A 177,249-nucleotide genomic window follows, 5' to 3' on the forward strand; every position below is an offset into this window, starting at 1 on the left:
ACACCGACCAACGTCAGGTGAACTGGCAGTTCACCACCCACGACGCACGCACCAAACTCCGCCACCTATACCCCACACATTAGCTGCGACAGTCTACTAGGGCCACCACACCACCTACGACCACCTGGTCTCCATCGACGGCGACGACGCCGGCATCGAGACCCAGTTCATCACCTTCGACGTGGCCGGAACCAAGAAGCCCGAGGGCGGGTGGCCCGTCGGCACCTTCGGCGCCCAGGGCACCATCAAGCCGATCGAGTCCGGGTACTACCGCTTCACCTTCCGCCGGACCGACGGAGCGTGGCGCATCCGCCACCCAGGACGTCATCCACGACATCCCCTACGTTTTCTGACCACCCACGGCCCGCCCCCGACACCCGGTTGCCACGGCGCCGCATCGCGAGTCCAGCCCGGTGTGGCGCGCCGTCCAAGACGAATCGCCCAGCCCAACCGAAACCTGCTCCGTGTCCTTCAACGTACCGGTTTCCATTCTGAGTTGAACGCTTTGCTTGCCCGCAGCCGCTTGCTCCGCCTTCCGCCATCCTGAAGCAGCGTCCCAGCGTCCGCTTATGCCGTTGAGTGGACGCTGTGACATGCGCATCTTGGGTGCGTTGGTCGGGTGCATGTGCTGTACGGGGCAGGACCCGGTGCAGGGTGACTGGGCTTTCACGCCCGGCAACCTGAGGGCCTCTGAAAGAGTTGCCCGAACCGCGATGACTTCCAGCACGGTTCCGGGTCTTCAGGTACAGCCACCTTCCGCGCGCGATTTTGGAGACACCTTGAGACTTTTGCTCACTTCGGGCGGCGTCACGAACTCGAGCATCCGCTCGGTGCTCGTGCGGCTTCTCGGCAAGCCGATCGACGAGTGCCACGCCCTATGCGTCCCGACAGCACAGTGGGGTCACCCGATGTGCGGTCCGGCATCGGTGCGAGGCTTCGTGTCCGCCGAGCCCACGCGGCACCTGACCGGCCTGGGCTGGGCATCGCTCGGTGTCCTCGAGCTCACCGCGCTGCCGTCCATCGGCGCGGAGCGATGGGTCCCGTGGGTCCTCGCGGCCGACGTGCTCCTGGTCGACGGCGGTGACGCGACGTACCTCTGCCACTGGATGCGGGAGTCCGGGCTGGCTGATCTGCTGCCCTCGCTCCCCGACACGGTCTGGGTGGGAGTGAGCGCCGGAAGCATGGTGATGACGCCCCGGATCGGAACGTACTTCGTAGAGTGGCCCTCCGCGCCGGACGACCGCACCCTGGGCGTCGTCGACTTCTCGATCTTCCCGCACCTGGACCTCTTCCCCCAGAACACCTTGGCTGACGCCAAGCGGTGGGCCGCCGACATCGGCGTCCCGGCCTACGCCATCGACGAACAGACGGCCATCACAGTCGTCGACGGCTCTGTCGAGGTGGTCTCCGAAGGGCAATGGACGAAGTTCGAGTCATAGCCATCCGGCATCGTGCTGCACTCCCGCCCACGGCAGCATCCCCGGTCGAACAGGGCGGTCGGCTTGATCAGAAGTCGGCAGCGCCCTGCGAGTGCTTCCCGCCGCTCCTGCAGCGCGGCGAGTGCGGCGGCCCTCAGGTCGTGGGGGTGTCACACATTCTCCGGGCGGTGGGTTATAAGGGAGGAAGCAGCGTGCGAACCCGGAGAACATCGTGAACAGCCCAATCCTCGATTATTCGCCCGCTGGGCAGATCGACGTGAGCGAAGAAATCAGGCGGAAAGGTCTGTCGGCGAAGCTCACGACCGCCAACATCGTTGACGCCATGGGGAAATTCCACCGTCACCGGTGCCACCCGTCGGACTTGGTGAGCCCCACGCCGGACCAGGTGCTCTTCGGGCCGGGGGCGACGGTCTCGTACTTCCCCACCTGCCATGACATTCTCCCATCCGAGCGGTACAACTTCCGCCGACTCTTCGAGGAGGCGACGCAGGACAGCGCAAGCGGCCGTGTTCTCGTCCTCGCGAGCAACGGACATCCTGACGTGTCATTGGCCGGCGGGACGAAACTCTCCCTGCTCGCCTCCCACGGCCTCGCCGGGGTCCTGGCGGACGGCCGTCTGCGGGACTTCGCCGAGCTCTCGACCTGTGGGTTCGCCGTCTACTGCCGCGGAGAGAGCGTGAAGTGGGGCGGGGAAGTCGTGACCCCGCTCGAGGCCGGCCGCCCCGTCGTCGTGGGCGGGGTGATGATCCGGCCCGGCGACTATGTGTTTGCCGACTCCTCCGGCGCCGCGGTCGTCCCGCACGAGCAGGTACTCGAGGTTCTCGAAGAAGCACACCGTGTGGCCGGGGAAGACCTCGCGGCCACAGACGGAATCCACCGCGCGGACGTCCCTCCGCAGCAGGCCGGCTGACCGGCCGCGCACCTGCACCCACCCCACACACCGAGCGGACCATGTCCTACAGCGAGCACACCGATCACGACTACGCCAAGCACATCCGTGCCGGCGCCCCGAAACCCTTCAAGGCGTTCGCGGCCTGGGATTCGCAGGTCATGCGGGGAGCCGACAAGGTCATCCCGCGCAAGTACACGGAACTCATGGCCGTGGCGGTGGCACTGACCACGCAGTGTCCTTACTGCATCGAGGCGCATACCGGCGCTGCGCACTCCGCGGGTGCGACCCAGCAGGAACTGGCCGAGACGATCATGATCGCCGCTGCGCTGCGCGCGGGCGGCAGTTATGTCCACGGCTTCATGGCGATGAAATTCTTCGACCGTGCTGAGGGCGGCGACATTCCCGGCGCGTAGCCGGCCGGAAGAATGTTCTGCGGATGCTCCGTGTTGCCGCACCGGCGAATCTGCCATCGCCGGATACATTTTTACTTCCACTGAAGTCCATTATCGTGCAGTCAGAAAGAGAAGGAGTTCCCGCGATGGCTGATGAGCCGATTCTGGTGCTTGCCGCGACCGGCGGACAGGGCGGGGCCGTGACCGAGGCGCTGCTGGCCCGCGGGGCCGGGGTACGGGCGATGGTCCGGGACCCGCAGCGGGAAGCGGCTCGCCGACTGGCCGATCGGGGCGTGGCCGTTGTCGCAGGTTCCCTGAGTGACGGTGCATCTCTCGCCGCGGCCATGGACGGGGTGGCAGGGGTCTTTGCCTTCACCACGCCCTTCGAGGCCGGCGTGGACGCCGAGGTGGCCCAGGGACGGGCCATCCTTGCTGCGGCCAGGGAGAGGAGCGTGCCGCATCTGGTGTTCAGCTCAGTGGCCGGGGCCGACAAGGAGAGCGGGGTGCCGCACTTCGACAGCAAGGCCCGCATCGAAGCAGAGCTGGTATCCGGAGACGTGCCTTACACGATCCTGGGGCCGACGTACTTCTACGACAACGCCCTGGGAGGAGCGGAGCGCATCCGCGACGGGGCGCTCGACCTGCCGCTACCGTCGGACAGGCCGTTGCAGCAGCTGGCCCGCGCTGACCACGGTGCGTTCGCGGCGGAGGTCCTGCTTGACCCCGCGCCATACCTGGGGCGGCGTATCGAGCTGGCGAGCGACGCACCCACTCCCGCTCAGATGGCGGACGCGCTCGGCACCGCCCTGGGACGCGAGGTCCGGCACCAGCGCGTACCGCTGGAGGCTATCGGGAACCCCGACATGCACGCGATGTGGAGCTTCCTGAACGGGCCCGGTTACGGAGTCGACATCCCTGCCCTGCACGCGGGCCATCCGGAGATCGCCTGGACCAGCTTTGCCGACTGGACGCGAAGCGCCTTCGGTCCTGGCCGCTGACTCTAGGTCGTGATGGCCTCATGCGGCTGTGTGTCGCTGAGGCGGCCGTCACCGAGCGTTGCTGGTGTGCTCCAGTCGAGGCGGAGGACTGCGACGTCGTCGGTGTGCCGGTGCGCGTTGTGGGTGTTGACGGCGGCGATCAGCTGGTCGATGTGAGTTTCGGGTTCGGTGGCGGGCAGGGCGTTGACGAGGGTGAGGAGTCCTTCGATGCCGAGGCGTTCGCTGGATCCCAGTCGAAGGCCTTCCACCAGGCCGTCGGTGCAGAGGGTGAGTGCACCGGTCGGAGGCAGAGTGAGGTCGGTGGCGGGCCAGTGGTTCAGGCCGGCGGCGATGCCCAGGGCGGTGCCGTGTGAGGCCGAGACTTCCTGGGTGCCGGTGTTCGTGGTGAGCAGGGGTTCGTGGTGCCCCGCCAGGTGGAGGGTTGCCTTGTGTGCGGGGGAATCGAGGGTGAGCAGGGTGCAGGTGGCGAACAGGTCGGGGTGGGCGCGTTCGGCGACGAGGAGGTGTTCGAGTTGGCGTAGCAGCTCGTGGCCTCGGTGGCCGCCGAGCCTCGCTCGAGGCGGGCGTTTTCCTCCGCGCGCATGCGGCTGGCGCGAAGGTCGGCGCTGGCGCGTTCGGCGTGCTTCCGGTGGACGGCGTAGCGGACGGCTCGTTGCAGGAGTTCGGGTTCGACGGTGCCTTTGAGGAGGTAGTCCTGGGCGCCCGCTGTCACGGCTTCGACGCCGGCGCGGGGCTCCGCGAGGCCGGTCAGCACGATGATGGCGGTGTGCGGACCCGTTTCCTGAATGGCTCGCACGGCGTCCAAACCGGCTGCGTCGGGCAGGTGGAGGTCCAGCAGGACGCAATCCACCTGCCGCATACCCCGTTCGGTGCGGGCCTCGGCGAGCGTATGGTGCCAGACGAGGGTGTGGGTCAGGGCTGTGTCGGTGAGCAGTTCCTGGACGAGGAGCGCGTCGCCGCTGTCGTCCTCCACCAGCAGGATGCGGTAATGATGCTCGGTCGGTGTGGGGTGTCACGATCGGGGGTCTTCGGCGCTGGTCGGGCTGGTGTCCGCGAGGAGGGTGAAGGAGATGCGGGTACCGGGGCTGTGGTGGGTGTCGACAGCGATGGTGCCGCCGTGGAATTCGACGATCTTCTTGCACATGGCCAGGCCGATACCACTGCCCGGGTAGGCGTCCTTGGTGTGCAGGCGCTGGAAGATGATGAAGACCCGGTCGGCGAATTCGGGGTCGATGCCGATCCCGTTGTCGGTGACCGTGAACCGCCACAGGTCACCTTCACGCAAGGCCCCGATGTGGATCTGCGGCCGGCGGTCGGGGTGGCGGAACTTTATGGCGTTGGATATCAGGTTCTGCCACAGCATGCCGAGCTGCGTGGTGTCACCGACCACCGCCGGAAGCGCGTCATGGCTGATGGTGGCCCCGGACTCCTCGATGGAGATGCTGAGGGTGCCTAGCGTGTCCTCCACGAGCGGTTCGAGCTCGACCAGGCGGTGCTCGTTGTGAACTCGGCCGACCCGGGAGAAGGTGAGCAGATCATTGATGAGGGTCTGCATCCGGTTGGCGCCGTCGACGGCGAAGGCGATGTACTGGTCCGCCCGCTCGTCGAGCTGATCGGCATAGCGGCGCTGCAGCAGCTGAGTGAAGCTGGAGACCTTGCGAAGCGGCTCCTGCAGGTCATGGGAGGCGACGTAAGCGAACTGTTCCAGCTCGGCGTTCGAACGCTTCAGGTCGGCGGCCCGCTCATCGAGCTGGTGGCGCGCCTCCTCGCTGAAGGCGAGTTCGTCGACCAGCCGGCGCCGCATGGCTTCCATGTCGGCTCCCAGCTGCCGCAGGTCCGCCGGTCCCGTGGTCGCGACGGGATGAGCGAAGTTGCCGCGGGCCACCTGTCGGGCGTCGGAGCCCAGGCGGGTGAGCGGATCGGTGATGCCGCGGCGCAGCCCCTCGAAGACCAAGGCCGCCACCAGCACGATCACGCCGGCGATCGCGATGAACACCCAGTTCCGCAGTTGTGTGGCCCGATCAAGATTCTTCACGGCGTTCGACCGCGCGGTGCGCACGTGCTCCTGTTGCGCGGCCAGCGCCGCCCGCACCCGGTCGAAGGAGTTCCTTCCTTCTTCTGCCCGCTCTGCCGCCAGCGCTGCCGGGGCACCGGCGGGGGATGCGGCGATCGGGAGAGCGATGCGCTGCTGCCACACTTGCGTCCGATCCAGGACCTGCTGCAGGTCCTCACGGCCCTGGGCGTTGTCCACCAGCAGCTCTCGGAGCCGGTCAACGGCGGTTTTCTGATCCGTCACACCTTGCCGGTAAGGGTCCAGGAAGTCCCTTTGACCGGTCAGGCCGTACCCGCGGATCCCGGTTTCCTGATTGACCAGCGCTGCTTCCAGCCGCACCGCGTAGGTCAGCGAGGGTGAGCGGGTATTGACCAGTTCGTCAGTAATGTCGGAGGTGCGTGTCGTCGTCCACAATCCGACAGCACCCAGAGCCGCCAGAACCGCCAGGGCCGCGCTCACACCGACACGCAGCCATCGCCTGGTCGTCCACGCCGACAGACCGTTGTGTCGAGGTGGCAGGCCTTGCTGGCTGGTCACGGCGAGCTCCCTGGTTCTTCGGCCGAGCCGCCCCCGAGGTGCGCGGCAGGGACACTGTAACCTGACCACGACAACGCTTGTTGTCACCTGAATGCGGGCCATACAGTGTGCTCATGCCTGGCATTCACTTTTCCTTGCGGATGAGTGAGGAGGAGCTAGCCGCGCTCGCGGCCGGCGCGGTCGATGATCTCGTCCGTCACCTCGTTCGTCGCGCCTTCGAACCTCTGCCCGGCCCGGGCGACCACTCACCCGCCCAGGCGGAGGCCCTGGCTCATCTGCACATGCTGATCCATCTCCGGCAGGCCATCGAACAGCTGGAGGAGAGCGCCGCTCACGAAGCCGCCGACGCCGGCGCCGGATATCCGCAGATCGGCAGAGCCTCCAACATGACCAGGCAAGGTGCCCGCCGCCGATGGCCAGGACTGGTCACCCCAGACTCCCCCCACTCCACCTCCGGAGACCTCGATGATGATCGCCCCCGCCCGCCCCTACGACGTGCTGCTGGTCGAGGACGACGCCGCTGACGCCATGCTCATCGAGGATGCCCTCACCGCACGCGGCACTCGCGTTCTGACCCAGGTAGAAGACGGCATCGCCGCCCTGGACTACCTGCGTGACCCGCGCCACCCCCGGCCCGACCTGATCGTCCTCGACCTGAACATGCCGCGCATGAACGGCCGCGAGTTGCTGGCCGTGATCAAGAACGACGAGGACCTGCGCGCCATCCCGGTCGTCGTCCTGACCACGTCATCCGCACCCGACGATGTCTCCGGCGCCTATCGGCGCCATGCCAATGCGTACGTCACCAAGCCGGTCAACCTGGACGACTTCGAGCGAGCCGTCCAGAGCATCGACGCCTTCTACCTCGACACCGCCACCCACCTGCCCCGGCAGTAGCACCGCCTACGGCCTGCACGAGGAGCCGCACTGCCAGCCCAGAAGGGCTGCTCGCCTTCAGTCGTGGCCGCGAACCGGTCTCCCTCGGCCGGGTGACGCGTGTCCGAGCGGGAGCTGTCGCCCTCCGCGCGCGCAGAGGGGGCTGGGTGTTGTGTACTGCGCGGGCGCCTGCCTGCTGACCGCGCGGGTCGCGGCCGGCACGGATACCGGAGAGCTGCGATGTGGCCGACCGTGGCCGGCATCGGGTGTGAGAAGACCGGACGATGCGTCCAGCGCCGATGGCTGCGTGCCGCGGACCTCTGCGGCCCCATCCCACGCCCGTGTCGGTCCGCCGGTACGGCTTGGACGGTCTGCAGTGACGGGATGCTGACCCACAGGCCCGTTGGGCGACCCTGCCGCGGGCAGTGGATGCCACATGCGGAACCCGTGCCCTCGGGCATGCCTTCGTGTGCGCATGCTCTCCGCCGCCAGGAGCAGTGGCGTCAGCGACGTCCATCGCCTGTCAGTCGAAAGTGGGCTTGATCCTCTTTGACGGACACCTGAGATCAGGGGTTTGCGCCCCGGAAGGAAGATGTCTGTCATGGAGAGCATGGGGAAGAAGAAGCCGCGTCCTCGCCGCTCGTTCACGCCGGAGTTCAAGGCCGAGATCGTCGAGCTGTGCCGACGCGGTGACCGCTCGGTCGGTCAGGTCGCCAAGGACTTCGACCTGACCGAGACCGCGGTGCGGGACTGGGTCAAGCAGGCCGAGGTCGATACCGGCGAGCGGGACGGCCTGACCAGCGACGAACGAGAAGAGCTGGCCCGCCTGCGGCGGGAGAACCGCCGCCTGCGCGAGGACGTGGAGATCCTCAAGCGTGCCACGGCTTTCTTCGCGAAGGAGACCCGGTGACGGTGGACCCGTTCATCGAGGCGGAGAAGCAGGGCGGCCACAGCGTCAAGCGCGCCTGTGAGCTGCTGCAGGTCTCCCGTGCCGCCTTCTATGCCCGCCGCACCGACGCTCCGGGGCCCCGCGCGGTCCGCGACGCCGAGCTGACCGAGAAGATCACCGAGGTCCACGCAGTCTCACGCGGCAGCTACGGCGCCCCGCGCATCCACGCCGCCCTCCAGCGCGAGGGCGAGCGGTGCGGCCGGCGTCGCGTTGCCCGCCTCATGCGCCAACGCGGCCTTCAGGGGCAACACCGACGACGACGCCAGCGCACCACCATCCCCGACCCGCGCGCGGCCGTGCGGCCCGACCTCGTCCTGCGCGACTTCCAGCCCAACCCTGCCAAACGCGATGTGCGCTGGTGCGGCGACGTCACCTACATCCCGACCGAAGAGGGCTGGCTCTACCTGGCCACCGTGATCGACATCGCCTCCCGGCGCGTGGTGGGCTGGGCCACCGCCGACCACCTGCGCACCGAACTGGTCGCCGAGGCCTTGGCGAGCAGCCTGCCGCAGCCGCCGACCCGGGGGCCCGGTGATCTTTCACTCGGACCGCGGATGCCAGTACACCAGCCGCGATTTTGCCACTCTCGCAAGCGAGTTGGGCATCAACCTGTCGGTCGGCCGCACCGGCCAGTGTTGGGACAACGCCCTCGCCGAGTCGTTCTTCGCAACCATCGAGCGCGAGTTGCTCGACGACCGGTCCTGGCCCAGCCGGGCGGCAGCCCACTCCGCAATCTTCGAGTGGATCGAGGGCTGGTACAACATACGTAGGCTCCACAGCAGCCTCGGCTACCGCAGTCCCGCCGAGTTCGAGGCCGCCCTCGCAGCTTGATCAACACACCGAACGTGTCCGTCAAAGCGGAGCAAGCTCAAAGCGCGAGCCTCCATGAGACCTTCACGCTCCATCCGAATGGCGTCCTGGCTGCAGGTTAGACGAGCCACAGGGAAGAAATCGACGCTCGGGTAGGGATGCGCAGGTCCATGGATAAACTCACCACTCGGCTCCCCATGCGTCTCCTGGCAGGCGGCGAAACACCTATTCATCTTAAAGTGGAGTGTCATTACAGCGCTGCTGATCCGTTTGCGGTGCATATCAATTTCGGTTGTGTTGGCGGCTTGCACGAGGCGGTGTGGGTCGCATCGAGGGAACTGCTCTTGGCCGGCCTGAAAGCGCCGACCGGCCATGGCGATCTACTGATCGGGCCGTGGGATCATGCGTACTCCTACATGGCCCTGACGGGCGACACGGGTACGGCGCTGCTGCACATCCGGACCCGAGAGCTCACCGATTTCCTTGCCGCCACAGCACAGATCGTGGCAGTGGGAGCGGAAAGCGCCCGCATCGACTGGGAACCTTGGATCGGCGACGTGCTGTCCGCATGAGCGGTGGATTTATTCCGAATCTGCGTGCCGCATTCCCACCTCAATGACGACTGCCCCGGTCAAGGCGCGGCGTGAGCCGGCACGTCGAGGCCGCGGGAGGCAACCAGCTGCGCGCTGCCGTCAGCGAGGCGGTAGCACAGGCTTACTACGGTGGCCTGCCCCGCAGTGACCTTCTCGGCGAGTACCCGGGAGGCGTTTAGGAGCAGGTCGACGGTGTGCCTGATGTTCTCGGCGCGTCCGGCGGCCCTCGGTCACGACTCACGCGGCGCCTATCGCGCCGCGTGAGTCGTGACCGAGGGCCACGACCAGGGGCAGGAGAGGTTTTCCAGATGCCGTCGAAGCGCCTCGGAGTTGTAGTCGGTCCGCGGCACCTTGCTGACGGGCAGTAGGTCCGCGGGGTGGATGATGGGCACGCGGCGGTCGGCTATGCCCCGCAACTGGCGCAGGCCATTGCCCTGACCGGCGAAGGGCAGCAGGACGGTGTAGCTGTGGCATGTCGTACTCGACGACCTCTACCCCCTGAGGTAGGGCTGCGTCTGGGCGCCTCGGGCTGCCTGCACAGATGCGCGCCTTGAGGTGGTGGGAGCGGCTCGCCGGGGAGGTCCGTGCTGGTTCCGAACGCAGTTGCCGGCGAGCCGCCCTATTGGTGCGTCTGCCCGGGAGCGGTGGCGGCAGTGCGAAGGGCGGGGTTCGCGGCCTTCCGGCGCCACGAACCCCGCCCTTACGCGGGGAGGGGGATGAGTCAGGTCACCACCGGTACCAGCGGCGTCGGCCGCCTCCTTCGGCACTGCGGAATACGAAGCCGAGGAGCCATACCACCAGCACGATGATGGCGATCCACCACAGCGCCTTGAGGGCGAAGCCCGCGCCGAACAGGATCAGGGCCAGCAGCAGGACAAGCAGCAAAGGGACCATGTCTGTAACCTCCTGACGTCGCGTCTGCCCCGCAGCTCCGTTGCTATGCGTCACCTAAGGGCCGAGGGCGCCCATGGGCCTTGGCCGCCCGGCAAATCCTGGCGTTCACGGACTCGATCGCGTGCGTGGTGCAGACGATGCGGCGGATCTCGGTGTCGACGCGGAGGAACGGGGTGGACTCCTCCCAGGCGTTCTCCCAGAGCCGGACGATCGCCGGGTGCTTCTTGCCCCCGGCACCGGCGAACTCGGCGAACCGCTCGGCTGATGGCGCTCCATGTGGCGGGCCCCGCCAAGTGGAGCGCTCAGTCACACTCGCCGAGGATGTAGCAACCGATTCCCTCCCGCAAAGCCTGATCGATCGCCATAGCGACAGCCGCACGGGAATGAGGAGCGGTGCGGGCGCGCGCCCCGGCGGCCCGCTGACGGAGGTCGGTCTGAAGGACTCGGCGCCTTATCGGTCCGCATCATAAGAACTTCGTATCATCTCCGACCGAGACAGAAGGGCTCCGCATGCCGTGGAATCAGTCGTGGAAGCGCAGCATGTGGGAGGTAAGGATGAGTCGTCCGGTGGGCCTGGTGCGCAAGCCGCTGGTCATCGGGACGCTGGTGGTCGGTCTGGCGGTTGTCGCGGTGGTGTTGTACCTGTTCCAGCCGTGGAAGCTATGGACGGACGAGCTCGTGAACGAGGCACTCCCCGCCGCCACGCCGCCTACGAACACACCGGCAGGATCCACGGAGCCCGATGAGTCCGCTGTGTCCGACGCACCCGCAAAGTCGGCCGGGCCGATGACGCTGGCTTCAGGCGAGTTCATAACTCACGAGCACGCGACGACGGGCAGCGTGAAAATCGTCCAGCTTCCTGATGGCTCCCGGGTGCTGCGCCTGGAAGACTTGAACACCAGCAACGGTCCTGACCTGAAAGTCTGGATCACGGACGCGACAGTGAAGCCGGGCAAGGACGGCTGGGACGTCTTCGACGACGGCGCGTACCTCAGCCTCGGCAAGCTCAAGGGCAACAAAGGCAGCCACAACTACCCGCTGCCTGCCACCGCAGATCTTGAGAGGTACACCAGCGTGAGTATCTGGTGCGATCGGTTCGACGTCTCCTTCGGCGCCGCCGAACTGGGCCGTGCCTGACATGGGATCAGCCGCCGCAGACAGACGTTTCGACGAGTCGGCCGACCGTCTCACCGAGGCTGCGAACACCGCACGCGGCACTTCTCGGCCGAGCGTGCGCATGAACGGTGATCTGCCCGGCACGGGATGCTAACTGGCGTTGACCCCCTGCACCTCACGCGCGCCCTCTGCCTCCGCCCGGCCAGGGGGCGCTCCCTCATCCAGCCCTGGGACATGCCTGGGCCTGGCACGGCCAGACGGTCGGGTCGACCACACGCTGGCGCGATGCCCAGCCACGTTGCTGGTCGTTGAGGACCTCCGGTGCGATGCTCGCGGCGCCGGGGTCCTGGTGGTTCTCCTCGGTACCGGGCTGACGGTAGAGCAACGGGCCAACGGCGGCGCATGATAGAGGCGTCTGTCCTGCCGAGAAGCGAGGTGCCCCGTCCCGATGAACCGCAAGACCAGAATTGTCCTTGCGGGTCTGGCCACGGTAAGTGGCGCCGTCGTTGGCGCGGGCTTGCTGCACAACCGCCGGCCTGATCGCAGGGAACGCCTCCACGTCACGGTCTTCAGCGAGCCCGGCTACATGGGCCGCAACCAGACGCTGACCTGGACCGGCGGCGAGCGCGAGGTCGTCCCGCTCACCCGGGTACAGCTGCCGCGCATCGGCTCGATCAGGCTGGAGCGGCTCGTATACCGATTCCAGCCCGATGTGCGGATCCCGAACATGTACATCCTGTGGCACGCCCTCACCGAGCGCCCGGACCGCACGGACCCCGAGGACGGCGTGGCCGGCTTCATCGCCATGCACCAGCTCGCCGGCATGTTCTCGGTGGGCCTGTGGGAGCCGGTCCGGGAGTCCAAGGCCCGGTCGAGAGTGCGGCTTTGGGCCGGGCATCCCGGCCGTCTGCCGCCCGCGCCCGAGGCCGACCACTCCGGTGGAGCGGCACCCGGCAAGACGGCGGCTTCCCGTGAGGCGGCTGATCCTGGCACCCAGCCCTGGCACGACGTCCTGGCCGACACGCCCGACCTCGGCTCCTGGAGCACTCGCACCCGCTACCTCGAACTCGGCTACCACGATGCGAGCGGTCCCCGCAGCTGACCTGCTGACTTTCCGTCTGCTCCCGAAGTCGGTGCGTCAGCGGTCGGGGACGGGTGGTGGTCGCCATGTCACGGATGGGTGCGCGTCCGCGTTGCCCTGGCAGGGCATGCACATCCGTTCGATCGCGGTGTGGGCGTGGGCCAAGGGATCGCCGTCGTGAGGGTCGCGGTCCCAGCCCGGCTCCGGCCGGCGCAGGGCATCGTGCCGGCGGCGTTTTTCCACGACGACGGCGGCGGGCGCATCTACGACGAGCACCGACCAGGCGTCGGTGGGGTCTCTCCCGTAGAGGGTGCTGTCGTCGTGGCCGTGGCGAACCGACACGTAGTCCGTCCGGTGGCCGGCGCCGAACTCGGCGGCTTGGCCGAGGGTAGGCGCCGCTGAGACGGTGCGCTCCGCGAGCCGTTCGCCACCGGCGTCGGTGGCGGTCATCACGTGGCCGGTCATCAGTGCCGCTCCTGTCGCTACCGAGGATCGGATGCAGGTTGCCCGCCACACTGGCGGCAGACGATGGCGGCGTGCCGTGGACCGAGTACCGCGGCGACCGGTGTGAACCCTTTTCCCACCGGACAGTTGGGCTCGCAGGGTGGGGGCGGGGAAATCCCTGCCCCCACCCCGTCGCGGCACGACGTTCCCGTAGTGGCCTGGCCCGGGTTGGGTGAGGAAGCCTGGGCGCGGGCGGCCGGCCCCCGCGGCGCCACGCCCCGCCGCCGAGGTCAGTCGGTGGGGCCGGTCCAGTCGGCGGGGATGTGGGCCAGTCGCACGCGCTGGGGATGGTCACCGACGGGGACCGAGACGATCTTCTGGCCGGTGGCGAAACTGATGGCGGTGACCTGGTCGGCGTCGCTTTCGGAGATGATGCAGGCGGTGCCGTCGCCACTGACGGTGGCCCAGTATGGCTTGGCAGCGGGGACGAGCGGCCCCTCTGTGAGCGTGGCGCGGTCGACGACGGTGGCGTAGTCGTCCATGGTTCCGGCGACGCAGAGCTTGGTGCCGTCCGGGCTCATGGACAGGCCGTGGTGGCGGGAGTCGTTGACGTAGGTGGTGCGGTCGTCACTGGTGGCAGGGTTCTTGGGCAGGGTCTTGACCCGGGTGATCTTGTCGGTGGCGACGTCGTACTCGGCGAGGCCGTTGAAGAACGAGACCTGGAAGTAGAGCTTGGAATCGTCCGGGGTGAGGGTCGCTGGGCGGACGGCGTCCGACAGGTCGCTGCGGCCGGCGGCGTCGAGGCGGGTACGCATGTCGATCGTTTTGACGACCTGGAAGGAGGACGTGTCCGCGATCGTGATCTTCCGGTCTCCCTTGAGGAAGTCCTGCCAGGGGGCGTCGAAGTCGTTGTTGACCTCGCCGATCGACATGTTCCAGAGGTACCTGCCGTCCTTGCTGAAGATGTTCTCGTGCGGCTTGTCGCCGGTGGTGAACTTTCCGAGTTCACGGCCGGAGTTGATGTCGAGGACGTGGACGGTGTTGGACGTGGACGCCGACACGGCCACACGGGTGCCGTCGGGGGAGACCGCCATGTGGTCCGAGCGGTATCCCGATACCGGGAAGCGCCACTTGACGTCGCCGGTCGCGAGGTCGATGGAGACGACGTCGGCGAAGCTCGGGCGGGAGGCGACCAGAGCGGTGCCGTCGGGGGTGGCGTACATGTCGTCGACGAACTGGTCGTGGCCCTCGCCCACGGTCTCGCGGATGCCGAGGAAGTAGATCAGTTTGATGGGGTTGAGATAGATCTCGGCCAGCCGCCGGTCCTTGTCGGGGATGACGTTGATGCGGCCGATCCTGGCGAAGTCGCCGCGGGCCTTGATGACGGTCGCGGTGCCCTCCCAGTTGTTGCCGACGAACATCACCTCCTGCAGGGCCGGGGATGCTTGGGCGGAGGCAGGGGCCGAGATGCAGGCCGCGACGACCGCGGTGACGGCACCGGCGGCGACCAGGGCTCTTTGCCTGACGGGGCGTGAGACGAGGCGCATGTGGGGGGCTCCAGGGGTTGGTTGCTGAAGGCGAACGGAGGAGTTGGGCCCACCGGGCCGCCGGCACCCGCGCGAGGAGGGCGGCGCACAGTGTGCGAACCGGTTTTCCGGGGCACGGCCGGGCGATGCGCCGCGCGGCTTCGTGGGCCTCGCGGCAAGCGCTGGTCTGAACTTCGAAACCGCCCAATTTCAGAGTGCGTTACCGGATGGTAGGTAGCGGTGAGTCCCGCTCACAACCCCGTGTGGGGGAAAATCTCCTCATCGCCGATCGGAGGGCATGGTGGCGGGCAGATTCACCCCGGCGGAAGGCCGGTACGGGGGCAAGGACGCCGCTCAGCGGCAGGCGGAGCGTCGCGCCCGTTTTCTGGAGGCGGGCCTGGAGATGTTCGGCGGCGAGCCGGGCTACCGGGGGACGCGGCTGGCCGCGCTGTGCAAGGAGGCGGGCCTTTCGAGCCGCCAGTTCTACGAGGAGTTCCAGAGCGTCGAGGACCTGCTCGCCGAACTGCACCTGATCGTCAACGACGCCGCCCAGGAAGCCGTCTTCGACGTCCTGCCCGCGATTCAGGACCTCCCGCTGGCCGAGCGGATCACCCGGATGCTCCGCGCCTACGTCAAGGGCGCGGCCTCGGACCGGCGGTACGCCAGGATCGCCTACGTGGAGGTCGTGGGTGTGAGCCCGCGCATCGACCTACAGCGACTGGAGCGCCGCGCCCGCTGGATCGACCTCTTCCGCGTCATCACCGACGACGCCGTCGCCCGCGGCGAGATCCGCCCCGACGACTACGGCATCGCCGCCGCGGCCTTCATCGGCGCCGTCAACGGCCTCATGCACGACTGGGTCGTCGGCTGGGTCGACACCTCCCTGGAGGGCATCGCCGATGAACTCCTCCAACTCCTTCTGGGCCGCTATCAGATCGCCACCTGAGCCGCAGGTCCGCAACCAGGCCCGGCGGTGGATGCGCGGTGCCGTCCGGCGGAGACTCCGTCGGTGTCGGCTCCGCCGCCTGAGGTGATCGCGCACACCGACACGCCATGCGACCGCGCGGGACACCGCCGCACCGCCGGGCGCGGTGGTGCTGCGCCGCCGGTCGGAAGATCACGGGTATTCGTCCAGGCCGGCCCATGGGCGCGTGGCGTGTGGTCTGACGCGGATGTTCCTCGGACCCTGGACCCCGGGCCCCGGCCCAGGACCCGCACGGCTTCCGCCGCGGCCACGCGGCGGGAGCGGATCAAGGAGCCATCAGCCGGCCGAGCCGGCCCGGTCCGGCAGCCGCCGACGGACCGCGGCTGACCCGTCGCGCGTTCCACAATGTCGGTCGGGCCTGACCAGACCGTGGACGGCGGCCGCACCAGTACTGTGAGTGGGCACTGCGGCCATCAGGAGCAGGGATTGAGCTGGGCGATCTTGGCGTTCAGGGCGGTGGCGAACCAGCACCATACGGCGTAGGGCAAGAGCACCGTGGCCGCGCCCCGGTCGGTACGGGATGTGGTGCGAATGAGGTGCAGGGTGCTGAGGTCCAGCAGCAGGGTGCCGACCAATCCGGCCCGGGGACTGCGGGCGGCAAAAAAGAGCCAGCTCCAAGCCGCGTTCAGTGAGAGGTTCACTGTCAAGGAAGCCGCCAAGCGTTCGCGCTCCCGGCCCCTGGCCAGGTCGAAGGCACGGCCGGCAGACCATGCGACGCTCGCGTACAAGGGCGTCCAGAGGGCGCCGAACGCCGAGGACGGCGGCTGCCACCGCGGTTTCACCAGCCCCGTATACCAAGCGCTGTCCGGGTTGACCGCCGCAGCGCCCGCTGCTGCTGCGGCGGCTGTCGCCATCGCAGCACCTGCATAGGGATGCCACCGCACCCGCGTCCCGGGTCCGTGCGACCGCCGCGGCCGGCCACCGCGGCCGTGCCGTGCTTCTTGTCGGCGCCCGTCTCGTTCGCTGATCAGCCTCATACTCACCATCCTTCCCCGCTCGACCCGGCGCCGAAGACCTCGACCGGAACGCCGCCCTGCGGGCTTGATCCGGGAGAGCCGCTTTGGTCCCGCGCCTGTTCCTGGCCGTAAGCGTCAGGTGGCCGAGGGTAGGTGTGCTCGAGGCTAGAGCTGGTGAAGCCAGGCGTTGACCAGGAGCACTGCCAGCAGCCCGAGTGCCCCCGCCAGCGGTATCGGCCACCACGGACCGCGTTCACCCGGAACGTCCCGGATGAGAGCCCGGTCGGCGAGTGTGACACCACGTAGTGCCCCGAGCGCGACCAGTACAACCGGCACCGCGAGAAGCGCGTGCACGGCCCAAGCCCCCAGCAGCGTGGGACCACCCCACGAGTGCTGGTAATCATGGTCATCGATGAGGGGGTACAGCAGCCCGTTGCCTGTTGCCTGGCCGGCCAGGAACGTCACCGCGAGGCCGAACAGTCCAAGTGCCACGCCGCAACCCCCGCGTAGGACAAGTGGCCCCTGACGCGTCCTGACGCCCGCCACCAGTCTCGCCAAGGCAACCGGGAGCAGCACCGACCCCTTCGCCGCATCACGCCATGCAGACGGTCCGACGAGAATGGTCGCCGGGGGAAGCCGAACGAGAAGAAACGTCCTACGACGCTGATTGTCTGCCATGTACACAAGCGAAACAGTCGACGAGCGTCGGCTCCATGGTGCCGGCCCGAATAAGAGATCTCGGGGTAACCCCCCTCGGGGCAGGGTGCGTTCGCGGCGTCGGGTCACATGATCGGTCCGGGTTCGCGGTGGTGGGTCTTGTGGTGCGGGACGCGGGCCGCGGGGCGGTGTCGGCGAAGGCAGGCGGGGCGGTCGCGATGAGGGCCGCGAGACCGACGCCCGCCACGGCGAGTCGCCGCCCCCTCGGGCAAGTGCCCCGGCGCGCTGCCCGACCACGGGAGTCGTCCTGTCGCGGCTCCGCATCCCGGACGCCGCCGCCCCCGTAGCTCTCCAGCACGGACGGTCAGGACCCGCGTACGGGGCATGCACCGCGAAGCGACAGGCTCGCCCATTCCGGCCGAAGCGGTCACAGGCCAAGTCCCGTGTCCTAGAGTGCAGATGGATCGCGCGGCCGCCGTCTTCGAGGGGCAACCCTCGTTGCGGGCGTGCAGGCGACACCACCGGAGAACAAGGGCACCCACCTGTACCACGGACAGGAGATCGAAGATGCGCACGCTGATCTACACCGCGTTCGTCTCGCTGGACGGCGTCGTCGATTCTCCCGGCGGCGGCACCGCCGCCGAAGCGCACCGCAGTGGCGGCTGGACCTACAAGGACATCGAGTTCCTGCCGGAGGCGTACGAACTCAAGGGACGGGAAACCCAAGAGGCCACCGCGCTGATGTTCGGCCGGGCGAGCTACGAGGCGTTCGCGCCGGTGTGGCCGGGCATGGAGGATTTCGCCGCCCTCAAGGATCTGCCGAAGTACGTCGTCTCCACCTCTCTCGGCCAGGACGCCCTCGTCGACAACTGGGGCGACATCACCATCCTCCGCTCCCTCGAGGACGTCGCGAAGGTGAAGGAGACCGACGGCGGCCCCATCGTCGTGCACGGCAGTGCCACCCTGGCCCGCAATCTCTCCGACGCCGGCCTCATCGACCGCTACCACCTGCTTGTCTTCCCTGTGCTGCTGGGAGCCGGCAAGCGGATGTTCAGCGACACCGACAAGGACAAGCAGATGCTGAAGGTGCTCGAGTCCGAGACATACGCCAACGGCATCACGAAGATCGTCTATGACGTCGTCCACTGAGGTGTCCGTCACGGCCCCTGATCCGGTGTCCGCCACCGGATCACAGCCCCCCACTTCACGCCGCCGGCGGTCAGTCCGGCGATGACGCGCCGCCGGCAGATGCGTGCGGCGACGACAAGCGGGACGGTGACCAGGACACCGGCCGCCATCTGCGTGCCGTACGGCTGGTCGAAGCGGTAAGCGCCGGTGAAGCGCGCCGAACACGGACCGGTCCGGCGTGGTGGCGCTTGGACGTGGCGCCTGCACGAATGTGTCTGCGATGTGCGAACACTGGCGCGACTCGCCCGAAAGCGGCTGATGCCGTCCCGCTGACCGTGCGCTTCGAACCGGGCGAAGCCGACGAGCGACGGGTGGCTGCTGGTTTTGCGCACGCAGGCCGGCAAGTCCGAGCAGGTACGACTGCCGTGCCCTGCAAGGCACTGCACTCCCGTGCTTGTTGGCCTTGTCCGGCCGTGTCTCGGTGAGGATCATGACCGTGTGCAGCGCAAAGTCGAACTCCACGGACTACTCGCGCGCGCCGGACTGACGGTGGTCGAGGACGTGCGCCCGGGCCGCCTGTTCCCGCCGGAGGCGGGCTGGCGGATCGCGCGGGGGGTCGCGGCGCCGGACGCAGCGGCCCGCGATGCACTCGATGCCTCGTGGTGGCGTCGTGTGTGTGATGTCGACGGTGAGTTCCTGGTGGCGGTCCGCAGGTACCGGATCGGCGGCAACGACTCCTGGTGGACCCGTGTCCGGCATGCGGGGAGCGGTGTGCCGGAGTTGACCGGCGACCCCGGATTCGTGGCACTCTCCCTCGACGGGCAGGTGCTGCTGGCGGAGGTGCCCGGCGAGGACGGGCCTTCGGTGACTGCCATGGACCGGCTGCCGGAGCGGCTGGAGGAGGTCGCCGTGGCCGCCGGGCTCGAGACGGAGGCCGAGCGCGCCGAGGTGTGGGCGGAGGTGCCCGGCCGACGTGCGTGGCCTTTCCACTGGGCGGAGGGATTGGGGTCCAATCCGGCGGCGACGGACGAGTTGCTGATCCGGCTGCTGGACGTGGAGGAGGGCTTCCTGCACGGATGCGACCGGCCCGCCGTCCTCGACGCCGCCGTGGCGCACCCCGATCCGCAGGTGCGGGCAAGGCCCGCCGACACCTTCCGGCCCAAGCTCACGTCCGATCAGTGGGTACGCCTGATCCGCGCCGAGGCGTCGCCGGATCGACGCGTGATGTGGGCGGAGCGCGCCTGCTTCCGGGGCGCCGAACTTCCCGACGACCTGTACGACGACCTCCTCGCCGGCCCGTCCCGCGCGCAAGCCGCCGAACTCCCCAGGCTCCCCGCACGGCACCTTTCCGGCCTCACAGCCGACGCCGATCCCCGCGTGCGGGCGGCGGCCTGCGCCCGGTGGGAAGACCTCACCGAACCGCAGCGGAAGCTGCTGCTGGCCGACACCGACCACGCGGTGCGCACGGCTGCGCTGCTCGCCCACCACACGGGCGTACCCATGCCACGCGAGGTTTTCGCCGCCCTGCCCGACCCGCGGCAGGCGCTCGAACGGTGCCGTCTCGCGCCCGAGCTGGAGGCGGAGCTGGTCCGGGACGAGGACGCGGACGTACGCCGGGCGCTGGCCGCCAACCCGGGCCTGGGCGCTCACGGCGTCGCCCTGCTGGCAAAGGACCCACAGGACGACATCCGCTCTGCGGTGGCGGTGCGCGCCGACCTCACCGAGGAGCAACGTGCTGCGATACGCCACGACTTCGACCCGACGTCGATGTCGCACACCCTGTCCTGGGTCGAAGACCTGCACGGTGACGCCGACGCAATGCGTGATCTCGCCGCGTCGTCGCACCCGTTGGTCCGCCGGAGTGTGGCTCGAGCCCGGCGCCTCCCGCCGAATGTCGTGGCGCGCCTGGCGCGGGACGAGGACCGGGTGGTGCGCCTGTTTCTCGCCGAATCGTGCGAGGACGCGCCGGCGGACATGCTGCTGGAGGTGTGGAGCTGGTGGGATGGCAGCTTCAGCCACCCCGGTCGGCCCCGCAGCCACCCCAACTTTCCCCGTACGGGCCTGCTGCGCTGTATCGACGACCCGAGCGGGCGGATGCGCCGCCTGGCCCTGGACGATCCGGAGTCGACACCGGTCGATGTCGCGCGCCTGGCCCGGGATCCCGAAGCCGAGGTGCGCCGCCGCGCGGCGTGCGATCCCCGGCTGTCACCGGCCGACGTGGTGCGGCTGCTGAACGACCCGGACGTCCACGTCCGCGGCTCGGCGGTGCGCAATCCGCGGCTGCCGGCCCGTGTCCTGGCCAGTTTGCTGCACGACCGCGACACGGCGAGCTCAGCGGTCGCCAACCCGGCGATCCCGGTCCCTGTCCTGCACCGCATTCTGGCCGCGGCCGCGGCCGCGGCAGCACCACGCTGAACGCCGATGATGCTTCGTTCGTGATCCGTTACGCGGGTGGGGTTTCTCGTTCGGTGAGGCGCGCGGTGAGGAACGCCCGCTCGGCCTCGTTGCGGGTCCGCTCCCGTGCCTGCCGGTACGCGGCCGACACCTCGTCCGTACGGCCGAGGCCGACGCGCTCCTCACCCCCCGCGGAGCGGGCTGAGCGCGCCGAGGCCGCCAGAGCCGTGCTGAATGCGTGGACTGGCTACGCCCCTCACTTCCGCAGGGCAGGACGACCTGGACGCCGAACGGGACAGACGCCTGACCCGGGTCACCGGCCGGCGAATCAGTGCGTGCGCGTGGTGGACGACGCCGCCATGGGCGCCGCGGCTGCGGCAACCTGCTCGCTTCCCGCCTGATCCACTGTGTCCACTGTCCACGCTGAGGCTGGCTGGCACCTGTACGCACCCGCCTGAGCCCTGGTGGAAGCCGGCCGCGCCCCGTCCCGGCACCGCCGAACACATTGCGGCCCTGACCGGCATCACCGTCGTCGAACTCGACCTGCCTGCAGCCCTGACTCTCGCCCACGCGCCCTCAGCGCCGCCGACGTTGCTGCCGTCCTTGCGGTCAGGTGTCGGCACACAGCGGCGGTACTGCGCCGACGGCTGGGTCCGGTGCCGCGGCAGGGTGAAGCAGGGCCAGTCGTGCGGGATCGTCCAACGACATGAGGCCCTGGTCGACTATCGAGCGGTCGTGGTCAGGACGGGGCTCTTGTCGTGACCCGTCATGGATCGAAGCCGTCAGCTGGGCGAGGGCTTACGGAGCCGGTCTGTCGGCAGGTGCCGGGTGGACGGGAAACTGGCGAGCGCGATGCCGGCGGTGGCGAGGACGGCGGCTTTGAGGCTGCCGAGCTGTGCCTCGGCGTATTCGGTCACGAGGGCGTCGGTCTCGGGCTTGGCCAGGCCTGTGCGCTCTGCTGCGGCTCGTACCTGGTCGGTGCCGACGAAGCTGACGCCCGCCTCGATGGTGATGCCGACCTGTTGACGTGCTGCGCTGGAGATCTGCGGGTTGTCTTCGATCCGGGTCGTGAACACGTGCACCAGTGCCCCGATGAGAAGCGAGCCGATGAGGGCGGTCCCCAGGGAGGACCCCAGGTTTTGAGCGGTGTACTGGAGACCGCCGACCTCGCTGCGTTCCGATTCGCCGACGCTGGATTGGACGACGTTGCCGAGCTGGGAGGCGAGCAGGCCCATACCCGTGCCCAGCAGGGCCATTGCCCATGCGAAGGAAAGGTCGTTGAGGGACGGAGTGATCACGGCCAACAGCCAGAGAATCGCCGCGATGAGAATCAGCAGGGCTGTACGGACCACCGTGCGGGGTGAGGCGAACCGGCCCAGCAGGGGGCCGCTCATGGAGACCACGAGCATGCTGATCGACACCGGTAGCAGCCGCAGCCCGGTCTCGAAGGCACTGAGACCCTGCACGATCTGGAGGTACAGAGGGATGACGAAGAACAGGCCCAGCAAGATGAGGTTCTGACTGAGCAACGCGGCAAGACCGGCCCGTAGGGCGGGAAGGCCGAACAGCGAGAACCGTACGAGGGGCTCACGATTATGGGCCTCCTGCCGTCGCTCCCACGACCGGAACAACCACAGCACGACGGCCCCTGCAGCGATGACGAAGACGGTGAGGGAGAAGCCGAAGACGGTCACTGGGGAGTTGCGGGGCCGCAGCCAGCCCCAGTTGCTGCTTTGCAGAACACCCAGCACCACCAGGGCCAGGCCGAGGGCGGACAGCACGGCCCCGACCTTGTCGAGACGCGGTCGGGAGCCGCGATGGGGCTGTTCCTCGATCCAGCGCATGCCCAAGAGGATGGCCACCACCAGCACGACCTCGGCGGCAAAGACCAGACGCCAGGTCAGGTAGGTGGTGACCCAGCCACCGACCAGCGGCCCGACTGCGATGCCGGCTCCGGCCAGGCCGCCGACGACCCCGTAGGCGACGGCCCGGTCCCGGCCCTGGTAGGTTCCGGCCACGAGGGCGGCAAGCGCCGGGAGGACCAGCGCCGCGCCGATTCCCTCGATCACGGACCAGCCGACGGTGAGCACCCACAGGACCGGGGCGACAGCGGTGAGGGCGGAGCCCGTGGCGTACACGATCAGTCCGATGCCGAACACCTTGCGGCGTCCGAGCATGTCCCCGAGTTTCCCACCCGTGATCATGAGCGCTGCCATGACCAGGGTGTAGAGGGTGATGACGGCCTGGATCGAGGTGACCTCGGTGTCGAAGTCCTTGACCAACTGGCTGATCGAGACGTTCATGACCGAGGTGTCGAGAACCATCAGGAACTGGGCGGTACCGAGGATGATCAGAGCCCGCCATCGCCTCACCGCTTGCACCTCCAGAGCTTCCGGTGTGCGTCACGCCTTTGCACACGACCTCAGATCACCATAGAGCAGGCATATCCTCGATTTCGGTACATCCTTGCTGAAAGCGGGCTGTATCATCGGACCGCCTTCAGTCGCAGAGTTTGCTCCCGAACAGCCGGTGCTCAGCGCAGGGTCTTCTCCTTGGCGCGCTGAGATTCCCCATCTGAGGTAGCCCCTCGGGCTTGATCTCCGAGAGCCTCGCAAATTTGTCGGTCATGCTCACCGATGAGGGCCAATGCTCCCGACAGGGCCCGAGAGCATGCCCGAGCCCAGATCGCGCTAGCCCAGGAACGCGCGTTCCCTACGCCTCTGACCAGCAGGTATGCCTCATGCGCCACCACTGCTGCACGCCTCGCTGTACGCGGGGGTAGCCGACGTCAGCCACGACCCGCCGCGCATCGGGTCTTCCCATCGAACGGCACTCGCCTCGGGCCATCTCCGGGCGAAGCCGAGCAATTTGAGCGACCCCTGCCACGGCCTCGGACATCATGACTGCAGACCACCCTGAGGCATCGCCAAGGCCGAAGCGACCTGGTGCTTCCCCCAGTACATCGGCCGGTGCCGCTGCCGGTGTCCTCGCCCCGGCGCCGGGATCCCGCACCCCGTAACAAACCAACCACCATTCTTCCTTCAGTTCACACGACCGCTTACCTGCGGTCTGTACGGCGCCGGGACGAATGGGGAGCATGAACAGGCATGCCGGGCAGCGGGGGAGTGGTATCCAGCTGCGCCGACTGCGGGACCGCCTGATCTTCCAGGGCGCCGGTGACCGGAACAGTGAGCTACGCCGATGAAGATGTTGCGGCGGCCGAGGGCAGCGGAGCAGTGCTCAATATCCGTGGATGGGCCTGATGGGAGGGGGCGTGGCATCTGCGTTGTCCATCGACTCCGTACCGAAACCGACGGGTACGGGGCTGAAAGGTTGACGCCGGTTATGCAGGTTCGCCGCGCCAGGGGGCCTGCTGATCGTCCTGATCCTTGAGTTGCACAGGCGTCAGGAACGGAGCCCGCTCAGGGCGGCACCAATGGTGGCGATGCCCTGCTCGATGTCGTGAGCGGGTCCCGCCGCGTAGCCGAGTACCAGGCCGGGCGGCCCGGGGCCGATGCGGTGCCAGGAGAGCGGATGTACCTTCACCCCTCGGTCGAGGGCCGCCGCGGCGAGGGCGCCGTCGTACAGGCCGGGGTCGTAGGCGCCGTCGGGCGGGTGGCCGAAGGTGACCATGAGGTGCAGGCCGGCGGCTGCCCCGTGCACCTGGGCACCAGGAAGGTGCTCCTCGATGGCCTTCAGCATCACGTCCCGGCGCCGGCGGTGACGCCCCCGGACATGGCGCAGATGCCGCTCCAGCTCGCCGGAGTCCATCAGCCGGGCGAGGACCAGTTGAGTGATGGCGCCGTTGCCCAGGTCGGCGTACCGCTTGGCCGTTACGACGGCGTCCAGCCGGTCCGGCGGTACGAGGAGCCATCCGATGCGGAGTGCGGGCGCGAGCAGTTTGGAGACGCTGCCCGCGTAGCAGACACCTTCGGGCATCAACGAGCGCAGCGCCGGCACCGGCGGCCGGTCGTAGCGGTGCTCGGCGTCGTAGTCGTCCTCGATCACCACCCCGCCCTCGGCGGCCCAGCCCAGCAGCTCTCGGCGGCGTTCCCCGTCGAGGACGACACCGGTCGGGAACTGGTGGGCCGGTGTCAGCAGCACCGCCTGGGTGCCACTGGCACGCAGCGCACCGACGTCGAGGCCACCGGCGTCCACACGGATGGGCACGATCGAGTGGCCTCCGTACTCCAACTGCTGGCGTGCCCCGAGGGATCCGGGGTCCTCAACGGCGACACGGCGGATGCCGTCCGCCAGGAGAAGCCGCCCGAGCAGGCTCAGAGCCTGTGCCACACCCGCGACCACCACGACCTCGTCGGGGTCGGCGCGGATGCCACGGTTGCGCGCCAGCCAGCCCGCGATCGCTCGGCGCAGGGCGGGCGCGCCCCTGGGATCGCCGTAGCCGAAGTCGGCCGGGGCAGCGTCCGCGAGGATGGCACGCTGGGCGCGCAGCCACCCGGCGCGCGGGAAGGCGGCGAGGTCGGGGACGCCCGGTGACAGGTCGATCCGGCAGGGCATGGCCCGTAGCACGTCGACGACGCCATCGCGGTCGCCCGGATTGAAGATCGCGGCCCCGGTTCCGGGTGCGGTCCCCGGCATGTCGTGTGCGCGTCCGTGCGGAGCGGCGGGAGCCGCCGCGACCACCGTCCCGAGCCGGCCGCGACCGGCGATCTGTCCCGACTCGGCGAGCCGCCGGTAGGCCTCCGTGACCACGCCCCTGGTGACGTGCAGCTCCTCCGCCAGGACCCGGCTGGGGGGCAGTCTCGCTCCGACATGCAGCCGACCGTCGGCGATGGCGGACCGCAGCTGGTCCGTGAGCCAGGCGGTGCGCCCGCCTGCGGGTGCCTGGCCGATCTCCAGCTGCAGGAAGTCCGAGCCCGGTGACGTTCCGCGGTCCGGCACCTTGTCCGCCGGATCCTCCGTGTCTTTGGACCCCTCCACCGACGCATTCGTGGACCTGTCCATGACGTCCATTGTGCGGGCAGCGTGAGCGGTATGCACACACCCTCGGCTTCCCTCGCCCAACTCGTACCCGGCATGCTCGGAATGGCGCTGGTCGGCAGCAGCGTCACCGTTTCTCGCACCCTCGTGGACGCCCCGCTGTTCACCCCGCAGGCGGTTCGCTATGCGATCGCCACGGTGATCCTGCTGGTCGTCGTCCGGCTCGTCGGCACACGGCTGGTGTGGCCGCGAGGACGGGAGTGGCTGTGGCTCGCCGGGATCGCTGTCACCGGTCTGCTGCTGTTCAACGTGGCCGTGATCCGGGGCGTCGAGCATGCCGAGCCCGCGGCGGTCGCCGTCGCGGTCGCGTGCGTACCAGTGGTCCTCGCGGTGGTGGGCCCGGCGCTGGAACGGCGGCGGCCCGGCCGGCGGCTCCTGTTGGCGGCCCCGGTGGTCGTGACCGGAGCGGTACTGGTGGAGGGAACGGGTCGCACCGACGCCGTCGGGGTGGCTTGGGCGGCACTGGCCCTGGCCTGCGAGGCCGCCTTCACCCTTCTCGCGGTACCGGTCCTGCGGCGGCACTCCCCGTGGGGGGTGTCCGTGCACGCGATGTGGATGGCCGCTGCACTCCTGGCCGTTCTCGCCGTGGCCTCCGAAGGCCCCTCGGCGGTGGCGGAGTTGTCCGGTATCGAGTGGGCCGCCATCGGCTATCTGGCGCTCATGGTGACGGCGGTCGCCTTCGTCCTGTGGTATTCGACGGTCCGCGCCGTCGGATCGGGGCGGGCCGGACTGCTCTCCGGCATCGCGCCTCTTGCCGCGGCGGCCGTCGGCAGCATCTTCGGTAGCGGCATGCCCAGCCCGTCGGTATGGCTGGGAATCACCGTGCTGATCCTCGGGTTGGTGCTGGGTCTGCGCCCGCATCACATCCCTGCCGCGGAGGTCGTACGAGCGGACCCGCCCACCTCCGTACGCTCCAGGTAGCGGCTGAGAACAGCCTGGGGGAGCGCCTTGCGGACATCACGCTCGTCAAAGGAGAACGCCTACGGCCACCGTGGCGGGTCTTGTCGGGGTACGCGGGCGGTGTGCTGCCGCGGGAGCGCAGGGCTCGTTCGGTAGCGCGTGTCGTCGCCGCTGACGTTCACGTCTGCTCATCCGACCAGGGCGGCCGCAGGTGTCCCGGTGCGGTACGCGAATCGCGTCGATGACTTGCCGGCGGCCTTGGATGCGTACAGGGCCTGTTCGACCTGGTCGGTGAAGCGCGCCGCGAGCGATGTGATGATCTGGAGGGATGGTTTGGAAGGGCAGCCAGTCGGAGCCGCGCCGCTGGCCTGGCGCCTGCGGGCCACCTTCGGCCGTGGGGCTCACGCTGGTCCGTGCTCGCGCGAAGTCGGCCGAGCCCACAGGATCTGGGACGCCGGTGGGCAGCGGAGGGGGGATCAGTAGGTGCTCATGACGAACTCTTCGCTGATGGGTGCACGGGCTTCACAGCTCTTAGATCACGTAGGTAATCACATATGGCCGCCCGGTAGGCAACCTGATCAGTGCGAGGCGGCAACCTCCAAGGCGTGCCCATCGAGGCTGCCGATGCCCCTGGCGATGGGCGGTCGGCTGGGCCATATAGATTATTGGTGATATCTATCACGTGGACGATGCGATACCCGGACCTACATGATGAGCCTGCACACCGTGCCCGAAACACACCCTGTCCTATGAGGTTCGAATGACCCTGCCGTCGCTGTTGCTGGTGCCCGGAGCGTGGCACAAACCCGAGCATCTGCAACTCCTCGTCGATGACCTGCCCGACATCGATGTCCACACCGTGGCACTCACCTCGAGCGGCGACGATCCCGAGGCACTGGGCGACATGTACTCCGACGCGGCCGCCATCAAGGGCGCGGTCGAGGCGATCGACGGACCCGTGGTCGTCGTCGCGCACTCTTACGGCGGCATCCCCGCCACCCAGGCGCTTGTCGAGACGCCCAATGCCAAGAGAATCGTCTACCTTGCCGCGTTCCAGCTCGACGCCGGAGACTCCCTGCTGTCGAGCGTGGGCGGCGACCCCGCTCCCTGGTGGGAGTTCCACCGACAGGAGGGCGTCGGCGACTTCCTGACCGTGGCAGGCCCGGTCGACGTCTTCTACGGCGACGTGGACAGGAGCGTCGCCGAGAAGGCGGCAGCAGCTTTGGGTTACCAGTCCTACGCCGCCACAACCCAGAAACTGACCGCAGTCGCCTGGCAGACGATTCCGAGCACCTACATCGTCTGCGAAGCGGACAAGGCCATCCCGCCCTTCGCCCAAGAACTCTTCGCGAAGCGCGCCGACAGGACGCTGAGGCTGGACAGTTCGCACTCGCCCTTCCTGTCCCAGCCCTCCGCACTGGCTCAGCTCATCAGGCGCGAACTCAGCCTGCCATGAGCCGGTCGGAGCGTGAGCCCGGCCGCCCGTACCGCCCGCCAGCCGTGTCCACCGCGGCCGGCGGACCCCGACCGCTTCCCTACCGCTCCGCGCAGTTCACCACGATTCCTGTGGCGATCGGACCGCTCGACGGCCGTCGAGGCTGCACCGTCTGACCCGGAACGACCCCCCACACGACAGCCGGCGAAGGAGAAGCAGGTGTCCCCGCACCACCGGGAGCGGGAACCATTTCACCCACCGCAACAGGCCGGACCACCCGGTCGGCGCTGACCCCCGTCCACGCGGTCACGCCGCTTCCCGGTCCCTGCCCGCCTTCCGGCCGGGCAGGAGGCCGTCACGGCATAGCCCGGCCCCACAGATCCAGGCGCGTACCGTCCTGGGCACCTGCCGGTGGTCCCGCCACCGGCCACAACGCCTGTTGCTGACCGGCAGGAAAGGCCGCAGCCGTTCCCATTCCGCGTCACTCGGATCGCCCCGCCCCAGGTCCACATCAATGACCCGGACACCAAGTAGTCACACGATCGACAGGACAACTCCCAGGCCGCGTTCGGTCCGCTCCTCATTTCAGTCGGGGAGAGGCGTCGGCGGGCGCGCCGCAACACGTCGGTGTGGCCTGAGGGGAGCGGGCCGCGTTGCCAGCCGGCGATCACTGCGCCCTGATGAGGGCGCCTATTCGACGCGACGCGCTTTGTGCTTAGCGACGCCGAAGCGTGCCCGGGTGGGCAGGTCGGTCAGTCCGGTGCAGTCGCGTGCTTGCGCCACGGGTCCGTGACAGAGCGCCTGTAGGACAGGGGCTGGCGCGCCGTGTTCTGTGAGAGTGAGCGCCACATCGAGTCGCGGGTGCGCCGGGCGTCCGGTCATATGGGCGCCGGCGCGGGCGACGCCAGGCAAGGCACGCGCTTCGTCGGCGACGGCGTTGCTGAGGGCGCTGCCCCGAAGTTCAACACCATCAGGCGGAGGCGCGCCGCCCAGATGCACGGATCCTGGGCGGTGACGACGCAGTTGGGTGAGCAGCCACAGGAGAGCCAAGGCGGTTGCCAGGGTGAGGGCGGCGATGACGGCTGGCCACCACCACCAGCCTTGGTCGCTCCAGCGGATCCGGTCTGCGTTGCTGAGTAGTACGTCGTTGTGGGTGGTCAATGGCCATCCGGCGGGCGGATCGACGTGCAGCAGGCGGTAGAAGTCGATGCCGGCGGTGAAGATCAGCAGCCCGCCGCCCAGCAGGACCAGGCCGGTGATGGCCAGAAGGAGGCGGTTGAGTATGGATCGGCTGTTCATGGCGGGTTCCCGAGCCGGGTCAACGGACGCGTTCTCGCACGCGTATGGCTACTCGTGGGGCATGTGCAAGGGCGAGTTGGCGGCACTGGTCGTGAACGGCCTCGTTGAGGTCGTCGCGGACGGTCGATGGGTCACGGAAGCGGACGTCAGCGAAGACGACGACGCGGTGGCGCCCCACTCGGACCCTCGCTCGGCCGACGCCGGGGACCCGCATCGCTGCGTCACGCACCAACAGTTCGGCCGCCCGGCGGTCCAGCCAGGCTCGCAGTCCGGTACTGCCGTCAGGTGCTCGCAGCGGCAGCAACCGGCGCAGGCCGGGGGTGAGGGCGAGGAAGAGCAACCACAGGCCGACGGCGGCGGCGACAGCGGAGCCGACCAGCATCCACAGGTCGTCGACCGGGCGGCTGGCCATCTCGTTGGCGAGACGGGTGCGCCATGCTCCGGCGCGGTGCCCGGCTCGCACCGCGATCACGTCGTACAGCATCAGCCCGAAGCCGCACAGTGCCACCAGCGCCACCACCGCGGCTGGGATGCGGCGTGCCGACCACAGGCGCGGCGACCTGGCCCCCTGCCTGCCTTGTTCCGACGGCCTCGGCCCGCGAGTGGGGGAGCGGGGCCGGCCTGTTCCGGCAGCTCTCTGGGGGTCGGGTGGCCGTTCTTGGGTACCGGGCGGTGCAAGGTCGGATGGGCGGGTCATCGGGATTCCTTGGTCGGTGCGTGAGTCGCGAAGGTCACTGAAGGCGGACCGGTCCGCCGGTGGTGGCCAGGCGCCGGATGCTCAGGGTGACGTCTCGGACCTCTAGACCGGTCAGTCGTGTCACCCGGTCGGCGACCTCGCGCTGTAGCTGCCGACAGGTGTCGGCGATGTCAGCGGGGTAGGGGAGGTCCACCGTGAGCGCCAGCTGCGCTCTCCCGCCGTGCGTGGTCGCTCGAGCCCCCGGTGCGGCCAGACGCTGCGCGGGTCGATGCGTCGATGCAGCGTCGTGCTCGCGACGCGAGCGGCGATGCGGGCCACGACCCGCTCAGGGACCACCGTCGTGCCTCGCTCGGCAGGCGCCACAGCCCCGGCGGCGTCGTGCGCATGCCCACCGGAAGGACGGTCGGGTGAGCCGGCGGCATTTGTGTTGGCGCTCACCGTTGCCGCCGAGCGGACGAGTCCTGCTGCTTCCGGGTGAAGACGTCGACGTCGCCCTGCAGAACGAGACCGACGCCCAAACCCACTGCACCTAGGACGGCCACCAGGAGGAAAGCCCAAAATCCGCCGAAGAAGCCGGCGAAGCCCAAGGCCACTCCGGCTGCCAAGCCCACTATCGCTGCATTCATGACTCACTCACCTGTCCCGGACCGGCGTGCGCCGTCCGCCTCGGGCGCGCTTGGTGCCCCAGGGGAAGGTCCACTGACGGAGGTCATCGGACTCGGCCTTGGGCCGGCCCGGTCTCGTCTTCCTCGTTCGGTAGGTTCACGTCGTCGACGACGAGGTTCACCTCGACGACCTCGAGACCGGTCATGCGTTCCACGGCGGAAATGACGCTGATACGGACCTCTGCTGCCACTTCGGGAATGGCATAGCCGTAGTCGACGACGACATCAAGGTCCAGTGCGGCCTGGCTCTCGCCCACCTCGCACTTCACTCCGCGGCTGACGCTTGCGGTTCCGCCGCCGGGGACGCGTTCGCGCACTGCACCCATGGCGCGAGCCATGCCCGCACCGAGGTTGTAAATTCCGGGTACCTCGCGGGCGGCGGTTCCCGCGATTTTGGCCACGACGCTGTCGGCAATGGTGGTCTTGCCCCGCGTTTCGGGGGAGGTGTCCGGGCCGGTCGGCCCCTTCAGCGTCGTTCCGGTTCCGGTGGAGCTGTTCTGTCCGGTGAGGGGCCGGTCTGCGGTGTCTGTCATGGCAGTCGCCTCGATCAGTCGCTGCGGGTACCGGTACGGCGCCCGTCACTAATTTGGACACACCCCGAGGGCGAAGTGTCATGAATATCAACAAATCGGCATCACGCAGCCGAAGCCGGGCACGTGTAACACCGCAGGGAGGAGGTGCGGTCATGACGCCCAGCGCCGACCCTTTCCCGCGCCGAGCGGCCGGGTCCGTGATGACGCCAAGCCCCGTTTTCCCGGCCTTGGCCGGCGACCTGCCGTCCGCACCGGATGATCTTTTGGCAACCCGCGCTGGCGAAGGGGACGAGGAAGCCTTCGCGATTCTGGTGCGGCGCCACAGCCGTCCTCTGCTCGCTCTGGCCTTCCACACACTGGGTGACCTGCAGGACGCCGAGGACGCCGTCCAGGACGCATTCATCAGCGCCTGGCGGCGCCTGCCTGAATTCCGTCACGGCTCTGCGTTCAAGACCTGGATGTACCGCATCACCGTGAACCGCTGCCTGAACTCATTGCGCCCCCGACCAAGCCCGGTACCGTTGAACTCGGTGGCCGAACGCGCCGCCCCGGCATTCGAAGCTCGCCGGCCCGGGCAGCCGAGCAGGACGCACTCACGGACGCCCTGATAGGTGCGCTTGGCGCGCTGCAACTCGGAGCGCGCGCTAGGACGGCGGGAGGCCACCTCATGACGGGGTGCAACCCGGCAGACATTCGCCAGAGTGCCGCGAAGGCCGCCCTTGACGTCAACGGGGTACTTGGGCTGCAGCCCACTCTCGCAAGCCGTCTCGCCCGAGCCGCTTCATGCCACGTCCCGGAAACGGCGGACGACGGGGTCGCTTCGCCGCTGTCGGGCATCCGGGTTGCACGTGACCCAGACGGCTCCCGTTGGCAGGTGGAGATACGCTGCATCCTCACCGAGGGTCATCGAGCTGTGGACGTCGCGCGCACGGTCCATGATCGAACCCGATCATCGCTCATTCCCCTCGTCACGGCGCACCGGGGGGAAGACCTCACCGTGACCGTCACCATTACTCGGATCGCACGCACATCCGTGTGACCTGGTGCCGGGTCTGAGCCTGAGCCTCAGACTGAGCCCGTTGACGTTGCTGTCGCGTGATGCGCGCGAGACCAGCCAGGTCGGGCGCGACCACCGCATCAGCGCGATCGTCCACGGCCTCGACGCCGCCGTCACCGGCGACGAGGAACGCGCGATGACCATCGCCCGGCGCTGCGGGACGGCCAGGTCGACGTCAACGGCGGGCCCCGTAACTTCCAGGCACCGTTCGGCGGCGACAAGCAGTCCGGCAACGGCCGGGAAATGGGCCACGGGCCGGTCTTGAGGAGTTTTTGGAGACCAAGGCGATCACCCGCTGACCGGGTGGCCAAGGGCGCCGCGGAAGGCGGCGTGCGTCCGCGGCCCCGGTGGCCCCCCGGGACGACCGACCGGCGGACCAGGGTTCGGACGGTCGAGGGGCGGGCTGACCGGCAAGAAATTCACCTTGCGTGCGACGGTCTGGGCCGCCCGCTCGGCTTCACGATCACCGGCGGCAACACCAACGACTGCACCCAGTTCGCTGCCGTCATGCAGGCCATCCGCTTGCTCCGGATGGGACCCGGCCGACCCCGGATCCGGCCCTTTGGCCCCGGGCGCCGCGGTGGCGTGAGACTCGCCGGGGGAAGAGGCCGGCGGGAATGGCCGCGTCTGCTGTTGTGCGTCGGAGCAATGGAGGTGAGGAGCGCGAGCCCCGCCGGACCGCCTCGGCGATCAATGTCGGCGGACGGCCGCTTTCAGGGCCGCGAGGGTGGCGGCGGTCAGTGTTTCGAGGTAGTCGTCGTCGTCGCTTCGCTCGTCCAAGATCACCATGCGGAAGGCCAGAGGCGCGATGAGGAGGTCGGTGGCGAGTTCCATGTCAAGGGTGGGCGGCAGCTCGCCGCGGTCGATCGCGCTTTGCAGGATCGTGTGTGCGGCGCGGCGCCGCGGCGCGGCAACTTCCGTGTGGAGCATCCGCGCGAGGGTGCTGTCGCGCCGGGACTCGGCGAGCAGTTCTGCCCCGATCAGGGCGAGCAGCGGATTGGCCAGCTGGGCGCGGTAGGCCGTGAGCAACTGCAGGAGATCGGCTTGCAAGTCGCCTGTGGCCGGTGTGTGGGGGAGTGTTTCGGTGACTTTGTTGCGGACCAGCTCTGTGATCATCGCCTGCTTGGAGGGCCAGCGCCGGTAGAGCGCGGCCTTGCCGACATCGGCGCGCCGGGTCACCGCTTCCATCGACAACCGGGCATAGCCGACTTCGGCCAGTTCGGCGAAGGCCGCCTTGGTGATCGCTTCGGTCACGCGCTCCCGAAGGACCGCCCCGCCGGTCGCCGGCCGGCGCTTCTTCTGCTCCGCTGTCATGTCTTCCAGCCTAACGAACGGAACGGCACCGTTCCGATAATTGGAACCGACGACAGCGGAACGGATGTGCGCCGTTCCACCCCGCGAGGGGCGTGGTGATGTGTGCCCCGGACGTCACCGTGCAGCCGTATGACGAGATGGCCTTTCTCCTTGCTGTCGCCGGCACGCGTGACTTTCGGTCGGGGGCCCGGCCCCCGTTCCGCAAAACGACTGCAATGAGATCTGGAGAGCCTGTGCGCCTGGAGTGGCGCCGTGCGGCGCGGCGCGGCTGTCAGGCATCGTGTGGCTGCCCTGTCCTGTGTCCGAACCTACCGAACGGAACGGCACCGTTCCATTAGCTGTGTTACGATTGGGCATCAAACGGAACGGCTGCGTTCCGTTCCCTTTGCGAAGGGAGTCGGCGATGAAGTTTCTCTACGATGACGAGTCCTTCTCCTTCGAGGCGCTGCGGACTGCCGGCCATGCCGCCTATGGCGGCGCCGACCTGGGCGAGGTCCTGACCACCTGCCGGAGGATCCCCGAGGGGGACGAGGAGGCATGGTCGGCCCAGTGGGGCGCGACGGCGGACCGAATCGAGCGCATCGGCCGGGACGCGCTGGCCGCCGGTCACCGCGTCAGCGCCCGGGAGGCGCTGCTGCGGGCGTCCAACTACTACCGGTGCGCCGACTTCTACCGTCGCGAGGATCCCGCGGCCGACGCCGAGTCGGCGCGGCTGGCCAAGGCCTCACAGCAGACGTTCGCCGATGCGGCAGCCCTGCTCGAGACCCCGGCCCGCGCCGTGCGCATCCCGTACGAGGACACCACGCTGCCCGGCTACCTGTTCTTCGTCGACGACTCTGGCACCCCGCGCCCGACCCTGATCTACCACGGTGGGTACGACTCCACGCTGGAGGAGAACTACCTGGCTCTGGCCGCGGGCGCGCTGCGGCGCGGCTACAACGTCCTCACCTTCGACGGTCCCGGCCAGGGCACCGTCGTCCGCGACCAAGGGCTGCACTTCCGGCCCGACTGGGAAGCCGTGGTCACCCCGGCCGTCGACTTCGCGCTCACCGTGCCCGAACTGGACCCCGAGAAGCTCGTCCTGATCGGTACGAGTCTCGGGGGCTACCTCGCCGCCAGGGCGGCCGCATTCGAGCAACGCATCGTCGCGTGCGTGCTGCACGACGGTGTCTACGACTTCCATGAAGTCGTTGCCGCGCTGGCCACCCGTGCCGCTGCGACGCCCGGCGGCATCGAGAAGATGATGGCGAAGGACACCATGGTGCGCTGGACGGTGCGCAACGGCCGGTGGACCCTCGGCGTGTCCGGTCTCGACGAACTCGTCAAGGCCAGCGAGGCGTACACCATGGCCGGCATCGCCGACCGCATCACCTGCCCGACACTCGTCCTCGACGCCGAGAACGACCAGTTCTTCAAGGGGCAGCCCAAGTCCCTGTTCGACGAGCTGACCTGTCGGAAGGAACTGATCCTCTTCCGAGAGGACGAAGGCGCCGGCGAACACTGCCACGAAGGCGCGACCTCCCTGTTCCACCAGCGCACCTTCGACTGGCTCGACAGCCTGCTCGCCCGCTGACCCCGCAGGGCGGCCGGCGAACCGTGTGGCGAAGCCTGCCGGAGCGGCTTCAGGTACCGCCCCACCAGGCAGGCACCGAATCCGACCGTCCTGTCCGGACTCGTGACCCGACAGGTGCGGCCCGGGCACCGTGCACAACCGCGCGTCGGCATGGACGGTCTGCCGGTCCCGCTCCAAAGGAGACATCAACGGTGAACCCCCCTCTCGGCCAGAGCCGTGCCATGTGGGACCTCGGAAACGTCGCCGTACACCGCATCGACGAGATCGTCCTGCCCCCGCAGACCGGAGCCTGGCTGCTTCCCGACGCCACGACCGACGTCGTCGACGAGGCAGCGTGGTTGCGTCCCGCCTTCGCCGACTCCGACGCACTCAGGTTGGCCAGCCACACCTTCGCTCTGGACGCCGACGGAGTGCGCGTCCTCATCGACACCGGGATCGGCAACGACAAGTCGCGCGCCAACCCGGCATGGAACGGCCTCGACACCGACTACCTGCAACGTCTGACCGACGCCGGGTTCCCGCCCGTTTCCGTGGACCTCGTCGTCACCACCCACCTCCACACCGACCATGTCGGCTGGAACACCCATCTCATCGACGGAAGCTGGAAGCCGACGTTCCCGCTCGCCCGCTACATCACCAGCCGCGCCGAATGGGACTACTGGGCCTGTGCCGCGATGGACGAGGCGCGCCGCCAGATGTTCCGCGATTCCGTCCGTCCCGTGCGCGACAGTGGCCAGTACGACCTCGCCGACGTTCCCGAAGAGGGGCGCGAGGTGGCTCCCGGCATCCGCCTGGTCCCGGCGCCCGGTCACACTCCCGGGCAGCTCGTGGTGGAAGTGCACGGCACCGACCGCACGGCTGTGATCACCGGCGACAGCATCCACCATCCGGTGCAGCTGTCACACCCCCACATCACCAGCTGCGTCGACACCGACGCACAGCAGGCGGTGCTCACCCGGACTCGGCTCCTGGAGCGGCTGGCCGGCACGGACAGCCTGCTACTGAGCAGCCACTTCCCCGCTCCGACCGGCGGCACCGTCCACACCGGCGGCACCCGCTACCGTCTGCGTCCCGAGCCCGGCACCTCCGTCACGCCGTCCGAGTCATGACCGAAATGCCCCAGCATCGCGCGGCATCGGCCGCCGGACCGCCGGACCGCCGGACCGCCGGCCGGCAGGCCGGCCTCTGCGCACCCACATGCACCCCAGCCGCGACGGCAGCGAAGTCGTCTGCGCGGTCGCCGACCGCATCCGCGCCGGCTCCCGGCTTCTCCCGCCGGACGCACTGGACCGCCTGCTCACCGCGGGCAGCTCCCTGTAATGCCCCTTGAGAGAAGGACAACCAGCAATGCCTTTCGCGAACTTCAAGGTCCCCGCGAACACCCTCACCCCGCAGCAGAAGCAGGAGATCGTCACCCGCACCACCGAGCTGTACGTCGAGCTCTACGGCGAGCACCCCCGCGCAAACACCATGGTTCTGGTCGAAGAGGTCGCCGACGGCGGCTGGGGCATCTCCGGCAGCGTGCTGACCCTCGCCATGCTCGGCGAGGCGACGCCGACGGACACCGACGCCTGACGCGCTCGGCGTCCTCCGGCCGGGACGGCACCTGTGGACCCAGTGGCGACCCGGCCGGCCGTCCGCCACACGGCTCATTCGTCCGGGCCAGTGACGGGTCGGGTTCACCAGGGCAGGCTCCCGGACCGGTCTTTGGACTGTCCCGTCGGTCCGCCCCGACCGCAGGCGCGGCGTGGTGACGCCGGTCGCCACTCCAACGGCTGCGCACATGCTCGTGCGGTGCGCCGCCGCGCCGCCGCGTCACGCCGCGCAACTCATGCTGCCGCGCGAGGTGAGCCCGTGGCTCACCGTCGTGGCGCTCGCCGACGACCTGATCCCGTTCCCCTGTCGGTCGCCCTGGTCCACGCACGCGGCTCGCACGCCGGACACCGCTACTTCGGGGGCCTGTGGGAGGCGACGGTCCGCCGCGTCCCGCACCACAACGGCTGCCTCCAAGCGGCCCTGCGCTACCCGGCACGCCTTCTGGCACGGCTCGCACCTGGAGTGGCTGGACTTCGCCGACCGTCATCTACAGACTCGTGAACGTTGCTGAGCCTCAGTCGAGGGTGCCCCAGAACCGGTTGAGCGCGTCCGCGCTGCGGTGCGGGTCTTGCACCATCCACCAGTGCCCCAGTCCCTCGAGTTCGTCAATGCGCGCGCCGGCGCGGTCGGCGACCCGCCGGGTGTCGTCGGCCTCGTTGAAGGAGTCGTCGGTGGGCAGCAACGCCAACCCTGGTTGCGCGGCGGCAGAATCGAGCTTCGGGCCGGCCTCGGCCATGGCCGGCTGCGCCGCCGACCGGTACACCGCCAGGATCGCCCGGCCCATGTCGGCGTTCTGGTGTGCGGTGATCGCCGCGGCGATGTCGTGGTCCGGGAAGCCGAGCGAGATCATCAGGTCGGTGCGCGCGGTCAGATCGCCGCCGAACATCGATTCGATCGACTCCTCGCCCGCCCCGGGCGTCTGCCACACCTGGGCCAGGTTGTGGCACTCGAAGTCGGAGTCGAAGATTCGCATGACGTCGCAGACCCGGCTGCGGACCAGTTCGGGCCGGTGCATGACGGCGTTCACGACGTGGCCGCCGCCCCAGTCGTGGCCGACGAGGTCGATCGGGCCCACGATGGCCGCCGGCTCGGATTCGAGCCAGTCGCGGTAGTCGAGGTAGGTCGCCCCGAACCCGTTTGGCAGCGGTACGCCGAAACCAGGCGGCGAGATTAGCTACTTTCCGGAGGGTTTGTCTCCCCGGCTGGTGACTCCCGGCCTCCGGCTGATCGACCTCACCTGCCTGCGGCGCGCCAGGTGCGGCGGCGTCCAGACCGCAGTCACCTCATGGACGGCTGCCTCACCGAGACCGGCTCACCCAGCGCATCTGTGCACTGGGCAGGTTGCTCTGCATGGTCGAGGCCGGCCTCGGCGTCGCGGTCCTCCCCTCCCTGGCCGGGAGCATGCTGCCCGGCGGCCTCACCCTCGTCCCCGCACTGCCGCGCGTGGAACGGCGGTTGCTCCTCACCGGGCCGGCCACGCGCCCCTGGCACCCGCACGTGACCGCGATCCGCGACCTGTGCCAGGGGACCGGCCCCGCGATGTGAGCCCACGCGCGGCGGGCGGGGGCTCACCCCGTGGGCGCGAGCACGGAAGTACGGCCTCCCAGCGCGGCGGAGAAGCGGTCGGTGACCTGCGTCAGGGCCTCGGCCGTGGCGGGCGCGACGGTCAGCGTGCCGTCGTCGGCCACGGTGAGGTCCTTGTCGAGCGTGAACCACCCCGGGACGATGTGGGTGGCACCCATGGCACTCAGTACCGGGCGCAGCGCGTAGTCGATGGCCAGGACGTGGGCGGTGGTGCCACCTGTGGCCAGCGGCAGCACGGTCTTGTCGGCGAGGGCGAACTGCGGGAGCAGGTCGAGCAGCGACTTCAGCAGGCCCGAGTAGGCGGCCTTGTAGACGGGCGTGCCGATCACCACCCCGTCGGCCCGCTGGAACAGGGCCGCGGCCCCGGTGATGGCCGGGTGGTGGACGTCGGCCCCGAGCAGGGCGTCGGCGGGCAGCGTCCGCACGTCCAGGGGGACCACGTCATGGCCCTGGAGCCGCAACCGGTCGTCCAGGTGGCGCAGCAGCCGTGCGGTGCGGGAGGTGGCGGAGGGGCTTCCGGAGACGGACAGGATGACGGCCATGGGGACCTTCCGGGTTCGGGTGGGCGGGGTGAGGGCGAGCAGGGACCTCGGCGTGGTCACCAGGTGCTGGATTCCACCGCCACGACGGACACCAGCCCGTTGCGCAGCGTCTCCAGGAAGGTGACGATCTCGGCTGCCACCGAGCGGTGCTGCACGTCGTTGAGCACGTCGTGGTGGGCGCCGCGGACGACCGAAAGCCGGGCGCGGCGCTGGGACTTGGCGGCGCGTGCGATCGTGTCGTGATCCGTGAGCGGGTCGGCGTCACCGGCGAGGAAGAGCACGGGCGGGGCGAGTTCGGCCTCGTACGCGGCGGTGAGCAGGGCGTCGGGCACCGCCGCGTTCAGCGAGCCCCGGCGTACGCGCGGGTCCCGGGTGAGCGTGTCGCGGTGGGTGGGGCAGGACGTGCGGACGTCGAGTTCCCCGTCCCAGCCGCCGTCCCCGGCGGGGGCCGCCCGGCCGGGAAGCCCCGCGAGGACGACGCCGTCCGGCCGGACGCCGCCCCGTCCCGGGCCGCCCAGGAGCGCGGCGACGGCGGCGGCGCCGGAGTCGGCGCCCACCAGGACGACGGGGGCGGCAGGCGCACCCTCGGCGGCGGTGCCCTCGACGGCGTCCGCGAGGCGCTGGCCGAACCGGGTCAGGGCACCGGCCGGGTCGTCCGCGTCCGGCTCCGGGGGGTCGACGACCCGTACGCGGTAGGCGTCGGCGGCCACCCGCCGGGCGAAGCGGGCGTAGGTCGCCCGTGTCTCGCCGCGCCCCGGCACCACGACGACCGTGCCGCGGACGAGCAGGCCCTCGGGGCCGTGGTGGTCGGTGTGGCCGGCTTGGTCGATGCGGTCGGTCTGCTCGGTCATCTCAGACTCCTGCCGGCTCGTGCCGGGGCTCGGGTTGGGCCGCGCGCCGCCAGCCCAGCGCCGGCGCCACTTCGGTCGCGATGAGCTCCAGGGCGCGCAGCGCCGCGTCGTGGTCGGGGACGGCGGGGTTGAACTGGGTGATCAGGTCGGTCGCGACCGGCAGGACCCGTTCCCGCCGCAGCGCCGCGACGATCTCCTCGGGATGCCCGAAGAAGGAGTGGAAGCGGCGCAGCGCCTCGTCCAGGTCCAGGCCCTTCGGGAAGGCGCCGTCCTCCGCCATGCGCAGCGCCGCCCGGTGGACGTCCTCGCCGATCTGCCGCAGGGCCGTCCGCCGGTCCTGGGCCGGGAACACGAACCGCGACAGCCCGATCCGCGGGCGGCGCGGCCGGTCCCAGGCGTCGAGGTACGCGTCCGCCCATGGGCGCTGCACCGCGTCGGTGGGGGAGTCGAAGCCGTACGCCGCCCGGTTGAGCAGGAGGTTGGACCCGGCCGCCGCCGCGTACGCGGCGCCCTGCGTGCTGAAGGCTCCCTGCCAGATGCGGTCGCCGAAGTCGCCGGCGGCCGGCTGGATGCGGAACCCGGGCGCGCCGACCTCCTCACGCGCCAGCGCGCTGCGCAGCACGTCGAGGTGTTCGCTGGTCAGTTCGCGCTTGCGGGCGACGTCCCGGCCGAAGGCGGCGTACTCCAGGCCGTTGTAGCCGCTGCCCACGCCGATCTCGACGCGGCCGCCGCTGAGGGTGTCGACGGTGGCGACGTCCTCGGCCAGCCGGATCGGGTCCTCCAGCGGCAGGATCGTCACGGCGGTGCCGAGCCGGATCCGGGTGGTGCGTGCCGCGGCGTGGGCGAGGAACGTCCAGGGCGAGGACAGCCCCCCGCCGCCGAGGGAGACGTGGTGCTGGGCCACCCAGCCGGCGTCGAAGCCGAGTTCGTCGGCGGCGACGAAGAGTTCCAGGGCGTTGCGGTAGGTGCGGACCGGCTCGTCGTCGCGGCCCTGCACGTGGGTGAGGAAGCCGAGTCGCAGGCGCGGGTGCTCGGTGGTCATGGCCTTGCCCGTCCCGTCCCGTGGTCAGTCGGCCACGAGCAGGCGCTCGTGGGTGTGGCGGTTGGCGGGGACCGGCAGGCCCAGGTTGCCGCGCAGGGTGTCGGCCTCGTACTCGGTGCGGAACAGGCCGCGCTCCTGGAGCAGGGGTACGACGCCGTCCACGAAGAGTTGGAGTTCGTCGTCGGTGCGGAAGGCGAGGTTGATGCCGTCGAAGGTGCCGGCGTCGAACCACTGCTCGATGGTGTCGGCGACGGTCCGCGGCGACCCGACGAAGGGGGAGGTGCGGAACTCGTTGGCCGACTGCGCGACCTGGCGCAAAGTCAGGTTCTGCGCCCTGGCCCGCTCGATGATCCTGGCCGCGCCCGTGCGTCCGCCCTTCTCGGCGAGGTGCGCGACGTCGGGGAAGGGCGCGTCCAGGTCGTGCACGCTGAAGTCGTAGGCCCCGAAGGAGCGTCCGAGCAGCGCGAGGTTGCGGTCGAAGTCGTTGTCCTCCTCGAAGATCTCCCGCTCGCGGCGCCGGGCGGCCTCGTCGGTGGCGGCCACCACCGGTCCGCCGTGGATGAAGATCTTGATGTGGTCGGGGTCGCGGCCGTAGGCGGCGGTGCGCTGCTTGATGTCGGCGTAGTACTCCTGCGCCTGCCGGAGCGTGCCGCCGGGCGCGTAGATGCCCTCGGCCACCTGGGCCGCCAGGTCGCGGCCCTCCTCGGAGACGCCGGCCTGGAAGATCACGGGCTGGCCCTGCGGGGACCGGGACAGGTTGAGGGGGCCGGCGACCCTGAAGTGCTCGCCCTCGTGGTCGAGCGCGTGCAGCTTGGCCGGGTCGAGGAAGACGCCCCGTTCCACGTCGGCCGGGAAGGCGTCGTCCTCGTAGGAGTCCCACAGGCCACGGGCGACCTTGACGAACTCCAGGGCACGGCCGTAACGGGAGGCGTAGTCCAGGTGCTCGTCGAACCCGAAGTTCCTGGAGGTGCCCGTGTCGAAGCTGGTCACGACGTTCCAGCCGGCGCGGCCGCCGCTGATGTGGTCGAGCGAGGCGAAGCGGCGGGCGAGGTTGAACGGCGAGTTGTACGTCGAACTGGCCGTGCCGACCAGCCCGACGTGACGGGTGTGCGTGGCGACCGCCGACAGCAGGGTCAGCGGCTCCAGCCGGTTGAGGTAGTGGGCGGGGGAGGTGGCGTTGATGAACTGGCTGTCGACGATGAACAGGGCGTCGAAGAGGGCGTGTTCGGCCGCCTTGGCCTGCGCGATGTAGTAGTTGATGTCGGTGCTGGCGTTCTTGGCGACGCGGGCGTCCTTCCACAGGCCGTGCTGGCCGGGGCCGCCGACGCCGTAGGGGTGGAGCGCGAGGTGGATCCTGCGGGACATGGTGGCTGTTCCTGTCTGTCGTGGGGTCAGGTGCGCAGCAGCGCCCGCAGCGCTTCACGTTCGGCCCGGTCCGCCGGGGCGGAACGCAAGGTGGGCGCCGAGCCGACGAGCAGGCGCGTGTAGGGATGGCGGGGGTGATTGACGACGTCGTGGGTGGTGCCGACCTCGACCAGTTCGCCCTGGTGGAACACGGCGACGCGGTCGCAGACCCCGGCCACGGAGCCGAGGTCGTGGGAGATGAAGACCAGGGCCACTCCGGAGGCGCGGAGCTCCTTGAGGATCTCCAGGACCTGCACGCGGTTGGCCGCGTCGAGGGCGCTCACCGGTTCGTCGAGGATGACCAGGCGCGGTCCGGTGACCAGCGCCCGGGCCACCGAGACCCGTTGGCGCTGCCCGCCGGAGAGCTCCCCGGGCAGCCGGCCGAGGAGCTCCTCGTGCAGGCGGACGGGGGGGAGGAACGCCCGCGCCCGGTCGGCCGCCTCCTCGCGTGGGACGCCCTGCAGGAGCAGCGGTTCGGTGAGGGACTCCTCGACGGTGAGGTCCGGGTCGAGGCTGCGCAGGGGGTCCTGGAAGACGTACTGGACGACGCCTCGGCGGCGCAGGGCGCGCCACTGGCGTGGGCCGTGCCGGGTGACGTCCTCCCCGCCGACGACGACCGACCCGGCCGAGGCGCGCACCAGGCCGAGCGCGGTCCGGGCCAGGGTGGACTTCCCGGATCCCGTCTCGCCGATGAGGCCGACGGCTTCGCCGGGCGCGACGGTCAGGGACACCCCGCGCAGTGCCTGGCGGCGCCGGCGGCGCAGGCCGTAATGCACGTCGAGGCCGGTGATCTCCAGCACGGGACCGGCGGGGTCCGCACCGTCGGCCGACGCCGTCCGCGGCGGCTCGCCGGTCATGCGTCCTCCTTCACGGTGAGGAACGTGTCCAGGCCGTACTGCTCGTGTTCGGCGATCAGCAGACGGGTGTACTCGTGCCGCGGGTCGTGCAGCACCGCGCGGGTCGGGCCCTGCTCGACCACCTCGCCCTCCCGCAGGACGACGACCTCGTCGCAGAGCTGGGCGACGACCGCGAGGTCGTGGGAGACGACGACGAGGGCCAGCCCCGCCTGTTCGCGCAGTTCGGCGAGCATGTCGAGGATCCCGGCCTGGACGGTGACGTCGAGGGCGGTGGTGGCCTCGTCGGCGATGAGGATCCGCGGGCCGGCGGCGATCGCCGCCGCGATCAGGACGCGCTGGAGCATGCCCCCGGACAACTCGTGGGGGTAACTGCCGTAGACCAGCTCCGGATCGCGCAGTTGCACCGTCCGCAGCAGCTCGACGGCCTGCCGGCGGGCCTCGCGGCGCCGCTGCCCCTTCTTGGCGCGCACGACCTCGGCGATCTGCGCGCCGACCCGGATCGAGGGGTTGAGGTAGGAGGCCGGGTCCTGGAAGACCGCGCTGATCGTGGCGCCCCGCAGGGCCGTCCACTGAGCCCGTGTCAGGGTGGCGATGTCGGTGCCGTCGATCTCGATCGACCCACCGGTGACCTCGAAGTGCGCGGGCAGGATGCGGAGTGCCGCGCGGCAGGTGAGGGTCTTGCCGCTGCCGGACTCCCCGACGATGCCGACCGCCTCACCGGGTGCGAGGTCGAAGCTCACTCCGTGGACGATCTCACGGTCGCCCGCGCGGTCGCCGATGCGCACGTCGCGGAGGGACAGCACCGGCGGTGCCGGGGTGCCTGGCGCGGCGCCCGGGGCAGGCAAGGGGAGCAGTCCTTCGGACACGGTCGTCATCGCGCACCTCCGGCGGGGGCGGGGTCGGGCTTGTCGAGGCGGTTGGTGCGGGCCCTGCGGCGATCGAGCAGTGCGCGTCCCGCCTCGCCGGAGACGTCGCGGATCGCGTCGGCGAGCAGGTTGCTCGCCCAGACGGTGGCCATGATGAGCAGGGCGGGGGCCACCGGGGCCCACGGCTGGTGGCTGAGGTAGCCCAGGTCCGAGGCGAGCAGGCCGCCCCAGGTGGGCGCCGGTGGCTGCACGCCGATGCCGAGGAAGGTCAGGCTGGAGACGATCACGAAACCCACGCCGATGGTCTGGGCGAGCGCGACCGCGACCGGCGGGAGGATCTTGCCCCACACGTGGCGGCGTACGATCCAGCCCGTCGAGGCACCGGAGACGAGCGCCGCCTCCACGTACGGCGAGCGCGCCACGGCCAGGGTGGCGGCGCGGGCCACCCGGTAGAACAGCGGTGACACCAGCACGCCGGTGACCAGCATGGCCTGGGTGAGGCCGTTGCCGAGGAGCGCGACAACGGCGACGGCGAACAGCAGGAAGGGCAGGGCGACCAGCGTGTCGGCCAGGCGCAGGGTCGCCCACTCGAAGACCCGGCCCCAGTAGACGGACAGGATGCCGGGCACCGAGCCGACGACCAGGGCCGTCAGGGCGACTTCGAGCGAACCGAGCACGCTGACGCGGGAGCCGTCCAGGAGCCGGCTGAGGACGTCACGTCCGAGGTAGTCGGTGCCCAGCCAGTGCGAGCCCGAGGCGGCGGCCAGGGTGTTGTTGCTGGTGGCCAAAGGATCGTGCGGTGCGAGCCAGGGACCGAGCAGCGCCAGCAGCGCGATCACGGTCAGGACGACCGCGGCGATCCGGCCGGAGGTGAGGGAGAGGACGCGGCGCACCATGGTCAGACCCCCCGCTGGGACGCCGGCGTCACGCGCGCCAGCACCAGGTTGACGATCAGGTTGAAGGAGACGACCAGGACGATCGACACCACGAGGACGCCCTGGACGGCGGGTACGTCCCCGGCCTGGGCGGCGTCGTTGGCGAACCTGCCGAAGCCCTGCAGACCGAAGATCCATTCGGTGACGACGGAGGCACCCACCAGGGCCGGGAACTTCAGTCCGAGGGTGGCGAGCGCCGGCCCGAGGCCGTTGCGCAGGACGTGACCGAAGAAGATCCGCCGCGGGCTCAGGCCGCGCACCACCGCGCCCGTCACGTAGTTCTCGCGGTGGGCCGCCACGAGGCCCGCGCGCAGCTGGCGGGCGACGTCGGCGACCACGTCGAAGCTCAGCGCGATCGCCGGGAGGGTGATGTGGGCGAGCCACGGCCCGACGCCCTGCTCCGCCGGGACGTAGCCGCCGGAGGGGAACCAGTGGAGACCGACGGCGAAGACGACGACCAGCACGATGCCCACCACGAAGGCCGGCATCACCGAGACGACCGTGACGAAACCGGTGATCGCCCGGTCGATCCAGGTGGTGCTGCGCAGCGCCGCCACCGTGCCCAGCGCGAAGCCCACGACCACCCCGATGAGCAGGGCCAGCGTCGCCACCGAGAGGCTGACGCCCAGGCCGAGCCCGATGAGGGTGGAGATGTCGGCGCCGTTGGTCCAGCTGGTGCCGAGCCGCCCATGCAGGATGCCGTCGAGCCAGTCCCCGTACTGGACCACGAACGGCCGGTCGAGGCCCCACTGGGCCTCGACCCGGGCGATGGCCTCCGGCGTCGCGTCCTCGCCCAGCTGGATCCGTGCGGGGCTGAGCCCGCTCAGCGCCCGCAGCGCGAAGGTCACGAAGGTCGCGACCAGGAACACGGGCACGATGATCGCGACGGACCGGGCGAGGGCGGCCAGGACTCGGCCCGCGGCGTGCCGGGCCCTGGCCGCGGCGACGCCGCGACGGGGGGTGAGGGCGACCGGCGCGGCGGTCGTCGTCATGAGGTTGCCTCCCCTTCGGTGGTGGACGGTGGTCAGCTGCCGCCGGCGATGGTCACGCCGGTCCAGTCGACGTGGGCCGGGTTCTTCGGCAGGTCCGAGATCGCCGTGCTCTTGGCGAAGAGGTTGGGCGAGGAGTAGGTGAAGACCAGGGCCTTGCTCTTCAGCCCGGCCCGGGTCGCCGCCTGGAGGTTCCCCACGTAGTTAGGGGAGTCCAGGGGCGTGCGGCGGACCTTCGCCACGGCCGCGTCGAAGCCGGCCGGCTCGTACGGGGTGCTCAGGTTCAGCGGGCCGTCGGGCCCGAAGTGCGCGGTGAGGGTCTGCACCGCGGAGTCACGCCCGGTGGTGCCGTAGAGCGAGAACGTCAGGTCCTTGGCGAAGAACGGGGTGGCCCAGTTCTTGTCGACCTTGATGCGGACGGTGATGCCGACCGCGGCCAGCTGCGCCTGCACGATCTCGGCCTGCGGGTCCTCCGCCGGGATGACGAGGTCGAGCTTGATGTCGCCCGCCTTGTGGCCGGCCTCGGCGAGGAGCTTGCGGGACGTCGCCGGGTCGTACGGGTACGGGTCCCGGGACTTCGGGTCGTAGGCCACGTAGCCCGGCGGGAAGGGCTGGTCGGTCGCCTCTCCGTAGCCGAAGGTCAGCTTGTCGACGAACTCCTTGCGGTTGACCGCGTGTCGGACGGCGTCGACGACCCTGTCGTCGTCGAACGGCGCCTTGTTGACGTTGAGGCTGAGGTTCGACGCGTTGAAGCCGGGTTGCACGAAGACGTCCAAGCCGGCCTTCTCGGCGGCCTCGGCCTGACTCGGTTCGAGGTCGGCGAAGTTGTAGACGCCGGTCTGGAGGCCGGAGACGACCGTCGACGCGTCGGGGGCGGAGGTGAGCTCCACGTCGTCGATGTGGATGTTCTTCGCGTCCCAGTAGTGCGGGTTCTTCTTGAGCAGCACCTTGGTGCCGGGGATCAGCTGCTTCACCACGAACGGACCGGCGCCGACGGGGTTCTGGTCCAGCTTCTGCGGGGCCGCGGCCGCCTTGGGGCTGGCGATCTGCAGGACGCGCTCACCGAGCAGCTGGGGTATCTGGTAGTCGACCTGGGTGAGGTGGACGACCGCGTCCAGGCCGTCGGCGTCCACCGACGCGATCGAGGTCAGGTCGCCGAAGAGCGCCGAGTTCTTCTGCTTCTTGGCCCGCTCGATCGCCGCCTTGACCGCTGCCGCGTCGACGGGCTCGCCGTCGCTGAACGTCAGGCCGGGGCGGAGGTGGAAGGTGATCTCGTCACCCTTGTCGTTGTACTCCCAGCTCTTCGCGAGGTCGGGGACGGCCTTGCCGTTCTCGTCGGTTCGCGTCAACGACGAGTAGACGAGCGCGAGTTGGCGGAACTGGGCGCCGCTGCCGGAGACCACCGGGTCCCAGTGGGCGGGGAAGTAGGAGGAGGCCCACTTCAGTGTGGCGCTCCCCGTCGACGCGCCGGCGCCGCCGCCGCACGCGCCGAGGGCGGGGACGAGGACGGAGACGAGGGCGGTTCCGAGGGCCGCGGTGCGCAGCCGGCCCGGGTGCCGGGCGGCGGCGGGGGAGGCGGGTCCGGGGCGGCTGGGCGTGAGTCGTCCGGGCATGTGAGTGCTTTCTTCGAGGGCCCCCGGACCGGCTCAGGGCGGGCGGGGGCGTGGCGGCGGGCACGGCGCGCGCCCGCGCCCGGCGCAGTCCCGCGCTGGGACGGCCGTGCCGGCGGGGTCTGGCGGGCAGACGCCCGGCACGCCGTGCTCACGGCAGGGCGTTCGGGAGTACGCGGGGGCTCACCGGGATGCGGTGGGAGAAGGCGGCGAAGCGCGGAGGAGGGGCGCGGACGGCGGGCGCGGCTCGACGGGGCGGCGGCGCGGCCGGTGCTGACGGAAGTGGTCAGGCGCCTGTGGGCCGTGGGCGGCGGCCGGTCAGCGACAGAGGGCGCTGCAGGTGCGCCGCAGGTCCACGTAGCGGCACACCACACCGGGGTGCGTCGTGAGCATGCTGCTCATCCTGGCGAGCGCCGCGAGCGGCTGTCAATAGACACCAATTGGTGTCTCATTTGGCGGGACGGTTCCGTGACGGTAGATCAGAGCCCGGTCAGCGCACGGCGCGAGCACCGCGAGCGGTGGCCGGGTGAGTTGCTGCCTCGTCGGGATGCAGCCACAAGGGGCCGTTGCCGGTGTCCACCCGGACCGCCTCCGGCGGCGGCCACGCCCCGGTGACCAGCAGGGCCCGCTCGGGATCGGTCAGGCTCCGGTAGCGCCGCAGCGCCTCGTCCGGCGGCAGTGGATCCGGGGTCCGCAGCAGTCCCGGGCACAACTCCTCGACGGCGGAGGCGTACTCGTCGTAGGACCGCCAGCCGGGCACCACGTGCTGTCCGGCCGGGGCGCGTACGAGCAGCGTCGGCAGCGCGTACCGGTACCCGCCGTCGCCGGTCTCCTTCGCCGCTCCGGGGTGCGGTGACGGGCCGCGCGCCGCCAGCGCCTCGCGCACCGGGCGCCGTGCCTCCGCCCGGTCGGCCCGTACCCGCGCCAGGACGTCGTCGGCCGCCGCGTCGGTTGCGAGCCGTACCGGGTCCAGTCCCGGCGCGCCCCGTACCGCGGCCAGCGCGAGCGCGGGCGTGTCGGCCGGCTCCCCGAGCACGAACACGGTCTCCCGGAGCCGGCGCAGCACCCGCCCGGCCACCTCCTCGCCCTGCAGCTCGGCCGCCTTGGCTGCCAGCGAGGCGGGCCAGGAACTCGCTGCCACCCGGCTCAGCCGCTCCGCACGCGGCGCCCGGGTGTGCGCGCTGATCTCCTCCACGTGCCGCGCGTACCAGGCGGTCTCCGCGGCCGGGTCGGGCGCTGGGTCGTCGTCGTCGTCGAACAGGAGGCCGTGCACGCGGCGCCAGAGCACCCGGCCGCCCAGTGCGGCCCGCAGCCTGCGGAACACCGGTTCCGAACCCCAGGCCCAGGGGCACAGCGGATCGGTGTACTCCACCACCTCCACGGAGGGCGGGGGAGGCGGGGCCGTCACGCGGCTCCCTTCCGGTCCAGCCGTTCCGCGGCGGCCGCCGGCAGGAGTGAGGCGAGGGTCACTCCGCCGAGGACCGCCGCAGCGCCCGCCTCGACCTGGCGCCACACCCCGGGCAGCCCGGCGGCCGGACCGGGGTAGCGGAGTGCGGCCAGCGACTCCCCCCGCAGGGTGATCAACTCGCCGTCCACGGCGCGTGCCACGTCCAGCAGGGTGATCTCCCCGGCGGGCCGGCCGAGCCAGTAGCCGCCCTCGCAGCCGCGCTGACTGCGCACCAGCCCGGCCTTGCGCAGCTCGCCCACCACGGACTTCAGGAAGCGGAACGGGATCTGCTGAGCGGAGGCGATGGCCTCGCAGGTCAGGGGGCGGGCAGGCTCACAGGCGAGCTCCAGCAGAGCCCGCGTGGCGTAGTCCGCCTTCGCGGAGATATGCATGGGCCCATCATGCCCCAACCGGTCCGCGCGGCCCGGCGGTTCGGCCGACGTGCTCGGTACATTGCGGCAGCGTTGCCGCAGGTGAAGCGCAAAGGACACTTCTTGACATCCTTTTCGGGGCAGCTCTAGCGTCCCGGCCATGAGCGAGCCCCTGACGAACCCCGGCGAAGGCTTCCACCCCCATCTCCACGACGCGCCCGGGCAGGCGGCCGCGCCCCTGCGGACCCGGCTGCACCACATCAGCGCGGACGCCCTGGACGGCGAGACGGCGCAGACCGGCGGGATGCGCAGGTTCGCCGCCGTCAGCGGGCGGACCGTGGGCTCCGAGAAGCTGTGGATGGGCCAGACCCACGTGGCCCCGGCGACGGCGTCCTCCGACCACCACCACGGCGAGTCCGAGACCGCGATCTACGTGGTGAGCGGGCACCCCGAGTTCGTCTTCCTGGACGGCTCGGGCGACGCGCCCGAGGAGGTGCGCCTGCGCACCTCGCCCGGCGACTACGTCTTCGTCCCCCCGTTCGTGCCGCACCGCGAGGAGAACCCGGACCCCGCGGAGGAGGCCGTGGTCGTCATCGCCCGCAGCACCCAGGAGGCCGTCGTGGTCAACCTCCCCGGTCTGTACGCCCTTCCGGCCGAGGACGCCTGAGCGGCCGGACGCGCGGGCCCACGCAGCCGTCTCCGCCCTCCGCCCCCGTGGCGGGGGCGGAGGGCGGCTGCGTGCGTCAGGAGGCGGACGCGAGCGCGGCGGCCGTCCGCTGCGAACGGAACGCCGGGTGCCCGCCGAGACGGGCGACGTACGCCGTGAGGTGGCCGTAGGAGCAGAGCAGGCCGCTCGGGAGGTGGGAGAGGGCCACCCACACGTCGACGTCGGCGGCGGTCAGGTGCCCACCCAGGACGTACGGCCCGCAGGCCAGCCGGCGGTCCAGCAGGTCGAGGGTGGCGTGCAGGGTCCGCAGGGCCGCGTCACGGTCGGACGGTGCCTCGTGCGCGGCCAGTTCGGCGGCTCTCGTCACGCCCGCGTCGACCGTGTGCCGGAGGGCCTCGATGTCGGGCAGGAGGGCCGGGGGACACAGCGGAGCCACGGGAGCGCACCCCTCGGCGCCGAGGCGGCCCGCGAGGTCGCCGAGGATGTCCGGGGTGTGGTTGCTGACGACCCGCCCGGTCCACCGGTCGCACAGCGCGGGCACGGTGAGCGGCCCGTCGTAGTGGTGCCACGTGGCCTCGTAGGCCGCGCGCAGCGCGGCGAGCGGGGTGTCGCCGGCGGCTCCCGCAGGGACGGGCGTCGTGACGACGGAGTCCCGCAGCCCCAGCAGGTCGAGGGTGATCGCGACCCGTTGCGAGAGCGGGCACCCCGGTGACAGGAACAGCTCGTACCGGCGTGGCGCGGGGTAGAAGCCGCCGGCGCGGTCGACACCGATGCGGCTGCGGAAGCGGTCGGGACGGGACGCGCGCGGCAGCGCCGAACAGGAGACGTGGAGTGCGGGGTCGAGCGGGATCGTCTCGGTCATACCCTCTCCAAGGCGTGGCGGGCCCCGGTCGCCCCGTGGGGGCACCGGCGGCGGGACGGCTGAAGGTCCGGGGGTGGGGTCAGCCGGTCGCGCCGAAGGAGCTGCAGACGCGCAGGAAGTCGATGTGCAGACGGCGGGTGAGGAGGAGGGCTCGTGCCCTGGGCATGTCCACCTCCCCGGCTCGGGGCCCGCAGGACGCGGGACCGCGCTTGCCCCGCCGCGCCGGCGGGACCAGGTCGTCACCCGGGGCACCCCACCGCGATGTGAGGGTTGCCGGTCAGCGGGCCGGGGCCGATGACCCACCGCGCCGCGGGGCGGGGTGGTGGGCGCTGACTATCGTGACCTGCCCATCAGTGTCGAGTCGTCAAACCCCGTGCGTCAAGGGACGCGTATGCGTCTCATCGGACCGCTCACGATGTGAGACGGCGTCGTTGACATTCCCGGTGGGCCGTGCCTTACTTACGCCGCAGATCGGTCATGAGCTCCGGCGCGAGCCCGGCTCGCCGGCCGGCGGCCCCCCCCGTGTCGCGGTGGGACGCCCCGGATGACGACCGGACCGGACGGTCCGATGACGACGGTGGACGCGAGGCCCCGCGGGGCGGAACGGTGACGGTGACGACGATGCACGCAGCCCCGGGGACGGCCGCACAGCGGCCCCACGGCCGCGTCCCGTCGCACCCGCGGCTCCCCGTCGCCGCGCACCATGTCCCCGGCGCCTCCTGTTGCGCGTGTCCCGCGCAGTGTCGCGCCTTCTGTCAAGGCTGACGGCTTCCTGAACCCCGGCCCCCGCCGCTGACGCGGCGGCGTGCCCTCCCGCCCGGGCTCTCCCGGGCCCGCTCCGCCCGCCTCCCCGTTCCGTCGCCACGCCCGCCGGACGCCCGATCCCGGCGGGGCCGCTGCCGCGTGCGCGACCGGGGCGTACCGAACCGCTGGAGTCCCTCATGACCGAACCACCCGGCGTCGCCGTGTCCTCCCGGCCGGCGCCGCCCCCGCCCGGAGCGCCCGCCGACGCGACGCCTCCCGCACCACGACCTCCCACCGCACAGCGGGTGTTGCCGCTGCGGCGGCGCGGACGCTGGATCGCCACGGCGGTCGTGCTGGTGCTCGTCGCCCAGATCGCCCACGGCCTGGTGACCAACCCCTTCTACCAGTGGGACCGCTTCGCGTACTGGTCCGTCCGGCCTGTGATCCTGGACGGGCTGCTCATCACCCTGGAGGTGGCCGCGTACAGCGCGGTGCTCGGGCTGCTCGGCGGGATCGCCCTCGCGCTGGCCAGGCTCTCGGGCAGCCCGGTGCTGCGCGCCGTCAGCTGGACGTACACCTGGCTGTTCCGCTCGGTGCCGCTCATCGTCGTGCTGCTGTTCCTGTACAACTTCAGCGCGCTGTACCGGACGTTGAGCCTGGGTGTGCCCTTCGGGCCGGCCTTCCTCACCTTCGACGAGTCCAGGCTCGCCACCGACATGGTGGTGGCCGTCGTGGGTCTGAGCTTGAACGAGGCGGCCTACGCCTCGGAGGTGGTGAGGGCCGGAATCCTCTCGGTGGACCAGGGGCAGCACGAGGCGGCCGCCGCGCTCGGCCTGCCGAAGCGCTACCAGTTCGCCAGGATCGTGCTTCCGCAGGCGCTGCGGTCCGTCGTCCCCAACTACGTCAACCAGCTCATCGGGCTGATCAAGGGGACCTCGCTGGTCTTCTACGTCTCGCTGCTCGACCTGTTCGGCTCGGTCCAGAGCATGGGCAGCACCTACCCCGGCGACATCGTGCCGCTGCTGCTGGTCGCCACCGTCTGGTACGTGATCCTCACCAGCGTCGTCTCCGCCGTCCAGTTCTACGTCGAGCGGCACTACTCGCGTGGCGCGCTGCGCACCGTCCCACCGACCCCCCTGCAGAAACTGCGGATCGCCCTGGGCGACCTGCGGGCCCGCGTCCGGACGGAGACCGCGACATGACCACCGACATACGCCCGGCCGCCGTCGAGGTCCGCGACGTGCACAAATGGTACGGCGCCCACCGGGTGCTGGACGGGATCAGCCTGACGGTTCGGCCCGGGGAGGTCACCGTCGTCATCGGGCCGTCCGGTTCCGGCAAGTCCACGCTGCTGCGCGTCATCAACCACCTGGAGAAGCCCGAGGCCGGTCACGTCAGTCTGGACGGGGAGCTCATCGGCGTACGCCGGCACGGCACCCGGCTCAGGGAACTGAGCGAGCGGGTGATCCTCACCCAGCGCAGCCGGATCGGCTTCGTCTTCCAGAACTTCAACCTCTTCCCGCACCTCACCGTGCTGGACAACGTGGCCGCCGCCCCGGTGGCGACCGGCCGGCTGCGCAAGCCGGAGGCGCGCGAGCTGGCCCGCACCCTGCTCGGCCGGGTGGGGCTGGCCGACCGGACTGCGGCCTATCCCCGGCAGTTGTCCGGCGGCCAGCAGCAGCGCGTGGCCATCGCCCGGGCCCTCGCGCTGCGCCCCGGCGTGATCCTCTTCGACGAACCCACCTCCGCCCTCGACCCGGAGCTCGTCGGCGAGGTGCTGTCCGTCATCAAGGACCTGGCCACCAGCGGCACCACCCTCGTGGTCGTCACCCACGAGATCGGCTTCGCCCGGGAGGTCGCCGACCGCGTCGTCTTCCTCGACGAGGGCCGGATCGTCGAACAGGGCCCGCCCGACCGGGTGCTGAACCACCCCGAACACGAGCGGACGAAGGAATTCCTCAGCAAGGTCCTCTGACCCGTTTCCCCACACCCCACCAACAGCCGAACGACGAACACCACAAGGACGGCCATGCGCACCCTTCGCCCTCGCGGCAGACTCGTCCGTACCCTGACGGCCACCGCCGCCCTCACCCTCCTCGCCGGTGCACTCGCCGCCTGCGGGAGTGACAGCGGGGCCTCCGCCACCATCGGCGCGGGATCCTCCGCCGGAACGGTCACCGTGGGCAGCCTGTCCAACGGCGCGGCCAAGGAGACCACGCTGAAGGTGACGGAGGTGAAGTCCATCAGCGCCGATCTGCCCAAGGCCGTCGCCGACAAGGGCGAGCTGGTCATCGGCGTCGGCGCGCTGCCCGCCGGCTTCGCGCCGCTGGCGTACATCGGCAGCGACCAGAAGACCCTCACCGGCGCCGAGCCCGACCTCGGCCGTCTGGTCGCGGCGGTGCTGGGGCTCAAGCCGCAGCTCAAGAACTCGACGTGGGAGAACCTCTTCGTCGGCATCGACAGCGGCAAGGTCGACGTGGCCTTCTCCAACGTCACCGACACCGAGGAACGCAAGCGGAAGTACGAGTTCGCCTCCTACCGGGAGGACAACCTGGCCTTCGAGGTCCTCAAGGACAGCACCTGGAACTTCGCCGACGACTACCGGAATCTCGCCGGGAGGACCGTCGCGGTCGGCTCCGGCACCAACCAGGAGAAGATCCTGCTGGAGTGGCGGAAGAAGCTCCGGGCGGAGGGCAAGGAGCTGACCGTCAAGTACTTCCCCGACAACAACAGCACCTATCTGGCGCTCGGCGGCGGGAAGATCGACGCCTACTTCGGCCCCAACCCCGGCATCGCGTACCACATCACCCAGGTCGCCACGACCCCGAACCCCACCCGCAACGCCGGCAAGTTCTCCGGCGCCGGTGCGAGCCTCCAGGGCCTGATCGCCGCGACCTCGAAGAAGGACAGCGGGCTCGCGAAGCCGGTCGCGGCCGCGATCAACCACCTGATCGAGAACGGGCAGTACGCCAAGTGGCTCGCCGCCTGGAACCTGTCCAACGAGGCCGTCGGCACCTCGGAGGTCGACCCGCCCGGACTGCCGCTCGACAACTCCTGACGTCCCGTCCGCCGCACGACCGTACGGAGATCCGGCAGCCATGTCCCTCGGCATCCCCGCGGACCGCCCGCACGGCCCGGCGGCACCGCACGTCCTGGACAACCCCGCCTGGGCGGCACTCACCGGTCCGCACGCCCGGTTCGCCGAGCGCGTCGGCCGTGCCGCCCGCTACCCCGCCGACGTCTCCCCGTTCACCGCGCTGTCCGACCCGGCCGATCCGCGGGCCTGGGAGGACCTGTCTGTGCTCGCCGGGCCGGGGGCCGCCGTCGCGGTCACCGGCGCGCAGGAGCCGCCTGACGGATGGGAACTGGTCGAGGGCGGGGCGGGAGTGCAGCTCGTCGACACGTCGCTGCGCGCCGGACACGCGCCGGAGGCGGTGCGACTGGGCGTCGCTGACGTGCCCGAGATCCTGGAACTCATCGGCCTGACCAAGCCGGGTCCCTTCCTTCCCAGGACCGTCGAACTCGGCACCTACCTCGGCATCCGTGAGGGTGGACGGCTCGTCGCCATGGCCGGGGAGCGGCTGCGGACGCCGGGATGGACGGAGATCAGCGCGGTGTGCACCCATCCCGGATACCGTGGCCGGGGCCTGTCGACCCGGCTCGTACGGGCCGTTGCCGCGGGGATCAGGGACCGGGGGGAGACCCCGTTTCTCCATGCCGCGGCCGTCAACACCCGCGCGATCGGGCTCTACGAGTCGATCGGGTTCACCCTGCGCCGCCGGACGACCTTCCTTTTCCTGCGAACCCCCGGGCGGCCCGGGGGAACAGACCCGCTGGGGAAGGTGTTCCGTTGACAGGAGTCTTGCGGGCGCAGGCCCGCCCGCCGTATCCGGACACAGCGGAGGTGACGTTCGTGCCGACGTCGTTCCGCGCGTCCGCCGTGGTCCCCGCCCCGCCCCGCGGTCCCTTCCTCTACTCCCGCGCGCACATCGACCTGCAGCGCGTGGCCGCCTCCCTCTGTCGTTCCTGACCCCCGTCCCTGCCGCCGGCCCTCCCGACGAGGGCCGCCGAGACCCGTGGTCGATCAGGAAGGCCCCTCCCATGTCCTCGGACGTCCCGCCGCCGAACTCTCTTCCCGCTTTCTCACCGCACGCCCCGCTCCACCTCGCCGTGGCCCTCGACGGGGCCGGCTGGCACCCGGCCGCCTGGCGTGAGCCGGAGGCCCGGCCCCGTGAACTGCTCACCGCCCGCTACTGGCAGGACGTGGTCACCGAGGCCGAGCGGGGGCTGCTCGACTTCGTGACGATCGAGGACTCCCTCGGTCCGCAGTCCTCCCACTTCACCGAGCCCGACGGACGCACCGACCAGGTGCGCGGCCGCCTGGACGCCGTCCTGGTCGCCGCGCGCGTGGCCCCGCTGACCCGGCACATCGGTCTCGTGCCGACGGTGGTCGCCACACACACCGAGCCGTTCCACATCTCCAAGGCCATCGCCACCCTCGACTACGTGAGCACCGGCCGGGCCGGTCTGCGCGTCCAGGTCTCGGCCCGGCGGAACGAGGCCGCGCACTTCGGCAGGCGGGTCATCCCCCCATTCGGCGTAATGGATTTGGACACCCCGGCGGTACGGGAGCTGGTCACCGGCCTTTTCGACGAGGCGGCCGACTATGTCGAGGTGGTGCGCCGCCTCTGGGACAGCTGGGAGGACGACGCCGAGATCCGCGACGTCGCCACCGGCCGGTTCATCGACCGCGACAAGCTCCACTACATCGACTTCGAGGGCCGGCACTTCAGCGTCAAGGGACCCTCCATCACCCCCCGGCCGCCCCAGGGCCAGCCTGTCGTCAGCGCCCTCGCCCACAGCGGCGTGCCGTTCCGGCTCGTGGCCCGCTCCGCGGACATCGGATACGTGACCCCGCACGACGGCGACCAGGCCCGGGCGATCGTCACCGAAATCCGTACCGCCCAGGAGGCGGCCGGCCGGGAACGCGAGACCCTGCACGTCTTCGGCGACCTCGTGGTCCTCCTCGACGACGACGCCGGAGCGGCGCGAGCCCGCCTGGAGCGGCTGGACGGACTCGCCGGCACGCCGTACACCAGCGACGCGAAGGTCTTCGCCGGCACGCCCGCCGGCCTCGCGGACCTGCTGCTGGAGTGGCGGCGCGCCGGGCTCACGGGCTTCCGGCTGCGCCCCGCGGTGATCGGCCACGACCTGACGGCGATCACCCGGGGGCTCGTGCCCGAACTGCGGCGCCGCGGCGTGTTCCGGGGAGCCTACGAAGCCCGCACCCTGCGCGGCCTGCTCGGGCTGCCCCGCCCCGCCAACCGCTACGCCGCCACCAGCGCGACCGCGACCGCCTGAGCCGGAGGAACCGTACGCCATGAGCAAGCCGCGCAAGCAGATCCATCTGGCCGCCCACTTCCCCGGAGTCAACAACACCACCGTGTGGAGCGACCCGCAGGCCGGCAGCCACATCGAGTTCGGCTCCTTCGCGCACTTCGCCTGGACCGCCGAACGCGCCAAGTTCGACTTCCTGTTCCTCGCCGAGGGCCTGCGGCTGCGCGAACAGGGCGGCAGAATCTACGACCTGGACGTGGTCGGCCGCCCCGACACCTTCACCGTCCTCGCCGCGCTCGCCGCCGTCACCGAACGCATCGGACTCACCGGCACCATCAACTCCACCTTCAACGAGCCCTACGAGGTCGCCCGGCAGTTCGCCAGCCTCGACCACCTCTCCGCGGGGCGCTCCGCGTGGAACGTGGTCACCTCTTGGGACGCCTTCACCGGGGAGAACTTCCGCCGCGGCGGATTCCTGCCCCAGCAGGAGCGCTACTCCCGTGCGAGGGAGTTCCTCGCCACCGCGGGGGAGCTCTTCGACTCCTGGCGCGGCGACGAGATCCTCGCCGACCGTGCGACCGGCGCCTTCCTGCGCGACGCGCGGGCCGGATCCTTCGTGCACCAAGGGCAGCACTTCGACATCCACGGGCAGTTCAACGTCCCGCGCAGCCCCCAGGGACGCCCCGTGATCTTCCAGGCCGGCGACTCCGAGGAGGGCCGGGAGTTCGCGGCAGCCGACGCGGACGCCATTTTCAGCCGGTACAACACGTTCGAGGAGGGCCGGGCCTTCTACCGCGACGTCAAGGGCCGGCTGCCCAAGTACAGTCGCAGCCCGGACCAGTTGCTGATCCTGCCCGCCGCGACCTTCGTCCTCGGCGACACCGACGCGGAGGCGGCCGAACTCGCCCGCGAGATAAGGCGGCAGCAGGTCAGCGGGGCCACCGCGATCAAGCACCTGGAGTTCGTCTGGAACCGCGACCTGTCCGCCTACGACCCGGACGGACCGCTCCCGGACGTCGACCCCGATCCCGGCGAGCACACCGTCGCGCGCGGCCGCGCCCAGGTGCGCATGTACCGCGACCCGCTGACCACCGCCCGCGAGTGGCGGGAGCTGGCCGCCGCCAACAAGTGGTCGATCCGCGACCTGGTCATCGAGACGGGCAACCGCCAGTCCTTCGTGGGCTCGCCGGCCACCGTCGCCAAGGTCATCGACGACTTCGTGCAGGCCGACGCCGCCGACGGCTTCATCCTCGTCCCGCACGTCACCCCGGGCGGCCTGGACGACTTCGCCGACACCGTCGTCCCGCTGCTCCAGGAACGGGGCGTGTTCCGCACCGACTACGAGGGCGCCACCCTGCGCGACCACCTCGGACTCGCCCATCCCGACGCCGAGACAGCGGCGGAGCGGGCCGCCTCGTGAGGTTCCTGGCCATCACCTTGATCGTGCACGCCCCGGACCCGGTGACCGGGGCGCTGAAGCCGACCGCCGCGCGTTTCCGCGAGGTGCTCGACAACGCGCTGCTGGCCGAGGAGTTGGGCTTCGACGGCTTCGGCGTGGGGGAGCGCCACGAGTGGCCGTTCCTCTCCTCCTCGCCGCCCGTCGTGCTCAGTCACATCGCCGCACTCACCTCCAGGATCCGGCTGTTCACCGCGGTGACCACGCTCAGCCTCCTCGACCCGGTGCGGGCCTACGAGGACTACGCGACGTTGGACCACCTGTCCGGCGGACGCCTGGAGCTGATCATCGGCAAGGGCAACGGGACGGCGCAGCGCGAGCTGTTTCACGTCACCCCCGAGGACCAGTGGGACCGCAACGCCGAGAGCTACGACGTGTTCCGCCGGCTCTGGCGGGAAGGGAGGGTGACCGCCGACACCCGGTTCCGTCCCGCGCTGAAGGATGCGCAGGCGTGGCCGCGGCCGCTGCAGCAGCAGATCCGGGTGTGGCACGGCAGCGCCACCAGTAAGGAGTCGGTGGACCTCGCCGCCCGCTACGGGGACCCCCTGTTCTCGGCGAACGTCACCCACCCCGTCGAGCCGTACGCGGAACTGGTCCGCCACTACCGCGAACGCTGGGTCCACCACGGTCACGACCCGGCCGGCATCGCGGTCGGCGCCGGGACGGCCGGCCTGTACGTCGCCCCTACCTCACAGGAGGCGGTCGCCGTCTACCGCCCCGTCTTCGAGGGGCAGTTGGCGTTCCAGAAGCGGCTCGGCCTGCAACCGGTCTTCCCGACTCTGGAGGACTTCTTGGCGCGCAGTTCGGCGCTGGTCGGCAGCCCGCAGCAGGTCGTCGACAAGGTCCACCGCTACCACGAGCGGTTCGGCCACACGGTGCTGCACGTCCACGCGGACGCGGGCGGGCTGTCCCGCGACCGGCACCGCCGCTCGCTCGAGCTCTTCCAGTCCGAGGTCGCTCCGGTGCTGCGGCGCGCCATCCCGGACCCGCCGTTCGCGTGGGGCCCGGCCCCATCCTCCCCCGAACCCGCCCATCGCTGAGGAGAACGCCCATCGTGTCCCGCACACCGCTCGGAGTCCTCGACCTCGTCCCGATATCCTCCGGCTCCACCGCCGCCGACGCCCTGCGCAACAGCATCGACCTCGCGCGGCGTGCGGAGGAATTCGGCTACGCCCGCTACTGGTTCGCCGAACACCACCTCAACCCCGGTGTCGCCGGCACCTCGCCCGCCGTCCTGCTGGCCCTCACCGCGGCCGCGACCTCCACCATCCGGCTCGGCTCGGGGGCCGTCCAGCTCGGCCACCGCACCGCCCTGTCCACCGTCGAGGAGTTCGGCCTCATAGACGCCCTGCACCCGGGGCGACTCGACCTGGGGCTCGGCCGTTCCGGCGGCCGCCCGCCGGGCGGCACGCCGGACCCGGTGCCGACCACGACACCCGTCGTGGACGGCCGCGCCCCCAACGGGCTGAGGATCCCGCCGAAGTTCTCCTTCAAGCACCTGCTCGACTCCCCGCGCATCGCGCTCCAGCGGCACCTGCTCCAGCAGCCCGGCGCCCGCTCCCAGGACTACGGCGAGCAGGTCGAGGACATCCTGGCGCTGCTGCGCGGCACCTACCGCTCGGCGGACGGCGTCGAGGCGCACGTCGTGCCGGGAGAGGGCGCCGACGTTCAGGTGTGGATCCTCGGCAGCAGCGGCGGCCAGAGCGCCGAGGTCGCAGGCCGCCACGGATTGCACTTCGCCGCGAACTACCACGTCAGCCCGGGCAGCGTCCTGGAAGCGGTCGACGGCTACCGCGCCGCCTTCCAGCCGGGCGGCGTGCTCGACAAGCCCTACGTCAGCGTCTCCGCAGACGTCGTCGTCGCGCAGGACGACGCGGCGGCCCGCGAGTTGGCCACCGGCTACGCCCCGTGGGTCCGCAGCATCCGGACCGCCGAGGGCGCCATCGAGTTCCCCACCCCGGCCCAGGCCCGGGCGCACCCGTGGACCAAGGCGGACCGGGCTCTGGTGGCCGACCGGGTCGAGACCCAGTTCGTCGGCTCGCCGCAGCGGGTGGCCGACCAGTTGGATCAGCTTCAGGAGGCCACTGCCGCGGACGAGTTGATCGTGACCACCATCACTCACTGCCACGAGGACCGGGTCCGTTCCCACCGGCTCCTGGCCGAGGAGTGGCACCGCCGCTGACGGGCTCGTGGGTGTCGAAGGCCATGAGTAACAGGGGGCCCTGGTGCCGCAGTCTTCCGTGCTGCGGCCTGTCGAGTCCCACTCGCTCCGCCTGCCGTGTGGTGGCGCCCGGTCAGGCGATTGCGCAGGGGCGACGCGCGGCGCCGGACGCAGCGCGCAACACGAAGGACGAGGAACCCATGCTCGACGGCCTGCGACAGGCTGAGGCCGGATGGCGCCGGCAGGCTGGGGGGACGCATGCATGGGTGCCAGTCGGTCACTCAATATACGGCGATGCTTAATTTCCCGGCTCTTCTCCTCACCCGAATCCATGACATGTCGGAAATGCCTATTTGGAAATGTGTGCTTGTGCCGCCGGATTGGGCTCGGATAACTTGTCGGCGCGTCAACAAGTGCAGGCAGCAGCGGAGATGACCGACCGGGATTCCGACGTGTCGGACACTTCGTCACACAGAGCCGTCAGTTCGCGGGCAGGGAATTCTGAACGGAACCCTTGCCCCCTTTTGTGTCGAGGAGTTCTCGTGCGCAGTCTTGGGCCGGCGAGAAAGAATCCCGCTGGAACGGCATCCACTACCGGTCGCTCCAACCGTCTCCGTCTGGGAGCCGTGGCGACCGCCCTGGGCGCGATGGCCGTCCTGGCCTTCCCCGCCGAGGCCAATGCCTCTGTCCTGCAGCTGTTGCCGCAGAACGCCGACGGCCTGGAGCAGTCCTTCTCCCCAGCGTATGACTACGACGGGGACGGCTGCTACGCCACCGCCGCCATCGGCGCCGATGGCACCCTCAATCCCGGCCTGAAGCTGGGTGGTGACGTCAACGGGCGCTGCCACGACTACGCCCAGCTGGCCAACGCCAACACGTATTCGCGCGAGAAGTGCAACAACGACTGGTGTGCCGTCGTGTACGCCAGCTACTTCGAGAAGGACCAGGCCACGCTCGGCCCTGCGGCCATCGGTCACACCCACGACTGGGAGCATGTCGTGGTCTGGATCCACAACAACCAGGTCGAGTACGTTTCGGTGTCCCAGCATTCCGGCTACCAGATCGCCGCCCGCTCGGGGATCCGCTTCGACGGTACCCACCCCAAGATCGTGTACCACAAGGACGGCGCCTCGACGCACTGCTTCCGCTTCGCCAACACCAACGACGAGCCCCCGGAGAACGCCACCGGCGGCTGGTTCTACCCCCGTCTCGTCGGCTGGGAGGGCTACCCGGCGGGCTTTCGCGACAAGCTCATGAATGCGGACTTCGGCTCGGCCACCATCAAGATCAACGACGCCCGCTTCAACTCCACTCTCGCCAATTCCAAGCCGTCTGGGATCCCTTTCGACCCCAACGCCTGACGTGTGCGCGGACGGCGATCCCGCGCGGATTGCCGTCCGCGCGGTCGCACGTCCGGGCTTCAGCCGGGGAATCGGCTCCTGGATGTTAGGGCGTGAAACGCCCTAACACGGCTGTGCACTGCCGGACGAACCTCACCATGCGGCAACTGGCGCCGCTCTTCGGGGTCTCCCGGCCACGGTGTGCATGGTCATCCAGCGGTTACGGCCCCTCCTCGCGCTGGGGCCGGCCGCACGTCCCGTATGGGTATTGGGGTGGGTATGTCGCGGTGGCAGGTGGGGCAGGCGCCGGCCCTCGCGTCCGACCACGGCGTGAGCGTCCGGCCCGGCCGCACCACGCGCTGGGCCGACCGGCCCCTGGACCGGCCCCTGGACCGGCTCCGGGGGCCGGGCGAAGGCGGCGGTCCGGGTCGCGCTGGCGACGGCCTTCTCGTTGCTTGTGCCGTGGCGGGCTGTTGCCTTCGCCGGGCCGCCGGGGCCGGGGTGCGAGGGCCGCCGCCCCCGGCCCGGTGCCTCACCACCTGACAGACGGCTGGGCCACGGTCGCGATGACACGGGCGCTCAATGGGGAGCACGCAGGCGCGGGGAACGTCTTCACCTGGACCGGCCAACGCGACGCGACCGGCACACGGTGGAAACGGCCACGCGCGTCCATGGGCGCCGACCTGTTACGAGTTCCTCAGGCGTCGGCAATGACGGGGTCATACGGGGTATTCGTGCGGCGGCCTGCCATGAACGAAAGGAAGTCGCCCACGAAGGCGCTGCGGCTGTAGGTGCCCTCGGTGGTGGTGAGGTCGCGGTGGAAGGCGGTGCGGAAGAGCGCCCGGTGCTCATCCGCGTCGATGGTCCCGCTACCGTCCTTGTCCGTGACGTGGAAGAGTACCTCGGCCACTCGGATGAGCGCGGGACTGGCGAGAGAGGGTACGGCGGCGGCGTACTCGTCGGCGCTGACTCGGCCGTCACCGTCCGTGTCGAGGGTGGCTTGGAGTTCGCGCCACCAGGCCGCGAAGGCGTCGTAGAGGCGGGTCTCCTCGGGTTCGTCCAGGTCAAGTCGGGTAGACAGTTCACGCGCCATGGCGGCGAGGTCAGGCCAGTCGAGGTGTCCGTCGCCGGTCTGGTCAAGCACTTGTCGGAAGAACTCTTCCGCGGAGCGCCGGTCGTTTCCCGAGGCGGCCGGGGGGACGGGGTCGGGGCCGGTGCCCCCGCTCAGTGGTGTGAGGAGGCGGAGCAGGGCCGATGCTCGCTTCAGGCGGGCGCGCAGCGCGGTCACGGTCCGGGCGCGTGGGTCCTTGCTGTCGGGCGAGAGGGAGAGGGCCTCGATGATGCTTTCGGCATCGACCCAGCCATCGGGCAGGAAACGGGTGAGCCCGGCGGCGAGGTAGGCGCCCTGCATGAGGGTCGGGGCGCCGGGCATCTCGGGCAGGCCGGCCTTGCGCCGGTAGGCCTCGGGGAGCGAGGCGACGGTGATCGCGCCGAGGAGCGGACCGACGACGGCCCGGCCGGCAGCCCACAGTGTCGGCGCGCCGTCGAGCAGTGCCGGGGCGGGCAGGTGGTCGAAGAGCCGGTAGAGGATGATCCGGGCTGCCTCGGTGTTCTCCAGCGCGGTTTCGACGACCCTGTCGAAGTACCGCCAGAAATCGTTGAGGTCCGTCGGGAGTTCCCCGGCGTCGCCGTCGAGCGCGGCGAGGAACGCGCGGTACTCGGCGTACATGGTCTCCATGGCGTCCTGGTTGAGCGGCTGGCCGCTCAGTCGGCACATGGTGACGGCGCTCTCGAAGAGGCTGGCGACCACCCAGGCGCGGGTCGCGCGGTCCATGGCATCGTAGGCGCGGCCGCGGGGGTCGGAGCCGCTCATGCGGGCGTGCAGCCTGTTGAGCCGGGCGGCTTCCCGTTCGCGCACCGCCGGGTCGGAGTCGAACATGCGGCGCATGCTGAGGAAGGTGTTGCGCAGCCGGCGCCAGGGGTGGGCGACGAAGGTGGAGTTGTCGGCGAGGGCGGCGCCGATCTGCGGGTGGGCGGCCTCCAGCACGGTAGCGCGGATCATGGCCAGCGCCCAGCGAGGGTCGTCGAAGAAGGCGCGGAACTGCGATTCCGGGCCAAACAGGGGTGTCTCGTCGGCCCTTCCCGTGGTTCCAGTCGTCATGACGGATCTCCGTTCGTCTGGGGCGGCACGCCGCCGTAGCGGCGGTCCCGGCGGCGGTAGGTGTGAAGGCAGGCGAGGAAGTCGGGGGCCCGGAAGTCCGGCCAGAGCACCTGGGGGAAGACCCACTCGGCATAGGCAACCTGCCAGAGCATGAAGTTGGAGATGCGCTGCTCGCCCGAGGTGCGGATGACCAGGTCCACGTCGGGGGTGTCGGGGAACGGCAGGTGGTCAGCGAAGCGCCGCTCGGTCACCTCGTCGGCGAGCGTTCCGCTGCGGATCAGCGACCTTGCGGCCTCGACGATGTCCCGGCGCCCGCCGTGGTCGAAGGCGATGGTCAGCGTCATCCCCCGGTTGTCGGCGGTCAGCGTCGACAGATCGTCGAAGTCCTGGGCCAGTTCACGCGGGATGCGCGGGTCTGCGGCCCCGAGGATGCGGCAGCGGATGCCGCGCGCGAGCAGCATCGGCGCATGTTTGCGCACAACTCGGCGAACCAGGCGCATCAAGTAGTTGACCTCGGTGCCGGGCCGGTTCCAATTCTCGGTGGAGAAGGCGTACAGACTCAGCCACTCGACGCCGGCTGCCCGGGCCGCCTCGATGATGTCGATGACGGTGGTCTCCGCAGCCTGATGGCCAGCAGTTCGGGGAAGCGCGCGCCGCTGCGCCCAGCGTCCGTTGCCGTCCATCACGCAGGCTACGTGCCGCGGCACCGTACGCACCGGCCCGTCGTCCCGCTGCTGGTCGTCGATGTGCTGTCGCCGACCCAGTCGGTTCCCCGTCGCCGCGCATGCGCGCTCGAGCCCGTGATCCGTCACACTCAGCCCCCATGTCGTCCGGAGCGGCACGGCCGGCCCTACCGCGCTCGGTCGCAGCCACCCCGTATCGCTCAGACGCACGCCCCACCGCGGCGTCCCTCCCCAGGAGTCTGACGGCACGGAAGGGTTCTGATCAGCCAAACAGGCGGCTGTCACCCTTGGCTCAAATGCCCGATTCTTTCTGGCGTCGGCGGCCTTCTCCGGTGACCACGATCGACACCCTCATCCGCATGCGCCGCCCTCGCCTCATGGACTGAAGGTGAGCCGAACCCGCCCTCGGCCTGCCGTGACTTGGCTGCGGGCGCCTACGACAGGGCCGCTGTTGCCGCGCTGAAGGCGCATCTGGCCGCGGCGGTGGATGCGGGGAACTGGTACGCAGGCGTCGTGCTTGCCGGCGGCGCTGGTGCGCGCCTGTGCCCGCGATGGGGTGACGACCAGGACTTCCTCGCCATGGACCTGACCGTCCTTGGTGCGGGAGGGGCCCACCTGGGCAGGCGCGCTGCCGCTGCCGTGGTCCGGCGACCGGGAGCCGGGCCCGCGCGGCACGGCCGTTTGGCTGCTCGGCTGCTTTCCCGACGCCGCCGACGTCGCGTGGGTGGCCCGTGCCGCAAGGGATGCGGACGGGAAGGTCCGCGCCGCGGCCGCGGGCACGCTCACCGGTCACGCATGGACCGACCCGCGCGCGGGGTGCCGGCCGTCCTGCTTGGCGATTCTTTGCCGTCCGCGCGCAGGACAGTCTCGGCTGGGTGCGCAGACCCGGCCTGTCGATCCGCGCTGCCGTCGACCACGGTGAGGCGCGGGTGCGCGAGCCAGGTCGCTTTGATCCGCTTCCTCCGGACGGAGGCGGGTCCCGATGGGGGGACGGGGACGGTTCCCGGGCGGCTCGGTGAGGACCTGGACGCGGATGTGCGCGAAAGGGCGAGGGCAGCCCTTCGGCGGCGGCACGGAACGGTCACCATCTGATCGGCGGGGTGCATCGGGACGCCAGGGCAAGAAGCACTTCAGCGGGGCGTGCGCCGGAGCGTGGGTGTCTTGCCCGGCGGGCCGGGTGCGAGAGCAGGTGGCCCCGGAGGGCTTGTGGCCGCCTTGCTGCCGCGATCACCCCCACCCTCGTATAGCGGCGTGCTATACAATGGGGGCATGACGAAGCAGATCAATATCCGGCTCGACGACGCCGTTCATGCCCGTCTGGTCGCGCGCGCCGAGGCCGAGGGCACCACGGTGACGGCTTTGATCACACAGGCCGCCGAGCGCGACCCCCGCCTCGACGACGGGGCCGCCACGGCCGCTGCGTTCCTTGCCAAGCACGCCGCAGAGTTCGCCGAGGCGTTCCCGGAAGAGGAACCGGACAGCGCCGACGGACGGGCCGCCTGAGGTGGAGCTGCAGGTCGACATCCGCTGGCTGCTGGAACGCCAGGCCGAGGTCCTGCCGAAGGAGCCGTCGGTCCATGACTTCTCCGGTCTGGTCGCGGCGGTCGCCCGGCACCGGGTCAATGCTCCGAGGCTGGACTACACCGTGGACGCAGCCTGGCGTGCGGCAGCACTCTTCCACGAGATCGTCTCGGTGCGCCCGCTGCCGGCTCGCAACGCGATGTACGGGGCGTTGATCGCGGTGGCCTACATGGCAGCGTCCGGCGAAGCCGTCGACGCTCCCTACGGGGCCCTCAGCGACCTTGCGCAACAGGTACGTACCGGGCACGCGGACGTCTACGCGTGTGCGGACCAGATCCGCCGCTGGCGGCTGTGAACCGCCGGCGGCGGTACGCGGAACGCGCGGCAGCGAGGACGGTTTGCTGACCATCCCGTAGTCCGCTTCCCCGGCGTCGGGCCGTGCGCCTTCTGCCGCTGTGACTCCGGTGTCGTGGTCGGCTTCGGCCGGGGGGTGACGGCATCTGTTCTGCGAGGCATCAGCCGCGGCAGCCCCCGCGACCGGGGCTGCCGCGGCCGATGCCTCGCAGCTCTGCCGGCCTGCCAGATCGCCTCGATTGCGGTGACGTCAAGTCGATAGCACCGCCTCTGCGCCCCGCAGAAACCTGAGCCGCACCCCCACCCCTGGGGCGGATCAGAGGGTGGACCAACCTCGCGCAGTGACCGTCACAGGGCTCCTGCGTCCCGGGCCGTCCAGACGCTCGGGTAGATCGGCCGGAAGCCGAGTTCCCGGCGGATGCGCTGGTTGGACGTGATCCCGAACCACGGGTCGGGGTCCGTGAGCTCGTGGAGCCCTGCGGGCACCTCGACGCCGTTGAGCTGATAGAGCTCGACCGTCGTGACGGGTGCGTCATCGGCGATGTTGTAGATCCGGCCGGCGATGCCCGGCGCGTACAGCAGACGCATCAGACCCTGGGCGACGTCCGCGTGGTGGGCCATCTGCAGGCGTTGGTGCGGCGCCCAGCCGGCTGCCCAGTGCAGGGAGTTGGCGAGGTGCGGGTCGCCCTCGCCGTAGACGAAGGGGAGCCGTCCGATGCGTACGTCCAGGCCCTTGAGCGCAAGCAGTTCACGCTCGGCCTCGGCCTTGGACTCGGGGTAGGCGCCCCACATCTCGCCGCCCGGCCGGCTCTCGTCCTCCTCGGTCAGGGGGCGGCCCCGTCCGACGCCGTACACATTGTTCGTGCTGACCTGCACGAACCGCTCCACGCCGGAGGCCTGCGCGGCACGGCCCAGGGCCACCGCGGCGTCCCGGTTGACGGCCCACGCCTCCTCGTCCGGAACCCCGCGGAAGGAGGCGGCGACGTTCACAACGGCGTCCACGCCGACGAGCGCCTTGCCGAGTGTCTCCTCGTCGCGCATGTCTCCCACGGCGACCTGTGCGCCCAGCTCCGCGAAGCGCTCGCCGCGGGTTTCATCCCGTACCAGGACCCGCACCTGCTCGCCCGGCTGCCGCTGGGCCAGCAGCCTCGGCACGAAGCGGCGTCCGACCTGTCCCGTCGTACCGGTCACCAAAGTCAGCATGATGTGCTCCTCACGCACTGTGTCGCCTGTCGTTGATGACCAGCCTCGGCGGACGCGGGAACGACCGGGAGAGACCTCTTGATCGGGGGATCGGCAGTCCCTGGATAATCCGTCCGGCCTCCCGCACCCTGAAGAGGTGAACCGAGGCGAACTAGCCGATTTCCTGCGCCGCGCTCGCGCCCGCCTGGACCCCTCCGACGTGGGCCTCACGGCCGGCGCCCGCCGCCGTACGCCGGGGCTGCGCCGCGAGGAGGTGGCCAACTTGGCCGGCATGTCCGTGGACTACTACACGCGGCTGGAACAGTCCCGGGGCCCGAGGCCGTCCCGTCAGATGGTCACCGCGCTGGCCCGCGCCCTGCGCCTGACGGAGGACGAACGCGACCACCTCTTCCACCTCACCGGTGAACAGCCGCCGCGCCAGGAGGCGACCAGCACGCACGTGCGCCCGGGCCTGCTCCTGGTGCTGGACCGGCTGCACGACACCCCGGCGATGGTGGTGACCGACTGCGGCGAGGTCCTGGCCCAGAACGCGCTGTCACGGGCGCTGAGCGGGGACGTCCTCGCCCGACCGCCCCGAGGACGCAACATGATCCGCCGCTTCTTCCTGGACCCGGCGGCCCAGGAACTGTTCCCGCCTGAGGACCGCCCCGAGCGCGCCCGCGAGCAGGTCGCCGGCCTGCGAGCGGTGGCCTCGGCCCGCCCCACGGACCCCGAACCCGCCTCCCTCGTCGCCGAACTACGCGCCGCCAGTGAAGAGTTCGCCCGCCTCTGGGACGAACACGAGGTCGCCGTACGCCGCGCCGGCACGAAACGCTTCAGGCACCCTGCGATCGGCATCCTCGAGCTCGACTGCGAGGTCCTCGTCAACTCCGACCACAACCAGCAACTCGTCATCCACACTGCCCGCCCGGGCACGGAGTCGTACCAGCGCTTGCAGTTGCTGCGGGTGGTGGGCTTGCAGGACCTGACGCCGACGAGCTCCTGAACGTGTGCGCGCGTCGGCACCAGGCCCGTATGGCCCACGATGCGTAGGCCTTACCAGGACGGCCAGGGCCGTAACCCCCAGGCGCCTTCTCTGTGCGCTCACCTGGCGTTCCCCGAGAGCGCTCCCTGCAGGAAAACCTCCACCAGTTCCTGCGGGGTCAGGTCCGGCTCGCTCTCTGTACGCGGCTGGGTGAAAAGCAACCCGAGGAAGAGGGCCGCGATCTGCTCCGGCGGCCGGCGCAGGGCGACCTTGTCGGGCTCCAGCACCTCCGCAAGTGCCGCGCGGATACGGGTCATCGACTCGTCACGACCCGCTCCGCGTACCGTGCCGGGGTGCTTGCCGCCGCGATGCCCCAGCGAGCCGAGGATCGCGCCCATCCTTGACGTGTGCGCCTGCAGTGCCTCGGCTGCCTCCGCGAGCCGGTCGGACAGCGGCTGGGACAGGTCGATCCCGTCGAGCTCGCGGATCGCGTGGTCGGGGGAGAGCGCCTTGGCCACGCATGCCTGGAGCAGCTCGTCCTTGTCGGTGAAGACTCGGAAGATCGTGCCTTCGCCAATGCCTGCTGCACGGGCGATCTTCGCGGTCGTTACCGCGGCGCCGTACTCGGCGATCAGGGGAATTGCGGTCTGGATGATCATTTCGCGGCGTTGCTCCGGCGACATGCTGGGGGCGCGGCGGCGAGTGGTCTGGTCTTCTTTGGGTGCTGTCATGACCCCGAGCATACGGAGTGAGTGCTCACTCCGTCAATGAGTGAGCACTCACTCCGTGCACCTCGTTGAGGGTCAGGCCGGTGCCGGCTATGAAGCCGTCGAGGGTGTGGGGCCGGTACTGCAGGCGTTTGAGCCGGTTGCGGACGAGGGTCTCAAGGCGGTCGAGGGCGACGACGGCGAGGTTGGCCAGGCTGCGTTTGACGTGTGCCCATACCCACCCGACGGGGTTGAGATCGGGTGAGTGGGCGGGCAGAAGGAACACCGTCAGCCACTCGCGCTCGGAGACGTGGGTGTTCAGACGGTCCCGGACCAGCACGATGGGTGCCTTGACGAGATGATGGGCGCCGTCGATCAGTGCGATGAAGTCCCGTTCGCCCATGCTGCGACGTGCGCCGTTGCCCGCTCGGTGACTGCGCAACCGGTGGCACAGTCTCGTGCGCGAGCCCGGCCGTATCGCGATCAGTCCGGCAACCGACAGGCGTCCCGAGCGGCGGCCGCTGACGGTCACGACCGGGGTGTGTCCGCCGGTTCGCCCGCATCGGCTGGGCAGGGCGTTTGGTACACGGTCGCCAAGGACCGGACGTTCTTGCATCTGTGGTGCCTGCAGGGCGCGGCCTGAGGTGGAATCGGTTCGGCCGGTTAGAGGTTTCCGGATTCGCCGGCGCGGCCGTTGGCGACGCGGTCGTACTCGGCGGGGCGGTCGACCCACACGTAGTCGGTATCCGCTGCACGCACGCGGTGAGGCCCGGCCCGTGGTGACCGACTCAACCAGCGTGCGAGGCAGGTCCAGCCATGACCGTCCCGTGCGGGACTTGACGAAGCCGTCCGGGGGCGCGATGCCTCCTTCCGGTAAGGGTGCGTCACCGGGGTGCGACCGCCGCGCAAGACCGCTTCATCCCGGCCCGCGCACCTCTGCCCTGACGGGCGACTGAAATCGCGGCGAAATACCGGGAAGCGGCAGGGTTCTTGTGCCGCTCCCGGGCCTTGCCGCTCACCGTCCCCAGGAAAGCGGACCGCCGGAGAGGAGAAAGTGCGGAATGTCGTTGCCGGCGCCTTGGTGTACGCAAGGAGACGCGCGCTGGGCAGTTCGCGAGCCTCCTCGTCTCCTGGCGTGTGCGCCGTTCCCGGAGCATCGGGGAGTGGTCGCCACGCGAAGAAATTTCGGCGGTCCGGGCACGGAGAAGCCACAGGGATCCCACAGGTCAACGTCGGGACGACCCCCGGCGGCGGGGCGCCCGGCGGGTGCATGGTGCGAGGACCCGGGTCGAGACCATTGACGTCCCATCCAGGGATGCTCCACACTTCCCCACGTGGACGCGGGTAGAACTGTCCCCGTGTCCCGAAGGCGCACACCATGGTCCGAAGGTGCACACCCTACGGGGGCGGCATGCGAACGGTTGGCGAAACGCGTCTCCTCGACATAAGACCCCGGCTGCGGAACGATGTTGTCTTCCTCCGCGTCGACACCGGGATCTACTTACGCAGTTCCGATACTTCATGCGTCCTCAAAGGCGCAGGCGCATATGAATGGATGTCGGCCCTCGGCCCCCGGATGAACGGCGCGTCCAGTGTTGCCGAGTTATGTGAGGGCCTGGACGAGAGTCGGCGCAGAACCGCTGTCGCATTGATGAAGGCCCTTCTCGACAAGGGATTCGCCCGCGACGTCCCGCAATCCGACGACAAGGTCCTGGATTCCACGACAGCGGAATTGTTCGCGCCGCAGGTCAATTTCATCGAGCACTTCATGCACGCGGACCAGCGGACACCGCAGGAGCTGTTCGCCCGGTTCCGCTCTTCACGCGTCCTGGTCAGCGGCCCGCCCGGGGACGTCCTTGCGGCGGCCGTCCGCGGCCTGCTGCGCAACGGCCTGGCCGAGGTCTTCGTGGACGACGCCTCCTGGGGGCGCGAGTTCGACGGTGAGATCGCCCGTCTCGCCGATGCCGGCACCCCGGCCAAGGTCGTCGTCCTGCCCCTGCCACCCGCGGACCTGGCCGCGTTCGACGTGGTCGTGTGCGCCGTCGACGGCGCACACAGCCGCGGCCTGCTCGATCTGACCAAGCGCGTCCACGGTGCCGAGGCAGGACCGCGGCTGCTTCCCGTCGTGTCGGACCGGACCCGGGTGGTGGTGGGTCCCATCAGCGGGCCCGCGGATCAACCGTGCTGGTTGTGCGCGCAGTTGAGGCTCTCCGCCAACTGCGACCCCCGGCTCGCGGCGGACTACTGGCGCGCCCTGGCGGTCGGTCCGGCCGCGGGCGAGCCCGAGCACGGCAGCGCGGTCGCCCGGAGCATGGTGGGCAACGCGGTGGCGTTCGAGATCTTCCGGCTGGGCAGCGGACAATTGCAGCCCGACGACCAACGGCACGCGGTGATCCAGGACCTGACCACGCTGGAGTCCCGGCGTGAGCGGGTGCTGCCGCATCCGGGATGCCCGCTGAGACACGCACGGGTGGATTCGGACGGGAACGGTCCCACCCGGCCGGCGGATGACAGCGAGGCCTACGGCCGGGCGGCCGTCCTGGTCTCCCCGGACGTCGGCGTGATGTCCGGATGGGCTGACGAATCGTTCAAGCAGATACCGCTCAAGATGGGCCGGGTGCGGCTGGGCCCCGCCGGGGCGCTGACCGACGGGCACCGCGAGATCGCCGCGTTCGACACCGACACGATCCTGGTCGCACGGACCCGCGCGGTGCGGGCGGCGGTGAGCTGCTACGTGGGCCGGCTGGGGCCCGTCGGGGCGGCGGGCACGAGCGCCGACGAAGCGGCGGCCTTGCTGCCCGCCGGGCGGCTGGAGGTGTTCGGCGGCCTGGCGGGGGAGCGGGAGTGGTCCGGGGGCATCACGACACCCGCGGTGTCGCTGCACGACGGCAGCACGTGGCTCGTGCCCGCCGCGGCCGCCTATCCGCTCTCCCCGGCCAACGCCCGGTTGCGCTTCGAGCCCACCTCGGCGGGTGCGGCGGCGGACTGGACACTCGAGGCCGTGCGGGAGCAAGGACTGTGTTCGGCGCTGGCCTACCGCGGCCTGGTCCGCGCCCTGACCCGTGAGACCCCCGCCACCCGCGTGGGCGACTCCCTGCTCGCAGGCGACGACGAAGTGGCGTTCGCCCTGGGCAGCCTGCGTCACATCGGCCGCGAGGCCCGGGTGTACGCGCTGCCCGGCGCAGCGCCCGCCTTCACGGTGCTCGCCGTCGTCGAGGGCGGCGAGGAGGGGGCGGCCGACTGGGCCGTCGGCTCGGCTCTGTCGGCACGGGCCGCCCTGCGCGACGCGGTGCGCGACGCGGTAGGCCTCGCCGTCAGCCGGCACTACGAGGGTACGCCGGCGGACCCGGGCGACCCGCTGTTGGCCGATCTCGACCCCAGGGCGCTCCTCGAAGGCGAAGGCGTGGCGGAGTGGTCCCTCGACGGGCCCGCGACGCCGGTGCCCCAAGCGCTCGCACGGCTCGACGCGGACGGCACCCGCGCGCTGTTCGTCGAGACCACCACGATCGATCTGCACGCAGTCCGAGGAATGGTCACCGGCACGGTCCTGCTCGCCGCGCAGTAGGTGACCCCGGACTGACGCGCCCGCACCGGGCGCGCCACGGTTCCCGGAACGACCGTTCCGGGGTGACATCCCCACCACACCCATGGGAAGGATCGCCATGTCAGTTGAGCTCAAGGACGAGCTGAGCGCTCTGGAGAGCGCGACGTTCGAGATCGAGGAGATGACCGACGAGTCGGTCGAGCTGGCCTGGTCCAGCTCCAGTTGCTCCTGCTCCAGCTGCTGCTCCTGCAGCACCAGCTCCTGCTGCTCCTGCAGCTCCAGCACCAGCTGACCGCCGGCCGGCTGATCAGGGCGGGTCGCCCCGGTCTCCGGACGGACCGCCCGGCGTGACGATTGCAGCTGCTCGCAGGGCCGGCACCCTCGGCCGTGCGAGCAGCTGTTTCACCCACCCGCGTACCAAAGAGCGTCTGAGTGGACGGATGACTTTGTGGTGTCGAACGCAATGACGGTCACGGCAGTCTCGGATGATCCAAGGGCACGGGCCGCCGATGTCCTGCGTGCTCACCTGAACGGACGGGCTCCCGCTGGGGTCGAGGTCGACGTCCGGGTACTCGGACTGCCCGAGGCGGCCGGGGAGCAAGGACCGCCACCGAAGGACGGACTGGTGTACCCGGTGCGCCTGTACGCGGGGACCGTGCTGCTCGGACCCCTCCACCGGGCGGACGGGAGGAGCCGTCCGTGCGGCCGGTGCCTGGACCGGCGCTGGCTGGCGCTGCGCCCGGTCGAGGAACGCAGGGCCGTCGAGGACGGGGCCGATTTCGTCGCCGGCGGTGAACCCGGCCTCGTGCCGCTCGTGCTGGACCACATCGCGCAGCTCGTGGCCGCGGAGACGGCCGGCGCCGAGCTGCCACCCGGGGACCGGCGGATCGGCCGGATCGTCGAGCTGCGGACCCGCGACCTGGCCGTCACCCGCCACGAGCTCATCGCCGACTCCGAGTGCGAGCGGTGCGCCACCCCACTGCCCGACACCGCCGAGGGCGCGGTGCTGCCCCTGCGGGCACGGCCGAAGTCGAGCCCGGTGAGCTACCGGGGAGCCGCCGCGGGCGACCTTCCACTGCCGGTAGGCGGATACGTCAACGAGGTCTGCGGAGCGCTGGCGAGCGCGGCCCGCCGCGTCTACCAGTGCAGCGCGACCCTGCCGGTCAGCGGCTACTTCCGGGTGCGCAGCAAGTACGACTTCCACGAGATGTGGTGGAGCGGGCAGTCGCAGAGCTCGGTGAGCAGCGAACGGTACGGGATGCTGGAGGGGCTGGAACGCTACGCGGGCCAGTTCCCGCGGGCCAAGCGCCCGACGGTGTACGCAAGTTACCGCGACCTGGCGCCGGACGCCCTCGACCCCGCGGCCCTGGGTGCGTACCGGCCGGAGTTCTACGCCGGACACCGTGACTACTACCAGCCGTACACCCCGGACACCCCGACCCACTGGGTGTGGGGCTACTCCTTCGGCGGCCGGCGGCCGGTGATGGTGCCGGAGCAACTGGTGTTCTACCTCGACCGCCGTCCGGACCGGAAGTTCGTGCAGGAATGCTCCAACGGCTGTGCCAGCGGCACCAGTACGGAGGAGGCACTGCTGCACGGCATGCTCGAACTCATCGAGCGGGACGCCTTCCTTCTGTGCTGGTTCGCCGGGGCGAGGCTGCCCGAGATCGACCAGGCGACCATCGCCGACGAGGAGGTCCGGTTCGTGCTGGACCGCGTGGCGCGGCTGGGCTACCGGATGCGCCTGTTCGACATGCGGGTGGACGTTCCCGTACCCGCGGTGATGGCGGTCGCCGAGCGGCTGGACGGGGGGCTGGGCACCCTGTGCTTCGCGGCCGGTGCCAGCCTCGATCCCGTCGAGGCGGTGCGTGCCGCGATCTCCGAGACCGCCTCGTACATCCCCGGCATGGACGAACGGGTGGCGGCCAAGCTGCCGGCGCTGCGGGAGATGGCGGCCGACTACGGCCGTGTGCACGAACTGACGGACCACGCCCTGCTGTACGGTCTGCCGGAGATGGCGCACGTGGCCTCGTTCCTGCTGGACGCCGCGCCGGCCCGGTCGATGGGCGAGTTGTACGACCCCTGGCTCGCCCAGCGGCCCGCGACGCTGGACCTGGCCGACGATGTCCGGTTCGTGATGGAGCGGCTGCGGGACGTGGGCAGCGACGTGGTCGCCGTGGACCAGACGTGCCCGGAGCAGGACGGCACCGGTATCCGCACCCTGTGTGTGCTGGCGCCCGGACTGGTGCCGATCGACTTCGGCTGGGAGCGGCAGCGCGTACTGGGCCATCCGCGGCTGCGGGCCTACCTCGACGGCCGCCTGGCCGAGATCCACTCCCGCGCGGAGGGCTTCGGTCCCACCGGCCTGAATCCCAGGCCGCACCCCTTCCCGTGAGCCGTTCCCTGTGACCCGTCATGCGCGGACGGGCCCCGATCGTGGGCCGGACACGTCCGGCGAAGGAGGAGAGTCCGTGTCCGAGGACCGAACGCGGGTCGTGAGCGACTATGTGGAGTCGGTGTTCCGGCGCGGCCGGGAGCCGATGGAGCCGGTCGGTTTCACCCCCGACTGGGAGGACCAGCCGTCACGGCACAAGACCTACCTGGGAGTGCGGCGTTTCCCTGTGCCGCCGGGCGTCGGCCGGCCGCTGGCGCCCACCGCGGACGTCGTCCTCAAGGCGCCGCCGCCCGGCCCGGGGCCGCTGTGGACCGTCGGGTCCCTGGCGTCGCTGCTGCGGCTGTCCTGCGGAGTGCTGGACCGAAGGCTGCGGGTGAACTGGAACCAGGACAGCCATGTGCGGGTGCTCTACCCGGAGGCGCTGTGGGGGCGGGGCAGCGCCTCCGGCGGGGGGATGTACCCGCTGGAGGTGTACTGGGTGGCGGGTCCGTCCGGTCCGCTGGCTCCCGGGGTCTACCACTATGCGACGGCGCACCACGCGTTCGAGCGGCTGGTGGCGGGCGACCTGACCGCCGAGGTCCGGGACGCCTGCGCCGGGGCCGGGACGGCGGACGGCTTCCTCCTGGTGACCGTGCGGTTCTGGAAGAACGCGTTCAAGTACAACAGCTTCTGCTACCACGTGGTGACCCAGGACGCGGGTGCCCTGCTGGGGTGCTGGGAGCTGATCGCCCGGGCGACGGGGCGACGGCTCTCGCGGGTGCTGTGGTTCGACGACGAGCGGCTCAACCGGCTGCTGGGGCTCGTGACGGACGAGGAGAGCGTGCTGGCCGTCGTCCCGCTGCCGTTCGGCCCGCCAGGCGCGGGCGCGGGCCCGGAGTCGATTGCCGGAGCGGGCGGCACCGCGGGCCGCGGCGGTCCGGTCGACCGCCCGAGCTTCGAACGGTCGGCGCGGACCAGGACGTTCGAGCAGGTACGGCAGGTACACCGGGCGGTCCTGGACGACCGCCGTGCGCGCCCCGACCCGGCGGTGGCGCGGCGCCTGGTGCCGCTGCCACGTGAGCTCGGCGGCGAGGTGGAGCTGCCGCGGCCCCTGGACGGCCGGCTCGGCACGGACCTGGGCGAGGTCCTGCGCCGCCGGCGCACCAGCTTCGGCTCGTTCGTGGGGTCCCGTCCGCTGGGCCTGGACGAGTTGGCGACCGTGCTGGCCGGCACCGTGTCGGCGCAGAGGTACACCGCGGATGCGGTGCCGGAGGACGCCGGCCTGACGGGGCTCTACGTGCTGGCGAACCGGGTGGCGGGGCTGCCCGCCGGGAGCTACCGCTACGACGCGGGCGGCAAGCGGCTGCAGGTGGTGCGGCAGGGGCCGATCGCCGGGACGCTGCAGCGCAGCTACTACCTGAGCAACTACAACCTGGAACAGGTCGGCGCCGTGCTCGCGATCTCGGGCCGATGGCGCAGCACTCTGGAGGCCTTCGGCAGTCGCGGCTACCGCGTGCTGAACGCGGAGGTGGGGGCGCTGTCGCAGACCGCGTACACCGTCGCGGCGGCGCTCGGCGTGGGCTGCGGCGTCGTGCTCGGCTTCGACAACATCGCGATCGACGAGGCGGTCGGTCTCGACGGCAGTGACGAACGCACCTTCCTGTTCGTGCTGCTCGGGCACGAACGCACTGACCGCGCGGACTACGACTACCGGCTGGCATGAAAGGGACGATCCGTGATATCCAGCGCGATACCCTCGGCGGCCTCTCCCTCGGAGCTCGCCGCGACTGCGCCGGGTCCCCGACGCACCGAAGGAGCGTGGCACCTCGTTCCGCGGTTCATGCTGCGGGTCGGCGGCCTGCCCTTCGAGGCCGCCGACGTCCTGGCCACCGCGCAGAGCGCGGCGTGGGCGGACGGGCTGCTCGACGCCCGGCGGCGTCTGCGTGAACGCGGAGCCCGCCTCGCCGACGTCCTGCAGGAGCGGATAGCGGACTCCCTCGCCGACCCGTCGGCGCGCCGCACGCTGATCAATCTGCGCCGGGACGTGTTCAACTCCCGTCTTCCGCGTTGTCTCGCGTCGGCGGAGCCGCTGCTGCCGGCGCAGGACGTCGCGGCACTGCGGGAGTGGGCCGCCGAACGGGAGCGCTGCGCGTCGCTGCTGAGCGGCGGCTCCGACGTCGTGGCGCGCGAGGTCGCGGCGAGCCGGCGGGAGCTGCGGCGGATCACGGTGGAGACGGATCTGCGCCACGGCATCCAGCTGTCCTCTCCGTCTCTCGACGAGTACCTGGACGGCTATGTGCGGCGCGACGGCGGTCCGCTGAGCAAGCGGGAACGCCGCATCGAACGGTCACTGCTGGAGTACCTCTACCGCACGGCGTGCAAGACCAGCCCTTTCAGCACGCTGACGGCGGTGTCCGCCGGCGGCTTCGAGGAAGGCGTCGGCAGCCCCCTAGCGGCGCGGCTCAGCGGCTGGGACAAGGAGAGCCACTCCAGGCTCAACATCGCGGTTCTCGCCCGGCTCTCGGACCTGGCCACCGTCGACCCGCGGTTCCGCCGCGACCTGCCGGTGCGGGCCACCAGCGGGCTGCGGGTCGACCGCGACCGGGTGCGCTACCTGCGCAAGCTGCGCGGCGCCGACGCCGACGCGGACGCGGCGGTCACCTTGGACGCGGTGCACGAGAGCCTGTTCTACCTGCCCACCGGCGACGTTCTCGAGGACGTGCTCACCGTGCTCCGGGACGACGCCGAGCTGCGGTTCGGCGACGCGGTGGCCCTGCTGTCCGCCATGGGCCCCGACCGCCCGGTAGCCGATGTGGAGGCCTACCTCGCCCAGTTGCTCAGGCTCGGGCTGCTCGTCGTCCCGGGGCTCCAGATCGACATCCACGACCCGGACCCGGTCGCCACCTACGGCAAGGGCCTGCGGGCGCTGCGCACCGGCTGGGCGGACGACGTCGCCCGGCTCGTGGAGCACATGGGCGAGGACGTCGGACGGTTCGCCGGGGCCGACCTCGAACGCAGGCGCGTGCTGCTGGGCCGGATCAAGGAGTCGGCGGCGGCGGCGCACCGGCTCCTGGGCCGGGCGGATCTCCCGGTGCTGCGCACGCTGGTCTACGAGGACACCACGGTGCCCGGGCTGGCGGTGACCGGTGACGCGCAGGCATGGCAGGAGCAACTGACCCCGGACCTCGAACGGTTGGCCGACATCCTGCCGGCCTTCGACGGCAACCTGGTGCGTCGCCTGGTGACCAAGGGATTCTTCACGGCGCGGTACGGCACCGGGGGGCGCTGCGAGGACTTCCTGTCCTTCGCCCACGAGTTCGGGCAGGACTTCTACGACAACTACAACCAGCGGCTCATGCGTCACCAGCGCTTCGACGGCACCGCCTTCCGCCCCTACGACAACTGGTTCCGGCAGGAGGACATCACCCGCATCGACCGTGCCCGGGCCGCCGTCGCCGACGAGGTCGTACGGCGATACCGGGACCTGCCCTCCGGGGCCGACCTGGAGCTGGACGAGGGGTTCCTCACGACCGTCACAGCGATCCTGCCCCGCTCGCCCCGGGGAGGACTGCGCCCACTGTCGTTCTTCCTCCAGCTCGCGCAGCGGGGCACGCAGGATCCGCTGGTCGTCGTCAACCGGGTCTACTCCGGCCTGACCCTGCTGTTCTCCCGGTTCGCACACTGCTTCGGGTCCGGGCTCACCGCGTCGCTGCGCCGGGCCCTGGAGACCGTCGTCCCGCCCGGTGCCGTCTTCGCCGAGCTCAAAGGCGGCTACGACACGACCAACCTCAACCTGCACCCGGTCGTCACCCCCTACGAGGTGGTCTGCCCGGGCGAGACCAGTTCCCGGCCCCGCGCGGAGCAGATCCCGGTGGAGGACCTGGTCGTCGAGCACGATCCTGCGGCCGACCGGCTGCTGCTGCGCTCGCGTCGCCTGGGCGTCGAGGTGATCCCGGTCTACCTGGGCTTCCTGCTGCCCATGGCGCTGCCTGAAGTGCAGCAGGTGCTGCTGAACTTCTCGTACACGAGCATGGTGCAGCTCGACCTGTGGGAGGGCACCGGCCTGCGGGAGACACAGGACGGCCCGCTGCCCCGGATACGGCTCGGCAACGTCGTGGTGCAGCGCAGGTCCTGGCGGTGCACGGCGGACCGGCTGCCCGCGACCTCACCCGGGCAGCCGGACCACGAGTGGTTCCTGGCGTGGCGGGAGTGGCAGCGGCGCATGGGCCTTCCCCGTCGCGTCTTCGCGAGCCCGGGCGGCGAGCACAAGCCCCTGTACGTCGACTTCGACGCCTACCCGAGCGTGCGCCTGCTCGACGCGGCCGTCCGTAAGAGCGCCTCCCCGGTGGTCCTCACCGAGATGCTGCCCGGCCCGGACGAGTTGTGGCTGCGCGACGACCGGAACCGATACGTCACCGAGCTCACGGTGGAGCTCGACGGAATCCCCACGGAGCGGTGATGGACGGCAAAGACACTCTCCTCGCAGGCAGCGTCCCCGGCACGGAGACGGACGGGAACGGCTGGATCAGCCTGCACGTGTTCTACGCGGCGAACGCCAACCCGGTACTGGTGCACTGCGTGCGGCCGCTTGTCGCGCGGCTGCGCGAACAGCGCCTGCTGCGTTCCTGGTTCTTCATCCGCTACTGGCTGGAGGGCCCGCACATCCGGCTGCGCCTGCTGCCGGCCGACGCCGCGGCGGCCGGCGAGGTGGCAAGGATCGCCGAGGAGGCGCTCGCCGACTTCCTGCGCCGCCGCCCGGCTCTGTACGAGGAGGACCGCAATGCCAGCGGCGACCTGTACCGGAACATGTTCCTCGCCGAGTACAGCCAGGAACGCTGGGACGAGTTGTACGGACCGGAAGGCACGATGCCCTTCCGGGACAACAACAGCGTCGCGCGCATCCCCTACGAGCGGGAGCTGGACCGGTACGGCGGTACCACCGCCATGGAGCTGGCCGAATGGCACTTCGAGAGATCCAGCGACCTGGTGGTCACCCTGCTGGAGAGCACCAACGTCCACGTGCGCACCGTGCTGCTGGGCCAGGCCGCCCAGCTGACGGCCGGTCTGTGCTTCTCCTTCCTGGGGGATCACGGCGAGGTGGCCCGCTTCCTGACCCGCTACCGCGCCATGTGGGAGACCTCCTACCAGGAGCCGAGCGACAGCCAGCACGAGCGCTTCGACCGCAGTTATCACCGGATGCGCGACCGGCTCGTCTCCCGGCTGCGGCACGTGGGGGACAGCGTCTGCGACACGCCCGGCGCGGCTCCCACCCCGCTGGAGCGGTCCTGGCTCGGCCACTGCGCCGACCTGCGCGAGAAGGTACTCGCGCTGTCCGGCGCCGGCGTGCTGGCCTTCCGCGACGGCGCGGCCCCCGACCCCCAGGCCGCCTTGGCCATCGTCCTCAGCTCCTACGTCCACATGACCAACAACCGGCTCGGCGTGAGCATCCTCGACGAGATCTACCTGTCGTACGTCATGGACAAGGCGCTGTCGGACATGGCCGCGCAGGAGGTGCCACGGTGACCGCACAGGATCTGCCCCGGCTCCGCCAGGAGGTCGTGCTCGGCCCCGCCCTGCGGACCGGCCCGAAGACGGTGCACCACGTCAAGGACGCCCGTACCGGCTGCTACTACCGGGTCGGCCCCCGCGAGCACTTCATCATGGGCCTCATGGACGGCCGCCATACCCTCCAGGACATCGGACGCCGGTACAGCGACACCTACGACCGCCGGCTGGGCCCGGACCACTGGGGGCAGATCTTCACCCTCCTCGGCCGCTACCAACTGCTCGACGGGCATGCCGACACCGCGGTCCTCGACAAGCTGAGGAAGGCCCGTGAGGACAAGGAGTCCGCGCGGCAAGGGTGGCTGCGACGGCGCTGGGTGCTGCTGCGGCCCGACCGGCTGTGCGCCGCCCTGGCGACGCGCCTGGCCTTCGCCTTCCGTGCCGGTTTCGTGATACCCGCGCTGATCCTGGTCGCCGCCGTACAGGCCCTGGTCTGGACCCACGCGGCCACCCTCAGCACCGAGGCGGCCCACCAGCGCACATGGGCGATCTCGATACCGGTCTCCGTACTGCTCGTCTGGGTGATCACCGCGCTGCACGAATTCGCGCACGGCGTGACCTGCCGCCACTTCGGGGGCACGGTCACGGAGATCGGGGTCAGCTGGCGGTTCCCCATGCTGGCCCCCTACTGCCGGACCGACGACATCGTGCTGTTCCACCGCCGCAGAGCCCGAGTGGCGACGGCGTTCGCCGGGGTCATGGTGAGCCTGCTGGCCATGGTGCCGGTCGCCGGATGGTGGTGGCTGACCCGCGGCGGTGGTCCGGGCCATTCGCTCGCCGCCGGGGTCCTGCTGTTCGGCAGCGCCGGCTCGTTGCTGAACCTGCTGCCGTTCCTGCGATCGGACGGATACGTGATGCTGACCCACGCGCTCGACCTGGCCGACCTGCGCGGCGAGAGCTACCGGTTCTGGCGGCTGCTCCTGCGCCGGGGCGACCCCGCCGCGCGCGAACGACTCAGCGTCTACCCGGCCCGCGACGCCCGCGCGTACGCCGTCTACGGGCTGGTCTCGCTGCTGTTCGCGCTGTCGGTGTACGGCTGCCTGATGTGGTTGTGGTTCACCACACTCGAACGCTGGACGGGACCGGTGTGGGCCGTGGTGATCCTCGCCGCCGAGACCGCCGTCGTGGTGGTCCTGGTCCTCGCGGCGGCCCGAGCCCGTTCCGGCGGACGGCGGGCCGCCGATGCGTGACGTCCTCGCGGTCCGCACCAGCGGACTGACCAAGCGGTACCGTCCGGAGGCCGGTGTGTTCGACCTCGACCTCGTCGTGCGCACCGGAGAGGTGTACGGCTTCCTCGGGCCGAACGGGTCCGGGAAGACCACCACCATGCGGATGCTCGTGGGACTCGTCCGGCCGACGTCGGGCACCGCCTCGGTGCTCGGCCACCCCGCCGGCAGCTCCGCAGGCCTGCGGGGCGTGGGCGCGTTGATCGAGTCACCCGCCCTGTACCCGCACCTGTCCGGGCGCGACAACCTGCGCGTCCTCGCCCGATACGCAGCCGTTCCCCCCGGCCGCGTCGACGACGTGCTCGAGGAAGTGGGCATGGCCGCGCGAGCCGATGTCGCCTTCCGCGCGTACTCGCTCGGCATGCGGCAGCGGATCGCGGTGGCGGCCGCGCTCCTGAAGGACCCCGCCCTGCTGATTCTCGACGAGCCGACCAACGGTCTGGACCCGGCGGGCGTCGCCGGCATACGGGAGCTCATCACGGGGCTGCGCCGTCACCAGCGCACCGTCCTGCTGTCGAGCCACCAGCTGGCCGAGGTGGAGCACCTGTGCGACCGGGTGGGCGTCATGCGTCACGGCCGGCTGGTCGCGGAGGGCACCGTCCCGGAGCTGCGCCGGGGCGCCGGACACGAGGGTCTGACGCTCACGGTCGATGAGCCGGCACGCGCCGCCGACCTGCTCGCGCGGCTGCCGTCCGTCCGCTCGGTGACCGTGGACGACGGGAAGGTGCGCGTGGCCGTCGACCCCGGCCAGGCGGCGGCCGTCAACCGGCTCCTCGTGGAGAACGGACTGGCCGTCAGCGAGCTGCGCCGGCAGACGGTCTCCCTCGAGGAGGCCTTCTTCGAGTTGGTCGCGGACCAGCCCACATCGGGAACGGGATCGGAACGCCAGGGAGTGGTCAACCGGTGAACGCCGTGGTGCAGGCGGAGCTGCTGGCGGTACGCAAACGCCCCGGCGTGTGGATCGTCGGCGGCGCGTGGATCGCCCTCGCCCTGGTCTTCGGCACGGTGGTGCCGGCCGTCGTCTACCTGGCTGTACGGAACCGGCCGCCCGGCGCCGCCGGTGACCCGCAGGAACTGATCGACGGCCTGCTTCCGGACCGCTTCCTGTCGGGGACCGTGGCCCTGTACCCGATGTTCGGCAGTGCACTGATGCTGATCCTCGGCGCGGTGCTCACCGGAGGCGAGTTCCGGTGGGGAACCTGGGGGACACTTCTGGTCCAGCGGCCCGGCCGCACGGGCGCGGTCCTCGGCAAGGCGGCGTCCGCGGCGGTGGTGGTGCTCTGCGTCACGGCGCTGGTGGTGGCGCTCGGCGCCGCATCCGGCGCCGTCGCCGCGGCGCTCACCGGCCGGGCGGCGCACTGGCCGGACGTGTCGAGCATCGCGGCCGGAGTCGCGGCAGCCTGGCTGATCAGCATGGCCGCGGCGAGCCTCGGCATGTTCCTGGCGATCCTGCTGCGCGGCACCGGCGCCGCCATCGGCGTGGGGCTGCTGTGGCTGCTGGCGATGGAGAACCTGGTCTCCGGGCTGACCACGACCCTCCCGGTGCTGAAGGGGCTGCAGCGGCTGCTGATCGGGCCGAGCGCGGGCTCGTTGGCCGCCGCCCTGGACCCGTCCGGCACGGCCGGCACCTCGGTTCCCGGGGTGGTCTCGGTGTCGGGACCCGTCACGGCGAGCGTGGTGCTGACGGCGTACATGGCGGTCTTCCTCGGCCTGTCCGCCCTGCTGCTCACCCGGCGCGACGTGGCCTGAAGGCCCGCCCGCCACGGGCGAAGCGCACCGTCGGCGGCGGAGGTCCACCCACCCCGGCCCGCCCAGCACGGCCTGTGCCCCGCCTCGGCCTCGGCCGACCGCAGCAGGGACAGGCATACGGACCGCCGCCGGGCAGGCTGGCTCTGGGCGGTTCTTCGGGCGTTGTCACGCGTCGAGTGTTGCATGATCTGCGAGGACGCTCTGCGCTGAACGCGCAGTTGTGAGGAGCAAGGTCACCTGACTAAAAGAGTGGCCTCCGCCGTCTGACTACTTTTGCCACTCTTTCTGGCATACCTACTCGCGGTTCAGAAACCGCTGGCCCCATAGATCTTCTTGGCGTGCGACGCGAAGGCTCGCGGCCCCAATACGGGCATGATGATGCGCGGCACGAGGGGAGCGCTGGCCAGCATCAGCGTGACGACTGCCGGTTCGGCAAGAGAAGCGAGCATGCAGTGAAATGATCTACGCGAAGCAGTGTGAACCACCCCATGCGTGAGCAGGCCGGAGCGGTCGCACCCGACTGCGGACAGACGTCCGCCCCGGACGGCACTCCGCGGTGGGTCTCCGATGTCGAGCCCGGTTCCACTCCCGACATCACCGCAGCACGGATCCACGCCCTCCCCGCTCTGTAAATGCCGCGGCCGACGGCCTGCCCCACGGGCCGACAAGGGCTACATCGGGGCCGGCATCGGCATCCTTGTCCCGGTCCGCCGCCCGAAGGGCCGGTCCGAGCAGGTCCTGCACGCGGACACACGAACCACGAACAGTCTTATCAGAGGCATCCGTGCGCTCGGCGAACGCGCTGCCGCCGAGCTCAAGCAGCGCTGGCGCACGCTGCAGTACGTCACTCTCAGCCCGAGCCGGATCGGCGACATCGCCCGCGCCGCCCTCGTCCTCAACGAAGCTTGGCAATGATCACCGCTGAGAGAACGTCAGTGGCACGCAGCCGCACCATGTTTTTGACTTCAAGGCGCGCCCAGCCAGCTACGGAGAGGGCTTCAGGTGGTCAGGTAGGTTGTCATGGAACGGGTGTTTGAGACCTTGGCTCCTGTACTGCCTCGGGGAGTGCCGAAGCCCGATCAGTTCGTTGAACCACGCCCACGCCTCGTGTGGCAAGACGCAGCCTCCGTCGTAGGGGACCCATCTCAAAGCAAGTAGGGCTTTGTCAGCGTAGGGCGCCCTGGGGGGGGTGTCGGCAGGCTGGGCCGGTGTGGGTCCAGGCGGCCAGGAGATGTTGAGTGGGCCAGGGCCTGGCAGGGGGCTTATGGGCTGGTGCTGTTCGGCCAGAACCGCTCGCACATACACGGGCCCGCGCCAACGTCGAGACGTGTTCGCTCGCACGACGAGCGGCCAGGTGTGCCTTTCGTCGTGATCCTGTCCGAGTCACCAAGGAGGATTCAGCGCCGCGGGTGCTGGTGCTGGTTGAGGCGCAGCGGCTGTCGGTGTCCGGGCTGAAGTTCCTGCGCGGGCTGTGGGACGCCCCGGACACCGATCCGCGTCTCACATTCGGTGGTGACGGAGTGTGCTGCTATCGGAGGAGGATGCGGTGGCGAAGCAGGGTGAAGCCTGCTCGTCCGTGCCTCGACCGGCTCCCGTGGTAGCGAAGGGTGCCTACCGCTCCCACGGGGTGTGGGGGTCAGGCGGGGTTGGTGTAGGGGAAGTGCGGGGTGCGTAGGTCGGCGTTGGTTGCGGGGGTGAGGCCGGAGGGTACGGGCGTGTTGGTCACCAGGGAAAGCATGGCTTCGGGGGCGTTGTCGGCCTGGGTGCGGCCGTTGCGGGTGGCGAAGCCGAAGGATGCGGGGGTGTCGATGACGTACGGCAGTACGTCGGGCAGGAGCTGGGCGGCCACGGTGCGGCCGTAGCCTTCGGGGTCTGCCGCGGTGCCGGTGGCGCGGACGACGGCGGCGACCTGGTCGGCGATGTCCCTGCCGCTTTGGGTGAGGTCCTGTGAGGGGTGGCGGGTGTTGGCGGGGTCGGAGAAGTCGGTGTCGCCGGGCCAGAAGATCGGCCACATCATCGGGTTGCCGCCGCGGTTGATCTGCCGCCAGCCTCCTGCGTCGGTGGCGAGTTTGGTCGCGCACCACACGCCGGTGCGCGCTCCGGGCTTGAGCTGGGGGTGGGTGTGGGGGATTTCGAGCACGATGGTTTCCACGGATGTGCCGGCGAAGGTGTTCTTCGCCTGCTTCGGGTTCCAGGACGACAGGTCCACGGCGGTGCCCTTGGCGACGGCTCCGTTGATGATCGCGAGCAGGTCGAGGTCGATGTAGAAGGGGTCCGCGATCCGGCTGGCCCACGCGCGGATGCCGTCCGCTTCGGCGGTTTCGCCCGTGCGGCCGGTGAGTACGAGTTCGCCCTCGGCGGTGTCTTCGCGGGCGTCCGTGCCGGTCAGGGTGTGCAGGCGCAGTGACTGGCGGCCGTCGGTGTCGGGTTCGCCGAAGGAGAAGCGGTAGGTCAGCGTCTCGAATTCGGCGCCGTCGAAGTGGACCTTGAACTCGTAGCGGGCCTCGTGGTGGAAGCCGGGCTCGGCGTAGACGCCGGTGATGTTGGAGTTGACGTCCATGACGAACACGGTGCTGCCCTGGCCGGGGAAGACGTAGAGGTCGTCGATGTAGAGCTGGCCGTTCTGTGCTGCCAGCGGGGTGTCGAGGTGGTGGGACATGAGTGATACCTTTCCGGGCGGCCGAGGGGACGCGCCCGACGGTGCGTTGGTTGCGGGACTGCGCGGGATGGGTTCCCCGGGCGACAGCGCGTGTAACGGCGCAGCCCTTGCTTAGCGCTGCACGAAGAGCTCGTCGGGCATCTCCTCGATGCCCTTGGCGGGGTGTCCGAGCAACTGCCCGAGCAGCGGATCGACGATCTCGCCTTCACCGTTGGCCAGGCCCTGGCAGAAGGGGTGCCAGCCGGCGAACTGCAGTTTGACGGAGCGGCCGGTCCGTTCTTCCACTTCTTTCGCGATCTTGCTGATCTTGGTGGCCCTCGGCCCGGTCAGGCGGAGTGTCTGCCCGAGGTAGTCCCGGTAGTGGGCGAGGATCGTCGCGTTGCCTTCGCCGAGCTCGTCCAGGCCGGTCCAGGCGATGGCGATGTCCTGCGGCACCGTCCATTCAAGGTCCTGCGGCACCGTCCATTCGAGCGGCCGGGGGTCGCCCGCTCGGATGGCGCGGGCGGCGGAGCCCACGTAGTGCGGCCATCCCTCTGCGTAGATCCCCTGCCGGACGATGATGTGGTCGATCCCGCTCTGTGCCAGGTGGCGCATGATGTGGATGTGGCCCTGCTGGATGCCGATCAGGCTGTCCAGGCCCGTCTCGCCGCCCAGCATCATGCTGGAGTAGATCACCGTGCCGACGCCGACGGAGCGGGCGGTCTCGATCGCGTCCTTGTGCAACTGGACACGCTGCACGCCCGGGTCCGGGTGTGACATGAGGAACAGCACCCCCCAAGAGCGGGGAGACCTTGCGGAATCTGACCATGAAGGGCCTGGAAGCCGCATCCCACGAGTTGCGGCGCCCGCTGTCGGAGATGGTCGGTCCGGCCCGCGACGCGGGCAGCGCCGGCGCCTCGCACCCGCTGGCCGTGAACGAGACCGTCATCGCCCTGCTGCGCCCGAAGCCGGACCTGCCCCTGCTGGCCGGTGAGCCGCCCGAAGCACAAGGGGAGGGTGTCCACGGGCATGGTGATCTGGCCGTGAGCCCATGTGGCCAGGCCGCGTGCGCGGTGAGCGGGCCGACGCGTACAACGCGGCCAGCGTGACGCGGAAGTCCGCCATGGACAGGTCGGCCCCCTTTGATCGTTTCCTCCGGATGTCACCCACTGGTTGGTCTACGGCCGCAGGCAATCCCCGGCCCTGACATCTGCCCTGGTGAGCCGCGGGACAGCCTTGGAAGAAGTGCAGCACCCGGCGGCCGTCCCGCCGGCTTGGGTACGTGCACCGCCTGGATGGTGGCAGGGTGCGGTGGCCAGGGGAGGAGTTGTGGACCGGGCCGCAGGGGCCGGTGCCTTGCGCGCTGTCCACGTCGCTGTTGGGGTCGATTACCTCATCGTCCAGCGCCCAAAAATCTATGGTGGCCGGAGTAGACATTGGGCGGTGGTGTGGTTATTGTTTCTCTCGTAGCTCAGAGAGACAGAAGGGCCTGGCAGAGACGAACTGCCGGTCAGCAGTACCCGCAGTACAGCTGGTTGCAGTGTGCAGGACGGTGCGGTGGTGGAGTTCCGAAGCCAGAGCGGTTGCAGGACGGCGACGGACTGACGACCGGACCGGGTGGCCCGCAGTGGTCAGGGGCCGCCGTGAGCAGTACCGGTAAGTGCAGTTCGCAGTGCCAGCAGTCAAGTCAGTGGGCAGTACCTCGGTGAAGGCGTCGGGCTGCGGACGCGCGCACCGGGAAGTTCGGCAGCGAGGTTCCGAGCCAGAGCAGGACAGGCGACGGACCGGCTGCCGGAGAGTGGCGCTGTCGCAGGCCACCGAGCAGTTGCATCACCAGCAGTAGAGCAGTACGCAGTCCCGTCCAGAGGGAAGAACGGAGGAGCCGAGCGCCATCAGGATCGCCCGGGCGAGCAGTACGAAGCCCGGGTACCGCAGGACATCGATAGTGAGGTGGTCTCCGGTCACGCATCCGCGATCCCCGCGCCCCCGGCAGCATTCCGGTCGGGTGGGCGGAAACAGAAGGCCGGTGTATTTCCAGGGCCGGCAGATGGTGTAGCAAGTTCCTTCGGGGCCCTGGTGCCATATGGCACCAGGGCCCCTCAGTGCGGTTTCCCAGAGAGGTGCAATGACAGCAGACGACTCGTTCAGCCGGCTTGACGACGACGACTACCCCGCCTACACGATGGGCCGGGCCGCGGAGATGCTCGGCACCACGCAGGGTTTCCTGCGCGCCATCGGCGAAGCCCGCCTGATCACCCCGCTCCGCTCCGAGGGCGGCCACCGCCGCTACTCCCGCTACCAGCTGCGCATCGCGGCCCGCGCCCGGGAACTCGTCGACCAGGGCACCCCCATCGAGGCCGCCTGCCGCATCGTCATCCTCGAAGACCAGCTCGCAGAAGCGCAGCGCATCAACGCCGAATACCGCCGTGCCGCGTCCCGGCCTGACACCTGACCCGCAGTCCGGGGCGACGCGCCCGAGCCGCGCATTCTTCCGCCGACTCCAGAAGATGAGGGCATGATCGCCGAAGATACTCAGCCGCCGGCACACGGACCAGAGTCTCAGCCTCGCCCCGGCACCACCCCCAACGCCCTGCGTGCGCCCGCGAGTGATGCGCCTGTTGGCACAACTGGCCGGCTGACTGCCGGGCAGGCAGCGGCCGGCCTCGAAGGCGGGGTGGAGCGCGCGGCGGCTGCGCTGAAGCCGAGGATGCGCGGCTGGCTGCACGCGGGCGTGTTCCCCCTCGCTCTGGTCGGCGGCATCGTCCTGATCGCCGTTTCGCGCTCAACCGCCGCAGTGGCGGCCTGCTCGGTGTACGCACTGTCGGCCTGCCTGCTGTTCGCTACCAGCGCTGTCTACCACCGCGGAACCTGGGGTCCGCGCGGGGACGCGGTTTTGCGCCGGCTGGACCACGCGAATATCTTCCTGATCATCGCCGGCACGTACACCCCGCTGGCGGTACTGCTGCTGCCCACAGCCCAGCAGCAGGTCCTGTTGGCCGCGGTGTGGGCAGGCGCCTTGGCCGGCATCGCCTTCCGCATGCTGTGGATCGCGGCTCCGCGGTGGCTGTACACCCCGTGCTACCTCGCGCTGGGCTGGGTGGCCGTCTTCTACCTGCCCGATTTCGCGCGCACTGGCGGCGCCACGGTTGTCGTTCTCGTCATCACCGGTGGTTTGCTCTACACCGCGGGCGCCGTCGTATACGGACTCAAGCGCCCTGACCCTTCACCGGCCTGGTTCGGCTTCCACGAGGTCTTCCACGCCCTCACCATCGCCGCCTTCACCGCGCACTACACGGCCATCGTCCTGGCAGTCACATGACTGCCTCGGCGGGGCCCAGCCCCCACCCCTCCGCCCGTGCGCAGCTACCCGAGGTCGGGGGCTGATCGGGGGCACGACAGGCAAGATCCTTCGAGTGGCGAACGGCAACCACCTTCCTTGACTCTGCGCTCCCGGCAGGCCAGTCAACTTTTTCAACCTCAGTTTGAGGCGTTGAGGTGGAGTGTGAGCACCGCCCGTACGAGGGCGGTGATGAGCATTGTGCTGCACCGCAGCTTGCGGAGGAGCCGCCGGTCTTGAGAGTGGCCATGGCGTGTCGCCGCGTGCCCGGATCTTGGCGTGGGAGACGTTGGCCGCGCGCTGACTGAGCTGCCCCGAATTTTGTGGAGTCCGCGATCGTGTGATCAAGCGGTCTGCGGGGTTTCCTCTGGTTGCGCCCAGTACGCCTGTTCGTCCTCGTCGGGTGGGACGTAGCTCAGGGCGGAGTGGAGTCGTTCGCTGTTGTACCACGCGACCCACTGGACGAGGGCCCGTTCGACATGGTCGAAGTCCCGCCACGGTCCCTGATGCTCGATCAATTCAGCCTTGAATGTTCCGTTGAGGGCCTCTGCCATCGCGTTGTCGTAGCTGTCCGCGACGGACCCGACCGACGCGGAGGCGCCGACTTCTGCCAATCGCTCTGTGTAGCGAATGGACACGTATTGCGACCCGCGGTCGCTGTGGTGGATCAGCCCTGCGTCCTACGGGATGCTGGCACTGCTGGTAGTTCTCCTTTACGCCTGGATCGTAACAAACCCAGACTTCAGGGACTCCACGAAGATCAGTGCAGCTCAAATCACTATCGCTGTCGGTGATGGTCGAGATGGTCTGCTCGGACACGCTCGCGCCGCAGACCTCGGCCAGGTGGGCGGAGATGTCGCCGTGCGTCAGTCCCCGCGCGGACAGCGACAGCACCATCTCGTCCACGCCGGTCAGACGCCGCTGGCGTTCCTTGACGATCTGTGGCTCGAAGCTGCCGTCGCGGTCCCGCGGCACCGCGATCTCGACCGGGCCGACGTCGGTCAGCACCGTCTTGGACCGGATCCCGTTGCGGGAGTTCCCGCTGCCGGCGCCGATCGGGTCGTGTTTGTCGTATCCGAGGTGGTCGGTGATCTCGACAAGACTCCCGAGAGCTACCTGGCCGGACTCCACTTGTGCGGCACGATGCTGTGGCTGTGGCTACGCAGCATCACCGGACCTGCATGACTAGTAACCTCGTTCCCGGCCGAGGAAGCACGACAGGAGTCGCCTGAAGTCGTGCGGGTGCTCGAGCGCCGGCACGTGCCCGCATCGGCCGAGCACGTGCAGACGGACATCGGCCAGGTGTTCGAGCAGGGGCAGGGCTGCCGTCCCGAGCGGGGTGACTCGGTCCTCGGCGCCGTGGACGAGCAGCACGGGCGCGCGGACCGCTGCCAGAGTTTGCGCCGAGAGGGTGAGCTCGTCGGCCCAACGTGCCCTAGGTGGTGGGAACAACGGCGCGAATGCGGCCGCTCCCGCTCGCATCGCAGCTGCACGGGCAGCGACGGCCGACTCGGTCACGAGCGCTTGGTCGAGGACGAGGCGACTCAACATGTCTCGTGCCCCGAGCGGGCCGGCGGGGGCGGCCCAGACCGCGTCGAGCTCGGCGGACAGCGGCGCCCCGGGGGCGCCCATCGTCGAGACCGCCACGACACGGGTGACCTGCTGGGGACGCGCGGCCGCCAACGCCAGCGCCACGGCACCGCCCATGGAGTGGCCCACCACGGCGTAGTGCTCGACACCGAGAGCATCCATCAGGCCAGCCGCCTGCTCCGTCCACAGCCGGAGCCCACCCCTGGAGCCCGCCGGGATTGGTGTACGACCGAACCCCGCCTGGTCAGGAGCCACCAGGTGCCAGGACGTGCCCAGCGCCTGTGCCGTCGTTGCCCAGGCGCCGGATCCGGTCGTACCGGGTCCGGAGCCATGCAGCATCAGCACCGCGGGCCCGGTGCCGCTCTCCATGACGTGGACGGGGGAGCCGTCGACTGTGATGGTCCGAAGTGCCGTCACCGGGGCAGGCCAGGTGTGCTCATGCCGATGCGGAGTTGATGGACTTCGAGAAGAGCTCCATCATCGCCCTGCCGAATTGCGGCATGTCGGGCCATCCGCGGCAGGAGACGAGGTTGCCGTCCACGACGTCGGGAGCGTCGATGACCGTTGCGCCCGCGTTCTCCATGTCACCGGTGATGGGGGGGAAGCACGCTGTCTTCCGGCCCTTGAGCAGTCCGTACACAGCCGGCACCTGCGCGCCGTGGCACACCAGCGCGATCGGGAGGTTGCGCGCGAAGAAGTGCTCGGTGATGCGCCTGACGTCGGCGTCGACCCGGATCCACTCGGGGGCGCGTCCCCCAGGGATGATGAGGGCGTCATAGCGCTCGACGTCGACCTCGGCCCAGGGCACGTCGACCGGGAGCTTTCGGCCGTTCTTCTCCACGTAGGCGTCGGAGTTGGGGTCGAACTCGTGGATGACCAGCTGAACGTCACGCATCGTCCGTGACGAGACGTCGACGTCCCAGCCGCCCTCCTGAACGCGATAGTAGGGATACATGGTGTCGAGCTCCTCGGCGGCGTCGCCGGTCAGGAGCAGCGCTCTGGGCACCTGCTTCTCCTCGCATCTGAGGGGGATGAGGCGGATCCGATCCGATCTGATTGGCTAGCATTCCTCGGCCCAGCCCGCCCGTCAAGCCTTTACACCATTCCGCCGGCACCCTTGGCCTCGTCGAACAAGCGCCGGAACCGCTCGCCGGGCAGCAGGGTGTGCCGACGCATGGCGTAGGCGGCGGCGTCGGGGTCACGCGCGGCGGTCGCGGCCACAACGTCTTCGTGCTCGGCCATCGCCAAGTGAGTGACCTGGGTGTCGTGGAGAAGCCGGAACAGGCGCACGTGCGTGTGCAGGCGAGCGAGCGCTTCGCGGATGAGCTGGTTCTCCGCGCTCAGGGCGACGAGATCGTGAAAAGCAGCGTCGCGGAGCCCGAAGGCGCCATAGGCGTGAGGTCACTTCTAGCGTCTTCGGGAACCTTTTGCCATCGGTCGCATGCTGCGGGGTGGTGATGCCCCGCTTGGATCGTATAGGAAAGGTGACGGATGCCAGCCATCCTTCACCCACCGCGGAACCGCCCGCCAGCGCCCTGCTTCGACCACCTGAAGCTCCCCTGATCATGCTCGGCGTCCTGCTCGGTTCGCCACCGGGCCACACAAGGACCGAAGGACTTCTCGGCTGGCTGAAGACCCAGTACGGCGCGGCGTACTCGTGGAGCCGGTCTGCGGGGGGCGGCGCCCGCGACAGCCCGGCAATTCGTCCAAGGGTCACCGTCGTCCTCCTCCCCTCCGATCGCAGACGCATCCGTTCTCCGCGTCGCGGAACGCGTTCTTTCATTTCATTCGGCCGGCTCATCACGACCTCGCGATCGGCCTCGGTGATCGCCCCTGCCGGCGCAACCGCCGTCGCCCTGGACCTAGTGTTCGAATGCCGCCTGCAGGGCGTCGACCCGACCGCATCACCGCTCCCTTGGGAGGATGGGTCACGTGCGGCACCTGCCAATGTTGCGTCGGTGATCACGAGAAGGTCGTGCATAAATCCGCGATAGTGGTGCGCGCTCCAGCGTCAGCGCGGCGGGGCGGCGGTTCGCCGCCCCGCCGCGTGAACGGGTCAGCGGTTGAGGTTCTGCATCCACTCCCGCAGCTCGCGCGCCTGCCGCGCGAGCTCGGAACGCGCCGCAGCGTCGCCGGAGGCCTCGTCGTTCGCCAGGTCGACGATCGAGTTCAGCGCCGGGATGGCGGTGGTGTAGTTGGTTGCCAGGTAGCTGTCCCGCGCGATGTCCAAAGCGGCACCGACGGCGTCCGCGGCGTCCGCGGTCAGCAGCCCGGCCGCTCGGTCAGCCTCGATCAGCAGGCTGGTCTCCCGGTAGGAGGAGCAGTTGGCGTCCGTGCGGTCGGCGGTCGTCTCGATCCCGCCGAGGATGATCTGCATGAACGCGTCGTCGTAGTACTGCGTCCGGAAGTGGCCGAGGATGTTCGAGAACGCCTTGCCACCGCCCCAGTTCTGGCACCACGCGATCGGGTGGTCGCCGTTCATCAGCCGCAGCGGGTTGGTGGCCGCGTTGCCGCTGTTGAGGCTGCGCTGGTAGCTGTCCTCGTTGAGGCTCAGCAGCGTGTGCACGTCGGCCCGCATGTTGCGGTCGAAGTTGTAGAGCTCGTCGACCGTCATCCACCGGGCAGGGAGATGCGCGGTCGCCGGGTGCGTCTTGTCCTCGGTCACCACCTCGGTGTGGATGCAGCTGCCGCACTGGCCGAACCCGTTCTGGCCGTTCGGATGGTTGGTGAAGAACCCACCGGCGAGGTCGCCGTACCACGGCCAGGTGCCGATCTCGAACGAGTCGGCGGCGCCGTGGATGCCGACATAGCCGCCGCCCTGCTTCATGTAGGCCTCGAAGTTCGGCTGCTCGGTGGTCGCATTGAGCGGGCCCGGGTGCCCGACGTTGGACTCGAAGACGATCGTGTCGTACTGCTTGAGCGTGTCGAGGCTCAGGAACGGGCTCGTGGGCAGCGTGACCGTCGGGAGTTGCGGGTCGTAGACGTCGACGTTGAAGTTGTGCGCGATGCCGAGCTTCTGGATCGCGGCCACGGTGTGCGGGATGTGGTCGTGCCGGAAGCCCGTCGTCTTGGAAAAGATCAGGACGTTGTAGTCGGCGTCCGGGTTGTGCGGGAGCGGGGCGAGCACCGGGTCCGGGATGAACTTCGGGCCCTCCGCGGGCTCAGACTCAAGGCCCGTCGCGGGCTCCGGCGCGAGCCGGCCTTCGAGCTGGTCGATCAGGTAACGAGCATCGCCCACGAGTGTGCTGCGGGCCGAGCCGGGCGGGATCCGGCCGGCGATCGAGACGAACCCGTTCAGGACCTGGCTCGCGCGCTTGGCCGAACCGGCGTCGGCGAGCGCCTTGGCCTGGTCGACCTTGGCTTGGAGCGCCTCGCCGACCTCCGCCGGGACGCTGCCGGCGGTCACGAACCGGGTGATCAGCGTGCCGACGTCCGCGAACGAGGTCGTCACGATGAACGTCTGCGTGTACTTCGCGCTGCTGGAAGCAGCGTCAGAGAGATGCACCGCGAGCGTGTGCACGCCGAGCGACAGGTCGGAGGTCTGCACCGGCAACGGCGGGACCAGCTTGCCGTCGAGGTACATGTTCAGCACAGCCACTCCGCCCGAGCCGGGGGCGGGGTCCGTGCGCGTCGGGATAAGCGTGGCGACGTGTCCGACCTGACCGTCGGTGATCGCCGGGTACGATGCAGCCGGCGCCCGCGTGTCGATCCGGACCGAGATCGAGCGGAACGCCGCGACGTTTCCGGCCGTGTCGACCGCGCGGTACCGGACGCTGGTGTTGCCCTCCTGCGTGATCACCGCCGACGCCGTGGCCGACGTCGGCGCCCCCTCGACGGGCACGTCGATGTAGGCGGCGCCGCCGTTGAGCGAGTACTGGAACTTGGCGATGCCGACGTCGTCGGTCGCCGACACGTTCAGCGTCACCGGGCCGGTGTACCAGTTGTTCTGGCCGGTCGGCGCAGAGGGCGACAGCGTCGCCACGTTGATCGTCGGCGGTGTCGTTTCCTGTGCCCACGACGGTGTCGCGGGGATGAGTGTTGCGGCCGCCGTCAGGAAGGCGGCCACTGCCGATGTGCGAAATCTTCTCCGCATGAGTGTCTTCTCTCTTGCCGCTGTACCGGCGGGTTCGCTGGGTGCGGATGCCCGTGCCGACGAACTCGGGTTCGTCGGCACGGGCGGGTTCGCTAGGTGCCGATGCCCGCGCCGACGAACTCGGCCCAGTTGAGGTTGAACAGGTTGCCGCCCGTGGCGCCACCCGTGACCGAGCGGAACACCAGGAACAGCTCATGCGTCCCGGACATCGAGATCGGGAACGTCTGGCTCGTCCAGGTTCCCGTCCCGCCGGTGGACACGAGGTTGGCCGTGGTCAGGATCGGCCCGGTGATCGAGTCCTGACGGACCTCGATTGCCGCCAGCGGCGACCCGGGCGTGCGGCCGTTCGCCGCGTCCGCCGCGCGGAACGTGATCGAATCGATGTTGGTCAGGTTGAAGGGGCCGTTGAGCTGGAGCCAGTCGCCCGAGCCCAGGCTGCCGCGGTGCACGCCGGCGCCGCCGTCGGTGTTGGTCGCCGTGTTGGTGCCGGACTGGTTGACGACGAACTCCACCTCCTGGTGCTTCTGGCGGATCTGGTGCTGGCCGGTCGTGGTCAGCTGTGGGACGCCGCCCGGACCGCCGTGGTCGGTGTAGCGCGCCTGGACCACGCCGGAGACGTTGCCGCCGTGTGAGACGTCGTCGGCGTCCGTGTGGAGCACGCCCGAGCAGCCGTTGACGGACTCCTCGGCGTGGCCGTGCGCGTCGTGGCCGAGCACGAACGTCACCTGCACCTCGGAGCAATTCACCGTCGCGTCCTCGGGGTCCGTGACCGTGACCGAGAACGGGATGTCGTCGCCGAACGCGAACGTCCCGCCCTCCACCGGCGTATTGACGACCACCGTCGGGCTCGTGTTGCCCACGGTGATCACGGTGCTGGTCGAGGTTTGCCTTCCGGACGAGTCGAGCACGGTCAGCACGGCCGTGTAGCGGCCGGACTGCGTGTAGGTGTGTGCCGGGTTCGGGTCGGTCTCGATCGCCGAGCCGTCGCCGAAGTTCCACTCGTAGCGGATCGAGTCGCCGGGATCCTCATCCAGCGAGCCGGCGCTGGAGAAGTTCACGGTCAGCGGCGTTGAGCCGTCGGTGCGGTCCGTGGTGAGCACGGCCTTCGGCGCGCGCTTGCCCTTGACGTACTCCCACTTGTACATGCCCGCGTCGGGGCTGATGACGTTGAACCCGTTGCCGTAGGTCAGCAGGTAGAACGCGCCGTCAGAACCGAACTGCAGGTCCATCGGGTTGTCGCACTCGAACCGGAACGCGCCTGCCCCGGCGTTCGCACGGCTGCCGCAATCCAGGAAGTTGTTGATCTTCTGGACGTGGTTGGTCTGCTTGTCGAGCTTGACCTCGCGCAGCGTGTCCTGCGTCCACTCGCTGATGATCACCGAGTCGTCGTAGTACGGCGGGAACTTGTGAGGGTTCGGGTTCTTCGGGTCGTAGTGGTACTTCGTGACCCCGTGCGGACCGACGCCGCCGGTGTAGAGCTCGGGGAACAGCCGCGGGCATTCCGTCGTCGAGCCGGGCGCGATCGGGCCCGAGGTCGGCGCGTAGTAGGCCTCGCACGGGGTGCCGAGCGGCGCGGTCGGGTTGTTGTCGCGGTAGGAATACCAGATGTCCGGGTCGGTGACCGGCGGGACGTCCCTCAGGCCCGGCTCGACCGTCGGACCGCCCTCGATGTTCCACAGCGAGTCGTTGCGCTGCGTCGGCCCGTCGCAGTCGAACTTCTGAGGCGGGTTGTTCAGCGGCGTGCCCGCGGTGGTGGTGCCGGGCGCGAACTCGTGGAAGTTCCACTCGTAGTGCGCGAGGTCGCGCTTGTAGCACGTCGGCCAGCCGTAGTTGGACGGCTTGCGCACGATCTCGTAGCGGCCGGTGCCCGCCGGGCCGTGCGAGCGCTGCGGTGTCTGGGCGTCGGGCGAGTAGTCGCCGATGTAGGCCACGTCGTTCTCGTCGACCTGGATCCGGAACGGGTTGCGGAACCCCATCGCGTAGACCTCCGGCCGCGTCTTGTCCTGCGGCGCGCCCGCGACCAGCGGGAACAGGTTGCCCGACGGGATCGAGTAGGCGCCCGTGCCGGAGCCGAAGTCGACCTTGTTGGCGTCGGCGTCGGAGATGTTGCCGTCCTTGACCTTGATCCGCAGCACCTTGCCGCGCAGGTCGTTGGTGTTCAGTGCGGTGCGGCGCGAGTCACCGGTGAGCCGCTGATACCAGCCGCCCGCCTGCGCCGTGTCGGTGGCGATCGCCGGCGTGGCGGTGCCGGTCAGGCCGGCGCCGTCGGCGGTGATCTGCGGCTGATCGGACTGCTGCTTGCCGCGGCGGAAGAACACGTTGACGTTCGACGTGTTGACCGGGCCGCCGCTGGTCTGGATCTCGTCCGCCGCGATGTTCGAGAGCGCCTCGAGCGCCGCGTCGATCGCATTGCGATCCGCGTTCCACGCGATCGGCTCCGTCGTCTGGCCCTCGAAGGTCAGCGTGAACGTGCCGCCCGTCGCGTTGGTGACGCGCACGGTCTGCTGCTCGTCGGTCTTCTGCGAGTTGTACGGCCCGTAGCCGCCGGCGTTGATGCCGCCCGCGGGCGTGTCATCGCCGGTGACCATCCAGAGGTTGCCGTGCTTGTCGAAGTCGATGTCGCCTCCGACGTGGCAGCACTCCTGGCGGTTGACCGGCACGCGCATGATCTGCTGCTCGGAGCCCATGTCGAGGTGCGCCGGCGTGCTGTCGGTGGCGTCGACGAACTTGAAGCGGCTGAGCTGGAAATAGCCTACGTACGGATCCCACGCGGTCTTGGACGCCGCCACGTTCGGCGGGGTGGTGTTCGGCGTGGTCTGGGTGACGACCGATCCGTCGCTCAGCTTGACGTCGGTGACCTCCTTCGGCGAGTAGTAGAGGTAGACCCACTTGTTGGTCGCGAAGTCGGCGTCGACCGCCGGGCCATAGAGCCCGTCCTCGCCCGCGGAGTAGATCTGCTGCGTCATCGGCAGGCTCGGATCGGCGAAGTTGGCGACGACCGTGGTGACGCCCGTGGTCGAGTCGTGCATGCGCAGCGAGCCGAGGCGGTCCGTCTGCAGAACGCGGCCGTCCGGCAGCTGGTCGAAGCCGATCGGCTCCTGCAGGTTCGGCGGCGAGCCGATCTTCGTCTGCTGGTAGTTGGCCAGCACGGTGGCGCCGCAATCGCTGTAGTCCGGGTCGGCCTGGCCCGCGGCCCAGCCGATCGCGCCCTTGAGGTGCTTGGTGAGGCCGGCGTCGAAGCTCGCGGCCGTGTTGCCCAGGCCGGTGTAGAACGAGCGGCCGCCCTGGAAGTCCTTGCACCACGAGACCGGGTGATCGGCGCCCATCGTGCCCCCGGCGATCCCGTCCAGGTCGGCGCCCTGCGGCTGCGGCCCGAACGGGTCTTCGACGACGGTGTCGAGGACGTGTGACACACCGCGCACGTTCTTCGTGAAGTTGTACCACTTGTCGGTCCGCGACCAGATCTGCGGCAGATCCTTGGTCGCGTCGTGGACGCGGTCGGCGACCTTCACGTCACCCGATTGCACGTCGGTCCTGCCGGACGCACGCGTCCCCAGGATGTCGGTCAGGAACGACCAGGACTCGTCGGTCTCGACCGCCGAGCCGACGCCGACGAAGCCGCCGCCGTCGCGGAAGTAGTGCTCGAAGTTCGCGCGTTGCGCGTCCGTGAGCGGGCTCGCGAGACCCGTGTCCAAGAACACGACCGCGCGGTACTGCTTCAGCTTCTTCTCCGTGAAATGGTCGCCCACGTCAGCGGGCCCGGGCGCCACGACCGTGAAATGACCGGGTCTGGCCGCATCCCGGATCGCGGCCAGGCCGGCCGACGACACCGCGTCCTGGGTGCTGCGCACCACGAGCACCTTGAAGCCGGCGTCTGGTGGTGCGGCCTCGGCGGCAGGCGCGGACGGCTGCAGCAGCTCCGGTGCAGCGACGGGAGCGGGCTCAGCCGCCGTGGGGGCCGCAGCGCTCACCGGCGTCGCGAGGAACGTGAGGAAAGGGGCGATGAGGGCTAAGGCCATCGTGGTCGCGGTGCGACGTCTCGGGCGTCGTCCTTGTGCTGGCAGGGCTGCGTCGAGCAGCCTGGCCCACGTTCGATGACGTGGTGACATGAAAAACCCTTCCTGCCTGGGGGATGTCAGGCACGGCGCGAACCGCCGCGCTTATTGCCACTTGCTGGTAGCGGATAGTGCGGTTGCTGGAGGGTGCCGGCTCCAGGTCTGTGGGGCCGTCAGCAAGGGGCCGGCCTGCGTGAGTCCGTGATCGTGGTCGAGTCGTCGATGATGTGGTTGATCACCGTGCTCGCCGCGCCACGGGATGCGGCGCCGAAGCCGAGCGTGCAGGCGACGAATCGGCACTGGGCGGCTGGAGCTGCCACCGCGAGCCGTTGCAGCTGATCTTGTGCGTGTGGCAGCAGTCAGTGGGCCGGCGAGGCGAAATGGCCTCCGATGACGGTCACTCGCGGGTTGAAGAGGTTGGCCAGGATCGAGCCACCGGGTGGCCGACATCGCCAGAGGCCTGGCCTCTGGCGACCGGCGCATGACGATGGCGGTGGCGGTGGCACAGAACGGCGAGTGGCTCGGGCTTCACCGGGGCAGGTCAGGTGTGGTCATGCCGATGCGGAGTTGATGGACTTCGAGAAGAGCTCCATCATCGCCCTGCCGAATTGCGGCATGTCGGGCCATCCGCGGCAGGAGACGAGGTTGCCGTCCACGACGTCGGGAGCGTCGATGACCGTTGCGCCCGCGTTCTCCATGTCACCGGTGATGGGGGGGAAGCACGCTGTCTTCCGGCCCTTGAGCAGTCCGTACACAGCCGGCACCTGCGCGCCGTGGCACACCAGCGCGATCGGGAGGTTGCGCGCGAAGAAGTGCTCGGTGATGCGCCTGACGTCGGCGTCGACCCGGATCCACTCGGGGGCGCGTCCCCCAGGGATGATGAGGGCGTCATAGCGCTCGACGTCGACCTCGGCCCAGGGCACGTCGACCGGGAGCTTTCGGCCGTTCTTCTCCACGTAGGCGTCGGAGTTGGGGTCGAACTCGTGGATGACCAGCTGAACGTCACGCATCGTCCGTGACGAGACGTCGACGTCCCAGCCGCCCTCCTGAACGCGATAGTAGGGATACATGGTGTCGAGCTCCTCGGCGGCGTCGCCGGTCAGGAGCAGCGCTCTGGGCACCTGCTTCTCCTCGCATCTGAGGCGGGTGACGTCGATCCAATCCAATCCGATCTGACCCAATTGCGTTAGCATTCCTCGGCCCAGCCCGCCCGTCAAGCCTTTACGCCATACCCTCCGAACCCTTGATTTCGTCGAACAATCGCCGGAACCGCTCACCGGACAGCAGGATGTGCCGACGCATGGCGTAGGCGGCGGCGTCGGGGTCACGCGCGGCGATCGCGGCCACAACGTCTTCGTGCTCGGCCATCGCCAAGTGAGTGACCTGGGTGTCGTGGAGAAGCCGGAACAGGTGCACGTGCGCGTGCAGGCGAGCGAGCGCTTCGCGGATGAGCTGGTTCTCCGCGCTCAGGGCGACGAGATCGTGAAAAGCGGCGTCGCGGAGCCCGAAGGCGCCATAGGCCATGAGCCCGGTGCCCCCCTCCAGCTCCGCCATCTCCTCCAGCAGTCGCCGCAGGCCGGCCACCTGCTGCAATGATGCGCGTTCGGCGGATCTGCGCGCCGCCGCCGGCTCGAGGAGCAGGCGGAGCTCGAGCATGTCCTCGAATCGCTGACGGGTGATCTGGGGGGGAATGTGATAGCCGGCATGGGGCACACGCACGACCAGGCCCTCAGCCTCCATGCGGTTCAGAGCGTCTCGGATCGGCGTCTGCGAGACCCCCAGCTCTCGCGCCAGGACGTCGATCGTGACGCGGGAACCAGGCTCGATCCGTAGCGACATCAGCTGTCCGAGCAGCGTGTCGTACACCTCGTCGGCAAGTCGGCCACGAGATCTTCCCGGCGGCGTTCCGCCCGTCATGGCCCCACGGCCCCGCGCGATCATCGCTTCGTCGTCCATCGTGACGTGAGGTCCCTTCTTACGTCTTCGCGAACCTGTTGACATCGGTCGCAATGCTGCGGGATGTTGATGCTCCCATTCAGATCGTATAGGAAAGGTGACGGACGCCAGCCCTCCTTCACCCGTCCACCCGTCGCGGAACCGCCCGCCATCGCTCCGCTTCGATCAGTTGGAGCTCCTATGAGCATGCTCGATGTCCTACTCGGTTCGCCGCCGGGCCGCACATGGGCCGAAGGACCTGTCGACTGCTCGAAGCCCCATTACCTCGCGGCGTACTCGTGACGCCGGTCTGCGGGTCAGCCCTTGCGGCAGCCGTCGACCCGCCTGAACATCCCCCAGCAACTGCTCGGCGAAGCACGCAGCAAGGCTCCAGAGCTCCCCACCCAGAAGGCAGGCAGGAAGATGCGGCATCCAGAGCGAATAAGACGACTGTCCGTTTCCGGTCGAACGGCGCAGCTGGCGACGGCGGCCGTATTAGTGGCCGCGACCATGGCGGCTTGCGGGCAGGACGACGGCGCGGATTCGAGCGCGCCCAAGGCGCCGGCGACCGTCCCGGAGCTCACCAAGGACCCGCTGACCCTCAGCTTCATCTGGTTCGACTGGCCCCCCGCTCACGCTCTGGAAGCCTTCGCTAACGCGGAGTACACCAAGGAGCGGCCGAACGTGACCATCAAGGTCAACACCGTGCCGAACGCGAACTGGCACGACGCGATGTTCACCCAGTTCGCAGCGCACAAGACCGACTTCGACATCCCGATCCTGGACTCGCAGCACATCGGTGAGGCCGTGACGAACGGCAACATCCTCGACATCACCGACTTCGTCAAGAAGAACATCGACGTCAAGGCCTACAACCCGTACCTCCTGGCGGCCTACGGCCAGTTCCCGCAGGCGGAGACCGGGAAGCGCGACGAGAACGCCAGCCTGTACGGACTGCCGCTGCTCGGCGACACCTGGACGATGATCTATCGCAAGGATCTGATCGGCGACAAGCCACCGCAGACCTGGGACGAGATGATCTCAGTCGCCGAGAAGTGCCAGGCGGACAACCCTGGTGTCAGCGGGCTGGCTTTCCACCAGGCCAACGGCTCCGACGCCGCGGCCGTGACCTACAACACGGTCAACGGCGTCTACGGCGGCAACCTCTGGGACGCCAAAACGCACAAGATCGAGGGCGTCCTCAACGACGCGGCGGGCCAGGAGGCGATGGACGTCCTGGTCAACAAGATGAAGCCGCTGACCGCCAAGGGCTCCGGCAACTGGTTCATCGACGAGGTGAACGCGGCGGTCGCCCAGGGCAAGGCATGCATCGCGTTCAACTGGATCGCCGCGAGCGGCGGCCTGCTCGACCCGAAGCAGTCGACGCTCGGCACCACGCGGGAGCAGATCCTCGACAAGCTCGGTTTTGCCACCCTGCCGAGCCAGAAGACGAACCTGGTGCCTCTCGGCGGCATGGGGATGCACGTGTCGGCCTACTCCTCCAAAGCGAACCAGGCGGAGGCCCTGAACTTCATGAAGTGGTTCGAGCGGGCTGACATCCAGAAGAAGTGGGCCGCGGCCGGTGGTGTGCCCGCGCGTACGGACGCCCTGCAGTCGCCCGAGTTCCTCAATGCCGGGCCGTTCAACCAGGTGTACGCCGACTCGGTTCCGCGGATGCGGGACATGTGGAACGTGCCCGAGTACGCGCGCCTCGTCGACATCGAGAACACCAACGTGAACGCGGCTCTCAACGGCACGAAAAAGCCGAAGGATGCGCTCGACGACATCGCCAAAGAGCAGCAGAGCGTGCTCGACTCCGGCAGCGGCAAGGGCGGCGGCGGACTGTGAGTGACACCGCCCCGCTGACGACCGACCACGCCCGGCAGGTGGCGTCCGCGACGCCGCCTGCACCGGGTCGGTCCCGCCGCTTGAGCGACCGCGGGCTCGCCGTGGCCTTCATCTCCCCCGCGCTGCTGCTGCTGCTCGCGATGTCGGTGTTCCCGTTGCTGTGGGCGTTGTACCTGTCTTTCACCGACTACTCGGCCACCCGAGGGGGGCCGGCCCATTTCGTCTGGTTCGAGAACTACACCGCCATCCTGACTTCGGCGCAGGTCCACACGAGGGCCTTGACGACGTTGATCTACGTGGTCGGCGCGGTCACCCTGCAGACCGTGCTCGGCTTCTCCATCGCCTACCTGATCTCGCGGCGCACGCACGGGCGAGGGCTGCTGACCACTCTGTTCCTGGTCCCGATGATGCTGTCGCCGGTCGTGGTCGGGCTGTTCTGGCGATTCATGCTCGACGCGCAGTTCGGCGTGATCAACAGCATGCTCGACTCGCTCGGCCTGGGGCAGGTGGAGTGGCTCACCCAGCAGCGAACGGCATTGATCTCCCTGATCGTGGTCGACACCTGGCAATGGACGCCGTTCATCATGCTCATCGCACTCGCCGGCCTTACCGCGGTCCCCAAGTACTTGTACGAGGCCGCCTCGATCGACCGGGCGTCCGAGTGGTTCCGGTTCCGCACCATCACTTTTCCGCTGGTGTGGCCGCTGCTCCTCATCGCTGTGCTGTTCAGGGCCATCGAGGCCTTCCGGCTGTTCGACCTCGTCTACATCCTCACCAGCGGCGGTCCGGGGGTCTCCACCGAGACGTTGTCGTTCCACGTCTACAAGGTCGCGTTCCTGGGCTTCAACACCGGAACCGCCTCGGCGTACGGGATCCTCATGGTCCTCGTCGTCATCGTCCTCACGCAGCTCTACCTGCGCTACTTGAACAAGCTCAAGGAGGACTGATGGCCGTCTCCGTCGACGAGGCCGTGTCCACAGGCCCTGTCCGGGATCACACGCCCCCCGCGCGTCGCTTCGGCGGCCGGGGTCGCTCCGTGCTGGAGGTCGCGCTGCTGACCGCGCTGGCCGTCGTGATGCTCTTTCCGGTGCTGTGGATGATCGAGACGTCCATCAAGGAGAACCGGGACGTCTACGCCATCCCGGCCAAGTTCTTCCACTTCACGGTCACCATGGACCATTTCAAGGACGTGTTCGTCGCCCCCGGCGGCGGTCGCTCGGAGTTGTCCGTCGCGTTCCTCAACTCCCTCCTTGTCGCCGGGGCCTCCACGGTGCTGGCCACCGTGCTGGGGGTCCCGGCGGCCTGGGCCTACTCGCGCTTCGCCGTGAAGGCCAAGAAGGACCAACTGTTCTTCATCCTGTCCACCCGCTTCATGCCGCCTGTGGTGGTCGTGGTCCCGATCTTCCTCATGTACCGCGAAGTCGGGCTCATCGACAGCAAGCTCGGCCTGATCCTCATCTACGCCGCCTTCAACGTCCCGTTCACGATCTGGATGATGAAGGGGTTCGTCGACGAGGTGCCCGCAGAATACGAGGATGCCGCCATGCTCGACGGGTACACCCGCTTGCAGGCGTTCCGGCGGTTCACCCTTCCCCTGCTCCTGCCCGGCATCGCCGCGACGGCGGTCTTCGCACTCATCTTCTCGTGGAACGAGTTCGTGTTCGCCATCTTCCTGACCTCCAGCGACGACGTACGGACGGCCCCACCCGCCATCGCCGGCCTCATCGGCGGAACCACCGTGGACTGGGGTCTCGTGGCCGCCGCCTCCCTGGTGTTCGCCCTACCGGTGCTCGTCTTCGCCTACCTGGTGCGCAAGCACCTCGTCGCCGGTGTGACGCTCGGGGCGGTGCGACGCTGATGGCGGGCATCGAGGTGACCACCCTGCACAAGCGCTACCCGGACGGGACGGTCGCAGTCGAGCACGTGGACCTGTCCATCGACGACGGCGAGCTGTTCGTGATGCTCGGCCCTTCGGGCTGCGGCAAGACGACCACGCTGCGGGCCATAGCCGGCCTGGAGCGGCAGACGACGGGCGACATCCGCATCGGCGACACGCTGGTCAACGACCTGCCGCCGGCAGAGCGCGACATCGCCATGGTGTTCCAGTTCTACGCTCTCTACCCGCATCTGAGAACCCGCGACAACCTGGCGTTCCCGCTGCGGGCCGAGGGATTGCCCAAGGCGGAGGTGCGCGAGCGGGTCGACGAGGCCGCCCGGCTGATGCGGCTCGGTCCGCTCCTGGACCGGAGACCGCACCGGCTGTCCGGCGGGGAGCAGCAGCGCGTCGCGCTTGCTCGCGCCCTGGTGCGACGACCGCGCGCCTTCCTCATGGACGAACCCCTCACCAATCTGGACGCGGAGCTGAGGGCGGACATGCGCACGGAGATCAAGCACCTGCAGGGGGGACTGGGGACGACGATGGTCTACGTCACCCACGACCAAGTCGAGGCGATGTCGCTCGGCCACAGAATCGCCATCCTCAACAAGGGCCGCGTCGAGCAGATCGGCACGCCGCTGGAGGTCTACGACCGTCCGGCGAGTCTCTTCTGTGCCGCATTCATCGGCTCCCCGCCGATGAACCTGATCGAGGTGGAGCTGGCCGACGGGAAGCTGCGCAGTCAGGGCGGACTGGTCCTCACGCCACCGCCAGGCCTGCCGCGCGACCGTCGCCTGGTCGCAGGCGTCCGGCCGGAGGCGCTGGAGGTCACGGAACCAGGGGCGGAGCGTTCGGCCCCGGCCCGCGTGGTCTCGGCGGAGTGGCTGGGAGACGAAATCATCTACGTGGTCGACCACGGTGGCCGGCGCGACGTACGGGTTCGGATGCCACCGACTGTCCGTTTCGCCGCGGACGCGCCGGTCGGGCTGCGGCACACCGGCGGGCCCCCGCCGGTCTACGACGTGCGCACGGAAGAGCTGGTGGCCTGATGGGAACCGTGGCAGTGCACGGGCTGCGCAAGTCCTTCGGCAAGGTCCAGGCCCTGGACGGGGTGACGCTGGACGTGCCGGACGGCTCGTTCTTCGTCGTGCTCGGGCCCTCCGGGGCAGGCAAGACGACGACCCTGAGAGCGATCGCCGGCCTTGAGAGGCTTGACGCCGGGTCGGTGCATCTGGACGGGAGGGACGCGACCGGTGACTCCCCGGCCGCACGCGACCTGGCCATGGTCTTCCAGAGCTACGCCCTCTACCCGCGACTCACGGCGTACGAGAACATCGCTTCGCCGCTACGGGCACGCCGCTGTTCTTCGAGCGAGATCGCCGCTGCCGTCGAGCAGATGTCGAGCCTGCTGCACATCGAACGTCTGCTGCAGCGTCGTCCCGCGCAGCTGTCGGGCGGTGAGATGCAGCGTGTCGCGCTGGCGCGGGCGCTGGTCCGTCGCCCGCGCGCGTTTCTCATGGACGAGCCGCTGACGAACCTCGACCTCAAACTCCGCGTCGAGATGCGCACGGAGCTCACCCGCATCCACCGGAGTCTCGGGGGAACCTTCGTCCACGTGACCAACGACCAGGTCGAGGCCCTGTCCATGGCCGACCAGGTGGCGGTCCTCAAGGAGGGGAAGGTGCAACAGGTCGGAACGCCGATCGAGGTGTACGAGCGACCAGCCAACCAGTGGGTCGCAAGCTTCGTCGGGAGCCCGTCGATCAGCCTCCTCCCCTGCCGCGCCGAGGGGGATCGTCTGGTCGGGGCGGAAGGCTGGACGCTGCCGCGGCCCCGCTGGACCACGGCTGAAGACGGTCGTGCGCTGCTGCTGGGCCTGCGGGCAGAAGACTTGTCCATCGAGCAGCGTGGGGACGCATCGTTGTCGGGTGAGCTCTACGGCCTTGAGCCGCTCGGTGACCGAACGGTGGTCGACGTCCGAGTGGGGACGGAGATCCTCAAGGTCAAGGCACGACCCACCGTCACGGGTACGCCGGGCGAACGGCTGCTTGTCACGGTCGACCTGGACCGCGCGCACCTGTTCGATGCGGGCACCGGGCTGGCGCTGTCCGAGGCCGGGAGGTAACCGCGCAGGGCGGCGACGTCACCATGCGCCCGCACGTGGCAATCGAGCCTCGGCGGACCGTCACCGGTGAGCACGCCTTGATGACGCTGAAGCAGCCATGGCCCGAGAAGGCGATCGGTGGCGCGGGGCGTCGCCCTGCAACGAGGGCCACGTTCGACCCGCTCGGCACCCTCGACCCCGACGAGGTCGTGTGACCGCTTCGTCCACGCGCGTGGCGCGATCGCCGAGGTCACGCCGGACATCACCAAGAACATCACAGGAGGAGACGCAATGAGTGACCCGATGGACGTCCTGGCCCCCGAGCACCGGCGGCTCCGGATTGGCGACGTCTGGCGCGACGCCGCCGGCGGAGCCACCTTTGTCGTCGAGGACCCGGCCACCGGCAAGACCATCGCCGAGGTGGCGGGCGCCGGCGTCGTCGACGGGCTCGCCGCTCTGGACGCGGCGAGCAAGGCAATGGCGGAGTGGGCGGCGACCCCGCCGCGAAAGCGGTCAGAGTTGTTGACCGCGACGTACCGTGCACTGACCGAGCGATCCGAGGAGGTCGCCCGGCTGATAACGCTCGAGATGGGCAAGCCGCTCGCCGAGGCTCGGGGAGAGGTGGCCTACGGTGCCGAGTTCTTCCGTTGGTTCGCCGAGGAGGCGGTGCGCGTCGAGGGGCGCTACAACGCCGCTCCCGCTGGTGGATATCGCATCCTCACCGTGCCGAAGCCGGTCGGACCGTGCGTCTTCGTGACGCCCTGGAACTTTCCGCTGGCCATGGGTGCCCGGAAGATCGCTCCTGCGCTGGCGGCGGGCTGTACGACGATCACCAAGCCGGCAGCCCGGACGCCACTGACCATGCTGTTCCTGGCCCGCATCATGGAGGAGGTCGGCGTTCCCCCGGGCGTCGTCAACGTTGTGACCACCGAGCGTTCCGGCGAGGTGGTCTCAGCACTGCTGGCCGACCGTCGGACCCGCAAGCTTTCGTTCACCGGGTCGACCGAGGTCGGGCGCGTGCTGTTACGACAGGCGGCGGACAACGTGCTGCGCACCTCCATGGAACTGGGCGGCAACGCGGCCTTGATCGTGTGTGCCGACGCGGACCTGGACGTCGCGCTCGACGGTGCCATGGTGGCCAAGATGCGCAACATCGGGGAGTCCTGCATCGCGGCGAACCGAATCTACGTCGAGGAGCCGGTGCGCGAGGAGTTCACGGCGCGCTTCGCCCAGCGGATGGGCGCGCTCTCGGTGGGCCATGGTCTCGACGACGGCGTGGACGTCGGGGCGTTGATCGACGAGGCCTCGGTCACCGAGATCGACGAGCTCGTCGCCGACGCGGTCAATCGCGGCGCCCGCGTCCTGGTGGGCGGCGAGCGTCCGGATGGGCCAGGCCATTTCTACCCGCCTACGGTCATCGTCGACGTGCCCGACGACGCGCGGATACTGCAGGCGGAAATCTTCGGCCCGGTGGCGCCGATCATCTCGTTCACGTCCGACGACGAGGTCATGGCGAAGGCCAACGACACCGAGCACGGCCTGGCCGGATACGTCTTCACCCGTGACCTCCAACGGGCGCTCCGGTTCACCGAGGGGTTAGAGACGGGGATGGTCGGCATCAACCGCGGTCTGATCTCGGACCCGTCAGCTCCGTTCGGAGGCGTGAAGCAGTCCGGGATCGGCAAGGAGGGGTCGCACGAGGGCATCCTTGAGTACCTCGACGTCACCTACGCGGCGATCGACCTACCGTGACCGGTTTGCTGCTCCGGGTGCCCGCCGAGGATCACCGCGCCCTGTGCACACATGACCTGACCGGCCTCCACCCGTGGGGCGGGACCCGGGCCATGGCCGGCACGAATCCGCCGGCACCCGGGGACGCCGTCGACTCCGCCGGTGTGCGCGCCACAGACGCGGCCGCGGCGGTGGATGGGGCGATCAGCCCTTTCGGCGGTCCCAAAGGCTACGCCCTCGGTCTCATGACCGAGGTGCTGGTCGCGACCTTGACTCGTACCGCCCTCGGCGACGACGTCCGCGGGACCCCCGACCCGACTGACCCGCCCACCAGGGACGTCTTCATCGCGATGGACCCGAGGGCGCCCGGGCACGACCGAGTCCGGGAGCCCGGCGCGCGCCTGCGCCACCCGGCAGCCGACGCCGTCCCGGTCTCGCAGGTGAACTGGACGTCCGCCCAGCACATCACCGCCGACGTTCCAGAGAGGCACTGACATGCTTGAGACCGTCCGCGGACCACGCCAGCTGATAGTGGGCGAAGGGGTCGCGCAGAACATCCCACGAGTGGTGGCCGAGTGTGGCTCGCGAGTCCTCATCGTGACCGACCGGGTTCTTCTGGGGCAGCCGGGCGTGGCCGAGATCGTGGCCGCCGTGCGGGAGAAGGTCCAAGTCGTCGGGGTGTTCGCCGACGCGACTCCGGACGTGCCACTCGCCGATGTCGCCCTGGCCGTCTCGGTCGCCGCAGAGGTGGACGCCGACGTAATCCTCGCCATCGGGGGTGGCACGGTGATCGACCTCGCCAAAATCGTCGGCGTCATCCGGCGCCACGGTGGGACGCCGCGCGACTTCTACGGCGAGTCGAAGGTGCCTGGGCCGACGATTCCTCTTGTCGCGGTCCCGACGACGTCAGGCACCGGCTCCGAGCTCACGCCCGTCTCGGTGTTGACCGACCCGGACCGCGAGCTGAAGGTGGGGGTCTCCAGCGTCCACATCGTGCCCGACTTCGCCATCGTCGACCCCGAGCTCACCTACACCTGCCCTGCGACCGTCACTGCCCACTCCGGCATCGACGCGTTTTGTCACGCGGTGGAGAGCTACACCGCGCGACCCCGGGCCCACGGACCGCGCGACCCGGTGGAGCAGGTTTTCCTCGGCCGCAACCCGATCACCGATCACTACGCGCTCCTGGCCGCGAAGCGGATCGCCCGCAGCTTGCCCCATGTCGTCAGGGACGGAGGCGACAAGGACGCGCGCGCGGACATGTCCTATGGGTCCATGCTGGCCGGGCTCGCATTCTCCCACGCAGGCAACGCGGCTCCGCACGCCCTCCAGTACCCCATCGGCGCAGCCACCCACACACCGCACGGCCTGGGCGTCGGGCTGCTGCTGCCCTACGCGCTGGACGCGGCCAGGGATGCCATCGGCGACCGGTTGACCATCCTCGCCGGGGTGTGCGGGCTCGACGTGACCGACGCCTCGGATGCCGAGGCCGCAGATACGTTCCTCACCTGGCTCGACGGGCTCCTTGCCGACATCGGTATCCCTGCCACCTTGGCGGACATCGGCGTGGCACGCGCCGACCTCCCGCGCTTCGCGGAGATGGCCAGTGGCGTCACCCGTTTGATCCAGAACCATCCAGGCCCGACCGACACCGCCAGTCTGACCGCGATCCTCGAAGCGGCCTGGATCGGGGACCGGACCCGACACGTCCTGACTCCGGATCAGAGATAGTGACGGGCCTTTCACATGACGACGAGTTCCCTGCCCCACCCTGGGTATCGGAATGGTCGGCTACGACTCAGCCAGCACTCCAGCAGGATTTCGCTGTCTGACCTGGTCTTTCGCCGGGTGGCGGGAGTCTAACGGGACGTCGGTCGTGCGGGGGCGGTCTCACGGAGACCGCCCCTCGATCGTGCGACAACGCCGCAGGTAGTGACAGCGGCGGGCGACTGCCTGGCGTCGGCGGCGCCAGTTCGACCAGCTCAGCGCGTGGTGTCGTCCGCGGTGTCCGCTCAGGTGCGGGGGCCGGGCACGACAGGCTGCCAGGAGTCACCGAACCTCCGCCACTGTGAGCCCGATGAGCCCGGGTGTCTCACCTGTTCCGCCCCCTTTTCCCAGGGCTGGTGTGCCGTGACGGCCAGGAAAGCGTGCGCGAACATGGTCAGAGTGATGTGCCGATACCAGCCCACGTAGCGACGGACTTCGTACTGGTCCAGGCCGCACTCGTTCTTCGCGGCCTCGAAGCACTCCTCGATCGCCCAGCGTGCCCCGGCGACCCGGCACCAGCTCTTGGACGGTGACCTGAAGGGGTGCGTAGGCGAGGTAGTAGGCGATCTCGTCGGGCTTGCTGATGCTGTGCCGGGCCAGTGCCCACCGCATCCGGTGAGGGACCTCGCCCTGATAGTCGAACTCGGCGACGGCCGGCAGCCGCGCCGCTGCCCAGTAGTAGAGGCGGGGCCCCTTCGCGCCGTCGCCGCATGAGATCTTCTCCCACGCTTCGTCCGGGGCCCGCCCGAACAGAACCTCGATCCGTGAACAGCCCACGCTGAACTGGGACTTGGGCACGGCCAGCACGTAGCCGACACCCGACTGATCCAGCAGCCGGCGGAATCGGTTGTCCTGACGGTAGGCGGAATGCGCGGTGACCCAGGTGATGGGCAGCGGCGAGGCGAGGGCCCGCAGCGCCATGTGCCGAGCCAGTTCGGCCTTGGTGGCGAACTCCCGCTCGTCGGGGCCCCTTGCCGCGCGGCAGCGTTCCCGGTCCTCGGTCCAGGACTTCGGGAGGTAGAGCTCTCGGTCGAGCAGAGCCCTGCCGCGGGTGGTGGCGTAGGCGGCGAAGACGCCGATCTGGCAGTTCTCGGTGCGGCCTGCGGTTCCGGAGTGCTGGCGCTGGACCCCGGCTGAGGTGGTGACCTTCTTGATGAACCCGGTGTCGTCGATGATCAGGACACCGTCGCCCTCGCCGAGCTTGTCGGCGACGTATTCCTGTAGGTCGTCGCGGATGTCGTCGGGCTCCCACTTCGATCCGGCGAGGAGGTGTTGCAGGCCGTCAGGGGTGGAGTGACCGGCCTGTTCGGCCAGCTGCCAGCTGTTCTTGCGGGCTACCGGGGCGAGCAGCCCGCGTACGTAGTCACGCATGCGGCGGCGGAGCTCGACTCGGTCGAAGCGGTGCCCGATGGTCAGGAAGAGGTCATCCAGTTCGAGGTCCCATTGCGCGGCGGCAGACTCGGTGATCACCCTCGGAGGCTGCCCCGCTGGTGTCACTACCGGCGGCGTTGTCGCACGATCGAGGGGCGGTCTCCGTGAGACCGCTCCCGCACGATCGAAGTCCCGCTACACTCCCGCCGCCCAGCGAAAGACCAGGTCAGACAGCGCAATCCTGCTGGAGTACTAGTTCTAGGGCCGCGCCGCCTCGCGGATCGTACGCGGCGCCGCTCCCAGTTCGCGGCGGCAGGTCTTGTTGAAGGCCTGGAGGTCCGGGATGCCGACCGCCGCCGCCACCGCCGGGATCGGCATCGTCGAGGCCTGGAGCAGATGCCGGGCGCGCTCCATACGGCGGCGGCGGATATAGGACACCACCGTGTCGGCCGTGCCTGTGCGGAACAGGCGGGTGAGGTGGTTGTGCGAGACCCCCGCCGCCCGGGCGATCCCCGGCACCGGCAGCGGTCCCGCCAGCCCCTGTTCGATGTACGCGAACGCCGCCGCCAGCGCCGGATGCGACTGCCCCGCCGCCTCCTGGCCGCCGCCGAGCTGCGCCGTGTGCCACAGCACCGTCCACACCTCCGCAGCCGCCCGCGCCGGCGACACCGGCATCGCGGCCACCGCGTGCCGCAGCAGAGCGGTGAGCACCGGGGCCTCCGCGCCCGCGTCCTGCATCACCGGCACGGTCCGCCGCTCACCGCGGCCGGGCAGCGCGAAGTGCGCGTACAGATGCTCGTTCCGGCGCGACTCGTAGTGGAAGTGCACCTCTACATCCGGCGGCACCAGGCTCACGTGCCCGGGCCGGATGGGATACCGGCCGCCGCCGAAGGCCAGCTCGCCGGAGTAGGTGTACAGGTGCAGCTGCCACAGGCCGGGAAGCCGGAAGACGTCGTGCGAGCCGAGGGTGCCGTGCATGCCGACGCCCGCGTTCACCGCCCGCGGCGGTTCGTCCAACGGCAGCACCACATGACCGGTCATGGTGAGAAATTACCAGTAGTCGATGAATAGAGCACACGACAGGCGAGCAGGCCCTTTCTAGGCTTGCCGTATGTCAACCAGCAAGCAGCTACTGAACTCGGCCCAGGTGGCGAGCTTCGTCGCGCACGGCTCGCTCCGCCTGGACGCCGTCGTACCGCCGGAGATGAACGAGCAGGGCATCGGCGTCTTCGACGCCGGGATCCCCGAGGTGCCGTTCGGCACCCCCGTGGACGAGGCCTTCCCCGAGGGGTCCTTCGCCCGCCGGCTGATCGAGCTCCCGGCCGTCGCCGGCGCCCTGGAGAGCCTCGTCGGCCCGGGCCCCACCGTCGACCACCACTTCGTCCACGTCCGCGAACCGCACGGCGGCGAGGCCCAGCCCCTGCACGCCGACGCCGTCATCGACATCCGGCCCGACGCGTTCGACGTCCAGCTCATGTACTACCCGCAGGACGTCACTACCGAGATGGGCGGCACCCTCAGCGTCCCAGGCAGCCATCTGCGCCGCACCAACGAGTCCGACACCGGCCGCTACCAGAACCTCCGCGGCCAGACCCGCCTCGCCTGCCCGGCCGGCACGGTCGTCCTGCTGCACCATGGCATCTGGCACGGCGGCCGGCGCAACGACAGCGACATCCTGCGCTACATGTTCAAGATCCGCTTCAACCCGACCGTCCCCCAGGTCCGCCTCTGGGACACCTCCGACCTGGACGACCCCGCCGTCGCCAGGGAACTCAGCCGCACCTTCCCCTGGTACGAGCCCGCCACCGGCCGCCTGGAAATCTACAACCGGGTGAAACTCTGGCGCGCCCTGACCGGCGACGACACCTTCGACATCGACTACTGGGCAACCCGCGTCACCAACCGCCCCACCCTCCGGAGTCACGCATGAAGCAGCAGGTCCTGGTCCTCTATCTGGCCAACTCGGCGCTCGACTCCGAGGTGGTGGGCTGGTCGCAGTACGACGGCACGGGCCACACCAGCCCGACCACCGGCGACAGCGACGAACCGCCGTACGAGACGGGCGTCGCGGCGCTCCAGGACGGCTGGCGACTGTTCCAGGCCGCGCAGCTGATCCCGCCGTACCCGGGCGCGGAGTACGACACGTCGTTCCTGAAGCACGAGTTCTTCTTCGAGAAGCTCCAGGGCTGAACGCGTAGGGGGCGCCCTCCGCGGAGGGCGCCCCCTACGCGTGTGGCGGCCCTGCGCTACGGACCACGCTGTACGGCCGGCATCGGGCTGCGGGCGCGGGGGCTTCGATCAGGGTAAGCCTGTTCCTGGCTTGCCCTTGCCGAAGGCGGGGCTGGGCTTGGGCAGGGCCGTCTTCAGCAGCAGTCGCGCAGTCTCGGGGAGGTGCGGCTGGAGCCGGGCGCCAACGTAGCCGCCGAGCCGAACTGAAGGGCCGTTGGCACCGCGGTGCGCCGTCAGTGTGTGCCGGGTGTGTGACGGGAGGGGTACGGCTGTGCCACCTGATCGTCAACCGGGTGTTGTGTCATGCCGGTCACCGCTTAGCATCTCGGCGGAGCATGGTGAATGGTGATCCCGGGGGGCTTGCGGTCGTGAGTAGGGGAGCGGTGCGCCTGGTCTGCGCTGTCGCGGTGAGCGGCTTGGTGCTCGCCCGAGGTGGCCCGGACCCTCGCCGCCGACCGCGACCTGCTCGCCGTCATCGGCTCGACCGGCGACACGACCACCGGGGCGAGCCTCGACAGCTACGACGCACAGCTCGTCCCCCAGATCACGGCGTCGTCCGCGCAGTCCGAGTACGGCACCGCGGAGCCCGGTCGCTTCCTCCAGGCCGTCCCCGGCTACACGAGCCTGCCCGGCACGGCGGCCTACTCCCTGCACACCCAGGGCGCCCGGCGCGTGAGTGTGCTGATCGACCGCGAGGGGGGCATCCCGGCCTGGCAGCTCGGCCGGACGATGTTCCAGTACCTCGGGGTTCTCAAAATCGCCGGTGAGCCGCGGGTCGTACCGCGGATGGCCGAGACCCTCGCCCCAATAGTCGCCGAGATGGTCGCGCACCAGATGGACGGCTTCGTCTACATGGGCACTCCGGCCCGCGGCGCGGCCGTCGCACGCGCCCTCGCGCAGACGGGCTTCAGCGGCATACGCGTGCTCGGCTACCCGGCCGCCGGACCGGAGTTCCTGACCGTCGCGGGCAGCGCCGCCGACGGCTGGCAGATCTTCGCCCCGTACATCGACCCTTCGGCCGCCCCCGTCCGCGCTTTCGCCACCGCCTACCGAAAGCGCTACGGCTCCGCACCCCCCTATTGGGCGGCCGAGGCGTACGACGTGGCCCGCATGGTCATCACCCGCCTCACCGAGGCCGACGGTCGGCCCTCCGGGAACCGGCTGTACGACCTGCTGCAGAAGGGCACGTACAAGGGACTCGTCCGGACGTACGCGTTCGACAAGGACTACCGGTGGTGGCTCAAGAGCTCTGACGTCTTCCGCTACGAGGTGAAGGACGGCCGGTACTCCTACGAGGGCAAGGTCGGCATCTGATGCAGCCCCTGACTGCCGACGACCCCCAGGACATCGGCGGGCACCGGCTACTGGCCCGGCTTGGCGCGGGCGGCATGGGCGTCGTCTACCTCGCCCGCACGACAGGCGGGGCGCTCGTCGCCCTCAAGACGATCCGCGCCCAACACGCGGCGGACCCGGCCTTCCGCACCCGATTCCGGCGCGAAGTGACGGCGGTCCGCGGCCTGACCGGGCCCTGGCTGGTGCCGATCGTAGCCGCCGACACGGAGGCCGGCGAGCCCTGGCTGGCCGCGCAGTTCATCCCCGGACCCTCGCTCGTGGAGGCGGTCGACAGCTTCGGCGCGCTACCCGTCGCCGCCGTACGGACTCTGGGATCCCGGCTGGCCGATGCGCTCACCGCCCTCCACACGGCGGGAGTCGTGCACCGCGATGTGAAACCCGGCAACGTCCTGCTCGCCCTGGACGGTCCCCGCCTCATCGACTTCGGCATCGCCCACGCCGCGGGCGCCACCGCCCTCACCGCACCCGACGCCGTCATCGGCACGCCCGGCTTCCTCGCGCCGGAACAGGCCCAGGCCCGCGCCGGGGAGGTCGGCCCGCCCAGCGACGTCTTCTCGCTGGGCTGCGTCCTGGCGTACACGGCCTCGGGCCGGCGCCCGTTCGGCACTGGATATGCGGCGGGCGTCCTGTTCCGTACGGTGCACGAGGAGCCGGATCTGACGGACGTTCCCGGCGAGCTCCAGGCTCTGATCGGGGCCTGCCTGGCCAAGGACCCCACCAGGCGGCCGACGGCCGGCGAGGTCGCGGCAGCGCTCCGTGACCCGCGGGCCTTACTCGCGCGGGAAATGCCCGAGGCCCCCAAGGTGCACTGGTTGCCGCCCGCGGTCCTGCGGGTGGTCGCCGAACGCTCCGCACGAGCGCTGGACGTGCCCACTCCTCAACGCGCCATACGGCGACGGGCGGGCGACGGCCCGGCCGCCGACCCGGCGTCGTCGCCCGCGAAGGACGCCCGCTCTCCGACCCGACGGCGTGTGCTGCTGATGGGGAGCGCGGCGGCTTCCGTGGTCGCCGTCGGCGGCGGGGCTGCCGCCTATCTGGCTTCTGGCAGAAGGGGCACAGAGGGCTCGGGCGGCGCCCTTCCCGTATACACCCTCGGCTTCCAGGCCGACCTCAGCGGCGCAAACAAGGCGGACGGCGTGGCGCAGGAACGGGGGGCGAGGCTTGCCATGGAGCAGCACAACGCGCGTGCTGGCATCACGTTCCGCCTCGCCCTCGACACCGTCGACGACCGGGGCGAGGAGACCGGCGCCAAGCAGGCGGCCCGGCGCTTCACGGAGGCCAAGGTGAGTGCGGTCCTCGGACCCAACACGGCCACCGCGGCGCTCGCCGCCGGCCCGCTCTACCAGAACGCCGGCACGGCCATGGTCCTGATCTCCCTCGACGACGACAGACTCACACCGTCCAAACTCCGCACCCTGCGCGTCACCCGCGCACCCGAGTCCTACCTGGCGCTGCCGCTGGCCGCTTATCTGACCGCCGTACGACCGGTCGACCGCACCGCCGTCATCGACGACCGGGCGGCGGGCCGCACGGGATCGGACCTCATCAACGCGATCTCGCAGGAGCCGCCCCATGAGGGCAGGACCAGCGTCCACCCCGTGGCGGCCGACAGCGACGACTTCGCTCCCGCCGTTCACGCCGCCCTCGCCGCCAAAGCGCAGGCGGTCGTCTTCAGCGGCACATCGCCCGAGCGCGCCGCACGCTGCGCCCGCGCGCTCGCCGACGCGGGCTTCACTGGACCGTGCCTTGGCACCTGGCACATCATGCGCCCGGCCTTCCTCCAGCAAGCCGGAACCGCAGGCCAGAACTGGGTGTTCGGCGCGCCGTTCACCGACCCCGGCAGCGTGTCCCGCACCTTCCAGACCGCTTACCGCGCCAGATACGGCACGGTACCCGGGCGCTGGTCCCCGGAGGCGTATGACGCCGTGGGACTGGTCGCGCGCACCCTGGAGAGACTGGGCAAGACGGCCGACATCGGACCAGGGGCCGTGGTCCAGCGCCTGTTCGACGTCACCTACCAGGGACTCGCCAAAACTCTCCGCTTCGCCACCGACGACACCCACAGCCTCGATCCGAACCGGGGCGCGTTGTACTTCCTGTTCCAGGCGAAAGGGAATGCCTTCCACTTCCTGGGACGCTACGACCAGGTCAAGTGAACTCAAAGAGGTCTGAACGATGCCGTGGGGCCGCCGCTGCCGCGCCATTGGCCTTGACAACCCTGCGAGTTGGGCAGGGCAGCGTGTGCTCACCGGGCTGCGGGGTCCCAAGGAGCTCTTTGGGATCGGGTCTGACGGTAGAGCAACGGCCGGTCGGGGGCGCATGATGGAGGCGCCCGTCCCGTCACAAGCGAGGTGCAGCGTCCCGATGAAACGCAGGACCGGAATCTTCCTGGCGGGCCTGGCCTGCGTGGGCGGCGCCGTCGCCGGCGCGGGCCTGCTGCACAACCGCCGGCCTGATCGCAGGGAACGCCTCCACGTCACGGTCTTCAGCGAGCCCGGCTACATGGGCCGCAACCAGACGCTGACCTGGACCGGCGGCGAGCGCGAGGTCGTCCCGCTCACCCGGGTATCGCTGCCGCGCATCGGCTCGATCAGGCTGGAGCGGCTCGTATACCGATTCCAGCCCGAGGTACGGCTCCCGAACATGTACATCCTGTGGCACGCCCTCACCGAGCGCCCGGACCGCACGGACCCCGAGGAAGGCGTGGCCGGCTTCATCGCCATGCACCAGCTCGCCGGCATGTTCTCGGTCGGTGTGTGGGAGCCGGTCCGGGAGTCCGAGGCGCGGTCGCGAGTGCGACTCTGGGCCGGGCGTCCCGGCCATCTGCCGCCCGCGCACGACGCGGGGGCCCCTTCCGGGAAGCGGGCTTCCGGCAAGGTGGCGGCTTCCAGCGAGGCGGCCGTTCCCGGCACCCGGCCCTGGCACGACGTCCTGGCCAATACGCCAGACCTCGGCTCCTGGAGCACCCGCACCCGCTACCTCGAACTCGGCTACCACGACGCGAGCGGCCCCCGCAGCTGACCGGCCACCTGCCCTGACTGCCCCCGGCCGTGGGAGGTCAACTTGTCTCGTGGCGGGGGGCGGGGCTGACGGATTCGTCGTTGGGGCGGTCGATGAGGATGGCTGCTACGTCGTCTGCCAGGTGGCCTTCGGTGTGGTGGAGCAGTTGCTGATGTAGTTGTTCGAGGAACTCCTTCGGGGTGCACATGTGGAGCGCTTGCACGGCTTCGGGCAGGGCGAAGAATTCGTTGTCGTGGTTGCGGGCTTCGATGACTCCGTCGGTGTAGAGCAGCAGGCGGTCGCCGGGGAGGAACGGGTGGCTTTCGGGCTTGGGCGGGGGGCCGGTGTAGAGGTCTTCCAGGCCGAAGGGCGGTAGCGGGCAGGACGGGGTGAGGGCCTGCACCGTGCCGTGGTGGAGCAGCAGCGGGGGCGGGTGGCCACGGTTGATCAGTTCCACCACATGTTCGCCCGGGATGTAGGGGATCTGGGCCAGCAGGGCAGTGGTGAATCCCTCCAGGGCGACTTCTGGCTCGAACGCCCCGGGCACGTCCGCCTCGCGCAGCAGTGCGGCCCCACAGTGGTCCATGACCTTCACCAGGTCGTCCTCGTAGTGCACGGCTTCCCGGAAGGCGCCCAGTGCCACTGCGACCGCCCGCATGGCGTTCAGGCCCTTGCCGCGGACATCTCCCACGATCAGCCGGACGCCGTACGGTGTCTCCACCGCCTCGTACAGATCACCGCCGACCTGCGCGCCCGTCCCTGCCGCGAGGCACAAGCTGGCCGCCCGTACCGGGCCCAGCCGCGCCGGGACAGGCCGCAGGATGACCTCCTGTGCCGCCACGGCGATCCGGCGAACCTGATCGAGCTCGCTGCGCCGGCGCGTACGCACCGTCTTGCTCAGCATCACGCTGGCGACCGACACCACCAGCAGACCCACGAGGTTACCGAAAACCTGGTGGGTGCCCCATGCGTGGTTGTAGGTGGCGGTGGTCACGTTGACGGCCAGAGCGGCGGCCGCCGCCGACAGGGTGCCTTTGGGGCCCATCGTCAGAGCTGCCAGTGCCGGCGCCGCGGTGAGGATGGGGCCGGTCATCAGGAAGTGTGCGGGTGACAGTTCGATTCCCAGCACGGCCAGCGCTATCACGAAGGGCACAGCCTGCGCGAGTGTCAGGAGGGCCCTGCTATGGCCGCTCGCTCCCGGCCCGGGAGACGAGCAGGACGGGGACCACATGTATACAGCCTGCCCGCGTGTGCAGCGCCTACCGCATCGTGGAGTGCCTGGCGGGGTTGATCTGCGGTTTAGTGCGCGCGGTGCCGGGGCTGCGGCCGTCTGAAAAGGGCCCCCGCCGGTGACATGGCGATGGGTGGCGGGGGCCCTGGTGGTGGAGGGCTGGAGGGGTGGGGGGCCAAGCCCTCTGGATGCACCAGTAACAGCGTGCTTACCGTCTGATGCCTCTGCCACCCGGCAGCCGTCCATCGGGCGACGGGGGCGGGAGCCGTCCCGTCAGCAGAGGAACCTCGCAGGGGGACCACTTGGACGTTCGCACGCAACCGCGGGTTACCGGGCGCTCGCCGAAGCAGAAGCCGCTGCGGAGGACAGCGACCTGCCACTCAGGCCGAAGCCCGTCCCGATGCGCCGGCCCGAAGAACCGCTCACCGAGGAGGCCGCAGCACCAGACCCCGCGCAGCCGGGCGGGCTGCTGGGGGGGGCTCTACGGGCTGCGCTCCACGCGGGCGGGGATCATGAGGTTCCAGCCGATGCCGGAGCAGTTTTCCGGAACTGGCGGGAAGCTGTGGCCCTGCACGTTGGTGCTCGTGATGGTGAAGCGGTGCCCTTCGCCGCACGTGCACTCATAGATGCCGCTGACCGGGACCTTTTCGCCCGGGCGATGCATGCGGATTGTCTCGTCCATCAGGTCCTCCTCGCCGATCGGGGCCCAGAGGGGAGGGAACCCCGATCTACAAGGGCGCCGAGGGGCGGAGGCCCTTCGGGGAGCCGCTGTAGGGCAGGTGCACTGCGGCTCTGCGAGGTCGTATTACCGCCCGCGAATCACCGAAACCCTCGTGTTGGTGATCTCCAGGTCGCGTCCATTTCCGGCGGCGCGGCGATGCGCATGCGGCAGCGGCGAGGCCGTCGGGCTGGTCGGTGAGCATGCTGCTCCCGTCGCCGGCGCGGGCCTCGATCCAGGCGCGGACGCGGGCGACCTGGTCGACGGGGCCGGTGAGGACGACGTCGACGCCGTCGCGGCCGGGGGGCGGGAAGATGCGGGGGAGAGGGCGCAGCCAAGCCCGGACACCAGCGCTCACTCCTTCGAGTGGCCACCATCCCCGGCGCAACCGGCCCACCCCGGCCGCACGTGCACAGGCCATGAGCCCAGTCGAAAACGACCGCGTACCCAGAGGATCCTGATCGGCGTCGTCGTGATCGGTGCGGTGATCATCGCCGCGATCGGCTTTGCCGGCTCGTACGCCGCCGTGCGCGAACTCGCGCTCCGCAAGGGATTCGCGCCTTCGCCAACGTCTTCCCGATCGGCATCGACGCTGGCATCGTCGTCCTGCTCGCGCTCGACCTGCTGCTGACCTGGCTGCGCATCCCCTTCCCGCTGCTGCGCCAGACCGCATGGCTACTCACGGCCGCAACGATCGCCTTCAACGGCGCGGCGGCCTGGCCGGACCCGCTCGGCGTCGGGATGCACGGCATCATCCCGATCCTCTTCGTCGTCTCGGTGGAAGCCGCTCGGCACGCGATCGACCGGGTCGCCGACATCACCGCCGACAAGCACATGGAGTCGGTCCGGCTCGCCCGCTGGCTTCTCGCCCCGGCCGCGACCTTCCGCCTCTGGCGGCGCATGAAGCTGTGGGAGCTCCGCTCCTACGACGACGTCATCCGCCTCGAGCAGGAACGCCTCATCTACCAGGCCCGGCTGCGCGCCCGCTACGGCCGCGCCTGGCGCCGCAAGGCGCCCGTCGACGCCCTCATGCCGCTCCGCTTCACCCGCTACGGCATCCCACTGACCGAGACCGGCCCCGCGGGCCTGGCCGCGGCCGGTATCGAACTTCCCGCCGCGCTGGAGCGCCCCGCCATCGAGCCGGCCACGCCCGCGGAAACCGGAGGAGCGGTCGTACGGCAGCTGCGCCCCCAAGACACTCCGCTCCCCGAGCCGTCCGTACAGGCGCAGACGCCGGCCGCCACCGAGGCCCCGGCCCGCCGGGTCACCGTCACCGTTTCTGTCCCGGACGTCGGTCCGGAGCCGGAACCCGAGCCGGACCCGGAACCGGAAGCACCCGGCCCTGCTCCAGCGCCGGCAGCGGAAGAACCCGCGCCCACCGACGGCTCGGTCCCACAGCTCACGACGGTCGACCGCTACTACCGCGTCTGGGACGAGTACCGGCGCGCGCACGGCCTGGCCATCACCGACGACAAGCACCTGACGGACAAGGTGCTGTCCGCTCACCTTGCCACTCTCGGGATGACAGGCCGAGGCGGTGCCCCGGTCAGCCCTTCGACCCTGCGCCGCTACCTGCCCGCGTTCCGGATCTACGCCGTCTGGCTCGACCACCTGGAGCGCGAAGGCGTGGCCCCGGACGAGTACCTCCTGGCGCAACTGCTCACCGCGCGCGGGATCGTCGCCCAGTACGGCGCCATCTACACGCCCGGCAAACTCGAGCCGTTCGTGGCAGACTTCCCGCGCCGCCGTGCTGCACTCGCGGCCGACCAGATGCTGAGCGACGCCTGATTGTCGAACGCGCATTTGGCGGGTGTGGTGCCGGTCGCTTACAAAGGACATATCAGACGCATCGGAGGAAGCGCCGTATGACCGACGGGGCAAGCCCCGCTCCCCGCGCCAACGCCGTCCCGGCCCGCGACTGCGAAAACTGCCGCGGATGGGGAACCATCATCACCGACCTCGGCCACCACGAACTCTGCCCGCGCTGCCAGCCAGCGGGTGAGCAACAGTCCGTCCCGGCACCACTGCAGACCACTGCAGACCACTGCCCGGCCTCCCGCTGGCGCCCGCTATGCATCACCCGGCGCGCCAGTCCGCCACAGGTAGGGGCGACACGTCGCTGACCGGCCGCCGAAAGAACGGCCCTGCCGCGCGTCGTCGTGCATCAGGTCTTCGTACCCCCATCGCATTGGTTTTCAATATTGACCACCTCGGCGGGCCGTGTACCGGCTGCAGAGCGACGGACTCGTGGAGCGTGTCAAGGACACCCAGGACGCCCGTGGCTGGAATGCCGTCCTCACCGACGCGGGCCTCGCCCGGCTGAGGGAGACGTGGCCGACCAGTCTGGCCTCCGTACGGCGCCGCTTCCTCGACCACCTCGAGGGCCTGGCCCTCAAGGCGCTGGCCGCGGCCCTGAAGAGGATCGCCTCCTGACGCGACTGCCGCGGTTGTCAGGTCCGCCCGGGCGGGCCGGTGACGGGCCCATGCTCCGGCGGAAGCAGGCCGTGCAGGACAAGGGCGGAGAGGGCGTCGGCCATGCTGTTCCTGTCGTGCTCCGCCGCCTGGAGGTCGTCGGGGTCAAGCCGGTCGGCGATGGGGTCCTGCGCCAGGGCCAGCGCGGGGCCCGTGACGGCGAAGTACAGGATGTGCGGCGGGACGCGCGGCATGCGGCCCGCCGCCATGAGGCCGTCGACGGTCGGCTCGATGCTGTCCCAGAACGGCTTGATGAACCGCTGGTGGAGATAGTCCAGGCGGTTGGAGTCCCGGGTCGACTCGTCGGTGAGCAACCGGTTCATGGCGGAGTCGTTCGCGGCAAGCCGGTACAGGTGGACGATGACGGCCCGTAGGCGCTCGCCGTCGTCGTGGCACCCGTCCAGCAGCCGGTCGAGCGCGGGCTGGGCGTCCCGCAGCGCGAAGTCCACCACCGCGCGCCAGAAGACGCCCTTCGACCCGTACCGTTCGTGGACGAAGTTGTGGCTCACGCCGAGCCGCCGGGCTAGCTCCCGCATGGTGGTCGCGGCGGAGCCGAGCTCGGCGAAGGTTTCCAGGCCTCGCCGGAGGATCTCGCTTTCGTGCAGCCGGACGGGGGCGTACCTTCCGCGCGCCGCCGGCGCCTGATGCGGTGTTCCGTCGGTCACGCTGGCATCGCTCCGTTCGGCGTCGGCCTGCCTGTGCCGATCGCCCTCCCTCCCGGTCACCGAGCCGGTCATGCCCCCGGTACCGGCGCATCGCGCCTGGTGGGCGGGGTGCGCGTCCGGAATTCCCGGCGGGATGGCGAGGCGATCGCCGGTGATCCAAGTCTTCCATGCCGGTCACGGGCCGGGTGCCCGCGATGGAGGCCGACCGGGGAACGCTTGACGCTTGTCAAGCTCGGAGAGATGCTTGACGTGTCAAATACTTCGGTTCGATCGTCGGGTGAGGCCCCCGGGCGCACCGCCCAACGCGCCTACCCACACACCCCACTGACCAGGAGCACCCCCATGACACTTCTTCTTGACGGCAAGATCGTGCTGATCACCGGCACCGGCGGAGGCATGGGCCGCGTCGCGGCCCACGTGTTCGCCAGAGAAGGCGCAAAGGTCGTCGGAGCCGACATCCACCCCGACGCCAACGAGGAAACGACCGAACTCGTCCGCCGCGCGGGCGGCGAGATGACAGGCATCGCCCCGGTCGACCTCACCGACCCGGAGCAGGTACGGCGCCTCGTCGACGGCGCGGTGGCCGCCTACGGTGGGCTCGACGTCGTCTACAACAACGCCGCCTCGTTGCGCTTCGGCCCGCTGCCCGACTTCTCCGTCGAGGACTGGCACGCCACCATCACCGGCGAACTCGACATCCCCTTCTTCGTCTCGGAATCCGCCTGGCCCCACCTGGTACGCCGCGGTGGCGGCGTCATCCTCAACGTCGCCTCCATGGCCGGCATGATCGCCGGCCAGAACCCCCCGATGGTCGGGCACACCGCGGCCAACGCCGGCGTCATCGGCATGACCCGGCAACTCGCGCTCGAAGGCGCCCCCCACGGGATCCGCGCGGTGGCCATCAGCCCCGGCCCCGTCCTGACCCCCGCCAGCGACCGCGACCTCGGCGACAACCAGGCCGCCCGCGACGCAATCACCAGCAAGACCCTGCTCAAGCGCTTCGCCCGGCCCGAGGAGATCGTCGAACTGGCCGCCTTCCTCGCCTCCGACCGAGCCTCCTACATCACCGGGGCGAACTACGCCGTCGACGGCGGCGCCAGCGCCTGGTGACGCGGTACACCCGGCCCCACCCCTGAAGCTCCGGGGGTGCGGAGACAAGCAATAGTCAAGAGTTGTGGGTCAGCTGATTTCAGCTCTCGCTGTGGTGGGTGAGACCGGTCCTGGCGGTGTTGCGGATCCGCTTGGTGTGGCCGGCTTCGGCGAGGATCTCGATGGCCTCGGTGTTCGTTCCGTCGGCGGTCTTGAGCTGGAGCCAGTTGGATGACGCGAGCAGGTCGTCCGGCTGCCAGGGCAGCTTGAGCGTGATGGCGCGGAAGAGTGACCACTCCCGCAGGCGCTGAGCCAGGAAGGGGTGGTCGATCGTGGCCTGGGTCATGGTCTGCGCCCACTCCTCGTAGGCGGGAGCGGGGTAGAGGCCGGCGGCTCGACGGTCCAGGTGTCGCAGAACGGCGGACTGGGCCATCGTCTGGTCCGGATCAGTGAGCACGCTGCTGACCAGGTCGACCTCGTCCGGGTCGTCAACGTGCTCCAGCTTGTCGAGGTAGGCCGCGAAGCGGACGTGCTCGTCCGGGTTCTGCAGGATGTCGTGGACGTTCATGCGGCCTGCTCCTTGCGCTCGACCAGGACGCCGTTCTCGAATCGTGCACCGGCGCGGACGAGGGGCACCAGGTGGGCTCCGGTGATCGCGCGCCATCGCGCCTGAGCGGATTCGACCAGCTTGAACACCATCGCGAGGGCGGCCGCCGGGCTGCCTGCGCCGCGGGTGACCTTAGTGCGGAGCTTGACCGTGGAGAACGTCGACTCGATGGGGTTGGTGGTCCGCAGGTGGATCCAGTGCTCGGCCGGGAAATCGTAGAAGGCGAGCAGTTCGTCCCGGTCCTCGGTGATCTTCGCGACGGCCTTCGGGAACTTTGCCCCGTATGCCTTCGCGAATGCCGCGATCGCCTTCTCGGCGTGGGTGCGGTCCTCGGCGTTGTAGATCTCCTGCATCGCCTTCGTCGCGCCGGGCTGCGCGGACTTCGGCAGGCAGTTCGTGACGTTGCGGGCTTTGTGGACCCAGCACCTTTGCGGCCTGGCTGCCGGGAACACCTCGGCGAGAGCCCGCCACAGGCCCATGGCACCGTCGCCGATGACCAGCTCGGGGTCGCGCATGCCGCGGCGGCGGCAGTCGCGCAGCAGGTCGGCCCACGACTCGGTGGACTCGCGCAAGCCCTCGGCCAGGGCGATCAGCTCCTTCGTGCCGTTCAGCCGGACCCCGAGCAGGACCAGCACGCACGAGTGGGCCTGGCCGAGCCGGACCTTCGGGTGGACGCCGTCAGCCCACACGTAGACGATCACGATCCGACAGGTCGCGATTCTGGAAAGCGGCATGGTCCTCGCTCCACTGCTTGGTCAGCCGTGTCACGGTCGCGGCCGACAGGCCGGCGGTGCCGCCGAGGAACTGCTCCAGTGCCGGGACGAAGTCTCCGGAAGACAGGCCGTGCAGGTAGAGCAGCGGCAGCACTTCGGAGATCTTCGGGGATGTGCGGCACCACGGCGGAAGGATCTTCGAGGAGAACCGCTTGCGCTCGCCAGTCTCATCGTCAACGCGGCGGTCGTTGACCCGCGGGGCCTTGACCGCGACCGGCCTGGCCGCGGTGACCACCGTCCGGGCCGGTGGTGGCCGTTGCGGACAACGAGACGCCGGCCGTACTCGTCGGTCTCGGCCGACAACTCGGCTATGTACTGGTTGACTTCGGCTTCCAGCGCGGCGGCCAGCATCCGGCGGGCGCCTTCCCGCACGATCTCGTCGATCAGGGAGCCGGACTGGGTGCAGCCGTCGTCGGTGACTACGCTGAGCACGGGCGTGCCTTCCCGACCCGCGCTGCAACGCGGGCCTACTCGGAGACCTTAAGGATCATTCGGGAAGGTACGCCCTCCGCGTGCCCTTCCGGAACCGATCCACAAGTCATGAGCATTGCTCCCTCGTGCTTCGGGACTACGCTGCTATGCAGTGGGTGCCGGTCGCGTTCCCCCGTCGCGGCCGGCACCCGCTTCCGTGTGCGGTGTCAAGCGCTTCCTGGCGCGGCCGCCAGGTCCCCGGCCTCCTCCAGCACCGCGGCCACCGCGTGTTCAGTGCGCGCGTCCATGGAGATGTCGTAGGCCCGGCTGACCTCGGTGACCCGCGCCACCGCTTTCCGGGCCCCCGAGTGATTCCCGGCGGCCTGCTCGATCGCCATCCAGTCGCGGTAGAGGACCTCGGCGGTCTCATCATGTCCGGCCAGGTCGCTGCCCGGTGCCCGGTGCTGCCCGACGTCGAAGTGGTTGTCCTGTTCTTCGCCTACCTCACGGCCGCGGGCTGACCCTCTGCCGCCGTGACGGCGGTTCCCCGTAGGTGGGTCAGGAACAGGTCGAGGGCGGCCTCGAGGTGGCCGATATCGCCGGTGGCCATGAGGATCACCACCCCGCCCTGGATACCGGCGACGCAGGCCGCCGCGGCGCGGTCTGGATCGATGCCGGACTCGACCGCGCCAGCGGCTTGCATGGTGGCGATGCCCTGGCGCAGCGAATCCTGCCAGTCCGCCAGCAGGCGGCGGGTGATCTCGCGAGCTGCCGGGGTCTGGCGGCCCACCTCGGTTAGCAGCACGCCCAGCGGGCACCGCTCGCCCTGCTTGCGGTAGCGGTCGATCACGGCGTCGCGCCAGGCGTGCCAGGTCGGCCAGCTGTTCAGGGTGCCGAGGTGGGGCTGCTGGTCGTCGAGGACTCGCTGCGCCTCGTACGCGGCCACCGCCACCAGTAGCTCCTCCTTGCCGCCCGGGAAGTAGTGGAACATCTGGCTCTTGCCCGTACGGCTGCGCAGTCCCACGTCGTCGAGCCGGGTTGCCGCGACGCCGTACTCGCGGATCTGGTCCGAGGCGGCTTCGATAATGCGTTGCCGGGTGGCGGCCCCCTTGGCAGTCAGCATGGCGCACCGTTCTGTACTTGCGGGTACATTTTTCGCTTCCCAGCATAGGTCTCATGAACGACAACGACGAGCGCATGCGCGCTATCACGATCACCGAGCTTGGCGGCCCTGAGGTGTTGCGCCTCATCGACGCCCCCGCCCCGCACGCCGGTCCCGGCCACCTGGTGGTGGATGTGCGGGCCGCCGGTGTGAACTTCATGGACACAGGAGCGCGACAGAACGGACCGGCCGGTCTCACCGTGCCCTTCGTTCCCGGCGTCGAAGCCGCCGGTGTCGTCCGCGAGGTGGGGCCCGAGGTCGCCGGCTTCGCTCCCGGTGACCGGGTGGCGTGGGTCTACTCGTACGGGACGTACGCCGAGCGAGTTGCCGTACCGGCCGCTGTGGCCGTGCCCGTCCCCGACGACGTCGACGACGAGACCGCGGCGGCGCTGATGATGCAGGGCATCACGGCGCACCACTTCACCACCGAGGCTTACCCGGTGGCACACGGAGACGTGGCGCTGGTGCACGCCGCGGCGGGCGGCTTGGGCCGGCTGATCACCCAGCTGGTAAAGCTGCGCGGCGGCACAGCTATCGGCGTCGTGTCGCGACCGGAGAAGGCCGCCGTGGCGCACGAGGCCGGGGCCGATCACGTAGTGGTCAGCACGGGCGGCGACTTCGTCGATCCGGTCCGCGCGCTCACCGGCGACGAGGGCGTACACGTGGTCTTCGACGGCAACGGCGAGACCACCTTTCGCGCGTCGATGCAGGCGCTACGCCGGCACGGAACGCTGCTGTACTACGGGGCATTCATCGGCCAGGTGCCGACCATTTCGATGCGGGAGCTGCCAAACAGCATCAAGGTCAGCTACCCGGTCTTCCGCGACCACATTCCCGACCGCGAGGCGCTGCTGCACCACGCGGGCGAGCTGTTCGACTTCGTCCGCGACGGCCGGCTGAAGGTGGCCATTGGCGGCCGGTACCCGCTCGCTGAGGCCGAGCAGGCCCACCGCGACATCGAGTCGCGTTCCACGACCGGAAAGCTGCTCCTGATCGTCGGCGAGTAGCCGATCGCCCGCATGGTCACGAGCGCGGCGACAGCTGCGCCGTTGCGTCGGCGTCGAGAGCAGCGGCGTGGAGGGCCGCTGCCACGCGGCTGACCGGCTCGGCCAGGGCATGGGGAAGGCGTGCGAGGAGCAGGCGTCGCTGTTCCTGCGGGCCGCCGCGAACGGGAAGGATGCGCACACCTGGCGGAGCGGCCGGGGCGAGGGCAGCGGGTACGGTGGTCAGTCCGCAGCCGGCTGCGACGAGGTGGAGCTTGGCCAGCCAGTCGCGGGCGGTGTGGACGATCTCGGGTCGCTCGTCCAGGCCTGGCCACACCCCCATCAGCCGGTCCTCACCAGAGGAAGAACCCGCGATCCAGCGCTGCCCACGCAGGTCGGCCACGTCGACATAGTCGTTGCGGGCGAGAGGGTGGGTGGCGGGTACCGCGAGACGTAGTGCCCTTTCGGTGAGTGTTTGCAGCGCCAGAGGGGGTGATTCGGCGTCCGGTGGGCGAAATGGTGGCGCCGACGCGAGCAGGGCCAGGTCCAGGCTGCCGGCCCGCAGGGCCCGCACCAGCGCCGGGGTGCTCCCCTCCCTGCTGACAACTTCGATGGCGGGGTCCGTTCGGCGCAGCGTGGTCAGTGCTGTGGGCAGCAAGCTGGCTCCGGCGCTGGGGAACCAGCCCAGGCGGACGGTGGCGGCCTGCCCTGGGAGACCCGACAGTTCCCGCGCGGTCGTGTCAATCTCGTCGAGCACGATCGTCGCGCGGCGCACGACGACGCGACCGGCCGGGGTCAGCCGTACTCCGTCGCGCCGTCGCTCCAATAGCTGTGTACCGGCCGCTCGTTCGATGGCGGCGATCTGCCGGGACACCGCGGACTGGGTATAACCCAGCGATGCCGCGGCCGCGGTGAAGGTTCCCTGCTCGGCCACCGCACGGAAGACGCGCAGTGCAGTCAGCGACACATCTGTGAAGTCCATGACGATTACGCATGGTATCTCTGATTGGCTTTCGGTGGAATCATGGGCATCACTTCGAAGGCTGCCTTGCCACGCTGCTACTGGGATCTGCGTACCGCCAGCGCGGACGGCAAGTAAGCCGACACCGGGGCGCGAGGTCTCGGGTAGCGACAAATCGCTGAGATCCATGACGATTACGCATGCCAGTTGTGCGTGTTTCTCGTTGGACTCATGCCGCCGTTGTTTTTAGCGTGGCTTGCATGAACGTTTCTCGCATCGCCCTCGTCACAGGCGCCAACCAGGGACTCGGCCGCGCTCTCGTGGAAGGGTTGGCGGCAGGCATGGGCCCGCGGGACCTGGTGCTACTGACCGGTCGTGACCCTCAGCGGGTCACCGACGCCGCCCGCGAGGTGGCGCAGACGCCCGGCACGCGCGCCCAGGTCGAAGGCCGGGTCCTGGACGTCACCGACCCCGACGCCATCGCCCGGCTCGCCGACGAACTATGGGAGCATCACGGTGGCGTGGACGTCGTCATCTCCAACGCCGTCGCCCGACTGCTCCCCGGGGAATCACAATCCGGCCGCGCAGACGAATTCATCGACGTCTCCAACGGAGCCACCCACGCAATTCTGCGTTCGTTCGGTTCCATCCTTCTACCGGGAGGCCGGCTGATCGTCGTGGCCAGCAGCCTGGGCACCCTCGGCCACCTCGACCCCCGGCTTCACCACCTGTTCGACGGAGCGAGCCTGGACCAGGTGGAGTACGCCGTCGAGTCCTGGCGCAGCGCCATCCACCACGAGACTGCAGAAGCTGCGGGCTGGCCGCGCTGGCTGAACGTGCCGTCGAAGGTTGCCCAGGTAGCGGCTGTCCGGGCGGTCGCAGCCGAACGCCGTGAACGTGACCTGGCTAACGGCATCCTGATTGCCTCCGTGTGCCCCGGCATGGTCGACACCGCCACATCCCGTCCCTGGTTCAGCGACTACAGCAAGGCCCGGCCCCCGGCCGAGGCCGCCCGAGCCGTGCTTGACCTTGTCTTCGCCGAGCACGTCGACCCTGCCCTGTACGGCGAGCTGGTTCGGTTCGGCAAGGCCCTGCCCTGGCACGACGGCACCCCCCCGGTGGAGCAGGACCGGATACTCACCCCCTGACGCTGGCTGGCCCTCCGACCCCTGCAGTACCCGCAAAGGAGTTTGCACATGAGTGCCATCAAAACCCCGTACGGCTTCTCCAGCACGGCCGCTGAAGTCGCGGCAGGCGTCGACCTCATCGGCCGCCGCGCGCTGGTGACCGGCGCTTCCTCCGGCCTCGGCATGGAAACGGCTCGCGCTCTGGCCGGCACTGGAGCGGAGGTCACCCTGGCCGTCCGGGACGAAGCGGCGGGTGACCGCGTCGCCAAGGACATCACCGCCACGACAGGCAATCAGGAGGTCCACGTCGCACGCCTGGACCTGGCCGACCTCGCGTCCGTCACCGCGTTTACCACCACATGGCAAGGTCCGCTCCACATCCTGGTGAACAATGCCGGCGTCATGGCCTGTCCCGAGCAGTACACCGAACACGGCTGGGAATGGCAGTTCGCCACCAACCACCTGGGCCACTTCACCCTCGCCAACGGCCTGCACGGCGCACTGGCCGCCGACGGCGCAGCCCGCATCGTCTCCGTCAGCTCCACGGGGCACCAGCAGTCCCCGATCGTGTGGGACGACGCCAACTTTGCCTTTCGCCCCTACGATCCGTGGCTCGCTTACGGCCAGTCCAAGACCGCCAACGTTCTGTTCGCCGTGGAGGCGACCCGCCGCTGGGCCGACGACAACATCACCGCCAACGCACTCATGCCCGGCGCCATCTACACCAACCTCCAACGCCACACCGGCGGACGTGGCAGCGGCAGGGTCCCCGCCAACCTCATCAAAACCGTCGAGCAGGGCGCCGCCACGTCCGTCCTCCTCGCCACCTCGCCCCACCTCGAAGGGATCGGCGGCCGCTACTTCGTCGACTGCAACGAGACCGACGTCATCGACCGCCGATCCGGCAGCCTGCACGGCGTCGCCCGGTACGCCGTCGACCCGGACAACGCCCGACGGCTGTGGACGCTGTCGCAAGAGTTGCTGGCCGCCGCTGGCTGAACCGACAGGCGACTCCGCCGGTCGTGTGGCCGGTTGGCGAAGTGCCTACCGACTCCTCTTTGAGAGAACGAACTCTATGGACACCCCTCAGATGACAGACCAAGACGACCTTGAGCAGGTGAAGACCTCTGACGGGGAGTCGGGCCAGGATTGCGTCATCAGCCGGGTCGAACATGCGCTGGACATCATCCGAGGCCGATGGAAACTGCTCATCATTCACCACCTGCTCGTCCACCAGCCACGCCGGTTCTCCAGCTTGGAACGGGCAATCCCGCAGGTAACCCAGAAGATGCTGATCCGGCAACTCCGCGCGCTGGAGACCGACGGCGTCGTGCACCGCATGGTCTACCCCGAGGTTCCGCCACACGTGGAGTACGAACTGACCTCCGCCGGACGCGCCCTCGCTACGGCGCTTACCGCCCTGCATGACTGGACAGTGCAGTCGGGCCACGCCGACTCGCAGCAGTCGAACTGTGCTGGGCCCCGCCGCGCTGCTGCAGTCGGCGGCTTCCCCAGCTGAGTCAGACGGTGGGGAAGGTGTCCATCCAGATGATCTCCAGTGTGCGGTGCATGATGCGCCAGCCCTCGGAGCGTCGTACCAGCTGGTCGACGAAGAAGCCCGTCTGCATCAGGTTCCAGCCCCGACCGTCGGTGCTGCCCTTGTGGGTGTGCAGGTGCTGGGTGCGGGCGAGGGCAGTGTCGCCGTCTATGGCGACCGTGGAAAACCCCTGAAAGTGCTGCCACTTGAGCAATCCGCTCATGGACCCGTCGGCTCCGCGCATCACATCCACGAGCCTGCGGTAGTGGATGTCCTGCAACTGAGGACCGCCGGCCGCCGAATAGTCGACGGTGGCCTCGGGGGCGAAAACGGTGTCCCATTGCTCAAGGACGTTGTTGTCGCCGTCTTCGTGGAGATCCTGGCCGAGACCGTAGCGCACTATCAGGTCCTGTATCTCGAACCTGTCGGCGAGGTACTGCAGGCGCTGCTCAAGAGCGTGCTCGGCAGAATGGGGGGTTGGGCTGTGTGTCATGGCTTCACCGTAGATCGGCACCCTCCGGCCCGGAAGTACAGACAAAAAAGTAAGTATCTGAACCCGACCCCGTAGGTGGCAGACCTACTACTAGCCCCTCTCCTTCGCGCCGGTCGCCGACTCCACCGTCTTGAGAACTCGATTGGTGGCCCCGCTAAAAAGGTTTACTTACGTTTTCGCCTATACTGTACGTTTCGTCACGGTAGGCAGGCGTACCGTACCGGGCGACGGCCCACTGGCCGTCTATGCGGCGCGCGGGAACTCATACGGTTGAGGACCGATAGTGCGCGGGTAGGCCCCGGAAGGATATGGCGCACCCCTTTGCTTGGGTGTCGCTCATGCTCGTGTTCGGGTTGCCTGCATCGCAGGAGAAGGCAGTCGGAGGCTATTGCAATTGGCACCCGGATAAGTGGTTGAGGGTCTACTTGTGGGCTGCATACCGTAGAGTCATGAACAATCTTATCGACTCGATTTCCCCCCGCATCGAGGTCTCGAGCATCACCGACGCCCTTTCCCTGTACCAGGGGCTGGCAGGCGTCGACGAGGCGCCGGTCCTGGAGTTCCCGGGCCTCCGGCTGGCCGTCGTGGGTCCCTTCCTGCTGATCGAGGGGGACGCGCAGACGCTGGAGAAGATGCGGCGCGAGGCGACACTGCATGTCAACGACCTGGAAGCAGCGGTCGGTCACTTCGTTAAGGAGGGTGGTTCGGTCATCGACGGGCCCACCGAAGCAGCTGGCGGAGTGCGCACCATCGTCCAAGATCGCGACGGCAACGTCTTTGAGTGCTTCCACCGTCCGGTCACCTGACGGCCCTGCCCCTACCTTAACGGAAGATTCATGGCGTATAGTGCGCGGGTGCAAGCGATCCCGGCCCCGCGCACTATGCGTTTCGGGTTTGCCTGACTATGAGAAAAGGTGGGGACAGTCAGTCATCTGTTCTCGCGACTTCTAGAAAAACATGAGGACTGCTACTCGTCACCCGCGTCGACCAATTTCATGTAGTCGTGGTCGATACGGCCGAAGCGGGAATGCCGGATTTTCTTCCGGGATGAAATGAAACCGCTGATTCTTCCCTCTCCCCACAGCGCGCAGAACATGTCGGACGCTTCCTGCATGATCTTCAGAAGCTCGGGTCCGCGCGGATCGTCGGGAATACTGCTCGAGGGCCGCCCTGAACTGGCCAACCAAGGAGCGGGCCTCGCCCAGCCAGTCCACGAAGAGGCCGGAGCCGCGTGACTCGAGGAAGTGAGCCACATAATGCTCCGCTCGCCTTCGGGCGGCTGGTCCAGCCCGCCGAGCAACTCGGCATTGCCGTCGTTGTATGTCAGCAGGCCCCACCACGGGGTCATCTCATCACGTACGCCGGCCTCGGGTGCAATTCCTGCACCAGCCGCTCCAGCAGGGGGTCGATCTTCCGCGGATGAGGGCCGCTCGGTGAAGGGCAAGGCCCGCGAGGGTGAACAGATACGCATCCTCGGGCTGGGTGAGCCGCAGCGCGGTGGCAAGGCTCTCGATGACCTGCCGGCTGGCACTGATGTCACGTCCCTGCTCGATCCACGTTCACCAGGTGCCGCTCAGCCCCGCGAGTGGGGCGCCAGCTCCTCCAGTCTCAGCCCGGGTGTCCGACGGCGGGTTCCTGGCCGGAAGCCCTCCGATACGGGCTCGGTCGCCTCACGGCGAGAACGGAGGAAGGGGCCGAGCTCTTTGCGCTGGACCAGGTTGGGCGTGAGGAAGGAACCTCGGTTCCCGCAGCGATGGGCAGACGTACGTGGGTGCATGGACGCATGCGGGCGCGGGCTCAGGGAGCCCCGGCACAGCGTCTCGGACATGGTCCACAGTTGCTGTGTGGTGTCGGCGGCGACGGATGAGGCCTCTACCGTGGTGTCGGAGAAGCCGAAGGGGGTGGCAGTGAGCTCACGCGAACACCGTAGGAGTGCGACGGTTCATAAGGCAAACGAAAGTCGGGAACCCCGTGGTATGCGTTGGCGTCACGGTCTTCCACGGCCCGAAGCGTTCCGGCAGGTCACGCCACTGCACCCCGGTCCGCACTCGGTGCAGAATCCCGTCGATCACCTGCCGGTGATCGCGCCACCGGCCACAACGCCGGTTACTGACCGGCAGGAACGGCCGCAGTCGTTCCCATTCAGCATGGCTCAGGTCACCCCGCCCCATGTCCACATCAACGACGCGGACGGCGAGTAGTCACATGATCGTCCGGACAAGTCCTAGCGCCCCGACGACGCCGCAGACTCCGATCGGCACGTTGACCAGGAAGACCCATTCCCATGACGCGTACTCGGTGAGCAGGCCACCGAAGAGCATGCCCGCCGCCGCCCCGGAGGCGGTGACGGCGGTGAAGAAGCCAAGGGCCTTGGCGCGTTCGGCACCGCTCTCGAAGGTGACGATGATGATGGAGAGCACTGCCGGGGAAACAAGAGCGGCACCGAGGCCCTGTACCCCTCGTCCGCCGACAAGCATGCCGGTCGACTGCGCCAGCCCGTTGACCAGCGAGGCGACGGTGAACAGCGCGAGACCGATGACGAACAGCCGCTGGCGTCCGAACAGGTCGCCAGCGCGTCCGCCGAGCAGCAGAAATCCTCCGTAGAACAGCACGTAGGCGTTGATGACCCACTGAGCCTTTTCCAACTACCGGTACATCGCCGAGGCCATCGACGTCCTGGCAACCCTCGCACCCACTCTCACCGAAGCGATGAATACCGCCTCCACCAAGGCATTCGTGATCCTGGACGGCACGCTGCTGCCGATCGACCGGATCGCAGCCGACCGGCCCTTCTACTCCGGGAAACACAAGAAGCACGGCATGAACGTGCAGGTGATCACCGATCCGGCGGGGCGACTGCTGTGGGCCTCGCCCGCGCTACCCGGCGCGGTCCACGACATCAAGGCCGCCCGCAGCCACGGCATCATCGACGCCCTGGAAGAAGCCGGCGTGGAGTGCTGGGCCGACAAGGGCTACCGTGGCGCCGGCGGCACCACACGGCTGCCCTACTGGGGCCGCTGGGAAACGCTCTCCACAGGTCAGCAGGCCGTCAACCGCTCACACGCGAAGATCCGCGCGCTCGTCGAGCGGGCCATGGCCACTCTCAAAGCCTGGCGACTCCTACGCAAGCTCCGCTGCAGCACCACCCGCGTAACCAGCCTCGTCCAGGCCGTCCTCACCCTGCACCTGACCTGCTCAAACTGAGGTGGGAAACACCTCAGTCCCTGGGCGGGCAGCGGACTGAACCCATATCCTGCACTTCTCGCAAGGACAGTGCCATGAGTCCGGTGCTGCCTTTTGTGTTCGCGCTGCGGCGAAGTGGCTATGGGCCGTGGCCGGCCCGGTCGACGCGATGGGAGCCGTGCTGCCGGACGTGATGTCACGGGCTGGTTGTCAGTGGCTGTTCGGCCCAGATGAGTTTCCCGTCGGGTGCGTTGCGGGTTCCCCACCGGCGGGACAGGTGGGCGACGAGGGCGAGGCCGCGGCCGTTTTCGTCGGTGGTCTGGGGGTGGCGCAGCCGTGGGTGGTTGTTGCTGGTGTCGTACACCTCGCAGGTCAGCGCCCCGTGCTGGATGAGGCGCAGGCCGATCGTGCCCTGGCTGTGCCGGATGGCGTTGGTGACCAGCTCGCTGACGATCAGTTCCGTGGACTGGGCGAGGCGGTCCAGTCCCCACTGGGCCAGTTGCCGGGTGGCCAGGGCCCGGGCGCGGCTGACGAACGCCGGTTCGGCCGGGAGCTGCCACGAAGCGATCTGGTCCGGGCCAAGTGAGCGGGTCCGGGCGAGGAGCAGGGTGACGTCGTCGCTCGGCGCCCTGGCCGGCAGTGTCTCCACCACCGACGAGCCGAGCTCGTCCAGCGTGAGGCCCCGCCGGCTCAGGATCGTAGCCAGGCGATCCATCCCGATGTCGATGTCCTGGTTGCGATCCTCGATCAGGCCGTCGGTGTAGAAGGCGAGCGTTGTGTTCTCGGGCAACTGAACCGTCACGGACTCGAAGGGGACCAGTCCGAGGCCGAGCGGTGCGCCAGCAGGCAGATCGGCGAAGGTGACGCCACCGTGCGGATCGATGATCGCGGGAGGCGGGTGCCCGGCCTGCGCCATCGTGCAGCATCGGGTGGCCGGGTCGTAGACGGCGTACAGGCAGGTGGCGGTCATGGTCGTGTTAGCCGGGTCATCTGGGTCGGCATCCGCCTCGGTGAGGCGGAGGGCCTGCTCGTCGAGGCGGCTCAGGAGTTCATCGGGGGGCATGTCCATATCGGCCAGGGTGCGTACCGCAGTGCGGAGCTGACCCATGGTTGCCGCTGCTTTGATGCCGTGTCCGACCACGTCTCCGACGACCAGGGCGACCCGGGCGCCGGGCAGTTGGATCACGTCGAACCAGTCACCCCCCACACCGTGGTGGTCGTCGGCAGGCAGGTAGCGCGAGGCCACGTCAGCGGCCGCACCGCCCGCCGCATGGTGGGGGAGCAGGTGACGTTGCAGAGCGAGGGCTGCGGAGCGTTCACGCGCGTACTGGCGGGCGTTGTCCAGGGACAGTGCGGCCCGGCTGACCAGTTCCTCGGCCAGGAGCAGGTCGTCCTCCTCGAACGGCGCACGGTCGCCAGTTCGTACGAACGCCGCCACACCCAGCACGGCACCCCGGGCGTGGATCGGGACGACGATCAATGAGTGTGCCGTGCAGTCGTGGATCGCCGCCCGTGCCGCATCGTGGTGATCCACCCACGTGCCGGGCGAAGTGTCCAGGATCGGTTCGAAGTGGGACTTCCCCGAGCGCAGGACGCTGATGTTTGGCGACGTCGGCGGGACAATGACCGCCTCTGCCCGCGCGGCCAGGGCCTGCGAGGTCTCCGGGTGGATCGTGGCCAAGCCCGCGCGGCGGAACGCGGGGGTGCGACCACCCTTGAGCCCGAGGCGTGCCAGGGGCTCCTCGCCGAGGGGAACCGACTCCGCCAGGTCGACGGTGGCGCGGTCCGCGAGGAGAGGCACCGCGAGATCGGCGAGTTCCTGTCCGGTCTGCATCACGTCCAGGGTGGTTCCGATCCGCTTGCCGGCCTCGCCGAGGATCGCCAGACGCTCTTGCGCCCGCCGGCTGTCGGTGGCGTCCACGCTCACGGCGCACACGCCCAAGGCGCGGCCCTGCGCGTCGTCGAGGCGGAAGAACGACGCCGTCAGCGTGTGTCGCCTGGGTGCTTGCGCCGGCAGGAACGTCCGGTATTCCACGTTGAGTGCGGGGACGCCGCTGTGCAGCACCTGGCGCATCAGTGCCTCAAGTTGTGCGGCTTCGGTGCCGGGAGCCGCCTCCGGCAGTCTGCGCCCCAGCCGTCGTGGCATGGGGATGCCGTCCTTGAGGCCCTGGGTGTCGTTCACCCACGTGCAGCGCAGTTCGGTGTCGCGTATGACGACCCCGACCGGCAGACGGCTGGGGAGATTCAGTGTTCCCGGGAGCGACTCCAGCACCGCTCGGTCCGCCGCCCAGGCGGGGGGCGTGCCCTTGCCGCCTGCCGACACGACCCACTGGGCCTGGCCGTTGTGTCCGGACAGCGACTGCACGCACAGGCGTACGTCGATCCTGCGGCCGTCGCGGTGGCGGACCTTGACGAAGCCGGACCGACCGCGGGCTGCGCCCGGCTCGAAGAACGCCGATGCCTTCGCTCGGTCCTCGCTGTCCACCAGGAGGGTCGCCGCGGGGCAGCCCACCACGTCCGCCGGTGGGTATCCAACGAGCTGCTCGGCGGCCCGCGTCCATCCGACCACCCTCTTATTCGCATCCAGCAGGGCTATCGCCGTGCCGGTGCCGGCGGCTTCAGCGGCCGTCCGGACTGTGGTGAACGGCGTTCCGGTGGAGCTGCTCATCGATCATCCTCTCTCTGTGCGACCTGTTGGGCTGCGCCGGGCCCCGGGCAGGCCTTGCGGCGAAAGCACCCGTCCAGAGCGGCAGAAGGCACGCCCTGTTTCCGGCTGGCTCGTGGCGGGTGATCGTCTGTCGGTCGGGCTGGGGGCAGGGCCGCTCACGACTTCAACGTTAGCGGTTGGATTTATATACGCAAGTCAGGGTAGATCGGATTAGATGTGATTGCTTCCCATTTCTAGAGATATGGGGGGTTTCGTGAACTTCGGTCGCGGGCGGTTCTGGGTGTGTCGGCGGCGAGGGCGGAGGGAAGCGGGGCGGGCGGGCCCAGGTGCAGAGTCAGGCGAGGGGTGCCGGGTGTGAAGGGTGAGGCATGCGAGGTCTGCGCTATGGCGTGGGGCTCCCTGGAAGCCGTCGACGGTCAGGATTGCGGCAGGGGTGGGCTCGCACGCCTGCTGCATTCGCGCCGTTGTGTGTGGAGGTCTTCGTGCAGCGCGGGGTCTGGATTGCAATACGAGATCCAGGAGAGTATTGTCCGAAATGCTCCAGTCGGGGACGTGTATTGCGCGGGAGGTGGACAGTGTCAACCCAAGGGCAGGGGTCAAGCCCCATGAACGACGAGCCGGCCTGCTCCATCGAGCGCAGCCTGCAGATTCTCGGCGAGCGCTGGACGTTTCTGGTGCTCCGCGAGATCCTCACCGGGAAACATAAATTCGCGGAGATCCAGTCGTCCCTAGGCATCGCAACCAACCTGCTCAGCGCCCGGCTCAAGCTTCTCGTCGAGAGCGGCGTGCTGTGTACGCAGGCATATCGGGAACCGGGCAGCAGGCCTCGGCAGAGCTACCACCTGACTGAGGCGGGGCGAGACCTGCGGGTGGTGCTATCAGCGCTCCAGCAGTGGGGCGACCACCACCGCCCGCGCCCCTCGGGCCCCTCCGCGCTGCGACGGACGCGCTTCACCAGCCGCCCCGTCCACGTGGGCTTCCTCGACGACGACGGTCACGAGGTGCCCGCCACCGAAGTGGTCACCATCACGGATACGGCGGCCAGGACCTGACCCCAGTGCTGTGACCGCGTAGCCTCACTGGGTTGGGCATGGCAGGTCGCCACCAACGCCTGCACTGCAGCAGCCACCGGGACGGCGTCAGTGAGGTGTTTCCCACCTCAGTTTGAGCAGGTCAGGTGCAGGGTGAGGACGGCCTGGACGAGGCTGGTTACGCGGGTGGTGCTGCAGCGGAGCTTGCGTAGGAGTCGCCAGGCTTTGAGAGTGGCCATGGCCCGCTCGACGAGCGCGCGGATCTTCGCGTGTGAGCGGTTGACGGCCTGCTGACCTGTGGAGAGCGTTTCCCAGCGGCCCCAGTAGGGCAGCCGTGTGGTGCCGCCGGCGCCACGGTAGCCCTTGTCGGCCCAGCACTCCACGCCGGCTTCTTCCAGGGCGTCGATGATGCCGTGGCTGCGGGCGGCCTTGATGTCGTGGACCGCGCCGGGTAGCGCGGGCGAGGCCCACAGCAGTCGCCCCGCCGCATCGGTGATCACCTGCACGTTCATGCCGTGCTTCTTGTGTTTCCCGGAGTAGAAGGGCCGGTCGGCTGCGATCCGGTCGATCGGCAGCAGCGTGCCGTCCAGGATCACGAATGCCTTGGTGGAGGCGGTATTCATCGCTTCGGTGAGAGTGGGTGCGAGGGTTGCCAGGACGTCGATGGCCTCGGCGATGTACCGGTAGGCGGTGGTGGTGCCTACGCCGAACCCGGCGGCCAGCTGGGCGTAGGTATGGCCGGAACGCAGGTGCGCGAGAACCAGCAGGGCCTGGCGGCCCACGCTCACGCGACGCCAACGTGTTCCGCGTTCCTGGCGGCGGGCCCGCAGGAGAGCGGACAGGTAGCGCAGGGTCGAGGTGGACACATCGACGCCGGACGGGTAGACAGGCACGCGGAAGCTCCTGTGGACAGGCGATCTTGGTCGTGAACCCGTCTACCAGGAGCTTCTTCACGTCCAGACACCACCCCTCCAGCCCAACTACCCACGCACTCCATCAGGTTGGAAAAGGCTCACTGAGTCTTTGCCAGTAACGGATCATGACGCTCTGTGATTGATCAGATGGTGCGGTCGTACTCCAGCTGGAGCAGGACGAGGGCTGCGGCGGCGATCTTCGTGATGCGGCTGGGTCGAGGCTGACCCGGCGCAGGGCCTTGAAGGTGGTCTTGAGCAGGGAGTTGGCGCGCTCGCAGACCCCATGGATGCCGCGGATGACCTTGTTGTAGGTCTGCTGGGCCTCGGTCAGCTCGCCACCGGCGGGCTTTTTGTGTGGGTGGCGGAAGCCGTCGCCGGCGTTCTCGTAGCCGAGATCGACGAGGGTTGGCATGTCCAGCTCGGCGGCGATCCGGTTGGGGGCGTCGATCAGGCCGTGGTGGCGGGCGCAGGTGGTGTCGTGCTCCCTGCCCGGGCGGACCGGTGAGACCCAGATCGGCCAGCCGTCCGGGGTGGCGATGACCTGTACGTTCCCGCCATGGTGCTTGTGTTTTCCGGACCACCAGAGGTCTGCGCCGTTGGGGCCTGGGGCGGCGACGCGGTCGGTGCGGATGACAGTGCCGTCGAGGTTCAGATGCGTCAGCCCGGCTGCCTTCGCGCGCTCCAGTGCGGTCGCGAGGTCCGGTGCCCCGGCTGCCAGAACGGTCAGCCCCTCGTGGAGGTAGCGGTAGGTGGTGGATGCCGACAGGCCGTTGTCGCGGGCGAGTTGGGAAAGGCGGGTGCCGTCGATGAACCAGCGCAGGACGAGCACCGCCTGGCGGAAGCAGCCCAGCGCACGCCTGCCCTTGCGGGTTCCGGCCGCGATGCGGCGATCGCGCAGCAACCGGGCCAGGTGCTCGGCGGTGGACCGCTTCACATCGAGTACCGCGGTGTATGTGACACTGGTCGACACGTGAGGCCCCTCAGTCAGAACAATCCGTCGCAAGATCGTTCCTCCCAGGGGCCTTACGCCTGCCCGGACTTGAGGACCGCACGGGCGGCAGCCCAAGCATCGCGATCACAGCGAGCGACGGGCACTTACCGGGAAAGACTCCGTGAAGTGGTTCAACGCGGCAAAGGGTTTCGGCTTCATCGAGCAGGACAGTGGCGGCGCTGACGTGTTCGCCCACTTCTCGAACATTGCCGCCCAGGGCATGGGTGAGCTGCGCGAAGGCCAGAAGGTCACCTACGACATCGCGCAGAGTCCAAATGGCCCGACGGCCGAGAACATCGTTCCCGCCTGACGCTGACGCCCATTTTGCAGCTGACGCCCGAATCCCTCGGGGTGCGGGCAAGCCTCCGCAGCGAGAAGAGCCTGCGCTGGGGCGGACGACCAGCGAAAGTCGCGTGACCTCGATCAGGGCAGCACCGGCAACACTGGCGCCATGACCGATGATCGCAAGGCTCTGCAGGCGTTGACCGTCAGCTGCGTGAGGTGGTCTCCCTGACCCAGGGCAGCGCGAACCGCTCGATCAGCACCAAAGCGAAGTAGAGCAGGATGCTCATCAACCCGACCAGGATGATCGCCGCCCAGGCGGTGGCGGTGTCGCCGACCCCTCCGGCTTGCACGATCAGATAGCCCAGCCCGGTCTCACCGGCCTGGAACTCGCCGATGACTGCGCCGATCGCGGCGAGCGGCATGGCCACCCTCAGCCCGACGAAGATCTGCGGCAGCGCTGCGGGCAGCCGTACCTTCCGGAACGCCTGCCAGCGCGACGCGTCCAGCGAGCGCGCCAACTCGGCCAGGTCCGCCGGGGTCGAGGTGAGGCCGGTTGCGGTGGACAGCACGATCGGGAAGAAGCAAAGCAGGAAGACCATGGTCAGGACCGGCTTCTGCCCCCAGCCGAGCGCCCCCACCAGGAGCGGCCCGAGCGCGATTTTCGGAACCGCGTTGACGGCGACCAGCAGCGGTGTGAACATCCGCTCCACCACCCGTGAGCCGGCCAGTGACAGTCCGATCAGAACCCCGCAGGCGCTGGAGAGAACGAACCCGACAACTGTCTCCACCGTGGTGTGGCCGGTGTGCTCCACGAACTGGGCCGGAGCTGCGGTGAACGCCGAGAGGACTGCACCGGGCGGAGGCAGCACTACCGGGTGGATCACCTCCAGCACCGACGTGAGGAGCCACCACACGCCGAGCGCGACCAGCAGTCCGGCCGAGGGTAGCAGCACGGTACCGATACGCGTACTGCGCTGTAGTCCGACTCGCGGCCCCGGCGCCGGGGCCGCCGCCGGGGCCTGCTGCTGCGAGAGTTCGGTCATCCCACCCTCCTCGAGCCGCCCAGCTCGTCCCTTTGCTCGGCCACTCAGCGCGGAGTCGGTGCGGCACATGCCGGTGCTCCCTGCCGACCGCCGGCGGGGAGCGTACGTTCGGACAACCAGTGCGGATCAGGCCTTCGGTACGAGATCGAAGTCGATGATCTGCTCAGGGGTCATTCCTGGCGGCAGCGCACCCGCATCCTGCAGGACCGCGATGCTCCTCGCCACCCGTCCGGAGTCCAGTGTCCCGATTGCCGTGCCGGAACCGCCTGGCCTGACATAGGCGGCCATCAACTTCAACTCGGCAGCCGCAGCGGCCGGATTCGTGGCGTCCACGTTCCGTTTCAGGATCTCGGCGGCCTCCTTCGAGTTGGCCAGGCTGTACTCCAAGCCCTTGAGCAGCGCCGTGGTGAACCGCTTCACCGTCTCCGGCTCCTCTTCGGCGATCTCCTTCGACGTGATGAGCACGTTCCCGTAGAGATCGGGCATCACGTCGCTGTACGGGAGCAGGACGGCCTTCTTCTTGGTCACCGCCTCTATAGTCGGCTTACCCACCACGAACTGGCCGATGCCGTCCACCGAGCCGCCGGCGAGTGTGCCCATCAGGGTCTGTGCATCGCCGTTGACCCATGTCACCTTGTCGGCGTCCACTCCGGCCAGTCGGGCGTACGTCGGGAAGAGGTTACGTACGACAGAGCCGGGCGTGTCGGCGAGCCGTTTGCCCTCGATGTCCTTCGGTACGGCGATGCCGGTGCCCTCGGTGGTGGCGATCGCGGCCATGGTGCGCTGCTGGATGGCGGCCACGGCGACGAAGTCCTTGGCCTGGCCATTGCCCATCTGCAGCAAACTTCCCGTCAGGTCGGTCGGGCCGAATTGCGCCTGGCCACTCAGGACGGCTGCAATCACGCCGCCGGTACCCTGGCCCGGCTTGATCTCCACATCGAAGCCGGCCTCTTCGAAGAACCCCTTGTCCTTCGCGACCCAGGCGTACGCGTCCCGGCCGAAGTTGCCGAACGAGGTCAGGTAGGTCACCTTCTTCAGTGGCTTGACGTCCGCACCGGCACCGGCGTCGGAGTCCGACCCGCCACACCCCGAAGCCAGCGCCAGTGCCGTGGCCAGGGCCACCGCGGCAACCGTACGGGCGAACCTGTTCATGCGCACAGTGTTGTCCTTTCCGACCACCGACTGCGCCGGCGGAGGGGCGTCGAGACGAAACGGCGTGACGAACCGCGGGAGGGCATGACACTTCGTGCGGACAACAGCGTACGCAAGAAGGGCAGTTGTCGGCAGGGTGAGGAATTCACCGACAGCGCGACAGGTACCGCTGAGCGGCCTGTTGCAGGTAGCCTGACCGAACGTCACAGACTGGCCGTCATGGCGATCGCCAATGGATGGGGAGACCCGTCGGATGATCAGACTCACCGCTGTGTCCCGGAGTTTCACCAGCCGGTCGGGTTCGACGGTGGCGCTCCAGGGCATCGGCCTTCACGTCGCCGAGGGTGAGTTCGTGGCGGTGGTGGGCCGGTCCGGTTGCGGCAAGTCCACACTGCTCAGGCTGATCGCCGGGCTCCTGCCGGTCACCGAGGGCTTGATCACCATCGGCGGCGAGCGGGTCACCGGAGCCCGGCGGGATGTCGCCCTGCTGTTCCAGCGGCCGGCCCTGTTGCCTTGGCGGTCCGTCCTCGACAACGTCCTGCTGCCCGTGGAGATCTTCGGGTGGAGCAAGGCAGAGCACCGCGACCGGGCGTACAGGCTGCTGGAGACGGCCGGACTGAGCGGCTTCGAGAAGCACCGGCCGCACGAGCTCTCCGGCGGTATGCAGCAACGCGTCTCACTGTGCCGGTCGCTGATGGGCGAGCCCCGGGTGCTGCTCATGGACGAGCCGTTCTCCGCACTCGACGCGCTGACCCGCGCGGAACTCGCGGTGGAGCTGCAACGCGTCCACATCGAAAATTCCGCCACCGTCGTCTTTGTCACCCACTCGATAGACGAGGCCGTGCTGCTCGCCGACCGGGTGGTGGTGCTCAGCCCGCGCCCGGGCCGGATCCGCGACGTCGTCGACATCGCCATTCCCCGGCCGCGGGCGCTGGGCCGAACCGCGCACCTCGGCGAAGTCGCCCGGTGCAGCGCCCATCTGCACGAGCTGCTGATGGAACGGGACATGTCCACGTCGGCCGAAACGGACGGGCGATGACCCTGCGGATCTGTGTCTTCACCGAGCCGCACCGCGGCGCCGACTACGAAGATCAGCTGCGCTTTGCGCGACTCGTCGAGGACGGCGGGTTCGAGGGCTTCTTCCGGGCCGATCACTACCAGGCGATGGGTGCCGATCCGGGGCTCCCCGGTCCCACGGACGCGTGGCTTACGCTGGGCGCGCTCGCTCGGGAGACCTCCCGGATCCGGCTGGGCACCCTCGTCACCTCGGCCACCTTCCGTCTGCCAGGCCCGCTGGCCGTGATGGTGGCGCAGGTCGACCGGATGAGCGCCGGGCGGGTCGAGCTGGGCATCGGCGCCGGATGGTACGAACGAGAACACACCTCGTACGGCATCCCGTTCCCGGCCGTCCCGGAGCGCTTCGACCGGCTGGAGGAGCAGCTGGAGGTGATCACCGGGCTGTGGCGGACACCGGTCGGCGAGAGATTCAGCTACCGCGGCGACCACTACCGGCTGGTCGACGCGCCGGCTCTGCCGAAGCCCGTCCAGGTGCCGGCCCCGCCGATCATCGTCGGGGGTCGCGGCCCCAAGCGCACCCCGGAGCTGGCCGCCCGGTATGGCGACGAGTTCAACATGCCCTTCACAACGGTGGCAGAGACGGCCCAGGCGTACCAGCGGGTTGCCGAGGCGTGCGACCGAACCGGCCGGGCCGGCGCCGGTCAGCCACCGCTGGTGCTCTCGGCGGGTGTCGTGGTGGCGATCGGCCGTACCGACGCGGAGGCGCAGCGGCGGGCCGCCCCCCTGCACGTCAAGAGCGCGCTGCCGCCAGAGGATCCGGTGGTCGGATCCCCGGCCCAGCTCGTGGAGCGGCTGGGCGAGTTCTCCACGATCGGCGCGTGCCGGATCCATCTGCGGCTGATCGACTTCACTGACCTCGACCACCTGGAACTCATCGCCAGTGAGGTGCTCCCGCAGCTGTAGCGCGTGACAACCGAGGCGACCTGCGGGTGCCGATACGTCATCCGTCCGGGTCGTGGCCTTGATCGTCGTTCTCTGGCCGTACCCCAATGCACCAGCTCGCCGGGCTTGTCGCGTTCGTAGCGGCGTATCACCCAGCCTTGCCCGGTCCAGGTCTGAACCCAGGCGGTCGCCGTCCACCCAGTCGGGCAGCGGCTCTGTGGCCTGGCGCCACCGCGGCGGGATGCGTGCATCCCCCAGGGGCGGTCGCCTCAAGAGCCGGGGGAGTCCTCGCCGGACCTGGTCAGTCCAGGTGAGTACCGCGTTCGTTCAACGGCGCAGGCAGTCTCTCACCCAGGAGACTGGACGGACGCAGGTCAGGGCCTTTCGCGTACATGCCGGAGCGGTGCGGGCCCGTCGCGGCTGGGTGGTGGACGGCGCTGCTCCATTCAGGCGGTGGTGCAGCCGCTGGTCGGCAGAGAGCCGAAGGTGGGCGGCGTACGGCTGTCGTAGATCGCCAGCAGGTAGCCCTGCGGGCAGTGGGCCACCCCGTCGCTGGTCCTGATCTCCACGTGCAGGTGGGGGGCGCCGGAGTTGCCGGTGTCGCCGGTGGTGGCGATTCGGGTGCCGGCCGCCACCTGGATACCGTCGGCCACGGAACGTGTGCTGAGGTGGCAGTAGACGAAGCGCGAACCGTCCGACTGGAGCAGCCGGATACCGATGCCACAGGTCTCGCTGGTGTAGTGGTCGACGACCCCACTCTTGATCGCGTATGCCGGGACGTAGCTCACGATCAGGTCGATGGCCGGAGTGGTGCCGTAGTGCGGAGCCACGTAGCCCGACCGGGGGACAGCGCTCCGGGCGAGCGGCAGCGAGTAACCGGACGGGGTGCCGCCACCGCCGCTGTCCGCACCGTTGGTGCCGAGGAGGCTCTGCCAGGTCTGCGGGCCGACCACGCCGTCGACGGTGAGACCGTGGGAGCTCTGGTAGGAGCGCACCGCGCTGTTGGTGACGGGTCCGAACTGCCCGTCCACGGGTATGCCCGCACCGTATGCATTGAGCTGGGTCTGCGCCGCCTTCACCGCCTCGCCGGTCGATCCCTGGCTCACCGAGACGATCAGGTGTGGCCACGTCTGCGCGCCGATCGTGCCGTCGGCGGTCAGTCCGCGGGCGGTCTGGAAGCTGATCACGGCCGAGCGGGTGGCCGGTCCGAACTGCCCGTCCGCCGCGATGCCGGAACCGTGGTACCGCAACAGATACTGCGCGGCCTTGGTGTCCACCCCGCTCGCGCCCTCGCTGACCGACGGCCAGGCGGGCAGAGCCTGGACCTGGGTTGCCGGCAGCAGTGCGACGAGGAACGCGGTCACCACGGTCAGTACGGTGACGCCAACGGATAGAAGTCTTCCTGAGTGCATGGAAAGGCCTCCACTGGTGTAAGTGATGTGCCACAGCAGCACGCGGGCCGCCCGCTGTGCGATCCGGACCGCGCAACCCGCGCCCGGACGGGGCTCTGAACGGCTGGGCCTTCTTTCGCCCTGGTTCGGGGCCGCCCGCCCACGCCACGCCGACGGGAGTCAGCGAGCCGGTGACGGAGCTGCAGATGCCCTGAGAGATTGCGGCTTTGGGCATGCGTGAACTTCCGTCAGGACGGATGGCGGGCCAGCCTGCGCGTGGTGCCGCACCAACATGCCACCAACGGCTCTACACGGGTAGACCCCCGCAACCCCCGCAGGGGATTCTCGGCGGCCAAGGCGTTACCGAGACCTCGCCACGGACACCTACGTGGGCCTGCTGCCTGCCCGCACCAGCTGCGTGAGCCTCGCCCACCGACCGCTCCGTCTTCCATCAGCCCGACGCGGGCAACTCGCGAGAGACCTCGCCGTCGAGCTGGGGCGTGCGGGTCGACTCGCTGCGTTTCCGATCCGCGACCGGGATGTGAAGAACGCCGAGTCCTTCGACGCGGACTTCGCCGCCGACCACTGTGTTGACAGGTTCATGTCCCTCGTCTTAGCTTCCTTTGGGCCGCGGTGCCGCACCGCCCCGCGCCCTCCAGGAGGATGCACATGGTCGCATCGTTCGTCACTCATCGCGCCCTCGACGGCGGGACGTACCGCCTGGAGGGCGACCTCGATCTGCGGGCGCCGTGCACCTCGGCCGTCGAGGTGGTGGTCGGTGGACGGTTGGTCGAGTTCACCGCCGGACCGGCCACTTTGGGCGACGATGTCGCCGCTTCCCTGGGCCTCGGAGCGCCCGATGCCGAGCTCACCTTCCAGAAAGGCGTGCTACGCATTTTTGAGTCGATCGAGCGCGAGCCGCGCTCGGGACTCGTAGAGCGGCCGTTGCTCGTCGTGTGGCGCGGCGAGCGCCACGCACTCGTGACCCGGCTGTACGGACTGAGCGTGACCGAAGTGCTCGGGCTGCTGCGGTCGGTGGGCGTCGCCGAGAGCACGTACGGGCTCACTCTCCAGCCCGGTCCGTCGGCCGGAAGTGCCTTCGCGCGGCCCGCAACGGTGATCAAGGAGGTGCCCGGCCTCGGGCTGCTGGAGCTGTCGCGGCGTACGAGGGAGCACACCGCCCAGCTTCCGCCCTGGAAGGGGGTGGCGGTCGCGTCCGGCGAGTTGTTCCGCGACACACTCTCCGACGGCAGCCCGTTCTTCGTGCTCTCGTCGACTGAGATCTGGGCCACGTTGGTGCCGCTGGCGTCGACGTCCGTCGAGCGAGTGCCCGAGGCCGTCGGGCGGCTCAAGCTGCTGTTCACGGGGTGACCCGGCGATGATCGGCTTCTACGGTGGGCTCACCGCCGCGATCGTCGTACTGAGTCTGCTCGTGGGTGCGGGCTCCCACGCGGCGCGTCCCGCCGTCCTGGGAGAGGCACTGCGGGCGCACGGCGTACTGGGACCGCGGCCGCGCCGGCTCGCGGCGGCCGTCCTGCCGGTGACCGAGGGCGCCCTGGGGGTGGTCGGCGTGGCCGCGCTGACGACGGGTCACCAGCGGGTGCTGCAGGGCGTACTCGCCGCGGGGGCCGCTCTCCTCGGGCTCTATGCGCTCTACACGCGGCACGTCCTCGCCCTCGGTCGTGGGGGTCCGTGCGGCTGTTCGCGCCGGGATCTGCCCCTCAGCCGCTGGGTGACCCGGCGGGCCGCGGCCCTGGCCGGACTCGCGGCGGCCGGCGCGGTCGTCGCCGGGGCCGGTCCGGTACGGCTGTCCACGGCGGAACTGGTCACGCTGATGCTCGCCGCACCTTCCTGCACCGCGCTGCTGTGGTCCCTGCCCGCCGCCATGCACGAGCCGTCCCCGGCCACTGTTCACCGACCGGCCCAGGCCCCGGTGATGGCCGCGCCGGCCGCCGCCCACGATCACCCGCCGACCCACGCCACCGTGCACCGGACCACAGAAGGAGTGTCGTCGCGATGGATTTCACCACCAGCGCCTTGATCGCCTCGTGGGCGGCGATCGCGCTGCTCGCGCTGGTCGTCTCGGGACTGGTCAGGCAGGTGCACCAGTTGTCGCGCGCCCAGCCGCACCGCCCCGGGCGGGCAGGCATCGCCCCCGGCGCGCCCGCGCCCGGGCTCGACACGGCCAGGCCGGACGACACAGCACGGCTCGACGGCCTCCTGACGCCGGGCCGCCCCGCGTTGCTGCTGTTCCTCGACGCTGATTGCGGCACCTGCGTCCAGGTGCTCGCCGAAGCCGGAGCCTGGACGATCCGTCAAGGCCCGGGCCAAGATCAGGGCCGGGACCAAGGTCAGCGTGACCCAGGTCAGCGCGACCCTGTCGCCCCACAGGTGTTCGCGCTCTACGCGGGCCCCACACCCCAGACCGGTGATGGCACCGTACCGGTCCACGGTGGCCAGGCGGACCTGTTCACGGCGTACGACATCCCCGCCACCCCCTATGCGGTGGCCATCGACGCGGAGGGCCGGATCGCCCGTTCGGAACCGCTCGGCTCGCCCACCGCGCTGCTGCGGCTGCTCGACGACATCCATCCCGCGACGCCGAGGAGCCTGCGATGACGTCTCTGGACGACGTGCCCACACTTCGCCGGTCGGGGAGCGGCGCCCGCGGCTCGCGGACCAGGCGCGGGGCCCTGCCGTCGTTCGCGCCGCGCAGGCGCACGGTGCTGCAGGCGGCGACCGCCGCGGGCTTCGCCGCGCTCGGGGTGTTCTCCGCCGCCCGGGAGGCGTACGCCGACGGCTACGACATCTGGACCGGTGCGTGCCCGAGTTACGCGGAGGACCACAACTGCTCTCCGGGCTGCGGGCCCAGCACCGTCTACGCCGACGCGTGCGTGACGTCAGGGACGAACACCGGCTTCCACCGGTCGGACGGTGTCACCTGGACCCTGCGGCCCAACCAGTGCTACGCCGGGACCTACGACGGCTGGCTGTGGCGCTTCAGCGCGGCCTGCGGCACCTGCGGCTGCGGTATCGAGCGGCGCTGCCACGACGGCTACCGCAACACCGGCTCCGGCTGGGTGAAGTCCATCTGCCGCTGGACCACCGACTGCGGCTGCCCCGGCTCCGTGAACTGGCCGACCATCGGCCGCGGCGCCACCGGGCCCGACGTCCACACCGTCCAGCACCTGCTCACCCACCACGGCCATTCGACGGCTGTCGACGGCATCTTCGGGCCGGACACCGAGGCGATGGTCGAGGAGTTCCAGTCGGCGAACGGATTGAGTCCCACGGGCAGCGTCGGTCCGGCCACGTGGCCGGTCCTGGTCGTCACGGTGCGGCAGGGAGACGTGAACAATGCCGTGCGCGGCGCCCAGCGGCAGCTCAACAAGCACGGCTACGCGCTGACGGTCGACGGCAACTTCGGTCCGCTCACACGCCAGGCCGTGGTCTCGTTCCAGTCCCTGCACGGGCTGACGGCGGACGGCGTGGTCGGCCAGAACACCTGGCGCACGATGACCGGGACGGTCTAGGTGAGTCCCGGAGAGTCCGGCCGCCAGGTGGCCCGGCCGGCGAACCGTGCCGGTGGTGTACGGACGCTGCTCACCGATGCCGCCCTGCCCGTGGTGGTGCTGGGGGCGGCGGCGATCGCCACCGCCCTCTACGCCCCCATGCTGACCTGGGCGATCACCGGCGGCCTTGCCGGGTACTCGCTCTCGGGCTCCGTTTGAACGCGCAACAGCGCGTTCGCGCTGGGCTCGCCAGGTTGGCGGGCAACGTACAGACAGGCGCTGGTCCTCGGCGTGTTCACCATCGGTCTGCTGGCCGGCGGAGTGCTGACGGCCGGGGTGCTGTGGCTGTTCTCCGGTCTCTTCGTACCGCTCCCGGCCGGCGGGCGGCAGGGGCTGATCGTGGCCGTGGCACTGCTCGCCGCGCTGCGTGACGCGGGCAGGCTGACGCTGCGTCTGCCGCAGAACGCCCGGCAGATACCGCAGGACGTGCTGCGCCGCCATCTGACGCGGGGCGCTCTGCAGTTCGGCTTCGAGCTCGGTACGGGCGTGCGCACCTATGTCTCGGCGAGCGCTCCGTACGCGCTGGCGGTCGCGGTGCTGCTGTCCGGGGGCTCCTACGCGCCCGCTCTGGCCGCCGGACTCGGCTTCGGCGCGGGCCGGGCGCTCACGCCTGCCCTGCGCCGGCTCTCCGGCAACGGGGAGGGCTGGGACGACCTGCTCGCGCGACGGCTGAGCGCCATGACCGTGGTGTGCTCCGTGCTGATCGCCACTGTCGCCTGCGCGGGGCTCCGGTAGCGCCGTGGCCCGATGTCGTGCCACGGCGCCGAGGCCGTACGAAGCCGCCCCACTGCCTGGTGGACCGGACGTGGCGGGGTGGTGCGCCTGGGCCTGCGGTGCGCCGCCGCAGGCCGGCCCGGGCGACGTGGAGCCGCCCGGCGGGCATGCACAGCGGACGGAACAGCAGTTTCGCACCGCAAGGCACAACGGCCCCCGCCTGCCGTCCGCTGTGCCAGAGGTGGGGCTCCTGTGGCGGGCGGTGACGCTATGGACACGCCGCGCTTGCGCGGTCAAACTCTGCTCAGCCCCCTCGCGGGGGAACTCAGGGATCGGTATGGAGGAGCGCGATGTTAAGACGCACGATCCGAGTCGTTCTGTCGATTGTCATGTTCATGGCAGCCACCTTGGGTGGCATGCTCGCCACGGCCGGCCCGGCCCAGGCCGACGAGTGCTACACCTGGGGCCGCACCCTGTCCGAAGGCATGTCGGGCGCCGACGTGACCCAGCTGCAGATCCGGGTGGCCGGGCACGTCGACTTCGGCGAGATCCTCTCCGTCGACGGCAACTTCGGCCCGCGGACCAAGGCCGCGGTCACCAAGTTCCAGCAGGCGTACGGGCTGGCGGCGGACGGCGTCGCGGGCTCCCAGACGTTCAGCAAGATCTACGCGCTGCAGGACCCGGACTGCACGCCCATCCACTTCACCTACTCCGAGCTGAACAAGTGCAACTCCACCTGGGAGGGTGGTGCCGTCAGTGCCGCGACGGCAAAGGCCAACGCCCTGCGCACGATGTGGAAGCTCGAGGCCATGCGGCACGCCCTGGGCGATACTCCGATCGTCGTGTCCAGCGGATTCCGCTCGTACGCCTGCAACAGCGCGGCGGGCGGAGCCTCGAACAGCCGGCATCTGTACGGTGACGCCGCCGACCTGGTCGGCAACCCGTCGCTCTGCCAGCTGGCGCAGCGGGCGCGCTACCACGGCTTCGGTGGCATCTTCGGTCCCGGTTATCCCGACCACAACGACCACACCCACGTGGACGGACGCACCAGCCGCTCCTGGTCCGCGCCCAGTTGCGGCATCTGAGGAGCGAGTCCGACCGCGCCCGGTTGCGGCGTCCGAGCGCAACCGGTTGCGGCACCTGAGCAACTGGTCCGACAGGCACCGCTCTCCGTCTCCCCCGGGTCGGCACCCGGCCCGGGGGAGCGTACCCGCCTTGTCCGACAGTCACGCGGCCGGCCGGTTGCCGGCCTCGGACAACGCTCGACCCGGCGGGGAGCACACCCGCCGCGCCGTACCCCCACTCACCTCCGCACCCGAGCAGGAGTGCCCTGATGTCGTCGTCCCGCATGCCCTGGCGCACCCGCGCCGCAACGGCCGTGTTGGCGGTGCTCGCCGGTTTCGGCGCGTCCGCCGTCCCCGGCCCCGCCCTGGCGGCTCCCCCGCCCCAGAACACCGGGCAGACCGTCACCTACCACGGCTACCGGATCGAGGTGCCCGCCGACTGGCAGGTGGTCAATCTGGCGGAGAACCCGCGCGCCTGTCTCCGTTTCGACAGACCCGCCGTCTACATAGGCGAGCCCGCCGACCAGAACGACTGCCCCGCCCGGGTCGTCGGACGTACGGCGGGCATCATCGTGGAGCCCATCACCGCACGCTCGGCGGGCCAGGTGACGGCCGAGACCGCACGGGCGCAGCGCGGCAAGGCCACCGCCCCGGCCGCCGTGTCCGGCAACGACACCATCCGGGTCGCGGTCGAGGACGCCGGTGTCCTCGTCACCGCCGCCCACACCCCGGCGACCGAGCGCCTGGTGCGCGGTGTCCTCGGCTCGGCGAAGCTCACCGCGGGCGCCAGGCGCACCGAACTGCCCAGAGCAGCACAGCAGTCCGCAGCCGCACAGCGGTCCGCCGCTGCTCCGCTGGCCGCGGCCGGGCCGCAACCCGGAAGCTACCTCGGCAAGGGCTTCGACGCCTGCACCGCACCCTCGCAGGCCGCCATGAACGCGTGGCAGGCCACCTCGCCGTACAGCGCGGTCGGCGTCTACACCAGCGGCTCCTTCCGCGGCTGCGCCCAGCCGAACCTGACCGCGAGCTGGGTGACCAACCAGACCGGCAACGGATGGCGTCTGTTCCCCATCGACGTCGGTCGCCAGGCGCCGTGCACCAGCTACTCTCTGAAGATGTCGGCCGACCCCGCCACGGCCAAGTCCCAGGGCGTCACCGCCGCGGCCGGCGCGATCAGTGCCGCGTCGAATCTCGGTATCCCGGCGGGCAGCGCCATCTACAGCGACATCGAGGCCTACACCTCGACGGCCTCCTGCAAGGCGGCCGTGCTGTCGTACCTGTCCGGCTGGACCGAGCGGCTGCACAGCAGCGGCTACCTGTCGGGCTTCTACTCCAGCGCTGCCTCCGGCATCAAGGACGCCGCCGGCGAGTACGACAACAGCGCCTACACGCGGGTCGACCACATCTTCTACGCATGGTGGAACGGCGCCGCCGACACCAACACCGGTACCTACGTTCCGGCCGACCACTGGTCCCACCACCAGCGCATCCACCAGTACGTGGGCGAGGTCACCGAGTCCTACGGCGGCTACTCGATCAACATCGACCGCGACTACCTGGACGTGGGCACCGGCACCCCGCCGCAGCCCGGCTGCACCGGGGTGAACCTCAACTTCACCGCATACATCACCGTTCAGAGCGGCTCGACCGGCGACCAGGTCACGGCGGCCCAGTGCCTGCTGAAGGCCGCCGGCTACGATCCGGGGGCTCCGGACGGAGTCTTCGGCCCCGCCACGACCACCGCCACCAGGAACTTCCAGACCAGCAGAGGGCTCACGGCCGACGGCGTGGTCGGCCCGAAGACCTGGACCGCCCTGCTGTCCCGCGGGTCCACCCCGACCATCCAGAACGGCTCGACGGGAGAGGCCGTCACGCGACTGCAGCGTGCCCTGACCGCCGCCCTCGGCCGGACGGTGGCCATCGACGGCGCCTTCGGCCCGGGCACCGAACAGGGCGTACGCGACTACCAGTCCTCGCGCGGGCTGAGCGTCGACGGCGTCGTCGGCCCCGCCACCTGGGGCGCCCTCCAGTCAGGGAAGTGAGGAAGGAACCATGAGACAACTCGCACGCGTCATCACGCTGTTCGCCGCCGTGGCCGGTCTGCTCCTCGGGCTGGGCGTTCCCGCGCAGGCTTTCTCCCAGGCCGCGTTCCCGCTGACGAGCAGCGGCAACCGCGGTACCGACGTCGTCGCGCTGCAGCACCTGCTCGCCGCGCACGGCCGCACCGTGGCCGTGGACGGCGTCTTCGGCTCGGGCACGCGGAGCGCGGTGGTCGACTTCCAGCAGTCCAAGGGCCTCACCGCCGACGGCATCGTCGGGCCCGCCACCTGGGGCGCGCTCGCCATCACCGTACGGCAGGGCGACAACGGGCCGGCGGTGAAGGCCGTCCAGGCGCTGCTCAACGCCAAGCGGGGATCCGGCCTGACGGTCGACGGGGCCTTCGGCCCCGCCACCGACTCGGCCGTCCGCACCTTCCAGTCGCACGCCGGGATCGGTGTGGACGGCGTCGTCGGGCCGACCACGTGGAAGAACCTGCTCTGGCACTACGAGAACATCGACTTCGGCGCCGGCACGATGTGCACGCAGAGCCCCGACGGCAACGCCAACGCCCACTGGGCGACGGCGGGCGCCGTGGGTCAGCTGGAGGCGGCCGCAGCCGTCTTCGCCGGCACCGGGAACGGCAGGCTGCCGGTCGGCGACGCCGGCTTCGAGCACGGCGGCGACATCCCCGGCCACGCCAGCCACGAAGTCGGGATGGACATCGACGTGTGGCCGATCCGCACCGACTCGGGGCAGTGCACCGCCGGGCGCATCACCTGGCAGTCGGGGACGTACGACCGTGCGGCCACCCGCCGGCTCGTGCAGGAGATCAGGGCGAATGCCCCGGGCCATGTCGAGCTGATCTTCTTCAACGATCCGCAGCTGATCTCGGAGGGGCTGACCACGAGCTACCCGAACCACGACAACCACCTGCACATCCGCTACCGGTGACGGGTCGGCCGCGGGCCCCGGGCGTCGTCCACGCGTCCGCGGCCGACCGCGGCGCTCAGCGGATCACCAGTGTCGTCCCGGCGACGGCGGGGACCAGTTCCCCGATGACCGGATGTCCCGGCAGCTCCCCGGCGACGAGCAGACCGCCGGAGGTCTGCGCGTCGGCGAGCACGAGCAGCTCGTCGTCGCTCGTCGTCCCGCGTCCAGGTGCGGGCGCACCCAGTCGAGATTGCGCCTCGTGCCGCCGCTGACGTACCCGGCGCGCACGGACTCGCGGGCGCCGTCGAGTACCGGGACGGCGGCAGAGTCCACCACGGCGGTGACGGCGCTGGCGCGAGCCAGTTTGTGCAGATGGCCGAGCAGCCCGAATCCGGTCACATCGGTGGCGCACACGGCGCCGGCCTTCAGGGCCGCGGCACTGGCGCGGTCGTTGAGCGCGGCCATGCTGGCGACGGCGTGCGGGAACACCTCGCCCGTCCGCTTGTGGCGGTTGTTGAGGATCCCGACGCCCAGCGGTTTGGTCAGGGTGAGCGGGACACCCGGCCGGCCGGCGTCGTTGCGCAGCATCCGGTCCGAGTCGACCAGACCGGTCACGGCCATTCCGTAGAGTGGCTCCGGGCTGTCGATGCTGTGCCCGCCGCCGACGATGCAGCCGGCCTTTCCGGCGACTTCGAGCGCTCCCGCCAGCACCTCCTGGGCGAGTTCAGCGGGCAGGACGACCCGGGGCCAGCCCACAGGTTGAGCGCGACGACGGGCCGGCCGCCCATCGCATAGACGTCGGACAGTGCGTTGGCGGCGGCGATCCGGCCCCAGTCCCGGGCGTCGTCGACGACCGGTGTGAAGAAGTCGGCGGTCGACACCAGGGCGGAGCCGTCGCCGGTGTCTACGACCGCGGCGTCGTCGCCGTCGTCGAGTCCGACCAGCAGCCGCTCCCCGTCGGCATGACCTCCGCTCGGCCCCGGTATCAATCGCGCGACCATCGCCTCGAGCTCCCCCGGAGGGATCTTGCAGGCGCAGCCGCCACCGTGTGCGTACTGGGTCAGCCGGACGGGCACGGCGGATCCGGTTGCGGAGCCAACTGGCGTCATACGGCGATCATTTCACCTCTTGCCCCCACAGTGTGCGTGGATCACAATCATGCCCCGGAGGCGTTGGGCGGGCTGGTGCCCCTCCCGATCTTCAAAATCGGTGTGGTCCGGGATCCGGGCCAGGCGGGTTCGATTCCCGTCCGCCTCCGCTGACGTCGATCGGGGTGGCGCGGGTGGCGGACGAGCAGCGGGAGCCGCCTGCGGATCCCCGGCGGCAGGTGCCGAGCACCACGCTCCTGCTCGGCGATCCCCGGCTGAGCGAGGCGTCCGCGCGGCTGGGCAGGGTCGTCGTCAAGGCCGCGGTCGCCACCGCCCAGCAGGCCGTACGCGAAGGGCGGATCGGGCCGGACGACGCGGTCGGTGCCGCGCTCGCCGCGCTCCCCCCGCACGCGGCCGGGCTGCGCACCGTGCACAACGCCACCGGCGTGGTGCTGCACACCAATCTGGGGCGGGCACCGCTCTCGCCGTTCGCGCTGGAGGCGATGGCGGCGGCCGGCGGGTACACGGACGTCGAGCTGGACCTGAGCACCGGCAGACGGGCGCGCTCGACCCGGTCCTTCTTCGGTGGGCGGGTCGTTCACCCCCGGTCGGGGGGTGTCGGGGGCAACCTCCCTCCGGGCCCGGAGGGAGGAATCTGCGGGACTGCTGATGTCAGGCCGCGTTGGTTGTGACGTCGGGTGTGCTTGCGGCGGTGGGGGCGTTGTTGTGCTGTGCGGTGGTGACTTGTGCCCACAGCAGGGGGAGGGCAGCGCTGTTGCCGAGGAGCCAGACCAGGCCGAGGACGCCGAGCCGGTGCGGCGCGGTCCGGGAGCCGGAGGGCGGGGCGGGCCGGTTGGTGGGCTGTGCGGCGGGGCGGGCGGTGGTGCGTAAGGCGGCTGCTGGCGGCATGAGGTGTCCTTCGGGGATCGGGGGGAGCGTGGGGGTGTAGGGGCGCTGGAGGGCGGCTGCGGTGGCGCGTTGTGTGATCAGACCGGCCGCCATGCAGGTCCGGCACTTGGCCAGGGCCGCAGGGGGCCCGGGCGGGTAGACGGTCACGATGGGCGTCACCGGCAGCGTCGTAGCTCCGCACAGCAGACACGCCCCCGCCCTCCATGGGCGGCCGTCCAGCAACGTCTGCTCGGTGCTGGTCAGCTCGGGCGGGGCCGGGCTGGCGTCTGGGGCGGGGTTCATGAGGGCAGCAGTGGCATGGGTGGTGTGCCGGGCAGCAGCGGTGTACCGGCCAGGCGCATCACCGGGTGCGGCAGGTCCGGGCGGAACCGGCCAAGAGCGTGGTGCAGGCAGTCGGCATCGACCACGTGCCCGAGCCGTTGGGGCTTGCGCCAGTGCGGCCCCGGAGCGGTGCGGGCTCCGGCCGGCGGCAGGAGGACGGTGAAAGGGCCGCCGAAACACAAGGCGTGCGGGTGCTCCCACGCGTAGACGGTGCCGGGCGGCACGAGCCACATCAGCGCGTCACGCTCGACGTTCGCGATGACCGGCCCGCACCCGCCGGTCTGGTAGCGGTCCATCCAGCGCAGCATCCGGTCACCGGGGGTGCCGTAGGTGGTGAGCACGACGTCGAAGTCAGCGCCGCACAAGGCTTGGACGCAGCCCGGTGTAGGCGTTGCCCACCAGCCGGCGGATCGCAGCCGCAAGGTCGCCCACGTCAGCTGCAGGGGCGCTGACTGTGGGAATCTGCGGCCGGTCCGCGCAGTGAGCGTCACCTTCCCTGCCGGCCCACCGCTGCACGTGCTGCCGCTCGGGGGCGCGGGTGTGGGTCACGGCCTGTTTGAGGCGGCCGCTGGGGGGCTCTGCCTGGCGTGACACGAGACGGTCTTTGACGAAAGCGCTTGGCCTTCCTGCGGCATTCATGTCGGTTGCCCCCGGCATCGGTGTCTGGTTGAGGTGCTTCCAGAATGCGGACGCCGGTGATGGCTAAGTGTCACCGCTGCGTGACACTCGGCTGCGCTGGTTGTGCCACCGAATGGAGCCGGGCTTACAGGCCGATCCATGCGGCAAGGTTGTCCAGCGTGTCGGGGGTGGTGCGCCGCATGTAGACCAGGCCTTTGATCGTCTCGCGGGCGCCGGGGTGGTAACGGGTCTGCTGCGGGGCAAGACGGCGTGCGGTGGTGAGCGATTCCAGGGCGGCGTCGGTGTGGCCGGTCTCCATCTGGCAGCGGCCCCGGTCAATGTGGAAGTGGGCCTGCCTGGAGGGCGCCCAGCTGTGGGGGAGTTCGATGTCTGCCGCCAGAGCGAGTGCCGTGTCGTAGTGGTGGAGTTCGACCTGGGCGGACACCGCATGACAGGCGACGTTCGTCGGGCCGAACGACAGCCAGTGCGTCGAGCTCTCACCGGTGCGGTTTGCGCAGGCCTTCGCCTGGTCCAGATGGTCCTCGACGAGGGCGGCGTCCCGGGCGCGGGCGGCAATCACGCTGGCTCCCAGGTGCAGCTGACCGGTGACGGCCACAGCGTCGGGAGTTGGTTCGGCGTCGGCGGCCAGGCCGTGCCCGGAGGCGATGAGGCGCAGCCCGATGCGGTGCTCGCCTTCGCGGTGATAGACCAGTGCGCGCATGTACTGGCGGACCGCCGCCAGCAGGGGATCACAGGCACGGTCGGCGGCCCAGGCCATGCGGTCGAGGGCGATCGTCGACAGGTCGAAGTAGCCGAGCTTGACGGTGATGTCGTGGGCGGTGCGCTAGGTCGATCCGAGCGCGCGCCACAGCGTGGTCGACGGCATGCGGTACGCGGCGGTGGTGAGCTCGGCTATGACGGCCGGCAACTGAACCGTTCCGGGTTCGGTAGAGATCTCAGATGGTGGTTGTGACCTGTGGTTTTGTGGCTGCGGTGTAGTAGGCGGTCTCGTATTCGATGGGCGGGACGTGGCCGATCTCACCGTGGAGTCGGCGGTGGCAGTACCAGTCGATCCACTCGGCGATGGCGAGCTCGACCTGGGAGAGTGTCTTCCAGGGCCGGCCGGGCTTGATGAGTTCGGTCTTGAACAGGCCGATCGTGCTCTCCATCAGGGCGTTGTCGTACGCGTCACCGACGGAGCCGATCGATGCCGCGATGCCTGCTCGGTCGAGATGCTCGGTGAGCGCGAACGATGTGTATTGCGACCCCGCGTCGCTGTGATGTATCAACTCGCCCTGTATGTAGGGGAGTCCGTCTCGGTCGCGTTGCCACAGGGCCATCTCCAAGGCGTCCAGGACGAGCCTGGTCTCCTTGGAGGTTGCGGCGGACCAGCCGACGATCCGGCGGGAGAAGGTGTCCACGACGAAAGCGACGTAGACGACGCCGGCCCAGGTCGCGATGTGGGTGAAGTCGGCGACCCAGCAGCGGTTGGGGGCGGTGGCGACGAAGTCGCGGTCGAGAAGGTCAGGGGCCCGCTCCGCGGCCTGATCCGGGATCGTGGTGACGACCTTCCTGCCGCGGACGGCGCCTGCGATGCCCAGCTCGCGCATCAGCCGCTCGACGGTGCAGCGGGCCACGGCATGCCCCTGCCGGTTCAGCTCCCGCCAGATCTTCCGGGCCCCGTAGACACGGTAGTTGGATGCGTAGACCTCCTGGATCCGCGCTTTCAGTTCCGTGTCCCGCACCGTGCGGGCAGACGGGGACGCCAGGCGTTTTTTGTGGGCGTAGTAGGTGGAGGGTGCGATCTGGCAGTCGTGCTCGGTGAGCGTCCTGCAGATCGGCTCGACGCCGCCGAAGCGGTCCCGGTGCTCGTCGATGAACGCTACGAGCGCAGATGTGGCCGGTCGAGCTCGGCCCCGAAGAAACTTGCCGCGGCCTTCAGAATCTCGTTCGCACGCTTGAGCTCGGCGATTTCCTTCTTCATCGCCTTGACCTGCGCGGACTCCTCCGTCGTCGTCCCCGGACGCTGTCCGGAATCGATCTGGTCCTGCCGGACCCACTTGCGCAGCGTCTCGGTCGAGCCGATACCCAGCTTCTGGGCGACCGCCTTCAACGCGGCGGACTCGTTCGGGTAGTCGCCGAGGACCTCGGCGACCATCCGCACCGCACGGCGGCGCAGCTCAAGCGGGTAGGAGGAGGGTCGTGCCATGACTCGAATCCTTACATGTGTTCGAGTCTCCACCAAACCCGGAACGGTTCATCCGGGCCTGCGCCGGTCATCGTGGCCACCACCAGGCGCTGCAGTGAGCCCGCGTACTCGTCGGCGAGCTGGTCCATCAATGGCTGGGCGCGCGCCAGCTCCTGCTCGATTACCGGCCACAGGCCTGTTGTCGGGCTCGCTGAACTCCTCCGAGGTCCGGGAATCGTCCCGGCGCCGCACCGGCACGGCCGCCTCCTAATTCCTACCGGTCGTCCTTGTTCTGGTCGTCTTCGAAGATGAAGAGTGGCTTGGCGCCACGTGCGGGGGTTTCGGCGAGCTCGATGGCTTCGGTGAAGCGTTCGAGTGGGAACGGCTCACCCTGGGGAATGCTCAGCACTTCATCGGCGACGAGAGTGCGCACCTGGGACAGCGCGCGCAGTGCCTCCTCGGGCGAGGCGGTGCCGAACCAGCGGTTCAGCCAGAAACCACGAACCGTTTTGGTCTCGTAGATGACTGAGCGTGCCTGGAGCGGGATCGTCAGCGCCGCCGGGTCGGTCTGCCGATGGGTGGAGAGCGCGCCGTACACCACGACCTGTCCGCCCGGAGCCAGTGCCTGGGACACCTGGGCACCCACGTGGCCCGCGACGCAGTCGACGGCCTTGCGCACGCCGTCCGGTCCCGCGATCTCGGCCACCCGCTGCACCAGGTCCTCGTCCTCAGTGCAGATGACTTCGTCACCGCCGAGCGCCTGGATCTCCTCGACGGCATCGCGCCGCCGCACGACATTGATTGTTCGAATGCCCAGATGCCTGCACAGTTGGATGACCAGTCGGCCCACGGTGGAGCCGGCGGCGGTCTGCAGCAGCCATTCGCCCGGCTGGACGCCGAGTTCGCGCGTCACGAGGAGCAGCGCGGTCAACGGGTTGACGGCGAGCTGACAGGCGCTGGAGTCGCTCAGATCGTCGGGGACGGGCAGGAGCCTTCGTGTATCGGCGACAAGGTACTCCTGCCACGTGCCGGCCACGGGAGGCCCGGGTACCGCGGGGACCGCGGCGACCACCACGCGCTCGCCGATCCTCAGTCCCTCGGTACCCGGGCCCAGGGCCGCGACATGGCCCACGCATTCCATGTGACCGCCGACGGCCGGAAACTCGGGGGCGAAGCCGTAGCGGCCACGCAGTACGTGCAGATCGCTGGCGTGAATGGGAGTCGCCTTCACACGGATCAATGCTTGGCCGGCTTTCGGCGTGGGAACGGGCCGGGATTCCAGCCGCAGGACGTCAGTGGGTTCGCCGACCTTGCCGGCTACGAGCGCGCGCATGGATTGAGGCATGAGATACCTTCCGTTTCTCGGCGTCCTGTCGATCTTTTGTCTCTGGAATTTCGGAGCTCGGCCCGGAATCACTGGGGCGTAATGCGGTGTGCCGCGAATGCCTGCTGCCTTGGTTCTGGGCTCTTGGGCTGCGGAGACTGCATCTGGAGGTCGGTGATCGAGTAGTGCCCTGATGCGGTTTCCTCATTCGCGGCGGAAATGAGTGTGATGTTCAGGCGTGGTTGGCATCCGCTGGGTCGGCGCAGTACTTCGCATACTCTGTCCCGGCGAAGTGCTCGCCCAGTTTCCGGGAGAAGTACTGGAGCATGGGCAGCGGCCGGTGGTTCATTACCAGATGCTGTGTCTGTCCCTCTTCATTCTTGTAGACGACGGCGATGTTGGCGATCGGCCTGCCGTCCACCGTTGCCGCGTAGTCCTCGACGAATCCGTTCTCTCCGTACTTGCCGATGTAGATGAAGTCCTGGAATTCGTACAGGGTGCGCGCGTAGGACAGTATCGCGAGGACGTCCTTGGCTCCGTGGACGATACCGGTGAGGACGCCGGCTTCCAGCGTCACATCGTCGGCGAGATTGTCCAGCCAAGGGGGGTAGTAGTCCGTGCGCTGCCGCGCCGGGTCGCCGCTGCCCAGATATGTCGGTGGCGTGTTGTAGGTCATTCTCAGACTCCTTTATCGGTTGAACTTTCTACAGAGTTGCAAGACGTGACAGGCACCGTCCAACACAAGTCGGAGACTGCCGTCATCTCGCCGAGAGATACCTCGGGCTGGCTGAGGAATACTCGGAGGGTGGAACTGCGCCAGCTCGAGTACTTCGTTGCGGTCGCCGAGGAAGCGAACTTCACCCGCGCTGCCGCACGGGTGCACGTCGTCCAGTCCGCGGTCTCCACCACCATCAAGAACCTCGAGCGGGAACTCGGCACACCGCTGCTGGAGCGCACCCCCAAACGCGTGCTGCTCACCGACGCCGGTGCCGCGCTGCTCCCGCGCGCACACGCAGCTCTCGACGCGGCCCGGGAGGGCGCTGACGCCGTGGCCGAGGTCCGCGGCGGACTGCGCGGCACCCTGCGGCTGGGCGCGATAGCCACGGTCGGGCTCATCGACCTGCCCGTGTTCCTCGGTGAATACCACCGGCGCCATCCCGGCGTGTTCCTGCAGACCAGTACCGCCCCGTCCGGCTCCCAGGGTTTGGTCGAAGCCCTTCTCGAACGGCGGCTTGACCTCGCCTTCGTCTCGGGGCCCGGGCCGCACCCGTCAGGCCTCGCGCTGACCGACCTCGCTACATCGGTGCTCGACCTCGTCGTGCCGGCCGGCCATCCGCTCGCGAAACGCCGCACCGTGTCGATCACCGAATTGACCGGCCTGGAGTTCGTCGACTTCCCCGTGGGCTACAGCAACCGGACCGTCGCCGACCGGGCCTTCGACGCTGCCTCCGTCCCCCATCACGTCGCCATCGAGATCACCGACATCACCACCGGCGTCGCCTGCGTCCAAAACGGCCTGGGCGTGGCGCTACTCCCACGGGTCGCTCTTGCAAAGGCACAGGACGTCGCCACGCTGACCGTCAACGATGCCGACCTGGCATGGCCGTTTTCGCTGGCCGCTCCGTCCGACCGCCCGCCCGCTGCTGCGACACGGGCCATGATCGCTATGGCGCACGAGTTCCTCTGGCGAGGGTGAGCAGCACCTCAAAGTGCAGTGCTCCGGCTGTAGATCGTGATCACGGATGGGAGGGTCTCCCGTCCCGTAGCCTGTGGTGAGGCCGCCACTTCGGCTCCATCCCATGGCAGGAAGGGCGCCCCGTGACCGATGAGGAGGCCCATGCCCTGGCGGGCTGCTTCGGCGACGACGAATGCTTCGGTGTGGCCTGGGTCCTCCTGCATCTCATCGAGACGGCTCCTCACGCGCGTGAGGACCGGCCTGAAGCCGCTGGACGATGGCGCGATGGTCTGACGAGCCAGTAGTACTCCAGGCGCAGATCTTGATTTTCACAGCCGGGCGGCGGCTTGCCTGCGGTAATGGCACAGGCGTGTGCGAGCTTGGTGCTGGCGTCGCCAGTGTGACCAGCGCAGGCGGTGGGCGAGGTCGCGGACGGGGCTGATGAGTATGGCGAACGGATGCTCGATCTCCTTGCCGGTCAAGGGGATCAAGCCGTTTGGGGTGGTCGGTCGCGGCGTTCGGCGGCCGCGGTGGCGGCGAGGAAGGCGTGAGCGAGCATGGCGAGGGTGACCCAACGGTGCCAGGAGGTCCATCGACGGCTGGTGCTCGTCCGTGCTCCGTCAGCCGAGGTGTTCGCGGAACCAGGCGAGCGCGGCAGAACTGGCTTGGTCGAATTGTTCGACGTAGGGGTCGAAGTGACCGCCGGGGAGCAGGTGCAGCCGTTTGGGCTGCAGGGCGCGTTCGTAGGCGGCGAGGGCGAGGTCGGTGACGGTGACGGTGTCGTTTAGGGCGATCACCATGAGCAGTGGGGTGGGGGAGACCCGTGTGATCCAGGTTCCGGGTTCGTACATGCGGGCCGCGCGGGTGGACCGAATGGTGACCTTGTTCTCCCACATGCCGCCGGGCGCGGGCTGCAGGTAGAAGTCGAGGGCTTCCTGTGTGCGGTAGGCGGCGGGGACCGCGGGATCGCTGCTGACGACGGCCTGCGTGCGCGGAGCCTGGCCGCGGAACCGCGCCCGCTCGTCCTCGGCGAAAGACTCTTCCAGCGCGGCGACGGCCTCGGGTGCTACGCGGCGTTGCCCTTGCTCGAATCCGCTGATGGTGGGCACCTGAGCGACCACCGCCCGCAGTCGGCGGTCGGTGGCGCCCAGCACGATGGCGTGGCCGCCGGCGTAGCTGGTGCCCCACAGGCCGATGCGGTCGGCGTCGACCTCGGGCCGGCTCTCCAGGTAGGAGATGGCTCGTCGCCAGTCGGTGATCTGCTGCCAGGGGTCGACGTCCTGCCGGGGCTCACCCTCGCTTGCCCCGAAGGCGCGGTGGTCGTGCAGCAGCACGGCGAATCCGCCTTCGGCGAAGGCCCGCGCGAACGGTTCCAGGCCGTGTTCCTTGATCCCCGCGTAGCCGTGGGCCATGGTGATCGCCGGATGCGGCCCCGGCCTGTCGGGCAGGAAGAGCCAGCCGCGCAGCGTGACTCCTGGGTCTGCGGCGAACTCGACGTTCTCTCGCTCGACCATGAACAACCGCCTCCTTGGTATGCCGGGACTCGGTCCCGGGTGGATCTGATCGGCTTCAATGACGCCGCGCAGCCTGTCCGCGCAGAGCCGGAAGAGCGCCGCGCGCGCCGCGGCCGGTGTCGGGTGGCAGCCCGGACGAGCTGCTCGAGCCGTCCTTGGTCAGGACGGTCGCGCCGTCAGCCGCCTGATCCGAAGGCCGCAGCCGCCCGCTGCGGACCAGGCCCAGGCCCACCGGGGTCCTCGTGGGGGCCGTGTGGGGCTTGTCAGCGGAATGCGCAGGCCGGGTTCTGGATGCTCGCCGAGGGGGGTCACGGGCTGCGCAGTAGCGCGTGTGACGGCGCGTTCGTCGTGGGCGGCTGTGGGTTCACCAGCGTGGCGCGGTGTCGGCGAGCTGGAGTTGGCCCCTGCCGAAGGAGAAGTTCTCGTTCGGGGTGGGGATCAGCGCGATGAAGATGTCGTCGGGTGAGATGCCGAGTGCGCTGACCACCAGTTTGTTGATGGTGGCGGCAACGGCCCGCTTGTCCTTAAGGGGGCGGTGCGCGCCGAGAAGTATGGTGATGATCATGGCGTCGCTGCTGCGTTGCATGCCCATGAAGGTCGGGTCCAGGAACAGCTCGTTCTCGCCGTGTTCGCTGATCATGATGAAGCGGTCGCCCTCGGGGATGCCGAGGCCCTGGACCAGGGACTGGTTGAGGGCATCGGCGAGCGCGCGTTTCTGCTCCGCGGTGTAGCGGCGTGCGGGAACGTGGGCGTGGAAGACGGGCATGGGACCCTCCTTGGAGGACGGTGCGGTGCTGTGTCGGTCGGGCGCGGTGGCGACGACGGGGGGCGCTGCGGCGCGTGTACCCCCGCGGGCCGCCGGGGGCGCTTTCAGACGAAGGCGCTCTGCCCGGTGATGGACTTGCCGACGATCAGGGTCTGCATCTCACGGGTGCCCTCGTAGGAGTAGAGGGCCTCGGAGTCGGCGAAGAACCGGGCGATGTCGTAACCGAGCAGGATGCCGTTGCCGCCGAAGATCTCGCGGCTCCAGGCGACGACCTCGCGCATCCGTGAGGAGACGAAACCCTTGGCGAGCGCGGACTGTTCGTCGCGGAAGATGCCAGCGTCCTGCAGGCGGGCGAGCTGCACCAGCATGCCCCAGCAGGCGGTGATGTTGCCGAGGCTCTTGACGAGCAGATCCTGCACCATCTGGAACTTCGCGATCGGGCGGCCGAACGCGATGCGTTCCCGTGCGTAGTCCAGGGCCAGTTCGTAGGCGCCGATCATGAGGCCCAGCGACTGCCAGGCGACTCCGCTGCGGGTCATGCGCAGGATCTCCGCGACGTCCCGGAAGGAATTGATGTTCTGCAGACGGTTCGTCTCGGGCACGCGCACGTCGGTGAGGGTGATCTCGGCGTTCTGCACGATGCGCAGTGCGATCTTGCCCTCGATCTTCTCCGGGACGAACCCGGGCGTGCCCTTCTCGACGACGAAGCCCTTGACGTGGTTGTCGTCGACGTCCCGTGCCCACACCACGACGTAGTCGGCGAAGGTGGCGTTGCCGATCCACTTCTTGGCGCCGTTGAGGACCCAGGTGTCGCCTTCGCGGCGGGCGGTGGTGCGCATCCCGCCGGCGACGTCGGATCCGCCCAGGGGCTCGGTGAGGGCGAACGCGCCGATCTTGTCCATGGTGGCCATCTGCGGCAGCCAGCGGTCGCGCTGTTCCTGGCTGCCGCCGTGGTGGATGGAGTAGAAGGCGAGTCCGTTGTGGACGCCGAAGAAGGTGGCGACGGAGGAGTCCGTACGGCTCAGCTCCATGGCCATCATGCCGCCCAGCAGGTGGCTGACGGCGGGCTGGTGCTCGCCGTAGCCGTCGTAGGACAGTGCGGCCAGGCCGCTTCCGCGGAACTTCTCGATCAGCTCGACGGGGAACTCGCCCTTGGCCCAGTTGTCGTTCACCAGGGGCTTGACCTCCTCCCGCATGAGGGCGCGGGCCTTGAGGAGGATCTTGCGCTCCTCGTCCGGGAGCAGCGACTCGTAGTGGTAGAAGTCAGCGGCCAGATCGTCTTCCAGTTGGGTGATCGTGTCGTTCATGTCAGTTCTCCTTGGTGCGGTTGGTCTGGGCGGTGGGGTGCAGTGCGGCCAGGACGGCGAGTTGCTTGCGGTCGCGTTCGCCGGCGAGGTCGGCGTAGCTGTGGGAGCCGTAGGCCTCCTCCACGGCTTTCACGACGCGTTCCTGGTCCGCGGGGTCGCTCGACGGCTGTCCGAGGGCCAGGTGGCCCATGGACCCGCCGATGTGCTCGATCAGGTGGCGGTAGCCGCCCGGTCCGCCGCCGAGGTGCTGGCCGAGGAAGAGCCCGACGGTGGCCCAGCGGATACCGAGCGAGGTCGTCAGCACCGTGTCGAGGTCGTCCGGGGTGATGACGCCCTGCTGGACGAGGTAGGTGGCCTCGCGGCTGACCGCGCGCTGGAGGCGGTTGCCGACGAACCCGGGGATCTCCTGGCGTTCGACGATGGGGGTGCGGCCGACGACGGTGTAGAAGTCGACGGCGTCCTGGACGGCGTCCTCGCTGGTGCACTTGCCCGGCACGACCTCGACCAGCGGGATCAGGTGGGGCGGGTTGAACGGGTGCCCGATCAGGATCCGGCTCGCGTCCCGGAGGTGCCCGGTGAAGGCCGTCGCTGGGATCGCGGAGGACGAGCTCAGCAGCAGCGCGTGCCAGGGGGCCTCCTTCATCAGTCGGGCGAACAGCCGCTTCTTGAAGTCGAGGTTCTCGGGGCCGTTCTCCTGGACGACGTCGGCGTCGTGGACGGCTTCGGTGACGTCGCCCGCGAGGTGGACCCGGCCGGCCAGGCCCTCGACGTCAAGGCCCATGGCGGCCAGGTGCGGGGTGAACTGTTCCAGCGCGGTGTCGACGGCCTCGGCGAGGTCGGGGCGCGGGTCGCTGACCCGGACGGTCAGGCCGTGAGCGGCGAACAGCGCGGTCCAGGACAGCCCGATGGTGCCGGCGCCGATCACGGCGGCGGTGCGGAAGGGGTGGGTCATGGTGTGCCTGCCTGGAGGTAGTCGAAGACCGGTGTGACCGGCGCGAGGGTCAGGTCGGTGAGGATGTGGCTCGCCGAGACGATCTCCAGGACGGGCAGGTCGGCCAGCGGCGCGAGGACGTGCTGGAACAACTGCAGCCGCGCGGGGCCGGTGTAGGCGGCCTTGACGACGACGTCGGCGATCTGGGTGCGGACCAGTTCCTGGATGCGCGGGGTGCCGTCGTATCCCGGGACGGTCTTGAGCATGAAGGTCGGCACCGTGATCTGCGCCCGGGCTTCGCGTGGGTCGAGCGGGTGGTGCTTGTAGCCCATGGTCGCGGTGGCCACCCGCAGTGTGCCGTAGTCGAGGGTGCCGACCAGGGTGTCGTGGTCGACGTACAGCTTCGGCGCCCCGATCACCTTGGGGTAGGCGCTGACCTCGCGTCCGGCCGCTGTGGCGGGGAAGTTGTCGAGGTACATCGCGTGCAGGTACTCGCCGCGCTCGCCGTCGAAGGCGACCTGGATAGCCTGGCCGCCCTCGGTGTAGGGGCCGTACCCGGTGACGTCGTTCATCATCATGATCTCGAACCGGACCAGTGGCTCCTTGATCCGCAGGGGCTCGGGGACGACGGCGCGCAGCACGTCGGGGTCGGTGCGGTAGACGATGCTGAGGTACTCGCGGTCGGTGAACCGCGCGGTCACGGGCGCGAACGCCGGGCGGCCCAGCGGGGTGGTGCCGTGGCGTCGTACGTCGTCGATCCTCATGTCACTTCCCCGTCCACTGCGGGGCGCGGTGTTCGGCGAAGGCGGTCATGCCCTCGTGTGCATCGGCCGAGGTCATCAGGGTGGCCATCGCCTTGGCCTGCAGGCGGAAGGCTTCCGGCTCCGGCACGCCGTCGGCGGCCTGCACGAGGTACTTCACCGCGGCCAGCGCGAGCGGGGCGTTGTTCGCGAGCTGCTCGGCGAGCCCAAGGGCGATGGTCGCCGCCTGGCCGGGCGCGGTGACACGGTTGACCAGGCCGAGCTCTCCCGCGCGCAGACCGCTGACCGGCCCGCCCGTGAGCAGCAATTCCATGGCCAGGTGGTACGGGATGCGCTTGGACAGGCGGACCACGCCGCCCCCGGCGGCGATGAGTCCGCGCTTGACCTCGGGCAGGCCGAACGTGGTGTCCTCGGCGGCGACGATGAGGTCGCAGCCCAGGGCGAGTTCGAACCCTCCGCCCAGGGCGAAACCCTCGACGGCGGCGATGAGTGGTTTCGTCCGTTCGGCTTCGGTCAGGCCGCCGAATCCGCGGCCCTCGATCGTCGGGGTCTCGCCTTGCAGCGCGGCCTTGAGATCCATGCCGGCGCTGAAGGTGCCGCCGGCTCCGGTCAGGACACCGGCGCGGAGCTCGGCATCGGCCTCCAGTTCGTCCAGCGCTGCGGCCAGTCCGGCGGCGACCGCGGCGTTGACCGCGTTGCGGGCGTGGGGCCGGTCGATCGTGATCAGCAAGGTCGAACAGACCCGCTGCACGCGCACGTCATCGGTGCTCACGGCTTCTCCTTCGGCTCTTGGCTGCTCAGCGGACGGCGGACAGTTCGGCGAGGATCTCGGCGGTGTCCTGGCCGGGGACGGGGGCCAGGCGGCGGATCGAGCCGGGCGTGGCGGAGAACTTCACCGGGATCCCGATCGTGCGGACCGGCCCTTCGGTCGGGTGCACGACCGTCTCGAGGAGGTGGCCTTCGCGGACGTAGGGGTCCTCGTGCGAGTGGTCCAGCTCCAGCACCGGCCCCATCGGGATGCTGTGCTTGGTGCACACCTCGGTCCACTCGGCCGTGGTCAGCGCGGGCGCGCACTGGTCGACCAGGTCGGACAGGTCGTCGGCGTCGGCGATGTTGAGGACGGGGCCGTTGACCCTGGGGTCGGCGGCCAGGTCGGGACGGCCGGCGGCATGGAAGAAGTCGCGGTAGTTCTGCGGCGTGTACGGGATCACGGCGGCCAGGCCGTCCTTGGTCCGCCGCGCCTTGTGGTGCTGCGACAGCGACCGCGGGTAGCCGGTGGGACCTGTCGCCGGGTCGAAGGTGTGCCCGGCGAGGTGCTCGACCAGGTTGAACGTGATCAGCGTGTCGGCCATCGGGATCTCGATCTGCTGGCCGCGCCCGGTCCTGTTCCGGTGTACCAGGGCGGCGAGCACGCTGTAGGCGATGGTCAGGCCGGAGACCTTGTCGGCGAGGATGGTCGGCAGGTACAGCGGCGTGCCGAGCGCCCGGTTGGCGATGTCGACCAGTCCGGAGGCGGCCTGCACGGTCTCGTCGTAGGCGGCGGCGTCCGCCCGGTCGGAGTCGCCGCGGAAGCCGGCGGCGTGCGCGTAGACCAGGCCCGGGCTGGCGGCGGCGAGGTCGTCGTAGGTCAGGCCCAGACGGGCGAGCGCGCGGGGTCGCATGTTGGTGATCAGCACATCGGCGGTGTGGATGAGCTTCAGGGCCTGGGCGCGCTCGGCCTCGTCCTTCAGGTCGAGCGCCACGCTGCGCTTGTTGCGATTCACATTGAGGTGCAGCGGGGTCATGCCCGGGGTGTTGCGGAACTCGCCTATGTGGAGGGGGTCAGCGGGTGACTCGATCTTGATGACGTCGGCGCCCAGGTCTCCCAGGATCTGGGCCGAGTACGGGCCCATGACCACGGTGGAGAGGTCGATGACCCGCACGCCGTCGAGCGGGCCGGGAGTGTGAGTGTCCGCCATTGTCTGCGTCCTTTCGGTGCCCTTGGCTGGCTACAGAAATGAACGCTAAACGGACATTGCGGACAGTGGAATCACCGTGTTGCTGACATCGGTGTGACCGCAGCGGTCACACCGCAGGCAAGTCCCTGGGGTGTCCCGTCGAACGCGAAAAGGGCCGACCGCACCCGAAATCAAGGACATGCGGATACGCCTGGGGGCATTCATCCCGCTACGGTCCGCGGATACCGGCCGGATCAGACGACAAGCGGCCCGGCGAAGACCCGGCGGGCCGCGTCGACGAGTTCGTCCAGGTCACCGCCGGAGGCCCGGTCGCGGCGCCAGACTAGGACGGTCTCCAGACGCCGCTCGAAATCCGTGAACGGCAACACCTTGGTGTTCTCCATCGCGTACCCGTGCAGGGGGCTTTCCGGGTCGAGCAGGGAGAAATAGAAAGCCATCCCTCCGGAAACCAGCTCGGCGATTCCGGAATAGTCGGTGTCGGTCAGCTCGATGCGTTTCCTGACCCCGCGCTCGAACAGCTCCCGGTCGAGCTGATTGAAATAGGCGGGTCTGCCTTCCTTCGGGGCGACGATGAAGCACAGGTCGGTCAGCTCGGCAAGAGTCACGCAGTCCCGCCCGGCGAACTGGTCGGCCGGCACCACCGCGCCCAGCCGTTCCGACATCACCGGCAGTTGCTCCAGCGCGGTGTCATCGACCGGCAGTCGGGCCAGCGCGAGCGCGAGCTTGCCCTCGCTCACTGCCGTGACCAGAGACCTGGATGAACCCGGCCAGCGCACGAGTTCACATCGCTCGCCCACGCGCTCGGCGAGCGCGTCGACGAGTTGCCTCAGCCGGGGGTGCACTCCCGAAGGAATCCCCACGAACAGGGTGCTGCGCCCCGGCGGGGCCGCCTCGTGCAGCCGCCACGGTATGGAGGTGACCTGCTCCAGTACGTCTCGTGCGATCGGCAGCAACGCCTCACCGGCCGGTGTGAGCGCGACACGGTGTGTGTCGCGCTCGAACAGCCGGTGCCCGAGCTCCCGCTCCAGGTCCTTGATCCGCTGACTCAGCGGAGACGTCGCCATGTGCAGCCGGCGGGCCGCCGCGGAGAAATTCAGCTCCTCCGCGACCGCGACGAAGTACCGCAAATGAAACAACTCCACTCCGTCACGCTAACCCCGAAGTGCCGACCGGACTTCTCCGGAAGGCGTCGTCCAACCGGCCGTCCCGACCGCCAACCCGGCGAGCCTGGCTCCGCAGCTCCCCTCAGGCGGCGACGGCTTGCCCCAGGTCCACCTCGGCTGTCTCCTCTTCGATGTCCCGCTGCCGGTTCGCCGGCGAGGCCAGGGCAGGGGCGGCGCGGTGCTCGGCGACCGTGGCTGCAGCCATCAGCAGCACTCCCGCGGCCAGCCAGAGCACCAGGGACAGGATGCGGCCGCCGAAGCCCGTCGAGTCGAAGTACAGCAGGCTGCGTGCGCCCTCCACGAAGCCGGCGCCATTCCAGAAGGCGTGCAGCGCGCCGAAGAAGCCGTTCTGCAGCGCGGGCTGCAGGATGCCGCCGGAGCTGGTGAAGTTCAGCATCACGAACAGCACCATCTGGACCGCCGTCGTCCAGCGCCCGAGGAAGGTGTGAAGGGCGATGCCGATGGTGAGGATGCCAGCCGAGTAGAGCCAGGCCATGCCCCACACCCCGGGCAGGTTGTGGTCGACGATGTGGAAGACCGGCCCGGCCAGCACCGCCGCTATGACGCTCATCACCAGCGCGGTGACCACGCCGATGACCGCCCGGGTCCCCATGCGCAGCGCGGCACCGGCGGCGCTGATGGCGGCGACGCCGGCGTTGGAGCCGATGGTCAGTGCGACCAGCAGGAAGAACAAGCCCTGGCCCGTGAGGTCGCCGCTGGAGAGCCGGGACAGGTCGGTGACGTGCAGGGGCGCGTCGTGCTTGCCGGCCACGGTCGTGAACACGATCTCCGCGGCGGTGGCGGAGGTGTCGGAGTTGGCCTTGGCGACCAGCAGCTCAGGGTGCTTGACGCTGGGCACGTAGGCGCCGACCAGGTCCCGGTCCATGATCCGGCGCTGAGCCGCGGCCCGGTCGGGCTCGGTAGTGACGTCCAGCGCATCACCGGCCGTGTCTTTGATCGTCTGGGCCAGCAGCTGCACCCGAGGCGAGGTGCCGATGACGGCGACCTTCAGGCCCTGCGCATGCGGTGCGTGGAAGGCGCCGAGGTAGGCCAGCCCCATGCCCAGGCACATCAGCAGCGGGGTGATCAGGAGGACCACCACATGGCGGACGGTACGGGATGTGCTGGTCGCTGTCGGCCGCTTTCCGGCCAGACGGTGCGTGCTCATTACGTGCTCTCCTTCACTGGGTAGTTGTAACGTACATATGAATTAGGTTGCGTGTTGCAACCAGTGAAGAAGGGAGTGCCCCGCCATGCCCGACCGTGAGGCGTCGACGGACGTCATTCAGCGCGAACTGACCGCATTCGCCCGCCGCGCCCGGCACAAGGCCGTCCAGCTCCACCGGGAGCTGACACTGGTGGCCCACAGCATGCTCGACCACATGCACCGGAACGGCAGCTGCCACGCCGCCGACCTCGCGGCGCACTTCATGCTCGACAAGTCCACCGTCAGCCGGCAGATCGCCATGCTCGAGGCAGAGGGCATGATCGTGCGCGAGACCGACCCGGACGACCACAGGAGGCAGATCCTCAAGGCGTCCGAGAAGGGCCTGGACCAACTGAAGGAGGCCAACCGGCAGCGCCGCTCCTCCTTCCGGGAGCGGTTCACCGACTGGGACGACGCCGACCTGGCCCAGCTGGCCGTCTACCTGCGGCGCTACAACGCCGCCGACGTCCACTGACGGAGAATTTCCGCCACCCGTGCCCGTGCTCGCCGATCGGGCAGCCTCTTCCGCATGGACACTCCCAGCAGCCGAGCCTGTGGCGAGTTCTCGCTCCAGGCGCAGGGCCGCCCGGGCCTGCGCGCTCGCGGGCGCCAAGCGGTTGCCGTCGCACCGGTCGATGGCCGTTCGGCGGTGTGATCAGGCAGCCTCGCCTACCGGCAGGCCGGCAGCCCAGACATCGACGGCCTGCCCGTTCTTGTGGACATCGGCACAGTCCAGGCCTCGTTGACCACCTCACGCGGAAGTTGATCAACGGCAGGGTTGTGACCGCTGCGGTCACACCGGTGGGAGCGACTCGATAATTCCGTTCTCTGCCAGAAGCACACAGGGTTGATGCATCAAGGCTCCGACCCGGACATGAGGTTGGCGCGACCCCCAGGAGGGCACATGCCTACCCTCGACCGCCAGGACGACGTCTTCGTACTCGCATCCGTCGACGTCGACCCGGACGAGGTGGGGAAGGCCCATTGGCCGCACGCCCAGGTGACTGCCGCAACGGGCAGGTTCTACTCCAAGGCCTGGACCTGGAGTGGCTGGACGATTCGGATGCCGCTGATCCGGCACCCGCAAGGCGGAGCTCGGCGAGCATGCCATCACCTGCTGATTGGCTATGGGTGCGTGACAGCGCGCCAGGGAGACTGAGTATCCGATGACATACGCCAAAGGAGCCGTGATGCAGGTAGCAGTCGTCACCTTCGACGGGTTCAACGAGCTCGACAGTTTCATCGCTTCCGCACTGATCAACCGGTGCCGCAAAGACGGCCTGGAAGCCTTCATCACGACGCCGACGCCGGTGGTCGCGTCGATGAACGGCGTCGAGGTGACCGGGCAGCGCCCGATGGAGTTCGTGCGCGAGGCCGACGTCGTGCTGATCGGCAGCGGGGTCAAGGCACGCGACGTGGTCGCCGATGACCGGCTGATCTCCATGTTGCAACTCGACCCTTCGCGACAGCTGATCGGTTCCCAGTGCTCCGGTGCGCTGGTAATGGCGCGCCTCGGGCTGCTCGGCAGCACGCCGGCGTGCACGGACATCAAGACCCGACCCTTCGTTGAAGCCGCCGGCGTCACCGTGCTGGACGCGCCGTTCCACGCCGAAGGGAACATCGCCACCGCGGGCGGCTGCCTGGCATCCCAGTACCTCGCCACATGGGTCATCAGCCGAACGCTCGGGGACGATGCCGTCCGCGATGTCCTCGGATACGTGGCTCCGGTGGGGGAGAGCCAGGAGACCGTCGAGCGCGCCCTGCGTGCCGTCCACGCGGGCGAGGCCGCCCTGCGCTGACCAACGCTGATCAACCGATCGGCATCCGCCACACGATGGGAGCAGACCCATGACTGCGATCGCAGGTTCGACCGTCCTTGTCACCGGAGGCAGCCGGGGCATCGGCAGGGCCCTGGTCGAGTCCTTGTACGACCGAGGGGCGAAGAAGGTGTACGCCACCGCTCGTGATCCCCGAAGCGTCACCCATACCGGTGCGGTCGCACTGGCCCTGGAGGTCACCGACCCCGCGTCGGTGGCCGCCGCCGCGGCACAGGCACAGGACGTCACCATCCTGGTCAACAACGCCGGTGGATCGATCGGGGCCTCGTTCCTGGCCTCCCCGGTGGACGACGTCCGCCGCGAGTTCGAGACCAACTTCTACGGCCCCCTGCAGATGACCCGGGCTCTCGTCCCGGTCATCGAGGCCAACGGCGGCGGCCACCTGCTCAACGTGCACTCCGTCCTGTCCTGGATCGCCCTGGCCGGTTCCTACAGCGCCTCCAAGGCCGCTCTCTGGTCGCAGACCAACTCGCTGCGCCTGGAGCTGAAGCCGCGCGGCATCAACGTCACCGGCCTGCACGTCGGTTACGTCGACACCGACCTGGCGGCGCACGTCGACTCGCCGAAGTCTTCCCCGCACAGCGTCGCGGAGCAGGCCCTGGACGGAATCGAGTCCGACGCCTACGAAGTGCTGGCCGACGAGCGCTCCCGCCAGGTCAAGGCAGGGCTCGCAGCCGATCTTGCCGCCCTGTACCCCCAGTTGGCGGCCTGACGTATCCGTCGTGACCGCCCGGGCGCCGCGATCTACCGCAGGCCTGGAGGCCCGTACATCTACGCCACCTGGGCACTGCCACCACATTCCCCAGCCGGGTCGATGCACGTCTTGCAGTGGGGCCCACATAGAAGGGGCGGCAGGACACAGACGTTGCTATGCGCGTCGGATGATCAGCACGGCGACGTCGTCGAGGTGGTCGACCGCGTTCGCAGCGACGAGGGCGCGGTCGGCGGTCTCCTCGGCGTTCAGCCCGTCGTGGAGGGCTTGGGCGGCCAGCGACCGGCTCGTTCCAGTCCGGCTGCCAGCGTCAGGCCTGGTCCCTCGACCACGCCGTCGGTGACCATGACCAGTGCGCTGTCGTCGTCCAGGGTGAAGGTCTCCTCGCGGTATTCGGTGCCGGGCAGGACGCCCAGGACGGGGCCGCCGGGCAGCTCGCGGACCTCGTGGCTGCCGTCTTTGTGTGCGCACACCAGCGGCACGTGGCCGACGCTGGTGCCGGTGACCTGTCCGTCGTGCGGGTCTATGTGCAGCATGGTGCAGGTGGCGAATCGTGCGGGGGCCGTCGTGACGAGCAGTTCGTTGGTGCGGGTCAGGACGGTTCCGGGATCCTGTTCCTGGGCGGCGATCGCGCGCAGGGACATGCGGACCTGTCCCATGAAGGCTGCGGCGTCCACGTCATGCCCCTGGACGTCGCCGATCTCCACTGCGACCGCGCCGTCGGGCATCAGGAAGGCGTCGTACCACTTTCCGCCGATGTCCAGCCCGCCCCGGCTGGGCCGGTAGCGGGCGGCGACCTCCAGTCCCGGGAGGCGCTCGGGCAGCGTGGGCAGCATGGTCTGCTGCAGCGCCGTGGCCAGCTCGACGCGTGCCTAGTAGTGCTTGGTCAGGTTGGTATTGGGGTGGGTATGTCGCGGTGGCAGGTGGGGCAGGCGCCGGTCCAGGTGGCGAGGAGGATCTGCAGGTCGCG

Annotated in this window: 161 protein-coding genes, 1 tRNA gene, 23 pseudogenes and 1 riboswitch; of the genes and pseudogenes, 98 read left to right on the top strand and 87 right to left on the bottom strand. The window is 69.6% G+C overall.

The annotated features are described in order from the left end of the window. Positions 1 to 154: 154 nt before the first annotated feature. From PV342_RS21770 to PV342_RS21790, 5 genes are all read left to right on the top strand, one after another. Complete coding sequence (locus PV342_RS21770; protein WP_500318535.1) at positions 155 to 547, top strand: hypothetical protein; 393 nt, start codon at positions 155 to 157, stop codon at positions 545 to 547. Between the two features lie 166 nt (positions 548 to 713). Then, the gene (locus PV342_RS21775; RefSeq protein ID WP_400804637.1) at positions 714 to 1,439 is read left to right on the top strand and encodes a Type 1 glutamine amidotransferase-like domain-containing protein; all 726 of its coding nucleotides are present in this window, start codon (positions 714 to 716) and stop codon (positions 1,437 to 1,439) included. 211 nt (positions 1,440 to 1,650) lie between these two features. Then, the gene (locus tag PV342_RS21780; RefSeq protein WP_400804640.1) at positions 1,651 to 2,349 is read left to right on the top strand and encodes an RraA family protein; all 699 of its coding nucleotides are present in this window, start codon (positions 1,651 to 1,653) and stop codon (positions 2,347 to 2,349) included. A gap of 41 nt (positions 2,350 to 2,390) precedes the next feature. Beyond that, positions 2,391 to 2,744, top strand: a complete 354-nt coding sequence (locus tag PV342_RS21785) for a carboxymuconolactone decarboxylase family protein (protein ID WP_500318453.1) — start codon at positions 2,391 to 2,393, stop codon at positions 2,742 to 2,744. A 125-nt stretch (positions 2,745 to 2,869) separates the two neighbouring features. Further along, positions 2,870 to 3,721, top strand: coding sequence for an NmrA/HSCARG family protein (locus tag PV342_RS21790; protein ID WP_500318454.1), 852 nt, complete (start codon positions 2,870 to 2,872; stop codon positions 3,719 to 3,721). 2 nt (positions 3,722 to 3,723) lie between these two features. Here PV342_RS21790 and PV342_RS21795 read toward each other — a convergent pair. Further along, a pseudogene (locus PV342_RS21795) lies at positions 3,724 to 4,703 on the bottom strand (SpoIIE family protein phosphatase). A 30-nt stretch (positions 4,704 to 4,733) separates the two neighbouring features. Continuing rightward, the gene (locus PV342_RS21800; RefSeq protein WP_500318455.1) at positions 4,734 to 6,311 is read right to left on the bottom strand and encodes a sensor histidine kinase; all 1,578 of its coding nucleotides are present in this window, start codon (positions 6,309 to 6,311) and stop codon (positions 4,734 to 4,736) included. A gap of 465 nt (positions 6,312 to 6,776) precedes the next feature. Between PV342_RS21800 and PV342_RS21805 the strand changes: the two genes are divergently transcribed. The 5 genes and pseudogenes from PV342_RS21805 (at position 6,777) to PV342_RS21825 (ending at position 9,518) form a co-directional block, all read left to right on the top strand. Next, positions 6,777 to 7,208, top strand: coding sequence for a response regulator (locus PV342_RS21805; RefSeq protein ID WP_400804649.1), 432 nt, complete (start codon positions 6,777 to 6,779; stop codon positions 7,206 to 7,208). A gap of 580 nt (positions 7,209 to 7,788) precedes the next feature. Next, entirely contained in the window at positions 7,789 to 8,097 is a 309-nt protein-coding gene (locus PV342_RS21810) for a transposase (RefSeq protein ID WP_396570898.1), read from the top strand. Positions 8,098 to 8,099: 2 nt separating this feature from the next. Next, positions 8,100 to 8,630, top strand: a pseudogene (locus tag PV342_RS21815) (IS3 family transposase); the annotation flags it as partial. 37 nt (positions 8,631 to 8,667) lie between these two features. After that, a complete protein-coding gene (locus PV342_RS21820) occupies positions 8,668 to 8,967 on the top strand; it encodes a transposase (RefSeq protein WP_500318456.1) in 300 nt (99 codons plus the stop codon). Positions 8,968 to 9,116: 149 nt separating this feature from the next. After that, positions 9,117 to 9,518 carry an SsgA family sporulation/cell division regulator gene (locus PV342_RS21825; RefSeq protein WP_500318457.1) on the top strand — a complete coding sequence of 134 codons (402 nt, stop codon included), beginning with the start codon at positions 9,117 to 9,119 and terminating at the stop codon, positions 9,516 to 9,518. Positions 9,519 to 9,577: 59 nt separating this feature from the next. Here PV342_RS21825 and PV342_RS21830 read toward each other — a convergent pair. The 3 genes and pseudogenes from PV342_RS21830 to PV342_RS21840 all read right to left on the bottom strand — a co-directional run. After that, positions 9,578 to 9,766, bottom strand: a pseudogene (locus PV342_RS21830) (carbonic anhydrase); the annotation flags it as partial. A 499-nt stretch (positions 9,767 to 10,265) separates the two neighbouring features. Further along, positions 10,266 to 10,433, bottom strand: coding sequence for a DUF5670 family protein (locus PV342_RS21835; RefSeq protein WP_386996139.1), 168 nt, complete (start codon positions 10,431 to 10,433; stop codon positions 10,266 to 10,268). A gap of 70 nt (positions 10,434 to 10,503) precedes the next feature. Beyond that, positions 10,504 to 10,716, bottom strand: a pseudogene (locus PV342_RS21840) (transposase); the annotation flags it as partial. Between the two features lie 272 nt (positions 10,717 to 10,988). Here PV342_RS21840 and PV342_RS21845 point away from each other — a divergent pair. Next, positions 10,989 to 11,570 (top strand): DM13 domain-containing protein, encoded by a 582-nt coding sequence (locus PV342_RS21845; RefSeq protein ID WP_500318458.1) that lies wholly within the window; start codon positions 10,989 to 10,991, stop codon positions 11,568 to 11,570. A 496-nt stretch (positions 11,571 to 12,066) separates the two neighbouring features. Further along, on the top strand, positions 12,067 to 12,651 hold the full coding sequence (locus PV342_RS21850) for a hypothetical protein (protein WP_400804658.1): 585 nt from the start codon (positions 12,067 to 12,069) through the stop codon (positions 12,649 to 12,651). Between the two features lie 36 nt (positions 12,652 to 12,687). Here the strand turns inward: PV342_RS21850 and PV342_RS21855 are convergent, their stop codons facing one another. Beyond that, a complete protein-coding gene (locus PV342_RS21855; protein ID WP_500318459.1) occupies positions 12,688 to 13,095 on the bottom strand; it encodes a hypothetical protein in 408 nt (135 codons plus the stop codon). A gap of 269 nt (positions 13,096 to 13,364) precedes the next feature. Then, the gene (locus tag PV342_RS21860; protein ID WP_400804663.1) at positions 13,365 to 14,621 is read right to left on the bottom strand and encodes a YncE family protein; all 1,257 of its coding nucleotides are present in this window, start codon (positions 14,619 to 14,621) and stop codon (positions 13,365 to 13,367) included. A gap of 277 nt (positions 14,622 to 14,898) precedes the next feature. Between PV342_RS21860 and PV342_RS21865 the strand changes: the two genes are divergently transcribed. Further along, positions 14,899 to 15,546, top strand: coding sequence for a TetR/AcrR family transcriptional regulator (locus tag PV342_RS21865; protein ID WP_386996127.1), 648 nt, complete (start codon positions 14,899 to 14,901; stop codon positions 15,544 to 15,546). Positions 15,547 to 15,998: 452 nt separating this feature from the next. Here the strand turns inward: PV342_RS21865 and PV342_RS21870 are convergent, their stop codons facing one another. Together PV342_RS21870 and PV342_RS21875 are read right to left on the bottom strand one after the other, a co-directional pair. Beyond that, positions 15,999 to 16,439 carry a TspO/MBR family protein gene (locus tag PV342_RS21870; protein WP_500318460.1) on the bottom strand — a complete coding sequence of 147 codons (441 nt, stop codon included), beginning with the start codon at positions 16,437 to 16,439 and terminating at the stop codon, positions 15,999 to 16,001. Between the two features lie 267 nt (positions 16,440 to 16,706). Continuing rightward, entirely contained in the window at positions 16,707 to 17,033 is a 327-nt protein-coding gene (locus PV342_RS21875; RefSeq protein WP_391580179.1) for a hypothetical protein, read from the bottom strand. 732 nt (positions 17,034 to 17,765) lie between these two features. On the opposite strand from PV342_RS21875, the gene PV342_RS21880 reads away from it, so the two are divergent. Next, entirely contained in the window at positions 17,766 to 18,347 is a 582-nt protein-coding gene (locus PV342_RS21880; RefSeq protein WP_400804671.1) for a dihydrofolate reductase family protein, read from the top strand. A gap of 8 nt (positions 18,348 to 18,355) precedes the next feature. On the opposite strand, the gene PV342_RS21885 is transcribed toward PV342_RS21880, so the two are convergent. Next, positions 18,356 to 18,718, bottom strand: a complete 363-nt coding sequence (locus tag PV342_RS21885; RefSeq protein WP_500318461.1) for a hypothetical protein — start codon at positions 18,716 to 18,718, stop codon at positions 18,356 to 18,358. Between the two features lie 106 nt (positions 18,719 to 18,824). Here PV342_RS21885 and PV342_RS21890 point away from each other — a divergent pair, with 106 nt between their 5' ends. Continuing rightward, complete coding sequence (locus tag PV342_RS21890; protein WP_500318462.1) at positions 18,825 to 20,741, top strand: hypothetical protein; 1,917 nt, start codon at positions 18,825 to 18,827, stop codon at positions 20,739 to 20,741. A 338-nt stretch (positions 20,742 to 21,079) separates the two neighbouring features. Continuing rightward, positions 21,080 to 21,287 (top strand): annotated as a pseudogene (locus PV342_RS21895) (hypothetical protein); the annotation flags it as partial. A 215-nt stretch (positions 21,288 to 21,502) separates the two neighbouring features. Here the strand turns inward: PV342_RS21895 and PV342_RS21900 are convergent. Then, on the bottom strand, positions 21,503 to 23,092 hold the full coding sequence (locus PV342_RS21900) for an MFS transporter (RefSeq protein ID WP_400804680.1): 1,590 nt from the start codon (positions 23,090 to 23,092) through the stop codon (positions 21,503 to 21,505). A 1,033-nt stretch (positions 23,093 to 24,125) separates the two neighbouring features. After that, positions 24,126 to 25,694, bottom strand: coding sequence for a MocR-like pyridoxine biosynthesis transcription factor PdxR (gene pdxR / locus PV342_RS21905; RefSeq protein WP_500318463.1), 1,569 nt, complete (start codon positions 25,692 to 25,694; stop codon positions 24,126 to 24,128). Between the two features lie 21 nt (positions 25,695 to 25,715). Here pdxR and PV342_RS21910 point away from each other — a divergent pair, with 21 nt between their 5' ends. Both PV342_RS21910 and PV342_RS21915 read left to right on the top strand, forming a co-directional pair. Further along, positions 25,716 to 26,642, top strand: a complete 927-nt coding sequence (locus tag PV342_RS21910) for an EamA family transporter (RefSeq protein ID WP_400804684.1) — start codon at positions 25,716 to 25,718, stop codon at positions 26,640 to 26,642. 739 nt (positions 26,643 to 27,381) lie between these two features. Further along, positions 27,382 to 28,077 carry an alpha/beta hydrolase gene (locus tag PV342_RS21915; RefSeq protein WP_400804687.1) on the top strand — a complete coding sequence of 232 codons (696 nt, stop codon included), beginning with the start codon at positions 27,382 to 27,384 and terminating at the stop codon, positions 28,075 to 28,077. 669 nt (positions 28,078 to 28,746) lie between these two features. Here the strand turns inward: PV342_RS21915 and PV342_RS21920 are convergent. The 4 genes from PV342_RS21920 to PV342_RS21935 form a co-directional block, all read right to left on the bottom strand. Then, positions 28,747 to 29,355 carry an alkaline shock response membrane anchor protein AmaP gene (locus PV342_RS21920; RefSeq protein WP_500318464.1) on the bottom strand — a complete coding sequence of 203 codons (609 nt, stop codon included), beginning with the start codon at positions 29,353 to 29,355 and terminating at the stop codon, positions 28,747 to 28,749. A 19-nt stretch (positions 29,356 to 29,374) separates the two neighbouring features. Beyond that, the gene (locus PV342_RS21925; RefSeq protein WP_500318465.1) at positions 29,375 to 29,875 is read right to left on the bottom strand and encodes a DUF6286 domain-containing protein; all 501 of its coding nucleotides are present in this window, start codon (positions 29,873 to 29,875) and stop codon (positions 29,375 to 29,377) included. Positions 29,876 to 30,486: 611 nt separating this feature from the next. Next, on the bottom strand, positions 30,487 to 30,678 hold the full coding sequence (locus PV342_RS21930) for a hypothetical protein (protein ID WP_026251212.1): 192 nt from the start codon (positions 30,676 to 30,678) through the stop codon (positions 30,487 to 30,489). A gap of 83 nt (positions 30,679 to 30,761) precedes the next feature. Continuing rightward, a complete protein-coding gene (locus PV342_RS21935; RefSeq protein WP_500318466.1) occupies positions 30,762 to 31,250 on the bottom strand; it encodes an Asp23/Gls24 family envelope stress response protein in 489 nt (162 codons plus the stop codon). A 200-nt stretch (positions 31,251 to 31,450) separates the two neighbouring features. On the opposite strand from PV342_RS21935, the pseudogene PV342_RS21940 reads away from it, so the two are divergent. The 3 pseudogenes from PV342_RS21940 to PV342_RS21950 form a co-directional block, all read left to right on the top strand. Further along, a pseudogene (locus tag PV342_RS21940) lies at positions 31,451 to 31,881 on the top strand (RNA polymerase sigma factor); the annotation flags it as partial. 517 nt (positions 31,882 to 32,398) lie between these two features. Then, positions 32,399 to 32,606: pseudogene (locus PV342_RS21945) on the top strand (aldehyde dehydrogenase family protein); the annotation flags it as partial. An 80-nt stretch (positions 32,607 to 32,686) separates the two neighbouring features. Next, a pseudogene (locus PV342_RS21950) lies at positions 32,687 to 32,868 on the top strand (transposase); the annotation flags it as partial. A gap of 129 nt (positions 32,869 to 32,997) precedes the next feature. On the opposite strand, the gene PV342_RS21955 reads toward PV342_RS21950, so the two are convergent. Further along, entirely contained in the window at positions 32,998 to 33,621 is a 624-nt protein-coding gene (locus PV342_RS21955; RefSeq protein WP_400804698.1) for a TetR/AcrR family transcriptional regulator, read from the bottom strand. A gap of 403 nt (positions 33,622 to 34,024) precedes the next feature. Here PV342_RS21955 and PV342_RS21960 point away from each other — a divergent pair, with 403 nt between their 5' ends. From PV342_RS21960 to PV342_RS21975, 4 genes are all read left to right on the top strand, one after another. Next, the gene (locus PV342_RS21960) at positions 34,025 to 35,194 is read left to right on the top strand and encodes an alpha/beta hydrolase family protein (RefSeq protein ID WP_500318467.1); all 1,170 of its coding nucleotides are present in this window, start codon (positions 34,025 to 34,027) and stop codon (positions 35,192 to 35,194) included. A gap of 221 nt (positions 35,195 to 35,415) precedes the next feature. After that, positions 35,416 to 36,303, top strand: coding sequence for an MBL fold metallo-hydrolase (locus PV342_RS21965; protein WP_500318536.1), 888 nt, complete (start codon positions 35,416 to 35,418; stop codon positions 36,301 to 36,303). A gap of 88 nt (positions 36,304 to 36,391) precedes the next feature. Beyond that, a complete protein-coding gene (locus tag PV342_RS21970; protein WP_400804703.1) occupies positions 36,392 to 36,514 on the top strand; it encodes a short-chain dehydrogenase/reductase in 123 nt (40 codons plus the stop codon). A gap of 27 nt (positions 36,515 to 36,541) precedes the next feature. After that, positions 36,542 to 36,769, top strand: coding sequence for a tautomerase family protein (locus PV342_RS21975; RefSeq protein WP_500318468.1), 228 nt, complete (start codon positions 36,542 to 36,544; stop codon positions 36,767 to 36,769). A 535-nt stretch (positions 36,770 to 37,304) separates the two neighbouring features. Here the strand turns inward: PV342_RS21975 and PV342_RS21980 are convergent. Next, positions 37,305 to 37,961, bottom strand: coding sequence for an alpha/beta fold hydrolase (locus PV342_RS21980; RefSeq protein ID WP_500318537.1), 657 nt, complete (start codon positions 37,959 to 37,961; stop codon positions 37,305 to 37,307). Between the two features lie 179 nt (positions 37,962 to 38,140). On the opposite strand from PV342_RS21980, the gene PV342_RS21985 reads away from it, so the two are divergent. Further along, positions 38,141 to 38,335 (top strand): type 2 periplasmic-binding domain-containing protein, encoded by a 195-nt coding sequence (locus PV342_RS21985; RefSeq protein WP_386996066.1) that lies wholly within the window; start codon positions 38,141 to 38,143, stop codon positions 38,333 to 38,335. Positions 38,336 to 38,358: 23 nt separating this feature from the next. On the opposite strand, the gene ssuE is transcribed toward PV342_RS21985, so the two are convergent. The 11 genes from ssuE to PV342_RS22040 all read right to left on the bottom strand — a co-directional run bounded on the left by ssuE (position 38,359) and on the right by PV342_RS22040 (position 49,309). Then, positions 38,359 to 38,916 (bottom strand): NADPH-dependent FMN reductase, encoded by a 558-nt coding sequence (ssuE, locus tag PV342_RS21990; RefSeq protein ID WP_386996202.1) that lies wholly within the window; start codon positions 38,914 to 38,916, stop codon positions 38,359 to 38,361. Between the two features lie 56 nt (positions 38,917 to 38,972). After that, positions 38,973 to 39,767, bottom strand: coding sequence for an alpha/beta hydrolase (locus PV342_RS21995; protein WP_500318469.1), 795 nt, complete (start codon positions 39,765 to 39,767; stop codon positions 38,973 to 38,975). A 1-nt stretch (position 39,768) separates the two neighbouring features. Then, positions 39,769 to 40,809, bottom strand: a complete 1,041-nt coding sequence (locus PV342_RS22000) for an LLM class flavin-dependent oxidoreductase (protein WP_400804718.1) — start codon at positions 40,807 to 40,809, stop codon at positions 39,769 to 39,771. 24 nt (positions 40,810 to 40,833) lie between these two features. After that, entirely contained in the window at positions 40,834 to 42,174 is a 1,341-nt protein-coding gene (locus PV342_RS22005) for an NtaA/DmoA family FMN-dependent monooxygenase (RefSeq protein WP_400804720.1), read from the bottom strand. Positions 42,175 to 42,200: 26 nt separating this feature from the next. Continuing rightward, positions 42,201 to 43,070 (bottom strand): ABC transporter ATP-binding protein, encoded by an 870-nt coding sequence (locus tag PV342_RS22010; protein ID WP_500318470.1) that lies wholly within the window; start codon positions 43,068 to 43,070, stop codon positions 42,201 to 42,203. Further along, the gene (locus tag PV342_RS22015; RefSeq protein WP_500318471.1) at positions 43,067 to 43,945 is read right to left on the bottom strand and encodes an ABC transporter ATP-binding protein; all 879 of its coding nucleotides are present in this window, start codon (positions 43,943 to 43,945) and stop codon (positions 43,067 to 43,069) included. The genes PV342_RS22010 and PV342_RS22015 overlap by 4 nt, the downstream gene beginning before the upstream one ends. Continuing rightward, entirely contained in the window at positions 43,942 to 44,832 is an 891-nt protein-coding gene (locus PV342_RS22020) for an ABC transporter permease (RefSeq protein ID WP_500318472.1), read from the bottom strand. The genes PV342_RS22015 and PV342_RS22020 overlap by 4 nt, the downstream gene beginning before the upstream one ends. A 2-nt stretch (positions 44,833 to 44,834) precedes the next feature. Next, entirely contained in the window at positions 44,835 to 45,863 is a 1,029-nt protein-coding gene (locus tag PV342_RS22025) for an ABC transporter permease (RefSeq protein ID WP_500318473.1), read from the bottom strand. A gap of 32 nt (positions 45,864 to 45,895) precedes the next feature. Continuing rightward, the gene (locus PV342_RS22030; protein WP_500318474.1) at positions 45,896 to 47,473 is read right to left on the bottom strand and encodes an ABC transporter substrate-binding protein; all 1,578 of its coding nucleotides are present in this window, start codon (positions 47,471 to 47,473) and stop codon (positions 45,896 to 45,898) included. 487 nt (positions 47,474 to 47,960) lie between these two features. Further along, the gene (locus tag PV342_RS22035) at positions 47,961 to 48,878 is read right to left on the bottom strand and encodes a DsbA family oxidoreductase (protein WP_500318475.1); all 918 of its coding nucleotides are present in this window, start codon (positions 48,876 to 48,878) and stop codon (positions 47,961 to 47,963) included. Continuing rightward, positions 48,875 to 49,309, bottom strand: coding sequence for an RrF2 family transcriptional regulator (locus tag PV342_RS22040; RefSeq protein ID WP_400804739.1), 435 nt, complete (start codon positions 49,307 to 49,309; stop codon positions 48,875 to 48,877). The genes PV342_RS22035 and PV342_RS22040 overlap by 4 nt, the downstream gene beginning before the upstream one ends. A gap of 139 nt (positions 49,310 to 49,448) precedes the next feature. Here PV342_RS22040 and PV342_RS22045 point away from each other — a divergent pair, with 139 nt between their 5' ends. Further along, on the top strand, positions 49,449 to 49,955 hold the full coding sequence (locus PV342_RS22045) for a cupin domain-containing protein (RefSeq protein WP_400804741.1): 507 nt from the start codon (positions 49,449 to 49,451) through the stop codon (positions 49,953 to 49,955). A gap of 76 nt (positions 49,956 to 50,031) precedes the next feature. Here PV342_RS22045 and PV342_RS22050 read toward each other — a convergent pair whose 3' ends face one another. Further along, positions 50,032 to 50,817 carry a glutathione S-transferase C-terminal domain-containing protein gene (locus PV342_RS22050; protein ID WP_400804744.1) on the bottom strand — a complete coding sequence of 262 codons (786 nt, stop codon included), beginning with the start codon at positions 50,815 to 50,817 and terminating at the stop codon, positions 50,032 to 50,034. Between the two features lie 200 nt (positions 50,818 to 51,017). Next, positions 51,018 to 51,121, bottom strand: a riboswitch (SAM riboswitch). A 637-nt stretch (positions 51,122 to 51,758) separates the two neighbouring features. Between PV342_RS22050 and PV342_RS22055 the strand changes: the two genes are divergently transcribed. The 11 genes and pseudogenes from PV342_RS22055 to PV342_RS22105 all read left to right on the top strand — a co-directional run. Beyond that, the gene (locus PV342_RS22055; RefSeq protein WP_400804747.1) at positions 51,759 to 52,763 is read left to right on the top strand and encodes an amino acid ABC transporter permease; all 1,005 of its coding nucleotides are present in this window, start codon (positions 51,759 to 51,761) and stop codon (positions 52,761 to 52,763) included. After that, the gene (locus tag PV342_RS22060; protein ID WP_386996040.1) at positions 52,760 to 53,536 is read left to right on the top strand and encodes an amino acid ABC transporter ATP-binding protein; all 777 of its coding nucleotides are present in this window, start codon (positions 52,760 to 52,762) and stop codon (positions 53,534 to 53,536) included. Before PV342_RS22055 ends, PV342_RS22060 begins: the two co-directional genes overlap by 4 nt. 54 nt (positions 53,537 to 53,590) lie before the next feature. Continuing rightward, positions 53,591 to 54,619 (top strand): ABC transporter substrate-binding protein, encoded by a 1,029-nt coding sequence (locus PV342_RS22065; RefSeq protein WP_500318476.1) that lies wholly within the window; start codon positions 53,591 to 53,593, stop codon positions 54,617 to 54,619. 40 nt (positions 54,620 to 54,659) lie between these two features. Continuing rightward, positions 54,660 to 55,415: a GNAT family N-acetyltransferase gene (locus PV342_RS22070; RefSeq protein ID WP_500318477.1), complete on the top strand. Its 756-nt coding sequence runs from the start codon at positions 54,660 to 54,662 to the stop codon at positions 55,413 to 55,415. Further along, positions 55,412 to 55,591 (top strand): putative leader peptide, encoded by a 180-nt coding sequence (locus PV342_RS22075; protein ID WP_400804754.1) that lies wholly within the window; start codon positions 55,412 to 55,414, stop codon positions 55,589 to 55,591. Before PV342_RS22070 ends, PV342_RS22075 begins: the two co-directional genes overlap by 4 nt. A gap of 71 nt (positions 55,592 to 55,662) precedes the next feature. Next, positions 55,663 to 56,922: an LLM class flavin-dependent oxidoreductase gene (locus PV342_RS22080; protein WP_500318478.1), complete on the top strand. Its 1,260-nt coding sequence runs from the start codon at positions 55,663 to 55,665 to the stop codon at positions 56,920 to 56,922. A gap of 19 nt (positions 56,923 to 56,941) precedes the next feature. Further along, positions 56,942 to 58,318 (top strand): NtaA/DmoA family FMN-dependent monooxygenase, encoded by a 1,377-nt coding sequence (locus PV342_RS22085; protein ID WP_500318479.1) that lies wholly within the window; start codon positions 56,942 to 56,944, stop codon positions 58,316 to 58,318. Then, positions 58,315 to 59,394: an LLM class flavin-dependent oxidoreductase gene (locus tag PV342_RS22090; protein ID WP_500318480.1), complete on the top strand. Its 1,080-nt coding sequence runs from the start codon at positions 58,315 to 58,317 to the stop codon at positions 59,392 to 59,394. The genes PV342_RS22085 and PV342_RS22090 overlap by 4 nt, the downstream gene beginning before the upstream one ends. A gap of 14 nt (positions 59,395 to 59,408) precedes the next feature. Next, positions 59,409 to 60,536 carry an LLM class flavin-dependent oxidoreductase gene (locus PV342_RS22095; RefSeq protein WP_500318481.1) on the top strand — a complete coding sequence of 376 codons (1,128 nt, stop codon included), beginning with the start codon at positions 59,409 to 59,411 and terminating at the stop codon, positions 60,534 to 60,536. A gap of 626 nt (positions 60,537 to 61,162) precedes the next feature. Next, positions 61,163 to 61,876, top strand: coding sequence for an NPP1 family protein (locus tag PV342_RS22100; protein ID WP_400804937.1), 714 nt, complete (start codon positions 61,163 to 61,165; stop codon positions 61,874 to 61,876). Positions 61,877 to 61,986: 110 nt separating this feature from the next. Beyond that, positions 61,987 to 62,117, top strand: a pseudogene (locus PV342_RS22105) (transposase family protein); the annotation flags it as partial. A 435-nt stretch (positions 62,118 to 62,552) separates the two neighbouring features. Here the strand turns inward: PV342_RS22105 and PV342_RS22110 are convergent. After that, positions 62,553 to 64,016 (bottom strand): oxygenase MpaB family protein, encoded by a 1,464-nt coding sequence (locus tag PV342_RS22110; protein ID WP_500318482.1) that lies wholly within the window; start codon positions 64,014 to 64,016, stop codon positions 62,553 to 62,555. Beyond that, on the bottom strand, positions 64,013 to 64,699 hold the full coding sequence (uppS, locus tag PV342_RS22115; protein ID WP_400804770.1) for a polyprenyl diphosphate synthase: 687 nt from the start codon (positions 64,697 to 64,699) through the stop codon (positions 64,013 to 64,015). Before uppS ends, PV342_RS22110 begins: the two co-directional genes overlap by 4 nt. A 1,269-nt stretch (positions 64,700 to 65,968) precedes the next feature. Here uppS and PV342_RS22120 point away from each other — a divergent pair. Then, on the top strand, positions 65,969 to 66,202 hold the full coding sequence (locus PV342_RS22120) for a type II toxin-antitoxin system HicB family antitoxin (protein WP_400804773.1): 234 nt from the start codon (positions 65,969 to 65,971) through the stop codon (positions 66,200 to 66,202). 1 nt (position 66,203) lies between these two features. Further along, on the top strand, positions 66,204 to 66,575 hold the full coding sequence (locus PV342_RS22125; RefSeq protein ID WP_089227234.1) for a toxin Doc: 372 nt from the start codon (positions 66,204 to 66,206) through the stop codon (positions 66,573 to 66,575). A gap of 347 nt (positions 66,576 to 66,922) precedes the next feature. Here the strand turns inward: PV342_RS22125 and PV342_RS22130 are convergent, their stop codons facing one another. Beyond that, complete coding sequence (locus PV342_RS22130) at positions 66,923 to 67,777, bottom strand: NAD-dependent epimerase/dehydratase family protein (protein ID WP_400804776.1); 855 nt, start codon at positions 67,775 to 67,777, stop codon at positions 66,923 to 66,925. 136 nt (positions 67,778 to 67,913) lie between these two features. On the opposite strand from PV342_RS22130, the gene PV342_RS22135 reads away from it, so the two are divergent. Continuing rightward, positions 67,914 to 68,762, top strand: a complete 849-nt coding sequence (locus PV342_RS22135; protein WP_400804778.1) for a helix-turn-helix transcriptional regulator — start codon at positions 67,914 to 67,916, stop codon at positions 68,760 to 68,762. A 98-nt stretch (positions 68,763 to 68,860) separates the two neighbouring features. On the opposite strand, the gene PV342_RS22140 is transcribed toward PV342_RS22135, so the two are convergent. Together PV342_RS22140 and PV342_RS22145 are read right to left on the bottom strand one after the other, a co-directional pair. After that, complete coding sequence (locus PV342_RS22140) at positions 68,861 to 69,472, bottom strand: TetR/AcrR family transcriptional regulator (RefSeq protein WP_400804781.1); 612 nt, start codon at positions 69,470 to 69,472, stop codon at positions 68,861 to 68,863. A gap of 25 nt (positions 69,473 to 69,497) precedes the next feature. Beyond that, positions 69,498 to 70,001: pseudogene (locus tag PV342_RS22145) on the bottom strand (transposase); the annotation flags it as partial. Positions 70,002 to 71,099: 1,098 nt separating this feature from the next. Here PV342_RS22145 and PV342_RS22150 point away from each other — a divergent pair. From PV342_RS22150 to PV342_RS22190, 9 genes are all read left to right on the top strand, one after another. Next, positions 71,100 to 73,013 carry a TOMM precursor leader peptide-binding protein gene (locus tag PV342_RS22150; RefSeq protein WP_500318483.1) on the top strand — a complete coding sequence of 638 codons (1,914 nt, stop codon included), beginning with the start codon at positions 71,100 to 71,102 and terminating at the stop codon, positions 73,011 to 73,013. Between the two features lie 97 nt (positions 73,014 to 73,110). Then, positions 73,111 to 73,284 carry a hypothetical protein gene (locus PV342_RS22155; RefSeq protein ID WP_018560191.1) on the top strand — a complete coding sequence of 58 codons (174 nt, stop codon included), beginning with the start codon at positions 73,111 to 73,113 and terminating at the stop codon, positions 73,282 to 73,284. A gap of 333 nt (positions 73,285 to 73,617) precedes the next feature. Then, a complete protein-coding gene (locus tag PV342_RS22160; RefSeq protein ID WP_500318484.1) occupies positions 73,618 to 75,387 on the top strand; it encodes a TOMM precursor leader peptide-binding protein in 1,770 nt (589 codons plus the stop codon). A 76-nt stretch (positions 75,388 to 75,463) separates the two neighbouring features. Continuing rightward, positions 75,464 to 77,089, top strand: a complete 1,626-nt coding sequence (locus tag PV342_RS22165; protein ID WP_500318485.1) for a SagB family peptide dehydrogenase — start codon at positions 75,464 to 75,466, stop codon at positions 77,087 to 77,089. A gap of 117 nt (positions 77,090 to 77,206) precedes the next feature. Continuing rightward, positions 77,207 to 79,825: a lantibiotic dehydratase gene (locus PV342_RS22170; protein ID WP_500318486.1), complete on the top strand. Its 2,619-nt coding sequence runs from the start codon at positions 77,207 to 77,209 to the stop codon at positions 79,823 to 79,825. Then, entirely contained in the window at positions 79,825 to 80,889 is a 1,065-nt protein-coding gene (locus tag PV342_RS22175) for a lantibiotic dehydratase C-terminal domain-containing protein (RefSeq protein ID WP_500318487.1), read from the top strand. The genes PV342_RS22170 and PV342_RS22175 overlap by 1 nt, the downstream gene beginning before the upstream one ends. Then, positions 80,886 to 82,121 (top strand): M50 family metallopeptidase, encoded by a 1,236-nt coding sequence (locus PV342_RS22180; RefSeq protein ID WP_500318488.1) that lies wholly within the window; start codon positions 80,886 to 80,888, stop codon positions 82,119 to 82,121. Before PV342_RS22175 ends, PV342_RS22180 begins: the two co-directional genes overlap by 4 nt. Beyond that, positions 82,114 to 83,064, top strand: a complete 951-nt coding sequence (locus PV342_RS22185; protein ID WP_500318489.1) for an ABC transporter ATP-binding protein — start codon at positions 82,114 to 82,116, stop codon at positions 83,062 to 83,064. Before PV342_RS22180 ends, PV342_RS22185 begins: the two co-directional genes overlap by 8 nt. Then, on the top strand, positions 83,061 to 83,906 hold the full coding sequence (locus tag PV342_RS22190) for an ABC transporter permease (protein ID WP_500318490.1): 846 nt from the start codon (positions 83,061 to 83,063) through the stop codon (positions 83,904 to 83,906). Before PV342_RS22185 ends, PV342_RS22190 begins: the two co-directional genes overlap by 4 nt. A gap of 305 nt (positions 83,907 to 84,211) precedes the next feature. Here PV342_RS22190 and PV342_RS22195 read toward each other — a convergent pair whose 3' ends face one another. Beyond that, positions 84,212 to 84,355: a hypothetical protein gene (locus PV342_RS22195; protein ID WP_400804813.1), complete on the bottom strand. Its 144-nt coding sequence runs from the start codon at positions 84,353 to 84,355 to the stop codon at positions 84,212 to 84,214. Between the two features lie 118 nt (positions 84,356 to 84,473). On the opposite strand from PV342_RS22195, the gene PV342_RS22200 reads away from it, so the two are divergent. Continuing rightward, a complete protein-coding gene (locus PV342_RS22200; RefSeq protein ID WP_400804816.1) occupies positions 84,474 to 84,821 on the top strand; it encodes a transposase family protein in 348 nt (115 codons plus the stop codon). Positions 84,822 to 85,542: 721 nt separating this feature from the next. Here the strand turns inward: PV342_RS22200 and PV342_RS22205 are convergent. Both PV342_RS22205 and PV342_RS22210 read right to left on the bottom strand, forming a co-directional pair. Then, complete coding sequence (locus PV342_RS22205) at positions 85,543 to 86,565, bottom strand: DUF4331 family protein (RefSeq protein WP_400804818.1); 1,023 nt, start codon at positions 86,563 to 86,565, stop codon at positions 85,543 to 85,545. Positions 86,566 to 86,676: 111 nt separating this feature from the next. Continuing rightward, positions 86,677 to 87,324: a Rossmann-fold NAD(P)-binding domain-containing protein gene (locus PV342_RS22210; RefSeq protein ID WP_400804821.1), complete on the bottom strand. Its 648-nt coding sequence runs from the start codon at positions 87,322 to 87,324 to the stop codon at positions 86,677 to 86,679. A gap of 47 nt (positions 87,325 to 87,371) precedes the next feature. Here PV342_RS22210 and PV342_RS22215 point away from each other — a divergent pair, with 47 nt between their 5' ends. After that, positions 87,372 to 87,653: a hypothetical protein gene (locus PV342_RS22215; RefSeq protein ID WP_400804824.1), complete on the top strand. Its 282-nt coding sequence runs from the start codon at positions 87,372 to 87,374 to the stop codon at positions 87,651 to 87,653. Positions 87,654 to 88,374: 721 nt separating this feature from the next. Here the strand turns inward: PV342_RS22215 and PV342_RS22220 are convergent. After that, positions 88,375 to 88,509: a hypothetical protein gene (locus PV342_RS22220; RefSeq protein ID WP_500318491.1), complete on the bottom strand. Its 135-nt coding sequence runs from the start codon at positions 88,507 to 88,509 to the stop codon at positions 88,375 to 88,377. A 160-nt stretch (positions 88,510 to 88,669) separates the two neighbouring features. On the opposite strand from PV342_RS22220, the gene PV342_RS22225 reads away from it, so the two are divergent. Both PV342_RS22225 and trhA read left to right on the top strand, forming a co-directional pair. Further along, positions 88,670 to 88,996 (top strand): MerR family transcriptional regulator, encoded by a 327-nt coding sequence (locus tag PV342_RS22225; protein ID WP_400804827.1) that lies wholly within the window; start codon positions 88,670 to 88,672, stop codon positions 88,994 to 88,996. Between the two features lie 63 nt (positions 88,997 to 89,059). Further along, positions 89,060 to 89,863, top strand: coding sequence for a PAQR family membrane homeostasis protein TrhA (trhA, locus tag PV342_RS22230; protein WP_400804830.1), 804 nt, complete (start codon positions 89,060 to 89,062; stop codon positions 89,861 to 89,863). Positions 89,864 to 90,021: 158 nt separating this feature from the next. Here trhA and PV342_RS22235 read toward each other — a convergent pair. The 10 genes and pseudogenes from PV342_RS22235 to PV342_RS22280 all read right to left on the bottom strand — a co-directional run. Further along, positions 90,022 to 90,184 (bottom strand): annotated as a pseudogene (locus PV342_RS22235) (IS5/IS1182 family transposase); the annotation flags it as partial. 41 nt (positions 90,185 to 90,225) lie between these two features. Further along, a pseudogene (locus tag PV342_RS22240) lies at positions 90,226 to 90,555 on the bottom strand (integrase core domain-containing protein); the annotation flags it as partial. A gap of 112 nt (positions 90,556 to 90,667) precedes the next feature. Next, positions 90,668 to 90,976 (bottom strand): annotated as a pseudogene (locus PV342_RS22245) (transposase); the annotation flags it as partial. 90 nt (positions 90,977 to 91,066) lie between these two features. After that, positions 91,067 to 91,840 carry an alpha/beta fold hydrolase gene (locus tag PV342_RS22250; RefSeq protein ID WP_400804833.1) on the bottom strand — a complete coding sequence of 258 codons (774 nt, stop codon included), beginning with the start codon at positions 91,838 to 91,840 and terminating at the stop codon, positions 91,067 to 91,069. A gap of 67 nt (positions 91,841 to 91,907) precedes the next feature. After that, a complete protein-coding gene (locus PV342_RS22255) occupies positions 91,908 to 92,477 on the bottom strand; it encodes a DJ-1/PfpI family protein (RefSeq protein ID WP_089227892.1) in 570 nt (189 codons plus the stop codon). An 89-nt stretch (positions 92,478 to 92,566) separates the two neighbouring features. Next, positions 92,567 to 92,845, bottom strand: a pseudogene (locus PV342_RS22260) (FCD domain-containing protein); the annotation flags it as partial. A gap of 682 nt (positions 92,846 to 93,527) precedes the next feature. After that, complete coding sequence (locus PV342_RS22265) at positions 93,528 to 95,453, bottom strand: ThuA domain-containing protein (protein WP_500318492.1); 1,926 nt, start codon at positions 95,451 to 95,453, stop codon at positions 93,528 to 93,530. 203 nt (positions 95,454 to 95,656) lie between these two features. Then, entirely contained in the window at positions 95,657 to 99,583 is a 3,927-nt protein-coding gene (locus PV342_RS22270; RefSeq protein WP_500318493.1) for a ThuA domain-containing protein, read from the bottom strand. A gap of 587 nt (positions 99,584 to 100,170) precedes the next feature. Continuing rightward, positions 100,171 to 100,740 carry a DJ-1/PfpI family protein gene (locus tag PV342_RS22275; RefSeq protein WP_089227892.1) on the bottom strand — a complete coding sequence of 190 codons (570 nt, stop codon included), beginning with the start codon at positions 100,738 to 100,740 and terminating at the stop codon, positions 100,171 to 100,173. Positions 100,741 to 100,840: 100 nt separating this feature from the next. Beyond that, positions 100,841 to 101,575 carry a GntR family transcriptional regulator gene (locus tag PV342_RS22280; protein ID WP_500318494.1) on the bottom strand — a complete coding sequence of 245 codons (735 nt, stop codon included), beginning with the start codon at positions 101,573 to 101,575 and terminating at the stop codon, positions 100,841 to 100,843. Positions 101,576 to 101,878: 303 nt separating this feature from the next. Between PV342_RS22280 and PV342_RS22285 the strand changes: the two genes are divergently transcribed. From PV342_RS22285 to PV342_RS22325, 9 genes are all read left to right on the top strand, one after another. After that, positions 101,879 to 103,402, top strand: a complete 1,524-nt coding sequence (locus PV342_RS22285; protein WP_400804849.1) for an extracellular solute-binding protein — start codon at positions 101,879 to 101,881, stop codon at positions 103,400 to 103,402. 80 nt (positions 103,403 to 103,482) lie between these two features. Beyond that, positions 103,483 to 104,349, top strand: coding sequence for a carbohydrate ABC transporter permease (locus PV342_RS22290; RefSeq protein WP_500318495.1), 867 nt, complete (start codon positions 103,483 to 103,485; stop codon positions 104,347 to 104,349). Then, complete coding sequence (locus tag PV342_RS22295; RefSeq protein ID WP_500318496.1) at positions 104,349 to 105,260, top strand: carbohydrate ABC transporter permease; 912 nt, start codon at positions 104,349 to 104,351, stop codon at positions 105,258 to 105,260. Before PV342_RS22290 ends, PV342_RS22295 begins: the two co-directional genes overlap by 1 nt. Continuing rightward, positions 105,260 to 106,327, top strand: a complete 1,068-nt coding sequence (locus PV342_RS22300; RefSeq protein ID WP_406259715.1) for an ABC transporter ATP-binding protein — start codon at positions 105,260 to 105,262, stop codon at positions 106,325 to 106,327. The genes PV342_RS22295 and PV342_RS22300 overlap by 1 nt, the downstream gene beginning before the upstream one ends. Further along, the gene (locus PV342_RS22305) at positions 106,327 to 107,403 is read left to right on the top strand and encodes an ABC transporter ATP-binding protein (RefSeq protein WP_500318497.1); all 1,077 of its coding nucleotides are present in this window, start codon (positions 106,327 to 106,329) and stop codon (positions 107,401 to 107,403) included. The genes PV342_RS22300 and PV342_RS22305 overlap by 1 nt, the downstream gene beginning before the upstream one ends. 35 nt (positions 107,404 to 107,438) lie before the next feature. Beyond that, positions 107,439 to 107,597 (top strand): hypothetical protein, encoded by a 159-nt coding sequence (locus PV342_RS22310; RefSeq protein ID WP_400804861.1) that lies wholly within the window; start codon positions 107,439 to 107,441, stop codon positions 107,595 to 107,597. Between the two features lie 76 nt (positions 107,598 to 107,673). Further along, positions 107,674 to 109,134, top strand: coding sequence for an NAD-dependent succinate-semialdehyde dehydrogenase (locus tag PV342_RS22315; RefSeq protein ID WP_400804864.1), 1,461 nt, complete (start codon positions 107,674 to 107,676; stop codon positions 109,132 to 109,134). Then, positions 109,131 to 109,607 (top strand): Ldh family oxidoreductase, encoded by a 477-nt coding sequence (locus PV342_RS22320; RefSeq protein ID WP_500318498.1) that lies wholly within the window; start codon positions 109,131 to 109,133, stop codon positions 109,605 to 109,607. Before PV342_RS22315 ends, PV342_RS22320 begins: the two co-directional genes overlap by 4 nt. Before the next feature lies 1 nt (position 109,608). Further along, the gene (locus PV342_RS22325; protein ID WP_500318499.1) at positions 109,609 to 110,844 is read left to right on the top strand and encodes an iron-containing alcohol dehydrogenase; all 1,236 of its coding nucleotides are present in this window, start codon (positions 109,609 to 109,611) and stop codon (positions 110,842 to 110,844) included. Between the two features lie 281 nt (positions 110,845 to 111,125). Here the strand turns inward: PV342_RS22325 and PV342_RS22330 are convergent. Together PV342_RS22330 and PV342_RS22335 are read right to left on the bottom strand one after the other, a co-directional pair. Then, positions 111,126 to 112,350, bottom strand: a pseudogene (locus tag PV342_RS22330) (IS701 family transposase). A gap of 159 nt (positions 112,351 to 112,509) precedes the next feature. Continuing rightward, positions 112,510 to 113,292 (bottom strand): AraC family transcriptional regulator, encoded by a 783-nt coding sequence (locus tag PV342_RS22335; RefSeq protein ID WP_500318500.1) that lies wholly within the window; start codon positions 113,290 to 113,292, stop codon positions 112,510 to 112,512. Between the two features lie 70 nt (positions 113,293 to 113,362). Between PV342_RS22335 and PV342_RS22340 the strand changes: the two genes are divergently transcribed. From PV342_RS22340 to PV342_RS22360, 5 genes are all read left to right on the top strand, one after another. Next, entirely contained in the window at positions 113,363 to 114,181 is an 819-nt protein-coding gene (locus tag PV342_RS22340) for a phytanoyl-CoA dioxygenase family protein (protein WP_500318501.1), read from the top strand. Next, on the top strand, positions 114,178 to 114,441 hold the full coding sequence (locus PV342_RS22345; RefSeq protein WP_361013646.1) for a hypothetical protein: 264 nt from the start codon (positions 114,178 to 114,180) through the stop codon (positions 114,439 to 114,441). Before PV342_RS22340 ends, PV342_RS22345 begins: the two co-directional genes overlap by 4 nt. 471 nt (positions 114,442 to 114,912) lie before the next feature. Continuing rightward, positions 114,913 to 115,794, top strand: a complete 882-nt coding sequence (locus PV342_RS22350; RefSeq protein WP_400804880.1) for an ABC transporter substrate-binding protein — start codon at positions 114,913 to 114,915, stop codon at positions 115,792 to 115,794. Further along, positions 115,794 to 117,989, top strand: coding sequence for a bifunctional serine/threonine-protein kinase/ABC transporter substrate-binding protein (locus PV342_RS22355; protein WP_500318502.1), 2,196 nt, complete (start codon positions 115,794 to 115,796; stop codon positions 117,987 to 117,989). Before PV342_RS22350 ends, PV342_RS22355 begins: the two co-directional genes overlap by 1 nt. Before the next feature lie 208 nt (positions 117,990 to 118,197). After that, on the top strand, positions 118,198 to 118,854 hold the full coding sequence (locus PV342_RS22360; protein ID WP_500318503.1) for a hypothetical protein: 657 nt from the start codon (positions 118,198 to 118,200) through the stop codon (positions 118,852 to 118,854). Between the two features lie 37 nt (positions 118,855 to 118,891). Here the strand turns inward: PV342_RS22360 and PV342_RS22365 are convergent, their stop codons facing one another. Together PV342_RS22365 and PV342_RS22370 are read right to left on the bottom strand one after the other, a co-directional pair. Continuing rightward, a complete protein-coding gene (locus PV342_RS22365; RefSeq protein WP_500318504.1) occupies positions 118,892 to 119,986 on the bottom strand; it encodes a PP2C family protein-serine/threonine phosphatase in 1,095 nt (364 codons plus the stop codon). A gap of 559 nt (positions 119,987 to 120,545) precedes the next feature. After that, the gene (locus tag PV342_RS22370; protein ID WP_400804889.1) at positions 120,546 to 120,746 is read right to left on the bottom strand and encodes a hypothetical protein; all 201 of its coding nucleotides are present in this window, start codon (positions 120,744 to 120,746) and stop codon (positions 120,546 to 120,548) included. A 490-nt stretch (positions 120,747 to 121,236) separates the two neighbouring features. On the opposite strand from PV342_RS22370, the pseudogene PV342_RS22375 reads away from it, so the two are divergent. Together PV342_RS22375 and PV342_RS22380 are read left to right on the top strand one after the other, a co-directional pair. Further along, positions 121,237 to 121,938 (top strand): annotated as a pseudogene (locus PV342_RS22375) (DUF2637 domain-containing protein); the annotation flags it as partial. 1,091 nt (positions 121,939 to 123,029) lie between these two features. Next, a complete protein-coding gene (locus PV342_RS22380) occupies positions 123,030 to 123,215 on the top strand; it encodes a hypothetical protein (protein WP_400804891.1) in 186 nt (61 codons plus the stop codon). 17 nt (positions 123,216 to 123,232) lie between these two features. Here PV342_RS22380 and PV342_RS22385 read toward each other — a convergent pair whose 3' ends face one another. Further along, complete coding sequence (locus PV342_RS22385; RefSeq protein ID WP_500318505.1) at positions 123,233 to 123,919, bottom strand: TetR/AcrR family transcriptional regulator; 687 nt, start codon at positions 123,917 to 123,919, stop codon at positions 123,233 to 123,235. 342 nt (positions 123,920 to 124,261) lie between these two features. Here PV342_RS22385 and PV342_RS22390 point away from each other — a divergent pair, with 342 nt between their 5' ends. Further along, the gene (locus tag PV342_RS22390) at positions 124,262 to 125,029 is read left to right on the top strand and encodes an SDR family NAD(P)-dependent oxidoreductase (RefSeq protein WP_400804897.1); all 768 of its coding nucleotides are present in this window, start codon (positions 124,262 to 124,264) and stop codon (positions 125,027 to 125,029) included. A 79-nt stretch (positions 125,030 to 125,108) separates the two neighbouring features. On the opposite strand, the gene PV342_RS22395 is transcribed toward PV342_RS22390, so the two are convergent. The 4 genes and pseudogenes from PV342_RS22395 to PV342_RS22410 form a co-directional block, all read right to left on the bottom strand. After that, positions 125,109 to 125,576: a hypothetical protein gene (locus PV342_RS22395; RefSeq protein ID WP_400804900.1), complete on the bottom strand. Its 468-nt coding sequence runs from the start codon at positions 125,574 to 125,576 to the stop codon at positions 125,109 to 125,111. Continuing rightward, positions 125,573 to 126,820: pseudogene (locus tag PV342_RS22400) on the bottom strand (IS256 family transposase). Before PV342_RS22400 ends, PV342_RS22395 begins: the two are co-directional and overlap by 4 nt. Positions 126,821 to 127,026: 206 nt before the next feature. Beyond that, positions 127,027 to 127,197, bottom strand: a complete 171-nt coding sequence (locus tag PV342_RS22405) for a hypothetical protein (RefSeq protein ID WP_500318506.1) — start codon at positions 127,195 to 127,197, stop codon at positions 127,027 to 127,029. Between the two features lie 101 nt (positions 127,198 to 127,298). Continuing rightward, positions 127,299 to 127,922: a TetR/AcrR family transcriptional regulator gene (locus PV342_RS22410; protein ID WP_400804903.1), complete on the bottom strand. Its 624-nt coding sequence runs from the start codon at positions 127,920 to 127,922 to the stop codon at positions 127,299 to 127,301. Between the two features lie 74 nt (positions 127,923 to 127,996). Between PV342_RS22410 and PV342_RS22415 the strand changes: the two genes are divergently transcribed. Further along, positions 127,997 to 128,968, top strand: a complete 972-nt coding sequence (locus tag PV342_RS22415; protein ID WP_400804940.1) for a quinone oxidoreductase family protein — start codon at positions 127,997 to 127,999, stop codon at positions 128,966 to 128,968. Between the two features lie 16 nt (positions 128,969 to 128,984). Here the strand turns inward: PV342_RS22415 and PV342_RS22420 are convergent, their stop codons facing one another. After that, positions 128,985 to 129,926 (bottom strand): LysR family transcriptional regulator, encoded by a 942-nt coding sequence (locus tag PV342_RS22420; RefSeq protein WP_500318507.1) that lies wholly within the window; start codon positions 129,924 to 129,926, stop codon positions 128,985 to 128,987. 239 nt (positions 129,927 to 130,165) lie between these two features. Between PV342_RS22420 and PV342_RS22425 the strand changes: the two genes are divergently transcribed. The 3 genes from PV342_RS22425 (at position 130,166) to PV342_RS22435 (ending at position 132,551) form a co-directional block, all read left to right on the top strand. Then, positions 130,166 to 131,053: an SDR family NAD(P)-dependent oxidoreductase gene (locus tag PV342_RS22425; protein ID WP_400804909.1), complete on the top strand. Its 888-nt coding sequence runs from the start codon at positions 130,166 to 130,168 to the stop codon at positions 131,051 to 131,053. Between the two features lie 48 nt (positions 131,054 to 131,101). Next, entirely contained in the window at positions 131,102 to 132,031 is a 930-nt protein-coding gene (locus tag PV342_RS22430) for an SDR family NAD(P)-dependent oxidoreductase (RefSeq protein ID WP_500318508.1), read from the top strand. A gap of 91 nt (positions 132,032 to 132,122) precedes the next feature. Further along, positions 132,123 to 132,551 carry a winged helix-turn-helix transcriptional regulator gene (locus PV342_RS22435; RefSeq protein WP_500318509.1) on the top strand — a complete coding sequence of 143 codons (429 nt, stop codon included), beginning with the start codon at positions 132,123 to 132,125 and terminating at the stop codon, positions 132,549 to 132,551. Position 132,552: 1 nt separating this feature from the next. Here the strand turns inward: PV342_RS22435 and PV342_RS22440 are convergent, their stop codons facing one another. Beyond that, a complete protein-coding gene (locus PV342_RS22440) occupies positions 132,553 to 133,062 on the bottom strand; it encodes a nuclear transport factor 2 family protein (protein ID WP_500318510.1) in 510 nt (169 codons plus the stop codon). Between the two features lie 449 nt (positions 133,063 to 133,511). Here PV342_RS22440 and PV342_RS22445 point away from each other — a divergent pair, with 449 nt between their 5' ends. Further along, on the top strand, positions 133,512 to 133,868 hold the full coding sequence (locus tag PV342_RS22445; protein ID WP_400804920.1) for a VOC family protein: 357 nt from the start codon (positions 133,512 to 133,514) through the stop codon (positions 133,866 to 133,868). 161 nt (positions 133,869 to 134,029) lie between these two features. Here the strand turns inward: PV342_RS22445 and PV342_RS22450 are convergent, their stop codons facing one another. The 3 genes and pseudogenes from PV342_RS22450 to PV342_RS22460 all read right to left on the bottom strand — a co-directional run bounded on the left by PV342_RS22450 (position 134,030) and on the right by PV342_RS22460 (position 135,707). Further along, positions 134,030 to 134,506: an MmyB family transcriptional regulator gene (locus tag PV342_RS22450; RefSeq protein ID WP_500318511.1), complete on the bottom strand. Its 477-nt coding sequence runs from the start codon at positions 134,504 to 134,506 to the stop codon at positions 134,030 to 134,032. Between the two features lie 544 nt (positions 134,507 to 135,050). Beyond that, a pseudogene (locus tag PV342_RS22455) lies at positions 135,051 to 135,233 on the bottom strand (transposase); the annotation flags it as partial. Between the two features lie 30 nt (positions 135,234 to 135,263). Beyond that, on the bottom strand, positions 135,264 to 135,707 hold the full coding sequence (locus PV342_RS22460; protein ID WP_400804923.1) for an MFS transporter: 444 nt from the start codon (positions 135,705 to 135,707) through the stop codon (positions 135,264 to 135,266). Between the two features lies 1 nt (position 135,708). Here PV342_RS22460 and PV342_RS22465 point away from each other — a divergent pair. Further along, a pseudogene (locus PV342_RS22465) lies at positions 135,709 to 136,266 on the top strand (transposase family protein); the annotation flags it as partial. Positions 136,267 to 136,441: 175 nt separating this feature from the next. Here the strand turns inward: PV342_RS22465 and PV342_RS22470 are convergent. After that, positions 136,442 to 138,913, bottom strand: a complete 2,472-nt coding sequence (locus PV342_RS22470; protein WP_400809657.1) for a SpoIIE family protein phosphatase — start codon at positions 138,911 to 138,913, stop codon at positions 136,442 to 136,444. 605 nt (positions 138,914 to 139,518) lie between these two features. Here PV342_RS22470 and PV342_RS22475 point away from each other — a divergent pair. Continuing rightward, entirely contained in the window at positions 139,519 to 139,965 is a 447-nt protein-coding gene (locus PV342_RS22475; RefSeq protein WP_400809654.1) for a winged helix-turn-helix transcriptional regulator, read from the top strand. Between the two features lie 107 nt (positions 139,966 to 140,072). On the opposite strand, the gene PV342_RS22480 is transcribed toward PV342_RS22475, so the two are convergent. Then, positions 140,073 to 140,837, bottom strand: coding sequence for an IS5 family transposase (locus PV342_RS22480; RefSeq protein WP_500318512.1), 765 nt, complete (start codon positions 140,835 to 140,837; stop codon positions 140,073 to 140,075). A 164-nt stretch (positions 140,838 to 141,001) separates the two neighbouring features. Next, positions 141,002 to 141,828 (bottom strand): annotated as a pseudogene (locus tag PV342_RS22485) (HARBI1 family protein). Between the two features lie 142 nt (positions 141,829 to 141,970). Between PV342_RS22485 and PV342_RS22490 the strand changes: the two are divergent. Next, positions 141,971 to 142,159 carry a cold-shock protein gene (locus tag PV342_RS22490; RefSeq protein ID WP_500318513.1) on the top strand — a complete coding sequence of 63 codons (189 nt, stop codon included), beginning with the start codon at positions 141,971 to 141,973 and terminating at the stop codon, positions 142,157 to 142,159. A gap of 178 nt (positions 142,160 to 142,337) precedes the next feature. Here the strand turns inward: PV342_RS22490 and PV342_RS22495 are convergent, their stop codons facing one another. Both PV342_RS22495 and PV342_RS22500 read right to left on the bottom strand, forming a co-directional pair. After that, entirely contained in the window at positions 142,338 to 143,177 is an 840-nt protein-coding gene (locus PV342_RS22495; protein WP_400809037.1) for an ABC transporter permease, read from the bottom strand. A gap of 126 nt (positions 143,178 to 143,303) precedes the next feature. After that, complete coding sequence (locus PV342_RS22500; protein ID WP_500318514.1) at positions 143,304 to 144,329, bottom strand: ABC transporter substrate-binding protein; 1,026 nt, start codon at positions 144,327 to 144,329, stop codon at positions 143,304 to 143,306. Between the two features lie 271 nt (positions 144,330 to 144,600). Here PV342_RS22500 and PV342_RS22505 point away from each other — a divergent pair, with 271 nt between their 5' ends. Together PV342_RS22505 and PV342_RS22510 are read left to right on the top strand one after the other, a co-directional pair. Beyond that, entirely contained in the window at positions 144,601 to 145,368 is a 768-nt protein-coding gene (locus PV342_RS22505; protein ID WP_500318515.1) for an ABC transporter ATP-binding protein, read from the top strand. Continuing rightward, positions 145,365 to 146,309 (top strand): LLM class F420-dependent oxidoreductase, encoded by a 945-nt coding sequence (locus PV342_RS22510; RefSeq protein WP_500318516.1) that lies wholly within the window; start codon positions 145,365 to 145,367, stop codon positions 146,307 to 146,309. The genes PV342_RS22505 and PV342_RS22510 overlap by 4 nt, the downstream gene beginning before the upstream one ends. 425 nt (positions 146,310 to 146,734) lie before the next feature. On the opposite strand, the gene PV342_RS22515 is transcribed toward PV342_RS22510, so the two are convergent. Continuing rightward, positions 146,735 to 147,655: a peptidoglycan-binding protein gene (locus tag PV342_RS22515; protein ID WP_500318517.1), complete on the bottom strand. Its 921-nt coding sequence runs from the start codon at positions 147,653 to 147,655 to the stop codon at positions 146,735 to 146,737. Positions 147,656 to 148,348: 693 nt separating this feature from the next. On the opposite strand from PV342_RS22515, the gene PV342_RS22520 reads away from it, so the two are divergent. From PV342_RS22520 to PV342_RS22560, 9 genes are all read left to right on the top strand, one after another. After that, entirely contained in the window at positions 148,349 to 149,050 is a 702-nt protein-coding gene (locus tag PV342_RS22520) for a hypothetical protein (RefSeq protein ID WP_500318518.1), read from the top strand. 7 nt (positions 149,051 to 149,057) lie between these two features. Next, positions 149,058 to 149,720, top strand: a complete 663-nt coding sequence (locus PV342_RS22525) for a MauE/DoxX family redox-associated membrane protein (protein WP_400809049.1) — start codon at positions 149,058 to 149,060, stop codon at positions 149,718 to 149,720. Then, entirely contained in the window at positions 149,696 to 150,298 is a 603-nt protein-coding gene (locus PV342_RS22530; protein ID WP_500318519.1) for a thioredoxin domain-containing protein, read from the top strand. Before PV342_RS22525 ends, PV342_RS22530 begins: the two co-directional genes overlap by 25 nt. Continuing rightward, on the top strand, positions 150,295 to 151,212 hold the full coding sequence (locus PV342_RS22535) for a peptidoglycan-binding domain-containing protein (RefSeq protein WP_500318520.1): 918 nt from the start codon (positions 150,295 to 150,297) through the stop codon (positions 151,210 to 151,212). Before PV342_RS22530 ends, PV342_RS22535 begins: the two co-directional genes overlap by 4 nt. Next, entirely contained in the window at positions 151,213 to 151,410 is a 198-nt protein-coding gene (locus PV342_RS22540) for a hypothetical protein (RefSeq protein WP_449708139.1), read from the top strand. Between the two features lie 72 nt (positions 151,411 to 151,482). Next, complete coding sequence (locus tag PV342_RS22545; RefSeq protein WP_400809057.1) at positions 151,483 to 151,986, top strand: hypothetical protein; 504 nt, start codon at positions 151,483 to 151,485, stop codon at positions 151,984 to 151,986. A 329-nt stretch (positions 151,987 to 152,315) separates the two neighbouring features. After that, a complete protein-coding gene (locus PV342_RS22550; protein WP_400809059.1) occupies positions 152,316 to 153,050 on the top strand; it encodes a D-Ala-D-Ala carboxypeptidase family metallohydrolase in 735 nt (244 codons plus the stop codon). 248 nt (positions 153,051 to 153,298) lie between these two features. Then, positions 153,299 to 155,071: a glycoside hydrolase domain-containing protein gene (locus PV342_RS22555; protein WP_500318521.1), complete on the top strand. Its 1,773-nt coding sequence runs from the start codon at positions 153,299 to 153,301 to the stop codon at positions 155,069 to 155,071. Positions 155,072 to 155,081: 10 nt separating this feature from the next. Further along, positions 155,082 to 156,020, top strand: a complete 939-nt coding sequence (locus tag PV342_RS22560) for a peptidoglycan-binding domain-containing protein (protein ID WP_500318522.1) — start codon at positions 155,082 to 155,084, stop codon at positions 156,018 to 156,020. A gap of 63 nt (positions 156,021 to 156,083) precedes the next feature. Here PV342_RS22560 and selD read toward each other — a convergent pair. Then, positions 156,084 to 157,108, bottom strand: a pseudogene (selD, locus tag PV342_RS22565) (selenide, water dikinase SelD). A 56-nt stretch (positions 157,109 to 157,164) separates the two neighbouring features. On the opposite strand from selD, the gene PV342_RS22570 reads away from it, so the two are divergent. After that, a tRNA-Sec gene (locus PV342_RS22570) sits at positions 157,165 to 157,258 on the top strand. Positions 157,259 to 157,281: 23 nt separating this feature from the next. Beyond that, positions 157,282 to 157,779, top strand: coding sequence for a hypothetical protein (locus tag PV342_RS22575; protein WP_400809064.1), 498 nt, complete (start codon positions 157,282 to 157,284; stop codon positions 157,777 to 157,779). Here PV342_RS22575 and PV342_RS22580 read toward each other — a convergent pair. The 6 genes and pseudogenes from PV342_RS22580 to PV342_RS22605 form a co-directional block, all read right to left on the bottom strand. Next, positions 157,760 to 158,278 (bottom strand): hypothetical protein, encoded by a 519-nt coding sequence (locus PV342_RS22580; protein WP_400809067.1) that lies wholly within the window; start codon positions 158,276 to 158,278, stop codon positions 157,760 to 157,762. The genes PV342_RS22575 and PV342_RS22580 overlap by 20 nt on opposite strands. Beyond that, positions 158,275 to 158,682 carry a hypothetical protein gene (locus PV342_RS22585; RefSeq protein WP_400809069.1) on the bottom strand — a complete coding sequence of 136 codons (408 nt, stop codon included), beginning with the start codon at positions 158,680 to 158,682 and terminating at the stop codon, positions 158,275 to 158,277. Before PV342_RS22585 ends, PV342_RS22580 begins: the two co-directional genes overlap by 4 nt. A 398-nt stretch (positions 158,683 to 159,080) precedes the next feature. Beyond that, positions 159,081 to 159,863: pseudogene (locus PV342_RS22590) on the bottom strand (transcriptional regulator); the annotation flags it as partial. 28 nt (positions 159,864 to 159,891) lie between these two features. Then, a protein-coding gene (locus PV342_RS22595; protein WP_400809071.1) for an IS3 family transposase occupies positions 159,892 to 161,144 on the bottom strand; the annotation gives its coding sequence in 2 pieces (ribosomal slippage) (positions 159,892 to 160,862 and positions 160,862 to 161,144; 1,254 coding nt in all). A gap of 253 nt (positions 161,145 to 161,397) precedes the next feature. After that, positions 161,398 to 162,456 carry a zinc-dependent alcohol dehydrogenase family protein gene (locus PV342_RS22600; RefSeq protein WP_400809074.1) on the bottom strand — a complete coding sequence of 353 codons (1,059 nt, stop codon included), beginning with the start codon at positions 162,454 to 162,456 and terminating at the stop codon, positions 161,398 to 161,400. A 223-nt stretch (positions 162,457 to 162,679) separates the two neighbouring features. Continuing rightward, a complete protein-coding gene (locus tag PV342_RS22605) occupies positions 162,680 to 163,123 on the bottom strand; it encodes a hypothetical protein (RefSeq protein ID WP_400809076.1) in 444 nt (147 codons plus the stop codon). 129 nt (positions 163,124 to 163,252) lie between these two features. Here PV342_RS22605 and PV342_RS22610 point away from each other — a divergent pair, with 129 nt between their 5' ends. Together PV342_RS22610 and PV342_RS22615 are read left to right on the top strand one after the other, a co-directional pair. Then, positions 163,253 to 164,143: a LysR family transcriptional regulator gene (locus PV342_RS22610; protein ID WP_400809078.1), complete on the top strand. Its 891-nt coding sequence runs from the start codon at positions 163,253 to 163,255 to the stop codon at positions 164,141 to 164,143. 122 nt (positions 164,144 to 164,265) lie between these two features. Continuing rightward, a complete protein-coding gene (locus tag PV342_RS22615; protein WP_400809080.1) occupies positions 164,266 to 164,427 on the top strand; it encodes a hypothetical protein in 162 nt (53 codons plus the stop codon). Between the two features lie 24 nt (positions 164,428 to 164,451). Here the strand turns inward: PV342_RS22615 and PV342_RS22620 are convergent. From PV342_RS22620 to PV342_RS22665, 10 genes and pseudogenes are all read right to left on the bottom strand, one after another. Next, a pseudogene (locus tag PV342_RS22620) lies at positions 164,452 to 164,733 on the bottom strand (IS701 family transposase); the annotation flags it as partial. A gap of 9 nt (positions 164,734 to 164,742) precedes the next feature. Then, positions 164,743 to 165,636 carry an alpha/beta hydrolase gene (locus tag PV342_RS22625; RefSeq protein WP_500318523.1) on the bottom strand — a complete coding sequence of 298 codons (894 nt, stop codon included), beginning with the start codon at positions 165,634 to 165,636 and terminating at the stop codon, positions 164,743 to 164,745. A gap of 364 nt (positions 165,637 to 166,000) precedes the next feature. Further along, positions 166,001 to 166,402: a tautomerase family protein gene (locus PV342_RS22630; RefSeq protein ID WP_500318524.1), complete on the bottom strand. Its 402-nt coding sequence runs from the start codon at positions 166,400 to 166,402 to the stop codon at positions 166,001 to 166,003. A 104-nt stretch (positions 166,403 to 166,506) separates the two neighbouring features. Continuing rightward, complete coding sequence (locus PV342_RS22635) at positions 166,507 to 167,709, bottom strand: acyl-CoA dehydrogenase family protein (RefSeq protein WP_500318525.1); 1,203 nt, start codon at positions 167,707 to 167,709, stop codon at positions 166,507 to 166,509. Between the two features lies 1 nt (position 167,710). Then, positions 167,711 to 168,661, bottom strand: coding sequence for a 3-hydroxyacyl-CoA dehydrogenase NAD-binding domain-containing protein (locus PV342_RS22640; RefSeq protein ID WP_500318526.1), 951 nt, complete (start codon positions 168,659 to 168,661; stop codon positions 167,711 to 167,713). Beyond that, positions 168,658 to 169,404: an acetoacetate decarboxylase gene (locus tag PV342_RS22645; RefSeq protein ID WP_500318527.1), complete on the bottom strand. Its 747-nt coding sequence runs from the start codon at positions 169,402 to 169,404 to the stop codon at positions 168,658 to 168,660. Before PV342_RS22645 ends, PV342_RS22640 begins: the two co-directional genes overlap by 4 nt. Position 169,405: 1 nt before the next feature. Continuing rightward, positions 169,406 to 170,173, bottom strand: coding sequence for a crotonase/enoyl-CoA hydratase family protein (locus PV342_RS22650; RefSeq protein WP_500318528.1), 768 nt, complete (start codon positions 170,171 to 170,173; stop codon positions 169,406 to 169,408). Positions 170,174 to 170,198: 25 nt separating this feature from the next. Continuing rightward, positions 170,199 to 171,359 carry a CaiB/BaiF CoA transferase family protein gene (locus PV342_RS22655; RefSeq protein WP_500318529.1) on the bottom strand — a complete coding sequence of 387 codons (1,161 nt, stop codon included), beginning with the start codon at positions 171,357 to 171,359 and terminating at the stop codon, positions 170,199 to 170,201. A gap of 233 nt (positions 171,360 to 171,592) precedes the next feature. Then, positions 171,593 to 172,501 carry a LysR family transcriptional regulator gene (locus tag PV342_RS22660; RefSeq protein WP_500318530.1) on the bottom strand — a complete coding sequence of 303 codons (909 nt, stop codon included), beginning with the start codon at positions 172,499 to 172,501 and terminating at the stop codon, positions 171,593 to 171,595. Between the two features lie 103 nt (positions 172,502 to 172,604). Beyond that, the gene (locus PV342_RS22665; RefSeq protein WP_500318531.1) at positions 172,605 to 173,690 is read right to left on the bottom strand and encodes an ABC-2 transporter permease; all 1,086 of its coding nucleotides are present in this window, start codon (positions 173,688 to 173,690) and stop codon (positions 172,605 to 172,607) included. An 85-nt stretch (positions 173,691 to 173,775) separates the two neighbouring features. Here PV342_RS22665 and PV342_RS22670 point away from each other — a divergent pair, with 85 nt between their 5' ends. From PV342_RS22670 to PV342_RS22685, 4 genes are all read left to right on the top strand, one after another. Next, entirely contained in the window at positions 173,776 to 174,204 is a 429-nt protein-coding gene (locus PV342_RS22670; protein WP_500318532.1) for a MarR family winged helix-turn-helix transcriptional regulator, read from the top strand. A gap of 429 nt (positions 174,205 to 174,633) precedes the next feature. Next, a complete protein-coding gene (locus tag PV342_RS22675; protein WP_500318533.1) occupies positions 174,634 to 174,888 on the top strand; it encodes a hypothetical protein in 255 nt (84 codons plus the stop codon). Positions 174,889 to 174,919: 31 nt separating this feature from the next. Beyond that, positions 174,920 to 175,528 (top strand): DJ-1/PfpI family protein, encoded by a 609-nt coding sequence (locus PV342_RS22680; RefSeq protein ID WP_500318534.1) that lies wholly within the window; start codon positions 174,920 to 174,922, stop codon positions 175,526 to 175,528. Positions 175,529 to 175,577: 49 nt separating this feature from the next. Further along, positions 175,578 to 176,279 carry an SDR family oxidoreductase gene (locus PV342_RS22685; RefSeq protein WP_400809098.1) on the top strand — a complete coding sequence of 234 codons (702 nt, stop codon included), beginning with the start codon at positions 175,578 to 175,580 and terminating at the stop codon, positions 176,277 to 176,279. Positions 176,280 to 176,527: 248 nt separating this feature from the next. On the opposite strand, the gene PV342_RS22690 is transcribed toward PV342_RS22685, so the two are convergent. Then, positions 176,528 to 177,115 carry a PP2C family protein-serine/threonine phosphatase gene (locus PV342_RS22690; protein ID WP_400809099.1) on the bottom strand — a complete coding sequence of 196 codons (588 nt, stop codon included), beginning with the start codon at positions 177,113 to 177,115 and terminating at the stop codon, positions 176,528 to 176,530. Positions 177,116 to 177,249: the final 134 nt, after the last annotated feature.

The organism is Streptomyces sp. PA03-3a, assembly GCF_033792735.1.
Lineage (GTDB): Bacteria > Actinomycetota > Actinomycetes > Streptomycetales > Streptomycetaceae > Actinacidiphila.

What these genes read in the sequence shown, in the direction of transcription:
- PV342_RS21775 (WP_400804637.1), top strand. Translation starts at nt 714, where the DNA reads ATGACTTCCAGCACGGTTCCGGGTCTTCAGGTACAGCCACCTTCCGCG.
- PV342_RS21785 (WP_500318453.1), top strand. Translation starts at nt 2,391, where the DNA reads ATGTCCTACAGCGAGCACACCGATCACGACTACGCCAAGCACATCCGT.
- PV342_RS21790 (WP_500318454.1), top strand. Translation starts at nt 2,870, where the DNA reads ATGGCTGATGAGCCGATTCTGGTGCTTGCCGCGACCGGCGGACAGGGC.
- PV342_RS21805 (WP_400804649.1), top strand. Translation starts at nt 6,777, where the DNA reads ATGATGATCGCCCCCGCCCGCCCCTACGACGTGCTGCTGGTCGAGGAC.
- PV342_RS21810 (WP_396570898.1), top strand. Translation starts at nt 7,789, where the DNA reads ATGGAGAGCATGGGGAAGAAGAAGCCGCGTCCTCGCCGCTCGTTCACG.
- PV342_RS21825 (WP_500318457.1), top strand. Translation starts at nt 9,117, where the DNA reads ATGGATAAACTCACCACTCGGCTCCCCATGCGTCTCCTGGCAGGCGGC.
- PV342_RS21835 (WP_386996139.1), bottom strand. Translation starts at nt 10,433, where the DNA reads ATGGTCCCTTTGCTGCTTGTCCTGCTGCTGGCCCTGATCCTGTTCGGC.
- PV342_RS21845 (WP_500318458.1), top strand. Translation starts at nt 10,989, where the DNA reads ATGAGTCGTCCGGTGGGCCTGGTGCGCAAGCCGCTGGTCATCGGGACG.
- PV342_RS21855 (WP_500318459.1), bottom strand. Translation starts at nt 13,095, where the DNA reads ATGACCGGCCACGTGATGACCGCCACCGACGCCGGTGGCGAACGGCTC.
- PV342_RS21860 (WP_400804663.1), bottom strand. Translation starts at nt 14,621, where the DNA reads ATGCGCCTCGTCTCACGCCCCGTCAGGCAAAGAGCCCTGGTCGCCGCC.
- PV342_RS21865 (WP_386996127.1), top strand. Translation starts at nt 14,899, where the DNA reads ATGGTGGCGGGCAGATTCACCCCGGCGGAAGGCCGGTACGGGGGCAAG.
- PV342_RS21870 (WP_500318460.1), bottom strand. Translation starts at nt 16,439, where the DNA reads ATGGCGACAGCCGCCGCAGCAGCAGCGGGCGCTGCGGCGGTCAACCCG.
- PV342_RS21880 (WP_400804671.1), top strand. Translation starts at nt 17,766, where the DNA reads ATGCGCACGCTGATCTACACCGCGTTCGTCTCGCTGGACGGCGTCGTC.
- pdxR (WP_500318463.1), bottom strand. Translation starts at nt 25,694, where the DNA reads ATGGACGTCATGGACAGGTCCACGAATGCGTCGGTGGAGGGGTCCAAA.
- PV342_RS21910 (WP_400804684.1), top strand. Translation starts at nt 25,716, where the DNA reads ATGCACACACCCTCGGCTTCCCTCGCCCAACTCGTACCCGGCATGCTC.
- PV342_RS21915 (WP_400804687.1), top strand. Translation starts at nt 27,382, where the DNA reads ATGACCCTGCCGTCGCTGTTGCTGGTGCCCGGAGCGTGGCACAAACCC.
- PV342_RS21920 (WP_500318464.1), bottom strand. Translation starts at nt 29,355, where the DNA reads ATGAACAGCCGATCCATACTCAACCGCCTCCTTCTGGCCATCACCGGC.
- PV342_RS21930 (WP_026251212.1), bottom strand. Translation starts at nt 30,678, where the DNA reads ATGAATGCAGCGATAGTGGGCTTGGCAGCCGGAGTGGCCTTGGGCTTC.
- PV342_RS21935 (WP_500318466.1), bottom strand. Translation starts at nt 31,250, where the DNA reads ATGACAGACACCGCAGACCGGCCCCTCACCGGACAGAACAGCTCCACC.
- PV342_RS21955 (WP_400804698.1), bottom strand. Translation starts at nt 33,621, where the DNA reads ATGACAGCGGAGCAGAAGAAGCGCCGGCCGGCGACCGGCGGGGCGGTC.
- PV342_RS21960 (WP_500318467.1), top strand. Translation starts at nt 34,025, where the DNA reads ATGAAGTTTCTCTACGATGACGAGTCCTTCTCCTTCGAGGCGCTGCGG.
- PV342_RS21965 (WP_500318536.1), top strand. Translation starts at nt 35,416, where the DNA reads ATGTGGGACCTCGGAAACGTCGCCGTACACCGCATCGACGAGATCGTC.
- PV342_RS21970 (WP_400804703.1), top strand. Translation starts at nt 36,392, where the DNA reads ATGCACCCCAGCCGCGACGGCAGCGAAGTCGTCTGCGCGGTCGCCGAC.
- PV342_RS21975 (WP_500318468.1), top strand. Translation starts at nt 36,542, where the DNA reads ATGCCTTTCGCGAACTTCAAGGTCCCCGCGAACACCCTCACCCCGCAG.
- PV342_RS21985 (WP_386996066.1), top strand. Translation starts at nt 38,141, where the DNA reads ATGGTCGAGGCCGGCCTCGGCGTCGCGGTCCTCCCCTCCCTGGCCGGG.
- ssuE (WP_386996202.1), bottom strand. Translation starts at nt 38,916, where the DNA reads ATGGCCGTCATCCTGTCCGTCTCCGGAAGCCCCTCCGCCACCTCCCGC.
- PV342_RS21995 (WP_500318469.1), bottom strand. Translation starts at nt 39,767, where the DNA reads ATGACCGAGCAGACCGACCGCATCGACCAAGCCGGCCACACCGACCAC.
- PV342_RS22000 (WP_400804718.1), bottom strand. Translation starts at nt 40,809, where the DNA reads ATGACCACCGAGCACCCGCGCCTGCGACTCGGCTTCCTCACCCACGTG.
- PV342_RS22005 (WP_400804720.1), bottom strand. Translation starts at nt 42,174, where the DNA reads ATGTCCCGCAGGATCCACCTCGCGCTCCACCCCTACGGCGTCGGCGGC.
- PV342_RS22010 (WP_500318470.1), bottom strand. Translation starts at nt 43,070, where the DNA reads ATGACCGGCGAGCCGCCGCGGACGGCGTCGGCCGACGGTGCGGACCCC.
- PV342_RS22015 (WP_500318471.1), bottom strand. Translation starts at nt 43,945, where the DNA reads ATGACGACCGTGTCCGAAGGACTGCTCCCCTTGCCTGCCCCGGGCGCC.
- PV342_RS22020 (WP_500318472.1), bottom strand. Translation starts at nt 44,832, where the DNA reads ATGGTGCGCCGCGTCCTCTCCCTCACCTCCGGCCGGATCGCCGCGGTC.
- PV342_RS22025 (WP_500318473.1), bottom strand. Translation starts at nt 45,863, where the DNA reads ATGACGACGACCGCCGCGCCGGTCGCCCTCACCCCCCGTCGCGGCGTC.
- PV342_RS22030 (WP_500318474.1), bottom strand. Translation starts at nt 47,473, where the DNA reads ATGCCCGGACGACTCACGCCCAGCCGCCCCGGACCCGCCTCCCCCGCC.
- PV342_RS22040 (WP_400804739.1), bottom strand. Translation starts at nt 49,309, where the DNA reads ATGCATATCTCCGCGAAGGCGGACTACGCCACGCGGGCTCTGCTGGAG.
- PV342_RS22045 (WP_400804741.1), top strand. Translation starts at nt 49,449, where the DNA reads ATGAGCGAGCCCCTGACGAACCCCGGCGAAGGCTTCCACCCCCATCTC.
- PV342_RS22050 (WP_400804744.1), bottom strand. Translation starts at nt 50,817, where the DNA reads ATGACCGAGACGATCCCGCTCGACCCCGCACTCCACGTCTCCTGTTCG.
- PV342_RS22055 (WP_400804747.1), top strand. Translation starts at nt 51,759, where the DNA reads ATGACCGAACCACCCGGCGTCGCCGTGTCCTCCCGGCCGGCGCCGCCC.
- PV342_RS22060 (WP_386996040.1), top strand. Translation starts at nt 52,760, where the DNA reads ATGACCACCGACATACGCCCGGCCGCCGTCGAGGTCCGCGACGTGCAC.
- PV342_RS22065 (WP_500318476.1), top strand. Translation starts at nt 53,591, where the DNA reads ATGCGCACCCTTCGCCCTCGCGGCAGACTCGTCCGTACCCTGACGGCC.
- PV342_RS22070 (WP_500318477.1), top strand. Translation starts at nt 54,660, where the DNA reads ATGTCCCTCGGCATCCCCGCGGACCGCCCGCACGGCCCGGCGGCACCG.
- PV342_RS22080 (WP_500318478.1), top strand. Translation starts at nt 55,663, where the DNA reads ATGTCCTCGGACGTCCCGCCGCCGAACTCTCTTCCCGCTTTCTCACCG.
- PV342_RS22085 (WP_500318479.1), top strand. Translation starts at nt 56,942, where the DNA reads ATGAGCAAGCCGCGCAAGCAGATCCATCTGGCCGCCCACTTCCCCGGA.
- PV342_RS22100 (WP_400804937.1), top strand. Translation starts at nt 61,163, where the DNA reads ATGGCCGTCCTGGCCTTCCCCGCCGAGGCCAATGCCTCTGTCCTGCAG.
- PV342_RS22110 (WP_500318482.1), bottom strand. Translation starts at nt 64,016, where the DNA reads ATGACGACTGGAACCACGGGAAGGGCCGACGAGACACCCCTGTTTGGC.
- uppS (WP_400804770.1), bottom strand. Translation starts at nt 64,699, where the DNA reads ATGGACGGCAACGGACGCTGGGCGCAGCGGCGCGCGCTTCCCCGAACT.
- PV342_RS22120 (WP_400804773.1), top strand. Translation starts at nt 65,969, where the DNA reads ATGACGAAGCAGATCAATATCCGGCTCGACGACGCCGTTCATGCCCGT.
- PV342_RS22130 (WP_400804776.1), bottom strand. Translation starts at nt 67,777, where the DNA reads ATGCTGACTTTGGTGACCGGTACGACGGGACAGGTCGGACGCCGCTTC.
- PV342_RS22140 (WP_400804781.1), bottom strand. Translation starts at nt 69,472, where the DNA reads ATGACAGCACCCAAAGAAGACCAGACCACTCGCCGCCGCGCCCCCAGC.
- PV342_RS22150 (WP_500318483.1), top strand. Translation starts at nt 71,100, where the DNA reads ATGAAGGCCCTTCTCGACAAGGGATTCGCCCGCGACGTCCCGCAATCC.
- PV342_RS22155 (WP_018560191.1), top strand. Translation starts at nt 73,111, where the DNA reads ATGTCAGTTGAGCTCAAGGACGAGCTGAGCGCTCTGGAGAGCGCGACG.
- PV342_RS22170 (WP_500318486.1), top strand. Translation starts at nt 77,207, where the DNA reads ATGCTGCGGGTCGGCGGCCTGCCCTTCGAGGCCGCCGACGTCCTGGCC.
- PV342_RS22175 (WP_500318487.1), top strand. Translation starts at nt 79,825, where the DNA reads ATGGACGGCAAAGACACTCTCCTCGCAGGCAGCGTCCCCGGCACGGAG.
- PV342_RS22185 (WP_500318489.1), top strand. Translation starts at nt 82,114, where the DNA reads ATGCGTGACGTCCTCGCGGTCCGCACCAGCGGACTGACCAAGCGGTAC.
- PV342_RS22195 (WP_400804813.1), bottom strand. Translation starts at nt 84,355, where the DNA reads ATGCTCGCTTCTCTTGCCGAACCGGCAGTCGTCACGCTGATGCTGGCC.
- PV342_RS22200 (WP_400804816.1), top strand. Translation starts at nt 84,474, where the DNA reads ATGTCGAGCCCGGTTCCACTCCCGACATCACCGCAGCACGGATCCACG.
- PV342_RS22205 (WP_400804818.1), bottom strand. Translation starts at nt 86,565, where the DNA reads ATGTCCCACCACCTCGACACCCCGCTGGCAGCACAGAACGGCCAGCTC.
- PV342_RS22210 (WP_400804821.1), bottom strand. Translation starts at nt 87,324, where the DNA reads ATGTCACACCCGGACCCGGGCGTGCAGCGTGTCCAGTTGCACAAGGAC.
- PV342_RS22215 (WP_400804824.1), top strand. Translation starts at nt 87,372, where the DNA reads ATGAAGGGCCTGGAAGCCGCATCCCACGAGTTGCGGCGCCCGCTGTCG.
- PV342_RS22225 (WP_400804827.1), top strand. Translation starts at nt 88,670, where the DNA reads ATGACAGCAGACGACTCGTTCAGCCGGCTTGACGACGACGACTACCCC.
- trhA (WP_400804830.1), top strand. Translation starts at nt 89,060, where the DNA reads ATGATCGCCGAAGATACTCAGCCGCCGGCACACGGACCAGAGTCTCAG.
- PV342_RS22250 (WP_400804833.1), bottom strand. Translation starts at nt 91,840, where the DNA reads ATGGAGAGCGGCACCGGGCCCGCGGTGCTGATGCTGCATGGCTCCGGA.
- PV342_RS22270 (WP_500318493.1), bottom strand. Translation starts at nt 99,583, where the DNA reads ATGGCCTTAGCCCTCATCGCCCCTTTCCTCACGTTCCTCGCGACGCCG.
- PV342_RS22280 (WP_500318494.1), bottom strand. Translation starts at nt 101,575, where the DNA reads ATGGACGACGAAGCGATGATCGCGCGGGGCCGTGGGGCCATGACGGGC.
- PV342_RS22295 (WP_500318496.1), top strand. Translation starts at nt 104,349, where the DNA reads ATGGCCGTCTCCGTCGACGAGGCCGTGTCCACAGGCCCTGTCCGGGAT.
- PV342_RS22300 (WP_406259715.1), top strand. Translation starts at nt 105,260, where the DNA reads ATGGCGGGCATCGAGGTGACCACCCTGCACAAGCGCTACCCGGACGGG.
- PV342_RS22305 (WP_500318497.1), top strand. Translation starts at nt 106,327, where the DNA reads ATGGGAACCGTGGCAGTGCACGGGCTGCGCAAGTCCTTCGGCAAGGTC.
- PV342_RS22315 (WP_400804864.1), top strand. Translation starts at nt 107,674, where the DNA reads ATGAGTGACCCGATGGACGTCCTGGCCCCCGAGCACCGGCGGCTCCGG.
- PV342_RS22325 (WP_500318499.1), top strand. Translation starts at nt 109,609, where the DNA reads ATGCTTGAGACCGTCCGCGGACCACGCCAGCTGATAGTGGGCGAAGGG.
- PV342_RS22335 (WP_500318500.1), bottom strand. Translation starts at nt 113,292, where the DNA reads ATGACCGGTCATGTGGTGCTGCCGTTGGACGAACCGCCGCGGGCGGTG.
- PV342_RS22340 (WP_500318501.1), top strand. Translation starts at nt 113,363, where the DNA reads ATGTCAACCAGCAAGCAGCTACTGAACTCGGCCCAGGTGGCGAGCTTC.
- PV342_RS22345 (WP_361013646.1), top strand. Translation starts at nt 114,178, where the DNA reads ATGAAGCAGCAGGTCCTGGTCCTCTATCTGGCCAACTCGGCGCTCGAC.
- PV342_RS22355 (WP_500318502.1), top strand. Translation starts at nt 115,794, where the DNA reads ATGCAGCCCCTGACTGCCGACGACCCCCAGGACATCGGCGGGCACCGG.
- PV342_RS22360 (WP_500318503.1), top strand. Translation starts at nt 118,198, where the DNA reads ATGAAACGCAGGACCGGAATCTTCCTGGCGGGCCTGGCCTGCGTGGGC.
- PV342_RS22370 (WP_400804889.1), bottom strand. Translation starts at nt 120,746, where the DNA reads ATGGACGAGACAATCCGCATGCATCGCCCGGGCGAAAAGGTCCCGGTC.
- PV342_RS22390 (WP_400804897.1), top strand. Translation starts at nt 124,262, where the DNA reads ATGACACTTCTTCTTGACGGCAAGATCGTGCTGATCACCGGCACCGGC.
- PV342_RS22395 (WP_400804900.1), bottom strand. Translation starts at nt 125,576, where the DNA reads ATGAACGTCCACGACATCCTGCAGAACCCGGACGAGCACGTCCGCTTC.
- PV342_RS22405 (WP_500318506.1), bottom strand. Translation starts at nt 127,197, where the DNA reads ATGGCGATCGAGCAGGCCGCCGGGAATCACTCGGGGGCCCGGAAAGCG.
- PV342_RS22410 (WP_400804903.1), bottom strand. Translation starts at nt 127,922, where the DNA reads ATGCTGACTGCCAAGGGGGCCGCCACCCGGCAACGCATTATCGAAGCC.
- PV342_RS22415 (WP_400804940.1), top strand. Translation starts at nt 127,997, where the DNA reads ATGCGCGCTATCACGATCACCGAGCTTGGCGGCCCTGAGGTGTTGCGC.
- PV342_RS22420 (WP_500318507.1), bottom strand. Translation starts at nt 129,926, where the DNA reads ATGGACTTCACAGATGTGTCGCTGACTGCACTGCGCGTCTTCCGTGCG.
- PV342_RS22425 (WP_400804909.1), top strand. Translation starts at nt 130,166, where the DNA reads ATGAACGTTTCTCGCATCGCCCTCGTCACAGGCGCCAACCAGGGACTC.
- PV342_RS22430 (WP_500318508.1), top strand. Translation starts at nt 131,102, where the DNA reads ATGAGTGCCATCAAAACCCCGTACGGCTTCTCCAGCACGGCCGCTGAA.
- PV342_RS22435 (WP_500318509.1), top strand. Translation starts at nt 132,123, where the DNA reads ATGACAGACCAAGACGACCTTGAGCAGGTGAAGACCTCTGACGGGGAG.
- PV342_RS22440 (WP_500318510.1), bottom strand. Translation starts at nt 133,062, where the DNA reads ATGACACACAGCCCAACCCCCCATTCTGCCGAGCACGCTCTTGAGCAG.
- PV342_RS22445 (WP_400804920.1), top strand. Translation starts at nt 133,512, where the DNA reads ATGAACAATCTTATCGACTCGATTTCCCCCCGCATCGAGGTCTCGAGC.
- PV342_RS22470 (WP_400809657.1), bottom strand. Translation starts at nt 138,913, where the DNA reads ATGAGCAGCTCCACCGGAACGCCGTTCACCACAGTCCGGACGGCCGCT.
- PV342_RS22475 (WP_400809654.1), top strand. Translation starts at nt 139,519, where the DNA reads ATGAACGACGAGCCGGCCTGCTCCATCGAGCGCAGCCTGCAGATTCTC.
- PV342_RS22495 (WP_400809037.1), bottom strand. Translation starts at nt 143,177, where the DNA reads ATGACCGAACTCTCGCAGCAGCAGGCCCCGGCGGCGGCCCCGGCGCCG.
- PV342_RS22500 (WP_500318514.1), bottom strand. Translation starts at nt 144,329, where the DNA reads ATGAACAGGTTCGCCCGTACGGTTGCCGCGGTGGCCCTGGCCACGGCA.
- PV342_RS22510 (WP_500318516.1), top strand. Translation starts at nt 145,365, where the DNA reads ATGACCCTGCGGATCTGTGTCTTCACCGAGCCGCACCGCGGCGCCGAC.
- PV342_RS22520 (WP_500318518.1), top strand. Translation starts at nt 148,349, where the DNA reads ATGGTCGCATCGTTCGTCACTCATCGCGCCCTCGACGGCGGGACGTAC.
- PV342_RS22525 (WP_400809049.1), top strand. Translation starts at nt 149,058, where the DNA reads ATGATCGGCTTCTACGGTGGGCTCACCGCCGCGATCGTCGTACTGAGT.
- PV342_RS22530 (WP_500318519.1), top strand. Translation starts at nt 149,696, where the DNA reads ATGGATTTCACCACCAGCGCCTTGATCGCCTCGTGGGCGGCGATCGCG.
- PV342_RS22535 (WP_500318520.1), top strand. Translation starts at nt 150,295, where the DNA reads ATGACGTCTCTGGACGACGTGCCCACACTTCGCCGGTCGGGGAGCGGC.
- PV342_RS22550 (WP_400809059.1), top strand. Translation starts at nt 152,316, where the DNA reads ATGTTAAGACGCACGATCCGAGTCGTTCTGTCGATTGTCATGTTCATG.
- PV342_RS22555 (WP_500318521.1), top strand. Translation starts at nt 153,299, where the DNA reads ATGTCGTCGTCCCGCATGCCCTGGCGCACCCGCGCCGCAACGGCCGTG.
- PV342_RS22560 (WP_500318522.1), top strand. Translation starts at nt 155,082, where the DNA reads ATGAGACAACTCGCACGCGTCATCACGCTGTTCGCCGCCGTGGCCGGT.
- PV342_RS22580 (WP_400809067.1), bottom strand. Translation starts at nt 158,278, where the DNA reads ATGAACCCCGCCCCAGACGCCAGCCCGGCCCCGCCCGAGCTGACCAGC.
- PV342_RS22600 (WP_400809074.1), bottom strand. Translation starts at nt 162,456, where the DNA reads ATGCGCGCGCTCGTAGCCGGCAAGGTCGGCGAACCCACTGACGTCCTG.
- PV342_RS22605 (WP_400809076.1), bottom strand. Translation starts at nt 163,123, where the DNA reads ATGACCTACAACACGCCACCGACATATCTGGGCAGCGGCGACCCGGCG.
- PV342_RS22625 (WP_500318523.1), bottom strand. Translation starts at nt 165,636, where the DNA reads ATGGTCGAGCGAGAGAACGTCGAGTTCGCCGCAGACCCAGGAGTCACG.
- PV342_RS22630 (WP_500318524.1), bottom strand. Translation starts at nt 166,402, where the DNA reads ATGCCCGTCTTCCACGCCCACGTTCCCGCACGCCGCTACACCGCGGAG.
- PV342_RS22635 (WP_500318525.1), bottom strand. Translation starts at nt 167,709, where the DNA reads ATGAACGACACGATCACCCAACTGGAAGACGATCTGGCCGCTGACTTC.
- PV342_RS22640 (WP_500318526.1), bottom strand. Translation starts at nt 168,661, where the DNA reads ATGACCCACCCCTTCCGCACCGCCGCCGTGATCGGCGCCGGCACCATC.
- PV342_RS22645 (WP_500318527.1), bottom strand. Translation starts at nt 169,404, where the DNA reads ATGAGGATCGACGACGTACGACGCCACGGCACCACCCCGCTGGGCCGC.
- PV342_RS22655 (WP_500318529.1), bottom strand. Translation starts at nt 171,359, where the DNA reads ATGGCGGACACTCACACTCCCGGCCCGCTCGACGGCGTGCGGGTCATC.
- PV342_RS22665 (WP_500318531.1), bottom strand. Translation starts at nt 173,690, where the DNA reads ATGAGCACGCACCGTCTGGCCGGAAAGCGGCCGACAGCGACCAGCACA.
- PV342_RS22670 (WP_500318532.1), top strand. Translation starts at nt 173,776, where the DNA reads ATGCCCGACCGTGAGGCGTCGACGGACGTCATTCAGCGCGAACTGACC.
- PV342_RS22675 (WP_500318533.1), top strand. Translation starts at nt 174,634, where the DNA reads ATGCCTACCCTCGACCGCCAGGACGACGTCTTCGTACTCGCATCCGTC.
- PV342_RS22680 (WP_500318534.1), top strand. Translation starts at nt 174,920, where the DNA reads ATGCAGGTAGCAGTCGTCACCTTCGACGGGTTCAACGAGCTCGACAGT.
- PV342_RS22685 (WP_400809098.1), top strand. Translation starts at nt 175,578, where the DNA reads ATGACTGCGATCGCAGGTTCGACCGTCCTTGTCACCGGAGGCAGCCGG.
- PV342_RS22690 (WP_400809099.1), bottom strand. Translation starts at nt 177,115, where the DNA reads ATGCTGCCCACGCTGCCCGAGCGCCTCCCGGGACTGGAGGTCGCCGCC.